At 64.3% G+C, this 228,538-nt stretch carries 208 protein-coding genes, 3 pseudogenes and 1 riboswitch (2 of these 212 cut by a window edge); of the genes and pseudogenes, 86 read left to right on the top strand and 125 right to left on the bottom strand.

Annotated features, from left to right (window positions below):
- Nucleotides 1-964: the 5' portion of an acyl-CoA synthetase gene (locus QQK95_RS06655; protein ID WP_284270138.1), read on the bottom strand. It extends 677 nt beyond the left edge of the window; the window shows 964 of its 1,641 coding nt (coding positions 1-964); its start codon is at nt 962-964; its stop codon lies off the left edge, out of view.
- A gap of 202 nt (nt 965-1,166) precedes the next feature.
- On the opposite strand from QQK95_RS06655, the gene QQK95_RS06650 reads away from it, so the two are divergent.
- Nucleotides 1,167-2,132, top strand: coding sequence for a sugar-binding transcriptional regulator (locus QQK95_RS06650; protein WP_284270136.1), 966 nt, complete (start codon nt 1,167-1,169; stop codon nt 2,130-2,132).
- An 82-nt stretch (nt 2,133-2,214) separates the two neighbouring features.
- A complete protein-coding gene (locus QQK95_RS06645; protein WP_284270134.1) occupies nt 2,215-4,269 on the top strand; it encodes a bifunctional aldolase/short-chain dehydrogenase in 2,055 nt (684 codons plus the stop codon).
- Nucleotides 4,270-4,334: 65 nt separating this feature from the next.
- Here the strand turns inward: QQK95_RS06645 and QQK95_RS06640 are convergent, their stop codons facing one another.
- From QQK95_RS06640 to QQK95_RS06630, 3 genes are all read right to left on the bottom strand, one after another.
- Complete coding sequence (locus QQK95_RS06640; protein WP_284270132.1) at nt 4,335-5,387, bottom strand: substrate-binding domain-containing protein; 1,053 nt, start codon at nt 5,385-5,387, stop codon at nt 4,335-4,337.
- A gap of 48 nt (nt 5,388-5,435) precedes the next feature.
- Nucleotides 5,436-6,431, bottom strand: a complete 996-nt coding sequence (locus QQK95_RS06635) for an ABC transporter permease (RefSeq protein ID WP_284270129.1) — start codon at nt 6,429-6,431, stop codon at nt 5,436-5,438.
- A gap of 81 nt (nt 6,432-6,512) precedes the next feature.
- Nucleotides 6,513-8,024, bottom strand: coding sequence for a sugar ABC transporter ATP-binding protein (locus QQK95_RS06630; protein WP_284270127.1), 1,512 nt, complete (start codon nt 8,022-8,024; stop codon nt 6,513-6,515).
- 137 nt (nt 8,025-8,161) lie between these two features.
- Here QQK95_RS06630 and mtnK point away from each other — a divergent pair, with 137 nt between their 5' ends.
- Both mtnK and mtnA read left to right on the top strand, forming a co-directional pair.
- Nucleotides 8,162-9,433: an S-methyl-5-thioribose kinase gene (mtnK, locus tag QQK95_RS06625; RefSeq protein ID WP_284270124.1), complete on the top strand. Its 1,272-nt coding sequence runs from the start codon at nt 8,162-8,164 to the stop codon at nt 9,431-9,433.
- Entirely contained in the window at nt 9,430-10,524 is a 1,095-nt protein-coding gene (mtnA, locus tag QQK95_RS06620) for an S-methyl-5-thioribose-1-phosphate isomerase (protein WP_284270122.1), read from the top strand. The genes mtnK and mtnA overlap by 4 nt, the downstream gene beginning before the upstream one ends.
- Before the next feature lie 116 nt (nt 10,525-10,640).
- Here the strand turns inward: mtnA and QQK95_RS06615 are convergent, their stop codons facing one another.
- Nucleotides 10,641-11,180, bottom strand: coding sequence for an Lrp/AsnC family transcriptional regulator (locus QQK95_RS06615; protein ID WP_284270120.1), 540 nt, complete (start codon nt 11,178-11,180; stop codon nt 10,641-10,643).
- 48 nt (nt 11,181-11,228) lie between these two features.
- Between QQK95_RS06615 and QQK95_RS06610 the strand changes: the two genes are divergently transcribed.
- From QQK95_RS06610 to dhaL, 4 genes are all read left to right on the top strand, one after another.
- Complete coding sequence (locus QQK95_RS06610) at nt 11,229-12,404, top strand: MFS transporter (RefSeq protein WP_284270118.1); 1,176 nt, start codon at nt 11,229-11,231, stop codon at nt 12,402-12,404.
- Between the two features lie 100 nt (nt 12,405-12,504).
- Nucleotides 12,505-12,652: riboswitch (FMN riboswitch) on the top strand.
- 78 nt (nt 12,653-12,730) lie between these two features.
- A complete protein-coding gene (locus tag QQK95_RS06605; RefSeq protein WP_284270116.1) occupies nt 12,731-13,204 on the top strand; it encodes a 6,7-dimethyl-8-ribityllumazine synthase in 474 nt (157 codons plus the stop codon).
- Between the two features lie 69 nt (nt 13,205-13,273).
- Nucleotides 13,274-14,287, top strand: a complete 1,014-nt coding sequence (locus QQK95_RS06600) for a dihydroxyacetone kinase subunit DhaK (RefSeq protein ID WP_284270114.1) — start codon at nt 13,274-13,276, stop codon at nt 14,285-14,287.
- Between the two features lie 15 nt (nt 14,288-14,302).
- Entirely contained in the window at nt 14,303-14,947 is a 645-nt protein-coding gene (gene dhaL / locus QQK95_RS06595; protein WP_284270112.1) for a dihydroxyacetone kinase subunit DhaL, read from the top strand.
- Here dhaL and QQK95_RS06590 read toward each other — a convergent pair.
- Nucleotides 14,942-16,867: an autotransporter outer membrane beta-barrel domain-containing protein gene (locus QQK95_RS06590; protein ID WP_284270110.1), complete on the bottom strand. Its 1,926-nt coding sequence runs from the start codon at nt 16,865-16,867 to the stop codon at nt 14,942-14,944. The two genes, dhaL and QQK95_RS06590, sit on opposite strands and share 6 nt — an antisense overlap.
- Nucleotides 16,868-17,116: 249 nt before the next feature.
- On the opposite strand from QQK95_RS06590, the gene QQK95_RS06585 reads away from it, so the two are divergent.
- Nucleotides 17,117-17,845 carry a FadR/GntR family transcriptional regulator gene (locus QQK95_RS06585; protein ID WP_284270107.1) on the top strand — a complete coding sequence of 243 codons (729 nt, stop codon included), beginning with the start codon at nt 17,117-17,119 and terminating at the stop codon, nt 17,843-17,845.
- Nucleotides 17,846-17,931: 86 nt separating this feature from the next.
- Here QQK95_RS06585 and derI read toward each other — a convergent pair whose 3' ends face one another.
- From derI to QQK95_RS06570, 3 genes are read right to left on the bottom strand one after another with little or no spacing between them, the layout of a single operon-like run.
- A complete protein-coding gene (gene derI / locus QQK95_RS06580; protein ID WP_096455674.1) occupies nt 17,932-18,375 on the bottom strand; it encodes a D-erythrulose-4-phosphate isomerase in 444 nt (147 codons plus the stop codon).
- A 27-nt stretch (nt 18,376-18,402) separates the two neighbouring features.
- Nucleotides 18,403-19,161 (bottom strand): triose-phosphate isomerase, encoded by a 759-nt coding sequence (locus QQK95_RS06575; RefSeq protein ID WP_284270103.1) that lies wholly within the window; start codon nt 19,159-19,161, stop codon nt 18,403-18,405.
- Between the two features lie 48 nt (nt 19,162-19,209).
- Nucleotides 19,210-19,980: a DeoR/GlpR family DNA-binding transcription regulator gene (locus QQK95_RS06570; RefSeq protein WP_284270101.1), complete on the bottom strand. Its 771-nt coding sequence runs from the start codon at nt 19,978-19,980 to the stop codon at nt 19,210-19,212.
- 273 nt (nt 19,981-20,253) lie between these two features.
- Between QQK95_RS06570 and fba the strand changes: the two genes are divergently transcribed.
- Nucleotides 20,254-21,318 carry a class II fructose-bisphosphate aldolase gene (gene fba / locus QQK95_RS06565; RefSeq protein WP_095771163.1) on the top strand — a complete coding sequence of 355 codons (1,065 nt, stop codon included), beginning with the start codon at nt 20,254-20,256 and terminating at the stop codon, nt 21,316-21,318.
- Between the two features lie 64 nt (nt 21,319-21,382).
- Here fba and QQK95_RS06560 read toward each other — a convergent pair whose 3' ends face one another.
- The 23 genes from QQK95_RS06560 to ftsZ all read right to left on the bottom strand — a co-directional run bounded on the left by QQK95_RS06560 (nt 21,383) and on the right by ftsZ (nt 49,795).
- Nucleotides 21,383-22,324, bottom strand: coding sequence for a sugar phosphate isomerase/epimerase family protein (locus QQK95_RS06560; protein WP_284270079.1), 942 nt, complete (start codon nt 22,322-22,324; stop codon nt 21,383-21,385).
- A 46-nt stretch (nt 22,325-22,370) separates the two neighbouring features.
- The gene (locus tag QQK95_RS06555; protein ID WP_284270077.1) at nt 22,371-23,459 is read right to left on the bottom strand and encodes a class II aldolase; all 1,089 of its coding nucleotides are present in this window, start codon (nt 23,457-23,459) and stop codon (nt 22,371-22,373) included.
- Entirely contained in the window at nt 23,429-24,946 is a 1,518-nt protein-coding gene (locus tag QQK95_RS06550; RefSeq protein ID WP_284270074.1) for a glycerol-3-phosphate dehydrogenase, read from the bottom strand. The genes QQK95_RS06555 and QQK95_RS06550 overlap by 31 nt, the downstream gene beginning before the upstream one ends.
- A gap of 45 nt (nt 24,947-24,991) precedes the next feature.
- Nucleotides 24,992-26,032: a 2-hydroxyacid dehydrogenase gene (locus QQK95_RS06545; protein ID WP_284270072.1), complete on the bottom strand. Its 1,041-nt coding sequence runs from the start codon at nt 26,030-26,032 to the stop codon at nt 24,992-24,994.
- 10 nt (nt 26,033-26,042) lie between these two features.
- Nucleotides 26,043-27,596, bottom strand: a complete 1,554-nt coding sequence (locus QQK95_RS06540) for an FGGY-family carbohydrate kinase (protein WP_284270070.1) — start codon at nt 27,594-27,596, stop codon at nt 26,043-26,045.
- Nucleotides 27,596-28,720: an ABC transporter ATP-binding protein gene (locus tag QQK95_RS06535; RefSeq protein ID WP_284270068.1), complete on the bottom strand. Its 1,125-nt coding sequence runs from the start codon at nt 28,718-28,720 to the stop codon at nt 27,596-27,598. Before QQK95_RS06535 ends, QQK95_RS06540 begins: the two co-directional genes overlap by 1 nt.
- On the bottom strand, nt 28,717-29,835 hold the full coding sequence (locus QQK95_RS06530; RefSeq protein ID WP_284270067.1) for an ABC transporter ATP-binding protein: 1,119 nt from the start codon (nt 29,833-29,835) through the stop codon (nt 28,717-28,719). The genes QQK95_RS06535 and QQK95_RS06530 overlap by 4 nt, the downstream gene beginning before the upstream one ends.
- A 2-nt stretch (nt 29,836-29,837) precedes the next feature.
- The gene (locus QQK95_RS06525; protein ID WP_019856823.1) at nt 29,838-30,695 is read right to left on the bottom strand and encodes a carbohydrate ABC transporter permease; all 858 of its coding nucleotides are present in this window, start codon (nt 30,693-30,695) and stop codon (nt 29,838-29,840) included.
- A gap of 9 nt (nt 30,696-30,704) precedes the next feature.
- A complete protein-coding gene (locus QQK95_RS06520) occupies nt 30,705-31,628 on the bottom strand; it encodes a carbohydrate ABC transporter permease (protein WP_199644873.1) in 924 nt (307 codons plus the stop codon).
- Nucleotides 31,629-31,787: 159 nt separating this feature from the next.
- Entirely contained in the window at nt 31,788-33,233 is a 1,446-nt protein-coding gene (locus QQK95_RS06515) for an ABC transporter substrate-binding protein (RefSeq protein WP_019856821.1), read from the bottom strand.
- Nucleotides 33,234-33,279: 46 nt separating this feature from the next.
- Nucleotides 33,280-34,254 (bottom strand): sugar-binding transcriptional regulator, encoded by a 975-nt coding sequence (locus QQK95_RS06510; protein ID WP_284270056.1) that lies wholly within the window; start codon nt 34,252-34,254, stop codon nt 33,280-33,282.
- A gap of 238 nt (nt 34,255-34,492) precedes the next feature.
- A complete protein-coding gene (locus QQK95_RS06505) occupies nt 34,493-35,728 on the bottom strand; it encodes a VWA domain-containing protein (protein ID WP_284270054.1) in 1,236 nt (411 codons plus the stop codon).
- The gene (locus QQK95_RS06500; RefSeq protein ID WP_284270052.1) at nt 35,721-37,964 is read right to left on the bottom strand and encodes a DUF5682 family protein; all 2,244 of its coding nucleotides are present in this window, start codon (nt 37,962-37,964) and stop codon (nt 35,721-35,723) included. Before QQK95_RS06500 ends, QQK95_RS06505 begins: the two co-directional genes overlap by 8 nt.
- 4 nt (nt 37,965-37,968) lie before the next feature.
- Nucleotides 37,969-39,048 (bottom strand): ATP-binding protein, encoded by a 1,080-nt coding sequence (locus tag QQK95_RS06495; RefSeq protein ID WP_284270050.1) that lies wholly within the window; start codon nt 39,046-39,048, stop codon nt 37,969-37,971.
- 31 nt (nt 39,049-39,079) lie between these two features.
- Entirely contained in the window at nt 39,080-40,507 is a 1,428-nt protein-coding gene (locus tag QQK95_RS06490; protein WP_284270048.1) for a DUF5691 domain-containing protein, read from the bottom strand.
- Nucleotides 40,504-41,889, bottom strand: a complete 1,386-nt coding sequence (locus QQK95_RS06485) for an SWIM zinc finger family protein (protein ID WP_284270046.1) — start codon at nt 41,887-41,889, stop codon at nt 40,504-40,506. The genes QQK95_RS06490 and QQK95_RS06485 overlap by 4 nt, the downstream gene beginning before the upstream one ends.
- A 123-nt stretch (nt 41,890-42,012) precedes the next feature.
- Entirely contained in the window at nt 42,013-43,293 is a 1,281-nt protein-coding gene (locus QQK95_RS06480; RefSeq protein ID WP_284270044.1) for an amylo-alpha-1,6-glucosidase, read from the bottom strand.
- A 22-nt stretch (nt 43,294-43,315) separates the two neighbouring features.
- On the bottom strand, nt 43,316-44,356 hold the full coding sequence (locus tag QQK95_RS06475) for an ABC transporter ATP-binding protein (RefSeq protein ID WP_284270042.1): 1,041 nt from the start codon (nt 44,354-44,356) through the stop codon (nt 43,316-43,318).
- A 21-nt stretch (nt 44,357-44,377) separates the two neighbouring features.
- Nucleotides 44,378-45,223: a carbohydrate ABC transporter permease gene (locus QQK95_RS06470; protein ID WP_284270017.1), complete on the bottom strand. Its 846-nt coding sequence runs from the start codon at nt 45,221-45,223 to the stop codon at nt 44,378-44,380.
- Nucleotides 45,220-46,065 (bottom strand): carbohydrate ABC transporter permease, encoded by an 846-nt coding sequence (locus QQK95_RS06465; protein WP_284270014.1) that lies wholly within the window; start codon nt 46,063-46,065, stop codon nt 45,220-45,222. Before QQK95_RS06465 ends, QQK95_RS06470 begins: the two co-directional genes overlap by 4 nt.
- 171 nt (nt 46,066-46,236) lie before the next feature.
- The gene (locus QQK95_RS06460; protein ID WP_284270012.1) at nt 46,237-47,505 is read right to left on the bottom strand and encodes an ABC transporter substrate-binding protein; all 1,269 of its coding nucleotides are present in this window, start codon (nt 47,503-47,505) and stop codon (nt 46,237-46,239) included.
- A gap of 36 nt (nt 47,506-47,541) precedes the next feature.
- A complete protein-coding gene (locus QQK95_RS06455; protein ID WP_284270010.1) occupies nt 47,542-48,585 on the bottom strand; it encodes a substrate-binding domain-containing protein in 1,044 nt (347 codons plus the stop codon).
- 178 nt (nt 48,586-48,763) lie between these two features.
- Nucleotides 48,764-49,795, bottom strand: coding sequence for a cell division protein FtsZ (ftsZ, locus tag QQK95_RS06450; RefSeq protein ID WP_010914708.1), 1,032 nt, complete (start codon nt 49,793-49,795; stop codon nt 48,764-48,766).
- A 391-nt stretch (nt 49,796-50,186) separates the two neighbouring features.
- On the opposite strand from ftsZ, the gene QQK95_RS06445 reads away from it, so the two are divergent.
- Together QQK95_RS06445 and QQK95_RS06440 are read left to right on the top strand one after the other, a co-directional pair.
- Complete coding sequence (locus QQK95_RS06445) at nt 50,187-50,885, top strand: GntR family transcriptional regulator (RefSeq protein WP_284269994.1); 699 nt, start codon at nt 50,187-50,189, stop codon at nt 50,883-50,885.
- Between the two features lie 286 nt (nt 50,886-51,171).
- A complete protein-coding gene (locus QQK95_RS06440) occupies nt 51,172-52,527 on the top strand; it encodes a glutamine synthetase family protein (RefSeq protein ID WP_284269992.1) in 1,356 nt (451 codons plus the stop codon).
- A 5-nt stretch (nt 52,528-52,532) separates the two neighbouring features.
- Here QQK95_RS06440 and QQK95_RS06435 read toward each other — a convergent pair whose 3' ends face one another.
- Nucleotides 52,533-53,393 carry a MurR/RpiR family transcriptional regulator gene (locus QQK95_RS06435; protein ID WP_284269990.1) on the bottom strand — a complete coding sequence of 287 codons (861 nt, stop codon included), beginning with the start codon at nt 53,391-53,393 and terminating at the stop codon, nt 52,533-52,535.
- A gap of 165 nt (nt 53,394-53,558) precedes the next feature.
- On the opposite strand from QQK95_RS06435, the gene murA reads away from it, so the two are divergent.
- From murA to QQK95_RS06390, 9 genes are all read left to right on the top strand, one after another.
- Nucleotides 53,559-54,815, top strand: coding sequence for a UDP-N-acetylglucosamine 1-carboxyvinyltransferase (gene murA / locus QQK95_RS06430; RefSeq protein ID WP_284269989.1), 1,257 nt, complete (start codon nt 53,559-53,561; stop codon nt 54,813-54,815).
- The gene (locus tag QQK95_RS06425; protein WP_284269987.1) at nt 54,812-55,696 is read left to right on the top strand and encodes a glucosamine kinase nucleotide-binding domain-containing protein; all 885 of its coding nucleotides are present in this window, start codon (nt 54,812-54,814) and stop codon (nt 55,694-55,696) included. The genes murA and QQK95_RS06425 overlap by 4 nt, the downstream gene beginning before the upstream one ends.
- A gap of 161 nt (nt 55,697-55,857) precedes the next feature.
- Entirely contained in the window at nt 55,858-56,781 is a 924-nt protein-coding gene (gene murQ, locus QQK95_RS06420; protein ID WP_284269985.1) for an N-acetylmuramic acid 6-phosphate etherase, read from the top strand.
- Nucleotides 56,782-56,930: 149 nt separating this feature from the next.
- The gene (locus QQK95_RS06415) at nt 56,931-58,451 is read left to right on the top strand and encodes an ABC transporter substrate-binding protein (RefSeq protein ID WP_284269983.1); all 1,521 of its coding nucleotides are present in this window, start codon (nt 56,931-56,933) and stop codon (nt 58,449-58,451) included.
- 34 nt (nt 58,452-58,485) lie between these two features.
- Nucleotides 58,486-59,445: an ABC transporter permease gene (locus tag QQK95_RS06410; RefSeq protein ID WP_284269980.1), complete on the top strand. Its 960-nt coding sequence runs from the start codon at nt 58,486-58,488 to the stop codon at nt 59,443-59,445.
- Nucleotides 59,445-60,284 (top strand): ABC transporter permease, encoded by an 840-nt coding sequence (locus QQK95_RS06405; protein ID WP_284269978.1) that lies wholly within the window; start codon nt 59,445-59,447, stop codon nt 60,282-60,284. The genes QQK95_RS06410 and QQK95_RS06405 overlap by 1 nt, the downstream gene beginning before the upstream one ends.
- Nucleotides 60,281-62,029: an ABC transporter ATP-binding protein gene (locus QQK95_RS06400; RefSeq protein ID WP_284269976.1), complete on the top strand. Its 1,749-nt coding sequence runs from the start codon at nt 60,281-60,283 to the stop codon at nt 62,027-62,029. The genes QQK95_RS06405 and QQK95_RS06400 overlap by 4 nt, the downstream gene beginning before the upstream one ends.
- Nucleotides 62,026-63,045, top strand: a complete 1,020-nt coding sequence (locus QQK95_RS06395) for a serine hydrolase domain-containing protein (RefSeq protein ID WP_284269974.1) — start codon at nt 62,026-62,028, stop codon at nt 63,043-63,045. The genes QQK95_RS06400 and QQK95_RS06395 overlap by 4 nt, the downstream gene beginning before the upstream one ends.
- 10 nt (nt 63,046-63,055) lie before the next feature.
- Nucleotides 63,056-64,171, top strand: coding sequence for an anhydro-N-acetylmuramic acid kinase (locus tag QQK95_RS06390; RefSeq protein WP_284269972.1), 1,116 nt, complete (start codon nt 63,056-63,058; stop codon nt 64,169-64,171).
- On the opposite strand, the gene QQK95_RS06385 is transcribed toward QQK95_RS06390, so the two are convergent.
- The 3 genes from QQK95_RS06385 to QQK95_RS06375 form a co-directional block, all read right to left on the bottom strand.
- The gene (locus tag QQK95_RS06385; RefSeq protein ID WP_284269970.1) at nt 64,168-64,590 is read right to left on the bottom strand and encodes a GNAT family N-acetyltransferase; all 423 of its coding nucleotides are present in this window, start codon (nt 64,588-64,590) and stop codon (nt 64,168-64,170) included. The two genes, QQK95_RS06390 and QQK95_RS06385, sit on opposite strands and share 4 nt — an antisense overlap.
- Nucleotides 64,591-64,657: 67 nt before the next feature.
- Nucleotides 64,658-66,043 (bottom strand): sigma-54-dependent transcriptional regulator, encoded by a 1,386-nt coding sequence (locus QQK95_RS06380; protein WP_284269968.1) that lies wholly within the window; start codon nt 66,041-66,043, stop codon nt 64,658-64,660.
- Entirely contained in the window at nt 66,040-67,860 is a 1,821-nt protein-coding gene (locus tag QQK95_RS06375) for a sensor histidine kinase (RefSeq protein WP_284269966.1), read from the bottom strand. The genes QQK95_RS06380 and QQK95_RS06375 overlap by 4 nt, the downstream gene beginning before the upstream one ends.
- 298 nt (nt 67,861-68,158) lie before the next feature.
- Here QQK95_RS06375 and QQK95_RS06370 point away from each other — a divergent pair, with 298 nt between their 5' ends.
- Nucleotides 68,159-69,487 carry a dicarboxylate/amino acid:cation symporter gene (locus QQK95_RS06370; protein WP_284269964.1) on the top strand — a complete coding sequence of 443 codons (1,329 nt, stop codon included), beginning with the start codon at nt 68,159-68,161 and terminating at the stop codon, nt 69,485-69,487.
- A gap of 74 nt (nt 69,488-69,561) precedes the next feature.
- On the opposite strand, the gene QQK95_RS06365 is transcribed toward QQK95_RS06370, so the two are convergent.
- The 12 genes from QQK95_RS06365 to QQK95_RS06310 form a co-directional block, all read right to left on the bottom strand.
- Nucleotides 69,562-70,581, bottom strand: coding sequence for an ROK family protein (locus QQK95_RS06365; RefSeq protein WP_284269961.1), 1,020 nt, complete (start codon nt 70,579-70,581; stop codon nt 69,562-69,564).
- The gene (locus tag QQK95_RS06360; RefSeq protein ID WP_284269959.1) at nt 70,578-71,300 is read right to left on the bottom strand and encodes a ribulose-phosphate 3-epimerase; all 723 of its coding nucleotides are present in this window, start codon (nt 71,298-71,300) and stop codon (nt 70,578-70,580) included. The genes QQK95_RS06365 and QQK95_RS06360 overlap by 4 nt, the downstream gene beginning before the upstream one ends.
- Nucleotides 71,297-72,130 (bottom strand): alpha/beta fold hydrolase, encoded by an 834-nt coding sequence (locus tag QQK95_RS06355; RefSeq protein ID WP_284269957.1) that lies wholly within the window; start codon nt 72,128-72,130, stop codon nt 71,297-71,299. Before QQK95_RS06355 ends, QQK95_RS06360 begins: the two co-directional genes overlap by 4 nt.
- On the bottom strand, nt 72,130-72,948 hold the full coding sequence (locus QQK95_RS06350) for a sugar phosphate isomerase/epimerase family protein (RefSeq protein WP_284269955.1): 819 nt from the start codon (nt 72,946-72,948) through the stop codon (nt 72,130-72,132). Before QQK95_RS06350 ends, QQK95_RS06355 begins: the two co-directional genes overlap by 1 nt.
- Complete coding sequence (locus QQK95_RS06345; RefSeq protein WP_284269954.1) at nt 72,948-74,024, bottom strand: Gfo/Idh/MocA family protein; 1,077 nt, start codon at nt 74,022-74,024, stop codon at nt 72,948-72,950. Before QQK95_RS06345 ends, QQK95_RS06350 begins: the two co-directional genes overlap by 1 nt.
- An 11-nt stretch (nt 74,025-74,035) precedes the next feature.
- Entirely contained in the window at nt 74,036-74,857 is an 822-nt protein-coding gene (locus QQK95_RS06340; RefSeq protein WP_284269953.1) for a sugar phosphate isomerase/epimerase family protein, read from the bottom strand.
- A gap of 52 nt (nt 74,858-74,909) precedes the next feature.
- A complete protein-coding gene (locus QQK95_RS06335; protein WP_284269952.1) occupies nt 74,910-75,752 on the bottom strand; it encodes a carbohydrate ABC transporter permease in 843 nt (280 codons plus the stop codon).
- Between the two features lie 5 nt (nt 75,753-75,757).
- Nucleotides 75,758-76,654, bottom strand: coding sequence for a carbohydrate ABC transporter permease (locus QQK95_RS06330; RefSeq protein ID WP_284270557.1), 897 nt, complete (start codon nt 76,652-76,654; stop codon nt 75,758-75,760).
- A 134-nt stretch (nt 76,655-76,788) separates the two neighbouring features.
- Nucleotides 76,789-78,036, bottom strand: a complete 1,248-nt coding sequence (locus tag QQK95_RS06325) for an ABC transporter substrate-binding protein (protein ID WP_284269951.1) — start codon at nt 78,034-78,036, stop codon at nt 76,789-76,791.
- 122 nt (nt 78,037-78,158) lie between these two features.
- A complete protein-coding gene (locus QQK95_RS06320; RefSeq protein ID WP_284269949.1) occupies nt 78,159-79,304 on the bottom strand; it encodes an ABC transporter ATP-binding protein in 1,146 nt (381 codons plus the stop codon).
- Between the two features lie 89 nt (nt 79,305-79,393).
- Complete coding sequence (locus tag QQK95_RS06315; RefSeq protein WP_284269948.1) at nt 79,394-80,344, bottom strand: PfkB family carbohydrate kinase; 951 nt, start codon at nt 80,342-80,344, stop codon at nt 79,394-79,396.
- Nucleotides 80,345-80,347: 3 nt separating this feature from the next.
- Complete coding sequence (locus tag QQK95_RS06310) at nt 80,348-81,148, bottom strand: class I fructose-bisphosphate aldolase (protein WP_284269947.1); 801 nt, start codon at nt 81,146-81,148, stop codon at nt 80,348-80,350.
- 162 nt (nt 81,149-81,310) lie between these two features.
- Here QQK95_RS06310 and QQK95_RS06305 point away from each other — a divergent pair, with 162 nt between their 5' ends.
- The 3 genes and pseudogenes from QQK95_RS06305 (at nt 81,311) to QQK95_RS06295 (ending at nt 84,461) form a co-directional block, all read left to right on the top strand.
- Nucleotides 81,311-82,072 carry a DeoR/GlpR family DNA-binding transcription regulator gene (locus QQK95_RS06305; protein WP_284269946.1) on the top strand — a complete coding sequence of 254 codons (762 nt, stop codon included), beginning with the start codon at nt 81,311-81,313 and terminating at the stop codon, nt 82,070-82,072.
- A 268-nt stretch (nt 82,073-82,340) separates the two neighbouring features.
- Complete coding sequence (locus tag QQK95_RS06300) at nt 82,341-83,489, top strand: Gfo/Idh/MocA family protein (RefSeq protein ID WP_284269945.1); 1,149 nt, start codon at nt 82,341-82,343, stop codon at nt 83,487-83,489.
- Nucleotides 83,490-83,512: 23 nt separating this feature from the next.
- Nucleotides 83,513-84,461, top strand: a pseudogene (locus QQK95_RS06295) (alpha/beta hydrolase).
- Here QQK95_RS06295 and QQK95_RS06290 read toward each other — a convergent pair.
- Entirely contained in the window at nt 84,449-85,483 is a 1,035-nt protein-coding gene (locus tag QQK95_RS06290; RefSeq protein WP_284269944.1) for a LacI family DNA-binding transcriptional regulator, read from the bottom strand. The pseudogene QQK95_RS06295 and the gene QQK95_RS06290 sit on opposite strands and share 13 nt — an antisense overlap.
- A 259-nt stretch (nt 85,484-85,742) precedes the next feature.
- Here QQK95_RS06290 and QQK95_RS06285 point away from each other — a divergent pair, with 259 nt between their 5' ends.
- Both QQK95_RS06285 and QQK95_RS06280 read left to right on the top strand, forming a co-directional pair.
- Nucleotides 85,743-86,696: a tagatose kinase gene (locus tag QQK95_RS06285; RefSeq protein ID WP_284269943.1), complete on the top strand. Its 954-nt coding sequence runs from the start codon at nt 85,743-85,745 to the stop codon at nt 86,694-86,696.
- Complete coding sequence (locus QQK95_RS06280; RefSeq protein WP_284269942.1) at nt 86,693-87,976, top strand: D-tagatose-bisphosphate aldolase, class II, non-catalytic subunit; 1,284 nt, start codon at nt 86,693-86,695, stop codon at nt 87,974-87,976. Before QQK95_RS06285 ends, QQK95_RS06280 begins: the two co-directional genes overlap by 4 nt.
- 103 nt (nt 87,977-88,079) lie before the next feature.
- Here QQK95_RS06280 and QQK95_RS06275 read toward each other — a convergent pair whose 3' ends face one another.
- The 7 genes from QQK95_RS06275 to QQK95_RS06245 are packed head-to-tail and all read right to left on the bottom strand — an operon-like array spanning nt 88,080 to nt 94,393.
- Nucleotides 88,080-88,871, bottom strand: coding sequence for an SIS domain-containing protein (locus tag QQK95_RS06275; RefSeq protein ID WP_284269941.1), 792 nt, complete (start codon nt 88,869-88,871; stop codon nt 88,080-88,082).
- 36 nt (nt 88,872-88,907) lie between these two features.
- Complete coding sequence (locus QQK95_RS06270) at nt 88,908-89,678, bottom strand: GntR family transcriptional regulator (protein WP_284269940.1); 771 nt, start codon at nt 89,676-89,678, stop codon at nt 88,908-88,910.
- Nucleotides 89,675-90,550, bottom strand: a complete 876-nt coding sequence (locus tag QQK95_RS06265) for an ROK family protein (protein WP_284269939.1) — start codon at nt 90,548-90,550, stop codon at nt 89,675-89,677. Before QQK95_RS06265 ends, QQK95_RS06270 begins: the two co-directional genes overlap by 4 nt.
- Nucleotides 90,547-91,287 carry a PIG-L deacetylase family protein gene (locus tag QQK95_RS06260; RefSeq protein ID WP_284269937.1) on the bottom strand — a complete coding sequence of 247 codons (741 nt, stop codon included), beginning with the start codon at nt 91,285-91,287 and terminating at the stop codon, nt 90,547-90,549. Before QQK95_RS06260 ends, QQK95_RS06265 begins: the two co-directional genes overlap by 4 nt.
- Nucleotides 91,284-92,141 (bottom strand): carbohydrate ABC transporter permease, encoded by an 858-nt coding sequence (locus QQK95_RS06255; RefSeq protein WP_284269936.1) that lies wholly within the window; start codon nt 92,139-92,141, stop codon nt 91,284-91,286. The genes QQK95_RS06260 and QQK95_RS06255 overlap by 4 nt, the downstream gene beginning before the upstream one ends.
- The gene (locus QQK95_RS06250) at nt 92,138-93,070 is read right to left on the bottom strand and encodes a carbohydrate ABC transporter permease (protein ID WP_284269934.1); all 933 of its coding nucleotides are present in this window, start codon (nt 93,068-93,070) and stop codon (nt 92,138-92,140) included. The genes QQK95_RS06255 and QQK95_RS06250 overlap by 4 nt, the downstream gene beginning before the upstream one ends.
- Nucleotides 93,071-93,121: 51 nt before the next feature.
- Entirely contained in the window at nt 93,122-94,393 is a 1,272-nt protein-coding gene (locus tag QQK95_RS06245; protein WP_284269933.1) for an extracellular solute-binding protein, read from the bottom strand.
- Between the two features lie 325 nt (nt 94,394-94,718).
- Here QQK95_RS06245 and QQK95_RS06240 point away from each other — a divergent pair, with 325 nt between their 5' ends.
- From QQK95_RS06240 to QQK95_RS06230, 3 genes are read left to right on the top strand one after another with little or no spacing between them, the layout of a single operon-like run.
- The gene (locus tag QQK95_RS06240; RefSeq protein ID WP_284269932.1) at nt 94,719-96,011 is read left to right on the top strand and encodes an ABC transporter substrate-binding protein; all 1,293 of its coding nucleotides are present in this window, start codon (nt 94,719-94,721) and stop codon (nt 96,009-96,011) included.
- Nucleotides 96,011-96,901 carry a carbohydrate ABC transporter permease gene (locus QQK95_RS06235; protein WP_284269930.1) on the top strand — a complete coding sequence of 297 codons (891 nt, stop codon included), beginning with the start codon at nt 96,011-96,013 and terminating at the stop codon, nt 96,899-96,901. Before QQK95_RS06240 ends, QQK95_RS06235 begins: the two co-directional genes overlap by 1 nt.
- Nucleotides 96,898-97,761: a carbohydrate ABC transporter permease gene (locus QQK95_RS06230; protein WP_284269928.1), complete on the top strand. Its 864-nt coding sequence runs from the start codon at nt 96,898-96,900 to the stop codon at nt 97,759-97,761. Before QQK95_RS06235 ends, QQK95_RS06230 begins: the two co-directional genes overlap by 4 nt.
- A gap of 5 nt (nt 97,762-97,766) precedes the next feature.
- Here the strand turns inward: QQK95_RS06230 and pobA are convergent, their stop codons facing one another.
- The 6 genes from pobA to pcaD are packed head-to-tail and all read right to left on the bottom strand — an operon-like array spanning nt 97,767 to nt 102,568.
- Nucleotides 97,767-98,939: a 4-hydroxybenzoate 3-monooxygenase gene (pobA, locus tag QQK95_RS06225; protein ID WP_284269927.1), complete on the bottom strand. Its 1,173-nt coding sequence runs from the start codon at nt 98,937-98,939 to the stop codon at nt 97,767-97,769.
- Nucleotides 98,939-99,991 (bottom strand): 3-carboxy-cis,cis-muconate cycloisomerase, encoded by a 1,053-nt coding sequence (locus QQK95_RS06220; protein WP_284269926.1) that lies wholly within the window; start codon nt 99,989-99,991, stop codon nt 98,939-98,941. Before QQK95_RS06220 ends, pobA begins: the two co-directional genes overlap by 1 nt.
- Before the next feature lie 8 nt (nt 99,992-99,999).
- Entirely contained in the window at nt 100,000-100,614 is a 615-nt protein-coding gene (pcaG, locus tag QQK95_RS06215) for a protocatechuate 3,4-dioxygenase subunit alpha (protein ID WP_284269925.1), read from the bottom strand.
- Nucleotides 100,614-101,369, bottom strand: a complete 756-nt coding sequence (gene pcaH, locus QQK95_RS06210) for a protocatechuate 3,4-dioxygenase subunit beta (protein ID WP_284269924.1) — start codon at nt 101,367-101,369, stop codon at nt 100,614-100,616. The genes pcaG and pcaH overlap by 1 nt, the downstream gene beginning before the upstream one ends.
- A complete protein-coding gene (gene pcaC / locus QQK95_RS06205; RefSeq protein WP_284269923.1) occupies nt 101,359-101,766 on the bottom strand; it encodes a 4-carboxymuconolactone decarboxylase in 408 nt (135 codons plus the stop codon). The genes pcaH and pcaC overlap by 11 nt, the downstream gene beginning before the upstream one ends.
- Nucleotides 101,759-102,568 (bottom strand): 3-oxoadipate enol-lactonase, encoded by an 810-nt coding sequence (pcaD, locus tag QQK95_RS06200; protein WP_284269922.1) that lies wholly within the window; start codon nt 102,566-102,568, stop codon nt 101,759-101,761. Before pcaD ends, pcaC begins: the two co-directional genes overlap by 8 nt.
- A gap of 93 nt (nt 102,569-102,661) precedes the next feature.
- Between pcaD and pcaQ the strand changes: the two genes are divergently transcribed.
- The 8 genes from pcaQ (at nt 102,662) to QQK95_RS06160 (ending at nt 110,758) form a co-directional block, all read left to right on the top strand.
- Nucleotides 102,662-103,579 carry a pca operon transcription factor PcaQ gene (gene pcaQ, locus QQK95_RS06195; RefSeq protein ID WP_284269921.1) on the top strand — a complete coding sequence of 306 codons (918 nt, stop codon included), beginning with the start codon at nt 102,662-102,664 and terminating at the stop codon, nt 103,577-103,579.
- A gap of 142 nt (nt 103,580-103,721) precedes the next feature.
- On the top strand, nt 103,722-105,038 hold the full coding sequence (locus tag QQK95_RS06190; RefSeq protein ID WP_284269920.1) for an ABC transporter substrate-binding protein: 1,317 nt from the start codon (nt 103,722-103,724) through the stop codon (nt 105,036-105,038).
- Between the two features lie 21 nt (nt 105,039-105,059).
- Nucleotides 105,060-105,803, top strand: coding sequence for an ABC transporter ATP-binding protein (locus tag QQK95_RS06185; protein WP_284270555.1), 744 nt, complete (start codon nt 105,060-105,062; stop codon nt 105,801-105,803).
- A complete protein-coding gene (locus QQK95_RS06180; RefSeq protein WP_284269919.1) occupies nt 105,800-106,528 on the top strand; it encodes an ABC transporter ATP-binding protein in 729 nt (242 codons plus the stop codon). The genes QQK95_RS06185 and QQK95_RS06180 overlap by 4 nt, the downstream gene beginning before the upstream one ends.
- On the top strand, nt 106,525-107,421 hold the full coding sequence (locus QQK95_RS06175; RefSeq protein ID WP_284269918.1) for a branched-chain amino acid ABC transporter permease: 897 nt from the start codon (nt 106,525-106,527) through the stop codon (nt 107,419-107,421). The genes QQK95_RS06180 and QQK95_RS06175 overlap by 4 nt, the downstream gene beginning before the upstream one ends.
- Nucleotides 107,418-108,485, top strand: coding sequence for a branched-chain amino acid ABC transporter permease (locus QQK95_RS06170; RefSeq protein ID WP_284269917.1), 1,068 nt, complete (start codon nt 107,418-107,420; stop codon nt 108,483-108,485). The genes QQK95_RS06175 and QQK95_RS06170 overlap by 4 nt, the downstream gene beginning before the upstream one ends.
- A 2-nt stretch (nt 108,486-108,487) precedes the next feature.
- Complete coding sequence (locus QQK95_RS06165; protein WP_284270553.1) at nt 108,488-109,273, top strand: coniferyl-alcohol dehydrogenase; 786 nt, start codon at nt 108,488-108,490, stop codon at nt 109,271-109,273.
- 39 nt (nt 109,274-109,312) lie between these two features.
- A complete protein-coding gene (locus QQK95_RS06160; RefSeq protein ID WP_284269916.1) occupies nt 109,313-110,758 on the top strand; it encodes an aldehyde dehydrogenase in 1,446 nt (481 codons plus the stop codon).
- 31 nt (nt 110,759-110,789) lie between these two features.
- Here QQK95_RS06160 and QQK95_RS06155 read toward each other — a convergent pair whose 3' ends face one another.
- Nucleotides 110,790-111,716, bottom strand: coding sequence for an aldose 1-epimerase (locus QQK95_RS06155; RefSeq protein ID WP_284269915.1), 927 nt, complete (start codon nt 111,714-111,716; stop codon nt 110,790-110,792).
- Between the two features lie 60 nt (nt 111,717-111,776).
- Between QQK95_RS06155 and QQK95_RS06150 the strand changes: the two genes are divergently transcribed.
- The 8 genes from QQK95_RS06150 to QQK95_RS06115 all read left to right on the top strand — a co-directional run bounded on the left by QQK95_RS06150 (nt 111,777) and on the right by QQK95_RS06115 (nt 120,035).
- The gene (locus QQK95_RS06150) at nt 111,777-112,568 is read left to right on the top strand and encodes a FadR/GntR family transcriptional regulator (RefSeq protein ID WP_284269914.1); all 792 of its coding nucleotides are present in this window, start codon (nt 111,777-111,779) and stop codon (nt 112,566-112,568) included.
- Nucleotides 112,565-114,292, top strand: a complete 1,728-nt coding sequence (locus tag QQK95_RS06145; protein ID WP_284269913.1) for an IlvD/Edd family dehydratase — start codon at nt 112,565-112,567, stop codon at nt 114,290-114,292. Before QQK95_RS06150 ends, QQK95_RS06145 begins: the two co-directional genes overlap by 4 nt.
- 11 nt (nt 114,293-114,303) lie before the next feature.
- A complete protein-coding gene (locus QQK95_RS06140) occupies nt 114,304-115,080 on the top strand; it encodes an SDR family NAD(P)-dependent oxidoreductase (protein WP_284269911.1) in 777 nt (258 codons plus the stop codon).
- Nucleotides 115,081-115,112: 32 nt separating this feature from the next.
- Nucleotides 115,113-116,111, top strand: a complete 999-nt coding sequence (gene araD1, locus QQK95_RS06135; RefSeq protein WP_284269910.1) for an AraD1 family protein — start codon at nt 115,113-115,115, stop codon at nt 116,109-116,111.
- Between the two features lie 51 nt (nt 116,112-116,162).
- Nucleotides 116,163-117,188 (top strand): ABC transporter substrate-binding protein, encoded by a 1,026-nt coding sequence (locus QQK95_RS06130; protein ID WP_284269909.1) that lies wholly within the window; start codon nt 116,163-116,165, stop codon nt 117,186-117,188.
- A 77-nt stretch (nt 117,189-117,265) separates the two neighbouring features.
- Nucleotides 117,266-118,369, top strand: coding sequence for an ABC transporter ATP-binding protein (locus QQK95_RS06125; RefSeq protein WP_284269908.1), 1,104 nt, complete (start codon nt 117,266-117,268; stop codon nt 118,367-118,369).
- Nucleotides 118,366-119,238 (top strand): ABC transporter permease, encoded by an 873-nt coding sequence (locus tag QQK95_RS06120; protein WP_284269907.1) that lies wholly within the window; start codon nt 118,366-118,368, stop codon nt 119,236-119,238. The genes QQK95_RS06125 and QQK95_RS06120 overlap by 4 nt, the downstream gene beginning before the upstream one ends.
- On the top strand, nt 119,235-120,035 hold the full coding sequence (locus QQK95_RS06115; RefSeq protein WP_284269906.1) for an ABC transporter permease: 801 nt from the start codon (nt 119,235-119,237) through the stop codon (nt 120,033-120,035). The genes QQK95_RS06120 and QQK95_RS06115 overlap by 4 nt, the downstream gene beginning before the upstream one ends.
- An 8-nt stretch (nt 120,036-120,043) precedes the next feature.
- Here the strand turns inward: QQK95_RS06115 and QQK95_RS06110 are convergent, their stop codons facing one another.
- From QQK95_RS06110 to QQK95_RS06080, 7 genes are all read right to left on the bottom strand, one after another.
- Nucleotides 120,044-121,465: an FAD-binding oxidoreductase gene (locus QQK95_RS06110; RefSeq protein WP_284269905.1), complete on the bottom strand. Its 1,422-nt coding sequence runs from the start codon at nt 121,463-121,465 to the stop codon at nt 120,044-120,046.
- 214 nt (nt 121,466-121,679) lie between these two features.
- Nucleotides 121,680-122,939 carry an ABC transporter substrate-binding protein gene (locus tag QQK95_RS06105; protein ID WP_095771243.1) on the bottom strand — a complete coding sequence of 420 codons (1,260 nt, stop codon included), beginning with the start codon at nt 122,937-122,939 and terminating at the stop codon, nt 121,680-121,682.
- Between the two features lie 49 nt (nt 122,940-122,988).
- The gene (locus QQK95_RS06100) at nt 122,989-123,420 is read right to left on the bottom strand and encodes a hypothetical protein (RefSeq protein ID WP_284269904.1); all 432 of its coding nucleotides are present in this window, start codon (nt 123,418-123,420) and stop codon (nt 122,989-122,991) included.
- Nucleotides 123,417-124,472: an aldo/keto reductase gene (locus QQK95_RS06095; protein ID WP_284269903.1), complete on the bottom strand. Its 1,056-nt coding sequence runs from the start codon at nt 124,470-124,472 to the stop codon at nt 123,417-123,419. The genes QQK95_RS06100 and QQK95_RS06095 overlap by 4 nt, the downstream gene beginning before the upstream one ends.
- The gene (locus QQK95_RS06090; RefSeq protein ID WP_284269901.1) at nt 124,469-124,822 is read right to left on the bottom strand and encodes a TIGR04076 family protein; all 354 of its coding nucleotides are present in this window, start codon (nt 124,820-124,822) and stop codon (nt 124,469-124,471) included. Before QQK95_RS06090 ends, QQK95_RS06095 begins: the two co-directional genes overlap by 4 nt.
- A 1-nt stretch (nt 124,823) precedes the next feature.
- Entirely contained in the window at nt 124,824-125,312 is a 489-nt protein-coding gene (locus tag QQK95_RS06085) for a DUF3830 family protein (RefSeq protein ID WP_284269899.1), read from the bottom strand.
- Nucleotides 125,309-126,043, bottom strand: a complete 735-nt coding sequence (locus QQK95_RS06080; protein ID WP_284269897.1) for a GntR family transcriptional regulator — start codon at nt 126,041-126,043, stop codon at nt 125,309-125,311. The genes QQK95_RS06085 and QQK95_RS06080 overlap by 4 nt, the downstream gene beginning before the upstream one ends.
- Nucleotides 126,044-126,167: 124 nt before the next feature.
- On the opposite strand from QQK95_RS06080, the gene QQK95_RS06075 reads away from it, so the two are divergent.
- From QQK95_RS06075 to QQK95_RS06055, 5 genes are read left to right on the top strand one after another with little or no spacing between them, the layout of a single operon-like run.
- Entirely contained in the window at nt 126,168-126,968 is an 801-nt protein-coding gene (locus QQK95_RS06075; protein ID WP_284269895.1) for an ABC transporter ATP-binding protein, read from the top strand.
- Complete coding sequence (locus QQK95_RS06070) at nt 126,965-127,714, top strand: branched-chain amino acid ABC transporter ATP-binding protein (RefSeq protein WP_284269892.1); 750 nt, start codon at nt 126,965-126,967, stop codon at nt 127,712-127,714. Before QQK95_RS06075 ends, QQK95_RS06070 begins: the two co-directional genes overlap by 4 nt.
- On the top strand, nt 127,711-128,619 hold the full coding sequence (locus tag QQK95_RS06065; RefSeq protein WP_284269891.1) for a branched-chain amino acid ABC transporter permease: 909 nt from the start codon (nt 127,711-127,713) through the stop codon (nt 128,617-128,619). Before QQK95_RS06070 ends, QQK95_RS06065 begins: the two co-directional genes overlap by 4 nt.
- Nucleotides 128,616-129,599, top strand: a complete 984-nt coding sequence (locus tag QQK95_RS06060; RefSeq protein ID WP_284269890.1) for a branched-chain amino acid ABC transporter permease — start codon at nt 128,616-128,618, stop codon at nt 129,597-129,599. Before QQK95_RS06065 ends, QQK95_RS06060 begins: the two co-directional genes overlap by 4 nt.
- Nucleotides 129,596-130,900: an NAD(P)/FAD-dependent oxidoreductase gene (locus QQK95_RS06055; RefSeq protein WP_284269889.1), complete on the top strand. Its 1,305-nt coding sequence runs from the start codon at nt 129,596-129,598 to the stop codon at nt 130,898-130,900. Before QQK95_RS06060 ends, QQK95_RS06055 begins: the two co-directional genes overlap by 4 nt.
- 25 nt (nt 130,901-130,925) lie before the next feature.
- Here the strand turns inward: QQK95_RS06055 and QQK95_RS06050 are convergent, their stop codons facing one another.
- The 4 genes from QQK95_RS06050 to QQK95_RS06035 are packed head-to-tail and all read right to left on the bottom strand — an operon-like array spanning nt 130,926 to nt 135,259.
- Nucleotides 130,926-131,582 carry a GntR family transcriptional regulator gene (locus QQK95_RS06050; RefSeq protein ID WP_284269888.1) on the bottom strand — a complete coding sequence of 219 codons (657 nt, stop codon included), beginning with the start codon at nt 131,580-131,582 and terminating at the stop codon, nt 130,926-130,928.
- Between the two features lie 9 nt (nt 131,583-131,591).
- Nucleotides 131,592-132,902, bottom strand: a complete 1,311-nt coding sequence (locus QQK95_RS06045; protein ID WP_284269887.1) for an aspartate aminotransferase family protein — start codon at nt 132,900-132,902, stop codon at nt 131,592-131,594.
- The gene (locus QQK95_RS06040) at nt 132,903-133,961 is read right to left on the bottom strand and encodes a phosphotransferase (RefSeq protein WP_284269886.1); all 1,059 of its coding nucleotides are present in this window, start codon (nt 133,959-133,961) and stop codon (nt 132,903-132,905) included.
- Nucleotides 133,958-135,259 (bottom strand): ArgE/DapE family deacylase, encoded by a 1,302-nt coding sequence (locus tag QQK95_RS06035; RefSeq protein ID WP_284269884.1) that lies wholly within the window; start codon nt 135,257-135,259, stop codon nt 133,958-133,960. The genes QQK95_RS06040 and QQK95_RS06035 overlap by 4 nt, the downstream gene beginning before the upstream one ends.
- Before the next feature lie 178 nt (nt 135,260-135,437).
- Between QQK95_RS06035 and QQK95_RS06030 the strand changes: the two genes are divergently transcribed.
- The gene (locus QQK95_RS06030; protein WP_284269883.1) at nt 135,438-136,085 is read left to right on the top strand and encodes a GNAT family N-acetyltransferase; all 648 of its coding nucleotides are present in this window, start codon (nt 135,438-135,440) and stop codon (nt 136,083-136,085) included.
- Nucleotides 136,086-136,186: 101 nt separating this feature from the next.
- Here QQK95_RS06030 and QQK95_RS06025 read toward each other — a convergent pair whose 3' ends face one another.
- Both QQK95_RS06025 and QQK95_RS06020 read right to left on the bottom strand, forming a co-directional pair.
- Entirely contained in the window at nt 136,187-137,833 is a 1,647-nt protein-coding gene (locus tag QQK95_RS06025; protein WP_284269882.1) for an acetolactate synthase large subunit, read from the bottom strand.
- A gap of 89 nt (nt 137,834-137,922) precedes the next feature.
- Nucleotides 137,923-138,825 carry a LysR family transcriptional regulator gene (locus QQK95_RS06020; protein WP_284269879.1) on the bottom strand — a complete coding sequence of 301 codons (903 nt, stop codon included), beginning with the start codon at nt 138,823-138,825 and terminating at the stop codon, nt 137,923-137,925.
- Nucleotides 138,826-138,927: 102 nt separating this feature from the next.
- On the opposite strand from QQK95_RS06020, the gene QQK95_RS06015 reads away from it, so the two are divergent.
- The 6 genes from QQK95_RS06015 to QQK95_RS05990 all read left to right on the top strand — a co-directional run bounded on the left by QQK95_RS06015 (nt 138,928) and on the right by QQK95_RS05990 (nt 144,708).
- A complete protein-coding gene (locus QQK95_RS06015; protein ID WP_284269878.1) occupies nt 138,928-139,917 on the top strand; it encodes a zinc-dependent alcohol dehydrogenase family protein in 990 nt (329 codons plus the stop codon).
- A 191-nt stretch (nt 139,918-140,108) separates the two neighbouring features.
- Complete coding sequence (locus QQK95_RS06010; protein WP_284269876.1) at nt 140,109-140,402, top strand: TFIIB-type zinc ribbon-containing protein; 294 nt, start codon at nt 140,109-140,111, stop codon at nt 140,400-140,402.
- A gap of 62 nt (nt 140,403-140,464) precedes the next feature.
- Nucleotides 140,465-141,451 carry a Tim44 domain-containing protein gene (locus QQK95_RS06005; RefSeq protein ID WP_284269875.1) on the top strand — a complete coding sequence of 329 codons (987 nt, stop codon included), beginning with the start codon at nt 140,465-140,467 and terminating at the stop codon, nt 141,449-141,451.
- A 383-nt stretch (nt 141,452-141,834) separates the two neighbouring features.
- Nucleotides 141,835-142,386: a MaoC family dehydratase gene (locus QQK95_RS06000; protein ID WP_284269874.1), complete on the top strand. Its 552-nt coding sequence runs from the start codon at nt 141,835-141,837 to the stop codon at nt 142,384-142,386.
- A gap of 1 nt (nt 142,387) precedes the next feature.
- Nucleotides 142,388-143,548: a CaiB/BaiF CoA transferase family protein gene (locus QQK95_RS05995; RefSeq protein WP_284269873.1), complete on the top strand. Its 1,161-nt coding sequence runs from the start codon at nt 142,388-142,390 to the stop codon at nt 143,546-143,548.
- Nucleotides 143,549-143,562: 14 nt separating this feature from the next.
- Nucleotides 143,563-144,708: an extracellular solute-binding protein gene (locus QQK95_RS05990; protein WP_284270552.1), complete on the top strand. Its 1,146-nt coding sequence runs from the start codon at nt 143,563-143,565 to the stop codon at nt 144,706-144,708.
- Nucleotides 144,709-144,770: 62 nt separating this feature from the next.
- Here the strand turns inward: QQK95_RS05990 and QQK95_RS05985 are convergent, their stop codons facing one another.
- Nucleotides 144,771-145,610 (bottom strand): amidohydrolase family protein, encoded by an 840-nt coding sequence (locus tag QQK95_RS05985; protein ID WP_284269872.1) that lies wholly within the window; start codon nt 145,608-145,610, stop codon nt 144,771-144,773.
- Between the two features lie 66 nt (nt 145,611-145,676).
- Entirely contained in the window at nt 145,677-146,462 is a 786-nt protein-coding gene (locus QQK95_RS05980) for an IclR family transcriptional regulator (protein WP_284269871.1), read from the bottom strand.
- A 169-nt stretch (nt 146,463-146,631) separates the two neighbouring features.
- On the opposite strand from QQK95_RS05980, the gene QQK95_RS05975 reads away from it, so the two are divergent.
- The 8 genes from QQK95_RS05975 (at nt 146,632) to QQK95_RS05940 (ending at nt 153,911) form a co-directional block, all read left to right on the top strand.
- Nucleotides 146,632-147,948 carry an ABC transporter substrate-binding protein gene (locus tag QQK95_RS05975; protein ID WP_284269870.1) on the top strand — a complete coding sequence of 439 codons (1,317 nt, stop codon included), beginning with the start codon at nt 146,632-146,634 and terminating at the stop codon, nt 147,946-147,948.
- 122 nt (nt 147,949-148,070) lie between these two features.
- The gene (locus QQK95_RS05970; RefSeq protein WP_284269869.1) at nt 148,071-148,967 is read left to right on the top strand and encodes a carbohydrate ABC transporter permease; all 897 of its coding nucleotides are present in this window, start codon (nt 148,071-148,073) and stop codon (nt 148,965-148,967) included.
- The gene (locus QQK95_RS05965; protein ID WP_284269868.1) at nt 148,967-149,833 is read left to right on the top strand and encodes a carbohydrate ABC transporter permease; all 867 of its coding nucleotides are present in this window, start codon (nt 148,967-148,969) and stop codon (nt 149,831-149,833) included. The genes QQK95_RS05970 and QQK95_RS05965 overlap by 1 nt, the downstream gene beginning before the upstream one ends.
- 4 nt (nt 149,834-149,837) lie before the next feature.
- The gene (locus QQK95_RS05960; protein ID WP_284269867.1) at nt 149,838-150,935 is read left to right on the top strand and encodes an ABC transporter ATP-binding protein; all 1,098 of its coding nucleotides are present in this window, start codon (nt 149,838-149,840) and stop codon (nt 150,933-150,935) included.
- Between the two features lie 3 nt (nt 150,936-150,938).
- The gene (locus tag QQK95_RS05955; protein ID WP_284269866.1) at nt 150,939-152,051 is read left to right on the top strand and encodes a mandelate racemase/muconate lactonizing enzyme family protein; all 1,113 of its coding nucleotides are present in this window, start codon (nt 150,939-150,941) and stop codon (nt 152,049-152,051) included.
- A 9-nt stretch (nt 152,052-152,060) separates the two neighbouring features.
- Nucleotides 152,061-152,390 (top strand): L-rhamnose mutarotase, encoded by a 330-nt coding sequence (locus tag QQK95_RS05950; protein ID WP_202355568.1) that lies wholly within the window; start codon nt 152,061-152,063, stop codon nt 152,388-152,390.
- The gene (locus QQK95_RS05945) at nt 152,386-153,459 is read left to right on the top strand and encodes a Gfo/Idh/MocA family protein (protein WP_284270550.1); all 1,074 of its coding nucleotides are present in this window, start codon (nt 152,386-152,388) and stop codon (nt 153,457-153,459) included. Before QQK95_RS05950 ends, QQK95_RS05945 begins: the two co-directional genes overlap by 5 nt.
- Nucleotides 153,456-153,911, top strand: a complete 456-nt coding sequence (locus tag QQK95_RS05940) for a MaoC/PaaZ C-terminal domain-containing protein (RefSeq protein WP_284270548.1) — start codon at nt 153,456-153,458, stop codon at nt 153,909-153,911. The genes QQK95_RS05945 and QQK95_RS05940 overlap by 4 nt, the downstream gene beginning before the upstream one ends.
- 74 nt (nt 153,912-153,985) lie before the next feature.
- Here the strand turns inward: QQK95_RS05940 and QQK95_RS05935 are convergent, their stop codons facing one another.
- From QQK95_RS05935 to ehuR, 13 genes and pseudogenes are all read right to left on the bottom strand, one after another.
- Nucleotides 153,986-154,396 (bottom strand): GntR family transcriptional regulator, encoded by a 411-nt coding sequence (locus QQK95_RS05935; protein ID WP_284269865.1) that lies wholly within the window; start codon nt 154,394-154,396, stop codon nt 153,986-153,988.
- 98 nt (nt 154,397-154,494) lie between these two features.
- Nucleotides 154,495-154,602 (bottom strand): annotated as a pseudogene (locus QQK95_RS05930) (GntR family transcriptional regulator); the annotation flags it as partial.
- Nucleotides 154,603-154,849: 247 nt separating this feature from the next.
- A complete protein-coding gene (locus tag QQK95_RS05925; RefSeq protein ID WP_284269864.1) occupies nt 154,850-155,971 on the bottom strand; it encodes an acyltransferase family protein in 1,122 nt (373 codons plus the stop codon).
- A 216-nt stretch (nt 155,972-156,187) separates the two neighbouring features.
- On the bottom strand, nt 156,188-157,189 hold the full coding sequence (gene doeB, locus QQK95_RS05920; RefSeq protein WP_284269863.1) for a N(2)-acetyl-L-2,4-diaminobutanoate deacetylase DoeB: 1,002 nt from the start codon (nt 157,187-157,189) through the stop codon (nt 156,188-156,190).
- A 5-nt stretch (nt 157,190-157,194) separates the two neighbouring features.
- Nucleotides 157,195-158,373: an ectoine hydrolase DoeA gene (gene doeA, locus QQK95_RS05915; RefSeq protein WP_284269862.1), complete on the bottom strand. Its 1,179-nt coding sequence runs from the start codon at nt 158,371-158,373 to the stop codon at nt 157,195-157,197.
- Between the two features lie 135 nt (nt 158,374-158,508).
- Complete coding sequence (locus QQK95_RS05910; protein WP_284269861.1) at nt 158,509-159,501, bottom strand: cyclodeaminase; 993 nt, start codon at nt 159,499-159,501, stop codon at nt 158,509-158,511.
- Nucleotides 159,498-160,484: a hydroxyectoine utilization dehydratase EutB gene (gene eutB, locus QQK95_RS05905; RefSeq protein WP_284270547.1), complete on the bottom strand. Its 987-nt coding sequence runs from the start codon at nt 160,482-160,484 to the stop codon at nt 159,498-159,500. Before eutB ends, QQK95_RS05910 begins: the two co-directional genes overlap by 4 nt.
- Before the next feature lie 5 nt (nt 160,485-160,489).
- Nucleotides 160,490-161,269 (bottom strand): ectoine utilization protein EutA, encoded by a 780-nt coding sequence (gene eutA / locus QQK95_RS05900; protein ID WP_284269860.1) that lies wholly within the window; start codon nt 161,267-161,269, stop codon nt 160,490-160,492.
- Between the two features lie 3 nt (nt 161,270-161,272).
- The gene (gene ehuD / locus QQK95_RS05895) at nt 161,273-161,932 is read right to left on the bottom strand and encodes an ectoine/hydroxyectoine ABC transporter permease subunit EhuD (RefSeq protein WP_038645094.1); all 660 of its coding nucleotides are present in this window, start codon (nt 161,930-161,932) and stop codon (nt 161,273-161,275) included.
- Nucleotides 161,932-162,591, bottom strand: coding sequence for an ectoine/hydroxyectoine ABC transporter permease subunit EhuC (gene ehuC / locus QQK95_RS05890; protein ID WP_140887883.1), 660 nt, complete (start codon nt 162,589-162,591; stop codon nt 161,932-161,934). The genes ehuD and ehuC overlap by 1 nt, the downstream gene beginning before the upstream one ends.
- A gap of 164 nt (nt 162,592-162,755) precedes the next feature.
- Complete coding sequence (ehuB, locus tag QQK95_RS05885) at nt 162,756-163,607, bottom strand: ectoine/hydroxyectoine ABC transporter substrate-binding protein EhuB (RefSeq protein ID WP_284269859.1); 852 nt, start codon at nt 163,605-163,607, stop codon at nt 162,756-162,758.
- Nucleotides 163,608-163,672: 65 nt separating this feature from the next.
- Nucleotides 163,673-164,458, bottom strand: a complete 786-nt coding sequence (ehuA, locus tag QQK95_RS05880) for an ectoine/hydroxyectoine ABC transporter ATP-binding protein EhuA (protein WP_284269858.1) — start codon at nt 164,456-164,458, stop codon at nt 163,673-163,675.
- 144 nt (nt 164,459-164,602) lie between these two features.
- Entirely contained in the window at nt 164,603-165,988 is a 1,386-nt protein-coding gene (gene ehuR / locus QQK95_RS05875; RefSeq protein ID WP_284269857.1) for a MocR-like ectoine utilization transcription factor EhuR, read from the bottom strand.
- Between the two features lie 83 nt (nt 165,989-166,071).
- On the opposite strand from ehuR, the gene QQK95_RS05870 reads away from it, so the two are divergent.
- From QQK95_RS05870 to QQK95_RS05850, 5 genes are all read left to right on the top strand, one after another.
- Nucleotides 166,072-166,563: an Lrp/AsnC family transcriptional regulator gene (locus QQK95_RS05870; protein ID WP_284269856.1), complete on the top strand. Its 492-nt coding sequence runs from the start codon at nt 166,072-166,074 to the stop codon at nt 166,561-166,563.
- A gap of 130 nt (nt 166,564-166,693) precedes the next feature.
- Complete coding sequence (locus QQK95_RS05865; RefSeq protein WP_284269855.1) at nt 166,694-168,187, top strand: NAD-dependent succinate-semialdehyde dehydrogenase; 1,494 nt, start codon at nt 166,694-166,696, stop codon at nt 168,185-168,187.
- Nucleotides 168,188-168,219: 32 nt separating this feature from the next.
- Nucleotides 168,220-169,599 carry an aspartate aminotransferase family protein gene (locus tag QQK95_RS05860; RefSeq protein WP_284269854.1) on the top strand — a complete coding sequence of 460 codons (1,380 nt, stop codon included), beginning with the start codon at nt 168,220-168,222 and terminating at the stop codon, nt 169,597-169,599.
- Nucleotides 169,600-169,607: 8 nt separating this feature from the next.
- Nucleotides 169,608-170,711: an alcohol dehydrogenase family protein gene (locus QQK95_RS05855; RefSeq protein WP_284269853.1), complete on the top strand. Its 1,104-nt coding sequence runs from the start codon at nt 169,608-169,610 to the stop codon at nt 170,709-170,711.
- A 140-nt stretch (nt 170,712-170,851) separates the two neighbouring features.
- Nucleotides 170,852-172,348 carry an HAL/PAL/TAL family ammonia-lyase gene (locus tag QQK95_RS05850; protein ID WP_284269852.1) on the top strand — a complete coding sequence of 499 codons (1,497 nt, stop codon included), beginning with the start codon at nt 170,852-170,854 and terminating at the stop codon, nt 172,346-172,348.
- A 54-nt stretch (nt 172,349-172,402) separates the two neighbouring features.
- Here the strand turns inward: QQK95_RS05850 and QQK95_RS05845 are convergent, their stop codons facing one another.
- Nucleotides 172,403-173,842, bottom strand: a complete 1,440-nt coding sequence (locus tag QQK95_RS05845) for an NAD(P)-dependent oxidoreductase (RefSeq protein ID WP_409371660.1) — start codon at nt 173,840-173,842, stop codon at nt 172,403-172,405.
- Between the two features lie 217 nt (nt 173,843-174,059).
- Complete coding sequence (locus tag QQK95_RS05840; RefSeq protein ID WP_284269851.1) at nt 174,060-175,406, bottom strand: NAD(P)/FAD-dependent oxidoreductase; 1,347 nt, start codon at nt 175,404-175,406, stop codon at nt 174,060-174,062.
- A 331-nt stretch (nt 175,407-175,737) separates the two neighbouring features.
- Here QQK95_RS05840 and QQK95_RS05835 point away from each other — a divergent pair, with 331 nt between their 5' ends.
- The gene (locus QQK95_RS05835; RefSeq protein ID WP_409371659.1) at nt 175,738-177,621 is read left to right on the top strand and encodes an ABC transporter ATP-binding protein; all 1,884 of its coding nucleotides are present in this window, start codon (nt 175,738-175,740) and stop codon (nt 177,619-177,621) included.
- On the top strand, nt 177,621-179,513 hold the full coding sequence (locus QQK95_RS05830) for an ABC transporter ATP-binding protein (protein WP_284269849.1): 1,893 nt from the start codon (nt 177,621-177,623) through the stop codon (nt 179,511-179,513). The genes QQK95_RS05835 and QQK95_RS05830 overlap by 1 nt, the downstream gene beginning before the upstream one ends.
- A gap of 140 nt (nt 179,514-179,653) precedes the next feature.
- Here the strand turns inward: QQK95_RS05830 and QQK95_RS05825 are convergent, their stop codons facing one another.
- From QQK95_RS05825 to QQK95_RS05790, 8 genes are all read right to left on the bottom strand, one after another.
- Nucleotides 179,654-180,436 (bottom strand): ABC transporter ATP-binding protein, encoded by a 783-nt coding sequence (locus QQK95_RS05825; protein WP_284269848.1) that lies wholly within the window; start codon nt 180,434-180,436, stop codon nt 179,654-179,656.
- A gap of 10 nt (nt 180,437-180,446) precedes the next feature.
- Nucleotides 180,447-181,214, bottom strand: coding sequence for an ABC transporter permease (locus QQK95_RS05820; RefSeq protein ID WP_284269847.1), 768 nt, complete (start codon nt 181,212-181,214; stop codon nt 180,447-180,449).
- A 124-nt stretch (nt 181,215-181,338) separates the two neighbouring features.
- Nucleotides 181,339-182,346, bottom strand: a complete 1,008-nt coding sequence (locus tag QQK95_RS05815) for an ABC transporter substrate-binding protein (protein WP_284270546.1) — start codon at nt 182,344-182,346, stop codon at nt 181,339-181,341.
- A gap of 215 nt (nt 182,347-182,561) precedes the next feature.
- A complete protein-coding gene (locus QQK95_RS05810) occupies nt 182,562-183,860 on the bottom strand; it encodes a hypothetical protein (protein WP_284269846.1) in 1,299 nt (432 codons plus the stop codon).
- A gap of 107 nt (nt 183,861-183,967) precedes the next feature.
- Nucleotides 183,968-184,699, bottom strand: a complete 732-nt coding sequence (gene hutC / locus QQK95_RS05805; RefSeq protein WP_284269845.1) for a histidine utilization repressor — start codon at nt 184,697-184,699, stop codon at nt 183,968-183,970.
- A gap of 31 nt (nt 184,700-184,730) precedes the next feature.
- On the bottom strand, nt 184,731-185,756 hold the full coding sequence (locus QQK95_RS05800; RefSeq protein WP_284269844.1) for a zinc-dependent alcohol dehydrogenase: 1,026 nt from the start codon (nt 185,754-185,756) through the stop codon (nt 184,731-184,733).
- 15 nt (nt 185,757-185,771) lie between these two features.
- On the bottom strand, nt 185,772-187,094 hold the full coding sequence (hisD, locus tag QQK95_RS05795; RefSeq protein WP_284269843.1) for a histidinol dehydrogenase: 1,323 nt from the start codon (nt 187,092-187,094) through the stop codon (nt 185,772-185,774).
- 83 nt (nt 187,095-187,177) lie between these two features.
- Nucleotides 187,178-187,951 carry an SDR family NAD(P)-dependent oxidoreductase gene (locus QQK95_RS05790; RefSeq protein WP_284269842.1) on the bottom strand — a complete coding sequence of 258 codons (774 nt, stop codon included), beginning with the start codon at nt 187,949-187,951 and terminating at the stop codon, nt 187,178-187,180.
- A gap of 226 nt (nt 187,952-188,177) precedes the next feature.
- Here QQK95_RS05790 and QQK95_RS05785 point away from each other — a divergent pair.
- Nucleotides 188,178-189,280 (top strand): annotated as a pseudogene (locus tag QQK95_RS05785) (histidinol-phosphate transaminase).
- Between the two features lie 164 nt (nt 189,281-189,444).
- Nucleotides 189,445-190,728 carry an NAD(P)/FAD-dependent oxidoreductase gene (locus QQK95_RS05780; RefSeq protein ID WP_284269841.1) on the top strand — a complete coding sequence of 428 codons (1,284 nt, stop codon included), beginning with the start codon at nt 189,445-189,447 and terminating at the stop codon, nt 190,726-190,728.
- 25 nt (nt 190,729-190,753) lie between these two features.
- On the opposite strand, the gene QQK95_RS05775 is transcribed toward QQK95_RS05780, so the two are convergent.
- On the bottom strand, nt 190,754-191,560 hold the full coding sequence (locus tag QQK95_RS05775; RefSeq protein ID WP_284269840.1) for an SDR family NAD(P)-dependent oxidoreductase: 807 nt from the start codon (nt 191,558-191,560) through the stop codon (nt 190,754-190,756).
- The gene (locus QQK95_RS05770) at nt 191,557-192,411 is read right to left on the bottom strand and encodes an NAD-dependent epimerase/dehydratase family protein (protein ID WP_284269839.1); all 855 of its coding nucleotides are present in this window, start codon (nt 192,409-192,411) and stop codon (nt 191,557-191,559) included. Before QQK95_RS05770 ends, QQK95_RS05775 begins: the two co-directional genes overlap by 4 nt.
- Nucleotides 192,412-192,646: 235 nt before the next feature.
- Between QQK95_RS05770 and QQK95_RS05765 the strand changes: the two genes are divergently transcribed.
- From QQK95_RS05765 to QQK95_RS05755, 3 genes are read left to right on the top strand one after another with little or no spacing between them, the layout of a single operon-like run.
- Nucleotides 192,647-193,291 (top strand): cysteine hydrolase family protein, encoded by a 645-nt coding sequence (locus QQK95_RS05765; protein WP_284269838.1) that lies wholly within the window; start codon nt 192,647-192,649, stop codon nt 193,289-193,291.
- Nucleotides 193,292-193,337: 46 nt separating this feature from the next.
- Entirely contained in the window at nt 193,338-193,883 is a 546-nt protein-coding gene (locus tag QQK95_RS05760) for a MarR family winged helix-turn-helix transcriptional regulator (protein ID WP_284269837.1), read from the top strand.
- Nucleotides 193,884-193,922: 39 nt separating this feature from the next.
- On the top strand, nt 193,923-195,116 hold the full coding sequence (locus tag QQK95_RS05755; protein WP_284269836.1) for an amidohydrolase family protein: 1,194 nt from the start codon (nt 193,923-193,925) through the stop codon (nt 195,114-195,116).
- A gap of 16 nt (nt 195,117-195,132) precedes the next feature.
- Here QQK95_RS05755 and QQK95_RS05750 read toward each other — a convergent pair whose 3' ends face one another.
- Nucleotides 195,133-195,717, bottom strand: a complete 585-nt coding sequence (locus QQK95_RS05750) for an amino acid synthesis family protein (protein WP_284269835.1) — start codon at nt 195,715-195,717, stop codon at nt 195,133-195,135.
- A complete protein-coding gene (locus QQK95_RS05745) occupies nt 195,714-196,298 on the bottom strand; it encodes an amino acid synthesis family protein (protein ID WP_284269834.1) in 585 nt (194 codons plus the stop codon). The genes QQK95_RS05750 and QQK95_RS05745 overlap by 4 nt, the downstream gene beginning before the upstream one ends.
- A 254-nt stretch (nt 196,299-196,552) precedes the next feature.
- Here QQK95_RS05745 and QQK95_RS05740 point away from each other — a divergent pair, with 254 nt between their 5' ends.
- The 6 genes from QQK95_RS05740 (at nt 196,553) to QQK95_RS05715 (ending at nt 203,210) form a co-directional block, all read left to right on the top strand.
- Complete coding sequence (locus tag QQK95_RS05740) at nt 196,553-197,557, top strand: BMP family lipoprotein (protein ID WP_284269833.1); 1,005 nt, start codon at nt 196,553-196,555, stop codon at nt 197,555-197,557.
- A gap of 153 nt (nt 197,558-197,710) precedes the next feature.
- Nucleotides 197,711-199,228: an ABC transporter ATP-binding protein gene (locus QQK95_RS05735; RefSeq protein WP_284269832.1), complete on the top strand. Its 1,518-nt coding sequence runs from the start codon at nt 197,711-197,713 to the stop codon at nt 199,226-199,228.
- Nucleotides 199,228-200,268, top strand: coding sequence for an ABC transporter permease (locus QQK95_RS05730; RefSeq protein ID WP_284269831.1), 1,041 nt, complete (start codon nt 199,228-199,230; stop codon nt 200,266-200,268). The genes QQK95_RS05735 and QQK95_RS05730 overlap by 1 nt, the downstream gene beginning before the upstream one ends.
- Nucleotides 200,256-201,242 (top strand): ABC transporter permease, encoded by a 987-nt coding sequence (locus QQK95_RS05725; protein ID WP_284269830.1) that lies wholly within the window; start codon nt 200,256-200,258, stop codon nt 201,240-201,242. Before QQK95_RS05730 ends, QQK95_RS05725 begins: the two co-directional genes overlap by 13 nt.
- 10 nt (nt 201,243-201,252) lie before the next feature.
- Nucleotides 201,253-202,266, top strand: coding sequence for a nucleoside hydrolase (locus QQK95_RS05720; RefSeq protein WP_284269829.1), 1,014 nt, complete (start codon nt 201,253-201,255; stop codon nt 202,264-202,266).
- A gap of 11 nt (nt 202,267-202,277) precedes the next feature.
- The gene (locus tag QQK95_RS05715; protein WP_284269828.1) at nt 202,278-203,210 is read left to right on the top strand and encodes a nucleoside hydrolase; all 933 of its coding nucleotides are present in this window, start codon (nt 202,278-202,280) and stop codon (nt 203,208-203,210) included.
- A 37-nt stretch (nt 203,211-203,247) separates the two neighbouring features.
- Here QQK95_RS05715 and fghA read toward each other — a convergent pair whose 3' ends face one another.
- The gene (fghA, locus tag QQK95_RS05710) at nt 203,248-204,120 is read right to left on the bottom strand and encodes an S-formylglutathione hydrolase (protein WP_284269827.1); all 873 of its coding nucleotides are present in this window, start codon (nt 204,118-204,120) and stop codon (nt 203,248-203,250) included.
- A gap of 75 nt (nt 204,121-204,195) precedes the next feature.
- Nucleotides 204,196-206,265 carry an oxidoreductase gene (locus QQK95_RS05705; RefSeq protein WP_284269826.1) on the bottom strand — a complete coding sequence of 690 codons (2,070 nt, stop codon included), beginning with the start codon at nt 206,263-206,265 and terminating at the stop codon, nt 204,196-204,198.
- A gap of 278 nt (nt 206,266-206,543) precedes the next feature.
- On the opposite strand from QQK95_RS05705, the gene argE reads away from it, so the two are divergent.
- Nucleotides 206,544-207,710 carry an acetylornithine deacetylase gene (argE, locus tag QQK95_RS05700; RefSeq protein ID WP_284269825.1) on the top strand — a complete coding sequence of 389 codons (1,167 nt, stop codon included), beginning with the start codon at nt 206,544-206,546 and terminating at the stop codon, nt 207,708-207,710.
- 10 nt (nt 207,711-207,720) lie between these two features.
- Here the strand turns inward: argE and QQK95_RS05695 are convergent, their stop codons facing one another.
- The 9 genes from QQK95_RS05695 to QQK95_RS05655 form a co-directional block, all read right to left on the bottom strand.
- Nucleotides 207,721-208,656, bottom strand: a complete 936-nt coding sequence (locus QQK95_RS05695) for a LysR family transcriptional regulator (protein WP_284269824.1) — start codon at nt 208,654-208,656, stop codon at nt 207,721-207,723.
- A gap of 50 nt (nt 208,657-208,706) precedes the next feature.
- Nucleotides 208,707-210,197: an aldehyde dehydrogenase gene (locus QQK95_RS05690; protein WP_284269823.1), complete on the bottom strand. Its 1,491-nt coding sequence runs from the start codon at nt 210,195-210,197 to the stop codon at nt 208,707-208,709.
- Between the two features lie 26 nt (nt 210,198-210,223).
- On the bottom strand, nt 210,224-210,898 hold the full coding sequence (locus tag QQK95_RS05685) for a DUF1028 domain-containing protein (RefSeq protein WP_284269822.1): 675 nt from the start codon (nt 210,896-210,898) through the stop codon (nt 210,224-210,226).
- A gap of 4 nt (nt 210,899-210,902) precedes the next feature.
- Nucleotides 210,903-211,319, bottom strand: coding sequence for a RidA family protein (locus tag QQK95_RS05680; RefSeq protein WP_095775926.1), 417 nt, complete (start codon nt 211,317-211,319; stop codon nt 210,903-210,905).
- A gap of 44 nt (nt 211,320-211,363) precedes the next feature.
- The gene (locus tag QQK95_RS05675; protein WP_284269821.1) at nt 211,364-212,635 is read right to left on the bottom strand and encodes a flavin-containing monooxygenase; all 1,272 of its coding nucleotides are present in this window, start codon (nt 212,633-212,635) and stop codon (nt 211,364-211,366) included.
- A 146-nt stretch (nt 212,636-212,781) separates the two neighbouring features.
- Nucleotides 212,782-214,386 (bottom strand): GMC family oxidoreductase, encoded by a 1,605-nt coding sequence (locus QQK95_RS05670; RefSeq protein WP_457920537.1) that lies wholly within the window; start codon nt 214,384-214,386, stop codon nt 212,782-212,784.
- Nucleotides 214,387-214,448: 62 nt separating this feature from the next.
- On the bottom strand, nt 214,449-215,252 hold the full coding sequence (locus QQK95_RS05665; protein WP_284269819.1) for an ABC transporter ATP-binding protein: 804 nt from the start codon (nt 215,250-215,252) through the stop codon (nt 214,449-214,451).
- Between the two features lie 13 nt (nt 215,253-215,265).
- Nucleotides 215,266-216,078 (bottom strand): ABC transporter permease, encoded by an 813-nt coding sequence (locus tag QQK95_RS05660; protein WP_284269818.1) that lies wholly within the window; start codon nt 216,076-216,078, stop codon nt 215,266-215,268.
- A 132-nt stretch (nt 216,079-216,210) separates the two neighbouring features.
- Nucleotides 216,211-217,200 (bottom strand): ABC transporter substrate-binding protein, encoded by a 990-nt coding sequence (locus QQK95_RS05655; RefSeq protein WP_284269817.1) that lies wholly within the window; start codon nt 217,198-217,200, stop codon nt 216,211-216,213.
- Nucleotides 217,201-217,547: 347 nt separating this feature from the next.
- On the opposite strand from QQK95_RS05655, the gene QQK95_RS05650 reads away from it, so the two are divergent.
- Entirely contained in the window at nt 217,548-218,051 is a 504-nt protein-coding gene (locus QQK95_RS05650) for a peptide deformylase (RefSeq protein ID WP_284269816.1), read from the top strand.
- A gap of 128 nt (nt 218,052-218,179) precedes the next feature.
- Here QQK95_RS05650 and QQK95_RS05645 read toward each other — a convergent pair whose 3' ends face one another.
- The 9 genes from QQK95_RS05645 to QQK95_RS05605 all read right to left on the bottom strand — a co-directional run.
- Entirely contained in the window at nt 218,180-219,799 is a 1,620-nt protein-coding gene (locus QQK95_RS05645) for a GMC family oxidoreductase (protein WP_284269815.1), read from the bottom strand.
- Entirely contained in the window at nt 219,796-221,310 is a 1,515-nt protein-coding gene (locus QQK95_RS05640; RefSeq protein ID WP_284269814.1) for an FGGY-family carbohydrate kinase, read from the bottom strand. Before QQK95_RS05640 ends, QQK95_RS05645 begins: the two co-directional genes overlap by 4 nt.
- 22 nt (nt 221,311-221,332) lie before the next feature.
- Nucleotides 221,333-222,175 (bottom strand): class I fructose-bisphosphate aldolase, encoded by an 843-nt coding sequence (locus QQK95_RS05635; RefSeq protein ID WP_457920536.1) that lies wholly within the window; start codon nt 222,173-222,175, stop codon nt 221,333-221,335.
- Complete coding sequence (locus tag QQK95_RS05630; protein WP_284269813.1) at nt 222,166-223,857, bottom strand: glycerol-3-phosphate dehydrogenase/oxidase; 1,692 nt, start codon at nt 223,855-223,857, stop codon at nt 222,166-222,168. Before QQK95_RS05630 ends, QQK95_RS05635 begins: the two co-directional genes overlap by 10 nt.
- Nucleotides 223,858-223,877: 20 nt before the next feature.
- Nucleotides 223,878-224,873: an aldo/keto reductase gene (locus QQK95_RS05625; RefSeq protein WP_284269811.1), complete on the bottom strand. Its 996-nt coding sequence runs from the start codon at nt 224,871-224,873 to the stop codon at nt 223,878-223,880.
- Complete coding sequence (locus tag QQK95_RS05620; RefSeq protein WP_284269809.1) at nt 224,870-225,850, bottom strand: sugar-binding transcriptional regulator; 981 nt, start codon at nt 225,848-225,850, stop codon at nt 224,870-224,872. Before QQK95_RS05620 ends, QQK95_RS05625 begins: the two co-directional genes overlap by 4 nt.
- A 25-nt stretch (nt 225,851-225,875) precedes the next feature.
- On the bottom strand, nt 225,876-226,862 hold the full coding sequence (locus tag QQK95_RS05615) for an ABC transporter permease (protein ID WP_284269808.1): 987 nt from the start codon (nt 226,860-226,862) through the stop codon (nt 225,876-225,878).
- Nucleotides 226,863-226,881: 19 nt separating this feature from the next.
- On the bottom strand, nt 226,882-228,417 hold the full coding sequence (locus tag QQK95_RS05610) for a sugar ABC transporter ATP-binding protein (RefSeq protein ID WP_284269807.1): 1,536 nt from the start codon (nt 228,415-228,417) through the stop codon (nt 226,882-226,884).
- Between the two features lie 97 nt (nt 228,418-228,514).
- Nucleotides 228,515-228,538: the 3' end of a substrate-binding domain-containing protein gene (locus tag QQK95_RS05605; protein WP_284269806.1), read on the bottom strand. It continues 1,008 nt past the right edge of the window; only the last 24 of its 1,032 coding nucleotides appear in the window; its start codon lies off the right edge, out of view — the gene reads right to left on this strand; it ends in the stop codon at nt 228,515-228,517.

Genomic DNA, 228,538 nt, shown 5'->3' with positions numbered 1-228,538 from the left:
TGCCCGACAGCACGGCCTCCGGCGGCGGCGCGGCCGCGGTGTTGAAGGTCACCGTCTGCGCGAACGTGCGCTTGTCCTCATCCCGGGCGTTGATCAGCACCGACATGACGACCGGCGCGCCGCAGAGATGGGTGACGCCATGATCGGCGATGGCGTCGTAGATCGGCTTCGGCCGCACCCAGCGCAGGCAGACATGGGTGCCGGCCTGGACGGCCAGCGTCCATGGAAAGCACCAGCCATTGCAGTGGAACATCGGCAGCGTCCAGAGATAGACGGCGTGCTTGGCCATGCCGGCATGGATGGTGTTGGTGTAGGCCATCAGGGCGGCACCGCGATGGTGATAGACGACGCCCTTGGGATTACCCGTCGTGCCCGAGGTGTAGTTGAGCGAGATGGCGTCCCATTCATCGTCGGGCATCGACCAGGCGAAATCCTCATCGCCGCCGGCGACAAAATCCTCATAGTCTGACGTGCCGATCCGCTCCCCCTTCGGATAAGGGGCGTCGGCGGCGTAGTCGGGATCGTCATAATCGATGACCAGCGGCCTGGCCTTGGCCAGATCGAGCGCCTGCCGGATGACGCCGGAGAATTCGCGGTCGACGATGAGCACCCTGGTCTCGGCATGGTCGAGCTGGAAGGCGATGACCGCGGCGTCGAGGCGGGTGTTGAGCGAATGCAGCACCGCCTTGGTCATCGGCACGCCGAAATGCGCCTCCAGCATTGGCGGCGTGTTGGACAGCATCACGGTGACCGTGTCGCCCTTGCCGATGCCACGCTTTTGCAGCGCCGATGCGAGCTTCAGCGAGCGGCGCCAGAAATCGCGGTAGCTGATGCGCTGGCGGCCGTGGATGATGGCGATGTGGTCGGGATAGGTCTTTGCCGCGCGCTCCAGATATGTGAGCGGCGTCAGCGGCTGATGGTTGGCCGCGTTCCTGTCGAGATCCTGTTCGTAGGGATTGCCCATCCCGTCCTCCCCAAAGTCCTTTTCGAACTTTCTAACCTCAGGACTCTCGTCAGGCCATCCCCCTGGATGGCCGAAAATGCTATGCTATCCAAGCTTTGTAGAACGGCCATCCCGGATGCGTTTCGTTTGGAGGCGATCGCGCCCACGCATCCTAGTTTGACTTTTGTCGAGAGCCGTGACTAATGTCAGCCGAGGAGACGGCATGGCGATCCGACCGGCAGAACAGCTCATTCACAAAGCCGCCTGGCTCTATTATGCGCATGGCCTGCGGCAGGACCAGGTTGCAAGCCAGCTTAACATTTCGCGCGCTTCCGTGGCCATGTATCTGCGCAAGGCGCGCGAGACCGGCATCGTCAACATCTCGACCTCGACCCAGCTGTTCACCGACGACGTGATGGCGCGCAAGCTCGAGGACGCCTTGAAGCTCGACGCGGTCTGGATCGCGCCGGAGAACGGCTATATACCCGACCCGTCGACAGACATCGCCGTGCTGGCGGCCAGCGTCTTTCTCGAACTGGTCAAGAAGGGCGATCGCATCGGCGTCGCCTGGGGCCGCACCGTCTATACGATCGCCGACATCATGTCCTACGCCGACCTACAGGATGTCACGGTGGTGCAGCTCTGCGGCAATCTCGGCGCGCCCTACTCTTATCGGCCAGACCAGTGCACCATGGAAATCGCGCGCCGGCTCAACGCCAAGGGGCTTAATTTCTATGCGCCGCTGGTGCTGTCGACGGAAGATCTCGCGCGTGCGCTGCGCGCCGAGCCGGTGATCCGTGAGCAGTTGGCCGGCATCAGCGATTGCAATCTCGCGCTTTTCTCCGTCGGCACCGTCGATGCGGACAGCCATGTCGTCAAATGCGGCGCGCTGAACCCGGACGAAATGGCCGCGCTGCGCGGCATCGGCGCCGCCGGAGTGATTGCCGGACAGATCATCGACGCCAGGGGCGAGGCGCTCGACTGCAGTTACAACCGCAGGGTCATTTCGGCTGAACTCGGCTCGCTCCGCACCATCGAAAAACGCCTGATGGTGGTGCAGGAGGACAGCAAGTTCGAGCCATTGCTGGCAGCGCTCGCCGGCGGGCTTTGCACGCATCTGGTGGTCGGCGCGCATATGGCGCAGCGGTTGCTCGATCATGCCGGAGCGGCACCACAAAAAGCATCCTGAAAAAGCAACCCTTCGCCGGCGTCATCAAGGCGTCGCGGCATTCCTGTTTCACCACCCAAGACAACAACTGGACGAAGCGAACATGAAGAATTTGTGGAACGACGACACGGCCGAGAAACTCGTCGCCGACTATGCCAAGAAGGGCGTCGGCCGCGACCTCGCGCTGCGCGTCTACACGACGCGGCTCTTGGGCGGCGTGCCGCAACTGGTCCTGCATGGCGGCGGCAACACGTCCTGCAAGATCAAGGCGACCGATCTCGTCGGCGATGAATGGGATGTGCTGTGCGTCAAGGGCAGCGGCTGGGACATGGCCGTCATCGAGCCGCAGGGCCTGCCGGCGGTCAAGATGGGCGCCCTGCTCAAGGCGCGCGCGCTGGACAGGCTCGCCGACGAGGACATGGTGGCGCTGCAGCGGGCAAACCTCATCGATCCGTCCTCGCCCAACCCCTCGGTCGAGACGCTGCTGCACGCCTTCCTGCCGCATAAATTCGTCGACCACACCCATTCGACCGCCATCCTGGCCATCGTCGACCAGGAAGACTCGAAACCGCTGGTCAGGACGGTCTTCGGCAGCAAGATGGGCTACGTGCCCTATATCATGCCGGGCTTCGACCTCGCCAAGGCGGCGGCCGACGTCTTCGATGCCGACCCGACGGTCGAAGGCCTGATCCTCGACAAGCACGGCATCTTCACGTTCGGCGACGATGCCAAACAGGCCTATGACCGGATGATCCACTATGTGAACGTCGCCGAGGAGTACGTCGCCAGGAACGCCAAGCCGAAAGCGGCAAAGGCGGCGTTGCCGGCAAAGCTCGCAACACCGGCGTCCATCGCCCCGATGCTGCGCGGTGCCGTCGCGGTGGCGCGCGGCGAAGGCCGCTTCGACCGCATGATCTCCGACTTCCGCACCTCCGACGCGATCGTCGATTTCATCAATTCGGCTGCCATCGCCGACTATGCCGCACGCGGCGTGTCGACACCGGACCTGTCGATCCGCATCAAGACCGGCCCGATGGCGGTGCCCGCGCCCGATGCGGAGAAGGCCAGCGACTACAAGGCCGTCATCAAGAGCCATGTCGACGCCTTCGCCAAGGAGTACCGCGCCTATTTCGAGACCAATGACGCGCTCGACGACGTCAAGCGCACCATGCTCGACCCGATGCCGCGGCTGACGCTGGTGCCGGGGCTCGGCATGTTCGGCCACGGCCGCACGCTGAAGGATGCCAGGATCGCCTCCGATGTCGGCGAGATGTGGATCGAGGCGGTACGCGGCGCCGAAGCCATCGGCCGTTTCCATCCGCTGTCCAAGGCCGATTTGTTCCCGCTCGAATACTGGTCGCTCGAACAGGCCAAGCTTGCCTCCAACAAGCCGAAGCCGCTGACCGGCCAGGTGGTGCTGATCACCGGCGGCGCCGGTGCGATCGGGGCAGCAACGGCGAAGCTGTTCGCCGACAATGGCGCCCACGCGGTCGTTGTCGATCTCGACGCCGAAAAGGCCACCGATGCCGCCAAGAAAGCCGGCAACAATTCGATTGGTGTGGCCGCCGACATCACCGACCCGGCCCAGGTACGCGCCGCCTTCGACAAAGCGGTTGCCGTCTTCGGCGGTGTCGACATCCTGGTCTCCAATGCGGGCGCGGCCTGGGAAGGTCGCATCGGCGAGCTTGACGATGCGCTGCTGCGCAAGAGTTTCGAGCTCAATTTCTTCGCGCACCAGTCGGTGGCGCAGAACGCCGTGCGCATCATGCTGGAACAGGGCACCGGCGGCGTGCTTTTGTTCAACACCTCCAAGCAGGCGGTCAATCCGGGCCCGAAATTCGGCGCCTATGGCGTGCCGAAGGCGGCGACTTTGTTCCTGTCCAGGCAATACGCGCTCGACTACGGCGCCCACGGCATCCGTTCGAACGCAGTCAACGCCGACCGCATCCGCTCGGGCCTTTTGACCGACTCTATGATCGCAAGCCGTTCCGGCGCGCGCGGCGTGTCGGAGAAGGAATACATGTCCGGCAACCTGCTCGGCCAGGAAGTGACGGCACAGGATGTGGCGCAGGCCTTCCTGCATCACGCGCTAGCCGAACGCACGACCGCCGACGTGACGACGGTGGATGGAGGCAACATCGCGGCGGCGCTGCGATAAACCTTCCAACAGACAACAAAAAAGGCGGCTCACGGGCCGCCCTTTTCGTTGCGCGATGATGAACCTTACTTCGCGTTCGGGTTCGGCATCCAGGCCGGCATGGCGACATTGGCATGGGCGAACTGCGGCAGCTTGGCCGACAGGTCTTCCATGTTCTTGATGTCCTTGTCGATCAGCTCCTTCTGGGTGATCAGCGTCGGCGGCACGATGACGTTGTGGCCGGGGTCCTCACCGGCGAGCAGCTGCGCCAGAGCGCGCACCGAGACCTGGCCGACGACGGCCGGGTTGGTCGCCGCGGTCGCCGCCCAGGCGCTGTCAGGCTCGCGCATCGCTGATATATCCGATGTCGAGATGTCGGCCGAATAGATCTTGATGCCCTTGTTCAGGCCGGCCTCGTCGACGGCGATCTTCACGCCCTTGGCGAACTCGTCATAGGGGGCGAACATCACCTTTATGTCGGGATGGGCCGACAGCACCGAGCGTGCCTGGTTGGCGACGGAGTTGGCGATCGGGTTGTCGAGCGTACCGAACATCGCGACTTCCTTGATGCCGGTATACTTCTTCTTCACATCGACCCAGGTCTCGTTGCGGCGGTCGAGCGGCGCGATACCGGCGACATAGACATAGCCGGCATTCCAGCTCTCGCCATTGTCCTTCACCGCCTGCTCAAGCGCGAGGCGGGCAAGGTCCTTGTCGGACTGTTCTATCTGCGGAATCTTGGGGTTTTCGACATTGACGTCGAAGGCCACCACCTTGATGCCGGCGTCGACCGCGCGCTGCGCGGCGTCCTTCATCGATTCCGTCAGGCCGTGTTGGATGATGATGCCTTGCACGCCGAGCGCGATGGCCTGATCGACCATATCGGACTGGAGCGCGGCGTCCTGGCGGCTGTCGAGCACGCGCAGGTCGATGCCAAGCGCCTTGGACTGCGCTTCGACGCCCGACAGATAGGCCTGGAAGAAGTCACCGGTCGAGAGATAGCGCACCAGCGCGATCTTGACGCCGGGCTTGTCGAACGGGGCCGGCTTGTCCGCGGCAAAAGCCGGGACCTGCATCAGCATGGTTGCGCCGGCAAGTCCGAGTGCCACCTTCCCCAGAAATCTTCTCGTGATGTTCACCTTGTTTTCCTCCACTCTTGTTGAACCCAAAATCCTGTCCGGTCGAGACTACCCCCTGCCCCTGCCCGAAAGGGCAAAGGTGAAGACAAGGGCGACGACCAGAACCACGCCCTTGACGAAATCCTGCGTGTAGTAAGGCGCGTTCATCATCGTCAGGCCTTGCAGCAAGATGCCGACGAACAGCGCGCCGACGGCCGTGCCGAAGGCGTTCGGCTTGGCGGCGCCCAGCACCGCGTAGCCGATCAGCGCCGCGGCAACCGCATCGAGCAGCAGATTATTACCCGAGGCGATGTCGCCGCGTCCAAGCCGGGCGGCGAGCAAAATGCCGCCGATCGAGGCAAAAACTCCTGAAATAACGTAGGCCCAGATCTTGTATGCCTTGACAGGCGCACCGGCGAGTTCGGCGGCGCGCTCATTGGAGCCGACCGCATACATCATGCGGCCGAAGCGGGTGTATTCGAGGAAGAACCAAATCAGCACGGCCAGCACCAGCAGCACCACCACCGATACCGGAATGAGGTTCGGGATGAAGAAGTCGAAGCGGTGGCGGCCGAGCGCCAGGAATGCGTCGCCGAACTTGCCATTGGCGACCGAGCCGTCGGGCATGGTCATGCCGGTGGCAATCGAGCGGCCTTCGGTCGGGATGCGCTGCAGGCCGACCAGCAAGAACATCATGCCGAGCGTCGCCAAGAGATCGGGCACGCGCATATAGACGATCAGCCAGCCATTGATCAGGCCGACAATGGCGCCGATGAGCAGGCAGACAACGACCGCCACGACAGCGTTCTGCTCCAGCACCACCATGACATAGGCAGCCGCCATCATGGCCGAGGTGGCGACTGAGCCGATCGACAGGTCGAAGCCGCCGACGACCAGCGTGGCGGTGACGCCGAGCGCCAGCACGCCGGTGATGGCGACCGACTGGAAGATGAAGACGGCACTTTGCGGCGAGACGAACCCGTCGGCGGCGATCGCGAAATAAGCGACCAGCCCGACCAAGAGGACGATGAACCCATAGCGGATGGCGTGGTCACGCAACGTCATTCAGCGCACCTCGGCGCTGCTGCCCACTTTACCCAACTCGAACCCATGCTCTCTCCATTCCAATTCTACCCGCCGCCACGCTCAGGCAGCGCTGTGCAGCGGCCCGCCGGCGACCTCGGCCAGCAGGCGATCGAGATCGACTTCGGCGTTGCGGTGTTCACCGACGATCGTGTGTTCCGACATGACCAGGATGCGGTCGGCCGTCTCCAGCGCCTCGTCGAGTTCGGTGACGAACAAAAGCGTCGCGCGGCCATGGGCGCTTGCCCTCAGCTTGGCGGCTATGTCGCGCCTGGCCGAGATGTCGACGCCCTGGAACGGCTCGTCGAGGATGAACAGCGCGGCCTTCTGCGCCATCCAGCGGGCAACCATGACCTTCTGCTGGTTGCCGCCGGACAATGCCGACATCTCGTCTTTCTCGGAACGGCAAACGATGCTGAGTTCCTCGATCTGCCGGCGCGCGGTGGCGCGTTCGAGGCGGCGTTTGAGCACGCTCAGATTCGACATCCGCTTGAGGAACGGCAGGCTGACATTGCGCTCGATGTTGAAGTCGCCGACGATGCCGCTGGTGGCGCGGTCCTTGGCGACGAGGAACACGCCGGCGGCGATCGCATCGCCGGCCGATCGCGGCGCATAGGGCTTGCCGTTCATCGTCATGGTGCCGGCCAACGGCCTGCGCACGCCAAACAGCGTCTCGGCAAGTGCCGTCTTGCCGACGCCGACGAGGCCGGTGATGGCGACGACCTCGCCATCGCCAAGCGTCAGCGAAATCGGCCTGGCGCCCTGCCCGATGCGCAGGCCTTCGACGGTCAGGACCGGTTTGTCGGAACTCCTGGCAACGATCTGGTCGAGATGGATCTTGCGGCCGAGCATGGCATTGACCGCGCCTTCATAGTCGAGCGGCTTGGTGTCGAAGACACCCGAAATGACGCCGTCACGCATCGAGACGATGCGGTCGGCAAGCCGCCTGATGTCGGACATGCGGTGCGAGATATAGAGGATCGCCACGCCTTGCTCGCGCAGCCGGTCGACCAGCGCGAACAGCCGGTCGGCCTCGGCGCTGGAGAGCGAGGAGGTCGGCTCGTCGAGGATCAGCACTTTCGGCTGATGCGCCAAAGCCCGCGCGATCGCCACCATCTGGCGATCGGCCAGCGAAAGGTCGTTGACGCGAGCCTTGAGATCGATGGCCAAGCCCATGCGGTCGGCGACGGCCTTGGCCTCGCGGCGCACGCGGGCTGGATTGAAAAGGGTCGGCACGCCCCGGCCGCTCAACCTGTCGAGTGTGAGGTTCGTGGCGACGTCGAGGTCGGCGACCACGCCGTCATTGATGTTCTGGTGCACGGTGACGACGCCTGCGCGGATCGCTTCCGCCGGCGTGTTCGGCGCAAAAACCTGATCGGCGAGGATCATCGTGCCGCCGCCGCGTTCGTAGACACCGCTGATGATCTTGACGAGGGTGGATTTGCCGGCGCCATTGGCGCCCATCAGCACCGTGACTTCGCCGGAATGCAGCTCGAGCGAGATGCCGCCAAGCACCTCGTTGCGGCCAAAGGATTTCCTAAGTCCCTCTACACGGAACACGGCATTGCCGACCATGCGTTCCTCCCTGACCATGACGCTATGGGCTACATCGGCAATTGTCAACACGATTGACAATTGCCAGATCGCTTCCTAGCTTGGCCCCGCCGTCAAGGCTCCCCTATGATCGGAGCGCACAGGCGGGAGGGACACGAATGACCGGGAAATTGCCGTTCGAAGCACTGTCAGTGGAGACGCTTGCAACGCGTCTCGGCACGAACGAGGCGCTGTGCGCCAGGATCGGCAGGGATACGACACACTGGAAAGTCCGCGAGGTCGGCGACGGCAATCTCAACCTCGTCTTCATTGTCGAGGGCGCCGGCGGTGCGGCCGTGGTCAAGCAGGCCTTGCCCTATGTCCGCCTGGTCGGCGACAGCTGGCCGCTGCCGCTGAAGCGTTCCTTCTTCGAGTACCACGCGCTGACGCGGCAAGAGGCGCGCGCCCCGGGCTCGGTGCCGGCGATCTATCATTTCGATGAAGGCCAGGCGCTGATCATCATGGAGTATCTGGCGCCGCCACACATCATTCTCAGGCGCGCCCTGATCGACGGGCGCCAGTTGCCCAACATCGCCAGGGATATTGGCCTGTTCATGGCCCGCACACTGTTTCGCGGTTCCGACCTGTCGATGGTGACCAGGGATCGCAAGGCCGATCTGGCGCTGTTCGCCGACAATGTCGAACTCTGCGACATCACCGAGAACCTGGTGTTCTCGGATCCCTATTTCGACGCCAAGATGAACCGGCATACGCCGCAGCTCGACGGCATTGTTGCCGAACTGCGCGCCGACCGCGACCTCAAGGTCGAGGCGCAGCGGCTGAAGCACATTTTCGCCGCCAATGCCGAGACGCTGCTGCATGGCGATCTGCATTCCGGCTCGATCATGGTCACCGACACGGAGACCCGGATGATCGATCCGGAGTTCGCCTTCTATGGACCGATGGCGTTCGATGTCGGCATGCTGCTTGCCAATTTCTGGATGTCCTTCTTCTCGCAGCGCGGACACGAGGAGAAGGGCAGCCGCGATGCCATGCGCGCCTATCTGCTTGGGGTTACCGCACAGACATGGGCGGTGTTCCGCGCCGAGTTCTCGCATCTGTGGCGAACAGAGCGCACCGGCATGCTATACCAAAAAAGCCTGTTCGAGGATCAGGGCGACAGGCTGGGTGCGGAACAGGCGCTCGACCATGTGCTGCACCAGATCTGGACCGACCTGCTCGGCTTTGCCGGCATCGAGATACACAGGCGCATCCTCGGCCTCGCTCACAATGCCGATTTCGAGACCATTGCCGATGAAGAGCTTCGCGCCAATTGTGAGGCAAAGGCGCTGAAGTTCGGCCGTCACATCGCCGTCAATCGGAGCCAGATACACAGCATCGACGAGGTCAACACCCTGGCCGCGCTGATCGAACAGGAGAGCAGCATTTGAACGTCGGCGACCGCCACTACCGCACCATCTGGCTGAGCGACGACGGGCGTTCGGTCGAGATCATCGACCAGCGCTGGCTACCGCATGATTTCCGGATCGCGACAATCGGCACGGTTGCCGGCATCGCCACCGCCATCCGCGACATGTGGGTGCGTGGCGCGCCGCTGATCGGCGTCACCGCGGCCTACGGCGTCGCCATGCGGATGGCCGATGATCCGTCCGACGCAGCGCTCGATGCCGTCTGGGAAACACTGCACGAGACGCGCCCGACGGCGATCAATCTGCGCTGGGCGCTGGATGAGATGCGGCGCTTCCTCAAGCCGCTCGCCCCGCAGGAGCGCGCCGCGGCCGCCTATCGGCGCGCCGCCGAAATCGCCGACGAGGATGTCGGGCTGAACCGCGCCATCGGCGAGAACGGACTCGCCGTCATCAAGGCGATCGCGGCGCGCAAACAGCCGGGCGAGACGGTCAATATCCTCACCCATTGCAATGCCGGCTGGCTGGCGACCGTCGATTACGGCACCGCCACCGCGCCGATCTATCTGGCAACGGAAGCCGGCATCCCGATCCATGTCTATGTCGACGAGACGCGCCCGCGCAACCAGGGTGCCCAACTCACCGCCTGGGAGATGGCCGGCCACGGCGTGCCGCACACGCTGATCGTCGACAATGCCGGCGGCCATCTGATGCAACGCGGCGCGATCGACATGGTCATCGTCGGCACCGACCGCACCACCGCCGACGGCGATGTCTGCAACAAGATCGGCACCTATCTGAAGGCGCTCGCCGCGGCCGACAATGACGTACCGTTCTATGTCGCGCTGCCCTCGCCGACCATCGACTGGACGGTGCATGACGGGCTCGAGGAGATCCCGATCGAGCAGCGCTCGGCCGACGAGGTCTCGCTTGTCTGGGGCAAGACCGCCTCGGGCGAGATCGCCCAGGTACGCATCTCGCCCGAAGCAACGCCGGCCGCGAACCCGGCCTTCGACGTGACCCCGGCGCGGCTGGTGACCGGGCTGATCACCGAGCGCGGTGTCGCAAAGGCCTCGCGCGAGGGCTTGAAGGCGATGTTCCCCGAACGCGCATAGCGCCGATACCGGCTAGCTAGGGCGTTTCACCGTTTCATGGAAACGGCGAACCGCTCTAACTCTTTGTTTTGACGCAATTCCCTAGGGAAAGCGCTCACGCTTTTCCTGGAATTGCTCTAATACAGCGGCTTGCTCATGTGGCCCGGCGTTGGCCACTTGTCGGTGATGCCGGGCTGCACCGGCCGCTCGAGATAGGTCGACAGCACCACATAGCTGCGCGTCGAAGTGACGCCGGGCGTTTCGTAGAGGCGGGCAAGCAGGCCTTCCAGCGCCCTCGTATCTTCCGTGCGGACCTTCAGCAGCATGCAGGTATCGCCGGCGACGGTATGAATCTCCTCGACTTCCGGATATTGCGAAACCGCCATCAGCTCCGGAGTCTTGCCCCAGCCCCTGGTGTCGATATGCACGAAGGCGAGCAGCGGCTTCTTCACCGCCTTGGGGTCGATGATCGCTGCCGTGCCGCGAATCGCGCCGCTACGCCGAAGACGTTTGACCCGTTCATGCGCGGCTGGCGGCGAAAGCCCGACCCGATCGCCGAGCTCCGCGTAGCTGACCGTCGCGTCGTCAACGAGAACGCCTAATATTTTTCGGTCAATCGCATCGATATCACGGGGCGCTGGCCTGTTCTGCAGAATGCCATCTGTTTCTTCATCCATGTCAAAAATCCTGATTGTCACGGAATTTAATACGGCCATTATGATGATATGTCGAACAGCAATCAAGCCATAGCCTTGGCAACAGACGCCAGGCCGCCGATCCCGGCCCTCGCCTATCTGTTGACCGGCTGCATTGCCGTGATCGGCTCGAATTCGCTGGTCCTGGGCCCGATAGCCCCGGCGGTGGCCTCGTCCTTCGAAAGCAGCGTCCCGACCGTCATGGTCGCGGCGGCAGCCTTTGGCTTGGGGACCTCGGCAAGCGCCCTGTTCCTCGCCCGCTATATCGACCGGCTCGGCGCCCGCCGGATGCTGCAAGGGGCATTGCTGTTGCTGGCCATTGCTCTCGTCGCCAGCGCGGCCGCACCGATACTGATCATGCTGGTCGCGGCCCAGCTCGTCGCCGGCATCGCCGCCGGCGTCGCCATGCCGGCGATCTATGCCAGTTCGGCGGCGATCGCGCCGCCCGGCCGCGAAAGCGGCACCATCGGCGTCGTGCTGACCGGATGGACGCTCAGCATGGTGGCCGGCGTTTCGCTGTCGGCAGTGCTTGCCGATCTCGTGCATTGGCGCGCGGTCTTCGCGACGGTCGCGGTGCTGGCAATGCTGGCGCTGGCCAGCCTCACCCTGACGTCGCTTAGCGACGTCAGGAAGAGCGGCCCGGCGCCAACGCCGTTGGCGGCGCTCGGCATTCCCGGCATCGTGCCGCTTCTCGTCGCCTGCGCGGCCTTCATGACCGCCTTCTACGGCGTCTATGGCTATCTCGGCGACTACCTGCACAGTGGGCTGGGCAAACCGGTGAGCGCCAATGGCTGGGCAGCATTTGCCTATGGCATCGGTTTCGGCACGGCTGCCCTCCTCGATGGCGTGATCGATCGCCTAGGCGCCCGCCGCGTCATGCCGTTCGCCTATCTTCTTGTCGCCGCCGTCTATGTCGCCATTGCCGCGACGAGCAACAGTTTCGGCCTGACTCTAGCCATGGTGGCGGTGTGGGGACTTGCCAATCATTTCGGGCTGAACGTCCTGGTGATGCGCCTCTCGGCACTCGATCCCTCACAGCGCGGCACGATCATGGGCCTGAACAGCGCGGTCACCTATCTGGCGGTCTTTATCGGCACCACCGGCTTCGGGCCGATCTATTCCAGCTTCGGCTTCGCAACCTGCGCGATCGTTGCGGCGCTGCTGATGCTGGTTGCCGTAGCGGCGGCGGCGTGGCGCACGCGATAGAGCGGTTCTTTCACCGGATTGTTCCAGTTGACAGAACGTGACTAGCCACTGGTCGTCGCGAGATTGACATCAGCGCGCCCGTCCCTCCATACAAAGCCGTTAATGTTCTCAGGGCGGGGTGAAAGTCCCCACCGGCGGTAAGAGTCTCGACTTAAGCCCGCGAGCGCTTTCCAAGACAATTGGAAAGGTCAGCAGATCCGGTGTGATTCCGGAGCCGACGGTTACAGTCCGGATGAAAGAGGACGAAACGGAAAACGGACCGCTCCGGCGGGCCGGATTACCGTATCGTGCGTCCTGATTCTGGTTCGAAACGGAAGGATGGACCCATGAATCAGCATTCCCACAAAGACTATGAAACTGTTCGCATCGCCGTCATCCGCGCGCGCTGGCACGCCGATATCGTCGATCAGTGCGTCAACGCCTTCGCGGCGGAACTGGCCGACATCGGAGGCGACCGCTTCGCCGTCGATGTCTTCGACGTGCCTGGCGCCTACGAAATCCCGCTGCACGCCAAGACCTTGGCTGAGACCGGCCGCTACGCCGCGATCCTCGGCACGGCCTTCGTCGTCAATGGCGGCATCTACCGGCATGAGTTTGTCGCCAGCGCCGTCATCGACGGTATGATGAACGTGCAGCTGTCGACCGGCGTTCCGGTGCTTTCGGCGGTGCTGACGCCGCACAATTACCACGACAGCGCCGAGCACCATCGCTTCTTCTTCGAGCACTTCACCGTCAAGGGCAAGGAAGCGGCCAGGGCTTGCGTGGAAATTCTCGCCGCGCGGGAGGAGATCGCGGCATGAAATCTTCCCGGCCGGGTGGAAATCACGATAACACCCGGTAGTATTTGCGAAATACCGAGTTCGGGGAGGATGCCGGTGCAGACCAAGAAGATCATCAATGACGGCAACCGCGCGGTCGACGAGATGCTCGAAGGGATCCTCGCCGCGCATCCTCGCCACCTCAGGAGCGCGGACGGCAGCCCGCGCTCCATCATCGCCCGTGACGGGCCGCGGCCCGGCAAGGTCGGGCTGGTGATCGGTGGCGGCTCAGGCCATGAACCGACCTTTCTCGGCTTTGTCGGCAAGGGACTGGCGGATGCGGCCGCCATCGGCAACGTCTTTGCCTCGCCGCCGCCCGATCCGATCCTCGAATGCGCCAAGGCGGTCAGCGGCGGCGGCGGCGTCTTGTTCATGTACGGCAACTATGCCGGCGACGTTATGAATTTCGACATGGCGGCCGAAATGGCCGCGATGGACGACATCGAAGTGCGTACCGTGTTGACTACCGACGACGTCGCCTCGGCGCCACGCGACCAGCGGCAGAAGCGTCGCGGCGTCGCCGGCAATTTCTTCATCTTCAAGGCCGCCGGTGCGGCCTGCGACCGGATGCTCTCCCTCGACGAAGTCGAGCGCATCGCGCGCAAGGCAAACGACCACACCTTCACCATGGGGGTAGCGCTGTCGCCCTGCTCGCTGCCGCAGACGCGGCGGCCGAATTTCGAGATCGGCGCGGACGAAATGGAGATCGGCATGGGCATCCATGGCGAACCCGGCATCGCCCGCGGCAAGCTCGGGAGCGCCGATGCGATCACCGACGAGATGCTGGACAAGATTTTCGCCGAGATGGCGCCGAAGCGCGGCGACAAGGTCGCGGTGCTGGTCAACTCGCTCGGCTCGACGCCGCTGATGGAGCTCTACATCATGAACCGGCGGGTCAAGCAGCGGCTCGACGATATCGGCGTATCCATTCATGCGACCTGGGTCGGCAATTACTGCACGTCGCTGGAAATGGCCGGCGCCTCGGTGACACTTTTTCATCTCGACGCGGAATTGCAGACCATGCTCGACCATCCCTGCGACTGCGCCATGTTTCGTGCCGGCTGACGAAAGAGCAATCCAGTGACCATCGAAACCGCTGACCTGAAAAGAATGTTCGATACGATCGCGGAGGCGATCGAGGCCGACAAGGACCGGCTCTGCCAGCTCGACGGCGTCATTGGCGATGCCGACCACGGCATTGCCATGGCGCTCGGCTTCAATGCCGTGCGCGATGCGCTGGCGTCGCTCAACCTTGCGGTGACCGAGCCGACGGTGCTGCTCAACACCGCGGCGAAATCATTCCTCAATGCCGTCGGCGCGTCCTCGGGCCCACTCTATGCGACGGCCTTCATGCGCGCCGGTGCCGCCGTCAAGGGCAAGGCGGCGCTGGCGGATGCGGACTTCATCGCCCTGTTCCAGGCCATGGCACAAGGCATCAAGGATCGCGGCAAGGCGGAACCGGGCGAAAAGACGATGGTCGATGCCTGGCAACCGGCGGCCGAAGCGGCCGCCGCGGCCAGTGTAGCCGGCAAGACCTTGGCTCAGTGTCTCGAGGCGGCCCTTGCCGCCGCCGAGCGTGGGGCGGAAGCAACCAAGGACATGATCGCAGCCAAGGGCCGCTCCTCGCGGCTCGGCGAGCGATCGCTCGGGCATATCGACCCCGGCGCGGCATCGGCCGTCACCGCGATCGGCGCGATGCGCAAGGGTCTGGCTTCGGATCTATAGCTTCAGATCGAAACTGACCTTGAAGGCATGTCCCTGCGCTTCCTTGGCGATCTGCCCGGAATAGGACGCGCCGAGCGTCGCATTGGACGACAGGGAGACATCCAGTCCAGCTTCGATCGCCAGCGCGTCCCTGGCGATCGGCACACCCGAAATGGCAAAGGATGCTCCGGTATTGAAGGCCAGATTGGAAGCCGGATCGACATCGCCATAGGCGTGCTGCCAGCCCAGCATGCCGTGCAGGGCGGTCTTGGTCGTCCCTGCGTCGAACTGGGTCGAAGCGCGAACGCCAAAGGTCGAGAAGGTGTTTTCGGTCGTTGTCTTCTGTGCCGCCAGCGCCGAAGTCGCGCCCCCGGTCTCGGCGAAGCCATCGGTGTTCAGATGGACATAGGCGAGATTGGCGAAGGGTTCGAAGGCATTGCGGCCGATGTCGAACCGATAGGCCAGTTCGCTGAAAGCCTGCGCCGTCGCGGCATTGTAGTCGGCGGAGAGCTGTTCGCTGAAGGCGGGGAAGACCACGTTGCGCCTGGTCTCGATGTCATGCCAGCCATAGATCGCGCCGGCGCGGAAACCGAACTGGCCCATCTGCGTGCCGGCATAGAGACCGATATTGTAGTTGTCGCTGGAGCCGGATGAAGCACGGTCGGTGACGTCGAAGCGCGAGTGGCTGTAGCCGCCGAGCACGCCAACTCGCCAGCTTCCGACCGGTGCGTCGGCGCCACCGATGAATCCTGCCGTGTTGCGGCCGAAGGCAGCGGCATCGCCGGAGCCGTTCGCATCACCCGTCATTGCCAGTGCCTGGCTCCAGATCACGATGCCGTCGGCATTGGCGGGCGCGGCGTGGGCGCCGTCGGTGTCGATGCTGGCGGTTGTCAGGACGGGTGCGGAGACCGCATCGAAGGCAGAACGAATCCGGCTGTTGGCGGCATCCCGTGCGAAGCGGCTGTCCTCGACAAGCGCGCCATTGATATCGGCGTGGATTTCGCCGGAGAGCGCGTTTCCGTAGGGGCGCAGATAGCGATAGAAGCCGACCGCCTCAACGGTGGGGTCGCTCTCCAGCGCTTCCCGGTTGAGGATGTACATCGACCAGCCATCCTTCGTCTGGTTGAAGGAAAGCCCTTCGACTTCCTGCTCGCGACCGATGTTCAGATTGCCGAGATTCTCGACTTCGCCGGTCTTGAGGTTCGCCCGGTAGATGATCTTCTGATCATTGTCGGTCGAAAAATACATCCAGCCGTCGAGCAGCTTGCCGCCCTGTGCCTGGGAGATGGTTTGCGTCAGCGGGATGTATTCCTTGAAGCTCCAATCCGACAGGTTGTAGACCGCCAATTCGGTCGCGTTCTCATATGCCATGCCGTAGCCGAGGCCGTTCTTGGCGTCGACGGCAACCCAGCTGGCGATGTCATGGGTGCCATGGGGCGGGTTGAGCGAAAAGGCCTGGCCGGTATAGCTCATGTCGCTGGCGCAGAAGACCGCGAAAACCGGGTGGTCATATTTGCCGCCGGTAATCGGGTCGCGCTTGCTCGTGTCAAGTGAGATGTAGAGAAGCCCGTCGGCATAGTCGATGTCGCCAATATGGTTCAGCCCCATGCTGGAAAATTCAGACGGAAGCTGGAGAGCAAGCGGAATGGCAGGCGCGACACGCAGGTCCGGATCGTAGTTCTTGTCGGTGCGCTCGAGAATATTGGTGCCAGAGAAGTACCAGTTTGTGCCATCGGTGGTCACGCCCTGCTGCTTCGCAGTTATCGCGTCGCCGGTGAAGGTCGTCTTCTCGACCATGATCCAGGGCTCGACGGCGAGTGCCGGCACCGATGTCATGGCAAGCGCGCTGGACACGAAGATGCAGGAGCTTATGGGTTTCGGAAGGCGAGCCGTTCCCTTCCGGGCGGCTTTGCTGGCGTGATCGATCATCTTGGGAGACATTTCTGGCGCGTTCCTGTTGGTGTTTATGATCGACGGCTCGACGCGCACGACATCGACCAACGACGGTGGCGGCCGTCGGCGATGGCAAGACTCGAGATTTCGTGGTTCTTCGGGTGCTATCTGCGCTGTGGTTCGTCGATCGCTCTGGCGGGGAGTTCAACGATGTGCTCACTAGAATGAGCACGTGACAATCATATGAATAATGGGAATAGTATGAAGAATTCAGCAGCCCATTCCAGGGCATCCCGGATGACGTCGCGCATGGCAGGCTCGTCGCATTCCGGCCTCCACGCAAGGCTGCTCAACGAAATCGGCCTCAGCATCGTGCGCGGCGAATTGATCCCGGGCGACCAGTTACCGAACGGCGACGATTGGAGCGCTTCCTATGGCGCGAGCCGCACCGGCCTGCGGGAAGTCGTCAAGGTGCTGGCGGGCAAGGGCATGGTGGAAATGCGCCCCCGGACCGGAACCAGGGTGCGCCCGCGCAAGGACTGGAATTTCCTCGACCCGGATGTGCTCTTGTGGCGTTTCGGCTCGAGAACGACGGCCGAGGAGGCGCGCTCCCTGTTCGAACTGCGCCGCGCGATCGAGCCGACGGCCGGGGCCCTGGCGGCGGAGCGCGCCAGCCCGGAGCAGATCGCCGAATTGCGGGCACTCCTCGAAGAGATGGAACAGGCCGGCGATGACGGCGAACGCTTCGCGGTACCGGATCTGGCCTTCCACCAGGCGATCCTGCATATGTCGGGCAATGAGCTGATCGGTTCGCTGGCGGCCTTGATCGAGACGGCACTGGTGATCAGCTTCCGGCTTTCGGACGACAATCCAGACGGTCAGCGCCACTCGCTCAGCCTGCACCGGCAGATTGTCGAGAACATCGAAAAGCGCGACCCGGCAGCCACCAGCAAGGTGCTGATCGACCTGCTGGACGGCGCGGAAGAGGACGTGCGGCGTTCCCTCGCGGCCAGGCTCGGCAGGTAGAAGTAGCGCCGGCATCGTCGCCCACGGCATTCCGGCCCGGTACGCCGGGGTTTTCTCAGCCTATGCCACAGGCTCGCCTGCGCGGATCATGCGGGTTTTGCCGCGTCGAGCCTGTTGATCGCCTGGACATTGCCGGCCGAGGGACCTTGTTCGTCGAACTCGGAGGCGAGCCACGTATCGACGATCGCCTTGGCCAGTTCCGGGCCGATGACACGGGCGCCCATGGTGATTATCTGCGCGTTGTTGGATTTCGCCGCGCGCTCGGCCGAATAGGTGTCGTGGGTGAGTGCGGCGCGGATGCCCGGTACCTTGTTGGCAGAGATCGAGACGCCGATGCCGGTGCCGCAGAACAGGATGCCGCGATCGTTCTCGCCGTCGATGATGGTCTGGGCGAGTTTTTGCGACAGGTCGGCATAATAGCCGGCCTGGCTGAGATCGCTGACCGTCAGGCCGGATTTGGTGGCAAGGTGCGCGGCGATGACATCGAGCAGCGGTTTGCCGGCGCTGTCGGCTCCGATGGCTATTTTCATGTTTTTCCCTTTCCGGTTCGGATGGTTTCAGATCGCCGCCGAGGCGCGGCCGAGAATGTCGATGTAGCCGTCCGCCTGCCAGGCGGAGCGGCCGATGAAGAGGCCGTCTATATTGGGCTGGCCGACCAGTTCGGCGGCATTGCCGGGATTGACGCTGCCGCCATAAAGCACCGGCGGCACCGACGGAAGCAGGCCGCCGGCCACTGTCTTGATCAATGCCTGCTGCTTGTCGGCATAGTCGGCGCTGGCCGGAATGCCCTTGTCGCCGATCGCCCAGACCGGCTCGTAGGCGAACAGGATTTTCGCGCCCCTCGCCTCGCCTTCAAGGAATTGCAGCGCGCCCTCGACCTGGGCGCTCAGCACGGCACCGGCCTTGCCACTTTCACGCTCGCCCAGCGTCTCGCCGACACAGATCAGCGGGATCAACCCGTGCTTCACGGCGGCCGCCGTCTTCAGGCCAACCGTACGGTCGGTCTCGCCAAAGTGCTCGCGCCGTTCGCTGTGGCCGAGTTCGACCAGATCGAGCCCGCAATCCCTCAGCATCAACGGCGAGATTTCGCCGGTCCAGGCGCCGGCATCGGCCCAATGCATGTTCTGGGCGCCGACCTTGACGCGCGTCGACGACAGCGCCCGCTTGACCTCGCGCACGGCGGTGAAAGGCGGGATGACGAAAGGCTGGATGCGGTCATCGAAACCGGGAATGAAGCCGGCCAGGCGCTCCGCGAAATCCAGCGCCTCGGCGAGCGTCTTGTTCATCTTCCAGCTTGTACCGACCCAGTAGACCACGCGTACTGCTCCTTACCTCTGTTGATCACGATCCGCGGATTTTCGGGATCATGATCCCTTGTCGATCACCGTCAGCGAAACGCCGGCGGCATCCAGTGCCGCGCGCACGCCCGGTTCGGGCGCGCGGCCGGTGAAGACCGTGTCGAATGCGCTGAGATCGGTCAGGAAGTGCAGCGCCGTGCGGCCGAACTTGCCGTGATCGACCAGCAGATATTTGCGGGTCGCCGCCGCCATCATCAGCCGCTTGGCCTGCACCACCTCCTGGTCCTGGTGGAAGGCGCAAGCGCCATGGATGGCCGAAGATGACAGGAAGGCGATGTCGGCGCGCAGTGATTTGAGCGAAGCCTCGGCCAGCAGGCCGAAGAAGCCGTGGAACTTCTTGCTGTATTGGCCGCCGAGCGCGATCAGGTTGATCCCTCCGGCGCCGGCCAGTTCCTGGATGACGGCCAGATTGTTGGAGATCACGGTCAGCGGCCGCAGGTCGGCGAGATGGCGCGCAATGCCGCCCGCCGTCGAGCCGTCATCGATGATCACCGTCTGGCCGGGTTCGATAATGGCCACGGCGGCCGCGGCCAGGCGCTGCTTTTCCTCGGTCGCCTGCTTCTGCCGGTAGCGGAAATCGCTTTCGAACAGGCTGCTCGGCTGGATCGAGGCGCCGCCGCGCACCTTGCGCAGGAAACCGCTTTCCTCGAGCTCGTCGAGGTCGCGGTGCACGGTCATCTTCGACACGCCAAAGCGCAAGGCGAGGTCATCGACGCCGGCCTGACCGGCGTCCATCAGGAACTCCATAATGCCTTGCCGCCTGATATCGCTCTTCATTGCCGCTGACCGCCAACGCCTAACCGTGGCTCCTTGATCGAGCGCAAGATATAACAGCTTCCGTCGCAAAAGTATCAAATATTTTGTGATAATGAGACAAATCTTTGGGATATTCCGCTTGCCCTGATCGCGGCGCTGTAACAAGAATTGCTGCTCAGACGGGCTGTGACGGTTGCGGTTGCGCGGAAATCCGGCCAGAAGCATCGGTGGGCTGGACGATGCGCGGACAGTCCGCAACCACCAGGTTTGAAACCAGATACGGGAGACTATTCGTTGGCTCGCATCACACTGAGACAATTGCTCGATCACGCCGCCGAATACGGCTATGGCGTGCCGGCCTTCAACATGAACAACATGGAACAGGGCCTCGCCATCATGGAGGCGGCGGAAGAGACCAAATCGCCTGTCATCCTGCAGGCAAGCCGCGGTGCGCGTGCCTATGCCAATGACGTGGTGCTGGCCAAGCTGATCGACGCGCTGGTCGAGATCCATCCCGACATCCCGGTCTGCATGCATCTCGACCATGGCAACAACGAAGCCACCTGCGTCACCGCGATCCAGTACGGCTTCACCTCGGTGATGATGGACGGTTCGCTGAAGGAAGACGGCAAGTCGCCGGCCGACTACGCCTACAATTCGGGCATCACCAAGCGCGTCGTCGACATGGCGCATTGGGGTGGCGTGTCCGTGGAAGGCGAGATCGGCGTGCTCGGTTCGCTGGAGAGCGGCGGCGGCGAGCAGGAAGACGGCCATGGCGTCGAGGGCGCGATCAGCCACGACCAGCTTCTGACCGACCCGGTGCAGGCCGAACAGTTCGTGCGCGACACCCATGTCGATGCGCTGGCGGTGGCCATGGGCACCAGCCACGGTGCCTATAAATTCTCGCGCAAGCCGGACGGCGCGGTGCTGGCGATGAACGTCATCGAGGAGATCCATCGCCGCCTGCCCAACATGCATCTGGTCATGCATGGCTCGTCCTCGGTGCCGGAGGACCTACAGGAGATCATCAACAAATATGGCGGCCAGATGAAGCCGACCTGGGGCGTGCCGGTGGAAGAGATCCAGCGCGGCATCAAGCATGGCGTGCGCAAGATCAACATCGACACCGACAACCGCATGGCGCTGACCGGCGCGATCCGCAAGGTGCTGACGGAAAACCCCAGCGAGTTCGACCCGCGCAAATATCTGACGCCGGCAATGGCGGCGATGCGCAAGCTCTGCAAGGAGCGGTTCGAGCAGTTCGGCACCGCCGGCAACGCACCGAAGATCAAGCCGCTGCCGGTTTCGGAAATGGCCAAGCGCTACAAGTCGGGCAGTCTCGACCCGAAGTTCGGCTGAGTTCGGTCGACTTCAAATCTGTAGACTTCAACGGGCAGGAGCCGCATCGGCCCCTGCCCGTCTTTCATCCGGCCTTTGGCAGGAGATCGGACCTGCCCGTCTCGATGAACGGCGCCCAGTAGTCGACGGACTCGCGGATCATGGCGACGACCTGATGGTCTACCGGCTCGCGCTCGCGGAACGACAGTTCGAGGCAGATCTCGTTGTCGGTGCCGCCGCCGCGCCGCACCGTGTCCAGCAGCTTTTCAGGCGTGATGCGGCCATCCTTGTTGTAGGCTGATGTGAACGGCCAATGGCCGCCCTTGTTCATCGACGACTGCTTGATGTGGATGATCGGCGATTTCCTGGGAAAGGCTTCCGCCCAGGCGTAGGGGTCGATGTCGACAGGATCGCTTGAAGTGACGTCACCATGGTCGATATCGACCATCATCTCCAGAGGGATCGCCATGCCGGCGGCGTCGATCCTGTTCTGCAGCATCCGGCAATTCTCGATGGTGTGGCCGAACTCGCGGCCAACCGACATCGGCTCCCAGAACAAATAGGTCAGGCCAGCCGCCCTGGCGTGCTCGGCGACCTCGCGCCAGCAGTCCAGCGCGATGTCGAACAGCCGATCGCGGCGCTCGGGGTCGTCAAAGTCGCGATGGGTGAAGATGGCGAATTGCGTGCCCATGCCGCTGGCACCGAGCTCGGCCGAGATATCGGCAAAGGTCTTGAACCAGTCGACATAGTAGCGCCGCACATCGGCATCGGGGTGACCGAAATGATTGAGCCGGCCGTAAGGACCGGTCATGCCGGACGTGACACGGACGCCGGTGCGGGCGAGCGCGCCGCGAAACAAGCGGACGAATTTGACGATCGTCGCAGCCGGCCAGCCGGGATTGACGAACTCATGCGTGAGCTGCACGTCCCTTATGCCGATGTCATGGGCGATGGTGTCGATCAGGTCGTCCGGATCGGCGAAGCGGTTCACCAGCGGATTGGTGTTGAGCGAGAGCTTGAAGGCCAACGCTATCCCTCCCGGCGCCACGGCACGACAGTGGAGCGGAACGCCGTCATTGCAGCGTCACCCCCTCGCGGTTGAGCTGCTGGCGGTATTTCTCGGCGTCCCAGTTCAGCAACTCGGCATTCTCCTTCGGGCTGAGATAGTTGACGCGCGCCGCGCCATCGACGCGCGCGACGACGTCGGAGAGACAACGCGCCATCGCTTCGGCGCCGGCATTGGCATCCCGGCGCATCAGTACGCCCTTGCCGGGAAAGAGGATGGATGTCGGCGCGGAACCAGTGCGGGCCACGACCGCCGCCGCGTTCTCGCCGGGGCCGGCGATCACCGAGCCGACGCCGAGGAAGATCACATGATCCGGGTAGAGGCTGCCGGAGGCGGCGATGCGGCAACTGGCGAGATCAGTCGCGACGGCATGCGCGGCGACCGAGGCCGGCAGCCGGTAGTCGCTGCCGGCGGCGAGCCTCAACAGCGCATCGAGATCGGGCAACGGCGACGGTCGAGGCGGCCGCGCGAGCAGCCCGGTCACCCTCTGCAGCAGCAAGGCCGCTTCGGCGACCGTGTCGGCGGCAACCACCAGGCCGTGATTGCCAAGCACGAGCACGTTGGTCGCGGGCTTCAGCCGCTCGGAGATCGCCTGCGCAAGCGGCAGGCCGGGGCGACGATAGGGCACGAAGGCCCACTCGAGGCCGCGCAGGCGCTCCTCCAGCAGGGCTTCGGCATTGGCCTGCACGGCGATCGAGATCGTCTCGACGCAATGGACGTGGACCACGATCTTCTGCGGCAGCAGCGCATGCACCGTGGTCTCGATGGAGGGCCGCAACTGGCGGGGGTTGAGGTCCACCAGAGTGAACTGCCCGGCCGTCTCCGCCGCCGGGCTGCGATGCGCCACGGCATCCAGCAACGGCGCCAGCGCGACCGGCACCATGATCTCGTCGTCGCGTGCGTTCTTCAGCCAGGTGCCCGACGCCTTTATCCACAGCACGCCCGCCTGTTTGATGGAGGTGTTGCCGCCGGCCCCCTGAACCAGCAGCGGGTCGGCGCCGATGCTGGCGGACAAGGAGCGCAGCATGCGGAATTCGCTGGCGCCGGTATCGACGGGATGGACCATCAGCCTGCCCTCGCCAGCCGGTTCGCGCACCAATGCTCGAAGGCCGCCCTCTCCTCGGCGGACAGATGCAGGCCGTGCTTGGTGCGCCGCTCCAGAACATCGGCTGACGTCACGGCCCATTCCCGGTCGAAGAGATAGTTAGCCTCTCGCTCGAAGAAATCCCTGCCGAAGCAGCGGCCGAGTTCATCAAGCGAATGCGCCGCGCCAATCAAAGCTCGCGTCCTTGTGCCGTAGAGCCGGCCGTAATGCTTCAGCAGCGATGCCGGCATCCATGGATATTCGCCACCGAGATCGCCGAGAAACTGTTCGAAATCGGCATTGGCGATATCGCCGCCGGGCAAATGCGCCTTCGCGGTCCACGGCTTGCCCATTTTGGGAAAGAATGGGGCGATCCTGTCCAGCGCATGCTCGGCCAGTTTGCGGAAGGTGGTGATCTTGCCGCCGAAGACGGAGAGCAGCGGCGCCTGCGCGTCCGGCGCGTCGAGCTCGAAAATATAGTCGCGTGTCACAGCGCTGGGGTTGTCGGCATTGTCGTCATAAAGCGGCCGGACGCCGGAGAAGGAATAAACGACATCGCCGCGCGCCAGGCCGCGCTTGAAATAGCGGTTGACCACCCTGATCAGATAATCGATCTCGCTCTCATCCGCGGCCACGTCCTCGGGCCGGCCCTCATAAGGGATGTCGGTGGTGCCGATCAGAGCGAGATCGTTCTGATAGGGATTGATGAAGATCACGCGCTTGTCGCTGTTCTGGATGAGATAGGCCTGCCGCCCTTCCCAGAATTTCGGCACGACGATGTGGCTGCCCTTGACCAGGCGCACATTGCGCCTGGAGTTCTGGCCGGCAACGCGGTTGACGATGTCGTTGACCCAGGGGCCGGCGGCATTGATCAACGCACGGGCCCGAACCACCGTCCGGATACCCGTCCTGCCGTCCTGCACCTCGACAACCCACAGGCCGTTCTCGCGGCGGGCGGCGGTGCAGGCGGTGCGGGTGAAAACCCTGGCGCCGCGCTCGGCGGCGTCGAGCGCATTGATGACGACGAGGCGGGCATCGTCGACCCAGCAGTCGGAATATTCGAAGCCGCGCTTGAAGGCATCCTTGATCGGCGCGCCCTCGGGAGCGGTGCGCAGGTCGAGCGTGCGGGTCGCCGGCAGCCGCTTGCGGCCGCCGAGATGGTCGTAGAGGAACAGGCCGAGCCGCACCAGCCATGCCGGACGGTCGTCAGGGCTGTGCGGCAGCACGAAGCGCATCGGCCAGATGATGTGCGGCGCCGATTCCAGCAGCACCTCGCGCTCGATCAGCGCCTCCCGCACCAGGCGGAACTCGTAATATTCGAGATAGCGCAAGCCGCCATGGACGAGCTTGCCAGAGCGCGAACTGGTGCCTTCGGCAAGATCGTCCTTTTCGCACAGGATGACGGAAAGGCCACGGCCGGCGGCGTCGCGCGCGATGCCGGCGCCATTGACGCCGCCGCCGATGACGAAGAGGTCGACGATTTCAGGGCCGCCGTTCATGTCGCCTTGGCCTCGATGCCGGTTTGATGCGTCATGGCCATTGCCTCAGCACGGATTGACCGGAGGCAGGCCGGCGAGGTAGCGGCGCACCTCTTCGGCGGCCTGTTCGGCCGCATAGGTGACGGTGCGCACCGAAGCGCCGGCAATGTGCGGCGTCAGTGTCACATTGGGAAGCAGCAGCAAGGGCCAGTCCGACGGCACCGGCTCGATCGCGAAGGTCTCCAGCATGGCGCTGGCGATCTGGCCTGAAACCAGCGCCTCGTAGAGCGCATCATAGTCGACCAGCGGCCCGCGCGCGGTGTTGATGAGAATCACGCCCGGTTTCATCCGCGCGATGGTGTCCTGGCCGATCAGGCCGCGCGTCTCCTCGGTCACCCGGGGATGCAGCGTGACCACGTCGGAGCGGACGAGGAGATTGTCCAGCGAGACGAGTTCGACACCGGCATTACGGTCGTCGGCGCTCAACTGCACATAGGGGTCGCAAACCAGGACGTGGCAGCCGAAGGCGCGCAGCAGGCGCACCACTTTCGTGCCGATATTGCCATAGCCGATAACGCCGACTGTCATTTCGCTGAGCTCACGGCCGGTGCGGTCGGCGCGGTAGAGGTCGCCGCGCCATTCGCCCTTGCGCAAGGCCTCGTGACCGACCCGGATCAGCCGCGTCTCTGCAAGGATCGCGCCGATGGTGAACTCCGCCACCGCGGTGGCGTTGCGGCCGGGCACGTTGACCACGGTGATGCCGTGCGCCCTGGCGGCGGCCATGTCGATGTTGATCGGCCCGCCGCGCGAAACCGCCACCAGCTTAAGCGTCGGCAAGCGCCGCATCATGGCCTCCGACAGCGGCGCCAGCTGGGTGACGAGGATTTCGGCATCGCCGATGAAATCGACGACTTCGTCCGGATGGCCGAAATACTCCTTGACCTTGTCGAGCCCCAACGCCGGATTGCCGAATTCCATCGGCTCGTCGGGCCAGGTGGTCTGCAATGTCCTGATGTCGAGGTCGCCAGTCGCAACCTTCTCGATTTTGGCGCGAAACACCTCCGGGAGCATGAAGTTGTCGCCAATGATCGCTATTTTCTTACGCATACTCGACTTCTCAATTTGCCTGCGATCCCGCCATTGCGCGCCAGACCGGCCGCAATGCCTGATGCGCCAACATGTAGGACGGGGCCATCTTGTCGTAGATCGCGGCGAGGTTCCGGTCACTCGGCTCGGCCTCGCCAAGCAGCGGCGTCACCCATTCGCCGACGCATTCGTCCATGGACGGGTAGAGACCGACGCAGACAGCGGCGATCATCGCCGCGCCTGCTGCTCCCGCCTCCTCGCGCGCGCTGGTGCGGATGTCGGCGCCCAGCGCCGCCCCCAGGATCTTGCGCAGCGCCGGGCTTCTGGCGGCGCCGCCGGTGAGACGGACTTCGCGCGGCAGCGGCCCCATGGCGGCGTAGCAGTCGCGCGCCGCGAAGGCCAAGCCCTCGAAGACGGCGCGGATGAGGTCGGGATAACCATGCCGCGAGGAAATGCCGACGAACCCCGCCCGGGCGTTGGCGTCGACGAACGGGCCTCGCTCACCGGCTTCCGACACATAGGGCTGATAGAGCAAAGAGGCCGGCTGTGCGGCGGCTATCCAGGCATCGACCAGCGCGATCATCTCGCCATTGCTGCGCGAAATGCCTTGCGAGGCGAGAATGCCGGAGGCAAGCCCCAGCACCCAGTCGATGTTGAGCGTCGCCGCCAGGTTCGACTGCATCTGCGCGAACACGCCTGGCGCCGGCATCGCCATCGTATAGCCGGTCGCCGCTTCGTTGAGCTGGACATCGTCGGGGGTTTCGGCCAGCCGCATATGCATGCCGGTGGAGCCGATGATCGAACAGCCGGGCCTGCGCTCGCGGTCGAGCAGGCCGGCGCCGAGCGCGGTGCAGACGACGTCGACATAGCCGAGCACGACAGGCGTGCCGGCCAGCATGCCGGTTGCGTCGGCTGCTGCCTGCGACAGCCCGGTGCTGTGCCTGGTGCCATCGACGATCGGCGGCAGCAGATGCCTGAGATCGGGAACGCCGAGCACGTCGAGCACATCGTCGCTGTAGTCGCGGGTGTGGAAATCGCCGAAGGTGAAGGTGCCCTCCGACGGATCGGTGGCGCGTTCGCCGGTCAGCTTGAAATAGAGCCAGTCCTTGCAGTGGAAGGCGGTTGCCGCCTTGCCGAGCATTGCGGGCATGGTTCGCTTCATGAAGACGAATTGCGAGCCCTGCTGGCAGGCGGCGAGCCCGCTGCCGGTCTTCTCGAAGCGAAGCCGGTCCTCGGGGCGCGCGCGGATCTCCTCGACGACGGCCGCGGCGCGCGCATCGAGCCAGAGCCAGCCCTTGGCGACCGGCTCGCCCTTGGCGTCGATCAGCCAGGTGCCGTCACCTTGCCCGGTCACCGCGATCGCCACCGTCCGGCTGGCAAGATCGGGCACCTTGTCGGCGAGCTGGCGCAAGGTCGTTGCGGCATCGCTCCATGTTCGCGCCAGATCCTGTTCGGCGCCGCCGCCCGGCAGCGTTTCATAGTGGTTCGGGAGTGCCGCGGCGGCAATCTGCCGGCCCGACGTGTCGAAGGCGATGGACTTGATGACGGAGGTGCCGGCGTCGATGCCGATCAGTATGTCACGCATCAGGCAAGCTCCATGCCGTGCGAAATCGCCTTGCCGCTCGCCTGATCAAAGACATGCAGGTTCTTCGGATCGATGCTGACATTGATCGGCGCGCCAAGGTCGAGGCGGGTGCGGTCATGTTCGACCAGGACCAGCGAACCGCCGGCAAAATCCGCCGCGATATGCGTCTGGTCGCCAAGCCATTGATTGGCCGAAACCCTGGCGGGAACACCCTCCCTCGAACGCCGGACCGCGTAGGGCCTGATGCCGATCACCACCCGCTCGCGGCTGAGCAATTGATCGCGAACCGGTGCGCTGAAGGCGTCCTTGTCGTAGTCGAGCGACAGGCCGTCGGGCAGCTTGAGATTGATGCGGCCGGCGGCTGTCGCGACATAGGCCTCGAAGACGTTCATCGGCGGCTCGCCGACAAAGGTGCCGGTGAACAGGTTCGCCGGTCGCTCCTTGATCCGCTCCGGCGTGTCGAACTGCTGCAGCACACCGCCTTCCATCACGGCGATGCGGTCGGCAAGCGCATTGGCCTCGGTCTGGTCGTGGGTGACCAGGATCGCGGTCAGGCCGCGCTCCTTGATGAAATGCTTGATGCGGCCGCGCAGCACGGCGCGCAACTGCGGTTCGAGCTGCCCCATCGGCTCGTCCAGCAGATGCAGGTCGGCCTCGCGGATCAGTGCCCGGCCCAGGCTGGCGCGCTGCTGCTGGCCGCCGGAAATCGAGCTTGGATAGCGCTCCAATATGTCCTCGATCTCGAGCAATTTGGCGATGCTGGCGACCTTGGCGTCGACCTCGCTCTTCGGCAGCCTTGCCGCCTTCAGCGCGAAAGCCATGTTCTCGCGCACGGTCAGCGGCGGATAGAGCGAGTAGCCTTCGAAGGCCATCGCCACATTGCGTTTGACCGGCGGCAAGGTGTGCACCTGACGGCCACCGACTGAGATGGCGCCGCGCGACACCTCCTCGAAACCGGCAATCATGCGCAGCGTCGATGTCTTGCCGCAACCGGAGGAGCCAAGCAGGGCGACGATCTCGCCCTTGCCGATTTCCATCGTCAGGTTCTTGACCGCGTGAACGCCGCGATCGATCGGGCCGTAAAACTTGTCGACACCTGATATGGTGAGCGCGCTCAGGCTCATGCCGCTTCTCCATTGCGCAAGGCGACGACGTTCTTGGAACCGATGCGGTCGCCGGTGGCGTGATCAAACAGCAAGGCGCTCTTGCCGTCGACGGCGATATGGGCCTTGCCCTCGCTGCGGCCCGGCGTTCCGGCCGGGCGCGAAACCAGGATCTCGCGGCCGCGCACGGTGCGCACCAGCGTGACGATCTTTTCGTTGAGCGGCGTCTCGGCCTCGACCGTCACCGGAATGGCACCCGGGATGCCCTCCTCGACGAAACTCAGCGCTTCGGGCCGCAGGCCGATCACGCAATCGCGGCCGACCGCCGTCTCATAGGCGCCGGCCAGATGGACCTGGACGTTGGACAGGCCGACATAAATCCCCCTGGTATCCCGCGCGGGCTTGACGTCGAGCAGGTTGATGGTGGGGTCGCCAAACAGCCGCGCGATCTCGATATTGGCCGGTTCGCGATAGATCTGCTCGGGCGTGCCGAGCTGTCGGATGACGCCTTGCGACATCACCGCGATGCGGTCGCCGAGCGCCATGGCTTCCTTGTAGTCCTGGGTGACATAGACGACGGTGGCGCCGCGATCGGCAAGCAGGCGCGGCAGTTCGAGCCGCATCTCGAAGCGCAGCTTGGCGTCGACATTGCGCAAGGGATCGTCGAGCAGCAGCAGCGGCGGCGAGCCGACCAGCGCGCGGGCAAGTGCCGTGCGCTGCTTCTGGCCGTTGGAGAGCGCGCGCGGCTTGTGGGAGAGCACATGGGCGATCTTCAACAGCTTGGCGACGCTCTCGACACCGGCCTTGATCGCACCTTGCGAGGAACGCTTGGCCTCCAAGGGCGTCGCGATGTTGTCGAAGGCACTCATATGCGGAAACAGCGCGAAATTCTGAAACGCCATGCCGACGCCGCGGAATTCCGCGTCGACATCGGTCATGTCGTCACCGCCGATGAAGATCTTGCCCTCATCGGGATCGATGACGCCGGCGACAAGGCGCAACAGCACCGTCTTGCCGGCGCCGGACGGGCCGAACAGCACGAGGGTTTCGCCATCGGCGACCGTCAGCGACAGATTGTCGAGGACGGTCTGGCTCTTGTAGCGCTTGACGATGTTTTTGAGTTCGAGGCTGGCCATGTCTATCCTTTCACCGCGCCAAGCGAGAGGCCTTCGACGAGATAGCGCTGCGCATAGAGGGCGAGCGCCAGCGTCGGCGTGATCGAAAGCACGATGGCCGCCGAGATCTGGCCGTACTGGATGCCCGAGGAGGTGATGAAGGCAAGCGCGCCGACCGTCACCGGCTGCTTGTCGGCCGAGGCCAGCACCAGGGCGAAGACGAAATTGTTCCAGGCGAAAATGAAGGCGAGCAGGCCGGCGGCGGCGATGCCGGGGCCGGCGAGCGGCAGCGCGATCTTGCGGAAGGTGGCGAACCAGGAATGGCCGCCGATGCGGTAGGCATATTCGATGTCGGCCGGGATATCCTCGAAATAGCCGCGCACGATCCACAGGATCAGCGGCAGGCAGATCAGCTGGTAGACCCAGATCAGCCCGATATAGGTGTTGGCGAGCCCGAGTTTCTGGAAATAGAGGGTCAGCGGCAGCAGCACCAGCAGCGCCGGCGCGAACTTGAACGACAGGAGCGTGAAGGCGATGTCCTCGGAGCCGCGGAATTTGTGGCGCGCGAAGGCGTAGGCCGCCGGCACGCCGAGCAGCAGCGAGACCGCCACCGAGGTCACCGACAGGAACACCGAATTCCCGAGGTTGCGCATGAAGGCGATGTCGAGCGTGCCGGCGGCGGTCATCAGCTTGCCGGTGATCAGCGCCGTGTAATTGGCGAGCGTCGGCTCGAAGATCAGCTGCGGCGGAATGCGCAGGATCGTCTCATTGGTTTGGAACGACATCATGAAGATCCAGACGATCGGGAACATGAAGAAGATCACGACCAGCGTCAGGGCTATGCCACGCAGGATGCGCTCGAGAAGCGAGGTATGTTCCATCCCGGCCTCCTATGCCTGCCCACGGGCGCGTTCGCGCAGCCGCAGCCAGTTCTTGATGAAGATGTTGGAGAGGAAATAGGTGATCGCCCACAGGATGATCATCAGCGCCGCCGAGCGGCCGACATTGGTCGACTGGAAGAAGTTGAGATAGGCCTCGACCTGAAAGACGGTCAGCGTGTCGCCCGGGCCACCTTGGGTCATGGCGTAGATGATATCGAACTGCTGGATGGAATCGAGCAGCCGGAACAAGGTCGCCGTGAGGATGTATGGCGTCAGCATCGGCAGTGTGATGCGGAAGAAGACGAAGCTTCGCGGCACGCCATCCAGCGCCGCCGCCTCGAAGGGCTGCGTCGGCAGGCTGCGCAGGCCGGCGAGCAGCAGGATCATGATGAAGGGCGTGTAGACCCAGATGTCGACAAGCACGACGGTGAACAGCGCCGTCGACGGCGACGACGCCCAGCGGAAGTCCTGCAACCCGATGAGGCTGGCGAGATAGCTGAGCACGCCGAAGCCGGGATTGGTCATCAGCTTCCACATCAGCGCGGCAAGCGCCGGTGCCGTCATCAGCGGCATCAACAGCATGATCGAGATGAAGTTGTTCAGCGTCGAGCGCTTCTGCAGCAGCAAGGCGATGGCGAGGCCGAGAAGCAGTTCCAGCACGACGGTGGTGCCGGCATAGAGCAGCGACACCTCGAGCGTGTTCCAGAATTTCGGATCGGTGAAGAAGGAGATGTAGTTGTCGCCCCAGTTGAACTGCCGCGCCCAGGGCTGGCTAAGCCGGTAGCGCTGGAAGGAATAGACGACCGAGGTGAGGAACGGGATCAGGATGCCGATGCAGACGAGCAAGGCCGGCAGGCTGAGCACATAGGGCAACACCCGCTTGCTGATCCTGAAGCCGGATGGCTTGGGCCTTTGCGATACCACCGCAGTCATCGAGCTGCTCCGTTGTTGCTGTCGCTTCGCCCTGCCGGCCGCCCAAGGGAGCAAGGCGACCGGTCGGGCGAAATAGCGGCCGCCTTCCGGCACCGCATCGCAAGCTTGAAAAAGTATGACGAGGGCCGGCCCGCCAGGCAGGCCGGCCCTCGTTGCGACTTAACCGAGACCGGCTTCCTTGAGCTGGCCGTTGATGCTTTCGGCGAGCTTGTCGAGGCCCTCGTCGACCGGCACTTCCTTGGCCACCATCTTCTGCAGCGTCGCCGCCCATTCGGTGGTGAGATCGAAGAACAGCGGCTGCGCCGTGAACTTGATCGAGGCGCCCGGCGCCGAGGCGTCGAACATCTCGACATAACCGGGATAGCTCTTGTTCAGCTTTTCGCGGAACATCTCGTCCTTCCAGACCGACTGGCGAACCGGATTGACGAAGTCCATCTTGGTCGCGCCGAACAGCCCATGCTCCGGCCCGGAGGCCCATTGCATGAAATACCAGGTGGCGTCCTTGTCCTTCGAGAAATTGGACATCGCCAGCGACCAGATCCAGATGTTGGGTGTCGCCGCCTTGGCTGCCGGGTTGGCCTTGAAGCTGGCGAAGGCGAGCTTGCCGGCCATCTTGTTGTCGCCGCCATTCATGAAGTAACCGAGGATATCGGCGTCGAAGATCATCGCCGAGGCGCCGGCGCCGAGATCGGTGCCGACCTGATACCAGGTGTAGGTCGACCAGTCCTTCGGGCCGCTTTCCTGGATCATCTGAACCCACTGCTTGTGGAAAGCCTTGGACTGGGCGGTGTTCATCGCGGCCGACAATTTGCCGTCTGCCGAAACGTTGAGGTCCTTCTGGTCAAAATTGGCGTAGGCCGACAGGAAGCCTGGATGGATCGTCGCCCAGGAGCGCGAGCCACGCACGCCGATGCCGTAGACGCCGCCACCGACATCCTTGGTGAGCTTGGCCGCCGCGGCAACCATCTCGTCCATGTTGCCGGGAATGGTGACGCCGGCCTTGTCGAACATCGCCTTGTTGTAGGTGATGTTGTTCTGTTCGAAGCCCCACGGAATGCACCACTGCTTGGCATCATCCGAACCCAGCGCACCGCCCGGCTTGCCATTCCAGGCACAGGAATTCTTCACGCCAGGCAGGAAGTCGTCCCAGGCATAGTTCGGGTTGGTCTTGGCCGGATCCTTGATCCATTCGTTGAGGTCGGTGATCCAGCCGGCGGGGCCATAGGTCCAGGTCATGTAGGCGCCGGTCATGAAGGCATCGTATTCTGGCGAGCTTGCCGAAAGGGCTGCCGTGACCTTGTCGAAATAGACGTCTTCCGGGAACACGTCATAGACGACGTTCATGCCGGTCAGCTTCTTGAAGTTTTCCAGATCGGCGATCATCGCATCGGCATAGGGATGCTTGTTGAGCAGGAGCTTGATGGTCTTGCCCTTATGCGCCTGCCAGTCGAAGTCGGCGGCAAGCGCGCGGGTCTGGCCCAGATTGAGCAGCGTGCCGGCGGTGCCGGCGGCAAGGCCCATGGCACCGAGGCCCTTGATCAGCCCGCGACGGTCGACTTGTCCGCGCAGGAAGGCGTCAATGAGGTCTTTCTCTTTCTCATGCATTTCGTCTTCTCCTCCACAGGGTAGTTTCAACTGAAACTGATGCCGGCTACCCGACCGGCGTCTCTTCCACGAGCGATCGCGCCGTCCGCTCGTCCGTTATCAGGCCCTTGAGATAGCGCCCCTCCAGCACTGATTTGATGGCGCGAACCTTGATCTTGCCGCCGGCGACGGCGACGATCCGGCGGCTGGCAATGTCCTCACGCGTCAAGGCCAGCGCCCGGTCGGAAACGGTCGTCGCCACCGCCTTTCCGGCCTCGTCGAAGAAATGACCGAGCAATTCGCCGACGCCGCCGTTGCGGCGGATCTCCTCCATCTCGCCCTTTTCGATCATGCCGGTGGCAACCAGCGACGCCTCGCGTTCGGCGGTGCCGATGCCGGCGAATAGGAGGTCCGCGGACCGCGCGAGATCGAAGACCTCGTTGATGCCCTTCTGCCCGAGCAGGACTGTGCGATCCTCCGCCGTGTTGGCGAACATCGGCACCGGCATGACATAGGCTTCGGCGCCGGTGCGTTCGGCCAGGCGGTGAATGACGTCGTGCGGGTTGGCCGAGAATTTCCGCGTCAGGCCGCCGAGCAGCGATACGAAGCGGACCTTGTCGGTCGAGGTACGCGGCAGATATTCCACGCAGGCGGCAAGCGTGCGGCCATGGCCGACACCGATCAGCGCCTCCTCGCCGCGCTCGATCTCGCGCTTGAGGAACTGCGCGCCGGCAATGCCGAGCGCCTTGAGCGGCAGATCCTCGGAATCGAAGTCCGGAACCACCTCGCAATAGTCGAGGCCGTAGCGGCGGGAGAGTTCATCTTCAAGCTCGACGCATTCCGACACTTCACCGTCGATATAGACCTTCACCAGCCCTTCCTGGTTGGCCTTGGTGATGAGGCGGTGGGCCTTGAGGCTGGTCAGCCCAAGCCGCTTGGCGACCTCGGACTGGGTCAGGCCACCGGCATAGTGAAGCCACGCGGCACGCGTCGCCATGCTGGTTTCGTCGTCGCGCAGGAGACCGTTGCCGAACCCTACCATTTCCACCCTATGATATTTTTATCAGTTGCTGCAAAATTTTTCATAACGGGCGATCGGAGTCAAGCGACCCCTTGTGCAAATCGCTGCATGACGACCGAAGCGGGCTTCGGCCTTCTGTCTGGCGATGCCGATGAATGGCGATACGAACGGCCCTATCCGGCGTGCAGGTCAGCACCGCCAGTTGTTCAAGCCAGGTTCGGAATTGCCGTTTCTTGATTGCGCCAGGTTGAGCGCGCGCTTACGCGTTGGCCGCCGAACTTTCGTCCTCGGCGCGGACCAGCTTGATGTCGGCGCCTGCCGCCCATGCGCCGACATCTTCCCGCCGCAAGGCGGCCGCCATCATGTCGGGAAACAGGTCGGGCGTGCAGGCAAAGACCGGGATGCCGAGGGCCGCCACCGAGCCTGCCATCTTCGGGTCATAGCCCGGCCTGCCCTGGTCGGTCAGCGCCAGCAGCACCACGACATTGACGCCGGAGCGAACGAGTGACGCCAGCCGCTGAAGCAATTCCTGGCCGTTGCCGCCTTCATAAAGGTCGGTGATCAGCACCATATGCGACTTGGTCGGCCGTTCGATGCGGTCGGCGCAATAGGCGACGGCCTGGTTGATGTCGGTGCCACCGCCAAGCTGCACGCCGAACAGGACCTCGACCGGATCGCTGAGCTCCTCCGTCAGGTCGACGATCGCCGTGTCGAAGCAGACGAGTTTTGTCCGCACCACCGGCAATGAGGCCATCACCGCGGCGAAGATCGAGGCGTAGATCACCGAGCTTGCCATCGAGCCCGATTGATCGACGCACAACACCACCTCGTCCAGATCGACCAGCCTGCGCTGCTTGCGCATGAAGCCGACCAGCTTCTCCGGCACGATGGTTTTGTGCTCGGCCTGATAGTGGCGAAGGTTGGCCGAGATGGTGCGTGGCCAGTCGATGTCACGCTGGCGCGGGCGATTGGTGCGCTGCGACCGATCGAGCGCGCCACGGATCGCCTCGGCGGTCTTCTGCTCCAGCCGTTGCATCAGCTTGGCGACAATATCGGCGATGATGGTGCGCGCTATATCCTTGGTCTTGGCCGGCATAACCGAGCGCAGCGAGATCAGGTCGGCGACGAGATTGACGTCGGCCTCGATCGCCTTGAGGAATTCGGGCTCCATCAGCATCTGCTTCAGATTGAGCCGTTCGAACGCGTCCTTCTGGACGATCTGCACGACCTGCGCGGGAAAGAAAGACCTGATGTCGCCCATCCACTGCGCCACTTTCGGGGCCGAGCGGCCGAGCCCGCCGCGACGCTTGCGCGGATCGGCCGCAGCATCGCCGGCGCCATCGCCGTAAAGCGCATCGAGCGCCGCCGACAGCCGCTTGTCCGTGTCGGAGAGCGCTGAGGAGGACTCGTCATCGGCGCCGATGGCCAGGCGCCAGCGGCGCTCCCGTCCGTCGCCGGCGGGCTCCGTTTCGCCGATGTCGACTTCGTCATCCATTGCCGTTCCCACCCGTCAGCAAAGGTCCAAGCCGCTCGAGATGCCGGCGCCATGCCTCTTCGCCGCTTGGTGTCGGCGTCAGCCCGGCCGGCAGGCGCCTGACACGGCCGAGCACCGCTTCGATCAGTCGGCGCCGCTCCATCGAATCCAGATGCGAAAAGACCCGGCGCAGCAGCGGCAAATGCGCGATGAAGGCATCCTCGTCGAGGGATTTCAGCCAGGCATCGACCGCGCCGCGCAGGCTTTCGTCATAGATCAGCCTTTGACCGGCGGTGCTGAAGAAGCCCTCGAAAAACCCTGCTGCCTCGGTGACCGGCGTGCCCGGAGACAGGCGCCTTTCGATCAGACCGGCTGCGGCCTCGGCGGACAGGTGCCCGGCTTCGTAGAGCAGATGCGCGGCGCAGCCCGCCACCAGCGCGGTCGATCGCGATCCGTCGAGCACGGCCGCCAGTCCGGCGCGCCAGGCGTCCAGAACGTCCTGTTCCGGTTCGACGAGCTTGATCGCCTCATCAGCCTTGCGCATGGTGCCGACCAGTGCCGAGGCAGCCTGCGCATCGAGGTCGCGGGCGGCGTAGGCGAGTGCGATGCCGCCTTCGATGATCAGCCGCTCCAGCAGGCCGGACAGGCGAGCGGTTTCCGTCTTGCGGGCTTCGCCATAGCGGATGATGTCGGCGAGCGGCGGGACCGATGCCAGGATTTCCAGGCATTCGCTGCTGCGCGCCGCGCGTTCCTCCAGTGCCGCCAGGCCTGATGTCGAGGCCTCCGACAAATTGGCCGTGATGGCGCCCTGAACCAGCGCCGCCAGCGCGTCGAGCGATGTCGCCGCGCCGATCATCTGGACCAACCGGCCGTTGGCGGCCTTTTCGATGGTCGGCCCATGGACCAGGTTCTCGACCAGGCGAACGGCGTATTCCGGCTCCCAGGACAGGGTCCAGCGCTCGCGAAACGTGCCGCGGCTGCGCCCGCTGTCGATCAGTTTGCCCCAATGCACGCCAAGCACGTTGAGCCGGTGCAGCAAGGTCGACCGGAACAGCCCGCTGTCGCTGCGCAGGTCGACCGACAATTCGCGCTCCAGCGCCTCCGGCTTCAGCCGCGCCGCCTTCTGGTTGCGCTGCAGATCCTCGATCAATGGCGCCAGCGGAGTGTCGGGCGGAATTTCACCGACATCGGCGCCCAGAAGCAGTTCGGCTTCGACCAGCGCCCACAGCACCGCTTCGCCGTTGAACAAAGCGGCGACCGCGGCATCGCGCAATTCCTCGAAGCCGGGCTTTGGCCGCTCGCGGATCGCCGCCAGCGCGCGGGCCAGTCTTTCGGCTTCGATCAGTGAGGCGGTCGAGACCATGTGCCCCTTTGCCCGCAGCACTGTGGCGATCATGGCGAGCCACAGCGTCGCCGCGTCATGCCGGCCTCGCGTGCGCCACAGATGCTTGCACCAGCCGGGCGCGACGACACCGGCGCCGTAGCCCAAACCGAGCGCGAGGCGCGGACCTGTCCATGGCGCCCAGGTCATCGTGCTCTTGCGCCGGGCGAGCCCCTTGAGCAGGGCCTGGTCCTCTTTGAGCGGTCGTATCGCCTGCAGCGCCGGCACGTGGAAGGCGCCGCAGACGACGGCGATCGGCCCGTCGAATTCCTTGCGCGCGGCGGCGATTTCAAGCCGCATATGGGCTTCGCGTTTCGCCTCGAATTCGGCAAGCGGACCTTCGCCCTCGCGCAGCGTCGTCATCGCATCGGCGATTGCCGCGAAGATCGGGCCGGGCTCGGGGTTTTGCTCGATAATATCGGCCCACCAGCTCTCGCCATCCTCATAGCCGGCGGCCTGCGCCAGCGTGCCGATCGGGTCGCGCAGATGCGGCGCCGTCTCAACCTCGACAGTGGCTTCCGTACCATCGGTTTCTTGCGCAGCGTCAACCGGCGCTACCCGGGCCGAGGACGGCAGATCGATGAAGCGCACTTTAGCGCTGTTGGCCACGGCCCAAAGCGTCGCCTGGTACTCCGGCGAGAACTCGGCGAAAGGCCAGAAGCTGGTTGAGGCCGGATCGTCCTCGGGGTAGCACAGCAGCGCCACCGGCGGCTGCATCTCGGGGCTTGCGAGCGATGGCAGCAGCGCCGATGCGTCGGCCGGGCCTTCGATCAGCACGGCGACCGGTTTCAATTCCTGCAACGCCTGCACCAGGCTGGCGGCGGAGCCGGGCCCGTGATGGCGTATGCCGAAATAGGAAACGTCGCCCGATGCCATGGCGTCAGATCGCGGCGTTCAAGGCGGCGTAATAGCCGGCGTAGTCGGGCCGCTTCTTGAGCACGGTTTCCAGATATTCCTCCAGCACGAGCTTGTCCTGCACGGGATCTTTCACGATCGCGCCGACAAGGCTGGCGGCGAGGCCTTCGGCGCCGAGCTTGCCGCTGTCGAACCAGGCCGCCTGGCTGAGCCCGCCAACCATGGTGGCGATCGCTTCGGCCGTGGACAGCGAACCCGACGGCGTCTTCAGCGTCACCTTGCCATCCGATGTCGCGCCGGAGCGCAACTCGCGGAAAATGGTCAGCACGCGGGCGATCTCCTCGCCGACATTCTTCGGCACCGGCAGGTCGAGACCGCCGGCCATCTCGCCGACACGCTTGGAAACGATCGCCACTTCCTCCGCCATGTCTTCGGGCAAGGGCAGCACGACGACGTTGAAGCGGCGCTTTAGCGCCGACGACAATTCGTTGACGCCCTTGTCGCGGTTGTTTGCGGTCGCGATGATGTTGAAGCCGCGCTGCGCGTAGATCGAGGTGTTGAGTTCGGGGATCGGCATCATCTTTTCGGACAGCACGGTGATCAGCGTGTCCTGCACATCCGAACCCATGCGCGTCAGTTCCTCGAGACGGCAAAGCTTGCCGTCCTGCATGGCGCGGTAGAGCGGCGTCGGAACCAGCGCTTCCTGGCTTGGGCCCTTGGCCAGAAGCTGCGCATAGTTCCAGCCATAGCGGATCTGGTTTTCGTCGGTGCCGGCCGTGCACTGCACGATCAGCGTCGAGTCGCCCATGATGGCGGCGGCGAGATGCTCCGATACCCAGGATTTGGCGGTGCCGGGAACGCCTAGCAGCAACAAGGCGCGGTCGGTGGCGAGCGTCGCCACGGCGGTCTCCATCAGCCGGCGGCGGCCGACATATTTGGGCGTGATCAGCGTGCCGTCGTCAGCTTTTCCGCCAAGCAGGTACGTCAGCACCGCCTTTGGCGACAGGCTCCAGCCGGCGGGCCTTTGCCGGTCGTCATTGCGCGCGAGCGCCTGCAATTCGGAGGCGTAGGCCTGCTCGACCGGAAGACGGATGGCTGCGTTCATTTGCTGTTCTCCGGATTGATCATGTGTTGGTTCAAGGGCCGGCCAGGGACGCGTTGAGGCGTAGAAGACCGAGCGAAGGCGCTGCCGGCGCCATGCCGGCAGCGACGACATCGCCGATCAATTTTTCCGCCACCGCGGCGGTGGCGAAAAAGCCCAGCGTTTCCAGAAACTGGTCGGCGCCGCGCTTCACGGCCTCATCGTTTCCCGCGACGGCAGCGCACAGTGCCGGCAGCGTCTTGCCGTTGGTCAGATCGGCCCAGTCCAGCCAGCCTGCCTCGACGCCCTCGGCCAGGCTGAGCACACCGAGATAATGCGTGTCCTTCAGGATCAGCCTGATCAGGTCCCGCTGCCTGCGACTGTCCAGGCGCGGCATCAAATGCAGGACGAAAGGCGCCGGCTTGCCGCCCTCGGCGGCAAGCGTGTCGGCCATGTGCGTGACCGCGGTGTCGCTGCCCGACGCGGCGACCATGCGGGAGACGAGGATATCGACATTGTTGTCGGCGCCGAACTGCCACGCGCCTATGAAGTCGGTTTCGGTGACGCCGAAGCGCGCGGCAAGGTCGACCAGGTTGCAGGTCTCGAACAGTTCGGCGCGGCGCCGCTCCTGCGCCGGGGACTTCAGCTTCGCCGGCGCGTAGGTGGTGCGGCGGCGGATGAAGCCGGATTTGCCTTCCGTGATAAAGGCGGCCAGTTCGGCTGTTGGTTCTTCCGGCCCGCCATCGCCTGGCTGGCCGTGCTCGCCCAACCGCGCCAGCAACCGGCCGGCCAATTCGCGCACCTTGCCGGAGCGGTCGGCGGACAGGCTTTTCAGGAACGGCACGTCACCGGCGCCCAGGCCGAAATGCATGAGCGCGATGAGCGCGAGCCTGATCTCGGCTGGTTCGCTTGATCCCTTGGTCTCGATCAGTTGCCGGGCCACAGCGGGTGCCGTGCGGCGCATGTCGGCCAGCGCACTGCGGCGCGCGGCAGGATAGAATTCGTCCCAATTCTTAGCCGTCAGTTGCTCCCGGCTCGTGTGTTTTTCGCCGTCGACGCTCGCCTGCCAGTCGATCCAGGGCGCATAGACATCCGGACTGGTCTGATCCGACGCGGCCGGCATCCAGTCCATCGGATGCAGCACGAAGCCGCGGCTGGCGACGAGGGCCACCACGCGCGACTTGCCCCTTGCGTCGGCGGCGTGTTTCAGCGCCGCCCGCAACAGCGGCCGCAGCCGCTCCGGCAGCATCGGCAAGGCGAGTTCAGGCAGCGGGGCGCGACGCTTCAGCGTCTTTGGTGCTGCCGGCCGCAAGGCGATTTCGAGGGCTTGCGCGGCGATCGCCAGCAATCGGCGCTCACGTTCGTCGGGGCCGGCACCGGCGGCGAACTCCTTCCACGTGGCCGGAGCCAGCTCAAAGCTCGTTCCGCCGGTGATCCAGCAATCGCGCATGGTCGCAAGGCCTGTCTGCTCGATCTCGTTCACGACAGATCAAGCCTCCCGAAGCCGCTTTGCGCCGCCAGAAGATGAAGCCGGCTGCCGCTCCAGAGTGCAGCCGTCGCCGCAAGGTCGAGACCCAGCAATGTCGGATTGACGGCATCGGCGATCGGCAAGGCGATGCCGTGCGGATCGTCAGTGGATTGCCACCAGGCGTCGCCCCGATCGTCCAGCAGGATCGCGCCGGGGGGCAACAGGACAGGGCAATCGGTGAGCCAGGGGGCCGTGTCCTGGTGAGCGACATGGGCCGCGAGCGGATCGGCCGCGCCAAAGCTGAAATCCGGCCATTGCCCTGACGAGACGTCGCCCCTGCGCTCCGCCACCAGCGCCCGCAACGGCTGGCGCGCGGGATAAAAGACCAGCCTTGCAACGAAGCGATCGCCCGGCGTGAAGGCGTTGGACCGGCGACCGGCCGAGGCCGGGAAATAGTCGAGCAGGAGAGCAAATCGCGGGGCGGCGCTCTTCAGGTCGAGCAGCCAGGTCGAATGACTGACAAGGCCGTCACGGCGCGTCTCGATCTTTTCGCCGAGCACCTCCCAGAGGCTTTCGACCTGGATCGCGTGGGGATTGGCGAGCACCTGCTCGCGGCTTTCGGACGTCGACACCAGCCGCCTCAGTTCGGCGTCGTCAGGTGTTTGTCGCCAGGCCTTGGCCAGCAGCACGAGCTTGCCGAGTTCGCGGATTGCGGCGTCCGGCCGTTCCTCGCTGCGCAGACCCATCAGCCGCGACGGAATCTCGTCGATGCGGCCGGCAAGCGCCGTCGCCTTCATATCGACCAGCCGCGCGGCAATGCGGCGGCACCGATCACTGCTGTTGTCGACAAAGCCTGCAAGACCAAGCCGTAGCTGATCCGATATCCATTGATCGAGTTCGTCCAAAGCCGCCGCGACCGAGGACCGCGTATCCTCGGCGCGCTTGCGCTGCGCGGCCTCGCGGCGTTCGATCGCGGCTGCGTCCTCGACGGTGGCGCTTTCGTCGTCAAGCGAGGCCTCGCCGATGCTCTTGCGTGCCGCGCCGGGCGTCGGTACAGCCGGCGGCGATGTGGTCTTCCTGCGACGGCCGAGCCAATCGTTCACCCATTCCGGCGCCGAGCCGGCAGCAGTGAAACTGGCCGGCGCGGTGGCCGCAATCCACATCAGCGCCAGAGTGTGCTTGCAGGGGAACTTCCGCGACGGACAGGTGCATTTGTAGCCGTGGTCGCCGGTGTCGACGACGACGCGATAGGGGTTGGAGCCGGAGCCCTGGCATTCGCCCCAGACAAGCGCCAGTTCTTCGTTCTTTTCGAGCCGGGGCCAGTTCGATTGCCTGGTCAACTTGGAAGCCGCGCTCAACGACGCCTGGTCGGGCGCGAGCGCTTCGATGGTCTTCAAGTCAAATTCCAAGCCGCGCCTCTCGTCGCTCGAACGAATTCCGGTCGCCAGTATAGATGGCCCGATATGACGGATTCTTGTAGCAACAGAGGGATAGAGGTCGAGACAGCGGGCTGCAAGCACTCAACTGGCGTTGCGCAGAAACTCTATCACCATTGCCGCCGTCCAGGTGAAGCGGCCGCCGCCGAGCGGCTCGCCGGTGTGCGGGTCGTAATATTCGGCAAAGCCGCTTTCCCGTATCAAATCGAGGCTGGACTGCGTGATGCGTTGCGCCACCTCGCCGTGGCCGGCGGCGGTAAGCCCATCTGATATCATGTAGTTGACCACCAGCCAGACCGGACCGCGCCAATAGCGCTTGGCGTCGTAGCGCGGATCGACAGGATCATGCGACGGCACGACATAGCGTGCCTTGCCGGCAAGCCGTTCGACGTTCGCGGCGATCGCGGCAGCACGAGGCTTGGGGATGGCCGCGAAAGCCGGAAGGATGCCGCCGACCGACGCGCTGTCGATCAGTTCGCCGGTGATGCGGTCGAGGCAGAGATACTGGCCGTGCAGGTCGCTCCACAGCCGCTCCATGGCAGCCAGGCCCTTTTTCGCGCGGGCACGGTTGGCGGCGGCAATCTCGGTTTCGCCGAGCGCCTCGGCGAGATCGGCAAGATCGGTCGCAGCGCGGATCAGGATGGCGTTGAAGCCGGGATCGACGACCTGGAAGGGCGAGGCGTCATGCAGCCTGGCATTGTCCCAGCCAAGTGCGCGAAAATGCTGCACCAGCCAGATGTAGCGGTCATACTGCTCGCGCGTCGGCCGATGCGCCGGGTCGGCGTGCAAGGTGTCGCGGCGCGTATAAGGCTCGACGCCTTCGGTCGGCACACGTTCGAAAGCCTCGTCCCAGTCGATGGAATTGTCGCGGCCGGATTCCCAGGGATGGATGATGGCGACCAGCCCCTCCCCCTTGGGATCACGGTTCTCGTAGAACCAGTGGTGCCAGGCATCGATTTTCGGCAGCAATGCGCGGGCTCGCTCCACAGCCAGTTTCTTGTCGTTCGCCCGGTCGAACAGCCGGCGCGCGGCAAAGCCGGCGACCGCCGGCTGGGTGATGCCGGACGTCGCCGTCGGACGGCCAGTCCGCCAGATCTCGGGGCCGGGAAAATAGCCGTCGTTCCAGACATGGAAGACGATGTGCGGCACCATGCCGTCCGGCCACTGATGGGCGAACAAGGTCTCCATTTCGGTCCAGGCGCGCGCCTCGTCGTAATGGGCAAGGCCGAGCGCGGTCAGGCAGGAATCCCAGTTCCATTGGAAGGGATAGAGGCCTTTTGTCGGAATGGTGTAGGCGCCCTGGTCGTTCTCCCTGAGCACCTCGACGGCGCGAGCGATGATGTCATTGGTGGCGGAAACAGTCATGGGCGTTCCAGGGCTTTCGGCGTCAAAGGGCATTGGTGGTTTCGGGATCGAACCAGCGGATGCGGTCGGGTTTGGGAGCCAGGCGCAGGTCGTCGCCGACCTGAACGCTGGCGTTGGAGTCCAGGATGGCCCGGAACAGGCCGCCCTCGACATCGCAGGTGACCAGCGTGTGCGGCCCGAGCGGCTCGATGACGCGCACCGTGGCGCGCAAGCCCTCGCCGCCCGCATCGACATCCTCGGGACGGATGGCGAATTCTATTCTTGGCTTGTCCGACTTCGGGCCCGACAGCGTCAGTCCGGCAACGGTCCAACTGCCGTTCTCGGCCTTGGTCGCCGGGATAAAATTCATCGGCGGATTGCCGATGAAGGAGCCGACGAAACGCGCGGCCGGATTGCGGTAGACCTCGACCGGCGAGGCCGACTGGACGATGCGGCCCTGATGCATGACGGCGATGCGGTCGGCAAGGCTCATTGCCTCGACCTGGTCGTGGGTGACATAGATGGTGGTGGTCTTCGACGCGGCGAGCACGCCCTTGAGTTCGGCGCGCATTTCCAGCCGCAGCAGCGCGTCGAGGTTCGACAGCGGCTCGTCCATCAGGATGACGTCGGGCTCCATGGCGAGCGCGCGGGCGACCGCGACACGCTGGCGTTGGCCGCCGGACAACTGACCGGAATAGCGTTTCAGCAATTGCTCGATATGCATGAGTTCGGCGGTGCGGTTGACGCGGCGCTCGACCTCCTGCTGCGGCAATTTCTTCATGCGCAGGCCGAAGGCGATGTTCTCGAACACGGACAGATGCGGGAAGACGGCATAGTTCTGGAACACCATGGCGATGCCGCGCTCACGCGGCGGCAGATGGTCGACGCGGCGCCCGCCGATCCAGACCTCGCCCTGGCTTGGGCGTTCCAGCCCGGCGACGATCCGAAGCAGCGTGGTCTTGCCGCAGCCCGATGCGCCGAGCAGCACCATGAATTCCTGGTCCGCTATTGTGAGGTCGACCTGGTGCAGCGCGGTGAAGCCGCCGAAGCGCTTGGCCACGCCCTTGATTGCGATTTCAGCCATGGGCTGTCTCCGTGTAACGCGTCATCGGTTGGCGATCCCCCACATGGCGAAAAGGTATTTGCGGACGGCGAAAATGAAGATCAGCGCCGGCACGACCAGCGCCGCCCCGCCGGCGAATTTGAGATAGAGCGGCGACTCGCCAAGGCTCTGCAGGAGGAAGGCGGTCAGCGTGCGGTTTTCGATCGTGAGCACGGCAGCCGCGAACACCTCGTTCCAGGAGATGGTGAAGGCAAACACCGCCGACGCGGCGATGCCGGGCAGCGCCAGCGGCAGGATCACCTTGCGAAACGCCTGCCAGCGCGTGCAGCCGAGCGTCCAGGCTGCTTCCTCCAGCTCGACGGGAATGCAAGAAAACAACGAGAAGGTGATCAGCACGGCAAAGGGCAGTGCCAGAGTGGTGTGCACGAGCGCCAGCCCGATGGCGGTATCGTCGAGGCCGGTGCGGATGAACATCACCGCCAGCGGCAGCGCCAGAAGCGGCAGCGGGAAGGCGCGGGTCATCAGCACCAGGAAACGGAACGTGCCCTTCCCCGGAAAATCGAAACGCGACAGCGCGTAACCGGCCGGCGCGCCGAAGCCGATGGCCAGGATCATTGTCAGCGTGGCGACGATCACCGAATTCCACAGCGCCCGGGCAACGCCGGCGAAATTGATGAAGAACGAAAGGCTGCCGAGATCGAAGGACGGAAAGAAGCGCTTGGGGAAAGCAGTCACCTGATCGGGCGACGACAGCGCATTGACGATCAAGAGATAGATCGGCAGCAGCACCCAGACGCAAAGGAGGACGGCGGTGGCGATCAGCAGCCAGTCGCCGGCCTTGTGCGCGTCGGCGATCCCGGCGACCGGCGTTTCGGTGGCAACGCTCATATCCGTGCCTCCTTGGGAACACGCAGCACCCTGAGGAAAAACAGCGTGAAGCCGATCGAGATGGCGAGGATGAGCAGCGCCGAGGCGGCGGCGACATTGCGATCCTGCAACGTGAATTGCCAGTTGTAGGTTTCGCCCATCAGCACCGGCAGATTGGTGCCGCCGAGTGCCGCGACCACGGCGAAGACCTCGAAGGCGAGGATGACGCGCAGGATGATCGCCGTCTGCAGCGAGGGGCGCAGCAGCGGCAGCGTGATGCGCACAAAGCGCTGCCACGGACTTGCCCCGAACACCTCGGCCGCCTCGTAATACTCCTTGGGGATCAGGCCCATGCCGGCAACGAGGATGACCATCATGATCGCAGTGGCCCGCCAGATCTCGGCCAGCGCCACGGCGATGAAGATGGTCAGCTTGCTCTGGTAGCCGAGGAACATGACCGGCCTGTCGACGACACCGAGGCTCGAAAGCAGCGTGTTGAGGAAGCCGGACTGGTCGAAGATGGCGAGCCAGATCAGCCCGGCGGCGAGGTCGGAAATGCCGAGCGGGATGGCGAAGACGTAAAGTGCGGCACTGCGCCCGGTCTCCAGCCGCGACACAACGCTTGCCATCAGCAAGGCCATGGTGAGCTGGATCGGCACGACGATCGCGGCAAGCAGCAGCGTGTTGCGGACCGTGACCGGGAATTTCCAGCTGCCGGCCATGGTTCGGAAATTGTCAAAAGTGAAAGCGCCGTCGCGGGTCACCGCCTCGAAGGCAACCAGTGCGAACGGGTAGAGGAAGAAGATGCACAGGAACAAGGTCGCCGGCATCAACAGCAGATAGGGCAGAGCCTTGCCGTGCATTTGTGGTGTCCTTTGAAGCCGCGGCCAAGCGGTGCGGTCTGGGCGCCCGGAGTGCAACAAACTCCAGGCGCCCCCTCGGGAGGATGTCTTATCGTTCGACCACGATCTCTTCCGAAAACCGGCTTCCCCCTTTTCGCTGACGCGGTCCTTCGGTTCGGGATCATGATCGGCCTATTCCACCGGGCAAGCGCCTTCGGATGGCTTGTCGGGCGCCCAGCATGGCGCCTTCGCCTGGTCGATGATCGCCTTGAGGGCCGCCGCCTGCTGTTCGAGCACGCCGTGCACGTCCTCACCGCCGAGCACGATGCGCTCGAAGGAGTCGGTATAGACCTGGTTGAACTTGCCGCCGAGATCGCCGAGCCCCATCGGCAGCAGCGCCGGCAGTGCATCGGGAGCACTGGTCATGGTGGCGATGGCCGGGCCGAACGCCTTCACCGAGGCAGGCATGTCGTCGGGCAGCTTGACGTCGACGACGGGGAAGAAATTGGTCGCCTTGAGCGTCGCGATCTGGGTTTCCGGCTTCAGCATATAGGCGACCAGCGCCTTGGCTTTCTCCTGGTCCGGCGAGGTCTTCGGAATGGCGACGCCGGCCACGACAGGCATGAAGCCACGGCCTGCAGGGCCTGCCGGCGCCGGGAAGGCGACGAAGTCATCCGGCTTCTTGTTGAAGGCATCGGCGAGACGCGCGACATGGTCGAACGCCACCCACACTTCGCCCGAAAGCAGCGGCTCCTGCATAAAGGCGTAATTGGTCGAGTTCGGGTTGGTGTACTGCCACAATTCCTTGAACTTGTTCCACGCCGTCTCGGCCTCGGCGGAACGGAATTTCGTGACCATCGAACCGGTGTAGGACGGATAGAGAAAGCCCTCGAAGAAGCGATGCTTCAGCCCCTTGGGGCCGGCCGGAAAACCGAATTTCGGCGAACCGGTCTTCTCGGCGATGGTCTTCGACCATTCGATCAACTGGTCATAGGTGATGGTGTTGAGATCGGTGCCGGCCGGCAGATATTGCAGCGCCTGCTTGTTGGCCGCCATCAGATAGGTGGCCTGCATCCAGGGCATGTATTTCTGCTCGCCGGTGCCGAGCATGCCTAGTTTTTTGTAGGCCTCGTTGACTTTGACCCCGCCGACATCGACAGCCGACAGGTCGACAAGGTTGGCGCCGACGGTGGAGAAATCGCCGTGCAGGCCGCCAAGCAGGCCGATCGTGCCGGAGCCGGCTTGCAATTCCGCCTGCAGGCGGGTGAGCCAGGGACCGTCCTCGGCAACCTGATAGTCGACCGCGCCTTCAAAGCCCTTGAGCACCTCGTCGCGCATCTTCTGCGTCTCTTCGACCGGCCGCGCCTGCGTCGACCAGAACAGCACCTGCTGGGCTTGCGCACCACCGGCGACCGACAGCGCCAGCGCCGCGCCTGCCAATATCTTCAATGCTCTCATCATGGTCTTCCTCCCTGGATATGCGCCGGCATTGCGGCGTCAGCTTCTTGTCCGTGGCGCCGGTCCATGGCTTGCCCGCGCAACCAGTGTCGGCCGGATCAGCCGCGTCAGCGGCTTGCCGGGCTTTTCGGCGATGACAGTGAGCAGCATGTCGGCGATCTCGCGCGCGCATTGCCGGATCGAGGCATCGAAAGTGGTCAGGCCCGGCGGCGCATAGGCCGACGCAGCGATGTTGTCGAAACCGATGACGGACAGGTCGCGCGGCACGCTGAGCCCGGCACGGGCAGCTTCCTCCATAACGGTCAGCGCCAGTTCGTCGAACAAAGCGACGATGGCCGTCGGCCTGTCGGGGCCTCGCAGAATCCGGTTGACGGCCTCGATGCGCGCCTCCTGGTCGAAGCGCGGCGCGGTGACCACGTCGAGCCGCACCGAGGGGTCGCCCCGCCGGGCGATGGCCGCTGCGAGGCCGTCCTGCCTGAGATGGCGAAAGGTCATCGCCTCCGAGATCGTCACCAGGCCGAAATGGCGGTGGCCGAGATCATAGAGCATGTCGAAGGCTTCGCCGAAGGCGTGCGCGCCGTCGGTGTCGAGCCAGTTGTAGCCAAAGTCGCTGTCGAGCAGCCGGCCGTGAGCGACAAACGGAAAGCCACGCTCGCGCAGATAGGCAAGGCGCTCGTCGGTCTCGGCGATGCGGGTGACGACGACGCCATCCGCGCGCCCGGATTCGACGACGTGGCGGAGCACCGACAGTTCGGAATGGCCAAGTGCGGCCGTGGCCAGGATGAGGTCGGCGCCATGAGACACCAGCCCTTCGCCGAGCCCGGTGACGAATTCGCCGAGGAAGGAATCGACAAGATTGGGGCCGCGTATCGGCAGGACGAGGCCGACGAAGCCGCTGCGGCCGGAGACAAGCGTGCGCGCCGCGGTGTTGGGCACATAGCCGGCCTGGCGCGCCGCCTGCACGACGCGCTCACGCGTCTTCAGCGCGATCTGCTCATGGCCGGCAAGCGCGCGCGACACCGTCGTGATCGACAGGTCGAGGCTTGCCGCAAGCTCCTTCAGCGTGATGACGCGGGTGGTCATCGATCCTCCCTCAGGCGAGTTTGAAACGTTTGTAATTGCCTTTTGCAAAAATGCAAACGTTTTAAATTTCGATCAGGGATGGCCGCCTTGTCCAAATGGGGAGCGCAAGCGATTGCGGCGCGCCTGCGTCATTCCGCAGGCCCCCCGCCCGAGGCTCAGTCAATTCGAAGAGAAAAGTCTACTGCAAGATCCGTGCGGCGGACGGCATGGAATGGTCATGCGCGATGCCGGCATCGGCATCGCCGATCGCCCTATCGAGACCGGTTGCTACGACGGAAACCCTGAAGCGGCCTTCCATGCTCTTGTCGAAGATGGCGCCGACGATGATGTCGGCGTCCTCGTAGACCTCCTCGCGGATGCGGGTGGCGGCCTCGTCGACCTCGAACAGGGTCATGTCGCGGCCGCCTGATATCGAGACCAGCACGCCCTTGGCGCCCTTCATCGACACTTCGTCGAGCAGCGGGTTGGCGATCGCGGCTTCCGCCGCCTTCATCGCCCGGCTTTCGCCCGACGCCTCGCCGGTCCCCATCATGGCGCGGCCCATGCCGCGCATGACCGATTTGACGTCGGCGAAGTCGAGATTGATCAAGCCTTCCTTGACGATGAGATCGGTGATGCAGCTGACGCCGGAATAGAGCACCCGGTCGGCGATGACGAAGGCATCGGCGAAGGTGGTCTTGGCATCGGCGATGCGGAACAGGTTCTGGTTCGGGATGACGATCACGGTGTCGGCGGCCTCGCGCAGCCGCTCGATACCTTCCTCGGCCATCTGCATGCGGCGCCTGCCCTCGAAGGTGAAAGGCTTGGTGACGACGCCCACCGTCAGGATGCCGGCCTTGCGCGCCGCCTGCGCGATGACCGGAGCAGCGCCGGTTCCCGTGCCGCCGCCCATGCCGGCGGTGACGAAACACATATGCGTGCCGGCCAGATGGTCCATGATCTCGTCAAGCGATTCCTCGGCGGCGGCACGGCCGATCTCGGGCAGCGAGCCGGCGCCAAGGCCCTCCGTGACGTGCGCGCCAAGCTGGATCAGCCGCGTCGCCTTCGACATGGTCAACGCCTGGGCATCGGTGTTGGCGGCGATGAATTCGGTTCCCTGAAGCTGCTCCGCGATCATGTTGTTGATGGCGTTGCCGCCACCGCCGCCGACGCCGATAACGGTGATCTTGGGTCTCATCTCGGAGATTTCCGGCTTCTTGAACTCGGCCATGCCTGCTTCTCCTTCGTCAATTGCGCGCGCTTCACGACCCACGAGCAGACTGTCTGCATGACATTGCAATCGAGCGGCATGACGCGAATCAGTCCGTTCGGATGGGTGCCCCAAAAAGCCAGAGAGCGGCCGGACGTGCAAGTGCGTGCAAGGTCAAGATTTGTGATCGCGATATTGCAGACCGCTACGCGACTTCCGCCTGCGCCGGCATCGTGCCGCGCGACCTGCCCTTGGCAGCATTGCTAACGGCTTGCCGCGTAACGATCGAGGCGTCTATCATGCGCCGATATATCGCTGACTTCGGCGTCCGCCACGCTCGGTCCAATCAGGATCATCTGCGGCTGCTGTCGTCAGGCCAGATTTCAGAACGAATGAAGTAGCGCCCCCGCCAATGGCCGACAGAACACAATTCGGGTTGAGCGCCATCGACAGCGTGCCCCTGCATGAGAAGGTCTATCTGGAGCTTGTGCGGGCGCTGATGTCCGGCCAGTTCACGCCCGGCCAGAAGCTGACGTCGCGCAAGCTTGCCAAGGAACTCGGCACCAGCGACATGCCGGTGCGCAGCGCCTTCATGCGGCTGCAGGCATTGCGGGCGCTGAGCCCGATGCCGAACGGCAGCGTCGAGGTGCCGGTCATTTCGGCCGACCGGTTTTCGCAACTGACCGCGGTGCGCACGATCCTCGAAGGCTCGGCGACCGAACTCGCGACAAAGCGCATCAACGGCAACAATCTGCGAGCGATCCGGCGCCACAGCAGCGAATTGACCCTGGCTGCGCGCGAGGGCGATATCGACGACTATCTCAGGAAGAACTACGCCTTCAAATTCTCGATCTATCGCCATTGCGGCAATGAGCAGATGATCTTCCTGATCGAGACCGTGTGGATGCAAGTCGGCCCGTTCCTGAGGAACCTCGCCATGGGGTTCGAGGACGATCTCTCCTCCATCCTCGACATCGATTATCACGAGGAAGTCGTTGCCGCGATCGAGGCGCAGGACGCGGCGCGCGCCCGCGCGGCCATCGTGCGCGACATCGACGAAGGTGCGGCGCATATCCTGCGGCAGGCCAGATTTCCGGGAGCCAGAGGCTAGGATTGGAGGGCGATAGCCGCTCGACCCAAAGGCCGATCGTGCCTGCCCGGCGGCGAAGCAGGCATGCCGAATGCCCCTTGGCTTTCCGCCTTCCAGCCTCTATGTTGCGATCGCAGATCGCGCAATTGGTTTTGAAATGCCTCCCGACATCCCAGCTAGTGACTTGAAAAAATAAGGAAAAATATCCGGCAGTGGCCGGATAGGCTTTCCTAAAACTCACAAGCACTTTTTACCAGGGATAGCGCAGCCGGCAGGGCTTGGGCACCTTCGAACCAGAGGTTTAAAATTGAGCGATGCAATTGCGGACGTTCTGAGCTGGCTTGAAAGCAGAAGCGACATACAGAGCCTGAGGGCGGCGGTGTGCGATCTCAACGGCGTCATGCGGGGAAAACGCATACCCGTGGAGCAGGCCCGCAAGGCGCTGGAAGGCAAGCTGCGCATGCCCTATTCGCTGATCGGGCTCGACATCTGGGGCGAGGATATCGAAGGCAACAGTCTGGTTTTCTCGACTGGCGATGCCGATGGGCTCTGCCAATGGACGGGACGTGGCATCCTGCCCGTGGACTGGACGGCGCATCCGACGGCACTCGTCCCGCTCTGGCTTGCCGACGAAAGCGGCGCGCCCTATCTCGGCGATCCTCGGCGGGCTCTGGCCCGCATCCTCGACCGCTACAAGGCGCTCGGCCTGACCCCGGTCGCGGCGACCGAACTCGAATTCTACCTGGTCGATCCGCAATCGCAGCGGCCGGTCGGGCCTGTCTCACCGGTCACCGGGCGCCGTCTTGATTCCGACGCGGCGCTGTCGATCGACGAGATCGACGATTTCGAGGCCTTCATCCACGATGTCTACGAAGCCTGCCGGGCGCAAGGCATTCCCGTCGACACGGCCATCGCCGAAAACGGCGTCGGCCAGTTCGAGATCAATCTGAACCATGTGGCCGACGCGCTGCGGGCGGCCGACGACGCGGTGCTGTTCAAGCGCACGGTGAAGGGCATTGCCCGCAAGCACGGCTTTGCCGCCTGCTTCATGGCCAAACCCTATGGCGACCGGGCCGGCAACGGCTTCCACGTCCATTTCAGCCTGGTCGACGCCGAAGGCCGCAATGTGTTCGACGACGGTACGGATCAGGGCTCGGAAACCATGCGCCACGCCGTCGGCGGGCTGCTGGCGGCGATGGCCGAGAGCACGCTGGTGTTCGCACCGCACTTCAATTCCTACCGCAGGCTCCGCCCGCGCTCCTATGCGCCGACCGCGGTCGCCTGGGGTTACGAGAACCGCATGGTGGCGATCCGCATTCCCGGCGGCCCGACCGGGGCGCGCCGCATCGAGCATCGCGTGTCGGGAGCGGACGCCAACCCCTATCTGGTGCTTGCCGCCATATTGGGCGCGGCCCTGATCGGCATCGAAAGGCAGCTGTCGCCGGGCGAGACCACCGGGAGCGACGGACAAGGTGCCACGCCAGCCAAGCTGCCGCCGGACTGGGCCTCCGCGATCGCCACCTTCGAAAGCGGGACGCATGTGGCGGAAATTTTCCCGGCGATCCTGCGCGACTCCTTCATCGCCTGCAAGCGCCAGGAATTGAATACGTTCGCTCTCAACGTCAGCGATTTCGAGATCGAGACCTATCTCGAAAGCGTCTGAGCTGCTTACGAGGACCGCTCGGCCTTCAGCACCGAGACCGCCGCTTCGCTGTTGTGCACATAGTCGTTGGCGTCCGGCTGCTTCTGCAGCAGGAGGATGAACAACAGATCGGTCAGCGTCAGCTGCGCGTCGCGCGCGGTGATGGATGAGGAGCGCGCACGCTCCTCATCGGCTATGGTGTAGAGGCGGATGTCGGCGACCCGGCTCAGCGGATTGTCGTGCAGGCCGGTGACGGCGATCACCGTCGTGCCGCGCTTGGCGGCGAGCTCGGCGATGCGCAAGGTTTCGATGCTGGCGCCGGAATAGGAGAGCGCGAACAGCACGTCGCCAGGCCCGAGCGTCGCGGCATTGGCCATCTGGATGTGGCTGTCGCTGTCATGCAGCACGTTGCGGCCGAGCTTCATCAGCTTATAGGAGAAATCGCGCGCCACCAGCGAGGAGGCGCCGACACCGACCAGATGGATGCGGCGCGCGCCGTCCAGCAGTTCCAGCGTCCGGGAAATGATGCGCTCGCTGTTGGCGGCGACGGTCTGCTGCATCGACAGAAGCTTGCTGCCGATCAGCTTCTTGAGGATGACCGGATAGGTGTCGCCGACCTCGATCGAACCATGGATGACGCCGGCCGGCACCTGCCAGTCCTGCGCCTTGGCCTCGCTGACGGCGAGCTTGAGCTCCTGGTAGCTGGCATAGCCGAGCTTCTGGCTGAACTTGACGACGCTCGACTGGCTGCGGCCGATCTCGGCCGCAAGCGCTGCCGTCGACAGGCGCAGCATCTGGTCGGGGTTGTCGACGATGTACTGGCCGATCTCGCGATCGCCGGGCGCCATGCCGTCGAGCTTCGCGTTGATCTTCTTGAGAATGGACATGAACCCTCTGGTGCGCTTCTGCGTTCCAAGGAATAAAATATTCCAATTTCGATTGACAGCCAAGAACGCAGAATTAATTCTCGAGCCGGCCAGGGCCGGGAATCGAACGGCTCCCCCGGAGAGGCCGGACCGCCGCCCGGGCTTTCGTGACAAAAGGGTTCAGCCATGGACAGATTGCGGATCGTCGGCGGACGAAGACTGGAAGGCGCGGTCACCATTTCCGGCGCCAAGAACGCTGCCTTGCCGCAGATCGCGGCCGCCCTTCTCAGCCCCTACCCACTCGAACTGACCAATCTGCCAGATGTGACCGATGTCGAGAACATGCTGGGCGTGGTGCGGCTGCACGGCGCCGAGGTGACGCGATCGGCCCATGCCGCGACGATCGATACGAGTGCGGCGGTTTCGAAGGAAACGTCTTATGACACGGTGCGCAAAATGCGCGCGACGGTGCTCGTGCTGGCGCCGTTGCTGGCCCGGTTCGGCCATGCCCGGGTTTCACTGCCGGGCGGCTGCGCGATCGGTGCGCGGCCGGTCGACATGCATGTCGCCGCCCTCGCCGCACTCGGCGCCAAGATCGCCATCGAGAACGGCTTGATAGTCGCCTCGGCGCCGAACGGTCTGACCGGGACGCGCATCGTCCTCAGTTCGCCGTCCGTCGGAGCAACGGAAACCGCCATGATGGCCGCTGCCGCGGCCAAGGGCGAAACCGAGATCCTCAACGCGGCGCGCGAGCCGGAAGTGGCCGATCTCGCCGCTTGCCTCAACGCCATGGGGGCGCGCATCGAGGGCGCCGGCACGCACCGCATCCTGATCGCCGGCGACACAGGCTGGCACGCGGCCAGGCACGACATCATCCCGGACCGCATCGAGGCCGGCACTTATGCCATCGCCGCGGCGATCACCGGCGGCCAGCTTGAACTCACCCACGCCCGGCTCGAGCATATGGCCTCGGTGGTGCAATTGCTGGAAGCCACCGGCGTCAGCGTCTGGCCCGGCGATCGCGGGCTCATCGTGTCGCGCGAGCGGCCGCTCAAGGCCGCCGATCTCACGACGGAACCCTATCCGGGGTTTCCGACCGACCTGCAGGCGCAATTCATGGCGCTGATGTGCTGTGCCGAGGGTGCGTCGCTGCTGCGTGAAACCATCTTCGAGAACCGTTTCATGCATGTGCCCGAACTGATGCGGCTCGGCGCCAACATCAAGCTGCAAGGCACGATGGCGCTGGTGCGCGGGGGCGAGAAGCTGCATGGCGCGCAGGTGATGGCCACCGACCTGCGCGCTTCGGTGTCGCTGGTGCTTGCCGCGCTGGTCAGCGAAGGCGAGACGATCATCAACCGCGTCTATCATCTCGATCGCGGCTATGAGCAACTGGACCGCAAGCTGCGTCTATGCGGTGCCGATATCGAGCGGCTGAGCGCATGAGCAGCCCATACTATTTTCTCGGCGTCGACGGCGGCGGCACCGGCTGCCGGGCTCGCATAGAGGATGCGGAGGGAATCGTGCTGGGACAAGGCCTGTCCGGCCCGGCGACAACGCGGCTCGGCATCGACGCGGCCTGGGCCTCCATAGCCAAAGCCTTTGGCGCGGCGATCGAGGAGGCTGGCTTTGGACCGACCGAGGCCGCTCGGATTCGCGCCGGCATCGGGCTTGCCGGTATCGGCCGCAAGGGTGCGCTGGAAGCGTTGCGGGCGATCGCCCACCCCTTCGCCAGCATCGATTTCGTCAGCGACGGCGTCGGAGCCTGCCTGGGCGCGCATTCCGGCCAGGACGGCGCCATCGTCATTGCCGGCACCGGCTCGATCGGTCTCGGCTTTGTCGAAGGACGCGACCTGCGCGTCGGCGGCTACGGTTTTCCGATCTCCGACGAAGGCAGCGGCGCCCACCTTGGGCTGAAAGCCGTGCAACTGGCGTTGCGCGGCCATGACGGCCGGCACGAGCGGACGGCGCTGCTGGCGGAGGTGATGCAACGTTTCGAGGGTGACCCGATGGCAGCGGTCGCCTGGATGGACCGCGCCAGCGCCACGGATTACGCCGCTCTGGCGCCGATGGTGATGCGCCATGCCGATCAGGGCGATCCGGCCGGACGGCGGATCGTGCAGAGTGCCGCCGGGCAGATCGACACGCTGGTGCGGGTGCTGTTTGAAAAAGGCGCGCCGCGCGTGACCTTGCTGGGCGGTCTCGCCAGCCCGCTCGAACCCTGGCTTTCGCCCGATGTTCGGCGCCGCCTGAAGCCCGCCGACGGCGACGCCGTGTCCGGGGCGATCATCCTTGCCAAGAGATCGCTCCGCGCAGGGCAGGCTTAGCGGAGACAGGAATAAAATATTCCACTATCCTGTTGACGTTACGAATATCCAATTCTAGAAAGTTAACAAAGAAAACTGTGATGACGGATCAAACGTCCGTGTGCCCTGGCGCCCGTTGAGCCATGCCGGACGCCGGCAGCAGAATTTTTGAAAGCACTGGAATGACCGAGCAAGGTTTGATGTCTGAGCTGGACCTGCTGGTTTCCGAAGGCCGCAACCCGCGGACGATGGATATCGACCTGCTGCCGACCATCGATGTGCTGCGCAAGATCAATGACGAGGACAGGATTGTCCCGGCGGCTGTCGAAAAGGTGCTGCCGGCAATCGCCGCGGCAGTCGACCGCATCGTGCTTGCCTTCCAGAAAGGCGCGCGTCTGATCTATATCGGCGCCGGCACCAGCGGCCGGCTTGGAGTTCTCGATGCGTCGGAGTGCCCGCCCACTTTCGGCGTACCCGAAGACATGGTGATCGGCCTGATCGCCGGTGGTCCCGACGCTTTGGTGCGATCGACGGAAGGTGCCGAGGACGACCCAAAAATGGGCGCGCGGGCGTTGCAGGAGATTAGGCTCACACCGGACGACGTCGTGGTGGGCATCGCGGTCAGCGGGCGCACGCCTTACGTCATCGGCGGACTGAATTATGCGAAGCAGGTCGGCGCGACAACGGTTGCCCTGTCCTGCAATCCGGCATCGACCATTGCCGGCATCGCCGACATCGCCATCTCGCCGGTCGTCGGCCCGGAAGTGCTCACCGGCTCTACCCGGCTGAAATCCGGAACGGCGCAGAAGCTGGTGCTCAACATGCTGACCACGGCCTCGATGATCCGCATCGGCAAGAGCTATGAGAATCTGATGGTGGACCTCAACCCGTCCAACAAGAAGCTGGTCGCGAGAGCCATCAGGATCGTCATGCAGACCACCGGCTGCACGGCGCAGCGGGCCAAACAGGTGCTCGCCCAGTCAGGCAATGATGTAAAGCTGGCGATCCTGGTGGCGATCACCGGCTTCGATGTCGAGGCGGCACGGGCCGCCCTCGGCGAGGCAGGAGGATTCCTGCGAAAGGCAATCAGCGACAGGACCGCATGAAGCCGCACGGGACAAGACGGCAAGAAGCCGCTTTAGACAAGACGGCGTGAAGCCGCATAGACTGGGCCGATACTCCAAAGCATGTGTGTCTTGGAAGCGGTCCGTAGAAACTGCAAGGCATCAAGTTCAAATCATAATGGGAGACGAGAATGGTTCACCTCACAAGAAAGCTGCTGTCGGGCATAACGCTGGCCGCGATGCTCGGCGTGGCCGTGGTTTCAACACAAGCGAATGCCGCGACGCTGCACATGGCCTGGTCACAGGACGCCACGGGACTTGACCCGCACAAGCAGACGGCCTTTTCGTCGCTGCGGCTCCTGGAACTGATCTATGAGCCGCTGGTGCGCGTCGATGCCAGCCTGCAGATCATTCCGGCAATCGCCACCTCCTGGGAATTCTCCAAGGACGGCAAGATGCTGACCTTCAAGCTCGATCCCAAGGCGAAATTCCAGGACGGCACCGCCGTCACTTCGGCCGACGTCAAGGCCTCGTTCGAGCGCATCCTCGACGAGAAGACTGGTGCGGCCGCCCGCGCCAACTTCCTGTCGATCGCCGGCATCGACACGCCCGATGCGGCAACTGTCGTGTTCCACCTGTCACAGCCCGACGTGCCGATCCTGACGGCGATGAGCGACGTCAACGCGGCGATCGTGCCGGCCAGCGAAATCAAGGCTGGCTCGATCGGCACCAAGGCGCTCGGCTCGGGCCCGTTCAAGCTCGACAAATGGGATCCCAACGCTAAGGAGGTGCTCAGCGCCAACAAGGACTGGGCCGGCGGCGCGACCGGCGTCGACGGCATCGAGATCAGCGTGCTGCCGGACGAAGCGGCGATCCTTGCCGCCATGCGCACCAAGCAGATCGATTTCGCGCTGCTCAACGACCCGCTGGTCGCCACTCTGGTGCCGAAGGAGGCCAGCCTGCAGCTGAACCGCGTGCCGGTGCTTGCCTATCACGTGCTGCAGCTCAACCCGTCGCGCAAGCCGATGACCGAGCTCAAGGTGCGCCAGGCGATCTCCTGCGCCATCGACCGGCAAGAGGTGCTGGATACCGCATCGCTCGGCGAGGGCAAGGTCACGGGACCGCTGACCATCCCGGCGCTGGCGACCGATCCGAGCCAGCTGTTCTGCTACAAGCGCGATGTCGAAAAGGCCAAGAAGCTGATGGCAGAGGCCGGCTTTGCCGATGGCTTTTCGGCAACCGTGATCGGCGCCACCGGCGAGCCGCCGACGGCGGCGGCGGAGGCGCAGGTCATCCAGTCGCAGCTCGCCGAAATCGGCGTCAAGCTCGACATCAAGATGATGGAGCTCAACGTCTATGTCGACGCCTGGCTGAAGGGTGATTTCGACATGGCGATCGCGCTCAATGGCGGCCGCGCCGACCCCTACACCATGTACAACCGCTACTGGACCAAGGCCGGCAATCTGCAGAAGGTGGCCAACTACATCGACGACACGCTGGACAGCCAGATGCAGCAGGGCCGCGCCGAGACCGACCCGGCCAAACGCAAGGCGATCTTCGGCAAATTCGAGAAGCACCTCGCGGAAATGTCGCCGTGGATCTGGCTCTACACGTCTTACAGCTACACGGCCCAGCAGAAGAACATCGCCGGCTTCGTGCCGACGCCGACCGGCACGCTGTTCAGCCTGAGCAAGGTTACCATCCAGCAGTAGCCCTGTCAGGCATTGGGCGAGAGGACTTCTTCGCGTGAACTATCTGATGCGACGACTGGCGACGTTTCCTCTCGTCCTGCTTGGCGTGTCCATCCTGGTCTTCGTGGCGATCCGGATGGTGCCAGGCGATTCGATCACGGCGATGCTGGGCACTGAAGCCGGCCTGCTGACGCCGGCGCAGCGGGATTCGCTCGCCGCCTATTTCGGCATCGACCAGCCCTGGTTCATCCAGTACTGGCGCTGGATCGGCGGCATCCTGCACGGCAATTTCGGCATTTCCGTCACCTATGGCAGGCCGGTGCTCGACGTCATCCTCGAACGCTTCCCGCTGACGCTGGAATTGGCTCTGCTGTCGATGATCATCGCGCTTGCCGTCGGCATGCCGGCCGGCATCTACGCCGCCACGCATAATGAAAAACCGTCCGATCTTGGGGTCCGCATCGTCGCCATGATCGGCCAGTCGACGCCGAGCTTCGTGCTTGGCCTGCTGATCATCTACGCGCTGTCGGCCGGCTTTGGCGTGCTGCCGGCGATGGGCGAATTCGCGCCGCTCTGGCAGGATCCCTTGCGCAATCTCAGCCAGTTGATCCTGCCCGCCATCACGCTGGGTTTCGCCTTCGCTGCGTCGGTCACGCGCATATCGCGTTCGGCGATGCTCGACGTTTTGAGCGACGACTATGTGCGCACCGCGCGCAGCAAGGGGGCGTCGGCGCGCAGCGTCATCTGGCGGCATGCGCTCCCCAACGCGCTGATCCCGGTGGTGACGCTGAGCGGCATCGAGTTCGGCTATCTCCTGGGTGGTGCCGTCATCGTCGAGCAGATCTATGCTTTGCCGGGCCTCGGACGCATGGTGCTGGACGCCATCCTGCAGCGCGACTACGCGCTGGTGCAGGGAGCCGTGCTGTTCATCGCCTTCAACTTCATGATCGTCAATCTCCTGGTCGACCTCGCCTATGTCGCGCTCGATCCGCGCATCCGGCTGGGAGAGCAGTGATGCGCATCCTGCGCGCCATTTTCGGGCATGGCAGCGGCCGCATCGGCGGCGTCATCGTCGGCGTCTATTTGCTGATTGCCATTCTCGGCCTGGTCGGGCTGACGCCGCACAACCCGATCACGCAGTTCCGCGTCGACCGGCTGCACGCGCCCAATGGCGCCTACTGGATGGGCACCGACCTCTTCGGGCGCGACGTGGCCAGCCGCTTGATGGCCGGCATCGGGCAATCCTTCACCGTCGCCTTCTTCTCGGTGGCCTTCGCCACCCTTGCCGGCACAGTGCTCGGGCTGGCGGCCGCCTGGCTCGGACGCCGCTGGGATGGCGTGGTGATGCGCATCATGGATGTGTTGCTGGCCTTCCCGGCAATCCTTCTGGCGCTGCTCATCGTCACCGTCGCCGGGCCGGGCACATGGACCAGCGTCGTCGCCATCGGCATCGTCTACACGCCGATCTTCACGCGCGTGGTGCGCGGCCCTGCCCTGTCGCTCAAGGCACGCGAATTCGTCGACGCCGCGCGCACTTTCGGCAGCAGTTCCAGCTACATAGTCACGCGCCATCTGCTGCTCAATCTGGTGGCGCCATTGACCGTGCAGGTGACGCTGGCGCTGGCCTGGGCGCTGCTCACCGAAGCCGGCTTGAGCTTCCTCGGCCTCGGCACGCAGCCGCCCGCCGCCTCGCTCGGGCTGATGCTGAGCGACAGCCGCAATCTGATGGAGACCGCGCCCTGGCTGATGATTTTTCCGGGCCTGACCATCATGATCAGCATCCTCGGCTTCAACCTGCTGGGTGATGCCTTGCGCGATATCCTCGACCCCAGGATGCGGAGGGTGCCGGCATGACGCCGCTGCTGTCCGTCCGGGATCTGCGCGTCGGCTTTGGCCGCGATCCGCAAGCCAATGAGGTGGTGCGCGGCGTCAGCTTCGACATTGCCGATGGCGAAACGCTGGCCATTGTCGGCGAAAGCGGCTCCGGCAAATCCGTCACCGCGCTGTCGATCAACCGGCTGATCGATTTCGGCGGCGGCCGCATCACCGGCGGCGCGATGACGCTGAAACGGGCCGACGGCAGCCTCTTCGACCTGACAACTGCCGCAGAACCGCAGCTCCGTGCCATTCGCGGCGCGGAGATCGGCATGATCTTCCAGGAGCCGATGACTTCGCTCAACCCGGTGCTGACCATCGGCACGCAGATCGAGGAATCGTTTCGCCTGCACCGCGGCCTGACCGGCCGGCAAGCCACGGCGGCGGCCAAGGAGGCGCTCGACCGCGTGCGTATTCCCGATGCCGCGCGACGGCTGAAATACACGCCAAACCAGCTGTCGGGCGGCATGCTGCAAAGGGTGATGATCGCGATTGCACTGGCCTGCAATCCACGCCTGCTGATCGCCGACGAGCCGACCACCGCGCTCGACGTCACCGTGCAGGCGCAGATCATGGCGCTGCTTGCCGAGTTGAAGCGCGAGACCGGCATGTCTGTCATCTTCATCACCCATGATATTGGCCTGGTCGCCGGCATCGCCGACAAGGTGATGGTGATGCAGAACGGGCAGGCCGCGGAGCAAGGTGAGCTGAGCCAGATCCTCGACAGGCCGCGGCACCCCTACACACAGCACCTGCTGCACGCCGTGCCGCATTTCGCCAATGGAAGCGCGACGCGAGTGGACGGGCAGCGCGACAGGGGTGAAAGCACGGAGCCGGCCTTGAAGGTCGACGGCCTGGTGGTACGCTTTCCCCTCAAGAGCAATTTCTTCAGCCGCGCCACCGGCGCCGTGCACGCCGTCGATGGCGTCGATTTCGACCTGATGCCGGGCGAGACGCTGGCCATCGTCGGCGAGAGCGGCTCGGGCAAGTCCACCACCGCAAAGGCGGTGCTCGGTTTGGTGCGCTCGACGCGCGGCAGCTTCTCGGTGGGTTCTCGAAAGGCTTCGGCCGAGCGCAGTGCCAAGCCCGTGCAGATGGTGTTTCAGAATCCCTATGCCTCGCTCAATCCGAGGCTGGCCATCGAGAGCATCCTGGCCGAACCGGTGATCGCCAACGGTGGTCGTATGGATAGCGAAACACGCGCAAAGATGGCGAGCTTGCTGGAACGTGTCGGCCTGCCCGTGAATAGCCTTCAGCGCTATCCGCATGAATTCTCGGGCGGCCAGCGGCAAAGGCTGTGCATTGCCCGCGCGCTGATGCTCAACCCGTCCGTGGTGGTTCTGGACGAAGCGGTGTCGGCGCTCGATGTCTCGGTGCAGGCCAAGGTGCTGGAGCTGCTGGTCGAATTGCAGCGCGAGTTCGGTTTGGCCTATCTCTTCATCTCGCACGACATGGCGGTGGTCGAACGGATCGCGCACCGCATCGCCGTCATCTATGCAGGCCAGATCGTCGAGATCGGCGACGCGGCCTCGGTGCTGTCGAAGCCGCAGCACTCCTATACGAAGAAACTGATCGCCGCCGTTCCGACCATCGACCGGCGGCGCGAGCATTTCGAAATCGATACACGCCAGGTGCCCTCGCTGGTGCGGCCGCAAGGGTTTGAACCGGCGCCGGCGCGGTGGGAGCGGTTCGGGCCGGATCATCGAGCGAGGGTTGAGGCGTGACTTCAGTTCTTTCCACCGATCTTCAACAGCTCTTCGACCGCGCTTTCCAACCACTCGCAACAGCGGTGTCAACCAAGCGAATTCCCGGCGGCGTGCTCGGCATTGTCGACAAGAACAGCCACCGCATCGTCAGGGCGATCGGCTCGGCACAACTCGTGCCCAAGCAGCGGCCGATGAGCGTCGATACCTGGTTCGACCTGGCATCGCTGACCAAGGTCATCTTCACCACGCCTCGCATCCTGGCGCTGGCGGAAGATGGCGTCATCGATCTCGACGCACCGCTGATCTCGGTGCTGCCCGACCTTCGCCAGTACGATCAATCGGCGTGGGAGCGGAAGGTGACGTTTCGCCAGTGCCTCGGCCATCAAACGACGTTTCCGGCCGTCGAGCCGATCTACACCTACGGACGCGACCCCGACCTGCTGCGTACCTTCATCCTGCAGCGCGAATGGAGAGCCCGTGAGCCCGTCTATTCCGATATCAATTTCATCCTGCTCGGCTTTGCCCTCGAGCGGCTGTCGGGCATGACGATCCGCGACATGGATCCCGGCCCCAGCTTTGCCTGGTCCACGGAACCCGATGCCTCAGCCGCGACGGAGGATTGCACCTGGCGACATCGCGTTCTATCGGGCGAGGTGCACGACGATAATTGCTCGGCGCTGCAAGGTGCTGGTCATGCCGGGCTGTTCGGCACGGCGGCTTCGGTGCTGGATTTCGCGCAAGGGCTGCTGGATGGTACAGGTGCCAGCGACCGTTCGATCGCGCTGATGCGCACGCCCTTGTCCGCCACCCGCACGCATGGCTGGGAGCACCCCAATGAGGGCTGGTCCGGCGGGGCCTTGTGCAGCCCGGGAACCATCGGCCATACCGGCTTTACGGGCACCGGATTGTGGATCGATTTCGACAAGGGCAAGGCTTGGACCTTGCTCACCAACCGGATCCATCCGACACGTCATTTCGACAGCGGAATCGCTCAGCTTCGGCAGACGATCGGCGATCTCGTCAATGGACTTTAGGAGCTAGATGATGGAACCAATCTGGGCCGTCGGCCTGATGACCGGCACGGTGCTTGACGGCAATATCGACGTCGCGCTGATCAAGACCGATGGCGAGCGCATCGATAATTTCGGCACCTACCGGCTGATGCCCTATCCCCAATCGATCCGCTCGCTGCTGGAAGAGACGCTGACGGCGGCGCGGGCCTGGAATTTTGTCGGGCCGGAACCGGCGATCTTCCGCAAGGCCGAGGAAGCGCTGACGCGTGCCCAGTCGGCGGCGGTCAGGGAATTGGTCGAAGGCTACGGCATGACCATGGCCGATATCGGCGTCGTCGGCTTTCACGGTCAGACGGTGCTGCATCGCGCGCCGCAGGTGGGACGGCTCGGCCAGACGCGGCAATTGGGTGACGGCGAGCTGATGCATTCCCTGTTGGGCACCAAGGTCGCCTACGATTTCCGCTCGGCCGACATGCGCGCCGGCGGGCAAGGCGCCCCGCTGGCCGCCGCCTATCACACCGCGCTGATGCGCAGCGCCGGCGCAAGCGGCGAGGTGGCCGTGCTCAATCTCGGCGGCGTCGCAAACATCACCTGGTGGGATGGCGCCGACAATGTCGTTGCCTTCGACACCGGTCCGGCCAATGCGCCGCTCAACGATTTCATCAAGTCGAAGGGGCTCGGCGACATGGATCGCGACGGCGCGCTTGGCCGTGCGGGCACGGTCGACGAAGCAAGGCTCGCCAAGCTGTTGCAGCATCCTTATCTCAGCAAGCCCTACCCCAAGTCGCTGGACCGTTTCGATTTCGGCGCAGCCATGGCCGACGGACTCAATGCCGAGGATGGTGCCGCCCTGCTCACCGCCTTCACGGCCGGCGCCGTCGGCAAGGCGCTCGACCTCTTGCCGAGCCGGCCGAAAAAACTGGTGGTCAGCGGTGGCGGCCGCCACAACCCGACGATGATGGCAATGCTGGCCAGCCGCGCCGGCGTCGAGGTGGTGCAGGCGGAAAGCCTCGGCTGGAGCGGCGATGCGGTGGAGGCCGAGTGTTTTGCCTTCCTGGCGGTGCGCGTGCTCCGCGGCCTGCCGATCAGTTTTCCAAGCACCACCGGCGCGCCGCAGCCGATGCGCGGCGGAAGGCTGGCCGGTTAAGCCAGCCTCTTCTGCAGGAAGATGCGGCTGCGGCCGACGGGGAAATCGGCCAGCGTACCGAAGGACTGATAGCCCTGGCGCTGGTAGACCTTGGCGGCGTTGGGATTGAAGGTATCGATCCAGGCATTGCTGCAGCCGCGCGAGATCGCCTCCTGTTCGGCCGCATCCAGCATCCGGCCAGCCATGTGCTGGCCACGCAGCCTTTCATCGACCCACAGCCATTGCACGTAGAGCCAGCCCCAGGCGGTGTAGCCCGAAATGCCGGCGACGACCGCGCCATTCTCGTCGCGCACGAACACAGCGAGCGCCTTTCTTTCGGATGCGCCGACATCGCCGTCGTTGAATGCCGTCAGCTGTTCGGCGAGAAAGGCGAGGTCTGCCGGCAAGGGGTTTGCCGTTGTTTCGAGTGTCGTGTTCATGGCTCTTTCCAGAAGGCTCGGCTGGATGCGGTGAATGGCTACGGAGCGTGAGGCTCTCGGGCACTTTCTATGTCTGCTCTCGAACAGATTGGGGATCGCCGCCATTGCGAAATTCGGATGCGGCAATGCCGTAGCGCTTGAGCTTGTCGTAAAAAGTCTTACGCGGCACGCCAAGCGCGTCGATGGCGCCGCGCACATCGCCGCCATGGTCGCGCAGCGCGTCACGGATGAGTTGCGCTTCGTAGTGGGCCACGCGTTCAGGCAGCGAGACCGCTGGCTCTGTCGACTGCGAGGGGACCACTTTCGTCTCGTCGTCAGGCCCAAGACCGAGTGCGACGCGATCGGCAAAATGGGCGAGCTCGCGCACGTTGCCAGGCCAGGCATGCGACTGGAGATGATCGCTGACGGCGGCATTCACCCTGGCGACGGGCCGACCGAAGCGTTCGGCAGCCTTGCCGAGGAAATGGCCGAACAGCATCGGGATGTCGCCGCGCCGCTCGCGCAAAGGCGGAATGCGCAGCGTCACCACATTGAGGCGAAAATAGAGGTCCTCGCGGAAATCGCCGCGCTGGTCGGGCCGGCCGAGATCGACCTTGGTTGCCGCAACGACCCTCAGATCGAGGCGCCGGACCTCGTTCGAGCCAAGCGGCGTGAGGCTACGCGTCTCCAGCACCCGCAGCAGCTTGACCTGCAGGGCCGGCGGCATGGATTCGATCTCGTCGAGGAATAGCGTGCCGCCGCTGGAATGCTCGACGCGGCCGATCCGCCGCCGCTGCGCGCCGGTGAACGCGCCGGCCTCGTGGCCGAACAGCTCGCTTTCGATGACGGTCTCGGGCAAGGCACCGCAATTCAGCGCCACGAAGGGTTTGGAACGCCGCCGGCCCCACCGGTGCAGCAGGTCGGCCACCACTTCCTTGCCGGTTCCGGTCTCGCCTTCCACCAGCACGTCGACATCCATGTCGGCGATCTGTCGCAAGGTCTCGCGCAACCGCCGCATGGCGGGCGCTTCGCCGATCAGCGGCAAGCCGTCTGCAGCCAGTGCCGCGGCCTCGCGCAGCCGCCGGTTTTCCATCACCAGCCGCCGCTTCTCCGAGGCCCGTCTCAGCGCCTCGACCAAGCGATCTCCGGCATAGGGTTTTGGGATGAAATCATAGACGCCGTCCTTGAGTGCGGCCACCGCAAGATCGACATCGCCATGTCCGGTGACCAGGATCACCGGTATGTCAGGATCGATCGCCTTGATGCGGTCGAACAGTTGCAGCCCGTTCATGCCCGGCATGCGGATGTCGCTGACGACCACGCCGTCGAAATCCCTGTCGATGACGGCAAGTGCGGCTTCGGCGGCTTCGCGCCCGACCACGGTGAAGCCGGCAAGCTCGAGCAATTGCGTGGTGGCATGCAGAAGGTCGGCATCGTCGTCGACGAGCGCCACCCGTCCTGATCCCTCGTTCATTCAATCCGCCTCAAATCTATGGTGAAGGATGCGCCTTTGGCGCCGCCGGGATCGAGCCGCAGCGTGCCGCCCAATTCCTGGGCGATCTCCTGCGAGATCACCAGCCCGAGGCCGAGCCCCTTCTCCTTGGTGGTCTGGAACGGCATGAACAGATTGCCGGCCGCTTCCGGCCCGAGGCCGGGGCCGTTGTCGCGCACCGAGATCAACACCCGGTCATCGCGCTCTGCGAGTTCGATCTCGATGCGGGGATCGGGCTGGTCCTTCATGGCGTCCAGCGCGTTCTGCAACAGGTTGACGAGGATCTGCTCCAGTCGGATGCGGCTCGCCATCACCATCGGCGACGCATTGCCGGGCGGCTTGATGATGGTGACGCCGGAATCGCGGATGCGGCCGGAAAGCAGCGACAGGGCGCCGTCGATCGCCTCGCGCACCGGCAAGGGCGAAGCGGCGACACCGGGCCGGCGGGCGAAGGTGCGCAAGGTGCTGGTGATGGCACCGATGCGCTCGGTCATCGAGACGATCGACGCCAGGTTGCCGCTCGCCGGTTCAGTCTTGCCGGTTTCGAGAAAACGGCCTGCATTCTCCGCGTAGGTGCGGATCGCGGCGACCGGCTGGTTGATCTCATGCGCCACGCCGGCAGCGATCTGGCCGAGGATGGACAGCCGGTTGGCCTGGGCGAGATCGTCGCGCAGCCGGCGGACCTTCGCCTCGGCATTCTCACGCTCGGCGATCTCGCCGGCGAGCGCGGCGTTGGAGCGTGTCAGCTCCGCCGTCCGTGTGCTGACCCTGCTTTCCAGCTCGGCATTCATGCGCGCCAGCGCCTCCTGCCGCAGACGGCGTGTGCGGCGGCGCCTTGTGAACACGTAGGCAAGCAGGCCGGTCAGCAGCAGCCCGAGCAGCGTCGTCAGCCGGGCCGTGTTGGCGGCGGACGAGAGAGCAGCGTCGGCGGGCGTCAGCAGCCAAAGGCGCCAGCCGGGGACCGAACCGGGCAGGTCCTGCACGACCTCGACGAACTTGCGCGGCTTGCCGGGGCCGGTGATGGTGGCCAGGCCGTCTCCGGCACCGCGACGTATCGGCAGAGGTTCGAAGGCGGCATCGTCCAGTTGCAGTTGCTCGTGGGCAGTTGCGGCGTCTTTGGCGGAGAGCGGCGCCAGCGCATGAAACCGCCACTCAGGCAGGCTGGTGGCCAGCACGACGCCGCGTTCGTCCGTGACGAAAACGAGGAATCCGCTGGAGCGCCAATTGGCTTCGACGCCGTCGAGTTCGACCTTCAGCACAGCGACACCCAGCGGCTTGCCGTTGTCATCGACGCGGCTCGAAAGATAGAGACCCGGCCGGCCACTGATCGTGCCGAGCCCATATTGGCTGGCCGAACCCTTCGCCATCGCCTCGTTGAAATAGTGGCGGAAATTATAGTCGATGCCGACAAAGCTCGTCGGCTCGCCGGCATTGCTGGCCGATATGGCGATGCCAGCCGTATCGATGACATAGATAGCGGATGCCGAGGCGTCACTGGCGATCGCCTTGAGCTTGTCGTTGAGGGCCGCTTCCTGCATCTTTCCGGCCCGGCGCAACGCTCCGCGCACCGCATCATCACGAGCCAGCACCAGCGGCACCAGGCGCTGCTTCTCGATTTCGCCGGTCAGCGTCCCCGCCGCCAGCGGCAGGGCGGCGAGCGCGCCATCACGCAAATCATTGGTCGCCTGGCCGGTGGCAATTCGACCGGCAATGGCGATCGCACCCGCCAGGATCGCGAGGGCGACGACGATAACAAGCCAGCGGCCATCGCGCAGCCGCGCCACCGCCTCGCGCAGCAAGTCGCGACCGGCCGAGGAGCCGCTATCGGTGCCTGCCTGAAGCGTCTGCCCTCTCCTTTTTCTCGCGGCCTCGCCGCCACTCTAATGCGAAATTCCGCCCAGGCAAACGGGACGTGTGCGGAAATCCGCACACCTCTTCGCTGAAGAATACCCAACAAAGCCGGAAATCCCGGGATTCCGGGCTTCCCCCGATCTGGCACAGCGCTTGCAAAACTCCTTGCAGCGGCGGGCGACCGGAACGCCGCGATGGGAGAAGTCACGCAGGGCGGGTTCCGTCCATCCGGCCAGGGAGAGTTCGATGCACATCGCAGACCAATCGGGCGCGGCTGCCGCGCAGCGCAAGCCCCTCTATGCCCAACTCTACGTGCAGGTGCTGGTGGCGATCACCGTCGGCATCCTGCTCGGCCACTACTATCCGTCGATCGGCGAGAGCATGAAGCCGCTCGGCGACGCCTTCATCAAGCTGGTCAAGATGATCATCGCCCCAGTCATCTTCCTGACGGTGGCGACCGGCATTGCCGGCATGAGCGACCTTCAGAAGGTCGGCCGCGTCGCCGGCAAGGCGATGCTCTACTTCCTCACCTTCTCGACGCTGGCCCTGATCATCGGCCTTGTCGTCGCCAATGTCGTGCAGCCCGGCGCTGGCTTCAACATCGACCCGGCAACACTCGATGTCTCGACCGTCAACACCTATGCCGCCAAGGCGCATGACCAATCGGTCACCGGCTTCCTGATGAACATCATCCCCGGCACGATCGTCGGCGCCTTCGCCGATGGCGACATCTTGCAGGTGCTGTTCTTCTCGGTGCTCTTCGGCATCGCGCTGGCGCTGGTCGGCGACAAGGGCGCGCCGGTGCTCAACTTCCTGCAGGCGCTAATGGCACCGATGTTCAAGCTGGTCAGCGTCTTGATGAAGGCCGCCCCCATCGGTGCTTTCGGCGCCATGGCCTTCACCATCGGCAAATACGGCATCGGCTCGGTCATCAACCTCGCCATGCTGGTCGGTACTTTCTACGCGACGTCGCTGCTGTTCGTCTTCGTCGTGCTGGGCGCGGTCTGCCGTTACAACGGCTTCTCCATCCTGTCGCTGCTGCGCTACATCAAGGAAGAGCTGCTTTTGGTGCTCGGCACCTCCTCGTCGGAAGCCGCCCTGCCATCGCTGATGGAGAAGATGGAGAAGGCCGGCGCCAAGCGCTCGGTGGTCGGCCTGGTCATCCCGACCGGCTATTCCTTCAACCTCGACGGCACCAACATCTACATGACGCTTGCCGCGCTGTTCATCGCGCAGGCGACGAACATCCATCTGTCGATGGGCGATCAGATCCTGCTGCTGCTGGTGGCGATGCTCTCGTCCAAGGGTGCCGCCGGCATTACCGGAGCCGGCTTCATCACGCTCGCCGCGACGCTTTCGGTCGTACCCTCGGTGCCGGTCGCCGGCATGGCGCTGATCCTCGGCGTCGACCGCTTCATGTCGGAATGCCGGGCGCTGACCAACTTCATCGGCAACGCCGTCGCCACGCTGGTTGTCGCCCGCTGGGAAGGCGAACTCGACGAGGCAAAGCTGGCGAGAGCCCTGGCCGGCACGGCCGACGACAGCCTGCCGGCGGATATCGTTCCCGCCGAGTAATTCGCGCGGCTGCACGATGATAGAGAAATGGCCGGAGGCAGCGCTGCCTCCGGCCATTTTTTTACCTTGAAGTATCAGCCATTGAAGTCCCTCCTCGCTTCTGGAAACGTGCTTGGGCCGACAGGCATGCGGGCCGCCAAACTGCCATCGTCGAACAGGACAAGGCTGGCGGCGCCGACCAACCCGGCGTGGCGGCCCAGTTGCGCCTGGACCACCGGCACGTCGCGATAGGCGCGCATGGCGCGCTGCCGGATGGTGGCCTCGATGACCGGATGCATCAGGTCGAGGCCATTGGCGATGCCGCCGCCGACGACCAGCACGTCGGGCGAATAGAGATGCAAGAGGTTGGTGAAGCCGACGCCCAGCCAGCGCGCCTCTTCCTCGAGCAGGGCCAGAGCGAGGTCGTCCTGCAGCCTTGCTGCCTCGACCACGTGGCGGCCGGTAACCTCGGCATTGGCCGAGAGGCGGCGCAGCGCCGAGCCGTCGAAGGCCGATGTCGCGGCGTTGGCGCGACGGCCAAGCGCTGTGCCCGAGGCGATGGCCTCGAAGCAGCCGACGACGCCGCACACGCAGCGCTCGCCTTCATTGGTGATGGTCATATGGCCGATCTCGGCTGCGAGGCCACGGCGGCCGTGCAGGATGCGCCCGTCGGCAACGACACCGCCACCGATGCCGGTGGAAACCGTGACGAAGACCAGCGAGCGAGCGCCATGGCCGGCGCCGAAACGCCATTCGCCGAGTGCCGCCGCGTTGGCGTCGTTCTCCAGCCGCACCGGCAGGCCGAGCCGGCGCTCGAGGATGTCGGCCAGCGGCACATCCTGCCAGCCGGCGAGTGTCGGCGGTCCGACCGCGATGCCGGCCAGCGGATCGAGCGGCCCCGGCGCGCCGACGCCGACGCCGACAATGGCGAGGCCCGGCGCCTCGGCATGCACGGTCGCGGCCAGCGCCTCGATCTGGCCGATCACCACGTCAGGCCCGGCCTGAGCCTGCGTCGGCACGGCGGCGAAGGCGAGGATCTTGCCGTCACGATCGACCAGCGCGGCACGAAGCTCGGTGCCGCCAAGATCGATCGCGAGGGCGGCTTCCGTGCTCATGCCGCGACCTTCAGCCCATGCAGCCAGCCGATGCGACCGGCGAGATCCTTGTCGCCGAAGGCGAGCGAACCCAGAACCACGGTCTGCGCACCCGCGGCACGCAGCAACGGCACGGTCTCGTGGCGGATGCCGCCATCGGCGGCAAGCACGACGGCGCCCTCGCGGCCGGCCTCCCGCAGGATGGCGCGGGCGGCACCCAGTCTGTCGCATGCCTTGTCCGAAAGGCTCTGGCCCTTGACGCCGATCGCGGTGCCGAGCAGCGTGACGAAGGCGACCTCGGAGACGAAAGGTTTTACTGCCTCGACCGGCGTCTCCAGCCTCAGCACGACGCCCGCTTCGGCACCGAGCTCGCGCGCCAGCCGCACGGCGCGCAACCCCGCCTCGCCGTTTTCGGCATGCACGCTGATCATATCGGCGCCAGCCTCGATGAACTGGCGCGTCTGCGTCTCGACGATTGCGGCATCGACCATCAGATGGACATGGATGGGCTTGGCCGTCAGCCCGGCGATGCGGGCGACGAGATCGGGGAAGAACAGGAAGGACGGGGCGAAATGGCCGTCCGCCACATCGATGTGATGCAGATCGACATGGGGTTCGATGCGCCTGAGGTCGCTCTCGAAATTGGCGAGATTGGCCGACCAGAGCGAGAATTCGGCGATCAAGCGATCGCGCGGCAATGCGGCGATTGCCGCGGGGCCTGACAGGGGTTTTGACGTCATGATCGGTCCTGGTTGTTGAAATGTCTGTCGAGAAAGCCGTTGATGGCGGCGCGGATTTCGGCGAAATGGCGATCCTTGTCGGCGGCCTTCGGTGTCACCTCTGCGAAGGCGGCGTTCGGGATAGTCTCGGCAAGCTCGCTGGCGGTCGCCAGGGGATGGACGAGATCGATGCCGCTGCCGACGACCAGCGCGGGAATCGAGAGACGCGCGGCTGCCGCCCGCGTCACGCCAGGCCCATCATTGGCGATCGCCTGCATCACTTCGGCAAAGACGGTCGCATTCTCACGCGCGAAAAAACCACGCAGCGAGGCGAGATTGTCCGGCGCCTCGGTACGAAAGCGGGCCGATGTCGCGGAGGACGCGAAGGCGTCGCGCGCCTCAGCCAGTGGAAGCCGGCGGATGAGGTCCGCAACTTCGACATATGGGCGCATGTTCTGCGGCGCCGTGTCGAAGGCCCAGGCGGGGCGCACAAGCACCAAGCCAAGCACGCGGTCCGGGTGGCGGGCGGCAAGCCGTAGCGCGATGGCCGCACCCATCGAAATGCCGCCGGCGACGAAACGGTCGAGACCGGCCGCATCGGCGGCGGCCAGCACATCGTCGGCGAACATCGCGATCGAAAACGGACGCCTGCTGCCGGCACCGGAAGCGCCCTGCGCGCGGCATTCGACGGTCAGCCGGCGGTATGATGGTTGGTCGGGAAAATTCTGCGCCACCTGGGCGGCATCGCCGCCGAGACCATGCTGGAAGACGACGGGAAGCCTGGCCTGGCCCGTGTCGAAGACACGAAGCTCGGCATCGTCGCGCAGCATGATCGACGGCGCGGCGCCCATCAGAGCAGCCCCCGCAGGAAAGCGGCGACATCGGGCGCCTCATCAGCGGACAGTCCGTGCGTGACGAGCGCGCCGTCGAAACCCACGGCCTTCAGCCGCGCGACGAAATCCGGAAAATCGACGATGCCTTGTCCTGCGGTGGCGAAGCGGCCGTCACCATGACGGTCCTTGGCGTGCGCCATGGCGATGTGGCCGGCGGCCTCATCGATCGCGGCGGCGACGATGGCACGTGCTTCGTCCGGCGTGGCGTACTCGAACAGGTTTGCCGGATCGAGCACGATCTTCAGTCGCTTCGAGCGCATGTCGGCGATCAGACGTGTCGCGTCGCTCGCCGAAGTGACGATGTTGGCCTGCTCGGGCTCGATGCCGAGATCGACGCCTGCATCCTCGGCCAGCGCCAGCGCCTTGCCCATTTCGGCAGCCATGTCGCACCAGGCGGAAGGCGTGGCATTTTCGGGATGATAGGCCCATTGATCGGCGATGTTGCGCGAACCGGTGCAGAGCGTGACCAGTGGGATGCCCAGTGATGCCGCCGTCGTGATGACGACACCAAGGCGGCGAAGACCGTCGTCGCGCACCGCCCTGTCGGGATGCGCCATGTTGTAGGTGCCTGACAGGGCTGCAAGCGAAACGCCCGACGATTGCGCGGCAGCACGGATGGAAGCGATGGCATCCGCTGAAACAGCATCCGGCATAGACGGCAGGCCGGCGCAGGCGAGATTGAATTGCGTCGTCTCATATCCGGCCTGCTTCACCGCGGCCAGCACGATGGCCGGGTCGGTGCCTGGAAAAGTCTTGGCGAAAATGCCGAGGCGCATCAGACAGCACCCGAAACCGAGGCGAGTTCGACCCGCTCGCCGGTCTCGACCGACCGGGCAATCGCAACCATGGCGCGGATCGAGGCGATGCCGTCCTCGACATTGGCGCCGCGCATCGGCGCACCGTTCAGCACCGTATCGGCAAGGCCTTCCAGCTGGCGGCGGAAGAAATGACCGTCGGCGCCGAGCGGCTTGCGCGAGGTCGCATCCTTCTCATGGAAGATGTCGACCTCGCTGGCGCGGAAGTACCAGGGGTTGAATGTCTTGGCGATAACCGAACCGTTCTCGCCATAGAGCTGGAACCCTTCGTGCCAGTCCATGCGTACGGCGACGGTCAGGTCGAGATGGCCGAGTGCACCGCTCGCGAATTCGGTTTCGACGAACCAGCAATAGGCGCCGAAGCGTTCATTGAGGCGGGCACGCACGGCGATGATTTCGCCGCACAAGAAGCGCGCGGTGTCGACGAGATGCGAGCCATGCGCCAGCATGAAATATTGCCGCAGATCGGCCTTGGGATTGCCCGAAGGTTTCCTCGCCAGCTTGCTGGTGACCGGCAGCGGCTGCACGGCATCGGTGTTGGTGTAGCGGTGGGTGGAATCGCAATACCAGGCCTTCAGCGCCAGCACCTCGCCCATCTCGTCGCGGACGAAGTCGCGCGCGGCCTCCAGCGCCGGATCGAAGCGCTTCATGTGGCCGACCTGCAGCACCTTGCCCGAACGCTTCACCGCCGTGGCCAGCGCCTCGCCCTCCTCGACTGAAGTGCCGATCGGCTTTTCGCACAGAACATGCTTGCCGGCGTCGAGCGCCTTGATCGACATCGGCACGTGATAGGCGTCCGACGTGGCGACGATCACCGCCTCCAGCTCGGGATCGGCGAGCATGGCGTCATAGTCGGCATACATTTTTTGCGGCTCGTAGGTGGCGCCCATCCGGGCGAGCAGATCGGGGGCCGCGTCGCAGATGGCGTAGAGATCGGCATTGCCGGCTTTCACGCAGGATTCCAGGTGCGCGAACTGCGCGATCGGGCCGCAGCCGAGCACACCGACTCTCAGGCGTCTGTCTTGTTTCTTGATCATCGTCTCGTTCTTCAGGCGCCGTAGCTGCGCATCGTCTGGCGGTTGGTCTTCACCGCGCCGGCGGGATCGGCGGCGGCCGTTTCGGATTCCTCTTCCAGCACCAGCCAGCCATTGAAGCGCGGCGCGGTGCCGGCAATCTCGATGACGGCAGGGGTATCGCAGACGCCCTTGCCCAGCATCGCCCAGGTGCCTCTGGCGTCGACGTCCTTCAGATGGATGTAGCGGATGCGGTCGCGATAGGTGCGCAGCGTGTCGGCCATGTCCTTGTGGCCGCGCAAGATGTGGCCGGTGTCCGGCACCCAGCCGACCAGGTCGGGGTCGAGCAAGGCGAAGATCCTGTCGTAATCGGCGCGGTCGAACAGCAACGTGTTGTGGTGTGAGCTTGGATGCACCGCGACCTGGACACCGGCCTTGCGGCCGAGCTCGCCGGCTCTGTTGTAAACCTCGGCGGCGATGGCGAACTTGTCGTCGCGCGGCCCGTCGGACACCACGGTCGCCGACCCCATCGAGACCAGCGCGCCGGGAAAGGCGGAAGCGAAATCGATCCAGCGCCGCGCCGCCTCAAGGTCGGCGCCGATCTCCTCCCTGAGCGTAAAACCGCTGTCCGAGCCGAAGGCGAAGGAAACGAGCGTTAGGCCACACGACTTCAGCGCGGCGGCGAACTCGGCGGGTTTGCCGGCGTAGTGGCCGATCATGGTGTCGGTGATCTCGATGCCGGAATAGCCGCCATCGGCGATGGCCTTCAACAGATCGTCGGGACCGCCGGGAAAACGGTCGCCGAGCATTTCCCAGGTAAAGGTCTGGCAGCCGACTTTGAGGTCCTTCACGTTCATCCTTTCAATCCTTGATACCGCTTATAGTTGATGCCGCTGTGGCATGGACATCCTACTTGACCGAGCCCGCGGTCATCCCGGCGAGGAAGTACCTCTGGGCAACGAGGTAGATGAGCAAGAGCGGTAGCGAGCCGAGCACGCTCATCGCCATCATCTGGTTCCATTCGAAGGCGTGCTGCCCCATCAACAGCTGGATGCCGATCGGGACGGTGCGCATGGACGTCGACTTCGTCAGCGTCAGCGCAAAGAGAAATTCGTTCCAGCACAACAGGAAGGTGTAGACGGACGTCGCCACGATACCAGGCAGCGAAATCGGGACGATCACCCGCCAAAGCGCTGTCCAGCTGGTGCCGCCATCGACAGCCACGGCTTCATCGAGATCGCGGGGCAAGGTGTTCAGATATCCCGTCATCAGCAGGATCGCGTACGGCAGGGTGAACACCAGGTAAGTCAGGATCAGTGCGACATAGGTATCGAAGATACCGTATGAGACGACAAGCCCGAAGAACGGGATCAAAAGTGTGATCGGCGGAATCGTCTGCGTGCTGATGATGAGTGTGTTCAGGCTGCCCTTGCCGCGGAAGTTGAAGCGGCTGAACCCGTAGGCCGCCAGCAAGGCGATCAGCACCGTCAGCACGGTCACAGTTCCCGCCACGAAATAGCTGTTGAAGAAGAAGCGCAGCTTTACCGGGTCGCCGAGGATGGCTGCATACGCTTCCAGCGTGAAGGCCTTTGGCAGGATGGTTGGTGGCAGGGCAAAGATTTCGGTATTCGATTTGAACGAACTGCTCAGCATCCAGTAGATCGGGAATGCCGCGAAGAAGAGTCCCACTGCAAGCGCTACATGGAGCGCGACGGTGATCAGCCTGTCTTTTGGCGTATGCCTTTTCCTCATGGTGACTACCGAGCCTTTTGATAGCGAATATAGAACAGCGTCAGGCCGAGAGAGATCAACAAGATGACCACAGCGCTCGCCGAAGCCTGCGATAGGTTGTAGCTCGAAAACGCCAGCTTGTACGTGTAGGTGCTGAGGACCTCGGTCGAGTAGATCGGACCACCGCCCGTCGTTATCCAGATTAACGGGAAGACCTGCATGGTCCAGATGAAGTCGAGCAGCGAGATGCTGATGATGATCGGCATCAGCTGCGGAATAGTGATGAAGATAAGCTTCTGGTAGGCTTTTGCCCCGTCGATATCGGCGGCCTCATAGAAATCCTTGGGAATGCCCTGCAAGCCTGCGAGCAGGCTGACCATGAAGAGCGGATAACCCGCCCAGATGTTGGCGAAGGTGACGGCGTGCAGCGCGGTCTCAGGCGAGGAAAACCATTCGACCTTGGAACCGATAATGCCGATTTGCATGAGAATGCTGTTCACGACACCGTTCGGCTCGAGCAGCAGGCGCCAGATCACCGCGATGATCACCGCAGTGAACAGCCAGGGCAGTATGTAGAGCACGCGCAGAATATTGCGCAGCGTCGGATTGATGCGGTCGCTGTTCAGCATGAGCGCGAAGACCATGCCGATGGTCATGTGGAAAATGACACTCATGCAAGTGAAGTAGAGCGTGTGCCACAGCGATGCCCAGAACACCGGATCGTCGAAGATCGCCTGGTAGTGTTTCAGTCCGGCAAAGGTTGGGTCACGACGCAGCACGGCGCTGTTCTGGAACGAATAGGCAATCACCGTCACCATCGGCAGCAGCATCAGAAGCCCGATTATGAGCAGCGAGGGCGACAGATAGAGGTAGGGTGCGACCGCTCGTTTCAGCTTGTGGTGGGAGCGCTTTTGCCGGGTCATGTGCCAACCTTGGGATACGCCTTCAAGAGAAGGTAAACTTCGGAAACTGGTCCATCTCAAATTGCCGATCCGTTGTTGCCGGGTGGCCCGAGGTCAGGCCACCCGGCAGAAGATAGCAAACGGGAACGGGTCGATCAGAATTTCGCCATCCAGCCCTTCTGAGCGGCGGTTGCGGCTTGCTCCGGAGACTGCTCGCCGGCGAGCATCTTCTGGGCTTGCACGTCGAACTGGGTCATCAGGTCTTCAGCCACCGGCAGGCCCGTGAACTCATTGGCGAGATAACCGGTCTTGAAGATTTCAAAAGCCTTGGCGAAAGCCTTGTCCGAGGTCACGAAATCGGGCTTGGCGTTGACATTGCCCGGGAAGGCGTTGGCAAGCGACACGAGCTTGGCGTTCACCTTTTCACTCATCAGATACTGGACGAGTTTCCAGGCCTCTTCCTGATGTTTCGAGGCAGCGGAGATGCCGATGCCCCAGGAGGCATAGGGAAGGCCGCGCTTGCCCGTATAGCCCTCCACGACCGGGACCGGAATGAGGTCGAAATTCAGCTTGGGATTGCGCTTACGGATGAGGTTCACATGCGCGAGCGAGTCGATCATCATCCCGACGCGGTCGTTGACGAATTCCTCCACCTTTTCCTGCTCGGTCTTGGTGGCGATGCCGGGCGAGATGGTGCCGGCGTCGTTGAGTGATTTGACGAAGGTGAGCATGTCCACCACCGGTTTGCCCTCAAGGGCTGGCTTGCCGTTCGCCATCATTGACTGACCCGAAGCCCAAACCCATGACATCATGTCGTTCTGGACGCCTGATGGCGTTTGCAGCGACAGGGGCAGCACCCAGCCATACTGGTTCTTGTCGGCATGGGTCATCTTCTTGGCGGCTTCGAGAAACTCCGCACGGGTCGACGGCAGCTTGGTCACGCCTGCCTGGGCGGCGAGGTCCAGATTGACGAAGACAGGATAGACGAAGGAAGCGACGGGAAACATCACCGCCTTGCCGTCCACCTTGATGATATCAGCAACTTGGGCTTTATCGAACTTGCTCGCATCCATCATCGGGTTCATGTCAGCCAGCGCACCCTGCGCGTTCAGATTGTTCACCCAGGCGCCGTCGAGACCGACGACGTCGCTGAGCGTTCCGGTTGCAGCGCCAACCGAGATCTGGTCTCGCGTGGTCGCATAGGGACCGCTGACCAGCGTCACCTTGATGCCGGGATTCGCGGCCTCGAAATCGTCCATGATTTTCCGCAAAGAGCCTGCGGGCAGCTCCGGCTCCCACCACTGGGTGAATTCCAGCGTGGTGTCCGCCATTGCCGCTGTTGCGCCAAGCAACCATGCTGCCGCGGCTATCTTCAGCATCGCGGGCTTTATCCGAAACGTCATTTTTTCTCCTCCTTCTTTGGGATCGACCGCACAATGCAGCCGATCGTCTGCTTCATTCAGAAGTCTTCTTACGTGTACTTCGCAGGCGCCTCGCCCTCGCCCGCGGGCTCTGCCACAATTCTTCAGATCGCCAGATGCGTCTCGGGATCGAAGAAATGGAGCTTGGTATCATCCAGGGCCAACCGGATTTCCGAACCGGAACGGACTGTGCTGTCCGGTTCGAATCTCGCCACCGCATTCGACGTCAGGCCGAAATCCTGCACCGCGTCGGGGTCGCCGGAGTCCACCCGGACCGCGTCGATGTTGAGATGGACGATATGTTCCGACCCGAGTTCTTCGATCGAGGTCACCCTTGCCGGTATCGTCTGATACTTGCGGCCGGATTCGAGGCTGCTGTCATAGAGATCCTCCGGTCGTATCCCGAACACGACCTTGCGCCCCGCATACGACTTCAAACCCGGCCTGCGCACGAAGGCCGCATCCTGCAGCCGAATGGCAAAGGCCCCGGACATCAGTTCGCCGCCCGTCAGGGTCGCTTCGAAAAGGTTCATCGAGGGAGAGCCGATAAAGCCGGCAACGAAGGCGTTCACCGGTGATTCGTAGAGCCTCTTGGGCGTGTCGACCTGCTGCAGCACACCGCCCTTCAGCACGGCGACCCGGTCTCCCATCGTCATCGCTTCGGTCTGGTCGTGGGTCACGTATATGGTCGTTACGCCGAGCTGCTTTTGCAGGCGGGTGATTTCGGCGCGCATTTGCACGCGCAGTTTGGCGTCCAGATTCGAAAGGGGTTCGTCCATGAGAAAGGCGGCCGGCTCGCGCACCATGGCGCGGCCCATGGCAACCCTTTGACGCTGTCCGCCCGAAAGGTTGGCGGGTTTGCTGTCCAGCAAAGACGTCAGCTGAAGGGTCTTGGCGATCTCGTCGACGCGCTTCTTGCGTTCGGCCTTCGGCTTGCCTGCCAGCCGCATCGAAAAGGCGATGTTTTCAAACACAGTCATATGCGGGTAAAGCGCGTAGCTCTGGAAGACCATCGCGATGTCGCGGTCCTTGGGCGGCATGTCGACGACGTCGGTACCGCCGATCCGAAGACTACCGCTGGTGATGTCCTCCAATCCCGCGATCATCCGCAACGCGGTGGATTTTCCACAGCCCGACGGCCCGACGAGAATCAAAAACTCGCCGTCCTCGACCGACAGGTTCAATTGGTCGATTGCGCGAAAATTGTTCCCGTATGTCTTGCATATATTCTCAAGAACGACTTCTGCCATATTCCTCCCTCCACAAGTCTAAGCCGCTGATTTTTATTATCCTTCTCGGCCCTTTCGCCTGTGAAAATGTTTCCCCGGATAGTTGCAGGCTATGTTCCGGTATCGAGTTGCGCATATTTCAGTTCGACCGCCGACGGCGCGCTCGTCGACGCCAGGAGTTCCGTTACCTGGTCTTCGGTCGGAAGCGCCTCGCGCCCGCCACGTCCCGTTATCGAAAGGGCCGCCGCCGCGGCAGCGAATGCCACCCGGCCTGCGGTGTCAGCGCCGCGCGTCAATGCATGGGCGTAGGCGCCGTGAAAGCAGTCACCGGCGCCGGTTGAGTCGACGACGGCAACCCGGTGCGGCGGAAGTTGCCAGAGCCGTGTCTCTTCACGCCCGCGATAATATACGCCCCTGCCGCCATCGGTCAGAACCACGGCGGATCGCGACGGCGACCACAATGCTTCGAGCATCTCGGCGGGCGATCGGCAGCCCGTAGCGGTCCGCGCAAAGCCGAGGGGAAGAATGAGATGATCGCAGAGCGCGATCAGTTTCTCGGTGGCTGGACCGCTGCTCCATTCGACATCGCCCAGGATCGCAAGGCCGAGATCGCGAGCCCGAGCCACGACATCCAGCGACCCGATCGCGTAACTATCGACGATCAGGACGGTCGCGCGGCTGAGGACCTCGTCCGGGAAGTCCGGAGCGGTGCCCAGCATCGCTTCGTCGTCATACGCGATGAACCGATCGCCATCCGAACCGACGGTGATCCGCGAGCGAACCGGGCGCGCCTCGGCGTGGCGCGGCGCGAACGCGGTCTCAACGCCGCTCGCAACGAGATCGCACAGCACGGCGTCGTCGGCGGCACTGCCCAGCCATCCGATGAACCCGGCGCTTCCGCCGAGCCGCGCGACGGCGGCAAGCGCCGTCGCAACATTTCCCCCGAAAGCCCGGGCGCTTTGCAGAACCTTCCCCTTGCCCGCCGACAACGGCTGATCGACATAGACGATGTCGTCGATCGCGATAGCGCCGAAGCCGAGGATTGAGGGGACGGTGGGCATCGTTCAGGCCCCCGCCTTCGCCAGGGCGTCTTGCGCCGACAGGCCGTCATGGATGACGCCGCGAAAGGCGAGCGCTGCCTTCTGAGGATCGCCATGCCCCCAGAGATTGCGGCCCACCACGGCGCCGCGCGCGCCGGCACGGATGGCGTCCGCCGTCTGCTGAAGGGCGCCGAGCAGCGTGTCGGTCTTGGGGCCACCGGCGATCACAACCGGCACCGGACAGGTCCGAACGGTCTCCCGGAACGACTCGAAATCGCCGGTGTAACCGATCTTGATCACGTCGACGCCGGACTCGTAGCCGATGCGTGCCGCATAGGCGATCTCGTCGGGGGTGAAGACGATTTTTGCCCCGTCGGTGAAATCGCGAGGATAGATATGCGCCACCACCGGCATGCCGTAACGGGCAGCCGCATTCACCGAATCGGTCAGCCAGCGTATGTATTTGCCCTCGGTCGCGCCGCGCACCGGAATGGCCACGGCCAACGCATCGGCGCCAGCGCGCACCGCATCCTCGGGCGTTGCAATCAGTTCACTGATGCGATCGTCCGGGGTGAAGCAGCCAGCCTGGATCACCAGGGCAGCCTTGCCCGCATATTGCGGCCACAGATGGCGCGCGGTGCCAGGCTGGATGCTGACGTAGTCGGGTTTGCCGGCCATGACGCGCGCCAGCGCGCCCGGCAGATCGGCAAGACCTCCTTTGCGCACGTCGCCATAGCCGACAAAGTGGTCGACCGCGCCGCCGAAAAGATTCCCCGATGGATGTGAGAAGAGGCGCGCCAGACGCACCTTGGTTCCGAGGCTCATGAGTCCAAAACTCTCCAATCGATTGATTTCAAAATCCTGGACCTAGTGTTTGCGAAAGAAAGAATAAATGCAATCTTTCGAAATCTTTCGAATTCGCGTATTTTTGGTAGAGTGAACCGACGCCAGGGCGATCGCCTGGCGCATGGAGGCAAGGACAGGGCAATGTTGTCAGAGCAGAGACGCCAAGCGATCCTGGGCGAGGTGCAACGCAGCGGACAGGTTCGCATCAAGGACCTGTCAGACGCCTTTGGCGTGTCGGAAGTCACGTTGCGCTCCGACCTTGAGATACTGGACCGCAAGGGACTGCTGACCAAGACCCGTGGCGGGGCGGTGACCCGGACCACGGATTCAACCACGGCCGCGTTCGCCCGGCGCATGCAAACGAACCTCGATGCCAAGAAACGCATCGCCCGGGCAGCGGTAGAGCTGTTCGAGGACAACCAATCGGTCATCTTCGACGGCGGCTCCACATTGATGCAGGTTGCCATGCTGTTACCGCCGCTCAGCAATGTCGTGGTCGCGGCCACGGCGATGAATATCGTGCAGCATCTGATGCATCGGCCCGGGCTCGACGTTCACATGATCGGCGGCCGGGTCTATCCGGACACGGTGAGCACGCTGATCACCGATGCCGACACGGCTCTCGGCGGCTTGGTAGCGCATCAGGTCTTTGTTGGAGCGCATGCGATTGACTCGTCACTGGATGTGGTCGACGTGAACGAAGACATGGCGCGAACGAAGCGAAACCTCGTGCGCATGGCTCGCCGCGTTGTCCTTCTTGCGGATTCGAGCAAATGGGGCGTCAGCGGGACCTCCAAGGCATTTTCGCTGTCGAGCGTCGATGTTGTGATCACCGACGATGGCCTGTCCGGCCCGATACGCAGCCAACTCGATAGGACCGGGGCCAAGGTGATCTATGCCTGACCCTGTCGCGGTCCCTGGCCGCGACGGAAATATCCAATGCGCGCATGACCCACGGGATTCGCATCGGCGGTCGGCCGTTTTTTCATGTCTGTCATTTTCTCCTCCCAGGGCTGGCAGCCTCCCGTTGTTGCGCCAGCATTTCCGCATGGTCTATAAAAATTTTACGCGCGTCAATATTTAAAATGTTGTATAGCGCTCTTCCACGACGATCCGTTGCCGGCGCAGCGGATCCGGCAGAGCATGACCCTATTGGGAGGACCGACCAGAAATGCAGGCAAGATCGAAGGCGAAACTGGCAATTGGCGTCATCGGATGCGGCAACATCTCGATGACCTACCTGCGCAATGCCGCCCTCTTCGGTGGCATAGAACTGCGCGCCTGCGCCGACATCTCTGCCGACATGGCGGCGTTGCGGGCGAAGGAATATGGCATCCAGGCGCTTGGCGTCGATGCGCTGCTTTCCGACCCCGAGATCGATCTCGTCCTGAACCTGACCATTCCCGCCGCGCATTTCGACATTTCGTTGTCAGCCCTTTCGGCCGGAAAACACGTCTTCACCGAAAAGCCGCTGGCGACGTCGGCCAGCGACGGGCGACGGCTGGTGGCGGAAGCGGCCAAGCGCGGCGTGCTGCTCGGCTCGGCACCCGATACATTCCTCGGCGCCGCCGGACGCCGGGCGCGGCGCTTGATGGATGAGGGTGCCATCGGCCGCCCGGTCACCGGCACCGCCTTCATGATGGGGCGCGGCATGGAGCACTGGCACCCCAACCCGCAATTCTACTATCAGCCGGGCGGCGGCCCGGTGTTCGACATGGGTCCCTATTACCTGACCATGCTGGTCAATCTGCTTGGCCCGGTCGCACGCGTCATGGCGATGGCAACACGCGGCCAGGAGGAACGCCTGATCACTGCCGAAGGGCCGTTCAAGAACACGACATTCGAGGTCGGGACGCCGACCAACGTGCTGTCCCTGCTCGAATTCCGCTCGGGCGCCACCGTTACGTTCGGCGCCTCATGGGACGTCTTCAAGCATTCCAACCATCCGATCGAATTGCATGGCACGGAGGGCTCGCTGCGCCTGCCCGACCCCGACACTTTCGGCGGCACTGTCTCGCTGTCCGAACGCGGCGCGGACTGGAAGGATTTCGCCAGCGAAGGCGAGTTCTACGGCGCCCGCAACTGGCCCTACGCAGCACCTGACCGCGCCAATTACCGCATGCTCGGCGTCGCCGATCTGGTGCGCTCGCTGAAGACAGGCGCCGCACCCCGTGCGTCCGGCAATTTGGCGCTGCATGTGCTGGAAATCATGGAGGCGATCCTGCATTCCGGCGAAACCAAAAGTTCCGTCGCCATTGCCGGCGATGTCGTTCAGCCGGCGCTGTTGACCGAAGACGAGGCAAACAGTTTACTGGCCTAAGCGCGGCCATGATGGAGATGGCGATGACGCTCGACCCTGATGCTTTGCGCGCCCTTGAAATCGGCCGTGCGGCCGATGGCGAGCCATTCGAAAACGGCAGCGTGGCGGCGGCGCGGGCCGCCTACAACGCTTCGTTCCCGACACAGCAGGGCGAACACGAGCCGGTTGCGGACCTTGCAGCAAGAGATCGACGGGCTGAACGGCCCGGTCACGCTCCGCGTCCATCGCGGCATCGGCGCGCCGCGCACCGGGGCGCGCGCGGTGCTCTATCTGCATGGCGGCGGCTGGGTCGTCGGCAATCTCTCCTCGCATGACGAGATCTGCCGATGGCTGGCCAATCTGGGCAATGCCGTCGTGGTCTGCCCCGATTACCGGCTGGCGCCGGAGCACAAATTCCCCGCCGGGCTCGAGGATTGCATGGCGGCGCTCCGCTTCATGGCTGAGAATGCCGGCGAACTGGGCATCGACCCGGCCCGCACCAGCGTCGCCGGCGACAGCGCCGGCGGCAACCTTGCCGCCGTTCTGGCGTTGCTTGCCCGTGACGGGCTGGTACCCCGGCTTGCCGCGCAGATCCTGATCTACCCAAACACCGATGCCCGCCAGACGGCGGACAGCTACCGGCGTTTCGGCGACGGCTTCGGGCTCACCGCCGCCACCATGGCCTGGTTCCGCGACCACTATGTGCGGACGCCGGACGACATTATGGACTGGCGCGTCTCGCCGCTGCTGTCATCAAGCCTTGCCGGCGCGGCACCTGCATTCGTCGTGATCGCCGGCCATGACATTCTTGCCGACGAAGGTGCGGCCTATGCCGAGCGCCTGCGTGCCGAAGGCGTGCCGCTGGTCCTGCGGCCCTGGCCGGGCCAGATCCACGGCGTCGTCTCGATGGGACGCCATATACTGGCGGCGCGGCAAGCGGTGAGCGAGGCGGCGGCCTGGCTGCAATTGCAGACGCGTGTTCAGGCCGACTGACGCATCACCAGCGTCGCGCCGAGCTTGACGTTGCGCGCCAGACCCTGGCTGGGTGAATCGGCCTCATCCAGCAAGGCCAGCAGGATCTCGACGCTGCGGCCGGCCATGGCGGCGAAATCCTGCGCCATCGTGGTCAGCGCCGGGCAGGTGTAGCGGCTCAGCGGATGATCGTCATGGGCGGCGACCCGGAAATCGCAATCGGCCCTGCGGCCGATCTTCAGCCCGCGTGAGAAGGCCGCCGCCATGACGCCGAACGCGAGACGGTCGTTGGCGCACAGCAGCGTGCGCGCCGGCAGGCCGCCTGTCTCGAGCGTCCTGTCCATCCATTCATGGCCGATGCGCTCAAAATCCCAGCTGTAATCGCCCGCTGCCTTGAGCACGACGGGTTCCAGGCCGGCGGCCCGCATCGTGTCGATATAGCTCTGCAGGCGCTCGCCGGAATTGTGGTTCACGTGCGGAATGTCGACATAGGCAGGCGGTTCGCCGGACCGGCAGAGATAGTCGACGATGGTCGACGTGCTCTGGTGGTTGTCGTTGCCGACGAAAGGCGTATCGCCCTCGATATAGGTATCGAAATAGACGATCGGAATGTCCTCGCTCATCCGCTCGAAGACACCGGGTTCGGAGACCAACCCCAGCGGAGCGATGATGGCGCCGGCGACCTTCAGCGACATCAACGTCCTGACCGATTCGGCCTCCAGCTTCGGCGACCCATGCGAGGAGATGACGATCGGCCAGAAACCTTCGTCGCGGCAGCGCAACTCGATGCGACTGACCATCTCGGCGTAGAACGGATCGGTGAGCGCCGGCACGACGATGCCGACATTGCGGGTGCGCTTGCGGTTGAGATTGCGCGCGAAAACGTTCGGCTGATAGTCCGAGGATCGCAGCGCCGCCTCGATGCGCGCCCGCGTCGCCGGCTTAACACTGGCCGGATCGTCGAAATACTTCGACAGGGTCGGTCGCGACACGCCGGACGCCCTAGCGAAATCATCCATCGTGCGGTGGGTCTTCTCCGCCATCGATATGTCCAGCCCCTTTGCCCGCGCCCGCCAACCTTCCCGGTCGGGCCAGAATCAGTCTTGCGGCCGTTGCCGTGAGGCAGCATTGCTTGACCGAATTTGTTCAGTCAAATTTCTTGCGTTTCCAGTACAACGCAAAAGAGTTGCGCGCGTCAAATTATTTATTGACGCTCCAAAAGCCGCGACTTAGGTTTTGAAGCGGCATGTCATGGAAGGGCGCTCGGCAACCGGCCGCCAACCATCCGGCAATGGTGAGGATATGAAGAAACTGGTTTGCGCCGGCGAGATCCTGGTCGAGATCATGGCCGAGCGGATCGGCCAGAGTTTCCTTGCCCCCGGCCCGCTGGTCGGCCCGTTTCCGTCAGGCGCGCCGGCGATCTTCATCGACCAGGCGGCGCGGCTCGGCCAGCCGGCTGGCCTGATCGCGGCCGTCGGCGACGACGATTTCGGCCGTTTGAACATCGAGCGCCTGCGCGCCGACGGCGCCGACATCTCGGCCATCAAGGTCCACCGGGGCGCCGCGACGGGCTCGGCCTTCGTCACCTACGAGACCGATGGCAGCCGGCATTTCGTCTACAACATCAAGCACAGTGCCGCCGGCCTGATCGAGATCGGCGCCGAGGCGCGCACGCTGCTGGCCAGCGCCGACCATTTCCATGTCATGGGCACCTCGCTGTTCTCGCCAGAGGTGATCGAGGTGGCGCGCGCCGGGATCGAAGCGGTCAAGGCGCGCGGCGGCACGGTTTCCTTCGACCCCAACATCCGCAAGGAGATGCTCGATCTGCCGGGCATGCGCGACGCGCTGCATTTCGTGCTGTCGAAGACCGATGTCTTCCTGCCGAGCGGGCCGGAACTGTTCATCTTCGCCAAGGCGGCCGACGAAGAGAGAGCGGTGCGTGAAATGCTGGACCACGGTATCTCCGCCGTGGTCATCAAGAAAGGCGCGCAAGGTGCCGTTCACTACGACAAGACTGGACGCACCGCGTCACCCGGCTTCGTCGTCGACGAAATCGATCCGACCGGCGCCGGCGACTGTTTTGCGGCGGCCTTCGTCTCCTTCTGGCTGCGCGGAGAAACGCCGGAAAAGGCGCTGCGCATTGCCAATGGCTGCGGCGCGCTGGCGGTGACGAAGAAGGGACCGATGGAGGGCATCGCCTCGCTTGCCACGGTCGAGGCCTTCGTCGCGACCGCGCGGACCGGGACGCCGATATGAGCCAGGCGACGGACAGGCTGGCTGCCATCGCGGCGCGTCGTGCGGCCGGCGAACGCTGCGGCATCGCCTCGATCTGCTCTGCCCATCCGCTGGTCATCGAAGCAGCACTGCGCCACGGCAAGGCGCGCGAAACCGACGTGCTGATCGAGGCCACCTGCAACCAGGTGAACCACGAAGGCGGCTATACCGGCATGACACCGGCGGATTTCCGCCGCTTCGTCGAGACGATCGCCGGCAAGGTCGGCTTTTCCCTCGACAGGCTGGTGCTCGGCGGCGACCATCTCGGCCCCAATCCATGGAAGCACCTGCCGGCGCCCGAGGCGATGGCCAGGGCTTCGCGCATGGTCGACGCCTATGCCGAGGCCGGCTTCACCAAGGTCCACCTCGACGCCAGCATGGGCTGCGCCGGCGAAGGCGCCGCACCGCCCGATGCAACGATCGCCGCGCGCGCCGCCGAACTGGCCGAGGTGGCGGAGGCCGCCGTTGAACGAGTGGGCGGCACCAAGCCTGTCTACGTCATCGGCACCGAAGTGCCCGTGCCGGGCGGCGCCCTGGAAGCGATGGACCATCTGGCGGTGACGACGCCCGAGGCGGCACGAGAGACAGTGCGTATCCACCGCGATGCCTTCAGCCGGCGAGGTCTCGACCGGGCCTTTTCGCGCACGCTCGGCGTCGTCGTGCAGCCGGGCGTCGAATTCGGCAATGCCGAAGTGATCACCTACCAACCGGACCGCGCGCAGGCGTTGGCCGGCACGTTGCGCGATCTGCCGCAATTCGTCTTCGAGGCGCATTCGACCGACTATCAGCCGGCCTCGGCCCTGACCGCGTTGGTCGATGATGGCTTCGCCATCCTCAAGGTCGGGCCGTGGCTGACCTTCGCGCTGCGCGAAGCATTATATGGCCTGAGCCATATCGCCGACATTCTGGCTCCCGACCCGGCGCGCGAAGGCCTGCCGGCGGCGATGGAGCGCGTCATGCTGGCGGCGCCGGGCAATTGGAAGAACTACTATCACGGCTCGGAGGCTGAACAGCGCATCGAACGCCATTTCTCCTACAGCGACCGCATCCGCTATTACTGGCCGGCGCCGGCAGCCCAGCACGCCACCGACGCGCTGTTGCAGGCGCTTGGCGACCGCGACATCCCCCTGCCCCTCATCAGTCAGTATCTCGGCCGCCTCGACGGCGCTGTGGCGAACGGGTCGGTCGCGCCAAAAGCCGGGGCATTGCTGATCGCCAGCGTGGCGAAAGTTCTCGACATCTACGCCAGCGCAACCAGCTGATCGCCGGTTACGGCTTCGTCAGCAAGACCAGCGCCCAGTCGTTAGACGGGCTGCCTGATCGCGGTGCGCATCGGGGAGGCATTGCCTCCCCGATCTCGGGATATCATTCGCCGCGCATCGTCGCCTGGAAGGTCGGCAGGTGCTTCTTCTGCGCTTCCAGCATGCGTTCGCGGTAGACGCCATAGATGACGTCGGTGTCGTGCAGCGTCACGCCTGATATCGTCGGCGAGGCAAAGACCGGCAGTTCGATGCCGCGCCTGGCGAGCTGCTCGGCGGTGCGTGCGATCAGTTCGTGCGCCAGGATCATGGCGAGCACCGTCGACGAGCCCGACACAGGACGGCTCCAGCCTTCGATCGGCACGATGGCGTCCTCGATCGGCGAACACGTGTCGATAACGAGGTCCGCCGCATCGGCCAGCCGCTTGCCGGAGGAGTGCGTCGCAGGCTTGTCGAGATTGTTCTTGCTGGTCACCGCGACGACGAAGATGCCGCGTTTTTTCGCATAGAGCGCGGTGTCGATGCCGGAGGAATTGCGACCGCTATGGCCGAAGATGATGATCGAATCGCCCTTGTTGAGCGGCTGGTGGTCGAGGAATTTCTCGGCGTATTTCTCCGTCCGCTCCAGCCACAAAAGCTCGCGCACACCGCCCGCGCCGAGCACGTTGTGCCACATGACACGCGGGTCGGTCAGCGGGTTGAAGCCGACATAACTGCCATAGCGCGGGAACACTTCCTGAACCGGCAGCACCGAATGGCCCGAACCGTAGAGATGGACCAGCCCGCCGCCTTCGAGCGAGTCGGCAAAGCGGCTGGCGGCCTGGCCAAAGGCCTCTTCATTGGCTTTTGCCGCCTGGTCGATAAGGGCGGTGAGACGGTGAATGTAGAGATCGGACACTTGGGTACTCCTGTTGATATCTAGGCTTGGAAAGGATCAGCTTCTGGGGGTTGACGGGACGCGGCCGGCGCGCAGCGTCGAACGGATTTCGTAGCGGTCGCCCCGCATGATCGAGACGGTGAATTCGAACGGGCCGCGCTCATCTGTGGTGATGCGCTCGACGACGAAAGCGGGGCTGCCGGCCGGAAGATCGAGCAGTTCGGCATCCGCCGCGCCGACGGCACCGACGCGGTAGTTCTCCCGCGCGGCCACCGGCACGATGCCGTAGTGGCGCTCCAGCGCCTCGTAGAGCGATCCCTGCAGCAGGCCAGCGTCGAGGAAGCCCGGCACGCGCACGGCCGACAGCTGTGCCGTCTGTATGCCGATCGGCTCATTGTTGCCGAGCCGCAGGCGCCGGATGCGCACCACCGGATCGCCCTCCTCGATCTCCAGCGCGCCGGCGGCGGCGGCATTGGCCGTGGTCAGGCTGCAATCGAGCAGGCGCGAGCCGGCGACCACGCCCATATTACCCATCTCCTGGGTGAAGCTGGTCAGCTCGCGGGTGCCAGCGACCAGCGTGGTCGAGCGCACGAAGGTGCCGCGGCCATGTTCGCGTCGCAGCAGCCCGGCCTCCTCGAGATTGCGCAGGGCATGGCGCAAGGTGATGCGGCTCACGCCGAACAGCGCGCACAGCCTTTCTTCGGCCGGAATCTGGTCGCCCGTTGCCCATTCGCCGCTCTTGACGATGGCGCGGATCGCCTCCTCCACCTGATACCAGAGCGGCTCCGGCCGTCTGCGGTCCGGCTGCTGAAAGCTCGCTTCGCTCATCGCACCTGCCTCCACCCTTCCCCCACACGGCCGGCCAGCGCCGCACCTATAAGTCCCGCACCCGGGCCGAACTGGCCGGCCTGGATCTCGATGCCGCGCAAATGCGAGGGCAATTGACGGCGCAGCGCCGCGAGCATCGGCGGGCGCATCACGTCCAGCGCCTCGGCCAGCCCGCCTGAAATCAGCACCACCTGCGGATCGAGCAGCGCCACCGCGCCGGCAAGCGCCGTGCCGAGCTGGCGTGCCGGCACTTCAAGCAAGGTCCGCGCAGCGAGCTCGCCGGCCCGGGCAGCGGCGATCAGCTGACGGCTGTCGGCGAGCCCGATCTGACCGGCAAGCACGTCAAGCGCCCTGCCCGAGGCCACGCGCTCCAGCCAGCCGCTGCGCTCCGCACCATGGTCCTTGATGTCGGCGCAGGCCCAGCCGAAGGAGCAGGCGCCACCATGCGCGCCGGCAACGATACGGCCATTGGCCAGCACCGCCGAGCCGATACCGGTGCCGATGGCCAGCAGGATCGCGTCCGAGATGCCTTTCGCGCTGCCTTCGACAGCCTCCGCCAGCAGCGCGATCTGCGCGTCATTGCCAAGCGCGATGCGCAGGTTTGGAAAGAGGGCCTTGAGGTCAACGCCGTCGAGGAATGGCAGGTTGGGAATCCAGCGGCAGGCCGAACCCTCGACCAGCCCCGGCACGGCGATGCCGAGCGCCTCGACCGAGCCGGCTTCCGCGCACAGTGCGTTGATGCGAGCGACAAGAGCATCGAGGCTTGCCGGTGCCGGCTCACGGCTCAGCACCTTCAACGCGCTGATGTCGCCGGTAGAGATGGCGGCACGCAGATTGGTGCCGCCGAGATCGATGGCGAGAACCCGCGTCATCGGCTCGCCTCTTTGCCGAACGGTGGCGAGAACAGTCCGCTGCCGGCATTCCAGGAATGCGACGCCGCGGCGAAAGCCTGGGCATGGCGCGTGCCGCGCAGGCAGCCGCGCAGCCGGTAGAGCGCGCTGTAATAGTCGACATAGGGAAAGCTGCTCAAGCCCCGCGCCAGCTCATATTCCTTGACCGCCTCGGTCCAGGCTTCGAAGCCGTCGCTGACGTCGACAAGATGCTCCGGGCGGAAACCGTCATCGTCCTCCCAGTTCTCGCCGAACAGCAGCAGTTGCGGCGTGTGCGCCGCGTGATCGCTGGCAATGGTCGGCAAGGCGGCGAAGAAGACGCCGGTCTGCGTCAGATGCGCGGCGGCGCGATGGTCCTTGTGCCAGCTGCCTTGCCAATGGGTGATGACGATCTCGGGCTTCAGCTCGCGAATGACGTCGCATACTTCCAGCGCCGTCTCGTCGTTGGAAGGCAGGAAAGCATCGCGCAGGCCAAGGCTGCGCGAGGTGACGCCCAGCCGCGCGGCTGCCCTGCCCGCTTCCTCTTCCTTCTGCGCGCAATAGTGCTGAGGGATGAGGCAGGGGTGCCCCTGTTCACCCATGGTCAGGTGCAGGAACGTTACCGCGGCCCCGCGCTTGACGGCGGCAGCCGCCAGCGGCCCGGCAATCACCTCGGCATCGAAGGCATGCGCGCCGATCACCAGGATGGAGCTTGCGGCGTAGATCCTGTCCTCGATCATTTCATGCCTCCCCCGGCGCCGACGCCTTCGCGAATCTGGCGCGCCAGCAGACAATACATGATCAGGATGGGCGCCATGGAGATCGCCAGCGAGGCGAACACCAGGCCCCAATCGGTGCGGAACTGGCCGACGAAGACGCTGATCGCCAGCGGCACGGTCTTGTAGCGATCGTCGAAGATGAAGATCAGCGGGAAGAAGAAATCGTTCCACACGGCGATTGCCGTGAAGATGGCGACGATCGACACCGCCGGCTTCACCGTCGGCAGGATGATCTGGAACAGGATACGGACCTCGCCGGCGCCGTCCATGCGCGCCGCCTCGTCGAGTTCGGAGGGCAGTACGCGCATGAAATTGGCGAAGATGAAGACGGCGAAGGGAATGCGGATCGCCGCATAGACGAGGATCAGCCCGGTGAGCGAATCCAGGAGGCCGAGATTACGCATCAGCGTGAACAGTTCGACCGAGGCGAGCCTGATCGGCAGCATGATGCCGGACAGGAACAGGCCGAGCATGACAGCATTCCAGCCGAGCCGATAGCGGCTGAGCGGATAGGCGGCCATCGCCGAGACGACGATTGTGAGGATCACCGCACCGCCGGTGACGATCAGGCTGTTGATGAAATTATGGCCGAGATCGGCGCGCGTCCAGGCGTTGACGAAATTGTCGAGAGCCCAGCTCTGCGGCAGGCCAAGCCGGTTGTCGTAGATCTCGGCCGTGGTCTTGAAGCAGGAGACGACCAGAATGTAGAGCGGCAACAGGACGGCCGCCGTCCACACGGCGAGCACCGTCCATCCAGGCAGCCGCGCCAGCTGCCTCGAGATCGCCGGGGCGCCTGAAATCGCCAGTGCGCTCATAGCTGCACCGTGCGGCGGTCGAAGAAACGCAGCATCAACAGCGTGCCGATGCTGAGGATCAGGAACAGCAGGGTGCCGAGTGCCAAAGCGAGACCGATATCGGTGATGCCGACGGCCCCCTCCGCGCCGAAGGCCAGCCGGTAGAAATAGGTCACCAGCGTGTCGGTCGAATAGCTCGGATTGCCCTGCACGCCCTGCATGACATAGACGATGTCGAACTGGTTGAAGGTGTTGATGAAGGACAGCGTCGTCAGCGTGCCCAGCGCCGGCATCAGCAGCGGCAGCGCGATCGAGAACAGCATGCGCGCATTGCCGGCGCCGTCGAGCTTCGCCGCCTCGAAGATCTGGCCGGAAATTTGTCTCAGACCCGCCGTGTAGATCAGCACCGGCAGGCCCATCCAGTTCCAGGCGTCGACGGCGATCAGCATGGCGAGCGCGGTATGGCTGTTGCCGAGCACGGTGAGGCTGCCCTGGTGGAGGCCAAGCCCATTCAGCGCCCATTCGACGACGCCGCCCGGCGCCAACAGCAGCCGCCACAGCGCGCCGACGATGACCGGGCTCAGCACAGCCGGGAAGAAAAAGACCGACTGGAAGAAGGCAGCCCCTTTGTCGCGCAGGAACAGCAACCAGGCGAACAAAAGGCCGATGCCGTTCTGGAAGACCATGATGCCGAAGAACCAGGCGGTGTTGTGCCAGAGCGCGCCATAGAGCCGTGCGCCGCTGGGGAAAACGAACAGCCGAGAGAAATTCGACAGGCCGGCAAATTCGACCATGCGCAGCCCCTTCCAGACGAAGAAGCTGCCCCACAGCGACATCGCCAGGGGATAGAGGACGAACAGCGCATAGACCGCCAGCGCCGGCAGGATGAACAGCACGGCCATGCGCTGCTGCGTGTGCTTCAGGCTGGTTGTGCGGCGAAGGGTAGTCATGCGCTGTTGTGTCCGGACGAGAGGCCGGCCGCAATGCGGCCGGCCGGCTCCTTACTGCTTTGGCTTGAACCAGGTGGCGACGGCGGCCTGCATGTCGGCCGCCAGTTTCTCCGGCGCGATGTTGCCTTCGACCATGTCGATGATCTCCGACTGCAACACAGAGGACGCCGTCGGTGACTGCCAGCGGAAGCCGACCAGCGTCAGATAGGGCGTCGAATTCTTCGACATCGCCATCATCTCAGCCAGGACCGGATCCTTCACCGTGACATCGGTGCGGGCCGGCGGCCAGCCGAGCTCGTCGGCAAACATCTGCGCGAATTCGGCCGAGGCCATGAAGCCCAGCACCTTGGTCGCGGCTTCCTTGTTGGCGCTTTCGGAGACGAGCCCGTAGGAGCCGTCGGAGAAGGCAGAGGTGTAGAGTTTTGCCCCGGCATCATCGGCGGGAAATGGGAAGATCGAGAATTTCAGCTTCGGGTTCTGCGCCTTGAAGCTGCCGTTCTCGAACGAGCCGCCGAGGAACATCGCCGCCTTGCCGCCGATGAATTGCTGGGTGGCGGTGGTGTAGTCGATGCCGGCGAAGCCGTCAGGGAAATAGGGTTTCAAATCGGCGAAGCGCTTCAACGCCGCGACATAGCGCGGATCCTCGAAGGTCGCCTTGCCGGTCATCATCTCGTCGTAGAAACCCGGGCCATAGACGGTCGGGCCGACGACACCGACCCCGATCTCCAGCTCCCAGGCCGAGCCGTTGGCGCCGCCGGTGGCGATCGGCGTGATGCCCGCCGCCTTCAGCTTCTCGCAGGCGGCGACGAAATCCTTGTAGGTCTTGGGGATTTCGATGCCCTGGGCGGCAAAGATCTCCTGGTTGTAGAAGACGCCCATCATCGGCACCGAATAGGGCACGCCATAAAGCTTGCCGTCGGTGCGGCCGCGCGCGCCGCCCAGCGCGGCATCCGCCATGTTCTTCAATTCGGGCACGCTGTCGTCGAGAGCATCGAGATAGCCGGCATCGACGAAAGGTTGCAATTCGCCATAGGCCTTGAGTTGGGCGATATCTGGCCCGCGGCCGCCGCGCAGGGCGGTGCTCAGCCGGTTCTGGTAGTCGGCGTCCGGCGTGAACTGGATGTCGACCTTGATGCTGGGGTTCTTGGCCTGGAAGGCATCGAAGATGCGGCGCATCGCGGCCTCGTCCTCGGTGCGCCAGCTCCAGAGCGTCACCGTGCTGTCGGCCCTCGCCGGCAAGGTGGCGAAGGCGCCGGCGCAAGCGGCGGCAAGGCCGCCAATCAGGCCAAGGGCGGCGCGCCGGTGAAGTGAAAGCATGCTCATTGCCAGTCTCCCGTTGTTTTCTTTCCTTGGCGTCCCGCGGCGCGTCGACGCCGCGGGAGAGTCGTTGGCTCGGGCAAAGTCATTATAACGACATAGCAGCGTTCGCAAGAGGTCCGGCGCGCTTCCAGGATGGCGCCGACAGGGAAGATTTGGCAGTTCCATGCGGTCAATATGCTGTTTTTAAATGATAAAACTCATCTATTCGGCAATGGGAAGAAATCTGAAACCGGTCGATACCAAGCTTTTTCGCCAACAGGCTCTTGCGCCACCGCCTGAACTTGTCATAACGTCATCGTGATCGATGGACCTGAGGGGAGGATGAGGAATGTCGTTTGCCTGGACTTCGAAACTGGCGCTGGCCGCGGGCCTGGCCATCCTGCCTGCCACCGCCTGGGCACAATCGGTCAACATCTCCTATTTGACGCACTGGTCGCCGGAGACGGTCGCGCTGCTGGAGGCGGCGGCGAAGGACTATGCCAAGACCAATCCGGACGTCAGCGTCACCGTGCGCGCCGTTCCCTTCGGCGACCTCCTGACCACGCTGCGCTCGCAAGGCGGCGGTTCGGACGGCCCGACCATCGGCGGCATCTACGATCTGTGGCTGCCCGAGCTGGCGCGCGACAAGCTGGTCGCGCCCGCCCCCGACGCGGTGGCCAGCGAGGTCAAGGCCTCATGGCCAGCGGGCATCACAAGCGCGGCCTCTGTCGGCGGCACGCTCTACGGCATCCCGAACGAGATCGACGTCTATGCGCTGAACTACAACAAGGCGCTGTTCAAGCAGGCCGGTATCGCCGCCCCACCCAAAACCTGGGACGAGTTCAAGGATGCGGCTAAGAAGCTGACCAACAAGGAGGCCGGCCAGCAAGGTTTCGGCATGATCAACAGCTGGGCGGCGGGCGTCGTCCATCCCTTCGCCTCGCTGCTGGTCTCCAATGGCGGCGAATTGGTCAAGGACGGCAAGCCGGCGCTGGACAGCCCACAGGCCACGCAGACCTTCCAGCTCTATGAGGACCTGATCAAGTCGGGCGCCAGCGTGCCGGCGATGGCGACGGCGGATGCCAACACGACGGGTCCGTTCCTCGACAATTTCGTCTCCGGTAAGACCGGCATGATCATCATGGCCAATTGGTGGGAAAGCGCGTTGAAGACCGGCATGGGCAAAAAGTTCGCGGACATCGCTACGGTACCCATCCCGGTCGGCCCGAGCGGCGACAAGCCGCATTCGATCTCCTATTCCTGGATGACGGTGGTCAATGCCAATGCCGGCGCGGCCGAGCAAAAGGCGGCATGGGATTTCCTCGCCTGGCTCAACAATCCGAAGTCCGGCAAGAACGGCGCCTCGGCCATGTCCGACATCTTGATGTCGATGGGCATCCTGCCCTCGCGCCTGTCCGACATCGACGCACACAAGAACAAGCTCGGCTCCGAATTCCTCTCAGGCTATGTCAGCGTGCTCACGGATGCCAAGCCGTTCCCGGTGGTGCCGGGCGGGCAGGAATTCTCGGAATCCCTGCAGCAGACGATCGAGGCGTTGCAGTATGGCCAGGTCTCGGCCAAGGATGCGCAGGCGACGGCACAGGCCGACGCCACATCGATCCTGGAGCGCGCCGCCAAATAATGATCCAGAGGTACCGTGCCTCGGCGGGCGTCATGCTTGCGCCCGCCGTGACGCTGATCGGCATCTTCATCCTGTTGCCGATGCTGCTCACCGTCTGGCTGTCCTTCCAGGACTGGTCGACGCAGACGCCGTTTTCCAGCGCCAGCTTCATCGGCCTCGACAATTTCCGTGAGATCTTTGGGGCCTCCTCGGTCGGGCGTGACTTCAAAGTCGCGCTCATCAACACCGCCATCTACACCGCGCTCTCCGTCATCCTCATCCTGCCGCTGTCGGTGGCCTTCGGCCTGATGGTCTACCAGCATGACGTCGCCGGCGGCACGGCGCTGCGCACGGTGCTGTTTTCAACCTACATGGTGCCGATGATCGCGGTGGCGCTGGTCTGGTCGAAGCTCTATTCCCCGAGTGAAGGACCGCTCAACCAGATGCTCGGCCTCATCGGCATCGGCCCGCAGCCTTTTCTGTCGTCGCCGGGCTCGGCGCTGGTCTCGATCGTCTTCCTCAATGTCTGGCAGCAGGTCGGTTATTTCACCGTGCTGGCAATCGCGGGCCTCACGCAGATCCCGGGCAGCCTCTACGAGGCAGCGAAGCTCGATGGCGCCAACCGCTTCGAGCAGTTCCGCTTCATCACACTGCCGCTGATGCGGCGCACGCTTTTGTTCAGTGCCGTCATCGCCATCATCAACGCCGTGCAGGTGTTCGAGCCGGTGGCGCTGATCACGCAAGGCGGGCCGGTCGGTTCGACCAATGTGCTCACCTACCACATCCGCCGCGTCGGCATCGAGCGCGCGCAGGGCGGGTTGGGTTCGGCCATGGCTGTCATGCTGATGCTGTCGCTGATCGTCGTGGTCTGCGCGCTGTTTGCTCTCGCCAACCGGAAGGATCAGGAATGAGCGGGGGATCGTCGAGCCGGCTGTCGCGCAAGCGCCCGTCCGGCCGCAAGGCGCTGCTGGCGACGCTGATGCTGCTGGTCGCCGTGGCCTCGGCCTTCCCGCTGGTGTGGATGGTGCTGTCGAGCCTCAAGACGCCTGCCGAGAGCATGCAGGTGCCGCCGGTGTGGATCCCCCATACGCCGGGCCTCGATGCCTATGAAAAGGTTTCCGGCGTGGTCAATGTCGGCCGTTCGATGTGGAATTCCCTGGTCATCGCCTCGGTCACCACCGCCGGCATCCTGATCACCAGCATGATGGCCGGCTACGCCTTCGCCAAATACCATTTCCCCGCCAAATCGCTTTTGTTTTCTGTGCTGATCGCCACCATGTTCCTGCCGCCGATCGTCACGCTGATCCCGCTCTATCGTCTGGTCGGCTCTATCGGTCTCAATGCCAGCCTGGCCGGCATCATCGTGCCCAACCTCGCCAATGCCTTCGGCATCTTCCTGATGCGCCAGTTTATCGCTGGCGTGCCCGACGACCTCATCGATGCCGCGCGCATGGACGGCGCATCGGAGCTGCTGATCCTGTTCAAGATCGTGGCGCCCAGCGTGGCGCCAGCCATTGCAGCGCTGGCACTGTTCGCCTTCGTCTATCACTGGAACAGCTATCTCTGGCCGCTGACCGTGCTGCAAGGCAATGCCGACGCCTATCCGATCGTCATCAGCCTCAGCCGCCTGCTCAGCTACAACAGGGGCGCGGTCAACACCGGCCTGGTGATGGCCGGGGCGACGCTGGCCGTGCTGCCGCCGCTCATCCTGTTCGTCCTGCTGCAGCGCTTCTTCGTCGATTCCATCGTCGGCTCGGCCATCAAGGGATAGCTGCTTCAGTACGGCAGGCCGACATAGTTTTCGGCCAGCGCGGTCGACGCCGCCTGCGAGTGCACGAGGTAGTCGAGTTCGGCTTCCTGGATGCGCTGGCCGAAGTCGCCTGTGTCGGGAAAGCGATGCAGCATGGTCGTCATCCACCAGGAAAAGCGCACCGCTTTCCACACCCTCGCCAGCGCTTTTTGCGAATAGGCCTCAATGCCAGCTTGGGACTTTCCAACGTAGAACTCGCGCAGACCGGCGAAGAGATAGCGCACGTCACTGGCGGCGAGATTGAGGCCCTTGGCACCGGTCGGCGGCACGATATGGGCGGCGTCGCCGACCAGGAACAGCCGGCCGAAGCGCATCGGCTCGGCAACGAAGGAGCGCAGCGGCGCAATCGACTTTTCGAAGGATGGCCCGGTGGTGACGCTTGCCGCCGTGCGTTCCGGCAAGCGGCGGCGCAACTCGTCCCAGAAACGGTCGTCCGACCAGGCTTCGACCCGGTCGTCCTGCGGGCACTGCACATAGTAGCGGCTGCGATGCGTCGAGCGCATCGAGCACAATGCAAACCCCCGCTCGTGATTGGCATAGACCAGTTCGTGATCGGCCGGCGGCACTTCGGCCAGTACGCCGAGCCAGCCGAACGGATACTGCCGCTCGAAGGTTTTCAGCGCAGCACTCGGCACCGATTTGCGGCTGACGCCGTGATAGCCGTCGCAGCCGGCGATGAAGTCGCAATCGATGCGATGGCTGATGCCGTCCTTGTCGTAGGTGACGAATGGTGCGGCGCCGTCGAAATCATGCAACGCGACATCTGACGCCTCGTAGACTGTGGCGAGCCCGGCCGCCTCGCGCCTGTCCATCAAATCATGCGTCACTTCGGTCTGGCCGTAGACGGTGACATGCTTGCCGCCGGTGAGCGCGGCGAGATCGATGCGGTGCAGGCGCCCGTCGAAAGCCAGCGAAATGCCGGAATGCGGCAAGCCTTCGGCATGCAGCCTTGCGGCAACACCAGCCTCTTCCAGCAATTCGACCGTGCCCTGTTCGAGCACCCCTGCCCGCACGCGGCCAAGCACATGCTCGCGGCTCGAGCGTTCCAGGATGATGGTCTCGACGCCGATGCCGGCGAGAAGCTGGCCAAGCAGCAGGCCGGAGGGTCCCGAGCCGATAATGGCGACCTGCGTGCGCATCAGTGACCGAGGCTTTCGATCTGTCCGGCCAGTTCGGCGGCGAGCCGCAGGGATGCGGCAGCGGCGACCACCATCTGCGGCAGCAGCAGCCATTCCAGCGTCCAGGCCGCACCAGAACGTTCCTGCTCATGCACCAGCGCCTGATGCATGCCGGAAAGCTGCGTGGCGTTGAAGCGGGCGAGCGCCACCAGCGCTTCGGCCTTCACCGGGTTCTGCTTGTGCGGCATGGCCGACGAGCCGCCGCCGCCGGAAAGCGCGATGTCGGTCCCGCCCTGCGCCATCAGCGCGATGTCCTGGCCGACCTTGCCGAGGCTACCGGTCAGCAGCGACAGCCAGCCGGCAAAGTCGGCGAGCCCGTCGCGCTGGCTCTGCCATTGCGGCGCATCGGCAAGGGCGAGTTTTGCGGCAAGCGTGGCGCGCACCACCGGCCCCTTCTCGCCAAGCTTTTCCAGTGTGCCGGCGGCGCCGCCGAACTGCACCACCAGCAGACGCTTCGCCTGTTCCGACAATCTTTCCTGATGCCGCTGCAGCGGCGCCCGCCAGGCTGTCACGCGATCCGCCACTCTGATCGGGATCGCCGGTTGCATGCGGGTCATGCCGACCAGCGCGCTGCCGCCGAAGCGCTCCTCGAGCGAGGTGAGGCGCAAAACGGTTTCGGTCAACAGCAGACCAAGATGGTCGACGATCGCTTTCAGCCGAAGCACAAGGCTCGTGTCGATGACATCCTGGCTGGTGGCACCGAAATGTACCTTGTCGCCATGCGCTTCGCCGACCGCCATCCTGATCTGGCGCACCAGTTCCGGCACCATGATGCCGTCCTTGGCGACGGCGGTCCGCAGCAAGGCGGTGTCCGGCCGGAATGAGTTGAGCGCCACGGCGATCGCCGCTGCAGCGTCTCTGGTGATGACCCCGTTTTCGGCCTCAGCTTCGGCCAGCGCACGCTCGAACGCCAGCGCCGCCTCGATTTCCGCCTCGACGGAAAAATGCCTCGATGTTTCCTCGTCGCCGAGGAGAGCCGAAAGCAGCGGATGGTCGAAGGGCGATACGGTCATGAGATCTCCTAGCTGTCGAAGAAGACCGTTTCCTTCTCCCCCTGGAGATGGATATCGAAGACGTAGGTGTCGCCCTGGCGCTCGGCGATCAGGGTCGGCACGCGGACGCGGTGCTCGATGCGCGCCAGGATCGGATCCATAGCATTGGCCTTTTCCTCATCGGAAAAATAGAGGCGTGTGTGCAGGCCGAGATTGATGCCGCGCGCGACGATCCACAGCGTGATATGCGGCGCCATAAGGCTTCCATCCCGGAACGGCACGCGGCCGGGCTTGATCGTCTCAAAGGCACAGACGCCGGTTTCCATGTCGGTCGGGCAGCGGCCCCAGCCGAAGAAGTTCGGATCGGCGGCGCCGCGCATCTCGGCCGGCGAATTATAGAGCCCGTCGGCGTCCGCCTGCCAGATCTCGATCAACGCGTCCTTGAGCGGCGTGCCGGTGCCGTCGAGCACCCGGATCTTGAGACCGATGCGCTCGCCCTTGGTCCTGTCGTTGACCATGGTCGAGCCGAGATCACTCGCATAGACGCCATCGATGCCGCAAAAATTCGGCGTCAGCCCGATATGGACGTAAGGTCCGGCTGTCTGCGAGGGGCTCTCCTTCAGCCTGTCGAGCGACTGGGCCATCAATTACCCTCCAGCCGGTTTTCGAACAGCGACGAGCGGCGGCCGCGCAGCACGATGTCGAACTTGTAGGCGAGCGCATCCATTGGAATGGTCGCCTGCGTGTCGAGGACGGCCGTCAGCGCCTCGATGGCCGCCTTGTCGGCGATGCCGCGCACGATCGGGCACTTCCAGATCAGAGGGTCGCCCTGGAAATACATTTGCGTGATCAGCCGCTGCGCGAAGCCATGGCCGAACACCGAGAAATGGATGTGCGCCGGGCGCCAGTCATTGGGACCGTTGGGCCACGGGTAAGGCCCGGGCTTGACGGTGCGGAAGGCATAGCCACCATCCTCCCCAGTAATGGTGCGGCCGCAGCCGCCGAAATTCGGGTCGAGCGGCGCCAGATAGCCGTCCTTCTTGTGGCGGTAGCGGCCGCCGGCATTGGCCTGCCAGAATTCGATGAGCACGCCGGGAACGCCAACGCCGCGCTCGTCGAGCACCCGCCCATGGACGATGATGCGCTCACCGATGGCGCTCTCGCCCGGCCTGGCGAAATTGTGGATCAGGTCGGCGTCGAGTTCGCCTAGCATGGCGTGGCCGAAGACCGGTCCGGCTATTTCCGAAAGCGTGTTGTCGAAGGACAAAAGCGCCTTTTGCGGCGAGCGCAGCACCGAACTCTTGTAGCCCGGCGTCAGCGCCGGCGGATGCCATGTCCGGTCGCGCTGGAAGAAGGCGCCGGTCTCGGGTCTACGGTTCGAGCCAGACTCAGAGGGCATGGTCGGCTCCGTCCATTTCCGAAAACACGTCCTTGGCTATTCTGAAGGCACGGTTGGCGGCCGGCACACCCGCATAGATGGCGACATGCAGGAACGCCTCGCAGATATCGTCGCGTGTCGCACCGGTGTTTGCGGTGGCGCGCACATGCAGGGCGACCTCCTCATCATGGCCAAGTGCCGCCAGCAGCGCCAGCGTGACGATCGAACGCTCGCGCTTGCTCAGGCCCGGCCGGGCCCACACTGTCCCCCAGGCGGCCTCGGTGATCAGTTCCTGGAAGGGTTGATCGAAATCGGTGGCGGCGACCTCGGCCCGATCGACATGCCGATCGCCGAGCACCGCGCGCCGCACCGCGAGGCCAGTGCGATATCTGGCTGCGTTGCCGGGGACTTCATCCATGGTTTTCTGCTCCAGGGGCAAGCGATGCGACAAAATCGCGGATCAGCGCGATGAGCGCTTCAGGCTGTTCGACGCAGGGAATATGTCCGGCGTCGCGGATGATCTCGAAACGCGAACCGGGGATCAGAGCGGCCAGCGAGCGCACGAGAGCGGGAGGCGTCGAGCCGTCCTGGTCACCGACGATGCAGAGCGTCGGCACCGCGATGCGGCGAGCCGCGTCGGTAAAATCGGCGTTGCGGATAGCAGTGCAAGTCCCAACGTAACCGGCGACAGCCTGCCTGGTCATCATGTTCCAATAGCCGTCCAGCTCGGCCACCCGCGCGGTGTGGAAGCTGGGAGTGAACCACACTTTGAGCACGCCATCGGCAATGGCCTGGATGCCCTTGCGTTCGACGACCGCGATGCGGGTGTTCCAGCTCTCATTCGTGCCGATCTTGTGGGCCGTGTCGCATAGGATCATGGCCTCGACGATCCCGGGGCGCCTGGCGTAGAGCCCTTGCGCGATCATGCCGCCGACCGACAGGCCGCACAACACGACCTTCTTCAAGCCGAAATGATCGATGAGCCCCGAGAGATCGTCGACATGATCGTCGATCGAGCTGATGTCGCCGATGTCGGACAGCCCGTGGCCGCGCTTGTCATAGACCAGCAAGGACATTTCGCCATCGAGGGCCGAGACGATGTCGTCCCAGATGCGGAAGTCGGTGCCCAGCGAATTGATGAATATGATCGTGCGCGCATTGCCGGTCGCCTTGAGGTGGCGATGATGCAGCGTGATGCCGCCGATGGTGACGAATGACACGATTTCGATCCTCCAACTCCACATTGCACAAGGGATTTGGTTCGGTAAAATGATATTTTGCGCCATTTCATTAACTCAGGGGTTATCCAATTCATGGCCGAGAGCCGCATCCGCTTCCGTCACCTGCAGGCATTCCTGGAAGTCGCCCGGCAAGGCAGCGTGGCCCGCGCCGCCGATTTCCTGCATGTCAGCGCGCCGGCGGTGACCAAGACGTTGCGTGAGCTGGAAGAGGCGCTCGGCGTCGCTGTCGTCGAGCGTGACGGCCGCGGCATCCGGGTTACGAGGCTTGGCGAGATCTTCCTTGGCCATGCCGGCTCCGCGATCACGGCGTTGAAGCGCGGCGTCGATTCCGTTCGCCAGGATGGCGCCGTCAACCGCCATCCGATCCGCATCGGCGCGCTGCCGACCGTGTCGGCGAAGGTCATGCCCAAGGCCATGAGCCTGTTCCTCGGGGAAAATACCGGCGCGGCGATCAAGATCGTCACCGGCGAGAACGCCGTGCTGCTCGAACAATTGCGCACCGGCGCGCTCGATCTCGTCGTCGGTCGGCTGGCGGCGCCCGAAAACATGACCGGCTTCTTCTTCGAGCATCTCTATTCCGAACAGGTGCTGTTCGTGGTGCGGGCGGGGCATCCGCTGCTGGAGCCAGGGGCGGACATCTTCGCCAGGCTCGATGAATATCCGGTGCTGATGCCGACCCGGGAATCCGTCATCCGCCCTTTTGTCGATCGCCTGTTCATCACCAATGGCATGACCGCGCCGGCGACCGAGATCGAAACCGTCTCGGATTCGTTTGGCCGCTCCTTCATGCGGCAAAGCAATGCGGTGTGGATCATTTCGGCCGGCGTGGTCGCCAACGAGATCGCCAGCGGCGCCTTCGTCGCCCTGCCGGTCGACACCGAGGAAACCAAGGGACCCGTCGGCCTGACGATGCGCACCGACACGGCGCCATCACCGGCATTCACCATTCTGCTGCAGACCATTCGCGAGGCGGCAAGGCCGGGCAGCTGAGGCGTCGGACCGTTCGGGCCTGCCTCCGTCTTCGTCGGAAATCTCCTAACCCAGAGGTTAATGAAACACCGCAAAATATCATTTTACCGAACCAAAACGCTGGTGCACTGTGCCGATGGAGGAGCCACAGAGGGAGGAACGCATGACCCATTCTATCGGCAGCAAATCCAGTATTCGTGGCGTGTCGCGACGCCAGTTCATCGCCACCTCGATCGCCGGCGGCGCCGCGCTCGCGCTCGGCGGCAGCAAGGCCTTCGCCCAGGCGGCCGGCACGCTCAAGGTCGGCTTCGTCAGCCCGCGCACCGGACCGCTGGCCGGTTTTGGCCAGACCGACGGCTATGTGCTCGACCTTGCCCGCAAGGCGCTCGCCGGCGGCCTTGAGATCGGCGGCAAGAAGTACAGCGTCGAAATCCTCGACCAGGACACGCAGTCCGATCCCTCCCGCGCCGGCCAGCTCGCCAAGGACCTGATCAACAACCAGGCCATCGACCTGATGCTGGCGGTGTCGACGCCCGAGGTGATCAACCCGGTGGCCGATGCCTGCGAGGCCGCGGGGGTGCCCTGCCTGTCGACCGTCATGCCGTGGGAGGCCTGGTATTTCGGCCGCGGCGCAAAGCCGGGTGCGCCCTCGCCGTTCAAATGGACCTATCACTTCGGCTTCGGCGTCGGCGAGTTCTTCAAGACCTACATCTCGCAGTGGAACCTGATCGAGACCAACAAGAAGGTCGGCGTCATGTATCCTAACGACGCCGACGGCAACGCCATCCGCGCCAATCTGGCACCGCTCCTGGCCAAGCAAGGCTTCACCATCGTCGATCCCGGCGCCTACGAGACCGGCACCACCGACTATTCCTCGCAGATCGCGCTGTTCAAGCAGGAAGGCGTCGAGATCTTCAATTCCTTCCCGATCCCGCCTGACTTTGCCGCCTTCTGGCGCCAGGCGGCACAGCAGGGGCTGATCAAGCAGATCAAGATCGCCCAGGTCGCCAAGACCGGCCTTTTCCCGTCCGACATCGAGGCGCTCGGCGACCTCGGCATGAAGATTTCGAGCGCCGCCTACTGGCACAAGGCCTTCCCCTACAAGTCGCCGCTGACCGGCGTTTCGGGCACCGAGCTCGCCGACGGTTATGAGGCGGCGAGCGGCAAGCAGTGGACGCAGCAGCTCGGTGCCTCGATGTCGCTGCTCGACGCCGGCTTCGAAGCGCTGAAGGCCAGCACCGACGCCAAGGACAAGTCGGCGGTGGCGAAGGCGCTGAGCACGCTGAAGACCGAGACCATGATCGGCAAGGTCGATTTTACCAGCGGCCCTGTCGCAAATGTTTCGCCTGGCCCGATCATCGGCACGCAATGGGTGGCCGCCAAGGAAGGCAGCAAATTTCCGCTCGACTATGTCGTGACCGAGAACGCCACCGATCCGAAGGTGCCTGTCGAAGCCAAGCTCCAGCCTTACAACGGCTGATGGACCGCTGACGAGGATCGCCTGGTGCCCCATCCGCAACAACAGGCTGTTCTCACCGCTGCCGGCATCCACAAGCGCTTCGGCGCGCTTGTGGTGCTGGATGCGGTCGACTTTGCCATGGCGGCCGACGAGGCAGTCGGCATTGTCGGTCCGAACGGCGCCGGCAAGACGACGCTGCTCAGCGTGCTTTCCGGCGCCTTTCCGCCAACTGCGGGCACGGTCAGCTTCAAGGGCGGTGACGTGACGTCCCTGCCGGCGACGCAGCGCTGCCGGCTTGGCCTGGTGCGCACCCACCAGGTGCCCAAACCGTTCAGCGGCATGACCACTTTCGAAAATGTCTTCGTCGCGGCCTCGCATGGCGCCGGCCTCGGCCGTGACGAGGCCTATGAGGAAGCGCTCGGCTCGCTGAAACTGTGCGGCATGCTGGGTGTTGCCAACCGCCGCGCCGAGACGCTCGGCCTGCTCGACCGCAAGCGACTGGAACTGGCGCGCGCTCTGGCGGCAAGGCCGACGCTGCTGCTGCTCGACGAAATCGGCGGCGGCCTGACCGACGGTGAAGCCGGTGAACTTGTCGGAACGATCAAGGAATTGCGGCGGCGCAAGATCGGCATCGTCTGGATCGAGCACATCGTCCATATCCTGTTGCAGGTGGCCGAACGGCTGATCTGCATGGATGCGGGAAAAATCATCGCCGACGGTGAGCCGCAAGCTGTCATGGCCGATCCGGAGGTCGTGCGCGCCTATCTCGGCGGAGGCCCGAAATGAGCCTGCTGTCGGTCGAGAACCTGGTTGTCCGCCACGGCCTCTTGCAGGCGGTGCGTGGTGTGAGCTTCACGGTCCAGCGCGGCGAGACGTTAGCGCTGGTCGGCGCCAACGGCGCCGGCAAGACGACGCTGCTCAGGGCGATCGCCGGCGCGCATCAGCCGGCGGCCGGACGGGTGCTCCTGAACGGCGCCGATCTCACCAGCGTGCCATCGCATAAACGCGTCGGCATGGGCATCGCGCTGGTGCCGGAAGGGCGAAAGCTGTTCGTGCAGATGACGGTCGAAGAAAACCTTCTGCTCGGCAAGACGGCCGGCCGGGCGGGCGATTGGAGCGTCTCCAAGGTGCTCGAAATGTTTCCCAACCTTAAGCCGCGCCGCCATGCCAAGACGGGCCACCTCTCAGGCGGCGAGCAACAGGCGACAGCGATCGGCCGCGCGCTGATGAGCAATCCGGACGTGCTTTTGCTCGACGAGGTTTCGCTTGGCCTTTCGCCGCTGATCGTCGACCGCGTCTATGCGGCGCTTCAGGGACTGATCGCTTCCGGCACGACCATCGTTCTGGTCGAGCAGGACCTCAACCGCGCGCTGTCGGTGTCCGACCGGGTGATCTGCATGCTCGAAGGGCGCGTGGCGCTTGAAGGGCCTAGCAACGCGGTTTCGCGCGACGATGTAACGAAAGCCTATTTCGGCCTGCACCGGAAAAGCCCCGGGAGCGTTCCGGCATGAGCAACCAGATCATCCAGGGCATCCTGCTTGGCGGCTATTACGCGCTGATTGCATGCGGCCTGTCCTTCATGTTCTCGGTGATGCGCATCATCAACCTCGCCCATGGCAGCCTTGCCGTGTTCGCGGCCTTTGCGCTGTGGTGGCTCGCCTCGCGGTTCCATGTCTCGCCCTTTGTCGGCCTGCTCATCGTGCTGCCGCTGATGGCGGCGATCGGCTGGGCGCTGCAGCGCTTCCTGCTCGAGCGGAGCGCGCGCGGCGGTGCGCTGCTGCCGATCCTGACCACGTTTGGGCTCGCCATCGTCATCGACAACATGCTGTTCGAGCAGTTCGGAGCCGACACGCGTTCGCTGGCGCCCTATATCGGCAGCCTGTCCTATGATTCCTGGGAATGGCCGGGCAGCATCTATGTCGGCAAGCTCGCCGTGATCATGTTCGCCACCGCCGTGATCCTGCTGGGCGGACTGCAGCTGTTCCTCACCCGCACCCGGCTTGGCCGCTCGATCCGCGCCACCTCGGAAGACCCCGATACGGCCGGCCTGGTCGGCGTCGATGCGCGTCGCGCCAATGCCATCGCCGCCGCCATCGCCATGGTCACCGTCGGCCTTGCCGGCGCGTTCCTGGGCATGCGCGCCACCTTCGATCCCTATGCCGGCGCGCCGCAACTGCTGTTTGCTTTCGAAGCCGCTGTGATCGGCGGCGCCGGTTCGTTGTGGGGAACGCTGGTCGGCGGCATCGTGCTTGCGCTTGCGCAGACGCTCGGCGCGCAAGTGCACCCGCAAGGCTTCCTGATCGGCGGCCATGCCGTGTTCCTCGTCGTGCTGTTCGTGCGGCTGTCGACATCCGGCCTCGGCCTGCGCGGCCTGCTGCGCCTGCCTTCGCGGAGCGCGTCATGAGTGCCGCCTCGACCTCGCCGATCATAGAGCGCGGCACGACGACATCGCGGATCGCGGCGATTGCGGTCGCCGTCATCATCGCGCTGCTCGCCATCGCGCCGCAGTTCCTCTCGGCGGGCGCGGTCGACCGCATGACGGCATTGTTCATCTATGTGATCCTGGCGGCGATGTGGAACGCTCTGGCCGGCTTCGGCGGCCTGGTTTCGGTCGGCCAGCAGGTGTTCTTCGGGCTCGGCGCCTATTTCGCCATCCGGCTGGCCGACACCGGCCTCAACCCTTTCGCCTCGCTTTTCGTCGCGGCGATCATTGTCGGCGTTGTCTCCTGGCCGCTGTCCCTGTTCATGTTGCGGCTGAGGAACGGCGAGTTCGCCATCGGCATGTGGGTGATCGCGGCGCTGACACATCTCCTGGTCAATCTCGACCGGCTGGTACAAGGCGAAACCGGCACGTCGCTGATCTCGCTCAACGTCTACGACGCCGGTACCAGGCGGGTAGCGATCTACTGGCTGGCGCTGGGCTCGATGACCGCCCTGCTTGCGATCCTGTTTGGCCTGCTGCGCGGCAGCACGGGGGCCGCCATCCGCGCCATCCGCGACAATGAGGATGCCGCTGCCTCCGTAGGCGTGCGCGTCACCGGCACCAAGCGGCTCCTGTTCGTGCTTGCCGCCTTCGGCATCGGTGTTGCCGGCGCTTTGTGGCTGGCGACCTCCATCACCTTCCAGCCGAAAACCTACTTCAACGTCCAGTGGACCGCCTACATGATCTTCATGGTGCTGGTCGGCGGCATCGGAACGTTCGAGGGCGCCATCCTCGGCGCGCTGGTGTTCTTCCTCATCGAGACCTGGTTCGGCGGCACAGGTGTCTGGTACCTCGTCAGCCTCGGCGCCACCGCCGTGCTGTTCTCGCTTTTCCTGCCGCGCGGCCTGTGGGGAACGATCGAGGAGCGCTTTGGCCTGCGCCTGCTGCCGGTCGGCTACCGCGTCATTCTTCCGGGACATGCTCCGGCCGATGACGGCACCGCCCCCTCGCCGGAGCAAACCCCACTTGATCAGGAGAAGGCATGACCATGCTTTTCGGCAAGACGATCCTTATCACCGGCGTCGCCTCCGGCATCGGCGCGCGCACGGCGGAACTCGCTGGCCAGCTTGGCGCCGACGTGATCGGCGTCGATGTCCGTGAGCCGGCGGCAGCGGTGGGCAGTTTCGTCAAGGCCGATATTTCGTCGAAGGTCGACGTCGACGAGCTGGTCGCGCGACTGCCGCAACGCATCGATGCGCTCTGCAATGTCGCCGGCCTCTCCGGCAACACCGGCGCGGCAGCAACCCTGGCCGTCAACTTCTTTGGCCTGCGCGCACTGTCCGAAGCCGTCGCGCCAAAAATTCGCGAAGGCGGCGCCATCGTCAACGTCGCCTCGATCGCCGGCTATGGCTGGCGTGCCAACCTTAACCGCGCCGCTTCGATGGTCGGCATCGAGGGCTTTCCCGATGTCGCCGAGGTGGTCCGCGACCACGCCGTCAGGAACGAGGAAGGCTATCCCGTCTCGAAGGAACTCCTCCTGCTGTGGACCTTTCGCGCGGCGCATCAGGATCTGTTCAAACGCCGTGGCATCCGCGTCAATGCGGTGAGCCCGGGACCGGTCGAGACGCCGATCCTGAAACAGTTCCGCACCGTGCTTGGCGATGCCCGCGTCGACAGCGACATTGCCAGGGTCGGACGAGCCGGCACATCGGGCGATATAGCGCCAGTCGTGCTGTTCCTATGCTCGGACGGCGCGCGCTGGGTCAATGGCGCCAATGTGCCGGTCGACGGCGGCCTCGAAGCATCGATCAACGCCGAAGTACTCGGCTTCTGAAACCAATGAGGCGCTCCAGACGGAGCGAGGGAGACAATCATGGATATCGGACTTCTGATCGACGGCGACAAAAGGGATGCGTCCGGCGCGGCCGCCTACGAGCGCATGGACCCGTTCACCGGCAAGCTGGCGACGCGCGCCGCAGCCGCCAGCGTTGCCGACGCCAGCGCTGCCGTGGAAGCCGCGGCCGCCGCCTTTACGACCTGGTCGAAGACAGGTCCGGGCGAGCGCCGCGCCTTGCTGTCAAAGGCAGCTGACGTGATGGCCTCCAAGGTCGGCGAGTTCACCAAATTGATGATGGAAGAGACCGGCGCCACCGGTCCCTGGGCCGGCTTCAACGTGATGCTGGCAGCCAACATGCTACGCGAGGCGGCAGCGATGACGACGCAGATTTCTGGCGAGATCATCCCCTCCGACAAGCCGGGGACGCTCGCCATGGCGATCCGCCAGCCGGCCGGCGTGTGTCTCGGCATCGCGCCGTGGAACGCGCCAGTCATCCTTGGCACCCGCGCCATCGCCATGCCGCTCGCCTGTGGGAACACGGTGGTGCTGAAGGCCTCCGAAATGTGCCCGGGCACACATCGGCTGATTGGTCAGGTTCTGGTCGAGGCCGGCCTGCCCAAGGGCGTCATCAACGTCGTCACCAACGACCCCAGGGATGCCGCGGCAATCGTCGAGGCGCTGGTCGCGCATCCCATGGTCAAGCGCGTCAACTTCACCGGTTCGACCAAGGTCGGCCGCATCATCGCCGAGCTCGCCGGCCGGCACCTGAAGCCGGCGCTGCTCGAACTCGGCGGCAAGGCGCCACTGCTGGTTCTGGACGACGCCGACATCGACGCCGCGGTCAATGCGGCCACCTTCGGCGCCTTCATGCATCAAGGCCAGATCTGCATGTCGACCGAGCGGCTGGTCGTCGATGAAAAGATCGCCGACGAATTCGTTTCCAAGCTGGCCGCCCGCGCGTCGAGCTTGCCGGCCGGCGATCCACGCGGCCATGTCGTTCTGGGCTCGCTGATCAGCAGCCAGGCGGCCGACAAGATGGAGGAGCTCATTGCCGACGCCGTGGCCAAGGGCGCCAAGCTTGTCGCCGGCGGCAAGCGCACTGGCACCGTTGTCGAGGCGACGCTGCTCGACCATGTCACCCCGGCGATGCGCGTCTATGCGGAAGAATCCTTCGGGCCGGTCAAGCCGGTGATCCGGGTGAAGGGCGAGGACGAGGCGGTGCGTGTCGCCAACGACACCGAGTATGGCCTGTCGTCGGCCGTGTTCAGCCGCGACATCAGGCGCGCCATGGCGGTCGCGGCGCGCATCGAAGCCGGCATCTGCCACATCAACGGCCCGACCGTCGGCGACGAGGCGCAGATGCCGTTCGGCGGCGTCAAGGGCTCGGGCTATGGCCGCTTCGGCGGCAAGGCCTCGATCGCCGAATTCACCGATCTGCGCTGGGTGACGATCGAGGATCCGGGCCAGCACTATCCCTTCTGAGCCGGCCTCGTCTCGCGGTCGACAATGAAGGTCAAACGGCCAGGGACGGCGTGAAACGAACGCTGGCGGATTGCCTTTGGCCGGGCGCCAGCACGATGCAGCCGGTGTTGATGCCACCGCCCGTGCGGTTGAAGGCATCGGTGATGTTGCTGACCGGCTCGGCGCAAAAGAACGGCTCGCCAGGCGGCGTGTAGAGGACGAGGAAATCGAGCGGTGCCTCGGCCTCGATGTCCAGCCGCCGCCCCTGCTCCGGCCAGGTGATCCGGGCGCGGCGCGTCCATCCGGTGAAGACAGTGTCGAAATCCGCCTCGGACACGTCAAAGCCGACCGATGGGTCGACCCCCGCCGGCGGCAGGACGTGACGGACCGGCAGGACCTCCGCGTCGATTTCCCACATACCCGACACCGGCGCCTGGACATGCGTCCACGGCGTCGACGGGAAATAGGGATGGAGGCCGAAGCCAACCGGCATCGGCGCGTCCGACAGGTTGCGCACGGCAATGGTCATGCAAAGCCGGCCGTCAGCCAGCGTGATCTCTTGCTCGGCCTCATAGCTCCACGGCCAGGAATCGGCGGCGTGGCGGTAGCGCAGGACGATTGCGCTGGCTTCGTGCCTGACGACCACCCAAGGCCGACGCCAGCCATGACCATGCTCATGATGAGGATCATCCGCAGTCGTCGGAAGCTGGATGGTGCGTCCCGCGAACTCGAACCGGCCACCCCTTATGCGGTTGGAATAGGGAACGAGCGGGAAGCACGCCATGGCGCCGGCATCGCGGCCGCTGATCGCCGCCGGATCGGCCGGGCGCAGCCAATCCACGGCGGCGCCATCTTGCCACCATCGATACGACGCCAGCGCGCCGCCGGCGGCCGGAGCAATATCGACTGTTGCGACACCGTCGCCGATCGAGACCAGTTCCGTGTGCCGCGCGGCAACGGCAGCAAGATTCTTTGTCATCGGCGCTCCCCGTCCCTTGACTCCAATCGACATGGCTATAAGACATATCATATGAATAGTATGAAGAATAAGAAATCTTTCAGCACGGCGCGCACGTCACGGGTTGCGGTGGCGGTCTCCAGCGGCTCCACGGCGCTGCACGCGACCGTCGTCGAGCAGATCGGCCTGCGCATCGTGCAAGGCGACTTCCTGCCTGGCGAGGCGCTGCCCAATGCCGACGATTCCAGCGAGATGCTGGGGGTCAGCCGTACGGTGCTGCGCGAGGCGATCAAGGTGCTGGCCGGCAAGGGGCTGGTCGAATCGCGGCCGAAGACCGGTACACGCGTGCGCCCACGCTCCGACTGGAACTTCCTTGATCCGGACGTGCTGTCATGGCGCTACGCTGCCGGCGTCAGCGCCGACGATGTCCGCGCGCTGTTCGAACTGCGCCGCGCCATCGAGCCGATGTCGGCCGCACTTGCCGCCCAGCGCGCCACGCCTGCACAGATTGCCGAGATCCATGCGGCATTGGCCGAAATGGAAGCGGTGAGCGACGATGGCGACCGCTTCGCCAAGCCCGATCTGGTGTTCCACCAGACCATCCTGCGCATGACCGGCAACGAGCTGATCGGCTCGCTGGCGGCACTGGTCGAAACCGCATTGGTGATGAGCTTTCGCCTCTCCAACGACAATCCGGAGGGCCAGCGCCACTCCTTGCCGCTGCATCGCGAGGTGGCCGAGAAGATCGCCGCCGGCGACGCCGCCGGCGCGCAGAAGGCACTGCTGGTGCTCATCGACAATGCCGATGACGACGTGCGCCGCAGCGTCGAGAACCGCAACAAACGCCGCACCGATCGGGGCCAGCAATCGTGACCGAGACCAAACGCAAACTGCGGTCCGAAGCCTGGTTCGGCGGTGAAGGCAAGAACGCCTTCATGCACCGCAGCTGGATGAAGAACCAGGGCATCCCTGCCGACGCTTTCGACGGCCGCCCGGTGATCGGCATCTGCAACACATGGTCGGAGCTGACGCCGTGCAATGCGCATCTGCGGGCGCTGGCCGATCACGTCAAGCGCGGCGTCTACGAGGCCGGTGGCCTGCCGCTAGAATTCCCGGTCATGTCGCTGGGCGAAAGCAACATGCGCCCCACGGCCATGCTGTTCCGCAATCTGGTCAGCATGGATGTCGAGGAATCCATCCGCGGTAATCCCATCGACGGCGTCATCCTGCTGGTGGGCTGCGACAAGACCACGCCGGCGCTCCTGATGGGGGCCGCCTCGTGCAATTTGCCGACCATCACCGTTTCCGGCGGGCCGATGCTCAACGGCAAGTTCCGTGGACAGGATATCGGCTCGGGTACCCATGTCTGGAAATTCGCCGAGGAAGTGAAGGCCGGCCGCATGCCGGTCGCCGATTTCCTCGCCGCGGAACAGGGCCAGAGCCGGTCGGCCGGCAGTTGCATGACCATGGGCACGGCCTCGACCATGGCCAGCATGGTGGAAGCGCTCGGCATCGGCATGCCGGACAATGCCGCGATCCCGGCGGTGGATTCGCGCCGTGGCGTGCTCGCCCAGATGGCCGGACGCCAGATCGTCGATCTGGTCCGCCGGGACGTGAAAGTTTCCGACATTCTGACCAGGCAAGCATTCGAGAACGCCATCCGCGTCAATGGCGCGATCGGCGGTTCGACCAATGCAGTGCTGCATCTGATCGCCATCGCCAACCGGGTCGGTGTCGATCTCAGCCTCGAAGACTGGGACCGCCTTGGCCGCGACGTTCCAACCATTGTCGACCTGATGCCGTCAGGCCGGTTCCTGATGGAAGATTTCTACTATGCCGGGGGGCTGGCTGCGGTCATGGCGTCGCTTGATGAAGTGGGGCTTCTTCATCGCGACGTCATGACCGTCAGCGACAAGACGATCGGCGAGTTGGTCGACGGCGCGCCCAACTACAACCGCGAGGTCATCCGGCCGCTGAGCGAACCGCTGACCGAGCAAGGCGGCATCTCGATCCTGCGCGGCAATCTGGCGCCCAATGGAGCGGTCATCAAGCCGTCGGCGGCAACGCCCGAACTGATGCAGCATCGCGGCAAGGCCGTCGTGTTCGAGAACATCGAGCATTATTATGCCCGGATCGACGATCCGGAGCTGGATATCGACGCGTCCTCGGTGATGGTGCTGAAGAACTGCGGGCCGCGCGGCTATCCCGGGATGGCCGAGGTCGGCAACATGCCGCTGCCGGCAAAACTGCTCAAGCAGGGCGTCTCCGACATGGTGCGCATTTCGGACGCGCGCATGAGCGGCACGGCCTACGGCACGGTGGTGCTGCATGTCGCGCCGGAGGCCGCGGCCGGTGGCGCGCTGGCCCTGGTGCGCGACGGCGATCTCATCGAGCTCGACGTTGCCGGCCGCCGCCTTGAACTGCTGGTATCGGATGAGGAGCTAGCGATCCGCCGCCGCGACTGGAAGCCGCCGGCGCCGCCTGAAGGCGGCTATCAGAGCCTCTATGTCGAGCGCGTGCTGCAGGCCGACAAGGGCTGCGATTTCGACTTTCTCGTCGGCCGGCGCGATGCCGGCATCCCCCGGCATTCCCACTAGAGAGGCGCGCGATGACGGATGAAATCGGCTACGCCATCTACCCGAGCCTCAAGGGTCGCAGCGTCTTCATAACCGGCGGCGGCAGCGGCATCGGCGAAAGCCTGGTGCGCCATTTCTGCGCGCAAGGCAGCCGCGTCGCCTTCGTCGATCTGGCGGAGGAGCCTTCACGGCGCCTGGTCGAGGCGATCGCGGCCGAAGGACACCCAGCGCCGCTGTTTATTCCGTGCGATCTGCGCGATGTCGAGCAGCTGCAGGCGGCAACCGAGCAAGCGATGCTGCACAATGGCCCGATCCAGGTGCTGTGCAACAATGCCGGTAACGATGACCGCCATCAGACCAAGGACGTGACGGTGGCCTATTGGGACGACCGCATGGCGGTCAATCTGCGCCACCAGTTCTTTGCTGTGCAGGCAGTGCGTCCGCAGATGAGCGCCCAGGGTGGCGGCTCGATCATCAATTTCGGCTCCATCACCTGGATGGTCGGCGATCCCGATTGTCCGGCCTATGTCACCGCAAAGGCCGCCGTCTACGGCATGACGCGGGCGCTGGCCCGCGAACTCGGCCCCGAGCGCATCCGGGTCAACTGCATGGTGCCGGGCTGGGTGATGACCGAGCGCCAGATGCGCCTGTGGCTCAATCCGGCCGGCGAACGCCAGATCGCCGAGAGGCAGTGCCTGCCCGACCGGCTGCAACCCGCCGATATCGCGCGTATGGCGCTGTTCCTCGCCGCCGACGACAGCCGCATGTGCACGAGCCAGCAGTTCATCGTCGATGCGGGCTGGGTGTGACCCGTACGGCTCCAAGGGAAGAAGGGTATTTCATGCGTCTTGTTCAGTACAGAATGCCGGATGGCAGCAGGCGGGTCGGCCGCGTCTCCGCCGACGGCAATCATCTGCACCCGCTCGACAAGACCAGCAGCGTGCTGGAACTCGCCGAAGCGGCGATCGCAGAGGACATGTCCATCGCGTCGCTGGTCGAGAAGCGCACGGGCGCTGCAACGATCGACTATGACGAATTGTTGCGCGATGGCCGCGTGCTGGCCCCCGTCGACCATCCGGAGCCTGCGCGCTTCCTGGTCACCGGTACCGGCCTGACCCATACCGGAAGTGCCGCCGCGCGCAACCAGATGCATGTTCTGACCCATGGCGACGGTGCCGAGGAATCCGATTCCTTGAAGATCTTCCGCATGGGGCTGGAGGGCGGCAAACCTGGCGCTGGCAAGATCGGCATCCAGCCTGAGTGGTTCTTCAAAGGCGTCGGCACCTGCGTTGTGCCGCCTGGCGCGCCATTGCCGATGCCGGCATTCGCGAAAGCCGGGGCAGAGGAAGCCGAGATCGTCGGGCTTTATCTCAACGGGCCGGACGGCCATCCCTATCGCATCGGCTATGCGCTCGGAAACGAGTATTCCGACCACGTGACGGAGGGCGAGAACTACCTCTACCTCGCGCACTCCAAGCTGCGCTCCTGCTCGATCGGACCCGAGCTGCTGATCGGCGACCTGCCCGAAGAAGTTCGGGGCCATTCCCGCATCCTACGCGACGGCGCCGTTATCTGGGAGCAGGAGTTCCTGTCGGGCGAAGCGCACATGTCGCACTCGATCGCCAATCTCGAACACTTCCATTTCCGCTACCCGATGCACCGCAGGGCGGGCGACCTGCACGCCTATTTCTTCGGCGCGGCAGTGATGAGCTACGCCTCCGGCATCAAGACGGCTTCCGGCGACGAGTACGAAATCCAGGCACAGGCATTCGGCAAGCCGCTGCGCAACCGGATGGTGTCGGTGCCGGACGAGGGACTGGTTACCGTCAGCCAACTGTGACGGCGCAGGCCCGGAAATTACGGTCCACCAGAACGACAATGGGAGATTAAAATGGGACTGAAGAAAGCATTTCTAAGACTGGCGACAATCGGGCTCGGCATCGGCCTGATGACATCGGCGGCGCTGGCCGCGAACCTTCGGGTGCTTGCGTGGGACGGCTATGCCGACCCGGACTGGGTAAAGGATTTCACCGCAGCAACCGGCATTGGCGTCGATGTCGTCTTCATCGGCAGCGATGACGAGATCTGGGCCAAGATCAAGGGCAGCGAAGGCCAGGATTTCGACGTCTTCGCCGTCAACACCGCCCAGCTGCAGCGCTACATCAAGGCCGATCTGGTGTCGCCCATCGACATCACCAAGCTGCCCAATCAGAAAGAGGTGCTGCCGCGCTTCCGCGATCTGTCGAAGGTGAGCGGCGACACCAAGGACGGCAAGGTCTACGGCATTCCGTTCTGCTTCGATTCCATCGGCCTGATCTACGACACCGACAAGGTCAAGCCGGCGCCGACGTCAATGTCGGTGCTGTGGGATCCCGCCTACAAGGGCAAGGTCCTGGCCTACGACAATGGCGAGCACAATTTCTCGTTCACCGCGCTGACGCTTGGCTACAAGGATCCGTTCAACCTCGACGCGGAGCAGATGGCTGCGGTCAAGGCCAGGCTGGTCGAACTCAAGCGCAATGTGCTGAGCTTCTACACGACCGCCGACGAGGCACAGCAGATCTACCAGAACAATGACGTTGCCCTGATCTGGGCCAATTACGGCCAGCAGCAGGTCAAGGCGCTGCAGAAGATCGGCGCCCATGTCGCCTACGTCAATCCGAGTGAAGGCGCTCTGGCATGGCTCGACAATTGGGTGATCTCCAAGGGCGTGCGCGACAATGCGGCAGCCGAGAAATGGATCGACTTCATGCTGACGAAGAAGGTCAGCGGCCAGCTTTCCGAGCGTACCGGCTTCGGCAACACCGTGGTCGAGTCGAGCAGCGCCGGCAGCAACGACAAGCTGGTCTGGCTCAACAATGTCGAGGACCCGCTGAAGCGGTCGGACATGTGGAACGAGATCAAGGCGACGCCCTGATCCTTTCCGCAGCCGAGCCTAGAAGGACCCGGCGGTCCGGACGTTCCGGACCGCCGCAGCGGATGCGAGACCATATCATGAACCAGAACACCGACCTGCTGACGCTGCGGTCCGTCTCGAAATCCTACGGCAAGGTTCCCGTCCTGCACGACATCGATCTGTCTATCCGAGACGGCGAGTTCCTGACCGTTCTTGGACCGTCAGGCTCGGGCAAGACCACGGTCTTGCGGCTGATCGGCGGGCTGGAGCCGTTGACCGCGGGCGAGATCCGCCTCGACGGCCAGGACATCAGCCGCATGCCGATCAACAAGCGGCCGTTCAACACCGTGTTCCAGGACTATGCGCTGTTCCCTCATATGACTGTTTCCGGCAATGTCGGCTATGGGCTTTCGGTGCGCCATGTCCAGCGCAGGGAGATCGCACGCCGCGTCGCGGAAGCCCTCGAACTGGTGCAGCTCGGGCGCTTCGCCGACCGCTTCCCGGCACAGCTTTCGGGCGGCCAGCGCCAGCGCGTCGCGCTCGCCCGCGCGCTGATCTGCCAGCCGCGGCTGATCCTGCTCGACGAGCCGCTGGCGGCACTCGACCTGGAGCTGCGCCGGCAGATGCAGGAATTCCTGAAATCCATCCAGCGCGAGATCAAGACCACCTTCCTTTTCGTCACCCACGACCAGGAGGAAGCCATCGGCATGGCCGACCGGATCTGCGTCATGCAGGCCGGCCATATCCGCCAGCTCGGCACGCCGCACGAACTTTACTACAAGCCGAATTGCGAGTTCGTGGCGCGCTTCTTCGGCGAGAACAATCTGGTGGCCGGAAAGCTCGGCCCCGTCCAGGGCGAGCAGCGGCCGATCGAGACCGCACTTGGGCGCCTTGTCTGTTCGATCAGCGACCAGCCGCATCTGAAGGCCGCGCCAGACGGCGCGAACGCCTTCGCGGCGTTCCGGCCCGAGGCCTTGCATCTCGCGGACGCCACGGAGGGCGACAACCGATTCTCCGGCACCATTGCCGACCTGGCTTTTGCCGGCTCATCCACCGTCGCCACGATCGCGGCGGGTTCGGACACTGCCGCGCAGCGGCTGCGGCTGCGAATCCCAAGCCGGATCGACGGCAGCGCGCTGAAAGCCGGCGAGACCGTTTCGCTTTCGTTTGCGCCGCATGAAGGCCATCTGGTGCTGGCATGAGCAAGGCCGGCTCGATGCAACCCAGGGAAAGGCGTTTGTCGCTGCTGGTGACCGTGCTGGCTTTCGCTCTGCCGGTGATCTTCGTCCTGGTGCCGCTGGCGATCTTCCTGGTCTACAGTTTCTTCAGCGTCGACCAGGGCACGATCGTCTACGCGCCGACGCTCGGCAACTATGTCAGGTTCTTCACCGACCCGATCTTCCTGCCGGTGTTCTGGAACACCATCGTGCTGTGCGTGTCGGTGGCCGTCATCTGCATCCTGCTCGCCTATCCAGCCGCCTATTTCCTGACGACGCTGAGAGGGCGGTGGCGCTATGCCCTGCTGATGCTGCTTCTGGTGCCGCTGCTGATGAGCTACGTCATCAAGATCTACGCGATCCGCAGCATCCTCGGCCTCAACGGCTTCCTCAACAAGGCGCTGGTAGCAATCGGCATCCTGCAGCAGCCGTCGACACTTTTCGTGTTCAACATGAACGCTATCCTGTTGACGCTGAGCCTGCTTTTGATCCCCTTCGCCATCTTGCCGATCTTCCTCTCGCTGGAGCGCATACCGCAGACCTTGCTGCGTGCCTCCGACGATCTTGGCGCCAGCGGCCTGCAGACGTTCCTGCGCATCACCTTGCCGCTCAGCCTGCCCGGCGTCGCCTCGGCGGCGAGCTTCGTCTTCGTGCTGGCGATCGGCGATTTTCTGACGCCGCAGATGGTCGGCGGGATCAGCGGCTTCACTTTCGGCCGCATTCTCTACAGCCAGTTCGGCACGGCCTATAACTGGCCGTTCGGCGCGGCACTCTCGGTGGCGCTGGCGATCGTGGTGATCTGCGCCATCCTCATCGGCGAACGGTTCGGGCGCAGCCGGGGGACGTCGGTATGAACGCCCTGCCCCGCCCCTCCACCATCTTCCTGGCCGCGATCACGACGCTGGTCGCGGTGCTGCTCTACAGCCCGCTGTTCGTGCCGATCGTGTCGTCGTTCTTCACCATCTCGCACGGCGATGTCGACTGGTCGTCACCCACCCTCTCGACCTACCGGGCCCTGGCCGAAAACCACGACATCCTGGCTGCCTTGCGCACCACGCTGATCGTCGGCCTGTGCACCGTCGTGCTCTCGGTGGTCAGCGGAACGCTGCTGGCGCTCTATTATCATGGGCGCCGCTCGGGACGCTCGATCCTGCAGTTCATCATCTTCCTGCCGTTCCTGATGCCGCCGATCATCAGCGGCCTGGCGTTGCTGATCTTCTTCCGCGAGATCGGCCTCGAGCGTTCGCTGCTGACCGTCGTCATCGGCCATACGGTCTTCGTGCTGGCGATCGTCTATCGCACCGTGCTGATGCGGCTGCAGTCGATGAGCCGCACACTGGTCGAAGCCTCCTACGATCTCGGCGCCACCGGCTGGCAGACCTTCTGGCGCATCATCCTGCCGAACCTGTCGAGCGCGATGGTCGGCGGCGCCATCCTGGCCTTTGCGCTGTCGTTCGACGAAACGATGATCACCATCCTTGTCACCGGCACGCAAAGCACGCTGCCGGTCAGGCTGTGGGCGATGATGCGTCTCGGTTTCTCGCCCGACATCAATGCACTGGTCGCCTTGATCCTGATGTTCACCGTGCTGCTTTGCGTGCTCGCCGCCCGTTTCCTGATCCCCAGGCAGATGGCGACGGAGCGGAGCTGAGTGCCGGCTTACGGGGCGATGCTTGTCATCGGGGGGACGGCAGCTGGATCGAGGTCGAAGACACGCCCCCGATTAAGAATGTTCTTCGGGTCGAGCGCCGTCTTCAGCCGCCTCATCGTGGCGATTTCGGCGTCGCTACGCACCAGATCCAGCCACTGTTTCTTGTCGAGGCCAATGCCATGTTCGGCCGAAACACCACCGCCCGACGCCGCCACACCGCGATAGACGATGCCGTATGCTGCCGCCGGATCCGCCGTCAGCACCTGGTAGTGCAGATTGCCGTCGCCGAGATGACCGAAGACATAGATGTCGGCGCTGGGATCGACGGCATGGATGGCGGCGTCGGCCTCCTGCAGGAACGCACCCATGCGCGCCAGCGGGATGCTGATGTCGACGCCGATCAGGCCTTTGATCGAAAACAGGACGCGGTTGGCGTCCTCCCGCACGTCCCAGAGCGCCCGGAATTCACGTGGCGACTGCGAGACGACCACATCGTCGACCACGCCGTCCTCGACCGCTTGCATGAGAACTTCGGCGAAGCGCTCGCCGTCGCGCTCGGGCTCGCTGCCCTGGATTTCGGCCAGCACATACACGGGTGAGCCAATCGGCAACGGCGCCGGCATGGCCATGCTGGCAGCCATGACGTCATAGAGCGGCGCGAAATTGACCTCATAGGCAGACAATAACGGGCCGAGCCTTTGCCGCAGCAGCCCGAGCAAGGCGATCGCCGCATCGAGCGAAGGGAGCGCGCAGAAGGCGTTCACCTCGGAGGCCGGCTTCGGATGCAGCCGGAGCGCGGCGCGGGTGACGACGCCGAGCGTCCCTTCCGCGCCGATGAAGAGCTGGCCGAGGTCGTAGCCGGAATTGTCCTTGGACAGGCCCTTCAACGAGGACAGCACGCTGCCATCGGCCAGCACGGCCTCCAGCCCCAGCACTTGCGCGCGGTACATGCCATAACGCAGCACGCGGATGCCGCCGGCATTGGTGGCGATGTTGCCGCCGACCGTGGCCGAGCCGCGCGCGCCGATATCGACGCCGAACATCAACCCGGCGCCGTCGGCCGCCTCCTGCACCGCCTGCAGCGTCGCGCCGGCTTCGGCGACGATACTGGCGGCTTGAGTGTCCGGCGCGGCGAGGCCGCTCATGCGCTCCAGCGACAGCACGATCTCACCGGGCTGGACGCGTGTGCCACCCGCCAGCCCGGTGCGTCCGCCCTGGACGACAACCGGCTGGCCAAGAGCATTGCACCCTGCGAGTGCCGCCGCGACCCCAATAGTATCGCGCGGACGCAGCACCACTTCGGGCAACACGCCAAGCTTGCCGTCGGGATCGTCGCGATAGCGCTGGTCGACATCGGAGCCTGCAAGCACGCCGCCCGCGCCCAGCCGATCGCCAAGGGCGGAGAGAAGCCGTTGCGTTTCAGGTGACATCGGGCTCAGGCGCCTGCGTGGCGAAGCGCGTCGTCTGCGTCCCGCGACCGCATGGGCAGATGAGTATTTCCGTCCGCCACGCTCCCCATCCTTCAATTGCAGCCGGCCGATCCTATTCGGGATCGCCTGTCGTGCAAGCGATATCGGCCTGCCCCGGGCGACACCGGCATCAATCACGGTAAGACGCGATTGATGCCGGCGCCACTGTCTCTGCTTACTGAAGCTTGGCCTGTAGCGCGTTGACGTCGTCGGTGGTCATTTCGCCATCGGTGGTCACCTTGCCGTCGATGATCTTCCACAGCCGGAACGGGCCGGTGATGTCGCCGAACTTGTCGAAGGCGACTGGACCGATGACGCCTTCGTAGCGGATCGGCTTGCCGTCCTTGATCAGGCCGAGCGCCTTGGCGAACTCCTCCTTGCCGGCGAAGATCGGCGTGCCGGCCGGATCGACCGCCTTGTACATGGCGTCCTTGATCTTGGCCGGATCCTCGGAGCCGGCGATGGCGATGGCCAGCCCGACGATGGCGCCGGCATCATAGGAACGGTCGGCCGCCGGGTTGGAGGGTTCGATGCCGGAGAATGCCTTGTAGTTCTTGGTGAAATACTCGGTCGATGCGGTCGGGCTGGTTCCCGACGACGTGCCGTAGGCGTCCTTCAGGTAGTCGGCGCCGACGGACTCGATGAAGTCGGGGCTGTTCATGCCGTCATTGAGCAGGAATTTCTGCACGCCGCCTTGCGAAATCCAGGTGCGGGCAACGGTCGCGCCGTCAACCGGGGTGCTGACCAGATAGAGGCCGTCCGGCTCGCCGGCCATAGCTGCCGTGACTTCCGAGGCATAGCTCGACTGCTTCTCGTTATAAGGCGTGTCGGAAACGATGGTGCCGCCGAGTGCTTTGTAGGCGCGCGAGAATTCGGCCACCATGTTGACGCCGAAATCGTTGTTGACGTGGATGATCGACAGTTTCTTGAAGCCCTTGTCGATGGCGTATTTGGCGGCCGCCACACCTTGCAGCGCATCGGACGTGATGGTGCGGAAGAAGATGCCGTTGGTCTTGCCGTCGCGGCCGAGCGCGGTCAGCGTTGGCGAGGACGACGCCGGCGAGACCTGGACGATCTTGGCAGGTGCCGTGACAGAGGTCAGGATCGGGATCGACACCGACGAGATGATGCCGCCGATGATGACCGGCACCTTCTTGACCTGCACCAGCTGGGTCGCGGCGTCGACGGCGATGTTGCCTTGGCTCTGACTGTCGCGCGTATCGGTCACCAGATCGCAGCCGCGCACTCCACCGGCTTCGTTGATGTCGCGAAAAGCCATTTCGACCGACTTGGCGCCGGCCTGGCCGTATTCGCCGGCCGGACCGGTCAGTTCCATGACGAGGCCGACGGTGATCTTGCAGTCGGCGGCCTGCGCGGCGCCCGCCATCGTGACAAGAGCAAGCGCGGTGGTGAGTTGGAGTATCGTCTTTCTCATTGTTGTTCCCCTTTCGTTACTCGACACTAATTTGATCTCTGGAGCCTGTTCAGCGTTCCGGCACCTGCAGCCAGGTTTCATGCAGGTGTCGCCATTCGACGCCGTTGGGCGCCGATGAACTGGTGGTGAAGACAGCACTCGACTGGCGGCGGCTGCGCTCGCCGCCACGCAACTGCGCCTCGACGTAAAGGACGACGATGGAGTCCTCGGTTTGCCAACCGGGTCGGATATCCTCGATCGAAATGGCAAACCCGTCGTCGCACGTGGCGCGGCTCGAGCGGACATAATCGATCACAGCGTCACGGTCGAGGATCTGGCCGCTCGGCGCGATCATGGTCAAGCCTTCGCCCATGACGCCTTCGAAGCGCGAGAAATCCACCGTGTCGGCTCGCGCGGCGACGAACCAGTCGACGAAGAAGCGATGCAGGCCAACGACCTCGGCGCTGGCCTGTGAAAACAGTGTGGGGTTGCCGGCGCTCATGTGCGGCCTGCGTTCAGATTGTAGTGCATGATCGAGCCGTGGCGGCCATGACGGTCGCGCTCCAGCGTGTAGACGTCGCCCAGGGGACCCTGGCTTTGCGCGATCACGGCCGCGATCTTCGCCCGGTCGTCGGCGTCGAGCGCGACGTCCATGATGCCGGCATTGGCGAGCGCATGCGCCTGGTTGCGGGCGCCTACGATGACGGCGGCGACTCGCGGCTGCTCCAGCACCCAGGCGCTGGCGATGGTGGCGATGTCGACGCCGTGACGGTCGCCAACGGCCTTCAGTGCCTGCAGCAGTTGCTGGAACAGGTCCCAGCCGCCGAAATCATCGATGATCAGCTTGTATTTGACCAGCGAGCGGTTTTCGAGCGGCGTAGCGGGTTCAGGCACACCGAGCCATTTGTCGCTGAGGAAGCCGCCGGCCACCGAGCCGTAGCAGAGGAAGCTGACGCCATTCTTGGCTGCAAGCGCGGCGAGGCTGTGCGCGGGCCGCTGGTCGAGCACCGAATACTGCAGTTGCTGGCTGACCAGCGGAATGCCGGCGGCGAGAATTTCGGCGAGCCGCGGCGTGTCGAAATTGGTGGTGCCGAGATTGCGCACCTTGCCCTCGCGCCGGAGTTCGTCGAGCCAGCCCATCGCCTCGACATAGCGGGGCTGGTCATAGTCCCACCAATGAAACTGGACGAGATCGAGCCGCTCGGTCTTCAGCCTGCGCAGCGACTGCTCGACAATGCCCCTGATGTAGTCGCGGCTGATCGTGGCCAACCGTTCGAGGTCGGGCACCAGCTTGGTGTGCACCTTCATTCTTGCGGCAACGTCGAGGCCGCGCCCGCTGGCCAGACGCAGGCGCGCGGCGCCGATCAGTTCCTCGACGCCGGTGTAGATGTCGGCGCAATCATAGGTCCAGATGCCGGCATCGAAAGTGGCGATCAGATCGGTCACCGCCTGGTTGCGGTCGATGGCGCCGTGGCCGCCGGCAAGCTGCCAGCCGCCGCGAATGACGCGCGAGATGGTGTAGCCGGGGCCGAGTTCGAAGGTCTTGGCGGTCATCCCTTGTCATTCTCCTTCGGCAGCGGCACGGCCGTGGTCTGCGCATGGCTGAACCGCCGTTTGCCGGTCCTGATGATCCTGAGCCGGCTGGCGCAATTGGGATCGGGACAAGCGATCTCGGCGTCCGAGGTCATCCAGTCGTTGGCGTGGGTCGGACGCTGCTTTGCCGCCAGCAGCGGCAGCACGGCGGCGAGCGAATAGATCGAAAAGCCCTGCCCCGCCGGCAGGGACAGCATCTCGCCCTTGAGTTCGAAATAGTCGCCTGATTTGGCGCCGCAATAGATCGGCTTGCCCTCGGGAATGACCGCCTCGACACGAAGGTCGAAGAGCTCGAAACTGTCATCGGCCATGTCAGGCCTCCACCAGGCTGAAGGTGATATCGCAGGCGCCGTTGCGGCGGATGACGCCACAGGCGGCAGCGAACTGCTCACGCTCCTGCGGCGGCACCTGCGCCACCACGCTGCCGGCCAGCCAGCCGATCGGGAAAAGAAGCCGTGCGCCCTGCCCATAGTAGAGGCCGATGTCGAAGATGGCATTGGGGTTGCCACCCCACATGCGCGGCGGCACGTAGGACAGCACAATGTCGCCGGGCTGCGGCGTCAGTGTCGCGTTCTCCGCCGGCAATGGCTTGGCGAAGGACCGGCCTTCGAGATCGGCTGATGGAACCGGGCAGGAAATCTCAGGTCCCGTCCACATGGCATGGATGCCGGGAACGACACGCGGCGTAGCGAGGTACGTCTGGAGAAAAGTAGCGTTTTCCGGCGCCTTTTCGGGCAGCAGCAGCGCCGTCACGGAAAGCTTCGAGCGCGGTTCGGTGATCCTGATGGCCGGCTTGTTCATGTCTGGTCTTTCGTGGCGGCGGATTGAAGCTTGTCGCGCAGGAAAGCGAAGGGCCTGCTGATATCGGCCACCAGTGCCTCGCGCGCCGCTTGCGCATCCTGCTTGGCCAGAGCCGCGACGATGCGGCGGTGATAGTGCGCGGTGTCGACCTCGCCGGCGTCGGAAAAGGCGTAGATAGCGACGCGGATGCAGGGGCCTGATTGCAGCCACAGGCTTTCGATCATCGGGATCAGCACGGCCGAACCGCAGCAGCGGTAGATCTCGAAATGGAAGCTCTGGTTGAGCGTCGCTTCGCGGTCGATATCCTTCTTGTGCTTCAGGGCGCGCATCTCGTCCCACTCGCCGAGCATGGCTTCGATCGAAGCGATCTGGCGCGGGCTCATGCGCGTGGCGGCAAGCGCGATCGCTTCGCCCTCGATAAGGGAACGGGCTCGCAGAAGATCGTCGATGCGCTCCAGTGTGATCGGCGGAACGCGCACCGAACGGTTGGGCAGCGCCTCCAGCGCTTTTTCCGTGATCAGCCGGCCTAGCGCTTCGCGCACCGGCATGGTCGAGGTGACCAGCGCATCGGCGAGACCACGGATGGTCAGCACCTGGTTCGGTTCGAAAAGGCCGCCGATCAAGGCGCGGCGCAATTCGGAATAGACGCGATCCTGCACGGTCTCGCGGCCGACCGGCGTAAGCTGGGCTGCGATCGTTTCGTTGTTTCGCTCGATGGCAGCCTTCTGCATTCCCGGCTTTTGCCCCGTTTTCGGCTTGCGGATGAAATTAAAGCCGAATAGCGTGATCAAAGCAAGTGTGATCACAAATCAAAAATCAGGAGACGGCGATGATCGTCTTCGGCCAGAGGGTTTGATGAGCGAGGCGACCGAACGGCAGGGTAAGGAGACCCGTGCGCCGGTTCTGACGGCAAGCAATGTCGTCAGGCGGTTCGGCGGCCTTGTCGCCGTCAACGATGTCTCCTTTGACGTCAAAGCGGGCGAAATCCTCGGCCTCATCGGGCCGAACGGCGCCGGCAAGACAACCATGTTCGACCTGCTGGCCGGCAGCCTGTTGCCGACCAGCGGTGATATCCTGCTCAACGGTGCGCGCGTCTCCGGCGAAGCCGCGCATCTGCGCATCGGCCGTGGCCTCGGCCGCACCTTCCAGATACCGCGCCCGCTGCCCAATCTGACGCTGATCGAAAACATCATGCTGGCGGCACAAGGCCAGGCCGGCGAAAGGCTGCTGGCCAACTTCCTCACACCATGGCGTGTGGCGGCACAGGAAAAAGCGGCCAGGGCAAAGGCGCTCGACCTGCTGGAGCTGGTCACACTCACGCATCTGGCACATGAGCCGGCGCGGGTGCTGTCCGGCGGCCAGCGCAAGCTGCTCGAGCTTGCTCGCGTCATGATGGCCGACCCGGCGATCATCCTGCTCGACGAGCCGGCAGCCGGCGTCAACGCGACGCTGCTGGAAGTCATCATCGACCGTATTCGCGACATCAATGCGCGCGGCATCACCTTCCTGCTGATCGAGCACAACATCGACATGGTGACGCGGCTTTGCCACCGCGTGCTGGTCATGGCGAGCGGGCAACTGCTCAGCGAAGGCACGGCGGAAGAAGTCGCCCGCGACCCGCGTGTCATCGAAGCCTATCTCGGAGGCACGGCATGAGCGAAACCGTGCTCGATGTCCGTGATCTCGAGGCCGGCTACGAGCCTGGCGTGCCGATCGTGCGCGGTGCCTCGATCACTGTCAGAAAAAGCGAGATCGTCGTCGTGCTCGGCCCCAACGGCGCCGGCAAATCGAGCTTCATCAAAGCGATCGCCGGCCTCGTCCCGATCACCGGCGGCACGGTGCTTTTGGACGGTAAGGACATCACCGCAGCACCAGCCCACACCATGGTTCGCCTTGGCCTCGCCTTCGTGCCGCAGACCGAGAACATCTTTCAGCTGATGTCGGTCGAGGACAATCTGAAAGTCGCCTGCGGCATCCTCGAGCGGCGTGAAATCCCTGCGCGTATCGACGAGATGTATGCGGCCTTCCCGGACCTCATGCGCCAGCGCCGCACCGCCGCCGGCAATCTGTCGGGCGGACAGCGGCAGATGCTCGCGGTTGCTCGCGCCTTGATCGTCCATCCCAAGGTGCTGGTGCTCGACGAACCGTCGGCCGGCCTCTCGCCGAAATTCGTGTCGATGGTGTTCGAGATGCTGGCCGGCATCCGCAAATCCGGCGTCACCATCCTGCTGGTCGAGCAGAACGCCAAGGCGGCACTGGCCATCGGCGACCGCGCCTATGTGCTGGTCGAAGGCAAGGACCGGCACGAGGGCATCGCTTCCGAGCTGTGGAACGATCCTGTGGTCGCCGAACTCTATCTCGGCCAACGCCCTTCTCACGCCAGCAAGGGAGGCGTGGCATGAGCCTGCAATTTGTCATCGATGGATTGCTGACGGGCTCGATGATCGGCCTTGGCGCCATCGGCGTGACGCTCACCTATTCGATCCTGCGCTTCTCGAATTTTGCCCATGGCGACTTCATGGCCTGGGGCACCTATGCGACGCTCGCCGTCGTCAGCGCCATCGGCGCCACCTTCGGCAAGGTAGCGCCCATCGCGCCGCTGTCCTTCGGCTGGCCGCTCCTGGTTGCCCTGGTCGTCGGCATGGCCTTCACCGCCTTGCTGGCGCTGCTGCTCGACAGAGTGCTGTTTTCGCGGCTCCGCTCGCAGGGGCAAGCCATCATCGTGGTGATGGCAAGCTTCGGCGCCTCGATGGCGCTAAGGAGTCTGCTCGAATTCACCTTCACCTCGCGTCCAACCTATTTCAGCCGGGCGATCCAGATCGCCATGCCGGTCGGCTTCGGCATCCGCATCACGCCCGACCAGATCGCGCTTCTGCTGCTGACCGCGGTGCTGGTGCTCGGTGTACATCTTCTCATGACGCGCACGCAGACGGGCCGCGCGATGCAGGCACTGAGCCAGAACGCAGCACTGGCCCGCATCGTCGGCATTGACGTCGCCAGCGTCGTGCGCGTCACTTGGATCATCGGCGGAGCGCTTGCCTGCGTCGCCGGCGTGATGATCGGCATTTTGGTGCAGATCCGCCCGTTCATGGGCTTCGACATGCTGTTGCCGATGTTCGCCGCCGCCATCCTGGGCGGCATCGGCAGCATTCCGGGCGCGGTGCTCGGCGGCCTGATCATCGGGCTCGCCGAAGCCGGGGCGGTGCAGCTGATCGGCGCCGAATGGCGCGCCGCCGTCTCCTTCATCATCCTGATGGCGGTGCTGTTCGTGCGGCCAATCGGCCTTTTCGGAGTTCGGGAAAGATGATCGATCTCATCGGCTACGGCGCCTTCTTCCTGACCACCGCGCTGATCTTTTCGCTGGTCACGCTGGGGCTCAATCTGCAGTGGGGTCTGACCGGCCTGTTCAATGTCGGCCTCGCCGGCTTCGTCGCCATCGGCGCCTACACCTCGGCCTTGCTGACCACACCGGACGACGCCGCGCGGCTGGGCGGCTTCGGCCTGCCGATCCTTGTCGGCTGGCTTGGCGCCATGGTCGTCGGCGGCATCGCCGCTGCCCTGACCGGCATGGCGACACTGCGGCTCAGGTCCGACTATCTGGCGATCACCACCTTCGGCGTCGCCGTCGTCGTGCAACTGGTCGCGCTCAACGCGCAGAAGCTGACCGGCGGGCCGTTCGGCATCGGCTTCATTCCACGCCCGTTCGGCAGCCTCGCCGAGAAGCCGCTGCTGTTCAACCTGTCGAACCTTGCCGTCGTCGCAGCGGTGACCTTGGTCGCCTATCTCGCCCTGGAGCATCTGTCGCGCAGTCCGTGGGGGCGTGTGCTGAAAGCCTTGCGCGAGGATGAGCGGGCGGCGATTTCGCTTGGCAAAAGCGCGCGCTTCTACCGCGTCCAGGCCTTTGCCGTCGGCGGGGCGATCATGGCCCTTGCCGGTGCCCTGCAGGCGCATTTCACCGGCTTCATCGCGCCGGACAATTATTTGCCGATCCTGACCTTCCAGGTCTGGGTGATGCTGATCGTCGGCGGCTCGGGAAGCAATCTCGGCGCCGTCATCGGCAGCATCCTGGTCTGGGGGATATGGGCGGGGTCGGGCACATTGACCAGTGTCCTGTTCGCGCCCGAGCAGCAGGCGCGGGCCGCCTCGCTGCAGATCGTCGCCATCGGCGTCATGCTGTGCATCATCCTCTTGATCCGGCCGAACGGATTGTTCGGCGACAGGCTACTGCGGCCACGACTGGGCAAGCGGGCGAAGGTGACTACGGCCAAGAGCAGTTCAGGCTCATGACCGCCGCGATCCGGCCGGAAGCGCATGGCGCTTCACTCTGGCACGCCGTCAGCCGCAACCGCCGCGACCGGCCTGCGTTGCACGACGAGATCAATGTCGACCTCGCCATCGTCGGCGGCGGCTTTGCCGGCCTGTCAACCGCGCTGCACGCCGCCGGGAAAGGGCTGTCCGTCACCGTTCTCGAAGCTGAAATCATCGCCTGGGGCGCGACGGGCCGAAATGCCGGCTTCGTCGTGCCCAACTTCGCCAAGATGGACCCGGACAGCATCCTTGCGCATCTCGGCCCGGAGCGCGGTGAGAGGCTGATCGATTTTGCCGCTGCCAGTGCCGACCTGGTCTTCAGCCTCATCAAAGGGCATGGCATCGACTGCGACGCGGTGCAGAATGGATGGATCCAGCCGGCGCATTCGCCTGCAGCGTTCGAAAAGGTCAAATCGCGGGCCAGTCAATGGGCGCAGCGCGGCCGGCCAACCGTTGTTTTGGACCGGCAGGAAATCGAAGTGCTGACGGGCATTCGCGGCTATGCCGGCGGCTGGATGGACCGTTCGGGCGGCGTGCTCAATCCGGTCGCCTACGCGCACGGGCTCGCGGATGCGGCGGAGAAGGCTGGGGCCAAGATCTTCGAGCGCACGCCGGTTACTTCGGTCGATCGCGTGGCCGATGGCTGGAAGCTGAAGACGCCCTCTGGCTCGGTGCGTGCCGGCAAGGTGCTGATCGCCACCAACGCCTATGGCGGATCACTCAATCCGATGCTGCAGCGAACCTATATTCCGCTCAAGGTTTTCCAGATCGCGACCGAGCCGCTGCCGCGCGAAATCCGCACTCGTCTGCTTCCCGGCGGGCAAGGCGCCGGCGATACCAGGCGCAATCTCTTCACCTTCCGCTTCGATGCCGACAATAGGCTGATCAGCGGCGGCATGCATATTCTGAGTGCCGGCGCCGACACGCGCGTGCCGCAAACGATTTGGCGACGGCTCACACGACATCTCGACCTGCCGGACCTGCCACCGCTGGCCTATGGCTGGTCAGGAATGGCCGCGGTCGAACCGGATTTCCTGCCGCATCTCCTGGACCTTGGGCCGGGGCTGATCGCCGGCCGCGCCTGCAACGGGCGCGGCATCGCCATGACGACGGCGATGGGCAAGGCGCTGGCCGACTGGGCCGCCGGAACCGAGGCGCGCGATTTGCCGCTGCCGTTCGCGCCGCCGGCGCCGATCCCCTTCCACGCGCTCCTACGGCACGCGCCCAACGCGCTGCTTGGCTGGAGCATGCTGCGCGACCGGTTGGACGAGACGGCATAGGGACGATCGCGTCTGGCCGCGGGGATCAGGCCGTCGTGCGAAGATTTTCGGAGAGAACCGCGGCCGCCACGGCGATGTCCTGTTCAAGGGAGAGCCGGACAGCTGGGCCATTGCGCTGCTCCAGCGCCGCGACAATCCTGCGATGCGCATCGTTCGACTGCGGAATGTAGCGGTCGGCCTGCATCAGAAGCTTGAGATAGGGCCCGACCCGGCCCCAGAGGTCGCGGATCATGTTCAGAAGGATCGGCGCGCCGGCATGCTGGTAAATGGCGAAGTGAAACGCCTCGTTCAGCGCGAGATAGGCGCTGGCGTCGCCGGCCTCTATGGCGCGCTGCATGCCGGCCAGCTTCGCCTGTATCTCGACCAGTCCGCTTTGGCTCATCCGCGTGGCTGCCATCTCACCCGCCAACCCCTCGACGGCGATGCGGATATGGGTCAGTTCCTCAAAGGCAGGAGCGGACAGCAAGGGCACGATAACAGAGCGATTGTTCTGCATCTCGAGCAGCCGCTCGGCGACCAGCCTCTGCAGCGCCTCGCGGATCGGCGTCGTCGAGATGCCGAAGGTCTCGGCAAGCTTGCGGATGACCAGCGTCTGGCCCGGGCTGAAACCGCCTGAAATCAATTCCTGCTTGAGCGCGCCATAGGCGCGGTCGTTGAGGGTTTGATGTTCGAGCTTCAGCATGCGTTCCGATCACCAGTTCGACAAAGCGCGATCGAGCGTCTCGGCCAGTTGCTCGGCATTGTCCCTGGCAAAGGGCAGAGGCGGCCTGATCTTCAGCACGTTGCCTCGCGGGCCGCAGGACGAGATCAGCACGCCATCCTCGCGCATGGCTTCGACGACCGCCGATGTCTTGCTGGCGGCCAGCGATTCGTCGCCATCCGCTGTCAGTTCGACGCCGAAATAGAGGCCGTTGTGCCTGACGTCGCCGACCATGCCGTGCCGGCCCTGCAGCGCGCGCAGCAGGTCAGCCGTATAGGCGCCGATATTGCGCGCGTTCTCGATCAGCCCCTCGCCTTCGATCACGTCCAGAACGGCGATGCCGACGGCGGCCGCGACCGGATTGCCGCCGAAGGTGTTGAAGTAGCCAGTGTTGGAGCCGAAGGATGAAACAAGCCGCGGCCGCACCAGCACCGCGCCCATCGGATGCCCGTCACCTATCGGCTTGCCCATGGTGACGATGTCGGGTTCGATTCCATAATTGGCAAAGCCCCACATGCCCTGGCCAAGGCGGCCAAAGCCGGACTGGACCTCGTCGGCGATGACGATGCCGCCGGCCTTTCTCACATGATCCGCCGCCTCGCGCATGACAGCCGCATCGGGGAAGAAAATGCCGTCGCTGGAAAAGGCCGAGTCGAGCAGCAGCGCTGCCGGACGGATGTTCTGCGCACGCATGTCATCGATGGCGGCGGCGACATTCCTGGCGAAATCATGCGCGGCCCTGCCGTGGTCGCGGAACGTGTCCGGCGCGGCCACGGCCCGATGGTGCACGGGCACGCCCTTGGCGCCGACCGCGGCCGGCGACAGCTGCGCGGTGGCGATCGTGGCGCCGTGATAGGCGAAATCGGTGATGATCACGCCGGTGCCGCCGCTCGAATGCTGGGCGATGCGGATGGCCAAATCGTTGGCCTCGCTGCCGGTGCAGGTGAACATGGCGTGGCCGAGATGGGCGGGAACCGTGCCGAGCAGTCTTTCGGCGTAGTCGAGGATGATCTCGCTCAAGTAGCGCGTGTGCGTGTTGAGCGTGGCGGCCTGTCCCGACAGCGCCTCGACGACGCGCGGATGGCAGTGCCCGACCGAGGCGACATTGTTGTAGGCGTCGAGGAATTTGCGCCCTCTTGCATCGTAGAGCCAGACACCGCTGCCGCGCACCAGATGGATCGGGTTGCGGTAGAAGGCGCGGTAGGTCGGCCCAAGCAACCTGGCGCGGCGTTCGAGCAATGCGCGATCCCGTGCCGAAGCGTCAGTGTCGGCAAAGGTGGGTGAGGACTGAGACACGAGCATCTACTCCGGATTGGAATGGTCGAGAAAATAGCGGCGGGCTTCGGCGGACGACAGCCCGTCCAGCCGTTCGAGCGAAGTCCAGACCTCGGTGATGAGGCGCAGCACATAGTCGCGCTTGGCCGGGAACCGTTCCGCCTGCCAGCTGGCGATGTTGGCGATGAGCGCGAGGCGGGCGCGGATCAGATCGAAAAGAATCCCGATCTCTTCGGCCTCCAGCGGCTGTACCGATTGATAGCCGGCGACGAAGCGCGCGGCCGGCGCCAGCGGATGACCTTCAGCCGGCCAGCGGTAGACGGCGCCGATGGCGAGGTCGCAGATCAGCGGCGAATGGATCATGTCGCCGAAATCGAGGATGCCGCTCACCACCTCAGGCCGCGACGCATCCATCACCACATTGTAGGAATTCATGTCGTTGTGGACGATCTGGGCGCGCAGGCTCGGAATGACCGGCGCCGCGTGCTCCTCGAAGGCATCGATGACGCGCTCGACCATGGCCCGGTGGCCGGCATCGGCGATATAAGCCAGCATCGGCCGCGTCTTGGCGACCTTGCGGATGTCCCAGAGCAGGTCGCTGCCGGCGGCCGGATGGAAGAAACCGCGCAGTGCCCGGCCTAGGCGAGCAAGGAAAATGCCGAGATTGCGATCCTGCGCCGCCGACGTGGGCGAGCGCGACAGCAACTGGCCGGGCATATAGGTGACCAGCCGGATGATGCGCGGCGCCGACCCGCCGACGCTGACCGTGAACTGCACTTCGCCCTCGAGGCTCTTGCGCACCGAAGGAACCGGCAAGGTCGGGTCGACCGCCAGGATATGGTCGAGAGCCTTGTTCTGGAAATCGGTGAAGCCGGCCTCCTCCGCCGGGTGGGAAACCTTGAGGACGAACTCGCCCTCGCCTTCAGTCTGGATGTGGAAATTGTGGTCGCGTTCGCCTGGCAGCGGACGCGCGCTGCCAGTCAGGCCGTAGTGCCGGCGCAAGATGGCAAGCGCGTCGGCGATCGAAACGTCAGGCGCGTCCTCGGCGAGCGTTTCGCCGAAACCGCCAGGTACGGGCGCATTCACGAGCTCGTCTCCGGATCGATCGGCTCGAGACCGCACCAGTCGGCGATGAACAGCGCGATGGTCTGCGTGACCTTGCGCACCGAGTCGAGATCGACGGCCTCGTCATAGCCATGCGGCATGCGGCAGATCGGGCCATAGACGATCGCCGGCGTGTCGGCATAGAGGCCGAAGAAGCGCGCATCCGTGGTCGCCGAGGTGACATGTTCCGTCAGCGGCTCGCCCCACACGGCGACATGGCTGCGGCGCAGCACGGCTTCCATCTCGTCGGCACCTTCCAGAACATAGCCCTCGGCCATGAAACCATTATAGCTCATCTTGGGCGGGCGATTGGCCAGGAACGGATCGTCGCGTGCCACATCGGCGATCCAGGCTTCGAGTTCGGCCCTGGCATCCTCGAGCTTCTGGCCGGGATAGGTGGCGACTCGCATCTCGAAGACACAGCGCGCCGGAACGCTCGATGTCCATTCGCCGCCCTCGATCTTGCCGAGGTTGAAGCGGATCGGATGCGGATGATCGCAGAAATGCTTGTCGTCCACCTTGCGGGCGTTCCAGACGATTTCGAGCTGCTTCAGCGCCTGGATGACGAGGAACGCCTTTTCGATGGCATTGGCGCCGGCCGAGAAAGCGCCCGAGGCATGCTGCGGATCGCCGTCGACCTCGACCCTGAACCAGATCGGCCCGACCTGTGCGCGCATCAGCCTCGGTTCCAAGGGCTCGGGAATGAAGGCGGCGTCGGCGCGGTAGCCGCGTTGCAGGCAAGCGAGCGCGCCATTGCCGGTGCACTCCTCCTCGACTACCGACTGGAGGTACACATTCGCGGCCGGCTGGTAGCCGAGGCTGCGCAAGGCGGCGAGCGCGTAGAGACAGGCCGACAGGCCGGCCTTCATGTCGCCGGCGCCGCGGCCATGCATCCAGCCGTCTTCGATGGCCGGATCGTAGGGGTCGCGCACCCAGCGGTCGAGCGGCCCCGTCGGCACCACATCGATATGGCCGTTGAGGATCAGCGAACGGCCGGTGGCGTTTCTCGGCGTGTGGGTGGCGACGACATTGAAGGCATCGTCATAGGAGACCGCAACCGGTGAAAACCCCGGAAGGTCGCTGATCGCGTCGACATCGACGCGCCACATGTCGACCGCATAGCCATCGGCCTCATAGGCGGCCGCCATGAAGCATTGCGCCGCGTGCTCCTCGCCGCGCTGGGAAGGAAAGCGCACGAGGTCCGCCAGGAACGCGACTTGCCGCGCGAAGCCATTATCGACCGCGCGCAAAATGGCTTCGTCGGCAATTCGCTCAGGCATCATATTTCCGCTTTCTCGTGAATGGTGTATCATATCTCATATGCCATTTCCTGAAAAGCCAAGGAGACAGGTCTGGCCAAAACCATAGCCCAACCCGGGAAGCTCTTGGCAGGCGGGCGCAGAGTTGGCATCAGCTTCCTGCATGCCAGCAAAGCTGCATGGCAGAGATCGAGGACAGATGCTGGTCACCGAAGGCCCATTGCCGGATGAAGTCACCGATCTCGCGGACGGCTACCGGCGCGTGCCGGCCGGCAAGATCGTCAATGCGGTGACATGGATGGAAGCGCGCGCGCCGAGGCCTGACCTCGCCAAGCCCCTCGCAATGACCCGGATCTCCGAGCCCGACACCGCCGCCTACCGCGCGATCTTCCTCGAGATCGGCGCTCCCTGGCTGTGGGACCGCGCCGCCGAAATGTCGGATGCCGAAATATCAGCGCATTTCGCCGACCCGCGCCAGCATCTCTATTACGGCCATGATGAAAGCGGCGGCCATGTCGGCATGGTCGAGTTCCGCATGGACGACAACAACGAGATCGAGATCACCTATTTCGGCCTGTTGCCCGCCTTGACCGGCCGGGGCCTCGGCAAGCGGCTGATGGCCGGTGCGCTCGACCAGGCATGGCGCCTCGACCCCGGCCGCATCTGGCTGCACACCAGCAGCATCGACCATCACGGCGTCATCGGTTTCTACCAGGCTTGCGGGTTTGAGCCCTATGCGGCCGGTTTCGAAATCACCGACGATCCCCGGATCAAGGGAACCCTGCCGCGCGATGCCGCCCCGCAAATCCCGCTGATCGAAACGGAATGGGTGCCCGGCGCCAGATGAGACCGCCAGGGATTTTCGGCGCCATCATGCCTGTCACGCCTTACTGCAAAGTGTAGGATCTTACACCCCGAGAGGTCCTGACGGCGGCTTTGCCGCTGCCGTCAGGACGTCCGCGGCGCCGGCAGCCGCTCGCGCAATTCGTCGACAAGCACCCTGGTGTTTTCGGAATAGTCGATCGGCACGACGACGAGATGCACGCCGCCGCCGGTGAAGGCCTGTTCCAGCGCCGGCCGCAAATCGGCGATTTCCGTAACACTGGTCCCCTTGGCGCCATAGGCCTCGGCGTATTTGACGAAATCGGGATTGCCGAAGGTCATGCCGAAATCCGGGAATTCGTCGACCGCCTGCTTCCAGCGGATCATGCCATAGGCATGGTCTTCCAGCAGCAGGATGACGAGGTTGAGCTTCAGCCGGACGGCGGTCTCAAGCTCCTGGCTGTTCATCATGAAGCCGCCGTCGCCGCAAATGGCCATGACGCGGCGCTTGGGATAGAGCAGCGACGCCATCATCGCCGACGGCAGGCCGGCGCCCATGGTGGCCAGCGCGTTGTCGAGCAGCAGCGTGTTCGCCATGCGCGTACGGTAGTTGCGGGCGAACCAGATCTTGTACATGCCGTTGTCGAGGGCGAGGATCCCGTCCGCCGGCATCACGGCGCGCACATCATGCACGATGCGCTGCGGCGTGAAGCGGTCTTCGGTGGCGCGCGCGGCAATCCGGCTCAAAATGCCCTCTCGCAGCGGCAGCAGGGCCTGCGCGTTGGGGATCTTGCCCTCGATGCGGTCAGCCAGCAGCGCCAGCGACGGGCCGAGATCGCCGACGATCTCGGCCTGCGGGAAGTAGACCTGCTCGACATCGGCCGAATGATAGCCGACATGGATGACCTTCGGTCCGTTGGCGCCCATGATGAAGGGCGGCTTCTCAACCGTGTCATGGCCGATGGTGATGATCAGATCGGCCTGTTCGATGGCCTCGTGAACATAGTCGCGCTCCGACAGTGCCGCCGTCCCCATGTAGAGCTCGGTGCCGCCGGGCACAGTGCCCTTGCCCATCTGCGTGGTGAAATAGGGTATTTGCGTGCGCAGAACGAACTGGGCGACATCGGGGGTTACGCGCGGCCGCGACGCCGCCGCGCCGAACATCAGCAGCGGACGTTTGGCCTCCATGATCATTCGGGCGGCGCGATCGAGCGCGCCCGGGCTGGCGAGCGGCAGTTCGACCGGATGCGTCGGCACCAGCGCCACAGGCTCGCACTCGGCCGCGGCAATGTCTTCCGGCAGTTCCAGATGCACCGGGCCGGGCCGCTCTTCCTGGGCGACGCGGAAGGCCTCGCGCACCAGCGACGGGATCATCTTCGGCGAGACGATCTGGCGCGACAGCTTGGTCAGCGGCTTCATGGCGGCGACGATGTCGACGATCTGGAAGCGCGCCTGGCGCGATGACAATATGCCCTTCTGGCCGGTGATCATGATCATTGGCATCGCGCCGAGCAGCGCATAGGCGGCGCCGGTCGTCAGGTTGAGCGCGCCGGGGCCAAGCGTGGTGATGCACACGGCCGCCTTGCCGGTGAGCCTGCCATAGGTGGCGGCCATGAAGGCGGCCGCCTGCTCGTGGCGGGTCAGGATCAGCTGGATCGACGAGCGGCGGATGGATTCGACGATGTCGAGATTCTCCTCGCCCGGAATGCCGAAAATCCGGTCGACCCCTTCATTCTCGAGAGCCGCCACGAACAGATCCGAACCCTTGGTCATGAACCGCCTCTCCTGCAATGCGCACGTTGCGCCTTCATATGGCATTGGAAAGCGGCGCCTCAAAGAGCGCAAGCCTGATCTGTTGGTAATCAGCCTATCAGTTTCGGCAAGGCGGCCGCTAGCGCATCGACGGCGAGCCGGACCTTGAGCGGCAGATGCGGCGTCTGCAGCCAAAGCGCATGGCAGTCGTAGAGATAGCGCGGCTGATCCGGCAACAGGGCGACCAGCGCACCGGCCTCTATGCGCTGGCGGACCAGCCACCACGGCAGCCACGCCAGCCCCATGCCTTCGACCGCTGCATCGGCGATGGCATCGAGATCATCGAGCCGCAGGCGGCCGGTCGGCATGATCTCCCGTGCGGGTTGCCCCTCGTGCGCAAACAGCCAGGGCTGAACGACCTGGCCGAGCCGGCGGTAGACGATCGCCTGATGATCGGCAAGGTCTTCGATCCGCCGCGGCTCGCCGTGAAGTCCGAGATAGGAGGGCGCGGCGCAGACGACCATGCCCTGCCGCGCGACACGCCGCGCGATCACGCCGGCCTTGTCGTCCAGATCGCCGGTGCGGATGGCAAGGTCAAAGCCATCCTCGGCGAGATCGGCGAAGCGGTCGCTGAGCGACAGGTCGAGTTCCAGCATCGGATAGTGCCGCGCCAGTTTCAGCAGCACGGGGGTGACGCAGTGGCGGCCGAAATGCGCCGGCATGGTGACGCGCAGTCTGCCTCTCGGTTCTGAAAACTGGTCGGCGGCCAGCGCATCGGCGGCTTCGGCCTCGGCCAGCACGATGCGGCAGCGTTCGTAATAGGCGCGGCCGAAATCGGTCAGACTCTGGCGGCGCGTGGTGCGGTTGATGAGGCGCACGCCCAGCCGGTCTTCGAGAAAGCGGACATGCTTGCCCACCATCGGCCCCGACAGGTCGAGCGCCACCGCCGCAGCCGCGAACGAGCCAAGGTCGACCGCCTTGACGAACACGGCCATGCTCTCGAGCCTATCCATATTCGAAACCTTTGGTTTCTACTCCTTTATCCCTACGCCCATTTATCCATGAAATCTTTGGCCGCATAGCTCATTCGGTTCAGATAATTTGGAGTAACCCGAATGGCACGTATTGTCCGCTTCCACCGGCATGGTGGTCCCGAAGTCCTGCGCATCGAGGATGTCGACCTCCCTCCACCGGGTCCGGGCGAGGTTCAAATCCGCGTCAAGGCACTCGGCCTCAACCGCGCCGAGGCGCTGCTGCGCGCGGGCAGCTATATCGAGACACCCGCCCTGCCCTCTGGGCTTGGCCTTGAAGCGGCGGGGGTTGTCGAAACAGTCGGCGAAGGCGTGAAGGATTTCGTCCCGGGCGACGCGGTCAGTGTCATCCCGCCGCAATCGATGGTTCGCTGGCCGGCTTACGGCGAGTTGGCCACTTATCCCGCCGGGCTCATCGTCAAGCACCCACCGTCGCTCGACTGGCAGACGGCGGCCGCTGTCTGGATGCAATATCTCACCGCCTATGGCGCCCTGATCGATATCGCCAGACTGAGCAACGGAGACGCTGTCGTCATCACCGCGGCCTCAAGCAGCGTCGGGCTTGCCGCGATCCAGATCGCCAACAAAATTGGCGCGACGGCGATCGCGGTGACGCGGACATCGGTCAAGAAACAGGCCTTGCTCGATGCCGGAGCGGCGCATGTTGTCGTCCTGGCCGAGGAGGATCTCGCCGCAAGGTTGAGCGAGATCGCGGGACCGCAAGGCGTGCGCGTCGTGCTCGATGCAATTGGCGGTCCGATCTTCGAGCCGCTGACGGCGGCAATGTCAAAGGGCGGCATTCTCATCGAATATGGCGGGTTGAGCCGCGAGCCGACGCCGTTCCCCTTGGCTGCCGTGTTGGGCAAGACGCTGACGCTGCGTGGCTATCTCGTGCACGAGATCACCGGCGCCCCAGAGAAGCTGGAGACCGCCAAGGCGTTCATCCTCGAAGGCCTGGAGACGGGCACGCTGAGGCCGATCATCGACAGGACCTTTGCCTTCGACCAGATCGTCGAGGCGCACCGGTACCTCGAATCGAACGAGCAGTTCGGCAAGATCGTCGTGACGGTCTGAGCAACGGCAAGGACAAATCATTCTTGCCGGCAATATCGCCCTTGAAGGCCTGGCTCCGCATTCCTAACTGTCTGGTGCGGGCCGGGCCCCTCTGACGATCGCTTCTGGTGATTGTGATGTCGGACCGCTTTAACGGGCCCGTTTCCACTTTTCGGTCAAGCGGGCTCAATCCTTTCGGTTTGGAGCCCCGTATGACATCTTCTCTCCTTGGTTTGGTTTGCCCCTCCTGCCGCGTCGCGCTCGTGATGAGCGAACGCCAGGGCATCGAGATCGACTATTGTCCGCAGTGCCGCGGCGTCTGGCTTGATCGAGGCGAACTCGACAAGATCATCGAGCGTTCCGGCAGGGAGGCGTCACCCGCGCCGCAGCCCCAGCCGACAACCTTCTCCCAGCCGCAACATGGCCGCGATGAGGATTATTCGCGCTCGCAGGGCCAGCGCTATCCCAAGCGCAAGAAATCCTTCTTCGAAGAATTGTTCGATTGACCGCATGACGCCCGGCGCCTGCTGAAAATTTCCAAAACCACATCGATAAAGGTTCATCTCCGATGATGTCTCGCACCAGCCGATTTGCAGCCCTGTTTGCCGGACTGTTCCTCGCATTCTCCATGGTCGCGATCGATCATGCCGAGGCTCGGCGCGGCGGCAGTTTCGGCAGTCGCGGCACGCGCACGTTCCAGTCGGCGCCGCCGACCAGGACCGCGCCGGCGGCGACCGCTCCGGTCGAGCGTTCGATGACACCCAACACCGGTGTGAACTCTGCCGCCCGACAGCCGCAGGCCGGCCCGCAGCGGCCCGGCTTCATGAGCGGTTTTGGCGGAACGATGATGCGCGGCCTGCTGATCGGTGGCCTGATCGGCCTGCTCGTGGGCCAAGGGTTCGGCGGTCTGGCCGGCATGTTCGGCTTCCTGCTTCAGGCCCTGCTGATCGGTGGCGCGATCATGCTGGCCATCCGCTTCTTCCGCTCGCAATCGGCACGTGGCCCTGCCCCGGCGCTCGCCGGTGCCGGCAATGCCCAGGCGCCGCGATTTGAGAACCGCGCTGCGGCACAGCAGCAGACGGCAGGCTCGTTCACAATCCCCGGCTTTGGCGGCGGTTCGGGCGGAGGCTCTCCGGCTGATGTCTCCGAGGAGATCACGCTGGCTCAGAGCGACCTCGATGCCTTCCAGCAATTGTTGACCGAAGTCCAGGAAGCATTCGGGCGCGAAGACCATGCTGCGCTCCGCCGGGCGACAACGCCCGAGATGGTGTCCTATCTCTCGGAAGAACTGGCCGACAATGCCCAGAAAGGTCTCAGGAACGAGGTCTCCGACATCACCTTGCTGCAGGCCGACATCGCCGAAAGCTGGCGCGAGGATGACCGCGACTACGCCACGGCCGCGCTGCGCTACGAGTCTCGCGACGTGATGCGCGAACGGGCCAGCGGCAAGGTCGTCGAGGGCGACGAAGACCATCCGACAGAGACGACCGAACTGTGGACATTCACGCGTCAGAATGGCTCGAACTGGAAGCTCTCGGCAATCCAACAGGCCTGAGCCCGACTGTTGCGCAAGGGTCGTCGCGGGCGCCTCAGCGCACGATCCTGACGCACATCGGCGTGCCGATCGACGGCGCGCCCGATGTCCGTGGGCATGCCCCTGTCGAGGCCGCCCCTCCACGCGCTGAAGTAAGGGGGCTCCCGGTTCGGGCTGCCGACGGACACCAGTCAGGCATCGCGCATGATTTCCTCCCTGCCCGGCCGCGCTTGAGCGCGCGTGACCGGCCAAAATTTCGCCTGTCCTCGCTTGCAACGTAATCCCATATGTGAAAATACTATTTACAAGAGAAGATTGACGGGAGGAGACGTCATGCAGTCCGGCGCTTTGAGGCGTGTTCCTATGGCAGACCTAAGCCTCCTGCGAGACTGCCGGAGCCAGCCATGAAAGACTTCGCGCCCACCGTCGGCGTCGCCTCGACCTACCCCAAGAACATGCCTGAGGCGCACGCGGCACTGCCGGTGTGGAACGCCGAGAACTGGTTCTACGAGGACTGGCCGGTCGGCCAGAAAATCCGTTCGTTGCGGCGCACGATGGCGGAGGGCGACAGCCACCTGTTCAACACTCTGGTGCTCGACATACACCCCTATGTGCAGGACCAGATGTTCGCGGAAAGCGAGGGCATTTTCGGCAAGCGGCTGATCGCCGGCGCTTTCGTCTTTTCGGCGGGGCTGGGGCTGGTCGCCACCAACTGCGTCAATGCCTTTTCCTATGGCTACGACAAGCTCCGTTTCATAAAGCCTGTCTTCATTGGCGACACGATCTATTCGATCCGCTCCAACCTCGACAAGAAGCCGCGCTACAAGGAGATGGGGCTGATCCGCGCCAGCTACGAAGTCTTCAAGGGCGAAGGCGAGCTGGTCCTCTATTGCGAGCATCTGCAGACGGTGAAGTACCGCAACCCGGCCGATTTCGTCGGCAAGACGGAGAAGTGAAATGCCGACAGCAGCAGAATTGCCGCTTGCCGGTCTCACCGTCGTCGACATGAGCCAGTTCCTGTCCGGGCCTTATTGCTCGCTGCGGCTGCTCGACCTCGGCGCCCGTGTCATCAAGATCGAGCGCCCGGATGGCGGCGACCTGTCGCGCCGGCTCTATCTCAGCGACACCGAGATCGGCGGCGATTCCACCATCTTCCACGCCATCAACCGCGCCAAGGAGAGCTTTGCCATCGACCTCAAGAACGAGGCCGATCTGAAGACGCTGCGCGGGCTTCTGGCCAAGGCGGATGTGCTGATCCAGAATTTCCGGCCCGGCGTCATCGAACGCCTAGGCCTCGACTATGAGGCCGTCCGCAAGATCAATCCGCGTTTGGTCTATGCCTCGATCAGCGGCTATGGCGAGGACGGTCCATGGGTCAAGCGGCCCGGCCAGGACTTGCTGGCGCAATCGCGCTCCGGTGTGATGTGGCTGAATGGCGATGAGGACCAGGGACCGGTGCCCTTCGGACTGGCCATCGGCGACATGCTGGCGGGTGCGGCCTGCGCGCAGGGCATTCTGGCGGCGCTGGTGCGGCGCGGCATCACCGACCTGGGCAGCCACATCGAAACCAGCCTCCTGGAAGCGCTGGTCGACTTCCAGTTCGAGGTGCTGACGACGCATCTCAATGACGGCCGGCGTCTGCCGCGCCGCTCCAGCTTTCGCAGCGCTCATGCCTATCTCTCGGCGCCTTACGGCGTCTACCCGGCCAAGGACGGCTATCTCGCCATCGCCATGACGCCGATCCCGAAACTCGCCGACCTGCTGTCGCTCGAAGAACTGGCGCCCTATCGCGACAGGCCGGCTTCGTGGTTCACCGCGCGCGACGACATCAAGGCGATCATCGCGCAGCGGATCGCCAGCAAAACCATCGACGAATGGCTCGATATTCTTGAGCCCGCCGACATCTGGTGCGCCAAGGTGCTGACCTGGCCGGAGATGCTGGCCAGCGAGGGTTTCCAGTCGCTCGACATGCTGCAGACGGTGACGCGCGAGGACGATGTCTCGATCCTCACCACCAGTTCGCCGCTCAGGGTCGACGGTGTCAGGGCCAAGGTCGATCGCGCCGCGCCGCGCATCGGCGAGCACAGTGCCGCGATCCGCGAGGAGTTCGGCTTGTGACCACGCTCAAGGGCATGACCTGGAGCCACCCGCGCGGCTACGATCCGATGGTCGCCTGCTCGTCGCTCTGGCAGCAGAAGACCGGCGTCGCCATCCAATGGGACAAGCGATCGCTGCAGGATTTCGAATCCTTCCCGGTCGAGCAACTGGCGCGCGCCTATGATCTCATCGTCATCGACCACCCGCATGTCGGCCAGATAACCGCGGAACGCTGCCTCGCGCCGCTGGATGTCGCCGGCCGCGAGGCGGAGCGCATAGCGCTTGCCTCAGGCAGCGTCGGCCAGTCCTATCCGAGCTACGCTTGGCAAGGGCGGCAATGGGCTTTCCCGATCGATGCGGCCAGCCAGGTCCAGGCGTGGCGGCCGGACGCGCTCGATGCGCCGCCGGCGCGCTGGAGCGAGGTGCTCGAACTCGCCCGGCAAGGCCGCGTGCTTTTGCCGCTGCGGCCGCCGCATGCGCTGATGGTGTTTTACACGCTTGCCGGCAATCTCGGGCACGCTTGCGCGGCTGATCCGTCTCGCGATCTCATCGAGCGCGAGACGGGCAGCGAAGTCTTCGAGATGATGCGGGAGATCGCCGCGCTGGTCGAACCGGCCTGTCTGGAGATGGATCCGATCGCGGTTTCCGAACGCATGGCTGAGGCCGGTTCCCGCATTGTCTGCGCTCCACTCATCTATGGCTACGTTTCCTATGCGATGTCAGAGTTTCGCGCGCACCGGCTGGCCTTCACCGATATCCCGGCTGTCGGCTTCAGCGGCCCAATCGGTTCGGCGCTCGGCGGCACGGGCATAGCGGTATCAGCCTTTTCCAAGGCGAAAGATGCAGCGACGGACTTCGCCTATTGGGTTGCCAGCGGCGACGTGCAGCGCGGCGCCTATGCCGCCGCCGGTGGCCAACCAGGCCATGCGGCTGGTTGGGAAGATCAGGCAGTCAACGCAGCGACCGGCAATTTCTATCGCGACACGCGCGCGACGCTGGAGGGTGCATGGGTGCGGCCGCGTCATGACGGCTACATGGCGTTCCAGCAGGCAGCGTCCGACCGCATCCTGTCCGGCATGACTTCCAGGCACAAAGCCGCCGAGGTCGTTGCCGATCTCATAAGCCTGTTTCGGGAGAGTGCCCCCGCGCAGGTGTCCGGCGCCGCCGGTGGAGAAGCCTGAACGAAACCGGACGGAAGAGGACATCTGGGCCACGCCCCGGCGAGACGCCGAGGCAAATCCAACTATTCCAACCGCCAGAGCTTGCGGGCATTGCCCGACAGCAACCGGTCGCGCTCCGCGATGCTGCAGCCGGAAAGCAGCGCGTGGGTCGCCGCCACCCAGGTCGACAGGCCGCCACCAAGCGTGCAGACCGGCCAGTCGCTGCCCCAGACGACACGGTCCCAGCCGAACGCGGCGATGGTGTGCTCGACATACGGCCGCAGCGACCCGACCGTCCAGCTGCCGGGATCGGCATAGGCGACCACGCCGGAGATCTTGGCCATGACGTTCGGACGCCGCGCGATCTCGCTCATATGCGCGCGCCAGGGATGCTCGGCTCCGCCCTTGATGTCGGGGACGCCGCAATGGTCGAGAACGAACTGGACGTCGGGCGCGAGGTCGGCCAGCGCTATCGCTTTCGGAATCTGGTGCGGCAGCACGACGAGATCGAAGGTCAGGCCGGTGCCGCCAAGCCGCTTGATGTTTTCGCGAAACACAGCGCCTTCCGACAGATCGTCGGGCACGACATGGAGCACACGGCGGAAGCCCTTGACGAAAGGATTTGCCCGCTGCCTTTCGAGATAGGCCGGGAAATTCGTGTCTTCCGGCCGGCAGGACGCGATCGCCCCGACCAGCATGCTGCCAGCCTGCCGCGACAGACCTTCGACACGTGCGGTCTCGGCTTCGATGTCAGCCGGATCGACATCGACCTCCATATGCAGCACGCGCTCGACGCCGACGCGTTGCGCCTCGGCAGCGTATTCCTCATAGGAGAAATCGCGGTTGAGCGGCGGCACGCCGGCAAGCCAGGGATAGCGCAAGGCCGAGCGATCGATGAGATGCAGATGGGTGTCGATGATCATGGCGAGGCTCCTCCCTCCAGTGTTTTTAAATTATCCCACGGAGGAATTCTTTATTCAAATAAGAATTTATGCTGCCGACCCTACAGCCGACCCGGCCAGATGCGACAGCTTCTCGCAGGTCGCGAGCAGCAGCTCGATGGTCCTGGTGATATCGGGCGCGGACGGCGCATTGACCACGGTGATGTAGGGAATGGACAGGGCGGCGATGGCCTTGCCGTCAGAACTGCGCACCGGTGCCGACAGGTTGAAGACGCCGGCGGTCTGCATCGAGGCCATCATCTCGTAGCCACGGTCGCGGATCTGGTCGAGCCGGGTGAAGAACTCGGCCGACTGCGCCGACTTGTCGGTGCTGCGGACATGTTCGGAGATCATCATCTGCCGCTCTTCCTGCGAGCGGAAGGCAAGCAGCACATGACCCGAACCAGTGTCGAACAGGCTGATGTGGGAGCCCACCCGGATCGAGATGCCCCAATAGTTCGGCGCCTCCTGCTGGGCGATGACGACGGCGGAACCGCGATCAAAAACAACGAGTTGATTGGCCTGCTGCGAGATCTCGGCCAGCTCGCGCATCAACGGCGTCGCGTAGGAAACCAGCCGCCGCACCGGAGCGTGCAATTGCGCCAGGCCGAACAGTTTCAGCGTCAGTGAATAGCGATCGCCGTCAAGCCTTGTGACATAGCCGCGCCGCACCAGCCGGTCGAGCATGCGGTAGAATTCGTTGGGGCTGCGGTCGAGTTTCTTGGCGATTTCGGCCTGGGTCAGACCGCCGTCGACACCTGCCAGCAGTTCCAGGATGTCGAGCCCCTTGTCGAGCGCCGGCGCGCGGTAGCGCTCATCTTCGCTGTCGTCCATGAGGCATTTCTCCAGTGAATTCTGCCCTTCATATACGCAGGAATGCGGCCGGCGGAAACAAATTTCGCCTTGACGTACGGATGAATGTTTTGTTTGTATATGAATGTAGCGTTTCTTGTCACGCGGACAAGTTGCGGTCGCCGCTAAGGCGCACCCAGGGAGGAAACCAATGAACAGACTGCTTTCCGGCGTCTCCGCCGGCGCATTGCTTGCATTTGGTGCAGGCACGGCCCTTGCCGGCGACCTGCCCGGCAAATTCGAAGGCGTCACCGTCGACGTGAAACTGATCGGCGGCCAGCAATATGAAAAGCTCTATGAGCGCATTCCCGAGTGGGAGAAGGCGACCGGCGCCAAGGTCAACATCCTGACCAAGAAAAATGGCTTCGACATCGACAAGGAGTTGAAGTCCGACATCGCTTCCGGCAGCACCAACTGGTGCGTCGGCTGGAACCATTCGTCCTTCGCGCCGCAATATACCGGCCTCTACACAGACCTCAGCAAATTGCTGCCCAAGGAAGAGATCGACGCCTTCGTGCCGTCGACGATCAAGGCGGCAACCATCGACGGCAAGCTCGAGATGCTGCCGCGCGCGCAATTCGACGTCTCGGCGCTCTACTACCAGAAGAGCCTCTACGAGAACGCCGACAACAAGACCAAATTCAAGGCTAAATACGGCTATGACCTGGTGCCGCCGGACAGCTGGAAGGAAGTCACCGACCAGGCCGAGTTCTTCGCCAACCCGCCTAATTTCTACGGCACGCAGTTCGCCGGCAAGGAAGAGGCGATCAACGGCCGTTTCTACGAGATGGTGGTCGCCGAGGGCGGCGAATATCTTGACAAGGACGGCAAGCCGGTCTTCAACTCCGAGGCCGGTATCCGGGCGCTCGACTGGTTCGTCAATCTGTACAAGGCCAAGGCGGTGCCGGCCGGAACGACCAACTATCTCTGGGACGATCTCGGCCAGGGCTTTGCCTCGGGCACCGTCGCCATCAATCTGGATTGGCCGGGTTGGGCCGGGTTCTTCAACGATCCGAAATCGTCGAAGGTTGCGGGCAATGTCGGCGTGAAGGTCGCGCCGAAGGGCTCTTCCGGCAAGCGCACCGGCTGGTCCGGTTTCCACGGCTTCTCGGTGACCGAGAACTGCCCGCACAAGGAGGCAGCGGCCTCGCTGGTCTGGTGGTTGACCAACGAGGACAGCCAGAAACTCGAGGCCGCAGCAGGCCCGCTGCCGACCCGCACCGCGGTGTGGGACTGGGACCTGAAGCAGGCCGAGAACGATCCCTACAAGAAGGAGGTTCTGTCCGCCTTCCAGGAAGAAGCCAAGCACGCCTTCGCCGTGCCGCAGACGCCGGAGTGGATCGAAATCTCCAACGCCGTCTATCCGGAACTGCAGGCTGCAATCCTTGGCGACAAGACCTCCAAGCAGGCATTGGACGAAGCCGCCGCCAAGGCGACGCAGATCCTGCAGGATGCCGGCAAGCTCTAGAGCCGTCCCAAGGCTGCCTCCCCATCATGATGGGGGAGGCGATCGCGTCTCGTCGGAGGCGCCGCGATGCACACCGCCTTTCGGCGCCCCGCCCACGCAATGCAAAACCCCACAGGATTCTGATGAAGGGCTTCAAGCCATCGGCGCCATTCCTGCTGCTGCTTCCAGCCTTCATCGTGCTGGCCGCGGTCGTCGTCGTGCCGCTGCTTCTGTCGCTCTATTCCAGCTTCACACCGTTCCGCCTGACCAAGCCCGAAACGTTCTTCGTCTTCGTCGGCTTGCGGAACTATCTCTCGATCCTGGCCAACACCGATTTCTGGTGGGCGTTCGGGCGCACGGTGCTGCTGCTGACCATCGCGCTCAATCTCGAAATGCTGCTCGGCCTGGGGCTCGCCATGCTGGTCGAGAAGGCGACGCGCGGCCAGCGCATCCTGCGCACGCTGATGATGTTTCCGATGATGTTCTCGCCGATCCTCGTCGGCTTCCAGTTCAAGTTCATGTTCAACGACAATATCGGCCTGGTGAACAATGCCCTGCAGTCGCTCGGCATCACGCAGGACGCGATCCCGTGGCTGATCGAGGGCCATCTCGCTTTCATCGCCATCTCGATCGCCGAGATCTGGTCGTCGACCGCGATCTTCGCCATTCTGATCCTCGCCGGCCTGCTCGCCATGCCCAAGGAGCCGATCGAGGCGGCGCGCGTCGACGGCTGCACGCCGTGGCAGACATTCCGCTATGTGACGTGGCCGTTCGTCATGCCTTTCGCCTATATCGCCATGACCATCCGTTCGCTCGACGTCGCGCGCGCCTATGACATCGTCAAGATCATGACCGATGGCGGACCGGCGGGCCGAACCGAGCTGTTGTGGACGCTGGTGGCGCGCACCGCCTACAGCGACGGACGCATGGGCATGGCCAACGCCATGGCCTATTTCTCGATCCTGCTGTCGATCGCCTTCACCGTCTATTTCTTCAACAAGCTCGCCGCGGCGCGCACGCAGATCGGTGCGGAGTGGTGATGGACGAGAATTCTTCCGCCCGCCTCAAGCGCCGGCTGCTGGGCATCGTCCATCGCATCGGCCTGTTCCTGGCGATGCTGACGATCTGCCTGCCCGGCCTCTGGATCGTGCTGTCATCGCTGCGGCCGACCGTCGAGATCATGGCCAAGCCGCCTGTGTGGATCCCGCAGGAGATTTCGTTTGACGCCTATGTCTCGATGTTCTCAGGGATCGGCAAGGGCGGCATCCCGGTCATCGAATATTTCCGCAATTCGCTGATCATCTCGGTGACCTCGACGATCATTGCGGTCGCCATCGGCATGGCCGGCGGCTATGCCTTCGCGCGCTACCGCTTCCGCGGCAAATCCAGCGTCTTCCTCGGCCTGATGCTGACGCGCACGGTGCCGGGCATCGCACTGTCGCTGCCTTTGTTCTTCCTCTATGTGCGGCTCGGCATCATCGACACGCATTTCGGGCTAATCCTCGCCTATGTCGCGCTCAACGTGCCGTTCACCATCTGGCTGATCGACGGCTTCTTCCGCCAGGTGCCGAAAGACCTCGCGGAGGCAGCACAGATCGATGGCTGCACGCGCTGGCAGGCCTTCTGGCAGGTCGAGTTCCCGCTCGCCGGTCCCGGCATCGCGTCGGCCGCGATCTTTGCCTTCCTGACCTGCTGGAACGAGTTCGCGCTGGCTTCGCAACTGACCCGCTCGGTCAGCGCCAAGACGCTGCCGGTCGGCCTGCTCGACTACACGGCCGAATTCACCATCGACTGGCGCGGCATGTGCGCGCTGGCCGTGGTGATGATCATTCCGGCGCTCACCCTCACCTACATCGTCCAGAAACACCTTGTCGGCGGCCTGACCTCCGGCGCGGTGAAAGGCTGATTCCATGGCAACGGTTTCCCTGAAAAAACTGACCAAGCGCTACGGCAATATCGGGATCGTGCACGGCATCGATCTCGACATCGCCGACCGCGAGTTCATCGCGCTGGTCGGCCCGTCCGGCTGCGGCAAGTCGACGACTTTGCGCATGATCGCCGGGCTGGAAGAAATCAGCGCCGGCTCGATCGAGATCGGCGGGCGAATCGTCAACGACCTGCCGCCGCGCTCGCGCAACATCTCGATGGTGTTCCAGTCCTATGCACTCTATCCGCACATGACGGTGCGCGAGAACCTCGGCTTCTCCTTGAAGATCGCCGGCGCCGCCAAGGAAGAGATGGACCGCCGCGTCGCCGAGGCCTCGGCCATTCTGGGGCTCGACACGTTGCTCGACCGCCGCCCGTCGCAACTGTCGGGCGGCCAGCGCCAGCGCGTGGCCATGGGCCGCGCCATCGTGCGCGACCCCGACGTGTTCCTGTTCGACGAACCGCTTTCCAATCTGGACGCCAAGCTCAGAACGCAGATGCGCACCGAGATCAAGAAGCTGCATGCCAAGGTGCAGTCGACGGTGATCTATGTCACCCACGACCAGGTCGAGGCGATGACGCTTGCTGACCGCATCGTCATCATGCGCGACGGCCATATCGAACAGGTCGGCACGCCCGACGAGGTGTTCCGCCGCCCGGCGACACGCTTTGTCGCCGGCTTCATCGGTTCGCCGCCGATGAATTTGCACGAGGCGACGGTCGATGACGGCCAGCTGGTTTTCGCCAGCGGCGAAAAGCTGCCGCTACCCGCCCAGTTCAAGACCAATGTCGCGACCGGCGACAGGGTCGTGTTCGGCCTGCGGCCTGATGACATCTATCCGACCGGCCATGGCATCAGCTCCGGCGGCGTCGCCGACGTGCATCAGATCGAACTGCCGATCACCGTCACCGAGCCGCTCGGCAACGAGACGCTGGTGTTCGTCGAGTTCAACGGCACGGACTGGGTTTCGCGCATGCTGAACCCGCGCCCGCTGCGGCCGGGCGAGCCGGTGTTTATGAGCCTCGACCTGTCGCAGGCGCATCTGTTCGCCGCCGAGACCGGAAAGACATTGCGGAGCTGACCGATGGCTAGAATCGAGAAGATCGAACTGCGGATGGTGGACCTCGTGCCCAAGGTCAAGCGCACGGACGCCATCCAGAGTTTCGCCAGCCAGGAAACGCCTATCGTCACGATCACCGACTCCGACGGCGCGGTCGGCACCGGCTACAGTTACACCATCGGCACCGGCGGCTCGTCGGTGATGCGGTTGCTCTCGGACCACCTCGCGCCGCGCCTGATCGGCCGCGACCCCGACATGATCGAGGCGATCTGGCACGATCTCGAATTCGCCACCCATGCGACCACCATCGGCGCCATCACCGCCATTGCGATCGCGGCGATCGATACGGCGCTCTGGGATATGAGGGCAAAGAAGCAGAATCTGCCGCTGTGGAAACTGGCCGGCGGCGCCAAGGACCGCTGCCCGCTCTATACCACCGAGGGCGGCTGGCTGCACATCGAGACACAGGCACTTGTCGACGACGCACTGGCCGCCAAGGCCATGGGATTTCGCGGCTCGAAGGTGAAGATCGGCAGGCCGCACGGGTCGGAGGATCTCGCCCGGCTGTCGGCGGTGCGCAAGGCGGTGGGCGACGGCTACGAGATCATGACCGACGCCAACCAGGGGTTTTCAGTCGACGAGGCGATCCGGCGCGCGGCGCGGCTGCGCGAACTCGACCTCGCCTGGATCGAGGAGCCGCTGCCGGCCGACGATATTGACGGCCATATCAGGTTGTCCAACTCGACGCCGACGCCGATCGCCATTGGCGAATCGCTCTATTCGATACGCCATTTCCGCGAATACATGCAGAAAGGTGCCTGCTCGATCGTACAGGTCGATGTCGGCCGCATCGGCGGCATCACACCCTGGCTCAAGATCGCCCATGCGGCGGAGGCCTTCGACATTCCGGTCTGCCCGCATTTCCTGATGGAGCTGCATGTCAGCTTGACCTGCGCGGTTCAGAACGGCAGGTATGTCGAGTACATTCCGCAACTCGACCAGTTGACCGGCAAGCACATGCGCATCGAGGATGGGCATGCGCTGGCGCCCGACGAACCCGGCATCGGCATCGACTGGGACTGGGATGCGGTCAAGGCCATGAGCATCGCCGAATTCACCACGGCGATCACCAGATAGGAGTCGGATATGCAGCGAATGGGCATGGTGCTGGGGCTGAAGCCGGAAAAGGTCGAGGAGTATGTCCGCCTGCATGCCGCCGTCTGGCCCGACGTGCTGACCATGATCTCGGCCTGCAACATCAAGAATTACTCGATCTATCTGAAGCGACCGGAGAACCTGCTGTTTTCCTATTTCGAATATCATGGCACCGACTATGCCGCCGACATGGCCAAGATGGCCGCCGATCCGAAGACGCAGGAATGGTGGGCGGTCTGCATACCGTGCCAGGAGCCGCTCACGACCCGCAAGGAGGGCGAATGGTGGGCCAGCATGGACGAGGTCTTCCACTATGATTGAGGGCGGTTTCGACCCCGCCTTGCTCGTCCAGTCCTGGCCAAAACCCTCGGAGCCTCGCCCGATCGTCACTTTCGGTGCCGGATCGATCGTCGGCGACGCGCATTTTCCCGCCTATCGCAAAGCCGGCTTTCCGATTGCCGGCCTCTATGATCCGGACCAGACCAAGGCGAAGACCCTGGCCGACAAATGGGGCGTGACGGCGTTCCGTTCGGCCGACGAAGCCGCATCCGTCCAGGATGCGATCTTCGATCTGGCGACACCGCCGGGACGGCATGCCGAGATCCTGAAAGCTCTGCCCGACGGTGCGGTTGCATTGATCCAGAAGCCGATGGGCAACTATCTCGGCGAGGCGACCGAAATCCTCGAAATCTGCCGCGCCAAGAACCTCAAGGCGGCAGTGAACTTCCAGTTGCGCTTCGCGCCGATGATGCTGGCGCTCAAGGACGCCATCGCCAAGGGCTGGCTCGGCGAAGTCGTCGACTTCGATGCCTGGCTGGCGCTGGCGACACCGTGGGAGTTGTGGGAGTTCCTGCTCAAGGCGCCGCGCGTCGAGATCGCCATGCACTCGATCCACTATCTCGATCTTGTCAGGCAATTGCTCGGCGATCCCAAGGGCGTCCACGCCAAGACGCTCGGCCATCCCAACCACAAGGTGGCGCAGACGCGCACCAGCGCCATTCTCGACTATGGCGACACGGTGCGCTGCGCGCTGTCGATCAACCATGACCACAAGTTCGGCCGCCGGCACCAGGCCTGCGAGTTCCGCATCTGCGGCACGGAGGGGGCGGCCTATCTCAAGCTCGGCCTCAACCTCGACTATCCCCGGGGCGAACCGGATATTCTGGAAATCCATCCGAAGGGCGCGACGGACTGGATCGCGGTACCGCTTGCCGGCGAATGGTTCCCCGACGCTTTCGTCGGGCGCATGGCCAATGTGCAGCGCTTTGCATCAGGAGAAGACGGCGAGCTGGTCAGCTCGGTCGAGGACGCCTGGAGCACCATGGCGCTGGTGGAAGCCGCCTATAGATCGAGCGCGGCGCCGGCGACGCCGATCGCGGAAAGACCCTGATGGAACAGATCACCTATTTCGAAGACTATGAGATCGGCTCTTCGCGGCTGACCAGCGGCCGCACCATCACCGAAACCGACTTCGTCGTCCATGCCGGCCACACCGGCGATTTCTTCCCACACCACATGGACGCCGAGTACATGAAGGCGACACCGTTCGGCCAGCGCATCGCGCATGGCACACTGGTGTTCTCGGTCGGCATCGGGCTGACGGCGAGCATCATCAACCCCGTCGCCTTCTCCTATGGCTATGACAGGCTGCGCTTCATCAAGCCGGTGTTCATCGGCGACACGATCCGCACACGCACCACCATCACCGCCAAGGAGGACGATCCCAAGCGGCCGGGCTCGGGACGGGTGGTCGAGCGCTGCGAAGTGATCAACCAGCGCGGCGAAGTGGTGCTGGCGGCCGATCATATCTACATCGTCGAACGCAAGCCGGTGCAGAGCTGAAGATCAGCCCGGTTCTTACGAACCGGTAGCCCCCGCGGCGACGCTCTCCAGCCCGAGCAGCAGAACCATCTCGACTATGATTTTCGCGACAGGCCGCCCCCCTCTATGGCATTGACCAGCGTGTCGCTTCCTTCGCGAAGATGCCGGCGCAGAACGCTCACGGTGTTCTTGCCGTCGCGGTGGCTGCAGGCGGCCAGCAGGTCGCGATGTTCCGCCTGCGAGCGGATGCGATAGTCGAGGTTCGACAACAGGATACGAACATAGCGATCGGCGGCGTTGTGATGCGCCTCGATCAGGCCAAGCAGACGCTGGTTGCCGCAGGCAGCGTAGAGCGACAGGTGAAAGGTCCGGTTCAGCGTTCCCCAGCGGCCGACATTGCGCTCCGCGTTGATCTGGTCGAGCACCTGTTCGGCCTCATCGAGCTTGCTCTCCAACAAAGCCGGGATGGAGAGGCGAAGCGCTTCGCATTCGAGCAATGCGCGCACGCGTAGATTTCGCTGATCTCGGCTCGATCCATCCGGGCGACATGCGCGCCCTTGGTCGGATGGATGGAGAGGATGCCCTCCGCCTCCAATTGGCGAAGCGCGTCACGGATAGGCATGCGGCTGAAGCCGAACTGCTCGGCAAGGTCGTCCTGGCGCAGCGCGGTGCCTGCCCTCAGCGTTCCGTTGGCTATGGCTTCGCGCAGCACGTTGGCGACCTGCTCCGCCACCGTCTGCGGCCTCTCGATCAGGCTTTCCGCAAATCCGCGCAATCGATGCTCCCTGTCACGCGGTACCCAGCGTAATGGAAAACCAGCGAACCGGATACGAGTATCCTCGTGTACGCGCTACGGCGCCGGGCTCGCTGAAGACCAGCCGGCATCGATAGCGAGAGGCCCGAGCCGATAGCCTCTGTCGGATATGTTTGCAGGATGCTGCCTGGCAAATGCAGGTCGCCTATGCTGCCGTGGCCGGCCGATCCTTGAATGAGACCGGATCAGCAGCAGCCGGCTCCGCATATCGTATGCGCAGGCGCAGAAATGGCGCTTCGATGCAGGTATAGCTGAGATAGCCGATCGGGATTGTCGCCAGAAAGCACAGCAAGGACCACAGGCAAGCGATGTAGAAATTGCTTATGCCCATGATTTTCGTGTCGATGAACGCCGCCAACTGCATGACGAAGAACAGGTGCAGGAGATAGATCGAATAGCTGTAGGCACCCGCCTTCTCCAGCATCTTGAACGGCAGGCCTGTTCGCTTCCTTGGAAAGCTGGTGTCATAGTAGGCGATCCCAAACGAATAGGCCGCCGCCTCTACCGTTGGCAGGATGATCCATATCCAATGCGGCGAGGGATAGCGCTCTAGCTGGTAAAATCCTCCCGCGGCGTCGAACCACCAGAAGAACCCTGAAAAGGCCAGCAGAACCGCCAAAGCGAGCCAGTGCCGGTCCTTCACATGGGCACGGAGACGGAAGGCAAGGATGCCGGCCAGAAACTGATCGGCATGGCCGACAATGGTCCAGGCCGCCGCCGACTGTACCTCGCCGAGCTGCACGTAAAGCGCCCACCTCAGCAGAATGGCTGCCGCAATGAACAGCAAAGGGGCGAACAGGAAGCGCCTGGATGCCATCAGCAGGAAGGGCAGCAGAATGTAGAAGTGGGCTTCCACGGTTATCGACCAGCCGCCGTTCGGGAGGGTGGGGAAAATCAATCCCTTCCCGACATCGGTGAAATACCCGCCCAGGGCCTGGCCTGCCACATATACGTGGCAAGCCTCGATGGCTATCACGGCCAGCAGGAGCGGAAGCAGCCTCAGCGCCCGGTTGGCGAAGAAAGGCAGATAGCTGACCCGTTTCCCATCAAGAAGCTTGGCGAACAGGTAACCGGAAAGCGTCATGAACAATGCAACGCCGGTGACCCCTTCATCCAAAAGGCTGAAGATGGGTAGAGCCGGCACGAAAACATAGGGCACCGGCCCTTCGGGAGACTGGTGGAGGAAATGCCAGGTGAAGACCAGGAAAGCCGCAAGGCCACGAACATGGTCCAGCGCCGGATAGTGTTCTCCAGTCGAAGATCTCATGATTCAGACCAGGCGCCCGGGCGTTCAACGATCATCGCCATGTCGCGCGCTCCAATGCCCGCACGATGGCAGCGAGCGAGCGTCCGCTTGCCGACGCCTAGTTTGTCTGCCTCTCGTTAATTTACACTTCCATCCCGTGGAGAAAGTTGATGTCCGGCGCGGCCGGCCGCAACTGCCAGGAGCCGCGCGCATGTGCCGGGACGCAGTCGTCTTCGATCAATCGACCTCCACGGCTACCACCGCCGCGCAGTCACCGGCCTTGACCAGGCCAGGAAAATGCCGCGCCGCCAGCACGCCCGACATTTTTGCCCGGATTTCTTGCGGGGCAATGCCGGTGCGGCCGGTGGAATGGATGCGCGCCAGCACCGCGCCCTCTTCGACGGGCTCGCCAAGATCGACCATGGTTTCGATCATGCCGTCGTCCTCGGCGAAGGAGAAGCAATCGCCGGACGGCATGTCGAGCCATTGAGTTCTGCCCTTCTCGACCGCGCCAGCAACGACGCCGGCATGGCGCAGCACGTTGAGAATGCCGCGCCGCGCGATCCCTACGGTTTGCGCGCGCGATGTGCCGCCGCCGCCAAGCTCGGTACTGACGAAGACCTTGCCCATCTCCTCGGCCGCCGTGTCGTACATGCCGACAGAGTCGATCTCGATCATGCGCATCGAGAAGGGCGCCGAGAATGCCGCCACCGCATCGAAGGCTTTCTGCTCCAGCGCCTTGTCGGGCAGAGTGTGGGCCGCGCAGAACGGGACAAAGTCCAGCGTCTTTCCACCGGAGTGGAAGTCGAAGACGATGTCGGCGCGAGGCAGCAATTCGCGCTGGAAATAGTCGGCGATCTTTTCCGTCACCGTGCCGTCCGGCCGGCCGGGAAAGCTGCGGTTCATGTTGCCCTTGTCGATCGGCGAGGTGCGCGTGCCGGCGCGGAAGGCCGGATAGTTCATCGCCGGCACGATGATCACCGTGCCGCTGACTTGGCTGGGGTCGAGCGTGCGGGCAAGATCGTAGAGCGCCAGCGGCCCTTCATATTCGTCACCATGATTGCCGCCGGACAGCAGAGCCGTCGGCCCCTTGCCGTTGCGGATGACGCAGATCGGTATCATCACCGAGCCCCAGGCCGAATCGTCGCGGCTGTAGGGCAGGCGCAGAAAGCCGTGCTGGACGCCGTCTCGGTCGAATTCGACGGTCGGCGCGATCGGCGACGGGCGGAGGCTGGACATCGGGCTCAATTCTTCACCACCAGTTTGCGCGGAACATTGGCCAGGCACTCTACACCGGTTTCGGTGATCAGGATGGACTCGGTGATCTCCAGCCCCATCGTTTCCAGCCACAGGCCGGTCATGAAATGGAAGGTCATGCCGGGCTTGAGCTCGGTGCGGTCGCCGGGGCGCAGGCTCATCGTGCGTTCGCCCCAGTCCGGCGGATAGGACAGGCCGATCGAGTAGCCGGTGCGGTTGTCCTTGACGATACCGTATTTCTTCAAGACGGCGAAGAAGGCATTGGCGATGTCCTCGCAGGCGTTGCCGGGTTTTGCGGCGGCAAGCCCCGCCTCCATGCCTTCCAGCGTCGCCTTCTCGGCATCGAGGAACTCCTGCGTCGGCTTGCCGAGAAAGACGGTGCGCGACAGCGGACAATGGTAGCGGTTATAGCACCCGGCGATCTCGAAGAAGGTGCCCTCGCCCCGCTTCATCGGTTGGTCGTCCCAGGTCAGATGCGGCGCCGAGGCGTCCGCGCCGGACGGCAGCAGCGGCACGATCGCCGGATAGTCGCCGCCAATGCCGTCGACGCCGCGCGTGCCGGCATCATAGATCTCGGCGACGAGATCGCATTTGCGCATGCCGACCTCTATCTTGTCGACGATGCGCTGGTGCATGGCTTCGACGATGCGGGCGGCCTTGCGCATATAGTCGATTTCGGTCGCGCTCTTCACCGCGCGCTGCCAGTTGACCAGGGCGGTGGCGTCGACGAAGCGGGCGTTTGGCAAATGCTTTTGCAGCGAGGCGAACGCAGCGGCCGAGAACCAGTAATTGTCCATCTCGACGCCAATGGTGAGCTTGCCCCAACCGCGATCGACGAGCACGCTGGACAAGAAATCCATCGGATGCCGTTCGGTCGACTGCACATAGTGGTCGGCGTAGCCGACGATGTTGTCCTGCGCGAGATAGGCGGTGCGCCTGGCGCCGTTGGCGTCCTGGCCGCGACCGTACCAGACAGGCTCGCCCGAGGGCGGCACGATGACCGCCTGATGCACGTAGAAGGACCAGCCGTCATAACCGGTCAGCCAGGCCATGTTGGAGGGGTCGCTGATAACCAGGAGATCGACGCCCTTGGCCTCCATGGCTCGGCGCGTCTTGGCGAGTCGATCCGCAAATTCGCCGCGCGAGAATTTCAGGTTTGGTTGCATTCTTTTGCTTCCTCGTTTGTTAGGCGCTGGAACCCGTTTCAACTTTGTTGAACCCGGCTCCAGGAATTTTTGCTTGAGCATGATCTGACCGGAAAACCGGTTCCCACTTTTCCGGATCATGCTTTGCGGCCAGCATCAGCTCTCAAAAATGGTTCCGGCATTGGCCGCCCGCGCGCGGTCGCGGGCGAGCGTGGCGATCGCCGTGTCCTGCACGCCGGTGCCGGTCAAATCGGCGATGGTGATATCGCTGGCCGAGCGCCGGCCATGTTTGGTGCCGGCGATGATCTGGCCGAGCTCGGTCACTTCCTCCTCGGCGGCCATCACGCCTGCCGCGATGGCATGGTGCAGTTCACCCAGGCGCCGCGTCTGGCGGGCGCTGTCGGCGACATAAAGGTCGGCCATGCGCAGGATGGCAGGCGCAATCTCGTTCTTGTGTTCGGCGTCCGAGCCCATGGCGGTGATGTGCTGGCCGGCGGCGACGAAGCCGGCCTTGACCAGCGGCTCGGTCGACGGCGTGGTCGTGACGATGATGTCGGCGCCGGCAACGGCATTGGCCGCATCTGGCTCGGCGCGCACGACAATGCCCAGTCTTTCGCGCAAGCGGGCAGCAGTGGCTTCGGCCTTGGCGGCGTCGCGCGCCCAGATGCGTGCTTCCTCTATCGGCCTGACAAGACGCAGTGCTTCCAATTGCAGACCTGCCTGCAAACCGGCGCCGAAGATCGCCGCCACGGTGGAGTCTTCGCGCGACAGATGCTTTGCCGCTACCGCGCCTGCGGCAGCGGTGCGGACATCGGTCAGGTAGCCATTGTCGAGCAGCAGCGCCTCGACCACACCGGTCCTTGCCGAAAGCAGCACCATCATGCCGCCGCCACTCGGCAGACCGAGCTCTGGATTGTCGAAGAAGCCGGAGCTGATCTTGACGGCGAAGGCGTCAATACCGGGTACGTAGGCGGACTTCACGTCGACCTCGCCGCGATGCTCCGGGATGTCGAGGCGCAGGATCGGCGGCATCGCCACCGGCAGTGTTGCCAGCGCGCGAAAAGCGTTCTCGACGCAGGCGACCGCGTCTAGATCGAGCGTCACAATCTTACGCAGCTCAGCTTCGGTCAGGATCGTCATACGGTTCATGCGGCGCGCTCCCCGATTGCCTCGGCGCAGACGATCCTGCGATGCGCATTCATGTCGATGTTTCGGCCGGAGAGAAGTACGATCACCGGCCCTTTCGCCTTGACCTTGCCGGCGAGCAACGCGGCGATGCCGACCGCACCGGCGCCCTCGACGATCTCACGCTCCTGCGCGTAGGCATGGCGGATGCCGGCGGCGATCTCGTCCTCGCTGAGCAGGATGACGTCGTCGAGCAAGTCGCGGCACATGGCGAAGGTCAGCCTGTTGTCGAGGCCGATACCACCCCCAAGCGAATCCGCCAGCGTCGGCAGCTCCTCCACCAGGACGGGCCGGCCGGCATCGAAGCTTGCCTTCATCGCGGCACCCCGCGCCATCGAAACCCCGATGACTTTTGTCCCGGGGCTGACACCCTTGATTGCTGCGGCAACGCCGGAGGCCAGTCCGCCGCCGGAAAGCTGTACCAGCACGAGACCGGCATCGGTGACCTGCTCGATCATCTCGAGCCCGAGCGTGCCTTGCCCGGCGATGATGGCGGGATGGTCGAAGGGCGGCAGCATCACCAGCCCCTGCTGCGCCACCAGCCGTTCGACCTCCTGCTGGGCGTCGTCCTGGCTGTCGCCGACGATGCGGACCTCGGCGCCGAGCCGGCGGATTTCGTCCAGCTTGTTCTGCGGCACCAGCCGCGACATGCAGATCACCGCGCGCATGCCTTCGAGCTTCGCCGCATGCGCCAGCGCGCGACCGTGATTGCCGGTCGAGGCCGCGATAACACCGCGCGCTTTTTCTTCCGCGCTGAGCGAAGCGACGGCATTCGAAGCGCCGCGCAGCTTGAAGCTGCCCGTGGTCTGGCGATGCTCGAGCTTGAGATGCACGGGGACACCGAGACGTTCCGAAAGGCTCGGGGATAGAACGGTCGCCGTGTGCTCGACTTTGCCGGCAATACGCTCACGCGCGGCGCGGATATGACTAAGGGTGACGGTCACCATGGTCATCAATCGCGCGGCAGAGGCAACGTCATCAGACGGCCGAATTCGGGGTGGGCTCTCTCATCACCGCAAAGGCGCAGGCAGTTCCAGGCGGTCGCCTGGTTGCTGGTCACCACCGGACGGCCGATTGCCTGTTCCATGCCGGTGACCGCAAGCGCGCCACGCAGCGCCGTGCAGGACACGAACAGGGCGTCGGCCTGCGGGTGGGTCGCCTGGCGCACAAGATCGACAAGGGCCGTCGGCGGGATGCGCGCCATCTCGCGATCGTCCTCGAAGCCGAGACAGGTGAAGCTGGCGATCTCGAAACCACGCGCCGCGAAGTAGGCCGCCATCGGCCTGGAGGTCTCGATCGTGTAGGGGGTCAGAATGCTGATCCGGCGCACGCCGAAGGCATTCAGCCCGCGCACGCCGGCCATTGGCGGGGTGACCACGGGAACGCCTGATTTGGCCGCCTGGATCGCCGTCTCGATCTCGGCATCGCCGATCACGACCGAGGCCGACGTACAGGAGTAGCAGATGGCGTCGAGCTTCTCGCCGGGCAGGATCAGGGCCGCGCCCGCCGTCAGCGCCGGCTGCATCTTGCGCAGGTTTTCCGGCGTCGTCGGATTGGCATAGGGAATGCGCGCCACATAGACGCCGATGTGCTCGCTCGCCACCATGCGGCGAAAGTCCGGTTCGCTGGTGTGATCCGTGGCCAGGATGATCAGGCCGACGCGCTTGTCGAGCGGACGCTCATCGAGTGATGGCCGTTTCGGATGGATCTTGATCTCGGGCAAGGGTTTCATCGGCTATCTCTCGATCTTGCCGTAACGGCGTTCCAGCCAGCGCAGCAGCACGACCGAACAAAGACTGATGGCGAGGAAGAAGGCGCCGACCAGCGTGATCGGCTCGATGTAACGATAATAGGTGTTGGCGACGCTTTTCGCCTGGTTCATCAGTTCCAGCACGGTGATCGCCGAGAGCAAGGGCGTCTCCTTGAACATGGCAATGAAATAATTGGCCAGTGCGGGGATCATCGGCGGGATGGCCTGCGGGATGATGATGTGCGTCCAGGTCTGACGGGCGCTGAGATTGCAGGCCTTGGCGGCCTCCCACTGGCCGCGCGGCACATTGTCGATGCCGGCGCGGTAGACCTCCGCCGTGTAGGTGCCGTAATGCAGCCCGAGCCCGATGACACCGGCGACAAGCGGTGGCAGCAGGATGCCGATATCGGGCAGCACGTAGAAGATGAAATAGAGCTGCACCAGCAGCGGCGTGCCACGGATGAATTCGGCCGCCCAGCCGACGGTGCGTGACAAGGCCTTGTTGGGCGAGCGGCGCGCCAGCGCGATGCCCAGCCCGACGATCGCCGCCAGCACCGACCCGAGCAGCGTCGCCAGGATGGTGATCTTCACCCCCTGGATCAGCGTCGGCATGATCTGCCATACGAAATCCCAATCCCATTCCATCAGACGCGCACCCCATCGAGGCCGCGCGCCATGCGGCGCTCCAGCGAGCGCACGCCCCACGAAATGAGCAGCGCCAGGATGAAATAGATGACCAGGATGGTGGCGAAGGGCACCATGGTGTTGCCGGTCTGCGCACGCACCACCTGCGCCTGGAAGGTGAGGTCGGCAAGCGAGATCAGCGAGACGACCGAGGTCGCCTTGAGCAGCTCGATGGCGTTGTTGCCGAAAGTCGGCAGCATCACCAGAAAGGCCTGCGGCAGGATGACGTGGCGCAGGCCTTGCCAACGGCCGAGATTGAGCGCGATGCAGGCCTCATGCTGTTCGCGGCCGATCGACTGCACGGCGCCGCGCACGACTTCGGCGGCATAGGCGCCGACATTCAATCCGAGCGCCAGCACGCCGGCCTGCAGCGGGGTCAGTTCGAGGCCAATCAGCGGCAGCACGAAATAGGCGAAGAACAGCTGCACGAAGATCGAGGTGCCACGGAAGAATTCGATATAGGCGGTGGCGAGCGCCCGCAAAACGAAGAAGCGCGACAGCCGTCCCATGCCGGCAAGAAAGGCCATGATCAGGGCAAGCACCGACCCCATCAGCGTCAGCTCGATGGTGACAAGCGCTCCCTGCAATATCAGGCCGAGATAGCCGGACCACTGGGTCATTTAAGTTCCACGTTTGCGGTTAGCTTCCTTCTCCCCGTTCAACGGGGAGAAGATGCCGGCAGGCAGATGAGGGGCAGCGCCAGCATGGCAGAACTTGGTGCCGCCCCTCATCCATCACTTCGTGACACCTTCTCCCCGTGAACGGGGAGAAGGAAGAAAGGCGCCTACTTCGCCGAGCAGAGCTTGTCGCGCGTCGTCGACATGGCGGCGGCAGCCGAGAAGCCATAAGGTTCGATGATCTTGGCGAACTCGCCCGACTTCTTCATCTTGGCGAGTTCGACGTCGAAGGCATCGCGCAGCGCCTCGTCGCCCTTGTTGAAGGCGGCGCCGTCGCAATAGACCGGGGCGCCCTGCACCGGTGCGATGACTTCGAGGTTCGGATCATTGGCCTTTTTCATCAGGTCGTTGATCGAAAGGACCGGCAGCGAATAGGCATCGATGCGGCCGTCCTGCACCATCTTCAGGCCGCTCTGGCCGTCCGGCACGACGATGACGCGTTCGCGCGGCACGCCCGCATTGAGCGCCAGCTTCTCCTCGGTGCCGCCGCCGGGCGCGCCGATGGTCGCCGATGTGTCCTTGGCGACATCCTCGTAGCTCTTGAAGCCTTTCGGATTGCCCTTCTTCACCAGCATTGCCTCGGCATCGCACAGCACCGGTTCGGAATAAGCGACAGCCGCGCAGCGCTCCGGCTTCATGAACAGCCCGGCAGTGACGACGTCGAAACGGCCAGCCTTCAGGCCGGGGATCATCGCGCCATATTCGGAGATCGAGGCGACGATGTCAGCGACGCCCAGCCGCTTGAATATCTCGCGCGCCACGTCGGGCGCCGCGCCCGAAACCTTGCCGTCGGCCGCGACCGCCGTGTAGGGCGGCTCATTGGCGATGGCGACACGAGCGAAGCCCTGTCCCTTCAACTGCTCGAGCTTGCTGTCGTCGGCCGAGCCCGGGATCGAGGCGGCCAGCACCGCTGTCAGTGCAAGGCCGGCGACGCCAGCCAGAATGCCAAGTTTCTTCATTGTTCCCAACTCCTTGTTTCTTGTCTTGGTTTTGTTTGGGGCGATCTTCCGCCCCCGCAAAGCGGTCAGACGCGATGTCCGGCCGCGATGATCTTCTTCAGGAAGCCTTGCGTGCGCTCCTGCTTGGGATGGCGGAAAATCTCGTCGGGCTTGCCTTCCTCGACGATCTTGCCGCGATCGAAGAACAGCACCCGGTCGGCGAAGTCGTGGGCAAACCCCATCTCGTGGGTGACCAAAAGCATGGTCATGTCGGTCTCGGCGCAGAGCCGCCACAGAACGTTGAGCACCTCCTCGACCAGTTCCGGGTCGAGCGCCGACGTCACCTCGTCGAACAGCATGATCTTGGGCTGCAGAGCGAGCGCCCGGGCGATCGCCACACGCTGCTTCTGGCCGCCTGAAAGCTGCGCCGGCATCGCCCTGGCCTTGTCGGCCATGCCGACCATGTCGAGCAGTTCCATCGCCCGCTTCTCGGCGGCGGCGCGCGGCGTGCCCTTGGTCAGCATTGGCGCCAGCGTCACATTGTCGATGACGCTCTTGTGAGGGAACAGGTTGAACAGCTGGAAGACCATGCCGATCTTCTGGCGCATCCGCGCCAGATGCCGCTCGTCGGCGGGCAGCAACTGGCCGTTGCGCTCCATGTGGTAGAGGTGCTCGCCCTCGATCTGGATGTGGCCGCCATCGATGCGCTCCAGCGTCATCAGGATGCGAAGGATCGTCGTCTTGCCCGAACCGGAGGGACCGATCAGCGCCAGCTTCTCGCGCGGCATGACCTGCATCGACAAGCCGTCCAGCACCTTGAAGGCACCGAAGCTCTTCGAAATGGCATCGACCTTGATGATGGGTGCGGACAAATGAATTTCCCCGTGCTGGAGAAGCCTGTGCCCTTAACGATGCGGAACGCGCCAAATCATGTCAATTAGGAAAATAATATCATGACAATATTTTCCCATTCCGCACAATTGTTGAGCAATCAGTGCCGAAGAGTGGCGCGCTCGCTAGATTGCCAACAGCAGATGTTCCGGATCGCCAAGCAAGAGCTTGGTGACAACGCCGAGGCCGGCGCGCAGTTCCCCTTCGGTGGTCGAGCCCAGCGAGATGCGCACCGCCGGATGCCAGGGCGCATCCGAAATGCGGAAGGATGTGCCCGGCGCGATCGCCACGCCCTGCAGCCGCGCCTGGGCGACAAAGCCCTCCTCCGCGCGGCCGTCTGGCAGTTGCAGCCAGATATGCAGCCCGTCGCGACGGGCGCGGTAGTCGATTCCTGCCAACACTTCGGCGGCGATATCCTGCCGCCGCCGCAATGCGGCGCGCTGCCAGCGCACCAGTTCCATCGCGGTGCCGTCGGTCACCCATTTGGTGGCGATCTCGGCCACCAGCGGCGTTGCCATCCAGTTCGAGACCAGGTGCCGGTTGGCGACAGCGGCGACATAGCGGTCGGGCGCGGCGAGATAGCCGATGCGAAGGCCGGGCACTGTGATCTTGGTGAAGGAGGTGACGTAGAGCGTGCGCTCCGGCGCAAAGGCGGCGACCGGCGGCGGCCGGTCCTCGACCAGCGGCCCCAGCACATCATTCTCGATGATGGCGATGTCGTGCTTGCGCGCAACGGCGGCGATTTCTTCGCGCCGCCGTGCATCCATCAGGGTTGCTGTCGGATTGATCACCGAGGGCTGCACGAACACCGCGCGAATGTCGGAAAGCCGGCAGGCCTCGTCCAGCGCCTCCGGGATCAGGCCGTTGTCGTCGATCGGCAGGCCTTCGAGGTTGAAACCGAGATAGCGCGCCAGCGGCACCAGCGTGTGGTGGCCGATCGCCTCGGTGGCGACGGTCGATCCCGGCGGCGCCACGCTCATTAGCGCCACCGTCATGCCGGCTGTGGCGCCATTGGTCAGGCTGATGTTCTGCGCGGAGGCATCGAGCCCGCACAGTTTCAGCCATTCGACCGCCACGGCGCGATGGCGCGGGAAGACCATGTTGGGCCGGAAGGACAATGCCGAACTCGACGGCAGGTTTTCGGCGAGCCAGCCCAGCGCCTGCTTCAGCCGCTCCAGATGCATCGGCTCGCAGACCGGCTTCAGGATGGAGAGGTCGATGACCTCGCCGAGACGCTCGGGCAGATAGGGCGGCTCCGGCTCGCGGCGCTGCGTCTGGACAAAGCTGCCGCGGCCGATCTCGCCCGAAATCAGTCCCCGCCGGATCAATTCCTCATAGGCGCGGCTGACCGTCTGCACCGACAGTTTGAGATCGTCGGCCAGCCGGCGATGCGTCGGCAGCCGCGCGCCATTGGCAAGGCGCCCGTCATGGATGGCGCGCGCGAATTGGTCGGCCAGCGACTGATAGGCTGGCCGCCTTATGAGCGCGGGATCGGGTTGCCACAATGTCATGACTTATTAGAGATCGAAATCAGTGCAATTGACAATCGAAATAATGCGCCATCATGGTACTGTGGACGAAAAAGTGGGCCCTGATGACTGCTGCGAAACTCGACGCGATCGACCTCAAAATCCTCGACGCCATCCAGCGCGACGGGCGCATCACCAAGCTGGCGCTGGCCGAGCAAGTGGGGCTTTCGCCGACGCCGTGCTGGATGCGGCTGCGTAAGCTGGAGAAGGCTGGCATCGTCTCGGGTTATCACGCAAGGATCGCCATGCGCGTCGTGGCGCCGGTGGCCACCGTGCTGATGGAGGTGACGCTGGCCAGCCACCGCCAGGCCGATTTCGACCGGTTCGAGCGCGTCATCCGCGACATTCCCGAGATCGTTGCATGCTGGTCGGTGGGCGGCGGCGTCGACTATGTGCTGAAGGTGATGGCGCGCGACATCGATGCCTATCAGCGGCTGGTCGACAGCTTGCTGGAGCGCGAGATCGGCATCGATCGTTATTTCACTTACATCGTCATCAAGACCGTGAAGGACGACGTTGCCCTACCCGTAGCCGACCTGTTGCCGGCGTCGCCGTAGCGCCGGAGAGATCGTCTGTGCGACTGGCACAATAGAGAGAAACTCTCTAGCAGCATGCGCCCAAACAGCCTCTTTGTCCGCCGACGATGGATAGTCTCCCAGGATCAAACCGAACCGGGAGGCTTCGACCATGTCCGCGCATTTCGCCCGCTCGCATCGCCATGAAGCGCTCGACCGCCTCGCCGACCGCCGTCTGCTGCGCGAACTCGCCTATGTCGACGGCCACTGGACGGCGAGCGAGGCAGCCGAAAGTTTTGAGGTCACCGATCCGGCGACAGGAAGCACCGTCGCCTTCGTCGCCGCGCTGGATGCTCGGCAAACGACAAAAGCGATCGATGCCGCCGCGCGGGCCTTTCCGGGCTGGCGATCGCTGCTGCCGCAAGAGCGTTCGAGAACCCTGCGAAAATGGTTCGAGCTGATCGTCGCCGCGAAAGACGACCTCGCGCTGTTGATGACCCTGGAACAGGGCAAGCCCTTGCAGGAATCGCTCGGCGAAATCGATTATGCCGCCTCTTTCGTCGAATGGTATGCCGAGGAAGCCAAGCGCCTGAACGCCGAGAGCGTCACGAGCCATCTGGCGAACGCGGAAATGATGGTGCGGCGCGAGCCGCTCGGCGTCGTCGGCATCGTCACGCCGTGGAATTTCCCCTCGGCCATGCTGACCCGCAAGGCAGCCGCCGCCCTTGCCGCCGGCTGCACCATCGTCGCGCATCCTTCCTCGGAAACGCCGCTGTCGGCGCTGGCGCTGGCCGAGCTTGGCGAACGCGCCGGACTGCCGGCCGGTGTCTTCAACATCGTCACCGGCCAGGCCGCGACGATCGTCGGGCGCATGTGCGAGGACCCACGCATCCGCGCCTTGAGTTTTACGGGCTCGACCGAGATCGGCAGGCTGATTGCCGCGCAGAGCGCGCCGACCATGAAGCGGTTGGTGATGGAGCTTGGCGGCCACGCCCCGCTGATCGTTTTTGCCGACGCGGATCTCGACAAAGCAGTGAACATCGCGATCGACGCCAAATTCGCCACATCGGGCCAGGATTGCCTCGCCGCAAACCGCATCTACGTCCAGCGGCCGCTCCACGATCGCTTCTGCGCTGCCTTCGCCAGGCGCATTGAAGCATTGCGGACCGGCAACGGCCTTGACGACAGGACTGACATCGGGCCGCTGATGCATGAGCGCGCCGTCCAGAAAGTCGAGGAGCAGGTCGCCGATGCCATCGCTCACGGCGCGCGATGCCTTGCTGGCGGCAGCCGACATCAGGCCGGGCCGCTGTTCTACCAGCCGACGCTGCTGGCCGACGTTTCCGATGCGGCGCTGATCATGCGCGAGGAGACTTTTGGGCCGGTCGCCGCAGTGACGCCGTTCGACGGCGAGGGCGAGGTGATCGAACGCGCCAATGCCACCGAATATGGCCTGGTCGCCTATGTCGTGACCGAGAACGGCGCGCGCCAGCAACGCATGGGCCGCGCGCTCGACTACGGCATGGTCGCCATCAACCGGGTGAAGATCACCGGCGCTCCGATTCCGTTCGGCGGCGTCAAGCAGTCCGGCATCGGCCGCGAGGGCTCGCGCCACGGGCTCGAAGCGTTCACCGATCTCAAGTATCTCTGCCTGGACGTCGCCTAAGTCCGTCCGGCCATCCCTCAAGGAGTCAAGAAATGCTCGACCAGTCCAACGAACTCGCCGCCTGGGATCGCGACCACTTCTTCCACCCCTCGACGCATATGGGCACGCACGCGCGCGGTGAATCGCCGACGCGTATCATGGCCGGCGGCGAAGGCGTCACCATCTGGGACAACAATGGCAGGAAGAGCATCGATGCCTTTGCCGGCCTCTATTGCGTCAATGTCGGCTATGGCCGACAGAAGATAGCGGATGCCATCGCCACCCAGGCGAAGAACCTCGCCTACTATCATGCCTATGTCGGGCACGGCACCGAGGCCTCGATCACTTTGGCCAAGATGATCATCGACCGCGCGCCGAAGGGCATGTCGCGGGTCTATTTCGGCCTCTCCGGCTCGGACGCCAACGAAACCAACATCAAGCTGATCTGGTACTACAACAATGTGCTGGGCCGGCCGGAGAAGAAGAAGATCATCTCGCGCTGGCGCGGCTATCACGGCTCGGGCGTTATGACGGGTTCGCTGACCGGGCTCGACCTGTTCCACAACGCCTTCGATCTGCCGCGCGCGCCCGTCCTGCACACCGAAGCGCCGTATTATTTCCGCCGCGCCGACCGCTCGATGAGCGAGGAGCAGTTCTCGCAGTACTGCGCCGACAAGCTCGAGGAGATGATCCTGGCCGAAGGGCCCGAAACCGTCGCCGCCTTCATCGGCGAGCCGATCCTCGGCACCGGTGGCATCGTGCCGCCGCCGGCCGGCTATTGGGAAAAGATCCAGGCTGTGCTGAGGAAATATGACGTGTTGCTGGTCGCCGATGAGGTGGTGACCGGCTTCGGCCGACTGGGCACCATGTTCGGCTCCGACCATTACGGTATCAAGCCGGACCTGATCACCATCGCCAAGGGCTTGACCTCGGCCTATGCGCCGCTGTCGGGCGTCATTGTTGCCGACAAGATGTGGCAGGTGCTGGTGCAGGGCTCCGACAAGCTCGGTTCGCTCGGGCACGGCTGGACCTATTCGGCGCATCCGATCTGCGTTGCCGCCGGTGTCGCCAATCTCGAACTGATCGACGAGATGGATCTGGTCACGAATGCCCGCGAGACCGGCGCCTATTTCCGTGCCGAGCTCACCAGGGCCGTCGGCGGCCATAGAAACGTCGGCGACGTGCGCGGCGATGGCATGCTGGCCGCGGTCGAGTTCGTTGCCGACAAGGACGACCGGGTGTTCTTCGACGCCTCGCAGAAGATCGGGCCGCAAGTGGCGGCGGCGCTGGCCGCCAGCGGCGTCATCGGCCGCGCCATGCCACAGGGCGACATCCTCGGCTTCGCGCCGCCGCTCTGCCTGACCCGCGAGGAAGCCGACATCGTCGTCTCGAAGACGGCGGAGGCGGTGAAAAGCGTATTTGCCAATCTCTGAGATCGACGATGAATGCCATGACCAGAACCGTCCCCGCCACCATGGCCGCCGTGCTGCTCACCGGGCACGGCGGACCGGAAAAACTTGTCTACCGCACCGATGTGAAGGTGCCCGCGCCTGCCCCGGGTGAGGTGCTGGTCAAGGTCAGCGCTTGCGGGATGAACAACACCGACGTCTGGGTGCGACAGGGCGCCTATGGCACGGAAGAGGATGCAGCCGCGGTGTCGACCTGGCGGCGGCAGGGCAACACGCTGACCTTTCCGCGCATCCAGGGCACCGACACGGTTGGCACCATCGTTGCCGTCGGCGAAGGCGTTTCGACGGACCGTATCGGTGAGCGGGTGATGGTCGATTTCTCCATCTACAACCGCGACGACGATTCGCTCGCCGACATCGACTATATGGGCCATGGCCGCGATGGCGGTTATGCCGAGTATCAGACCGTGCCGGCTGAGAATGCGCATGTCGTCAACACGGATATGAGCGACGTCGAACTCGCCACCTTCTGCTGCGCCTATCTCACCGGCGAACAGATGCTGGAACGCGCTGGCTTGAAGGCTGGCGAACGCGTTCTGGTCACCGGCGCCTCGGGCGGCGTCGGCTCCGGCATCGTGCAATTGGCGCGGGCGCGCGGCGCCATTCCCTATGCGGTCGCCGGCAAGGGCAAGGAAAAGGCGGTGCTCGACATTGGCGCCGAGGCGGTCATCACCCGTGGCATCGCCGACCTGCCGCAAGCCGTGGCTGAAGTGACCGGCGGCCAGCCGATCGACGTGGTGGCCGACCTTGTCGGCGGCGCGATCTTCAACGACCTGCTGCGTATTCTCAGGCCCGAAGGCCGCTACACCACCGCCGGCGCGATCGCCGGCCCGGTGGTGCAGCTCGATCTCAGGACGATGTACCTCAAGCAGTTGCAGCTGCATGGCTCGAGCCAGGGCACGCGGGCGGATTTCCGTCGCATCGTCGGCTACATCGAGGCGAAAAAGATCCGGCCGCTGGTCGGCGGCGTCTACAGGCTCTCCGACTTCCACCGCGCGCAGGCGGACTTCGTCGCCAAGGATTTTGTCGGCAAGCTCGTTGTGGTGCCCGACGCCATCGCCGAGCGGCCGGTGTAGTTTCCTAACCCGTCGCTTCCGGCCACCTTCTTGCCGCTGCCCCAATGGGAATGGCTTGCAGTCGCGTCTGCGAGCCGTCACAAACGGCGACGCCCGTTGTCCTCTGGTCCGGGCATCTGGTCACGGGATACAGGCGAGACATGACAGGCCGCATGATACTGCTCGACGCCAGGCCGCTCGGCGTGGCTGACGTCGCCGAGATCGCCCGCCGCAACGCCCGTCTGATGCTGGGTGAGGAAGCGATGCGGCGCATCCGGGCGAGCCGCGCCCTCATCGAGCATCTGACCGGGCTTGGGAAGCCGATGTACGGCGTCACCACGGGCCTCGGCGCCTGTGTCGACACGCCGCTCGCGCAGGCCGATCTTATCGCCTTCCAGCACAGCGTGCCGCTCAGCCACAGCATGGGCATCGGCCCTGCCCTGCCCACCGAGGCGGTGCGGGCGATGATGACCGCGCGCATCTCGGGCATGGCTGCCGGCGGCACCGGCACCTCCGAACGCGTGGTCATGGGCCTTGTCGCCGCGCTCAACGCCGGCGTCCATCCGGTGATCCCGACCTGGGGCTCGATCGGCGCGGCCGACCTTGCCCATCTCGGCCATATGGCGCGGTCGCTGCGCGGCGATGGCGAAGCGGAGTTCCAGGGCAGGATCATGGCCTCCTCCGAGGCGCTTGCCTTGGCCGGGCTCGAACCGCTCGACCTGCGCGAGAAGGACGGCCACGCCATTATCGTCGCCAACAGCCTGTCGACTGGAACCGCGTGCCTGTGCCTCGAAGACGTCGCCCATCTCATCGACTGGGCGCTGGCAGCGGTCGCGCTCAACTACGAGGCGTTCCGCTCCTCCCTCACCGCGATCGACGAGGATGCCCTTGCCGCACGGCCAGCCTTCGGCCAGCGCGAGATCGGTGCGCGGCTGCGCGCGGAGCTGGCCGGAAGCGGCCTGTGGCAGGACAAGGCGGCGCGGCGCCTGCAGGATCCGCTCAGCTACCGCTGCGTGCCGCAGGTCTGGGGCGGCCTGCTCAATGCGTTCGAACAGGCAAGGCTGGCCACCGAGATCGAACTGGCCCATTCGGGCGACAATCCCCTGATCCTGGCCGAGGGCGAACGGGTGATTTCCAATGGCAATTTCGACCTCACGGCGATGACGCTCGCCTGGGAGCAGCTCGGCCAGGCCCTGGCGCATTGCGCGGTCGGCACCGCCAACCGCTGCATGAAGCTGATGTCGCCGATAACAGCCGAACTGCCGCGTTTCCTGTCGGCGAGAGGCGGCAGCCGTCAGGGCTATGCAGAGCTGCAGAAGCCCTTGTCCGCGCTGGAGGCCGAAATCCGGCATCTGGCCAACCCGATGTCACTCAGCCCGCTGGCCGTTTCCGATGGCATCGAGGACCAGTCGTCGATGGCGCCGAGAGTGGTGGCCAAAACCGCCGAGATCATCGAGCGCATGCGCTATCTCGTGGCGATGGAGCTGATCTTCGCGGCGACGGGCGTAGAGCTGCGCGGTGTCGTCGAAAGCATGGGCGAAGGGCCGCAGCGCAGCTTCGCCGCCGTGCGCGCGCTCGTCAGCCCGCTCGACGACGACCGCGAGATGAGTACCGACATGACGCGGGTGGCGCGGATGGTGGCCGGTCCGCGCTGCTGAGCGAGCGTTCTCATCCGACAGCTGCCGTTTTAGATCCGCTGCGGCAGGTCGAGCCTATTGGTAAGGGCCTCTGAGGTTCAGGCGCTCAGCCAGAAGGCAGAAGCGGTCGATCAACCGGACGAGCTCCTCGCCCTGTTCGGCGACCATCTTGCCACGCTCGGCGAGCGGCGTGACCGACAGAGCCTGCCACAGCCGGCTTTGCCGGTCACAGACATCAGCCAGTTCGGAATAGTCGCCGGCGGTCAATTTCAAAAAGTGATCCGCCGTCACCGGTCCGATGCCTGGGGGTGTCGTCGCGCCGAGGGAAAGGTAGCCCGGCGGCACGGTGCCTTTGGCATTGGTCACTGATTTGCGGCAGATAACGTCGAACAGCTGGTCGACGGCCTGTTTGGCGCCGGCGACACGGGAGGGATGGTCCGTATCGGCAGCGGCGTGCGGCAGAAGTTCGAGCTTGTCGCCATGCTTCTCGACGAGGTCGAGATAAGGCAGCATCGGGCCTGAAAGAGCGCCGGTCGAGGCATTCCTGAACAGATCGGCGTCGATTGCGGCATGGCGCACCTGTCCTGCGTCCAGCGCCGCGCCAAGCGCTGCAACGTCGACAAGCTCGCCGCGATCGTAGTTGACCAGCACCGCGCCCTTGTTCATGCGCGACAAAACCTCGGCGCCGATGAGCCCGGCATTGGCGTAGCGGCCGGTCTGCGCATCCTGCTTGCCCAGGCCGACATGGACGCTGAGCACATCGGCGCCTTCAGCCGCGCCGACGAGGTCCGCCGCGAAGGCAAAGCCCTCGGCTTCTACCCAGTCGCGGTGCCGTGGCCGGGCGTGGATCACCACGCGCATGCCGAAGGCGCGGGCGAGCTTGGCCACCTCGCGGCCGATATTGCCGTAGCCGATGATCGCGATCGTCTTGCCTTCGAGTTTTTCGGTCGGGAAATCACGCAGCTCCCTGCCGGTGTCGAAGGTGCCGCGTGCCACCCGGTCGTGAAGCAAGCCGACCGGGAGATCCGGCAGCACTTTCAGGATCGCCTTCATCACCATCTGTGCGGTCGCGCGGCTGTTGATGCCGGGCGTGTTCATCAGCACCGCGCTGCCGCCCTCGCCGCTGCCGCCACCCCAGGAGCGAGAGCCCATGTTGCCGGTTCCGGCGCCGATCCGCACGCCGGCGAGCGGGAAAACGGTCTCGGCGGGCAGGAAGGTCGCGGCGGCGATGACTGCGTCATAGCGGCCGTCGCTGGCGGCCTCGATCAGCTCGTCGCTTGCGCTAAGGTCCGGCTGGTAGAAGAAATGCACCCTCCCCCTTTCGAGGCCCGCTTTGTCGCCTAGTGCTCCGGCGTGGAAGCGGCCACCCTTGGCTTCGATATGCGCACGCACTTCGCTGGGATCGGGCTTGCCGTCGGGTCCGAAACGCAGGCCGATGAGATCGCAGATCAGCACGGCGTAGATCCTCTGCGGATCGATCGGCTCAACGGCCTGTATATTGGTGTTTGCGGTCACGTCGTTTCCCCATGCAAGAACGGAAAGGTCTGCCGGAACGGCAGGCGCTCTGAGTAATCAGAACCTATCCGCCCGGAAGGGCGTCAGATCGATCGCTGGCGGCAAACCGGCGGCGAGTTGCGACACGATCTTGCCGGTGACGGCGCCGCCGATGAGGACCTGATGGCCATGGCCGAAGGCATAGATGACGTTCTTGGCCCGCGACGCCCGACCAGGTCTAAAGGCTGGGTCCCAGCTTGATCGGGCTGCCATCACTGAACCGGGATTGACGGAACCTGTGAAGATTGTGTCCGATCTCGTTTCCCTGGACGAGATCGGACACGATGCGGCCCATACCTGGCCCGATGCCGAAGCCGTGACCGCTCATCCCGGTGGCGATGACGAGACCCGGAATTTCGGCGGCGCGATCAACGACCGGCACGACATCCGGCATCGCATCGATCATACCCGCCCAGCTCGCCTTGATCGGCACCGTCTTGAACTGCGGGAAAAGTGCCGTGAATTCGCGCTCGATATCACGCAGAGCGGAGGCTTTGGGGACGGGATTGAGGATGCGCATCCGTTCGAACGGGCTTTTCTCATCCGCGTTCCATGTGCGCGGGGTTGACCAGCCATCCGGATAGCCCCGCGGCGCCGCCGGCAAATAATGGGTACCAAGGGGATTGGCCATCAGGGCGGAAACATATTTGGTCGCGTGACGAAACGCGTCAGGGCCGACATACAGCTGATTGCTGCCTCCCGATGCCAGTGTGTAGCCGCCATCCTGCCTGCGCCGGAATGCGATATGATCGTCGGCGACGGCGCCCGAGTGGATTTCGGGCATGGGCCCGGTCGCGGCGACGGTCGCCCTGACGCTGAGCTGCGGAATGGAGACGCCGTGGGCGCGCAGGAAGAGCGATGTCCACGCACCGCTCGCGACCACGGCGCTCGAGGTGGCGATGCGGCCCTGCTCGGTCCAGACCCCGCTGACGCGTCCTGCCGACATGTCGAGCATGCGCGCCGCACAATTCTCGATGATCGTGACGCCCTCCCGAGCGGCCAGACGGGCAAGCGCCGGCACCGCGACCCAGGGTTCGGCGCGCATGTCCGATGGGGTGGTCATTGCGCCCTTGAAAGAGCGCGACATGGCCGGGATCAGCTTGACCGTCTCACTCTGGTCGAGGAGACGCGTGTCGACGCCGTGCGTCTCGGCGATCTTCAGGAACTTCGCGAAGCCCGTCATCTCCTTGTCTGTTCGCGCAAGATAGGTGACGCCCGTCTGCTTCAGCCCGATGTCTTCGCCGCATTCCTCTGCAAGTTGACGCCAGAGGCGTAGCGCTTCGATGACGACAGGGAGTTCGTCGGCATCGCGACCCTGCTGCCGGATCCAGCCCCAGTTCCGCGACGATTGCTCGCCGGCGATGCGGCCCTTTTCCAGCAATGTCACCGAAATGTTGCGTCGCGCCAGGAACAAAGCCGTGGTCACGCCGATGACGCCACCGCCGATGACCACAACCTCCGAAGCTTTCGGCAACGGCGCATCAAACTGGATCGGCAAGGCTTCGGTGAAGGGAAAACTTGTCAAGGAAGACTGCCCTCTTGCTATTCACGGCGGCGTCGGCCCTCGCTGCAGGACCTGGCTGCTTCCGTGTCGGCGACGCGTGACAGAACTGATAGTCCGTCAAGGCTGGGTCGAGCTGGAGAATCTGCTCGTCAACACCGCGAATTGTTTATGCCAGGGAATGCCGACACCTCACGTGACCTTTGGCGCCAAGGCCGCAAGCGCACGGCGACGACCAATGGCGGCGCCGCCTGTCAGGCACAGTGTGATGCCGCTATTGGCCCCTTGAAGGGTCAAGTCGGACACGCGTAACATCACGCCATCAGAACTGAGTCTGCTTCATGCGTCCGGGCTAATGTCCGGATTGGACTGGATATTTTCCTTGCCTACGGATGCAACCAGCGGCGCGGCGAAGCGCGGCAAATCGTTTGCCCATGTGGCGGAAGCCTCATGGGGCAAGGGCCTCAGCACCTTGCTGCGTATCGTGCGCATGACGCTGCGCCATCCCTGGCAGGTCGCCATCACCCTGGTCTCGACCTTCATCGCCGCGACGCTGCAGCTTTTCATCCCACGCCTGCTGGGACGCGCCATCGACCAGGCGCAAGGCGTGATGGCCGCCGGCGCCGGCGCCGCTGCCGAGCAGGCCCTTTGGCATACGGCACTGACCCTGCTCGTCGTCAGCATCCTGCGCGGTCTCTTCACCATGGCGCAGAACTACTATGGCGAGGCCGTCGGCCACCAGACCGGCTATGAATTGCGCCTGGCCTTCTACGAGAAAATCCAGCGACTGAGTTTTTCCTACCACGACAAGGTCCATACCGGCGATCTCATCACGCTCGGGCTGCTCGATCTCGATGGCGTGCGCATGTTCTTTTCCACCGGCATATTGCGCGTGGTGCTGCTCGGCGTGCTGATCGGCGTCGGCGCCTATCTCCTGATCAGCACCGATCTCATGCTTGGGCTGCTCAGTCTCAGCTTCGTGCCGTTCGTCGCCTGGCGCTCCTCGGTGACCCAGCTCAGATTGCGCAGCACCTGGCTGACGCTGCAGGAGCGGCTGTCGGTGCTGAGCCGGGTGATGGACGAGAATCTCGGCGGTATCCGTGTCGTGCGTGCCTTCGCGGCGCAGCGCCATGAACTCGCAAAATTCGACCGCGCCAAACAGGACGCGCTGGAGCTGGCCAATGAGCGCGTCGACATCCGCGTCTCCAACACCAGCGCCATGAACTTTTCCTTCCTGGCCGCCATGGGGCTGGTGCTGTGGTTCGGCGGCCAGAAAGTCATCGCCGGCCAGATCAGTGTCGGTACGCTGGCGCAGTTCCTCACCTTCATGACCATCCTGCAGATGCCGGTGCGCCAACTCGGCCTGATGGTCAATTCCTTCGCTCGCGCCTCGACCTGCGGCACGCGGCTGTTCGAACTGCTCGACGCCGAACTCGACATCGAGGATGCGCCCGAAGCGAAAGATCTCGTCATCACCGAAGGCGTGCTGCGCTTCGATGATGTCGGCTTCCGCTATGAGGGTTCGGGAGGCCGTCCGACCCTGTCCGGCATCTCCTTCGAGGCCAGGCCCGGCGAGACGGTCGGCATTGTCGGCCCGCCCGGCAGCGGCAAATCGACGATCGCGCACCTGATCCCGCGCTTCTACGACGTCACCTCGGGCGCGATCACCATCGATGGGCAGAATGTCCGTGAGGTGACGCTGCAATCGCTGCGCAAGGCGGTCGGCGTGGTGCAGCAGGACGCATTCCTGTTCACCACCTCGATCGAGAACAACATCGCCTATGGCAACCCCTGGGCGCGCGAGACGCGCATCGGGCAGGCTGCCGAGTATGCCCAGCTGCACAACTACATTATCGGGCTTCCGGCCGGCTACACCACGGTCGTCGGCGAGCGCGGCGCGTCGCTTTCCGGCGGCCAGCGCCAGCGCCTGACCATCGCGCGCAGCCTGATGCTGCGGCCATCGGTGCTGGTCTTCGACGATTCCACCGCGGCCATCGATGCCGGCACCGAGCAGCGCATCCGTGCGGCGATGAAGCGTTTCGCGAGGGATCGCGTCACGCTGATCATCTCGCACCGGCTGAGCTCGCTGATGCATGCCGACCAGATCCTGTTCGTCGAGGGCGGCCGCATCGTCGAGCGCGGCACGCATGAGGAGCTGCTGGCGCTGGGCGGACGCTACCGCGCGCTTTACGACCTGCAGCTGCGGCCGGACGACGACCGGCTCGAGGGAGCCGCATGATGTCGACGCAGGACGACGACGAGAAGGACGACAAGAGCGGGCGGCCGAGCAAGGCCGTCGTCGGCTCGCATCGCGACGAGGAAGAGGTTTTCGGCAAGGCCTACGATCCGCGCATCATCAGGCGCATCTGGAGCTTCGTCAGACCGTATCAGGGCCGGATCTTCATCTCGGTCGCGGCGGTGCTGGTGTTCACGCTGACGCAACTGGCGATCCCGCTGGTCATCCGCTACGCGATCGACCACGGTATGGCTCCAGGCCGGCTCGACCGCTCGGTGATGATCTCGGCGATCGTCACTTTCACCATGATCATCCTGATCAACTATGCCGCTAGTTATGTGCAGGAGAGCGTCGTCGGCAAGGTGGCGGAGAACGTGCTGTCCGACCTGCGCCGCGCCATGTTCAGCCATCTGCAGCGGGTCTCGCTCAGCTTCATGGACAAGACCGAGGTCGGCCGGCTGATGTCGCGCCTGCAGGGCGACGTCAATTCAATGCAGGAATTCCTCGAAACGTCAGTCATGTCGGTGGGTGATATCGTGCTTCTGTTCGGCATCGTGACCGTCCTTTTGTGGCTCGATTTCCGGCTCGGGCTGCTGACATTGTCGACCATGCCGATGCTGTTCATCGTGCGGCTGTTCTGGCTGCCGCGCGCCAAGGTTGCCTTCATGGCGGCGCACGAAACCAATTCCATCGCCAACGGGGCGCTCGCCGAAGGCATCCATGGCGTGCGCACCGTGCAGAGCCTGGAACGCCAGCACGTCAATTTCGACCTCTATGACGAGAAGGTGCTGGCCAACCTCAACGCTCATCTGCGGTCGGCTAGATATGCGCAGGTGATGGTGCCGATCGTCGACACGCTGACCGGCATCGCCATGGCGACCGTCATCGTCGTCGGTGGTTCGATGGTGCTGTCGCACAGCCTCGATGTCGGTGTCATGGTGGCGTTCCTGTTCTACATCCAGCGCTTCTTCGACCCGATCCGCTCGCTCACCATGCAGTACAGCGTCATGCAACGCGCCATGGCCTCGGGTCAGCGCATCTCCGAGGTGCTCGACGTGCCGGTGGATGTCAGCGACAAGGAGAATGCCGTGGCCCTGTCGCGCGATACCGACGGCTCGGTCGAGTTCAGGAGCGTCACCTTCGGCTACCGGCCGAACCAGCCGGTGCTGAAGAACATCTCCTTCCGCGTCAATCCGGGCGAGACCGTAGCACTTGTCGGCCCGACCGGGTCGGGCAAGTCGAGTTCAATGGCACTGGTGCACCGCTTCTACGACGTCTGGTCGGGTGAGGTCCTGGTCGGCGGCCATGACGTGCGCGACCTGACACAGGATTCGCTCGGCGACCAGGTGGCTATGGTGCTGCAGGAGCCGTTCCTGTTCTCCGGCACGGTGCTGGAGAACATCCGCTACCACAAGACATCAGCCAGCCGCGAGGAGGTGGTACGCGCGGCACAGGCGGTCGGCGCGCACGACTTCATCGAACAACTGTCCGATGGCTACGACACCGAGCTCGAGCAGCGCGGCGGCAATCTTTCGCTCGGCCAGCGTCAGCTGATCAGTTTTGCGCGGGCGCTGGTGGCCGACGCCAAGATCCTCGTGCTCGACGAGGCCACCGCCAGCATCGATTCCTACACCGAGATGCTGATCCAGAAGGCGCTCATCAAACTGCTGGAAGGCCGCACCGGCCTGGTCATCGCCCACCGGCTCGCCACCATACGCGGCGCCGACCGCATCATCGTGCTGCAGAATGGCGAAATCGTCGAAAGCGGCAACCACGAACAGCTGATGCAGAGGAAGGGCCTCTACGCCCGCCTCTACAACATGAACTACGCTTCGTTCGACGACATTTCCGAGGAAGAGGTGGGAATGGACGCCGCGCTCGGCAAAGCGACGTGAGCGGTCCGAACCGATCACCCTGCCCCTCCTGACGAAACCTATTTGCGAGCCCCCTGATGTGAGCAGGGACAGCCGGCCCGGATATTCCGGGACGGCTGCCTCGTCATTCCGCGCAATGCAGAGAGGGCCCCGCCCGGACGCTACGCCATTTCGGGACGTCTTGACGCCTCGCGGATCGCCTTGTGCACGCCGCGCTGCAAATCCATGAAGGCCGGGGTTTCCATCACCTCTTCACGGCGCGGCCGTTCGATGTCGACATTGAAGGTCTGCATGATGCGTCCCGGGCCGATGCCCATGACGACGATGCGGTCCGACAGATAGACCGCCTCCTCCACATCATGCGTGACGAAGAGAACGGTCAGCCTGTGCTCCTCCCAGATCTGGGTCAGCAGTTCCTGCATCTGGTGCCGGGTCAAGGCATCGAGCGCGCCGAACGGTTCATCCATCAGCAGCATCTTGGGGCGATAGGACAGCGCGCGCGCAATGGCGACGCGCTGCTTCATGCCGCCCGACAGTTCCGACGGATAGCGGTCGGCGCTTTGCGACAGCTTGACGAGGTCGAGATGCTCGAGCGCGATCTCGCGGCAGGCCGCGCGATCGTAGCCGGCGGCCTTGAGGGCGAACTCGATGTTCTGCCGCGCCGTCAGCCAGGGAAGCAGCGTGTAGGACTGGAAGACGACGCCACGGTCGAGACCCGGCTGCAGGATCGGCGCGCCATCGATGCTGAGATCGCCAGCATCGAAATCCTGCAGCCCGGCGACGATCGACAGCAGCGTGCTCTTGCCGCAGCCCGACGTGCCGACGAGCGAGACGAACTCGTTGTCGGCGAGATCGAAATTGATGTTGCGCAGCACTTGCGTGCGCCGCTCGCCCGTGCCGAAGCTCTTGTCGAGACCGGCGATGCGCAATTTGGGAACAGTCATCGGCGGTTCCTCATTGCGAATGGCCTTCCTGCCGGAACAGCACCTTTTCCAGGGCCTTCATGACCTGGTCGGTGATGAGACCGAGCACGCCGAGCAGCAGGATGTAGCCGATGATGGTGTTCGTCTGGAAATAGCGCTGCGACACGGTGATGCGATAGCCCAGGCCCGACGTCGCCGCGACGAGTTCGGCCAGCACCAGCCAGGTCCATGCCCAGCCGAGGCTGATGCGCAGCGTATCCCAGATGCCCGGCAGGGCGCTGGGCACGACGATGCGCGTCAGGATCTTGCGATCCGGCAGGCCGAGCGTGCGGCCAAGGCCGATGAAATCGGCGGGAACCCGTTTCACATTGTCCATGATCATCAGCACCTGCTGGAAGAAGGTGCCGATGAAGATGATCAGGAATTTCTGGGTATCGCCGGTACCGGCCCACAGGATGGAGAGCGGCACGAAAGCGACGACCGGCATGTAGCGGATGAAATCCACAAGCGGCTCGATACCAGCCTCCCAGGAGCGGAAACTGCCGATCAGCACGCCGATCGGGATCGACAGTGCCGAGGCTATGAGGAAGCCGATGGAAATGCGATACGCCGAGGCCGTGAGGTCCACCCACAGCGTGCCGTCAGTGGCGAGCTTGGCGATCTGGGTCGCAACGCTGCCGGGCGACGGCAGGAAGATGGGCTTTACCCATTCCAGCCCGGTCGCCGCCCACCAGGCAAGGCCAAGCCCGATAAAGACGGCCACCGCGATCATCAGGAAACGTGACCTCGCGATCGGCACGCCGATCCCTGAAGACCGGCGGCGCCTGGCCTGTTTCGTGACCGGCTTTGGCGCGGGGCGCGCCGGGCCGGTTTTCGCGGGAGGCTCCGCCGACATTTGCACTACCACCGCGATCCGGCCTCTGTCATTGCGCCGCCTTGACGAAGGACGGGTCGATCATCTGTTCCGGCGTCACGTCGGCCTGCAGCAGCTTGGCGTTCTTGGCGGCCGCTTCGACATCGGCGAAAGTCTTGGTGGTGAAATCGCCGGTGAGCGCCGTCTTGTTTTCGGCCAGCGAGTAATAGCGCACGCCGTCGAAAGCGGTGTTGAGGTCCTTGACGTCGGAGCCGACCGCCTTGGCGATGATGGCGCGGCCGCCGGGCGTGTCTGCGTTATAATCCTTGAGTGCTGCGTCCCAGCTCTTGATCATAGCCAGCACCTGGCCGGGCCGCGACTTGATCACCTCGTCGCGCACCACCAGCACGTCGCTGATCAGGCCGGGATCCTCGCCGGCGGTGAACAGCAGCTTGACGTCTTTGTTCTGCGCCATGGCGACAGTGAGGTAGGGCTCGTAGGTGACCGCGACCGGCACGCGGCCGGCGATCAACGCGCCGCCAGCATCGGAGGCAGGCATGGGAACCGGCTGAACGTCGGCGATCGACATGCCATTCTTGGCAAGCGCGTATTTGAGCAGGATGTCGCTGGTCGTGCCTTCCTCGAAAGCGACCTGCTTGCCCTTGAGGTCGGCGATGGAGGTGACGTCCTTGCCGGCGATGATGGCGTCGGCCGTCATCGAGACGTCGAGCAGCAGCACGATCTTCACCGGCAGGCCGGCGGCCACCATGCCCATCGCCGTGTGGGTCGCGATGTTGGCGGCATCGAGCTGGCCGCTGGCCAAAGCGGCGTTGATGTCCTTGTCCTCGGCGAAATTGACGATCTGGACGTCCGACAGGCCATTCGTCTTGAACAGGCCCTTGGCGTCGGCGACGTGCCACTGGCCGTAGCCAAGCCACGGTTCGATGCCGATCTTGAACGGTCCAGCCTCTGGCGTCGTGGGAATGGCCGCGTCGGCCGCGTGGGCCACTGGCGCGGCGGCGAGCCCGATTGCGGCGGCCATCATGAGCGCGCGAAATTGTCCTGCTAGGTTACGCATCATCTCTCGTTCCCCTTGATGATCAGACCGCTTTTTACCCAGGCATCCGGTCTGGTGAGACTGCGGGTTTCTGCTCTTGCGGCACTGTGCCTCGGCGTCTTGCCCACCACTTCATGGTGAAGTGCGGGGATATTTCAGCGTCAGCGGCAACGGATGTCAAGGCTAAAATACATACATGCATATACAAGTTGGCATCACTCAATTTCCCCCATGGATCAGGCGCATCCGCTCGCGCTTCCAGGATCGATCAAGTCGAGGAAATCGGTCACCCGATCGGCCCCGGCATCGGGCTCGCTGCCGACCATGACCGCGACTGAAAAGGCGATGAGGGAAGAGACCGGCGTGTGGCTGCGTGCGCCGGCCCGCAGGTTCATGACCAGGGTCGGCGACAGGAAAAGCCCTGAGCGCAGCACCGCCCGCCAATCCGCCGGCAGCATGCCGCGCCGCTTGAGCTCGAGCAACAGGGGTCGCCACAAAGCGGTTGCCTTAACCTCCAGCAGGTCGCGACGGACCGGGCTCAAATCCCAGTCCGTATCGACATGGAAGAGGTCCCCGTCCAGCCGCCCCTGCGCGCGAAAAGCCTCCGTCGCGATGGCCGGATCGTAGAGCCAGAACGGATGGGCGAAGATGTTGTGGAACGTCGCCTTGACCTCGGCCAGCAGCGTCGGGATGTGTGAGCCGGCAAAGGCGGGATCGAAGAAGGAGAGTTGCGCCCTCCCCGCTTCTTGCGTGTACCAGACATTGGCATTGTGGGCGTCGCCATGTGCGACCACGCCTCCGGCATCAGCCAGCCGGTCCGGCCGCAAGCGCGCCGCCGCGGCATCGAAAAGCTCGCCGATGCTGCTGATATACCGCTGGCCATTGATGACGAATTTCAGTCGGGAGAAACGATTCCAGTCGAGTTCCATACCGGGAAAGGCAAACGGCTTGCCGATATAGAAATCGGCCAGCCGGCCGCCCGGTGATAAACGCGTAGCGGCGTCGATCAACCGTTCATAAAACAGCCGGTGGATCGGCTCCGCCGAGACCTGCGCGAACGTCACCGGATGCAGCGTCTCCAGATAGACATCGAGCAGCCTGGCGGACAGATCGCGCTCGGCCAGAACCGCCTCGCGCCGCTTGCCGGCATCGTCCTCAGCATCCAGCGCGAACAGCACATCCGAGAATCTCGGATCCGTGCGGCGGCGATAGACAAGGATCTGCTCACCGGGCTGGGCGGACATATGGACGGGCTGGTCGACCGGCAGGCCCGCACGCGACAGGATCTCGGCCCGGTAGTATTCGCCGGTCATGCCTTCTTCGCGTTCCTCCTGGTGGAACTTGAAGAAATAGGCCTGGCCGTCGCTGTCGAAGAAGCCGTTCAACGAATTGAGGCTGTATTTGTCGACATTGATGCGGACATTGCTGGGGGTCATTGCGAACAGGTCGCCCAGCAAGGCGGCCAGCACGTGTTGCGCCTCGCCGACATCGTGCTGCGCGAGCGCGCGGATCCGCGCCGTGCGGCTCTGCATCATCGGTCGTCCCTTCCTGCCAATCCGTCCGCGAGGCGCGAAACAACTCTTATCAGTACATGTACATACATCTGCGTCGATGATTCCTTGATCTGCATTGGCTTTCGACGTCAGTTGGTCTTGGAGGGGGAATAGCGGCTGCCGAGCGAATAGCGGCTGCCGGCATAAGTCAGCTTGCTGATGGTGGCGACGATCGCGCCCGTCCATGTGCGGCGGTGCAGAAACAGGCAGCAGCTGCCGACATCGATGTTCAGATGCCGCGCCGTCTCGGCGTCGGCCGGGATGGCGGAGATGATGTGCTCGACCTCGGTCACCGGAGTTTTCTGCATGAGGTAGTCGTAGGTCGCCGTCTTTGAAAAATCCTGCTTGTCGTAGTCGGGGATCAGGCTCGGATTGACGAAGCGCTCTTCCAGCTGCACCGGCAGATCGTTCTCGAAATTGACGACGACCGAGTGATAGATCGAGACACGCTTTGGGAACTCGAACGACAAAGCGAGCTCCTTGGTCGGCATGATGGTTTCCAGCACGAGGACTTCGGAGCGATGCCTGTTGCCGCGCTCGACGATTTCGGCCGCGATGTTGTTGATCTCGATCAGCGTCGATTGCGGCCGGGGCGGCGCAATGAAGGTGCCGACACCTTGCAGCCGGATCAGGAAGCCCGCGGCAGTCAGTTCCCGCAAGGCCCGGTGGACAGTCATGCGAGAGACACCCAGCGAAACCACCAATTCGTTCTCGGACGGCAGCTTGCGATCCTTGCCCCACCGGCCCGTTCCGATGTTTGTCAGGATGTAGTCCTTCACCTTCTCGTAAAGGGGGCTCGCCGTATCGGGCAAATCGATCATGTCAAAATCCTTTCCGGCAATTTATCGGAAGTCACGCCGGCTCAACAGGTTGCCGCATGCGGATGATTGTTTTCAAGCCGTCGCTTTGCCCCGCCAACAGCCGCTCATAGGCGGATGGAATGTCGTCGAGGCCAATCTCACGATCGATCAGGGCCAGCAACGGTTCGCTCAATTCACCCAGCATCCGCACGGCGTCGGGCAACTCGTCGGCGAAGGCATGGCAGCCCAGCAGTGTGATCTCGCGTTCGACAAGAAGGTTGGGGTCGATGTCGAGACGGCCATGGAAGATGCCGACCATCGCCACCGCGCTGCCGGAATCGACAACGCCGAGCAACTGAGTGAATGCCGCGATGCTGCCGGTCGCCTCGACAGCGGCCAGCAAAGGGGCGTTGCCGGTCGCGGCGGCAATGGCATCGCGGTCGAGGTCGACGATTGTTGCACCGGTCACCCGCGCCACGCGGGCACAGCGCGCCTGGTTGCGGTCGGCGACAAGCACGGCGCCAGGGAAATTCCGGGAGAGCAGCAGCGCGGCGAGACCGCCGATCGGCCCGCAGCCGACGACAAGCACCGAGCCCGCCGCCTTGGGCAGACGCCGCACTGCGTGCAGCGCAACGCTGAGCGGCTCGGCCATCGCCGCGACCCGCTCGTCCAGCGCCGCGTCGACGACATGCAGCAGCCGCGCGGGTAACACCGCCTGTTCGGCGAAGCCGCCGTCGCAGACTTCGCCGACGAAGCCCAGTGAAGCGCAAAGATGACGCCTGCCGGCACGGCATTGCGCGCATTCCCCGCACCAGAAGCGGGAATCGGCAACCACCCTGTCGCCGACGACGACGGTGTCGACGCCTTCGCCGAGCGCGGTCACCGTACCGGTCAGCTCGTGGCCGGCCGTCGAGGGCGACCGGCTTATCCATTGGCCGGTGCGGAAATTGTGCAGGTCCGAACCGCAGATGCCGGCGGCATCGACCCTGAGCTTCACCCAGCCGGCATCCGGGATGCCTGGCGGGGCAATGTCCTCCACCCGCAGATCGCCGGGTCCATAAAGCCGTGCCGCCTTCATCGCCATCATCTCCGTTCAGCCGGCGAGGTAGCGGTCGCGGATCTCCGAGACCGCGTTTTCGTGCGAACTGAAGCCTTCGTAGCGGGCGAGCCTGCGGGCATGCATCGCCAGTTCCGGATAGGCGGCCGAAGTGACATAGCCGACCGACGAGCGCTTGACGAAATCCGTCACCGAAAGCGGCCCGTAGGTCCGCGCCCAGCGGCTGGTCGGCAGCACGGCATTGGGCCCAAGGACGAAGTTGGCAAGTGTCACCGGCGTATGCGGGCCCATCAGGATTTCGGCCGCCTCGGTGATGTGTCCTAGATGCGCGAATGGCTCCTTCGACAGGATTTCCAGATGTTCGGGTGCATAGTCGTTGATGAAGCGGTAGCTGTCTTCCAGCGACGCGGTGAGCACGATGCCGCCGCGCTTGCCGGTCAGCACCGCGCGCGAGAACTCCACGCGCTGTTCGGTCATCCGCGACCAGTGTTGCGGGAGTGCAGCGAGCGCAGCCTCGGCGACCTTGCGGCTGTGCGTGACCAGATAGGCCGAGGAATCCGGCCCGTGTTCGGCTTCGATCAAAAGATCGAGCGCGGCAAGGCCGCCGTCGACGCTGTCATCGGCAAAGATGATGGCTTCCGACGGGCCGGCCGGAAGTCCTGTGTTGATGACCGAGGACAGGACGCTCTTCGCCGCCACCACCCATGGGCTGCCCGGGCCGACAATCTTGAGCGCGGGCTTCACCGTCTCGGTGCCGTAGGCAACGGCGGCTACGGCATGGGCGCCGCCGCATTTGTAGACGGTGTGCACGCCGGCGAGGCGAGCGGCGACAAGGGTCGCCGCATCCACCGAGCCGTCCGATGTCGCTGGCGTCACGATGGCGATCTGCGGCACGCCGGCAATGACGGCCGGAACCGACGTCATCATCGTCACTGACGGAAAGGCGCCCTTGCCGCGCGGGACATAAAGCGCGACCGAGGCGATCGGCGTATAGCGGTCTCCGGCATAGGCGCCCGGCCGGACTTCCTTCAGCCACATCGTTTCCGGCTTCTGCTCTTCATGGAAACGCCTGATGTTGTCGATGCCGAAGCCGATGCTTTCCACGACCTCCTTCTCGACCTTATCGAAGGCAGCGTCGAACTCGGCTTCCGAGACCTGCAGTCCGCCTTCGGCCACATCGGCCTTGTCGAGTTCCCTGGCGAAGCGGATCAGCGCGGCATCACCCTCGTCCTTGACGGCCTGGATAATCGGGCGGACCTTTTCGACGAAGGTCGACAGATCGGCCTCGGCGCGTTTCAGCAGGCTGGCCCGCTGGGTGGCATCGAGTGACGACAGATCGTGGAAGCTGATGTCGGACATGGGTATTCCTCTTTGTTGGAACGCAACGTGCCGGCCGGTTACGTTGCACAAGACGTTGATTTCGAACCTTGTGGGGCGTTGCCTCAAATCGATGCCAGGAAGCCGCCATCCACAGGAATGGACTGGCCGGTGATGTAGGCCGCCGCGTCCGAGGCAAGGAACACGGCAACGCCGTGCAGGTCGCCGAGATCACCGAAACGGTGCTGCGGGATCTTGGCGAGCATGGACTGCTGCCATGCCTCGTTGCTGTAGAACACATCGGTCATCGCCGTCCGGAAGTAACCGGGGGCGATGGCGTTGACCCGGATGCCGAGACCCGCCCACTCCGCCGCCAGCGCCCTAGTCATGCCGAGCAGGCCCGACTTCGACGAGCCATAGGGCACCGCGGTGGGAATGCCGACTTCTGAAGTTAGCGAACAGAGATTGATGATGGCGCCGCCGTGCCCGGCGTCGCGCATCTGCCGCGCCGCGGCCTGGGCGCAGAAGAACGCTCCCTTGAGATTGGTGTCGACGATCCGGTCCCACAGCGCCTCGTCGACGTCGAGCGAGGGCCTGACCTCCTCCATCCCGGCATTGTTGACGAGGATGTCGAGACCGCCAAGCAGGCCGGCGGCCTCGGCGGTGGCCGTCCGGCAGCGGCCGACATCGGTGACGTCGAGAGCGACGGCATGCGTCACACCGCCGGCCGCACGGATCGCCGCTGTCGTCTCCTCGAGGGAGGCCAGGCTGCGCGCGGTGACCGCGACGTCGGCACCGGCGGCGCTCAGAGCCTCGGCGATGCTTCGGCCGATGCCGCGGCTGGCGCCGGTGACCAGTGCCTTCCTGCCGGCAAGATCGAACAGAGAAGCATTGCGCATGTGATCCTCCTTGCCGGTGTCGGCTTCCGCTTGCATGGCAAGACTATCAGATCAAGTTACATATACAAGCATATACAAACCATTTCGGCTACGCTACTCCTGACAAATTCGCCGCACCTGCGCCCCCGTCGGTGACCTCGCTCGCCCCGGGACGATGCCGCGAAACCTGGTGTTTGAGAACCGATCGATGACGGGAGTCCGTCGGTCGGCCGCAGAGGAGCCGCTCGTGTCGAAAGCCGCAAATATGGTCCGAGCCGAAGTCTCGCGCCTGTCGCCTTACAATTCCGGACTGACCATCGCCGAGGTCGTGCAGCGATATGCTCCGGTCCGGATCGCAAAGCTGGGCTCGAATGAAAGCCCGCTTGGCCCGAGCCCGACGCTCGCCACGATGATGCAGGCCGGCGCCGAGATGTTCCGGCTCTATCCGGATCCGGCCGGGCGCGCACTGCGCCAGGCCATCGCCGCCAGATATGAATTCGGTGAGGACCAAATCATCCTCGGCAATGGCTCGGAAGATCTTCTCTCCGTCATCAGCCGTGCAGTGTGCGGCCTGGCGATACCGTCGCCACGCTCTATCCCTCGTTCCCCTTGCACGAGGATTACGCGACGCTGATGGGCGCGAGCGTCACTCGTGTGATCGTCAACAGCGACCTCACCATCAATGTGGATGCGCTGATCGAGGCGGTGCGCGAGCGGCCCCGCATGCTGCTGTTCTCCAACCCGATGAACCCGGTCGGCGGCTGGCTCTCTGCCGGCGATCTGTCGAGAGTGCTGGATGCCACTGGCGACGAGACGCTGATTGTCGTCGACGAAGCCTATGCCGAATATGCCGAGGGCGAGGACTACGCCTCGTCCCTGCCTTTCCTGAGCAAGCGCGACCAACCCTGGATCGTGCTGCGGACATTTTCCAAGGCGTTCGGGCTCGCCGGTTTGCGGATCGGCTTCGGCATCGTCGGCGACCCGGAATTGCGCGCGCTGCTCGACAGGGTGCGCACGCCCTTCAACGCCAACGGCATGGCGCAGGCCGCCGCGCTGGCGGCACTCGCGGACGAGGAACACCTCGCCAAGGTCGTGGCCCTGGCCAAGGCGGAGAGAACGCGTGTCGAGAGTTCCCTCCGCAGCAAGGGCCTCGACGTGGCCCCATCCCGTGGCAACTTCCTGTTCTTCAACTGCCGGCACAATGCCTCGGCCTTCGCCGAGGGCCTGCTACGCGACGGCGTCATCGTCAAACCCTGGAAGCAGGAAGGTTTTGACACCTACATACGTGTCAGCATCGGCTCGCCAGCGGAGAACGACCACTTCATGGCGGCGCTGTCGCAGCTGTTGTGATTTCCTGAAAGCCATGCTGAATTGCCGCGCGCGCCAGGCATGATCTTCGAGGGTCTGCCGTTCCCTCATGGAGTTTCCCGCAGGTGGTACATCGTCTTTCGTCCAATGCTTCCACCCAGCCTCTCTGACCTGCGTCCCTTCCGGTCCCTTTGACGATGTCCAATATGCTCGAAAGCAGCCCGCCCCGGAGTCTCTACCGCGAAACGGCCGACGACACGGACAAATACCCCGCTCTTGCCGGCGCGCAGCGGGCAAGAGTCGCCATTGTCGGCGGCGGCTTCACCGGTCTTTCCACCGCCTTGCATCTGGCGGAAGCCGGAGACGACGTCGCCGTGATCGAGGCCCAGCAGCCGGGCTGGGGCGCTTCGGGCAGGAATGGCGGCCAGGTCAATCCCGGTCTCAAATACGATCCCGACACGATCGAGGCGATGTTCGGCCCCGAGCTTGGACCGCGGATGATCGATTTTTCCTATGGCGCGCCGGATTTCACCTTCGGCCTCATCAAGCGCCTGTCGGTCTCCTGCGATGCCCGGCAGAACGGCACGATCCGCGCGGCGATCCGGCCGAAGCCGGAAGCCGCGGTGCGGACCACCGCCGCGCAATGCGAGCGGCGGGGCATGCCGGTCAGCATGCTGGACCCACAGGCGATGGCGGCGCGAACCGGAACCGACCGCTATATATCCGGCATGTTCGACGCCCGCGGCGGTGACCTCCACCCCTTGAAATACACGATCGGCCTGGCAGCCGCCGCGCGAAACGCCGGCGCGCGGATTTTCGGCGGCAGCGAAGTGCTCTCGCTGAAGCGGGAAGCCGGACGATGGATCCTCACAACCGCCAACGGCTCTGTCAGCGCCGAGAAGGTGCTTGTCGCGACCAACGGTTATACCGGAGCCCTGTGGCCTGATCTGGAGCAGTCACTGGTTCCGGTGTTCAGCGCGATCGCGGCGACCGAACCGGTTGCGCCGGCGGTCGCGGCCGCAATTCTCCCTGAAAGACCGGTCGTCTACGAAGCCGGCAACATCACCGTGTACTACCGCATCGACGCCCAGAACCGCCTGCTCATGGGCGGCCGGGGACCGATGAAACCGATCGACGATGCTTCCGCCATCCGCTACCTCACCGACTACGCGCTGCGGCTGTGGCCAGCACTTGCCGGAACACGCTGGACACATGGCTGGAACGGCCGGGTTGCGATCACCAAGGACCATCTTCTGCACATTCATGAGCCGGAGGACGGCGTGCTGATCTGCCTTGGCTACAACGGCCGTGGCATCGCCATGGCCTCGGCGATGGGCGCCGTCCTGGCGCAACGCCTACGAGGCGGCGAGACGTCGCCGTTTCCCATGCCGATATCGCCGGTCAAGCCAATCCGGTTTCACCGCTTCTGGCCGCTCGGGGTGAAGGCCGCGATCCTGTCGGGGCGGTTGAAGGATCGCTTCGGCCTCTGACACGAAGGGCTCGCACGCCTGTCCTCTACCGATATTTTGGAAACGCGTTGCCGGCCGGCGCGTTGGCCCAACTCTGCAAGGTCTGGCCGCCGTCGATCAACCAGTCGACGCCGGTGACGTGCCTTGCCTCGTCCGAGGCGAGGAAAGCCACGGCGGCCGCGACATCCTCCGGCTGGCCGATGCGGCGTAACGGGATGCGGTCGGCGAAATGCTGGGCGCTGCTCTTGAAATCGCCGTCGCCGGAGGCCGGCACGCCGAGCGTCGTCTCGATCACGCCCGGGCAGATGGCATTGACGCGGATGCCGTAGGGCGCGGCGTCGAGTGCCGCCACCCGCGTCAGCCCGACGACGCCATGTTTGGAGGCGACATAGCCGGCGCCGCCGGAAAGCACGTCCCAGCCGGCCATGGATGATCCCATATTGACGATAGAGCCGCCGGTCCCGGCCTTGATCATCGCCCGAAGCGAGGCTTGCAAGACGAGGAAGATGCCGCGCAGATTGATGCGGATGATGGTGTCCCAATCCGCGACTGGTAGCTCGTGCACGGGGGCGACGACGCCGGAAATGCCGGCATTGTTGAACACCACATCCAGCCCGCCGAATGTCTCCACGGTGGTTTCGACGGCCCCGCGCACATGCGCCTCGTCGGTGACGTCGGCCTCGATGGCGATGGTGTTGTCGCCGAGAGAGCGGGCCAGCTCGCGCGCAGACGCGCCATTGCGGTCGACAATGGCGACCCGCGCGCCTTCGTCGAGGAAACGCCGGACCGCGGCACTGCCAATGGCGCCGGCGGCGCCGGTGACAAGGACCTTCTTCTGGTCGAACCGCTTCATCCATTGGTCTCCGGCTTTGGGTAGGAACGCCATGAATGCTCCGGCGCGAAGCCAATCGTTTCGCGCGCATGGGCCGTATCGAGTACGGAGCCGAAACCGGCGATCGGCCGCGACAGGGCGACGCCCGGATAGACGCGGCGCACGAGCGCTTCGGTCTCTTCCTCCATGAAGGTGTCGGCAGCGCCGAGCAGGACGCGCAGATGACCTTCGCCCTGCCATTCCAATGCCCGCAGAAAGCCCTGCCCGGCGTCGCGCGCGTCGAGATAGGCCCACAGGTCGCGGGCGCTCTCGGCGGTGGCGCGGCGCGGACCGACGCCGGCGAAGAAGGATTGCGGGGTCTGGATCCATGGCATGCGGATGCTGACCGCCGAGAAGGCGCCGCGCCGCACCGCCGCGTCGACGATTTCCTCGCCCAGCCATTTCGACAGGCCGTACGGGTCCTGCGCGCCGACCGGGTGGTTCATGTCGACCGGCAGATAGGGCGGAATGACCGTCTTCTCGAAGAAGGGATAGCCGAAGACGCTGAAGGACGAGGCATAGACGAAGCGCCCGATACCGGCCATGGCGGCGGCCTCGACGACATTGTAGGCGGTCGCGACATTGGTCCTGAACACCTCGCCGCCGGCCCGCCCGGTCGGACGCGGAATGGCCGCGACATGCACGACGGCATCGCAATCGCGCACCAGCTGCAGGGTCGATCCCAGATCCGTCAGGTCGGCGGTTGCGTGACGCCATCTGCCCCCGACAGGCGCGACGGTATCGATGCCCAGCACATCATGGCCGGCGGCAAGCAGGGCCTCGGCGACGTGGCAGCCAAGCAGGCCGCTTGCTCCGGTCACGATCGTCCGCATATCACGGCCCTCGGCGCGACAAACACGACGGCTTGATTATCATTGATGGTCATACAAATCGAGCACATGATTACTATCCCCTGTCAAGGCCATATCGCGCTGGACAAATAGCGCATACGCTTGTCGCAGCGGCGTGCGCAAGGCCGTGGCCACAGCTTTGCGTCGAACGGGATTGACTTGGCATCCGCCAGGGTTTTTTGTATGAGTATCAACGATCGACCAAAGGAGTCCCGCCATGGCCGTGGACGTTTTTTCCTCACATCGGCACGATGACGCGATGCGCCTTGATCCGAAGCGCGCGGCCATTATCGTCATCGACATGGTCAACGAGTTCTGCAAACCGGGCGGGGCCATGGTCCTGCCTGGATACGAGACGCTGGTCGGGCCGCAACTGACCGTTATAGAGGCCGCCCGCGCGAGCGGCGTGCCGGTGATCTGGGTTCACGATGCGCACCGGCCGGGCATGCGCCGCGAGCGCGAATGGGTGAAGCGCACGCCGCATTGCCTGGAAGGCAGCTGGGGACCGGAAATCATTGAGGATCTCGGCGCCCGCGATGACGAGATCCATGTCATCAAGCGGCGCTACTCGGCCTTCTTCCAGACCGACCTCGACCTGACGCTCAAGGACATGCAGATCGACCAATTGGTCATCTTCGGCGTGGTCACCAACATCTGCGTGCGATCGACCGTCCACGACGCATTTTTCCAGGGCTATGAGGTGGTCGTGCCGAGCGATTGCTGCGCGGCGACCGGACCGCGCGAGCAGGAAAGCTCGCTCTACGACATAGCGACGCATTTCGGCGTGGTCAGCGATTCCGCTGATGTCGTCGCGGCGCTGCGCGATGGGACGTCGCTGCAACCGATCGAAGTCGCGGCTTGAACCATCCAAGGCCGGCGGCATCCGACACAGGCAACAGGAGTCCGGTTTGACGACCGAAAAGAAATCCAAGAAAAGCACGACAGCGAAGCCGCGCGGCAATGCGGAACCGCTGACCCGCGAGCAGGTGCTGGACCGATACGCCGAGACCGGATACGCGTTGGACCTTCACCCGGCGCACATCATCCGCAAGGCGCACCAGCGCGCGACGCTGCGTTTCCAGCAGGTCATGGCCGGCGAGGACCTGTCGCCGACCCAGTTCGCGGCCCTTGCCACGATCCTCAAGCATGGCGAGGTCTCGCAGAACCATCTTGGCCGGCTGACGGCGATGGATCCGTCGACCATCAGCATCGTCATGCGCAAATTGCTCAAGCACGGGCTGATCACGCGCAGCGCTTCCGACACCGACCAGCGCCTGTCGATGATCGCGCTGACCGAAAAAGGCACCGAATACACGCTTGAGCGGCTCGCACGCAGCGTCGAGGTCGGGCGGCGCTTCCTGTCGCCGCTGTCACCCGCCGAGCAGACGACGCTGCTGCGCCTGCTCAAGCGCATCAATGACGACGATCCATCGAATGGCGACGGCAGCAAGTAAGCCGCGCCCAGACCTTCCGACCAGCAGAAATGAGAAGCAATGTCGTCCGACCCCAAGTCGTCTGCCAACACGCTCGTCGTCCGCAATATCGGCCTCCTGCTGAGCGGTGACCTCGGCAAGCCGATCCTGGATGCCGATACCATCGTCGTGACCGACGGGCGCATATCAGGCCTTGGCAAGGCAGGCGACGTCGACGCCGGCAATGAGGCAACGATCATCGATGCGATGGGCTGCGCGGTGGCGCCGGGGCTGATCGACAACCATGTTCATCCGGTGGCCGGCGACTGGACGCCGCGGCAGAACCAGATCGGCTGGATGGATTCGACCGTCCACGGCGGCGTCACGTCAATCATTTCGGCTGGAGAGGTTCACACGCCGGGCCGGCCGCGCGACCTGGTCGGGCTGAAGGCGCTGGCGATCGCGGCGCAGCGGACCTTCTCCAACTTCCGCCCCAACGGCATGAAGATCCTGGCCGGCGCCCCCATCCTGGAACATGGCCTGGTCGAGGATGACTTCCGATACCTCGCCGAAGCCGGCGTGACACTTGTCGGCGAAGTCGGGCTTGGCGGCGTCAAGGACGGCCCGACCGGCCGGCAGATGATCGCCTGGGCGCGCAAATACGGCATGACCTCGATGACCCATACGGGTGGTCCCTCACTGCCCGGCTCAGGCCGCATCGGCGCCGATGTGGTGCTGGAGGTCGACGCCGACATCGTCGCCCACGTCAATGGCGGACCGACCGCACTTCCCGAAGCCGAAATCCGGCAGATCTGCGAGAACGGTTCGCGCGCGCTTGAAATCGTCCACAACGGCAATCTGCGTACCGGACTGTTCGTGCTCGACATGGCAAGGCAGCGCGGCGAACTTTCACGCGTCATCCTCGGCACCGACAGCCCGGCCGGGTCCGGCGTGCAGCCGCTCGGCATCCTGAGAACCCTGACGATGCTGGCTTCAGTAGGCGGCATTGCGCCGGAAGTGGCGTTCTGTCTTGCCAGCGGCAACACGGCGCGCGTGCGCGGGCTGGCCGACCGCGGCATTATCGAGATTGGCCGTGCCGCCGACCTGATCTTCATCGATCAGGCGATCGGAGGCGCCGGTGACGGGCTGCTCGATAGTGTCTCGCTCGGCAATTTGCCGGGCATCGGCATGGTCGTCATCGACGGCGAGGTGCGGACCGGCCGGAGCCGCAACACCCCGCCGGCGATGCGGGTGCCGGAAGTCAGGGCTGCGTAGCACGCCTTCGCAGGCATCAGCTCACACCGTCAACCCCGACGATCTTGTCCTTGGTCAGCCCGCCGACGCGGGGGTGCGGCCTGCCGGAATCGGTGACGGCGATGGCGACGACGATCTCGTCGGCACGCGGGGCGTCGGGGACACGGACCTCCATGCCGTCGAAATGACTGCGCACCTTCGCCGCGTCCTTGTGACCGAGCGGAATGTCGAGCGGCACGCCGAGGCCGCCGCGCTTCTTCGACGAAGGAATGAGCGCGGCGCCCTTGCCCAGCACATCGCGGAACGGTGCGCCAAGCTTTGGATGCAGGATGGCGGCGGCATGTTCAAGCTCGCCGTCGGCGCCGACCGCGGCTGCCTTGCCGAAGCTCTCGACCTGATCGCCGGCGATGCCGAGGGCAGCCACCGCCCGCCTGGGCAAGATGTCGCCCAGGGCTTCGCCGATATCGACGAGCCCCGACAGATCCTCGACAAACGTGCCGGCATAGGGATTGCGGATCACCGCGATCGCCGCTGCACGCCGCGTCGGCGGGTCGACGGGGCGGCCGCCTTCGATCCGGGTTTCCTCGACGATGGTGATGATGCGGCGGATTTCCGGGTTCATCGCAATCCGTCCTCGCCCTTGATGTCGGCCGCCGCCAGACCGCCGACCCGTGCATGAACGCGCGAGCCCGTCGTCATCGCCAGGATGACCGCCATTTCGTCGCTGCGCGGCGCATCGCCAACGCCGATCTCGATCGCGTCGAAATGGCTGCGCACATAAGAGGCATTGATATGGGTGATCGGTATGTCGATGCGCGTTCCGGGAGCGCCGACCTTCTTGGTCGAGGGTACGATGGCCCTGGCGTTGCCGAGCAGTTCGCGCATCGCGTAGCCGCCCGGATTGTGCCACAGCGCGCCATGTTCAAGCTCGCCGGCGGCGCCGACGATGGCGCCCTTGCCATAGCCTTCGACAGCGGCGACGCCGTCGCCCATCGCATCGATCAGGCGTCGCGCCAATTCAAGGCCGAGCGGCTTCAGATCCTCCATGAAGCCGGTGATCTCTTCGACGTAGCGTCCGGCAAAGGGGTTGGTGATGACGGCGACGATCGCGCCGCGCTTGGGCGGGCGTGCCGCGGGGGGACCACCCTCATGGAATATCTCCTCGACCTGGACCAGAAATTTCCTGACCACCACAGCTGGCATTGCGCGTATCCTTCGCCCCGTCATTCATGAAAACTCGTTAGAGTATCAACAATTATGCATCGCTGATATTTGTCAAGCGCATTGGTGGTGGACGCCAAAGACGGGCCTGGAAAACTGCATCGGATGGCGATTGACAGCCTGTTTGGCCGCTCCTAAACTCATATGACCATCAACGAACTCGCCAGCCCTCCGGCGATATGTGGGGATGGTCAAGGCGTGGCTTCAAAAGCTGAAAAAAGCTGAAGGGGAATGACATGAAAAGGGCGCTCAAGAGTTTATTTCTGGCCGGCACGATGCTGGCCGTTTCGTTGGGGTCGGCCGCCGCACAGACCAAGGTTTCGGTGGCCGCCATCTCGGGATATTTCGCACAGGGCTTCGGCGTTTCGATCGTCAACGGCCTGAACAAGGCCAAGACCGATTTCGGCATCGACCTCAAGCTGGTCGACACCGGCAATCGCGCCCTCGACTATCAGGAGCAGTTCGAAAATCTCGCCAAGGGCAAACAGTATGACCTCATCTTCGTCATGGGCTGGGAGCTGGTGGATTCGCTGCAGAAGGTCAGCAAGGAATATCCCGACCAGCGCTTCGTCTTCATCGACGGCGTGCTCGACAATCCCAAGATGATCTATGCCAATTTCGCCGAGGAACAGGGCTCCTTCGTCGCCGGCGCCCTGGCCAGCATGATCGAGGCCAAGGGCAGCGAATTTCCCAAGATCGGCGACGGCAAGGCAATCGGCTTCGTCGGCGGCCGCGACATTCCGGTCATCCGTAACTTCCTCGGCGGCTACGAGCAGGGCGCCAAGTACGCCGCGCCCGATGTCAAGGTGAACTCCGTCTTCGCCGGCACCTTCGATGACCCGGCCAAGGGCAGCGAGCTCGCCCAGGCGTTGTACGGCCAGGGCTCCGATATCGTCTACAACGTCGCCGGCCCAACCGGTGAAGGCGTGATGCAGGCAAGTGCCGCCGCCGACAAATATTCGATCGGCGTCGATATCGACATGTGCGGCACGGCTCCTGGAAATGTGCTCGGCAGCATGCTGAAGCGCGGCGACATCGCCGTTTACACGCTGATCAAGGACGAGGTCGGCGGAAACAAGGTCACCGCCGGCACCCGCACCTTCGACCTCGCATCGGGCGGCGTCGAATTCAAGGTCTGCGACGACATCGCCCCGAAGATCCCGGCCGACGTGACCACCAAGCTCGACGAGATCAAGAAGGGGATCCTCGACGGCAAGATCGTCATCGCCAAGGCGAAATAGGCCAGCGACAGCGCATCCCTCCCAAGAAAGCGCTACACTGATCCGTCGCGGCATGCCGTGGCGGATCAGTGTCCAATCTGCGAGAGCCCCCCAATCTGCGAGAGCATCGTGTCGAACGCGCCGGGGTCCCCGACCCTCCACAGCACAGCCGCGATGGCCGTCGAGTTGACAGGCATCACCAAGCGTTTTGGCACTTTCATTGCCAATGACGGCATCGACCTCGCCGTGCGCCAGGGCGAAATCCACGCCATTATCGGCGAGAACGGCGCCGGCAAGACGACGCTGATGAACATCCTGTTCGGCCTGCTGCAGCCGGACGAAGGCTCGATCCGGCTGAATGGCGAGGCGACGGTGGTCGCCGACCCGGCCGCCGCCATCAAGGCAGGGCTGGGCATGGTGCATCAGCATTTCAAGCTGGTTCCCTCACTCTCGGTTGCCGACAATGTCTTTCTCGGCATGGAGATCCGTCGTCACGGGCTGATTGACCATGCCGCGCAGATCGCGCGCACGCAGGAACTGTCGAAGCGTTTCGGGCTGCATGTCGATGCGACCGAGCGCGTCGGGCTGCTCTCGGTCGGCATCGAGCAGCGCATCGAAATCCTGAAAGTCCTGGTGCGCGGCGCCCGCACCATCATCCTCGACGAGCCGACCGCCGTGCTGACGCCACAGGAGAGCCGCGAACTGTTCCAGACGCTGCGCAGCTTCGTGGCCGAGGGCATGACGGTGATCTTCATCTCGCACCATCTGGAAGAGGTGATGGAGGTGTCCGACACGGTGACGGTGCTGCGCAACGGCCGCAAGGTGGCGACGCGCCAGACATCGGAACTCAGCAAGGACGAACTGGTACGCATGATGGTCGGCCGCGAGGTCAGTTTCGACCGGCGGCCGCGCGCGGCCCTGCACGGCGACATCGTGCTGGACGTCAAGGATCTCTGGGCGCGCGACGATCGCCGGCTGCCGGCTGTCCGTGGCGCCAGCTTTGCCGTCCGCTCCGGCGAGGTGGTGGGAATTGCGGGTGTCGCCGGCAATGGGCAGACGGAACTGGCGGAAGTGCTTTCAGGCCTGCGGCCGGCAAGCCATGGCGAAGCCTGGCTGAAAGGTCAGGACCTCACCACGCTCTCCCCCGCCGCGATCCGCGAGGCGGGCCTTGCCCATGTCCCGGGCGACCGCATGGTGCGCGGGGTCGATCGCAATGCGTCGATCGCGGCCAACACGCTGATGGGCCGCCAGCACCGCGCGCCATGGAGCCACAACGGCTTGCTCGACTGGAAGGCGATCGCCGGAAATGCCGGCGCGCTGATCAAGAGCTTCGACATTCGCGCGCAAGGAGCAGGCGACGCCGTCAAGCGGCTCTCCGGCGGCAACATCCAGAAGGTGGTGCTGGCGCGCGAATTCACCAACGGCGCCGACTTCCTGCTGGTCGATCAGCCGACGCGCGGCGTCGACATCGGCGCCCAGGAAGCCATCCATGACGAGATCATGCGCCAGCGCGCGGCCGGCCGTGCCATCCTGCTGATTTCCGTGCAACTGGACGAACTCGCGGCACTCGCCGACCGCATCCTGGTGATGTTCAACGGACGGATCATGGGCGAAGTCGCCGGCGACGACGCCGATGAAGACAGGATCGGCATGATGATGGCGGGTGTTTCGCCGCAGCTGGAGCCCGCATGATGAGCGACCGTTTGCGCGCCTTTTCCGGCCAGATCATTGCCGTCGGCGTGGCGTTGCTCTTGGGGGCTATCATCATCCTGCTGGTCGGCGAAAGCCCTGTGCGTGTCCTGATGACGCTGCTGCGCGGCGCTTTTGGCGACCAGGAAAAGATTGCCGGCACCCTGCTGCAGACGACGCCAATCCTGATCTGCGGCGTCGCGGCGTGCATCGGCCTGCGCGGCGGCATGTTCAATGTCGGCATCGAGGGCCAGCTGTTCCTCGGCGGATTTGCCGCCGCCTGGGTCGGCTTCACCTTCTCCCTGCCCGCGGGCATCCATATGCTGGCGGCGCTGGCGCTCGCTATCGTCGCGGGTGCTGCCTGGGTCGCCATCCCCGCTTTTTTCCGTGCCCGCTACAACACCAACGAAGTCGTCTCGACGATCCTGTCGAACTACATCGCCGTTCTGCTCACCTCCTATTTCACCATCTTCCTGTTCAAGCGGCCCGGCGGCTGGTCGGAGACGCCGCCGATCCTGGCGACCGCCTATCTGCCCGAGATCTTTTCCTTCTCGCGGCTGAACTGGGGGCTGGTGATCGGCCTGCTGCTGGCGGTCGGCGTGGCGCTGGTCTTCCGCTACACCAGCTGGGGCTACGGCGTGACCATGGTCGGATCGGCGCCGAAATTCGCCGAATATGGTGGCGTCAACGTCAAACGGCAGGGCTTTGTCGTGCTGCTGCTTTCGGGCGCCGTCGGCGGCCTCGCCGGCGGCGTCGAGACGCTCGGCGTGCATCACCGCTTCATGGAAGGATTTGCTCCGGGCTTCGGCTTTGACGGGCTGATCGCCGCCCTGCTCGCCAACGGCTCGCCGGTCGCCACCATCGTCACGGCGCTGTTCTTCGGCGCGCTGCGCAGCGGGTCGCTGCTGCTCGAGGTCGACACCAGCGCGTCGCGCGAAATCATCACCGTGATCCAGGCGCTGATCATCCTCAGCGTATCGGCGCAGGTCCTGATCAAACGCCGCGGCGACAGCCAGGCGGGGGAGCGGCGATGGAAATTCTAGACAAGCTCATCAACGTCGCGCTGATCGCGGCGACGCTTCGCACCACCGCGCCGATCCTCCTGGTGGCGCTCGGCGGATCGTTCACCACCAAGGCCGGCATCTTCAACATCGGCCTCGAGGGCCAGATGCTGGCCGGCGCCTTCTTCGCCGTCATCGGCTCGATCTGGACGGGTTCGGCATTCGCGGGCATGGCCTGCGGCGTCGCCGCCGCGCTTGCCTTCGCGCTTGCCTTTGCCGTGCTGGTGGTGACGTTCCGGGCCAATGAAGTGGTCGTCGGGCTGGCGCTCAACATCCTTGCCGGCGGCATGACGATCTCGCTGATGAAAGCGATTTTCGGCACGCGCGGATCGATCGTCGGTCACGGCATTGTCGGCCTGCCCAAGGTACAGATACCAGGCGCCCAGGCGCTGCTCGGCTCCTGGGCGCCGCTGGTCTCGGGCTTCACGCCGATCGTCTATGTCGCGTTCATCGCCGTGCCGCTGCTAGTGCTGTTCTACAACCGCACCCGGCTCGGCCTCTACATCCGCGTCGTCGGCGAAAAGCCCGAAGCCGCCGAGGCGCTCGGCATCTCGATTACCCGCGTCCGCTACATCGCCTCGCTGCTGTGCGGATTGCTGGCAGGACTGGCCGGCGCGCACCTCTCGCTCGGCTACATCACCATGTTCACCGAGAACATGTCCTCGGGCCGCGGCTTCATGGCGGTGGCGATCCTGATCTTCTCCAATGGCGATCCGCTGAAAGTGCTGGCCGGCTGCCTGCTGTTCGGCTTCGCCGATGCCTTCTCGCTGCGCCTGCAGACCTTCGGCTTCCCGTCCTATCTGGTGCTCACCGTGCCCTATGTCGTCGCGCTGACGGCGCTGTTCGCGCTCTCCTACCGGGCGCGGCCAAAAATCATCAAGGAGACGCTGGCATCGATGCAGAAACTTCTGTCGGTGGACAGGAACAGCTCCCCGGTCGACAAAAATCCGCAATGAAGGAACTCTCATGGAACGCATAATCCTCGACGTGGATTCTGCCGGCGACGATATTCTGGCCGTGCTGTTTGCCGCGGCGAACCCGAATGTCCGGCTCGAAGGCGTCACCACCGTCACCGGTGCGGCAGGCCCGATCGAGCAGGTCACCAATGTCGTGCTCAACACGCTGACGCTTGCCGGGCGCGACGACATACCGGTCCACGCCGGCGCGTGGCGGCCGATCGTCGGCAACGCCAAGGCCGACATGGAAGCGCCGGTGCATTTCGAGAAGCGGCTGGTTGCCCGCTTCGGCGACCGGCTGAAGAAATTCAACCCGCCGGCGCCGCCGCCTGTCCGCCCGGCAACACGGGGACACGCGGTCGATTTCATCATCGATACGGTCATGGCCAATCCCGGCGAGATCACGCTGGTGACGACCGGGCCGCTGACCAACGCGGCGATGGCGCTGCTGCAGGAGCCGCGCCTGACGGGCGCGCTCAAGCGGCTGCTGGTGCTGGGCGGCAATTTCCAGACGCCCGGCAACATCACGCCGCTGTCGGAGTACAACATCTGGGCCGATCCGGAGGCCTCGCGCATCGTGCTCAATGCCGATGTAGAGAAGATCCTGGTGCCGCTCGACATCTGCGAGGACAACCGCGTCGCCGCCTCGATGCTGACGCGCGACGACATCGCCGACATGCAGGCCGTTGCCCGGAAGAATGCCGTCTTCGACATGATCGCCGACAGCTTTCCGATCTACATCGACATCTGGCGAGAGTTCTTCGACCTCGTCGGCTTCCCGATGGACGACGTCATCACCGTGGCGCTGGCCTTCGACCCCAGCCTCGCCACCATGACCGAACCACTCTTCGTCGATGTCGTGCTGGACGGGCGCCTTGCGCGTGGGCAGACGGTTGCCCATCGCGGCCGGCAATTGCTGCCCGGCGGCGGACCGAAGACCACCCGCATCTGCACCGATCTCGATGGCCGCCGCTTCCTGAACATCTTCAAGCAAACCATCGCGCGCTACGAACTAGCGGCGTGAGGACCGACAAAATGACCATTGCAACTCCCATCCTGTTCGACTGCGACCCCGGCCATGACGACGCCATTGCGCTGGTCATGGCGCATCGCTCACCGGCGATAAACCTGCTCGGCGTCACCACGACCTGCGGCAATGCCGAGGTCGAGAAGACGACGGCCAATGCGCTGCGCATCCTCGAATATATCGGTGCCGGCGACGTACCTGTCGCGCAAGGCTGCCATCGTCCGCTGGCACGCCCGCTGGTGCTTGGCACCGCCGACGGTCCGAGCGGCCTCGAGGGCTCGCCCTATCTGCCGCAGGCGACGATCAAGCCGGTCGACCAGCACGCCGTCGATTTCCTGGCCGACAAGCTGCGCGCCGCGCCGGAGCCGATCCTGGTCGTCGCCACCGGCCCGCTGTCCAATATCGGCCTGATGATCCTCAAGCATCGCGACGTGCTGCCCAAGATCAAGGAATTGATCTGGATGGGCGGCGTGTTCTACCGCAAGAGCGAGATCATCACGCCGACGGAATTCAATGCCTTCTGCGATCCCGAAGCGCTGAAGATCGTGCTGGACAGCGGGTTGCCGATCCTGATGGTCGGGCTCGACGTCACCATGCAAGTGCTGATCGAGGCGCCGCAATATGCCGAGCTCGCCACCATCGACACGCCGCTCGGCAAGCTGGTCAATGACTGGCTGCTGTTCTACGAGAAGCTGCACCGCAACTCGATGGGTGTCGGCGGCGCCATGCACGATCCGTTGGCGTTGGCGCTGGCCATCGACCCGACACTGGTGCGCACGCGACCGGCCCATATCGGCGTCGATCTTTCCGGCACCTACGCTTTCGGCGCGACGGTCGCCGATTTCTGGGGCGAGCGCGGCGAGAAGGACAATGCGCGTATCGCCCACGAGGTCGATGCCGACCGTTTCTTCAAGCTGATGTTCGACCTGCTGCGGGATTAGGAGCCGCGAGGATCAGCGGCCGAAACATTCCCTCGCTTCAGCGTGGCCCGGTGCCAAGGACCGGGTCAGACAATCTCTGGGCATGCCATCTCAGATGGTCGTCCATGAACGTCGAAATAAAGAAATACGAGTGATCGTAGCCGTCCTGCATGCGCAGTGTCAGAGGGATGCCGGCCCTGGCGCAGGCCTCTTCCAGAAGCCAGGGCCTCAGCCCGTCCCTGAGAAAGCCATCCGAGGTTCCCTGATCGACGAAGAGCTCGGGGAAGCGGTGGCCATCCTCGATGAGCAAGGTGGCATCGTAGCCCCGCCATGATGTCTCGTCGGCACCGAGGTACTTTTCAAGCGCCGGCCGCGACCAGCCGGCTGTGCTTGGCTGCACGATCGGCGCGAAGGCCGAGCAGCTTTTGAAGCGCTCGGGATTCTTGAGCGCGATCGTCAGCGCGCCATGCCCGCCCATCGAATGGCCGAAGATCGCCTGGCGCGTCATGTCGGCCGGAAACTCCCGGGCGATCAACGCCGGCAATTCTTGGGTGACGTAGGCATACATGCGGTAGTTCGTGGCGTAGGGCGCCTGGGTGGCGTCGACATAGAAGCCGGCGCCGCAGCCGAACTGCCAATTGTCCTTCTCGTCGGGAATGTCGGCGCCGCGCGGGCTGGTGTCGGGACAGACGACGATCAGGCCGAGCTCCGCGGCCATCCGCCTATACTCGCCCTTGTCCATCACATTGGCATGGGTACAGGTGAGGCCGGAGAGGTACCATACGACAGGGCAAGGTCTTTCACGGGCCTGCGGCGGCACGAAGACGGCGAAAATCATGTCGCAGGCGCAGGCATCCGAAGCGTGGGAATAGACGCCCTGCACGCCGCCATGCGACTTGGCCGAGGAGATGGTCTTCATCAGGTCCGGCATGTTCTTCTCCGCCTTTGGCAAACGTCCTTCAGGGCCGCCTGTCTAAGGACCATGGTTTCCAGGCGCAAGTCCCGCCTACTCCGCCGCCAGGGCCGTCACTTCCCGCCGGAATGGCAGCGCATCGCCGATATCGTCTTCGTCCAGTTCGCGCGCAAAGCGGTGGCCGGCATAGGTCGCCCAGGCGATCGGCCCCGGCGCCTCGGCATCGCCGATGACCTTGATCGAGCGAATGCCATTGTCGGCCCATTCCTCGCGCCGCGCCTTCAGGTCGCGCCAGACCTGGTCATCCTCTTGGCGCGACGTCACCAGCACCACGGCGTCGGCGGCGATGTCGCGTTCGGCACCGGTGTAGGCGCAGGCGGTGGCGACGCCTCCGTGCACGATGCGCGTCACGGTCCGGTTCAGCACGATCTCGACACCGAGCCCAGCCAGGCGGCGGTGGATGGCGCTTTGCTCCAGCGTGTTGCGGGTCCAATCCGAGACATAGGCGGACGGCGTCACCAGCGTCACCTTGGCGCCGTTGCGCGCCATCAGCTCGGCCAGAACGCCACCCATATAGTAGTGGTCGTCGTCGAACAGCACGACATTGCCGGCCGGCACATTGCCGGCCATCAGGTCGTCTGGCGTGTAGACCGGCATCGCCGGGTCGATCGACATCGGCACGACATGGGCGCGCGCCACGCCGTCACGGCGCCAGGTCGAGCCGGTGGCGAGCGCGATGTTCTGAAAACCGAAGGCCAGTATGTCCTGCGCCGACAAGCGGCTTTCGAAATAGACGTCGACATTGGGCATCTGGCTAAGTTGGTACTGGCGATAGTCGCGCACGCGGCCCCAAGCGGAGAGACCAGGCAGACGGCACTCGCGCGCGACGCGGCCGCCGAGCTCGGTGCCCGCCTCGGCGATTGCCACCTGATAGCCGCGCAGGCCGAGCGCGCGAGCCGCCTCCAGCCCGGCAGGTCCGGCGCCGACGATCAGCACGCTGTCGCTGTCGCCCTTGGCCTGCATACGTTCGGGATGCCAGCCCTTGCGCCACTCTTCCATGAAGGTCGGGTTCTGCGTGCAGCGCGAGATCGACATGGTCATGTCGCCGGTGATGCAGATGTTGCAGCCGATGCACTCGCGGATGTCTTCGATCCTCCCCTCCTCCACCTTCTTCGGCAGGAAGGGGTCGGCGATCGACGGGCGCGCGCAGCCAATGAAATCGAGCGTGCCGGACTTGATCATCCTCACCATCACATCCGGCGAGGTGAAGCGTCCGACGCCGACGACCGGCTTCGAGGTCAGCGTCTTGATGCCGGACACCAGGCTTTCCTGCGCGGCTTCCTCCTTGAAGCGCGACGGCCCCGAGCAGTCCTCCCAGGCGCCATGCGCCAGATCCCAGAGGTCGGGCAGGTCGGCGTGCATCTCGATCATGTCGCGCACTTCGGAGTTGGCGAAGCCAAGCTCGCCGATCATCTCGTCCAGCGACAACCGCAGCGTCAGGCCGCAGGTGTCGCCGATGGCATCCCTGCCCTCCTCGATCAGTTCACGCATCAGCCGCGAGCGGTTTTCCAGCGAGCCGCCATATTCGTCGCTGCGCTGGTTGGTGGCGGTGGACAGGAAGTGCTGGATGATGCCGAAGCCATGCGCGCCGTAGAGACAGACCAGGTCGAAGCCAGCCAGCTTGGCGCGTTTGAAGGCATTGCGGTGCCAGCGCCTGAGGTCGCGTATATCCTGCCTGTCCATGGCGCGGGCCTGGACCGGGTCATTGGTGAAGGTGCGGATGGGCAAGGCCGATGGCCCGCGCGGCACTTCCTTGGTGTAGAGGTTCGGGCCGTTGATACCGGAATAGGCCAGCTGGATGCCGGCCAGCGCGCCGTGCTGGTGCATGGCCTCGGCCATTTTGGCCAGCGCCGGGATATCGGCGTCGTCCCACAGCCTGAGCTCGATGAAGGGTGTGATCTCCGAAGTGTGGTGCATCTCCGTCTGCTCGGTGAAGATGACGCCCCAGCCGCCTTCCGACTTGATGCGCCGCATCTCGGCCGCAGCGGACGGATCGCGGTAGCCGCCGCCGTTGCAATGCGGCACCTGGTAGAAGCGGTTCTTGGCGGTCACCGGTCCGATCTTCACGGGCTCGAACAGAATGTCGTAGCGTGGATCACGCATGGTGTTTCCTTCCTGCCAGCGTCGCATCGTGGCGTGCGCGGCGATGGTTTCAAAACCTTGGCGCAAGCCGGTCTGCCCGGTGGGTAGATGCCGTGAACCTACTCATAAGTTGCGGCGCGTGCCGGAAAACTACAGATTTCTTCTGTGCCGATTAGGACGCGCCTAATCGGTTCCGCCGGCTGGATTAGCATCCGGTGAATCCTGGCTGAGCCAAATGCGACTTCAAGGCCGTGGCCCCGCGATGCTAGATAGCGCGCAGCCAATGAGACATAAAACGCATGGACAGCATCGAAATCCTTGAAAAGCTGATCGCCTTTCCGACGGTCAGCCGCGACTCGAACCTCGACCTCATCGGCTATGTGACGGAGCTGCTTTCGGCATATGGCATTGCTTGCCAGATTATCCGCAGTCCGGATGGCCACAAGGCTAACTTGTTCGTCACTATCGGGCCGGCCGACGCGCCCGGTGTCATGCTGTCCGGCCATACCGACGTCGTCCCCATCGACGGACAGGATTGGACGCTGCCGCCCTTCGAGATGACCGCGCGCGACGGCAGGCTGTACGGCCGAGGTGCCGCCGACATGAAGGGTTTCGTCGCCTGCGCTCTCACTGCGTGTCTCAAGGCCGCGAAAATGGATCTGCGAACACCCTTGCATCTGGCGCTTTCCTACGACGAGGAGGTCGGCTGCATCGGCGTGCACAGCTTGATCGACATGCTGCGTTCGGCGCCGCACCGACCTCTTCTGTGCATCGTCGGCGAGCCGACCAACATGCAGGTGGCGACTGGCCACAAGGGCAAGCTCGCGGCACGCGCCATCTGCAGGGGACGCGAAGGTCATTCGGCGCTCGCTCCCCTGGCGCTCAACGCCATTCATCTCGGCTGCGACTTCGTCTCCGCACTGCGCCGGGAACAGGACAGGCTGGCCAGCGGCGGCGCGCGCGACGGCGACTATGACATTCCGTACACAACCGTCCATGTCGGCAAGATGAATGCCGGCGTGGCGCTCAACATCGTGCCGAACCTGTGCCAGCTCGACTTCGAGATCCGCAATGTCGCGGCCGACAATCCAGACCTAATCCTCGATGCGTTGCGCGCCGAAGCGCAACGCATCGCCGCTGCCGCCTCGGCGATCGCGCCGGAGGCGGCCATCGATATCGACATCACCAACACCTATCCGGGCCTGGACACGCCGGCGAATTCGCAGGCTGTCGCCTTCGTGAAGTCGCTGACCGGGGCCAACGACACCATCAAGGTCGCCTTCGGCACCGAAGGCGGACTGTTCAGCCGCGACCTCGGCACGCCGACCATCGTGTGCGGACCGGGCTCGATGGCACAAGGGCACAGGCCGGACGAATTCGTCAGCGCCGAGCAGCTGCGCCGCTGCGACGACATGCTGGACAATTTGCTGCGGCGGCTTGCCGATCACCGGCTTCAGCCGGCGTGACGGAACGCCTCTATTCCACAACCCTCCCACTGCCGAACACGCCCTGTTCGACGACAAAACGGCGGCAATGATCGATGAATGCCTGCACCGTCTGCGTGCGGTGCTCGGCATTGGGCAAGGCGACCCCCATGGTCAGCGGCCGCAAATCCCCCGCCAAGGGCACGAAGACCAGCGGCTTGCCGTCGGGCGCCAGCGTGTTGAGCGGCCGCATGTTGGCAATGCCGTAGCCGAAGCCGTTTGCGACCATCGACCGCATCACCGCGATGTCGCCGGTGCGCTCCGCAATATTGGGCCTGATGCCTCGCATCTGGAAGGCCGAGAGAAAGTATTCGCGGCTGTATGGCAGGTCGAGCAGCACCATCGGCTCGTCGGCCAGTTCTTCCGTCGTGATGGAAGCCTTGCCGGCGAAGCGGTGCCCCTCTGGCAGCATGACATAGGCCGGCACCAGCATCAGCGGTTCGAACGTCGTGTCCTGCGACAGTTCGAGATCGTAGGTCAGGGCTGCGTCGATTTCGCCGCGCTGCAACATCTCGAGCAACTGCCCCTGGTTGCGTTCGAACTGCCGGAACCGCACCTCGGGATAGGCGCGCTCGAACTTGGCGCGCAGCGTCGGCATGACGATCTGCGCGAAGGTGAGCAGGCATCCGACCGCCAGCGGCCCGCGCACCTTCTCGGCGATATCGCCGGCGATATCGTGCAAAGCGTCGGCGTCGGCCAGCAGCCTGGCGGCCTCCTTGAGGAAAACGCGCCCGCCGGCCGTGAGCGACAGGCCATGCGAATGCTTGCGGACAAAAAGCTGGACGCCGAACTCGGCCTCCAGCTGCGCGATAGACGCCGAGATCGAGGGGGGTGAAACATTGACCTGTTCGGCCGCCTTGGTAATGGAGCCGGCTTCGCCGACGGCGACGAAATATTCCAGTTGTCTCAGCGTGAAGCGTAGCGGCATGGGCTTCTATGTCGCCGGTTTGGGCGCCGCGATCAAGCGCCCGCGCGGCTTCAGTATTTGATCCATGTCGTTTTCAGCGCGGTGTACTTGTCCAGCGCGTGCAGCGACAGGTCGCGGCCAAAGCCGGATTGCTTGATCCCGCCGAACGGCGTCATCGGACTCAGCGCGTCGACCGTGTTGACGGAAACGGTGCCGGCGCGCAGTCGCCCGGCGACGCGGTGCGCACGCGAAAGACTGTCGGTCCACAGCGATGCCGCCAGCCCGTACGGGCTGTCATTGGCGATGCGGATAGCCTGTTCCTCATCGTCGAAGGCAATGACCGAAAGCACCGGCCCGAATATCTCATCCCTGGCAATCGGGTCGTCATGGTCGACATTGTCGAAGATGGTGGGCTGTATGAAGCTGCCTCGGCCGTTGACCGTGACCCGGTCGCCGCCAGCAACCAGGCGCGCGGTCTTCTTGCCGGCCTCGACGAAGCGCATGACGCTGGCGGCGTGGCGGGCATCGACCATGGCGCCCATTTTCGAGGCCGGGTCGAGCGGATCGCCGGGCTGGGTGGCCGCCGCCCGCTCAGCCAGTTTCTCCACGAAGGCATCCTTGATGGAGCGTTCGACGAGCAGGCGCGAATTGGCGGAACAAACCTCGCCCTGGTTGAAGAAGATGCCGAATGCCGCCATGTCGGCCGCCGCATCGAGATCGCCGCAATCGGCGAAGACAAGGTTCGGGCTCTTGCCGCCTGTCTCGAGCCAGACCTGCTTCATGTTCGACTGACCCGAATACTGCAGGAACATCTTGCCGACCGAGGTCGATCCGGTGAAGGCAAGGCAATCCACGTCCATGTGGCGGCCGAGCGCCTGCCCGGCCGTCTCGCCAAGGCCAGGCACGACATTGAGCACGCCGGCGGGCAGGCCCGCCTCCATGGCGAGCTCCGCCAGCCTGAGCGCCGAGAAAGGCGACTGCTCCGCCGGCTTCAGCACCACCGAATTGCCCGCCGCCAGCGCGGGCGCGCACTTCCAGGTCGCCATGTCGAGCGGGAAATTCCACGGCACCACGGCACCGACCACGCCGAGCGGCTCCCGCCGCACCAGCACCAGATCGTTGCCGCCGGTCGGCGCCACTTCGTCGTAGATCTTGTCGATGGCCTCGCCATACCACTGGAAGATCGCCGCTGAGCCGGGGACGTCGACAGTCGCCGCATCCGTGACGAGCTTGCCCATGTCGAGCGACTCGAGCAGGGCAAGCTCCTGCAGGTTTTCGCGCAGCAGCTGGGCCAGCCGCAGCAGTACCTCCTTGCGGTGCGCCGGACTTGTACGTGACCAGATACCGGCCTCGAAACTGCGGCGCGCCGCAGCAACGGCCAGATCGACATCTTCCTCGCCGCAGGACGCCACCGCGGCCAGTGTTTCGCCGGTGGCCGGATTGATGCTGGCGAAGGTTCGGCCCGAACGCGCGGGGACCGTCTTGCCGTCGATGAACGCCCTGTCGCGAAAACGGATCGCGGATGCCTTGCCGATCCAGTCCTTGTGACTGAGTTCGTTCATGACTGGTGCCCCCGGCCGTGTCTTGATTATTCGTCGCCTGGAACGCCATAGCTCGGCGCGTCGGACGGATTGATCGCGCGGGTCACGTAGGCATCGAGCTGCGGCTTGTAGCGATCCCACAACGCCGCCAGTTCCTCGATCGGGCAGCCCTCACTCCAGTCGCAGCGCAGATCCGCGACCGGCCAGGCGACCTCGCGCACCAGCTTCATTCCAGCCGAATGCACCGGACCCGCCTCGCCGCCTGCCTTCAGCGCGGCGCGCATGGTCGCGATCAGGCGGTCGCCGAGATGCCCGTCCGAAGCCAGGAAGGCCTCGACCATGGCTTGCGGCACGCCGTCATGGGCCAGCATGTTGCCGCCGCAGGCGACATTTTCCGCACGCGCTTCCGCCCAGATGCCAAGCGCCCTAGGCCCGGAATGGATCGCGGTGGTCCCGGCGATGTCGACAGCCAGCACCTGCCGGTAGTCGCTCCAGGCGCCGGTGCGTTTCAGGATGGCGACCGCCTCGGCGGCCGAAGCACCGCGTGCCAGCAGTTCGAGCCCTCTTGTGCCGAGCGTCGGATCGGTGACGTTCTGGCTGGCGACCGCCCCCACGCCCGCCTGCGCATAAGCACAGCGCGCTGCCACCGCCGGAGAGGAAGACGAGACCGCGACGCCGAACATGCCGGTGCGGCCACACCGCGCGACGATGGAAAAGGTCATGGCATCAATCCGGGATTACGGCGGTGCCGTCGATCTCGACCAGCCAGTCCGGCCGCGCCAGGGCCGACACGACGAGACCGGTCGAGACGGGATGCACGCCTTTGATGTACTCGCCCATGGTGCGGTAAACCGCCTCGCGGTGGCGCACATCGGTGATGTAGACGACCACCTTGACCAGATGTTCCATGGTGCCGCCGCATTCCTCGATGAGCTGCCTGATGTTCTGCATCACCTTGTGCGTCTGCTCGGCCGGATCGTGGCTGCCGATATTCTTGGCGGTGTCGAGATCCTGCGGACACTGGCCGCGCAGATAGACTGTCCGGCCGCCCCGCGTGACGACCGCCTGGCACAGATCATTGTCGAGCTTCTGCTCGGGATAGGTATCCTTGGTGTTGAACTTGCGGATTCTCGTATGCGCCATACTGGTCTCCATCAGATCGGGCTCGTGGCTGTCGTCAGCGCCGGTCAGGCGTCCACTGTCTCGCGCCGTGCGGCGTGATAGGCCAGATATTTGCGCTGCGTCGAAATACGGTCGGCGACATGCTTGGCATCATGCCAGACACCCCAGATGAAACTCGACCCTCTTCGCGACTGCCAAGGCAGGCCGAGAAAATAGATCCCGGGCTCGGTCGAGACACCGCGCTGATGCCTTGGCCGGCCCTTCTCGTCAAAAGCATCGACCTTCAGCCAGCTGTAATCGACGGCAAAGCCTGTCGCCCAGATAATCGCCGCTATCCCGGCCTCGGCAAGATCGAGCTCACGAAGCGGATTGGCCAGGCATTCCGGATCCGGGTCGATCCGACGGGCCGCGGGCTCCTGCGGAAGGTCGAGACCGTTGCGCGCGACATAGGCGTCGGCCTCGTCCAGCAACGACATCAGGTTGGCGTCACCGCGGGCGATGTTCTTCGCCAGGTCGGGCGCGAAGGTCAGCACGCCGTCCTGATATGTCTTGGTCATGCCAACCAGGGTAAGCCCCTGGGCGGCAAGCCGACGAAAATCGATCGTCTCGCCGCCACGTGCGCCGCTCACCGCGATCGTGACATGTTCCGTACCGGGTCCCGGGGTTTCGAGATCCCATTTGCCGAGAACGCCAAGCCACCAGCAGAAATCGCGCCCGCGATAGGCGCGCGGCGGGCGATCATGCGGACCGACCGAGAGGTAGACGCGCCGCCCCGAGCGCTGAAGCTCATCGGCGATCTGCACACCTGACGATCCCGCTCCGACCACCAGCACCGCGCCCTTCGGCAATTGTCCGGGGTTGCGATACGCGCTGGAATGAATCTGCAGAATATTCAAATCGCCGGGAACCAGCGCGGGGATGACGGGGACCTGGAAAGGTCCGGTCGCCGCGACGATGCTGTTGGCTTCGATCACCCCGCCCGACGTCTCGACGCGGAACCCGGGTCGACCGACATTTCTCTGCACGAGCCTGACCTCGACGCCGCAGCGGATCGGCGCATTGATCTGCCTTGCATAGGCGGCGAAATAGTCGGCAACCTCCTCCTTGGAGGGAAAGCCGTCAGGACCCGTCACGGGAAATTCCATGCCCGGGAAACGGTCATGCCAGGCCGGCCCATTGGCAACGAGCGAGTCCCACCGCTGCGAACGCCAGCGCTCGGCGATCCGGCCACGCTCGAGAACGAGATGCGGCACGCCGCATTTGCTCAGATGCTCAGACATAGCCACCCCCGCCTGGCCACCGCCGACGACAAGCGTGTCTATTTTTTCCACCGACATTTCTGCGTCCTTTCCCCCCAAGAGTTTCTGCGGATGCGAGGAGGTCAGATCGCTGGTGTACTGGAGGGACTGATTAGCGAAAATTACGATTTCACGTGGCAGTGGTTAGCTTGTCCCTAAATGCCGGGCCGAAGACAAAGCGAAGCCTATGACAGTATCGCGGTGGCCGCTTTTTCGCCGATCATCATGGATGGCGCATTGGTATTGCCGCCAATCAGCGTCGGCATGATCGAGGCGTCCGCCACCCGCAGATTGTCGAAGCCGCGCACCTTGAGGCTTGCGGGATCGATAACCGCCATGGCGTCGTTGCCCATCTTGGCCGTGCCGACCGGGTGATAGACGGTCAGCGCCTCGGCACGCAGATAGGCGAGGATCTCATCATCGGTGACGACATCGGGTCCCGGCAGGATTTCCGGTCCGCGAATAGCGGCAAAGACCGGCGCAGCCAGGATCGAGCGCGCCAGCTTGATGCCTTCGACCAGGGTCAAGGCATCCTGCCCGTCACGGAAGAAGCGGTGATCGATCAGCACGTTGCGGCGGGTGCCGTCGCGCTCGAGCGTGATTTCGCCGACGCTTCCTGGCCGCAGCACGCAGGTGTGCACGGCGTAGCCGTGGCCGTATTCGACAAGCCGGCCGCGATGGCTGCGATAACCCGGGACAAAGTGGAATTGGACGTCGGGAACATCGCCGGCATATTTCGTCCTGGCGAAGCCACCGGCTTCGACATAGTTGGTCGTCAGCATGCCCTTGCGCCGGACGAAATACTGAAAGGGCGCAGCCAGCATCGCCGGCAGATTGGCGAGCGACAGTCCGAGCGTCCTGGTGCTGTTCGACCGCACGGTGATCATGCCGTCGACATGGTCGCGCAAATTCTTGCCGACGCCCGGCACATTCATCACCGGTTCTATCCCCGACGCCTTCAGTTCCTTGGCCGGGCCGATGCCGGACGCAAGCAGGATGCGCGGCGATCCGATCGCGCCCGCACTCAGGACGACTTCGGCGCGGCATGCCAGCCTTTGGGCCGCTCCGTCCCTGATCACATTGACGCCGGTGACGCGCCCGCTTTCGATCGCCAGATCGAGCACCTCGACACCCGACAGCACCTGGAGGTTCGGGCGGCCGAGAACCGGCCGGACGAAGGCCGAATAGGCCGAGAAACGCTGGCCCTTGTCCTGGGTGACGTTGTAGATGCCGAGGCCGAGCTGGCCATCGGCATTGAAGTCGCGGTTTTCGGGCAGGCCGATGCTCTGGCCCGCCTCTACCCACAGGCGGGATACGTCGTTGGGGTCGCGCGGAACGTCGACCAGCAGTTCGCCGTCGAAGCCGTGATAGACCGGGCTCTGCGACAGCAGGTTCCGCTCCAGTTTCTTGAAGACAGGCAAGACGTCGGCATAGGACCAACCCGCGCAGCCAAGTGCCGCCCACTCGTCGTAGTCTTGTGCTGCGCCGCGGATATAGACCATCGAATTGATCGAACTCGACCCGCCGAGAAGCTTGCCCCGGTTTACCGGTATGCGACGGTTGTTGAGCAGCGGCTGCGGCACGCCCTTGTAGCCGTAGTCGAAGTTCGGATTGCCGTAGAGCGAAAGGATGCCGGCCGGCACGCGCACCCTTGTGCGGTCGTCACTGCCGCCGGCCTCGATCAGGCAGACACGGGCTGCGGGGTTGGCGCTCAGCCTGTTGGCGAGGACGCAACCGGCCGAGCCCGCGCCGATGACGATATAGTCGAATTCCGCGGCCGCGATGCTCATGCCGGTTTTCGTTTCATGCATGTCGTCTTCCCAAAACCGACGTCACTTTTGGGCGACATGCATTAGTGCTCGTCGTCTTCGTCGTTCTTCAACAGCTCGAGAATTTCCCGCTTCATGGCGATGAAGTTGGGCTCCATGACCAGGTCCATGCTGCGCGGACGCGAGAAGCCGACGCGGATTTCCTTTTTGATCTGGCCGGGCCGGCCGGACATGACGAGCACCCGGTCCGCCAGCAGGATCGCCTCGTCAATGTCGTGGGTGACGAACAGGACGGTTTTCTTGGAATGGTCCCAGATCCTCAGCAAAAGCTTCTGCATTGAGTGGCGGGTCTGGCTGTCGAGCGCGCCAAAGGGTTCGTCCATCAGCAGCACCTGCGGATCGTTGGCGAGAGCGCGCGCAATCGCCACGCGCTGCTTCATGCCGCCCGACAGCTGCGAGGGGTAGTGGTTGGCGAATTTCGCCAGGCCGACCTCCTGGAGGAAATGCTCGACGATGGCCGTGCGCTCGGCCGCCGGCATGCCTTTCCGCTTCGGGCCGTATTCGACGTTCTGCGCCACGGTGAGCCAGGGAAACAGCGTGTAGGCCTGAAACACCATGCCGCGATCGGGGCCAGGCTCGGTGACCGGCTTGCCGCCGACCGAGATCGTGCCGCCGGTGCGCTCCTCGAGCCCGGCGATGAGATAGAGCAGGCTCGACTTGCCGCAGCCGGATGGGCCGACGATCACGCAGAACTCATTGGGCACGACATGGAACGAGATGCCGTCCAGCGCCAGCACCGCATTGTCGCCCGTGCCGTAGCGCAGGGCCACATTGTCGATGGCGATGTCGGAGCTCTTCGGTTTCGTGGCGAGTGTCAGGGCGTCCATGTCAACGAACTCCTCAATTGGCCCAGGGAGCGACGAGGCGGCGGATGCCCCGGAACAATTGGTCGGTGCAAAGGCCAAGGATGCCGATCAGGGCGATGGCCATGAAGATGACGTCGACCTGGAAGCCGCGCATGGCCTTGAGCGAGATGTAGCCAAGCCCACTGCGCGCGGCGACGAGTTCGGCGACGACGAGATAGGTCCAGGCCCAACCCATGGTGACGCGCAACACGTCGAGCACGTTCGGAAGCGTGGCCGGAAAGACGATGTGGAAGACCGTGTCGCTGCGTTTCGTGCCGAGCGTGTAGGCTGCGTTGACCAGGTCGCGCTGAACGCCGCGGGCGCTGTCGGCGATCATCACCAGTTGCTGGAAGAAGATGCCGAAGATGATGACGGCCACGCGCTGCTCGATGCCGATGCCGATCCACAGGATGAAAAGCGGCACGAAAGACGTCACCGGCAGATAGCGGATGAAATTGACGAGCGGGTCTAGCGCGGCCTGTACGATGCGGTAGGTGCCCATCGTCAATCCGAGCGGCACCGCCACGATGCTCGAAATGACGAAACCGATCAGCACCACCTGGACGCTGGCCAGCACGTGCTCCCACAAGGAGCCGTCGAGCGCCATCCTGATGGTGGTGGACAAGACGGACTCCGGGCGCGGCAGGAACATTTCCTTGACCGCTCCGGAATAGGTCAGGGCGAACCAGCCGCCGATGACCGCGACCCAGACCAGGACGCTGAGCGTGATGGAGAGAGGGCGCGACACAGCCTGGAAAGGCGTGGCGACCGCTTTCCAGACAGATCGACCGGACTGATTCTTATCCACGCCCGTGGTCACGATATGGCTGATGGGAGATGTTGCATTCGGTGCCAGTGTCACAGAAAAACCCTTTGGGCTGGATGGACCGCAGGCGCGAGGCTCGGCCCGCGGTCCAGCGAGCTCAATTAGAAGGATAGGTTACTTCGCAAGGAAGGACGGATCGACGAGGTCGTCGTATTTGATGTCCATCTTGAGCTTGCCGAAGCCGCCCCAGACGTCGCCGCCGAGCTTGATCAGCTTGCCGGCTTCGCCACTCTCGCCACCGGCAAAAAATTCTGCGTTGCGTTCCTTGCCATAGAAGTTCACGCCCGCGGCGGAAGAGGCGAAGTCCTTCGGATCCTTGAGCCAGCCGCCGACGCCCTTGGCCATCACTTCATAGGCCTTCTCGGGATTTTCCTTGATGAACTCGTTGGCCTTGTAGAGCCCCTTCACCAGCGCCTCGACATCCCCGGGGTTCTTGGTGATGTAGTCGCAGTTCAGCGCCACCACATCGACGATCAGGCCGGGCGTCTTCGAGGAATCGATCAGCACCTGGCCCTTGTTTTCCTTCTTGGCCAGCGTCAGGTGCGGCTCCCAGGTGACGGCAACGGGAATGCGGTCTGCCATGAAGGCGGCGGCGGCATCATCCGCCGTCATGTTGGTGACCTTCACATCCGCCTGGCTGAGACCGGCCTGCTTGAGCAGGATGTTGAACCAGAACTGCGACACCGAGCCTTCGTTCAGCCCGACTTCCATACCCTTGAGGTCGGCGACGCTCTTCACGCCGCTCGGCGCCAGGACGCCGTCGCCGCCATGGCTGTCATCCAGGGCATAGACCGATTTGAAGCAGACGTCCTTCGAGCGGTACTTCATGATCTCGTCTATGGTCGAGGCGCTGCCGTCGAGCTCGCCGGCGGCGACGGCCGCCATGTACATCGATGCTTCCTCGATGATTTCTAGCGAGACATCGAGGCCACCTTCCTTGAAGTAACCCATGTCGCGCGCAAGGAAGAGCGGGCCGTATCCGACCCAGGTCGTCATGCCCAGCTTCAAGCTGCCGGCTTCGGCGTGGAGGCTCACCGAAAGCGCGCTCAGCGCAATGCCGGCCGCAAGCGCGGCGCGGCGAAACTTCGAGATTGTTGTCGTCATCACGTTCCCCTGTCTTTTTCTGAGGTCCGGCGCTGTCCGCGCCAAAAACAACCCGCTTCGGGCGCATCACCGAAGGCTGCCGCCTGACGTTGTTTTTGTTCTCGTTCAGCCGGCGGATGGAGCAAAGCACGCTGTGTGCGATGCACAAATAATGATTTTCGATAATTCTGCTTAGGCTGGGCCTAACCAGGCCAGCGCTGACCGCGCCCGGCCGCAGGGGCGTGGGAGGCGGACCTGTCATACCCCGGGCATGGCTGCAGTTGCGCGGCCCCCGCCAGTCGGTCAAAAGTCGAGATGCGGTTTGTCGGCCTGGCCTGTGTGCGATTTGCCGAATGTGGGAGTGAGATGTGACGATACGGCCAATCGTGAGATTTCCCGACCTTCGTCTGCGCTCCGTCGCCGCGCCCATATCGGTCTTTGACGAAGACCTGCGCCGGCTTGCCGACGATCTCAGTGATACGATGCGCGCCGCTCCAGGCATCGGAATCACCGCGCCCCACATCGGCATCCTGAAGCGGCTGGTCGTCCTCGAACTGTCGCCGGCGGCAGGCCCGCGCAGCTATGTCAACCCCGTCATTCTTTGGGCATCAGGCGAAATGATCCGCCATGTCGAAGGCAGCTTATCCATGCCGGGGGTTACCGAGGAGATCGAACGGCATGCACGCGTCCGTATCGGCTACCAGACCCTGGATGGCGACGAAGCCTTCGAGGAGGCCGAGGGCCTGCTCGCTGTCTGCCACCAGCACGAGATCGACCAGCTCGACGGACTCTTCTGGATCGAGCGGCTGTCCCGCCTGAGGCGGGAGCGGCTTGTCAAACGATACCAGAAACAACAGCGGGGCTCGCCGTGAAGTCCTTCAAATGCACTTGTGAAATTTTGAAGAGCGTGTCTTAGCCTGAGATGCTCGGGGTCGAAGCCGAGCATCGGATCAACATCGGCGGCTTCGGCATCAGCAAGGCGCCGCATATCGCCACACCACTATTGGCGCGAATCCTGCAGGATCATCTCCGCCGCCTTCTCGGCGATCATCACCACCGGAGAGTTGGTGTTGCCCGAGACGATTATCGGCATGATCGAGGCATCGACCACGCGCAGTCCGGCAAGCCCGTGAACGCGCAGCCGGTCGTCGACCACGGCCATCGAGTCCGAACCCATCTTGCAGGTGCCGACGGGGTGGAAGATCGTCGTGCCGATATCGCCGGCCTTGCGGATGAGATCTTCGTCGCTGTCATATTGCGTGCCGGGCAGCATCTCTTCGGGCGCAAAGCGCGCCACGGCCCGTGCCTTCATCAGGCTGCGCACATGACGCAGCGAAGCGACCGCGACGCTGCGGTCTCCCGCGGTGGAGAGATAGTTCGGCCGGATCTTCGTCGCCTCGCGCGGATCGGACGATGCCATATGAACAGTACCCCGGCTTTCCGGGCGCAGATTGCAGACCGACACGGTGACCGCGGGAAAGCGATGCAGCGGCTCGCCCAGCCGGTCGGTGCTCAGCGGTTGCACATGGTATTCCAGATCAGGTGTCGCGAGGCGAGGATCGCTTCTGGCGAAGATGCCGAGCTGGCTCGGGGCCATAGACAGCGGCCCGCTGCGTTTGAGCGCGTATTCCACACCCATCGCCGCGCGGCTGATCAGATTGTGGTAGCGCTGGTTGAGCGTCGCGGCATTGGCGACCTTGAAAACCGTGCGTATCTGCAAATGGTCCTGCAGGTTTTCGCCGACGCCCGGCAAGGCGTGGCGAACATCCACGCCGATGCTCGAAAGAAGATCAGGGCGCCCCACCCCCGACAGCTCGAGGATCTTCGGCGAGTTGATGGCACCGGCGGCAAGGATCGTCTGCCCGGCGCCGACCCTGTGCAGGCGATCACCCTGGCGGAAGACCAGGCCTGTGACGCGCCGGCCGTCGAATTCGAGCCGTTCGGTCTCCGCCCCTGTCACCACGCGCAAATTCCTGCGCGCCGCAATGCCGCGCAAAAACGCTTTCGATGTGTTCCAGCGCACGCCTTGCCGCTGGTTGACCTCGAAATAGCCCGAGCCTTCATTGGTGCCGGTATTGAAATCGTCGGTGCGGGGAATGCCGAGTTCCTCGGCGGCCTCCCGGAACGCGTCGAGGATCGGCCAGGACAGGCGTTGCCGTTCGACCCGCCATTCGCCGCCGCTGCCGTGCATGGCGCTCTTGCCGCCGTGATAGTCTTCCGACTTGCGGAAATATGGCAGCACATCGTCCCAGCCCCAGCCGACATTGCCGGCCTGTCGCCAGCCCTCATAGTCGGCTGCCTGGCCGCGCATATAGATCATGCCGTTGATCGACGAACAGCCGCCAAGCACCTTGCCGCGCGGATAGTTGAGGCTGCGTCCGTTGAGACCGGCGTCCGGCTCGGTCTTCATCATCCAGTCGGTGCGCGGATTGCCCATGCAAAAGAGGTAGCCGATCGGGATATCGACCCAGTGATAGCGGTCGCTGCCGCCGGCTTCGAGCAGCAGCACCCGATTGCGCGGATCGGCCGAGAGCCGGTTGGCGAGCACGCAGCCGGCGGAGCCGGCACCGACGATGACGTAGTCGTAATCGCCGAAAGGGGATGGTGAAGTTTCGCTCACATGCGTGCCCGCCGTGCGGCGATGCGCTCCCAGATCGGAATCATCGCCTGGTTGATCTCGTCATACAGGCGATACCGTCCTGCGTAAGCCCCGGCAACCGCCGCATTGGGCGCGAAGTGGCGGGCGGCGGCCGTCATCGCGGTAGCGCCGGCGCTGTAGTTCGCGAAGATGCCGACGCCTGTGCCTGCCGCGATCGCCGCCCCCAGGGCGCCGGTCTCACGGCTGCGCGCCACGGTTACGGGCACGCCGAGCACATCGGCGAAGATCTGCGGCCAGACGCTGCTGCGCGAGCCGCCGCCCGACAGCACCACGCTGTCGAAATCCGCGCCTGCCTTGTGCAAGGTCTCGACATGGCGCCTGTGCTCGAAGGCAACGCCCTCGAACAGCGCGCGCAGCAGATGCGCACGCGTGTGCCAGCCGGCGATGCCGTAGAAGCCGGCACGCGCATGACCGTTCTGCTGCGACCCGTAGAGGAAAGGATGATAGATCGGGATGTCGCCCGCGGGATCGACGGACGCGACGAGCTCGCTGCACAATTCGAACGGCGATTTGTCCGCTTCGCCGCCATGCTCGAGGAATTCGCGAACGATCCATTCAAGATTGGCGGCCGAGGTCGCGCTGGATTCGATCGCCAGATAGCGCTGGCGATCGAAAGTCGACAGCATGAAGATCGAAGGGTCGCGGACCGGCTCGTCGGTGATGACCTGGTTGATGCTCCAGGTCCCTGCGATGACCGAGGCGGCACCGGTCCTGGTCACGCCGGAGCCAACCGCGCTGGCGACGACGTCGAACAGCCCGGCCACCACGGGCGTTCCCGCACTCAGCCCGGTTAGCGCTGCCACCTCCTCGCTGACGTGCCCGGCAATGTCGGCCGATTCCAGCACCGGCGGAAAAAGGTCGATGCAGTCGCCGAGCCCGTAGGCGGCAAGCAGGTCCGGCTCGTAGCGGCGGTCCTGCATCTGCAGCAGGCCGCAGCCCGACATGTCGGAGGTATCGCTGCATCGTGCGCCGGTCAGGCGGTTGACGACGAAATCCTTGCACAGGAACACCGTGCCGATCCTGGCGAAAAGCGCCGGTGAAAAGCGCTTGAGCCAGGCAAGCAAGGTCGGCGTCTGCGCCGCCCACGGCCGCTGCAGGCAATGTACATAGGTGCGATCACCGACATTCCGTTCGGCCCACTCGGCGACAATGCCGACGGCGCGGGTGTCGAGCGACTGGATGCCGATCAGCGGCGCACCCGCGCGATCGAGCGCATAGAGCCCGTTGCCATGGCCGGCGCAGCCGATGGCAACGATCTCGCCGGCATCGATGCCGGCTTCGGCTATGCATTGGCCGATGACTGAAACCGCGTTACGCCAGAGTTCATCGAGGTCGCGCTCGACGTGGCCGGGCTTCGGCATGGATGAGCGGCCATCGCGGGCGGCAAGCGCCAGTTCGCGCCCCGACAGATCGAACAGGATGGCCTTGATGACGGTGTTGCCGGCGTCCAGACCGAGAATGTAGTTTGCCATTGGCGCCTCCCGATGCCGCGACCTATGCCTGGTTGTACAGGTCCCAGGCGACGGCGCCATCGGCATCGTCATGGATGATCGCCATCAGCCCGCGCACGACGGCGCTCGGGTTGGCGTGCTGGTAGATGTTGCGGCCATAGACCATGCCGAGGGCGCCTTGCGCCATCAATGCGGCGGACTTGTCGAACACCGCGCGCAGGTCTTCCTTGCCGCCGCCACGCACCAGAACCGGACAGCGCGCGGCCTCGACGACACGATGGAAATCTTGGGGATCGGTCGTCGGATCGGCCTTGATGATGTCGGCGCCCATCTCGCGCGCCAGCCGGGTCAAGGTGACGATCTTTTCGGCATCGCCGTCGACCATGTAACCGCCATGCTCGGCGACCGGAAGCATGGCCAGCGGCTCGATCATCAGCGGCAGACCGTATTTGTCGCAATCGGCGCGCACACGGGCGATGTTCTGCACGCACTGCCTGAACAGGTCCGGCTCGTCGGGCAGCATGAACAGATTGACCACGACGCAGGCCGCATCCATCTCGATGGCGCCAAGCAATGGCTCGGCCTCGTTCTGCAGCACCGCCCACATCGCCCGGTGGCGTATCTTGTTGTAGGGATTGCCCATGTCGATGCGCATGACCAGCGCCGGCTTGTCCCTGCCCGGCACGGCCTGCAGCAGATCGGCCTGGCCGTAATTCATCTGGATGGCGTCGGGGCCGGACTTGACCAGCTGATTGACGACGCCGGCCATGTCTTCGAGCCCGGCAAGGAAGCTCGGTTCGTTGCAGACGCCGTGATCGATCGCCACGTCGAGACAGCGGCCACCGCCGAACAGCCGGTTCATGCGGACTTTCTTGTTTACGCGCATAAGGCGCTCCTTTGATGTGTCTTGAAGTCAATGCCGTGCCGGTCGGCCAGCAAAGCGAGGAAGGTCTCGCATTCGGCGGCGGCCTCGTCGGCGCTCCAGCCCTTGTGCGCCGCCAGCATGTCGAGAACGGCGTTGATGAGGTCGAAGCTGAGGTCGCCCGAAATGGCGATGGTGGTGCGGCGCAGGAATAGGTCGGCGAGGCACTCGACCTGCTCACACTCGATGATGTGTCGGATTTCGCCTGCCGAGTAATCCGACCGCGGCAGCATCTCCTCACCTCCCGGATGCGCAACAACCTTCCCGGCCGACGTACCGTAGCGCCGCAGAAGCATCCGTGCGCGCTCGACCGGCAGGCCGCTTTCAAGCGCGAATGACGCGCACCAGCTTTCCGGATCGGCAGGGAAGTCGCGGCCGCCACCGATGGCCATATCCTGCGTGCCCACACTGCGTTCGAGCCCAAGGCGCTCCAGCACACTGTCAGCCGCCAATGCTCCGAACGAACGAAACGTCGTCCACTTGCCGCCGATCATGCAGAGCGTGGCCGGCAGATGTCCGCTCGCCTCGACGAATTCGCAAAAATGATCGCGCGGGATGCGGCTCGTGAAACTGTCCTCGCTGGCCGGCAAGGGGCGCACGCCGGAAAAGCGGAACACGATCTGATCCTCGGAGATCTTGATCGAGGGAAAGACGAAGGCGAGCGACTGCAGCATGTAGCGCTGCTCATCCTCCTCGCAACGCGCCTGGTCCGGGTCGTCAACGCGGATGTCGGTCGAGCCGACCAGCACCTTGCCGAGATAGGGAAACAGGATGCAGATGCGACCATCCTCATTCTCGTAGTAGACCATGTGGCCGCCAAGCGCCTCGAGCAGTTCGCTGCTGTCGACGATAAGGTGCGAGCCTTTGGTGCCGCCCATCATCCTCTGTGCGGCCGCCCCTATGGCCTTGTTGGTCAGGTCGATCCAGCCGCCGGTGGCGTTGACGACCAGTTGCGCCCGTACCGGCAGTCTCTCGCCCGTCAGCGTGTCGGTGATGGCGAGGCCGTCGCCGGTCGATGATACCTGCGCATAGTTCATGGCACGCGCCCCGCCGGCCGTGGCATCCAGCAGCATCTCCAGGCCGAGGCGTTCGGGCCGGCTCACCCAGGCGTCGTAATAGGTGGCCGAATTGCGGATCGCCGGATTGATCGCCGGCCACGTCTTAAGCGTCTCGGCGCGTCCCCTGAACCTGTGCGTCGGCATCAGCCGCCGCGCGGACGTGAACAGGTCATACATGGCAAGTCCGGTCTTGATCACCAGCGCGCCGCGCCGGCTGGGCCGCCGCGTCAGTCCGAGGAAACGCACCGCGCCATTGGCGAGACCGGAGAAAATATCGAAGATCGGCACCGTCGTTGGCAACGGGGCCACGTAGTGCGGCGCATTCCTCAGCAGCCGATCCCGCTCCAGCAGCGATTCACGCACCAGTTTGAACTCGCCGTTTTCAAGATAACGCAAGCCGCCATGCACCATGCGCGAAAGCGCGGCACTGGCGCCGCTGCAATAGTCGCCCTTTTCCGCCAGCACGACATCGACGCCCTGCAAAGCCAGTTCGCGAAAGACGCTGATGCCGTTGATGCCGCCACCAATGACGAGCACGGCAATGTCCGGCCGGTCACGCAGACCAGCAAGTGTATGGCTACGGTTCATTGGGGCTCTTGCCTTCTTGCTCAGGCATCCATCGCGGTGAGATGCGCTGATGCCGCGGCGTCGATGGCCGCAAGCTCGCTTGCCTCGAGCGTGATCTCGCCGGCCCGCGCATTGTCGAGCGCCTGTTCGGGATTGCGTGCACCGCAAAGGGCGAAAGTGACGCCCGGCTGGGCAAGCGTCCAGGCGATGACGATCTGGGCCATCGATGCCTGGTGGCGTTCAGCGATCGGGGCGATGGCCCCCTTGAGCTTTGCCACCTTTTGCCGGTTATCCATGGAGAAGCGTGGATTGTCTTTGCGCTGGTCGTCGCCGCGGAAGGTGCGCGCTGGATCGACTGTGCCGGTGAGCAGGCCCAGCGCCAGCGACGAATAGCTGAGAGTGGCGATGTCGTGCCTGCGGGTGATCGGCAGCAGGCTGGCCTCGATCTCGCGGTCAATCATCGAATAGCGCTCCTGGATCGCGTCGAGCCGGCCGGCGTCGACATAGCGGCCGAGATCCTCGGCGTTGATGTTGCTTGCGCCGATGGCGCGGATCTTGCCGGCCGATTTGAGCTTCTCCAGCACCGCCATCGTCTCGGCGATCGGTGTCGTCGGGTCCTGCCAATGGGTGATGTAGAGGTCGATATGATCGGTGCCGAGACGCCGCAGGCTCTGCTCGACCTCATAGGCTATGCCGTCGGCGCCGAGATAGCGATGCACCGGCCTGCCGTCCTGGTCGAAGAAATGGCCGCCCTTGCCCGAATGCCAGTTCAGTCCGCATTTGGTCGCGATCACCACCTTGTCGCGCCTGCCCTTGATGGCGGTGCCGACGATCGCCTCACTGCGGCCAAGGCCGTAGGCCGGCGCGGTGTCGATCAGGCTGACGCCCGCGTCGATCGAAGCTTCGATGGCCCGTACGGACTCCTTCTCGTCGGTGCCGCCCCACATCCATCCGCCAATCGCCCAGGTGCCCAGGCCTACGGCCGACGCCGATATGCCGGACTTGCCGATCTGCCGTTGGACTTGTCGAGAGTTCATGCTGCCTCCTGTTCGGCCAGCTCGAGGATCTGGAGCCCGGTGGCCTCGTCCGTGACGATGGTGTCGAGATGGTTTCCGCGCATGGCTGCGAGGATCGGCGCGACCTTGCTGGGTCCGCTCGCGATGCCGATCGAGCGCGGGATGGTGGCGAACTCGTCAAGCGTCAGCGAGACCAGCGAACGGTTGAGCGAGTAGTTGCAGAGCTTGCCCTGGCGATCGATGAGATGGGCGAGCAATTCGCCCGTCGCCCCCGACTTCTCGATCGCCTGGCGGTCGGCATTCGAGGAGGGATGCAGATCGTAGTAGCTGGAATCGTCGGTCAGGATGGAGCCGATACCCACCACCGCGACATCGGCCTCGCGCGCCTTGCGAAACACGTCGGCCACCGAGCTGATGCCCATCAGCATCTCGCGCTGCTGCGCGGTATCGGCAAACAGCGGCGCATGGACTTGGTAGGCACGGCCGCCGAGCCTGTCGGCCATCAGCGAGGCGACGTGATTGACGTCGGTGTAGTGCTTGCCCTGCACCAGCCCGGTGGCGGGGATGATTTCGACGTCGTAGCGGCGCCCCGGCTTGAGACCGGCGACCAGCGCGCTGACACCCTTGCCGCCGGTGATCGAAATGGTGTCGCCGTCCTTGATTGTGTCGAGCAGCAGCCCCGCCGCCGCCTCGCCGACCCGCTGCAGGGCGGTGTGCGGATTTTCGGAGACCGACGGCACCACCATCGCCCGCTCAATGCCGCCCAGCGCCACCAGCCGCGCCTCGAGGTCAACCAGATGATCGATCGGCGACTTGATCTTGATCTCGACGAGGCCGAGCTGGTGGCCACGCTTGATCAGCCGGTTGACCGTCGCGTGCGAGATGCCGAGTTCCACGGCGATCTCGGCCTGGGTCTTGCCTTCGACATAGTGCAGGACAAGCGCCTGGTGCATCTGGCGGACGGCAGCGATGTCGTCGCGGGTGTTGGGAGGAGCCATGGTGTTTGCTTCGGTGCGCTTGAGGTCAGGACTTCTTGCGGTGCAGGAAGTGATCGATCGATACGGCAGCGAGCAAGATGCATCCCTTGATCATGTCCTGCCAATAGACAGAGATATCGAGCAGGATGAGCGAACTTGTCACCACGGAAAGCAGCGCCATGCCGAGGATCGCTCCGAAAACGGTGCCGGAGCCGCCATTGAGCGAAGCGCCGCCGATGACTGCGGCCGCGATGATGTTGAGCTCCATGCCGGCGCCGAAGGTCGGCGTCGCCGCACCGAAGCGCGCCATGTAGATGACACCGGCCAGACCGGCCAGCGTCGAGCACAGCACCGTGACCCAGAACTTCACCTGCTTGGTCCGGATGCCGGAGAACTGCGCGGCCTTTTCGTTGGAGCCTGTGTAGAAGACCTTGCGGAAGGCCGTGGCGCGGCGCAGCAGGAAGTCGAAGATCGCTACCACGACGACGAAGATCAGGATCACATAGGGGATGTTGTTGAAGCTGCCCTGGCCGATCGCCTTGAAGGAAGGCGGCAAGGTGAACAGCGACAATGGCGTGCCCTTGGTGACGACCAGGCACATGCCGCGCACGATGACCATGGCGGCGAGCGATGTGATGAAATGATTGAGGCCTACCACGGTGACGAAGAAGCCCATCGCCGCGCCGATCAGCGCGCTGACGCCGATGCCGACCAGACTTGCCGTCCAGGGGTCGAGCCCGGCGAGGAACAGCGCGCCGGAGACCACCATCGAGAAGCACACGACCGAGCCGACGGAAAGGTCGATGCCGCCGACGATGAGCAGTATGGTCATGCCGACGACGACGATGCCTTCGATGGAGAAGCTCATCAGCATGGCGCGGAAATTGCCCCATGTCAGAAAGTGCGGCGAGGCAAAGCTCATGGCGATGCACAGCGCGAGGATGATGACGATCAGCCCGGCCTCGCGCAGCGATGCGAGGCGAGCGAAATTGATGCGGCGCACGGCGCCGGCGGCCTTGATCTCGGCGTGCACGAGCGCTTCTCCTGATTCCCTAGGCGACATTCTGGGTCCGCCTTTGAATTGAACTGTCCTGGACACCCGAGGCGAGCATGATGATGGCTTCCTCGCCGAGTTCGCCGGCACCAAGTTCGCCGGCGATCCTGCCTTCGCGCACAACCATGACGCGGTCGCACAGGCCGATCAGCTCCGGCAGTTCCGACGAAATGACGACGACGCCGACACCGCTCTCGGCGAGCTGCCGCAGCAGCCTGTGGATCTCGACCTTGGCGCCGACATCGATGCCACGGGTCGGTTCGTCCATGATGATGACCTTGGGGTTGACGGATAGCTGCTTGGCGATGGCGACCTTCTGCTGGTTGCCGCCGCTCAACGTCGAGACGGCGGCCTCGATGCCAGCCATGCGCACGCCGAGCCTGCCGGTCAGTTCCCGCGCCTGACGATCCTCGGCCTTGCGGTCGAGCAGGCCGAGTGGCCCCGTCAGCCTGGCGAGGTCGAGCGCTGAAATGTTGGCCGCGATCGGCAGATCGAGGAACACGCCGGAGCCTTTGCGATCCTCCGAGAGATAGACCAGCCCCGCCTTGACCGCATCGCCATAGCCGCGCGGACGCAGTTGCTTTCCGTCGAGCGCAACGTTTCCTGCCGTCATCGATCTCAAGCCGCAGATCGTTTGCGCAATCTCGCTGCGGCCGGCGCCGATCAGTCCGCCTATGCCGAGAATTTCGCCGGCGCGAAGCTGGAGATCGACCTCGGCAAAGCGGTGGCCATCGGAAAGGCCCTCAACCGAAAGCAGCAAGCGGCCAGGTTCTTTCGTCGCCAGCTTGTCGGGGTAGAGCTGGGTGATTTCGCGGCCGACCATCTTGCGCACCACGTCATCAGGCGAAACGGCGGCGACCGGGTCGGTCGCCACGTAGCGGCCATCGCGGAAGACGGTGACACGGTCGCACAGCGAGAATATCTCGGCCATGCGGTGGCTGATGTAGACCACAGAGATGCCGCGCTCCTTGAGCCCACGCACGATCGAAAACAGGCGTTGCGCCTCGCTCTCGGTCAATGCCGCCGTCGGCTCGTCGAGCATCAGCACCTTGCAGTCGAGCGTCAGCGCCTTGGCGATCTCGACGAGCTGCTGGTTGGAAATGGAGAGGTCGGCGACCCTGATGCGCACCGGAATGGGGGCAAGCAGATCCATGACCTTCTGGGCATCGGCGTAGAGCTTCTGGAAATCCATCAACGGCGCGCGCCGGCTGTTGATCGCGGCCATGTAGATATTCTCGGCGACCGTCGCGTCCTGGCAGAGCGCGATCTCCTGATGAACGAGCGCGATGCCGAGGCGTTGGGCGGCCGCGGGCGTCGGGATCGAAACCCGCTCGCCGTCGATCAGCATGTCGCCCTCGTCAGGCTGTAGCACACCGGCGATCATATTCATCAGCGTCGACTTGCCGGCGCCATTCTCGCCACACAGCGCGTGGATCTCGCCGCGCCGCAGCTCGAAATGCACGTCGCTCAGCGCCTTAACCGGGCCAAATGCCTTGGACAGGCCGCGGATTTCAAGAATGGGCGCCTGAGTCACGCCATGCTCCTGCAATGAACCTGCGGGGGAGGAAGGAGGCCGAAGCCCCCTTCCCGATTGGTCCGGCCTCGCTGAGGCCGGAGCAGCTAGATCGAGGCTACTCCTCGATGCCCCTGGTGCC

The sequence above is a fragment of the Mesorhizobium huakuii genome (assembly GCF_030160235.1).
Taxonomy (GTDB): Bacteria; Pseudomonadota; Alphaproteobacteria; order Rhizobiales; family Rhizobiaceae; genus Mesorhizobium; species Mesorhizobium huakuii.
The sequence above is the reverse complement of the archived record's forward strand: the minus strand, read 5'-3'. Positions and strand labels throughout refer to the sequence as shown.

Excerpts from the sequence above, each read along its gene's own strand:
- QQK95_RS06650 (WP_284270136.1), top strand. The coding sequence starts at position 1,167 with ATGGCGATCCGACCGGCAGAACAGCTCATTCACAAAGCCGCCTGGCTC.
- QQK95_RS06645 (WP_284270134.1), top strand. The coding sequence starts at position 2,215 with ATGAAGAATTTGTGGAACGACGACACGGCCGAGAAACTCGTCGCCGAC.
- QQK95_RS06635 (WP_284270129.1), bottom strand. The coding sequence starts at position 6,431 with ATGACGTTGCGTGACCACGCCATCCGCTATGGGTTCATCGTCCTCTTG.
- QQK95_RS06630 (WP_284270127.1), bottom strand. The coding sequence starts at position 8,024 with ATGGTCGGCAATGCCGTGTTCCGTGTAGAGGGACTTAGGAAATCCTTT.
- mtnK (WP_284270124.1), top strand. The coding sequence starts at position 8,162 with ATGACCGGGAAATTGCCGTTCGAAGCACTGTCAGTGGAGACGCTTGCA.
- QQK95_RS06615 (WP_284270120.1), bottom strand. The coding sequence starts at position 11,180 with ATGGATGAAGAAACAGATGGCATTCTGCAGAACAGGCCAGCGCCCCGT.
- QQK95_RS06610 (WP_284270118.1), top strand. The coding sequence starts at position 11,229 with ATGTCGAACAGCAATCAAGCCATAGCCTTGGCAACAGACGCCAGGCCG.
- QQK95_RS06605 (WP_284270116.1), top strand. The coding sequence starts at position 12,731 with ATGAATCAGCATTCCCACAAAGACTATGAAACTGTTCGCATCGCCGTC.
- QQK95_RS06600 (WP_284270114.1), top strand. The coding sequence starts at position 13,274 with ATGCCGGTGCAGACCAAGAAGATCATCAATGACGGCAACCGCGCGGTC.
- QQK95_RS06590 (WP_284270110.1), bottom strand. The coding sequence starts at position 16,867 with ATGTCTCCCAAGATGATCGATCACGCCAGCAAAGCCGCCCGGAAGGGA.
- QQK95_RS06585 (WP_284270107.1), top strand. The coding sequence starts at position 17,117 with ATGACGTCGCGCATGGCAGGCTCGTCGCATTCCGGCCTCCACGCAAGG.
- derI (WP_096455674.1), bottom strand. The coding sequence starts at position 18,375 with ATGAAAATAGCCATCGGAGCCGACAGCGCCGGCAAACCGCTGCTCGAT.
- QQK95_RS06570 (WP_284270101.1), bottom strand. The coding sequence starts at position 19,980 with ATGAAGAGCGATATCAGGCGGCAAGGCATTATGGAGTTCCTGATGGAC.
- QQK95_RS06550 (WP_284270074.1), bottom strand. The coding sequence starts at position 24,946 with ATGAACGGCGGCCCTGAAATCGTCGACCTCTTCGTCATCGGCGGCGGC.
- QQK95_RS06545 (WP_284270072.1), bottom strand. The coding sequence starts at position 26,032 with ATGCGTAAGAAAATAGCGATCATTGGCGACAACTTCATGCTCCCGGAG.
- QQK95_RS06540 (WP_284270070.1), bottom strand. The coding sequence starts at position 27,596 with ATGCGTGACATACTGATCGGCATCGACGCCGGCACCTCCGTCATCAAG.
- QQK95_RS06535 (WP_284270068.1), bottom strand. The coding sequence starts at position 28,720 with ATGAGCCTGAGCGCGCTCACCATATCAGGTGTCGACAAGTTTTACGGC.
- QQK95_RS06530 (WP_284270067.1), bottom strand. The coding sequence starts at position 29,835 with ATGGCCAGCCTCGAACTCAAAAACATCGTCAAGCGCTACAAGAGCCAG.
- QQK95_RS06525 (WP_019856823.1), bottom strand. The coding sequence starts at position 30,695 with ATGGAACATACCTCGCTTCTCGAGCGCATCCTGCGTGGCATAGCCCTG.
- QQK95_RS06520 (WP_199644873.1), bottom strand. The coding sequence starts at position 31,628 with ATGACTGCGGTGGTATCGCAAAGGCCCAAGCCATCCGGCTTCAGGATC.
- QQK95_RS06515 (WP_019856821.1), bottom strand. The coding sequence starts at position 33,233 with ATGCATGAGAAAGAGAAAGACCTCATTGACGCCTTCCTGCGCGGACAA.
- QQK95_RS06510 (WP_284270056.1), bottom strand. The coding sequence starts at position 34,254 with ATGGTAGGGTTCGGCAACGGTCTCCTGCGCGACGACGAAACCAGCATG.
- QQK95_RS06505 (WP_284270054.1), bottom strand. The coding sequence starts at position 35,728 with ATGGATGACGAAGTCGACATCGGCGAAACGGAGCCCGCCGGCGACGGA.
- QQK95_RS06500 (WP_284270052.1), bottom strand. The coding sequence starts at position 37,964 with ATGGCATCGGGCGACGTTTCCTATTTCGGCATACGCCATCACGGGCCC.
- QQK95_RS06495 (WP_284270050.1), bottom strand. The coding sequence starts at position 39,048 with ATGAACGCAGCCATCCGTCTTCCGGTCGAGCAGGCCTACGCCTCCGAA.
- QQK95_RS06480 (WP_284270044.1), bottom strand. The coding sequence starts at position 43,293 with ATGACTGTTTCCGCCACCAATGACATCATCGCTCGCGCCGTCGAGGTG.
- QQK95_RS06475 (WP_284270042.1), bottom strand. The coding sequence starts at position 44,356 with ATGGCTGAAATCGCAATCAAGGGCGTGGCCAAGCGCTTCGGCGGCTTC.
- QQK95_RS06470 (WP_284270017.1), bottom strand. The coding sequence starts at position 45,223 with ATGAGCGTTGCCACCGAAACGCCGGTCGCCGGGATCGCCGACGCGCAC.
- QQK95_RS06465 (WP_284270014.1), bottom strand. The coding sequence starts at position 46,065 with ATGCACGGCAAGGCTCTGCCCTATCTGCTGTTGATGCCGGCGACCTTG.
- QQK95_RS06460 (WP_284270012.1), bottom strand. The coding sequence starts at position 47,505 with ATGATGAGAGCATTGAAGATATTGGCAGGCGCGGCGCTGGCGCTGTCG.
- QQK95_RS06455 (WP_284270010.1), bottom strand. The coding sequence starts at position 48,585 with ATGACCACCCGCGTCATCACGCTGAAGGAGCTTGCGGCAAGCCTCGAC.
- ftsZ (WP_010914708.1), bottom strand. The coding sequence starts at position 49,795 with ATGGCCGAGTTCAAGAAGCCGGAAATCTCCGAGATGAGACCCAAGATC.
- QQK95_RS06445 (WP_284269994.1), top strand. The coding sequence starts at position 50,187 with ATGGCCGACAGAACACAATTCGGGTTGAGCGCCATCGACAGCGTGCCC.
- QQK95_RS06435 (WP_284269990.1), bottom strand. The coding sequence starts at position 53,393 with ATGTCCATTCTCAAGAAGATCAACGCGAAGCTCGACGGCATGGCGCCC.
- murA (WP_284269989.1), top strand. The coding sequence starts at position 53,559 with ATGGACAGATTGCGGATCGTCGGCGGACGAAGACTGGAAGGCGCGGTC.
- QQK95_RS06425 (WP_284269987.1), top strand. The coding sequence starts at position 54,812 with ATGAGCAGCCCATACTATTTTCTCGGCGTCGACGGCGGCGGCACCGGC.
- murQ (WP_284269985.1), top strand. The coding sequence starts at position 55,858 with ATGACCGAGCAAGGTTTGATGTCTGAGCTGGACCTGCTGGTTTCCGAA.
- QQK95_RS06415 (WP_284269983.1), top strand. The coding sequence starts at position 56,931 with ATGGTTCACCTCACAAGAAAGCTGCTGTCGGGCATAACGCTGGCCGCG.
- QQK95_RS06405 (WP_284269978.1), top strand. The coding sequence starts at position 59,445 with ATGCGCATCCTGCGCGCCATTTTCGGGCATGGCAGCGGCCGCATCGGC.
- QQK95_RS06400 (WP_284269976.1), top strand. The coding sequence starts at position 60,281 with ATGACGCCGCTGCTGTCCGTCCGGGATCTGCGCGTCGGCTTTGGCCGC.
- QQK95_RS06390 (WP_284269972.1), top strand. The coding sequence starts at position 63,056 with ATGGAACCAATCTGGGCCGTCGGCCTGATGACCGGCACGGTGCTTGAC.
- QQK95_RS06385 (WP_284269970.1), bottom strand. The coding sequence starts at position 64,590 with ATGAACACGACACTCGAAACAACGGCAAACCCCTTGCCGGCAGACCTC.
- QQK95_RS06380 (WP_284269968.1), bottom strand. The coding sequence starts at position 66,043 with ATGAACGAGGGATCAGGACGGGTGGCGCTCGTCGACGACGATGCCGAC.
- QQK95_RS06370 (WP_284269964.1), top strand. The coding sequence starts at position 68,159 with ATGCACATCGCAGACCAATCGGGCGCGGCTGCCGCGCAGCGCAAGCCC.
- QQK95_RS06365 (WP_284269961.1), bottom strand. The coding sequence starts at position 70,581 with ATGAGCACGGAAGCCGCCCTCGCGATCGATCTTGGCGGCACCGAGCTT.
- QQK95_RS06360 (WP_284269959.1), bottom strand. The coding sequence starts at position 71,300 with ATGACGTCAAAACCCCTGTCAGGCCCCGCGGCAATCGCCGCATTGCCG.
- QQK95_RS06355 (WP_284269957.1), bottom strand. The coding sequence starts at position 72,130 with ATGGGCGCCGCGCCGTCGATCATGCTGCGCGACGATGCCGAGCTTCGT.
- QQK95_RS06350 (WP_284269955.1), bottom strand. The coding sequence starts at position 72,948 with ATGCGCCTCGGCATTTTCGCCAAGACTTTTCCAGGCACCGACCCGGCC.
- QQK95_RS06345 (WP_284269954.1), bottom strand. The coding sequence starts at position 74,024 with ATGATCAAGAAACAAGACAGACGCCTGAGAGTCGGTGTGCTCGGCTGC.
- QQK95_RS06340 (WP_284269953.1), bottom strand. The coding sequence starts at position 74,857 with ATGAACGTGAAGGACCTCAAAGTCGGCTGCCAGACCTTTACCTGGGAA.
- QQK95_RS06335 (WP_284269952.1), bottom strand. The coding sequence starts at position 75,752 with ATGAGGAAAAGGCATACGCCAAAAGACAGGCTGATCACCGTCGCGCTC.
- QQK95_RS06330 (WP_284270557.1), bottom strand. The coding sequence starts at position 76,654 with ATGACCCGGCAAAAGCGCTCCCACCACAAGCTGAAACGAGCGGTCGCA.
- QQK95_RS06325 (WP_284269951.1), bottom strand. The coding sequence starts at position 78,036 with ATGACGTTTCGGATAAAGCCCGCGATGCTGAAGATAGCCGCGGCAGCA.
- QQK95_RS06320 (WP_284269949.1), bottom strand. The coding sequence starts at position 79,304 with ATGGCAGAAGTCGTTCTTGAGAATATATGCAAGACATACGGGAACAAT.
- QQK95_RS06315 (WP_284269948.1), bottom strand. The coding sequence starts at position 80,344 with ATGCCCACCGTCCCCTCAATCCTCGGCTTCGGCGCTATCGCGATCGAC.
- QQK95_RS06310 (WP_284269947.1), bottom strand. The coding sequence starts at position 81,148 with ATGAGCCTCGGAACCAAGGTGCGTCTGGCGCGCCTCTTCTCACATCCA.
- QQK95_RS06305 (WP_284269946.1), top strand. The coding sequence starts at position 81,311 with ATGTTGTCAGAGCAGAGACGCCAAGCGATCCTGGGCGAGGTGCAACGC.
- QQK95_RS06300 (WP_284269945.1), top strand. The coding sequence starts at position 82,341 with ATGCAGGCAAGATCGAAGGCGAAACTGGCAATTGGCGTCATCGGATGC.
- QQK95_RS06290 (WP_284269944.1), bottom strand. The coding sequence starts at position 85,483 with ATGGCGGAGAAGACCCACCGCACGATGGATGATTTCGCTAGGGCGTCC.
- QQK95_RS06285 (WP_284269943.1), top strand. The coding sequence starts at position 85,743 with ATGAAGAAACTGGTTTGCGCCGGCGAGATCCTGGTCGAGATCATGGCC.
- QQK95_RS06280 (WP_284269942.1), top strand. The coding sequence starts at position 86,693 with ATGAGCCAGGCGACGGACAGGCTGGCTGCCATCGCGGCGCGTCGTGCG.
- QQK95_RS06270 (WP_284269940.1), bottom strand. The coding sequence starts at position 89,678 with ATGAGCGAAGCGAGCTTTCAGCAGCCGGACCGCAGACGGCCGGAGCCG.
- QQK95_RS06265 (WP_284269939.1), bottom strand. The coding sequence starts at position 90,550 with ATGACGCGGGTTCTCGCCATCGATCTCGGCGGCACCAATCTGCGTGCC.
- QQK95_RS06260 (WP_284269937.1), bottom strand. The coding sequence starts at position 91,287 with ATGATCGAGGACAGGATCTACGCCGCAAGCTCCATCCTGGTGATCGGC.
- QQK95_RS06255 (WP_284269936.1), bottom strand. The coding sequence starts at position 92,141 with ATGAGCGCACTGGCGATTTCAGGCGCCCCGGCGATCTCGAGGCAGCTG.
- QQK95_RS06250 (WP_284269934.1), bottom strand. The coding sequence starts at position 93,070 with ATGACTACCCTTCGCCGCACAACCAGCCTGAAGCACACGCAGCAGCGC.
- QQK95_RS06245 (WP_284269933.1), bottom strand. The coding sequence starts at position 94,393 with ATGAGCATGCTTTCACTTCACCGGCGCGCCGCCCTTGGCCTGATTGGC.
- QQK95_RS06240 (WP_284269932.1), top strand. The coding sequence starts at position 94,719 with ATGTCGTTTGCCTGGACTTCGAAACTGGCGCTGGCCGCGGGCCTGGCC.
- QQK95_RS06235 (WP_284269930.1), top strand. The coding sequence starts at position 96,011 with ATGATCCAGAGGTACCGTGCCTCGGCGGGCGTCATGCTTGCGCCCGCC.
- QQK95_RS06230 (WP_284269928.1), top strand. The coding sequence starts at position 96,898 with ATGAGCGGGGGATCGTCGAGCCGGCTGTCGCGCAAGCGCCCGTCCGGC.
- pobA (WP_284269927.1), bottom strand. The coding sequence starts at position 98,939 with ATGCGCACGCAGGTCGCCATTATCGGCTCGGGACCCTCCGGCCTGCTG.
- QQK95_RS06220 (WP_284269926.1), bottom strand. The coding sequence starts at position 99,991 with ATGACCGTATCGCCCTTCGACCATCCGCTGCTTTCGGCTCTCCTCGGC.
- pcaG (WP_284269925.1), bottom strand. The coding sequence starts at position 100,614 with ATGGCCCAGTCGCTCGACAGGCTGAAGGAGAGCCCCTCGCAGACAGCC.
- pcaH (WP_284269924.1), bottom strand. The coding sequence starts at position 101,369 with ATGCCCTCTGAGTCTGGCTCGAACCGTAGACCCGAGACCGGCGCCTTC.
- pcaC (WP_284269923.1), bottom strand. The coding sequence starts at position 101,766 with ATGGATGAAGTCCCCGGCAACGCAGCCAGATATCGCACTGGCCTCGCG.
- pcaQ (WP_284269921.1), top strand. The coding sequence starts at position 102,662 with ATGGCCGAGAGCCGCATCCGCTTCCGTCACCTGCAGGCATTCCTGGAA.
- QQK95_RS06190 (WP_284269920.1), top strand. The coding sequence starts at position 103,722 with ATGACCCATTCTATCGGCAGCAAATCCAGTATTCGTGGCGTGTCGCGA.
- QQK95_RS06180 (WP_284269919.1), top strand. The coding sequence starts at position 105,800 with ATGAGCCTGCTGTCGGTCGAGAACCTGGTTGTCCGCCACGGCCTCTTG.
- QQK95_RS06175 (WP_284269918.1), top strand. The coding sequence starts at position 106,525 with ATGAGCAACCAGATCATCCAGGGCATCCTGCTTGGCGGCTATTACGCG.
- QQK95_RS06170 (WP_284269917.1), top strand. The coding sequence starts at position 107,418 with ATGAGTGCCGCCTCGACCTCGCCGATCATAGAGCGCGGCACGACGACA.
- QQK95_RS06165 (WP_284270553.1), top strand. The coding sequence starts at position 108,488 with ATGCTTTTCGGCAAGACGATCCTTATCACCGGCGTCGCCTCCGGCATC.
- QQK95_RS06160 (WP_284269916.1), top strand. The coding sequence starts at position 109,313 with ATGGATATCGGACTTCTGATCGACGGCGACAAAAGGGATGCGTCCGGC.
- QQK95_RS06155 (WP_284269915.1), bottom strand. The coding sequence starts at position 111,716 with ATGACAAAGAATCTTGCTGCCGTTGCCGCGCGGCACACGGAACTGGTC.
- QQK95_RS06150 (WP_284269914.1), top strand. The coding sequence starts at position 111,777 with ATGAAGAATAAGAAATCTTTCAGCACGGCGCGCACGTCACGGGTTGCG.
- QQK95_RS06140 (WP_284269911.1), top strand. The coding sequence starts at position 114,304 with ATGACGGATGAAATCGGCTACGCCATCTACCCGAGCCTCAAGGGTCGC.
- araD1 (WP_284269910.1), top strand. The coding sequence starts at position 115,113 with ATGCGTCTTGTTCAGTACAGAATGCCGGATGGCAGCAGGCGGGTCGGC.
- QQK95_RS06130 (WP_284269909.1), top strand. The coding sequence starts at position 116,163 with ATGGGACTGAAGAAAGCATTTCTAAGACTGGCGACAATCGGGCTCGGC.
- QQK95_RS06125 (WP_284269908.1), top strand. The coding sequence starts at position 117,266 with ATGAACCAGAACACCGACCTGCTGACGCTGCGGTCCGTCTCGAAATCC.
- QQK95_RS06120 (WP_284269907.1), top strand. The coding sequence starts at position 118,366 with ATGAGCAAGGCCGGCTCGATGCAACCCAGGGAAAGGCGTTTGTCGCTG.
- QQK95_RS06115 (WP_284269906.1), top strand. The coding sequence starts at position 119,235 with ATGAACGCCCTGCCCCGCCCCTCCACCATCTTCCTGGCCGCGATCACG.
- QQK95_RS06110 (WP_284269905.1), bottom strand. The coding sequence starts at position 121,465 with ATGTCACCTGAAACGCAACGGCTTCTCTCCGCCCTTGGCGATCGGCTG.
- QQK95_RS06105 (WP_095771243.1), bottom strand. The coding sequence starts at position 122,939 with ATGAGAAAGACGATACTCCAACTCACCACCGCGCTTGCTCTTGTCACG.
- QQK95_RS06100 (WP_284269904.1), bottom strand. The coding sequence starts at position 123,420 with ATGAGCGCCGGCAACCCCACACTGTTTTCACAGGCCAGCGCCGAGGTC.
- QQK95_RS06095 (WP_284269903.1), bottom strand. The coding sequence starts at position 124,472 with ATGACCGCCAAGACCTTCGAACTCGGCCCCGGCTACACCATCTCGCGC.
- QQK95_RS06090 (WP_284269901.1), bottom strand. The coding sequence starts at position 124,822 with ATGGCCGATGACAGTTTCGAGCTCTTCGACCTTCGTGTCGAGGCGGTC.
- QQK95_RS06085 (WP_284269899.1), bottom strand. The coding sequence starts at position 125,312 with ATGAACAAGCCGGCCATCAGGATCACCGAACCGCGCTCGAAGCTTTCC.
- QQK95_RS06080 (WP_284269897.1), bottom strand. The coding sequence starts at position 126,043 with ATGCAGAAGGCTGCCATCGAGCGAAACAACGAAACGATCGCAGCCCAG.
- QQK95_RS06075 (WP_284269895.1), top strand. The coding sequence starts at position 126,168 with ATGAGCGAGGCGACCGAACGGCAGGGTAAGGAGACCCGTGCGCCGGTT.
- QQK95_RS06070 (WP_284269892.1), top strand. The coding sequence starts at position 126,965 with ATGAGCGAAACCGTGCTCGATGTCCGTGATCTCGAGGCCGGCTACGAG.
- QQK95_RS06065 (WP_284269891.1), top strand. The coding sequence starts at position 127,711 with ATGAGCCTGCAATTTGTCATCGATGGATTGCTGACGGGCTCGATGATC.
- QQK95_RS06060 (WP_284269890.1), top strand. The coding sequence starts at position 128,616 with ATGATCGATCTCATCGGCTACGGCGCCTTCTTCCTGACCACCGCGCTG.
- QQK95_RS06055 (WP_284269889.1), top strand. The coding sequence starts at position 129,596 with ATGACCGCCGCGATCCGGCCGGAAGCGCATGGCGCTTCACTCTGGCAC.
- QQK95_RS06050 (WP_284269888.1), bottom strand. The coding sequence starts at position 131,582 with ATGCTGAAGCTCGAACATCAAACCCTCAACGACCGCGCCTATGGCGCG.
- QQK95_RS06045 (WP_284269887.1), bottom strand. The coding sequence starts at position 132,902 with ATGCTCGTGTCTCAGTCCTCACCCACCTTTGCCGACACTGACGCTTCG.
- QQK95_RS06035 (WP_284269884.1), bottom strand. The coding sequence starts at position 135,259 with ATGCCTGAGCGAATTGCCGACGAAGCCATTTTGCGCGCGGTCGATAAT.
- QQK95_RS06030 (WP_284269883.1), top strand. The coding sequence starts at position 135,438 with ATGCTGGTCACCGAAGGCCCATTGCCGGATGAAGTCACCGATCTCGCG.
- QQK95_RS06025 (WP_284269882.1), bottom strand. The coding sequence starts at position 137,833 with ATGACCAAGGGTTCGGATCTGTTCGTGGCGGCTCTCGAGAATGAAGGG.
- QQK95_RS06020 (WP_284269879.1), bottom strand. The coding sequence starts at position 138,825 with ATGGATAGGCTCGAGAGCATGGCCGTGTTCGTCAAGGCGGTCGACCTT.
- QQK95_RS06015 (WP_284269878.1), top strand. The coding sequence starts at position 138,928 with ATGGCACGTATTGTCCGCTTCCACCGGCATGGTGGTCCCGAAGTCCTG.
- QQK95_RS06010 (WP_284269876.1), top strand. The coding sequence starts at position 140,109 with ATGACATCTTCTCTCCTTGGTTTGGTTTGCCCCTCCTGCCGCGTCGCG.
- QQK95_RS06005 (WP_284269875.1), top strand. The coding sequence starts at position 140,465 with ATGATGTCTCGCACCAGCCGATTTGCAGCCCTGTTTGCCGGACTGTTC.
- QQK95_RS06000 (WP_284269874.1), top strand. The coding sequence starts at position 141,835 with ATGAAAGACTTCGCGCCCACCGTCGGCGTCGCCTCGACCTACCCCAAG.
- QQK95_RS05995 (WP_284269873.1), top strand. The coding sequence starts at position 142,388 with ATGCCGACAGCAGCAGAATTGCCGCTTGCCGGTCTCACCGTCGTCGAC.
- QQK95_RS05990 (WP_284270552.1), top strand. The coding sequence starts at position 143,563 with ATGACCTGGAGCCACCCGCGCGGCTACGATCCGATGGTCGCCTGCTCG.
- QQK95_RS05985 (WP_284269872.1), bottom strand. The coding sequence starts at position 145,610 with ATGATCATCGACACCCATCTGCATCTCATCGATCGCTCGGCCTTGCGC.
- QQK95_RS05980 (WP_284269871.1), bottom strand. The coding sequence starts at position 146,462 with ATGGACGACAGCGAAGATGAGCGCTACCGCGCGCCGGCGCTCGACAAG.
- QQK95_RS05975 (WP_284269870.1), top strand. The coding sequence starts at position 146,632 with ATGAACAGACTGCTTTCCGGCGTCTCCGCCGGCGCATTGCTTGCATTT.
- QQK95_RS05970 (WP_284269869.1), top strand. The coding sequence starts at position 148,071 with ATGAAGGGCTTCAAGCCATCGGCGCCATTCCTGCTGCTGCTTCCAGCC.
- QQK95_RS05965 (WP_284269868.1), top strand. The coding sequence starts at position 148,967 with ATGGACGAGAATTCTTCCGCCCGCCTCAAGCGCCGGCTGCTGGGCATC.
- QQK95_RS05960 (WP_284269867.1), top strand. The coding sequence starts at position 149,838 with ATGGCAACGGTTTCCCTGAAAAAACTGACCAAGCGCTACGGCAATATC.
- QQK95_RS05955 (WP_284269866.1), top strand. The coding sequence starts at position 150,939 with ATGGCTAGAATCGAGAAGATCGAACTGCGGATGGTGGACCTCGTGCCC.
- QQK95_RS05950 (WP_202355568.1), top strand. The coding sequence starts at position 152,061 with ATGCAGCGAATGGGCATGGTGCTGGGGCTGAAGCCGGAAAAGGTCGAG.
- QQK95_RS05925 (WP_284269864.1), bottom strand. The coding sequence starts at position 155,971 with ATGAGATCTTCGACTGGAGAACACTATCCGGCGCTGGACCATGTTCGT.
- doeB (WP_284269863.1), bottom strand. The coding sequence starts at position 157,189 with ATGTCCAGCCTCCGCCCGTCGCCGATCGCGCCGACCGTCGAATTCGAC.
- doeA (WP_284269862.1), bottom strand. The coding sequence starts at position 158,373 with ATGCAACCAAACCTGAAATTCTCGCGCGGCGAATTTGCGGATCGACTC.
- QQK95_RS05910 (WP_284269861.1), bottom strand. The coding sequence starts at position 159,501 with ATGAACCGTATGACGATCCTGACCGAAGCTGAGCTGCGTAAGATTGTG.
- eutB (WP_284270547.1), bottom strand. The coding sequence starts at position 160,484 with ATGGTGACCGTCACCCTTAGTCATATCCGCGCCGCGCGTGAGCGTATT.
- eutA (WP_284269860.1), bottom strand. The coding sequence starts at position 161,269 with ATGAAACCCTTGCCCGAGATCAAGATCCATCCGAAACGGCCATCACTC.
- ehuD (WP_038645094.1), bottom strand. The coding sequence starts at position 161,932 with ATGGAATGGGATTGGGATTTCGTATGGCAGATCATGCCGACGCTGATC.
- ehuC (WP_140887883.1), bottom strand. The coding sequence starts at position 162,591 with ATGACCCAGTGGTCCGGCTATCTCGGCCTGATATTGCAGGGAGCGCTT.
- ehuB (WP_284269859.1), bottom strand. The coding sequence starts at position 163,607 with ATGAAGAAACTTGGCATTCTGGCTGGCGTCGCCGGCCTTGCACTGACA.
- ehuR (WP_284269857.1), bottom strand. The coding sequence starts at position 165,988 with ATGACATTGTGGCAACCCGATCCCGCGCTCATAAGGCGGCCAGCCTAT.
- QQK95_RS05870 (WP_284269856.1), top strand. The coding sequence starts at position 166,072 with ATGACTGCTGCGAAACTCGACGCGATCGACCTCAAAATCCTCGACGCC.
- QQK95_RS05865 (WP_284269855.1), top strand. The coding sequence starts at position 166,694 with ATGTCCGCGCATTTCGCCCGCTCGCATCGCCATGAAGCGCTCGACCGC.
- QQK95_RS05860 (WP_284269854.1), top strand. The coding sequence starts at position 168,220 with ATGCTCGACCAGTCCAACGAACTCGCCGCCTGGGATCGCGACCACTTC.
- QQK95_RS05855 (WP_284269853.1), top strand. The coding sequence starts at position 169,608 with ATGAATGCCATGACCAGAACCGTCCCCGCCACCATGGCCGCCGTGCTG.
- QQK95_RS05850 (WP_284269852.1), top strand. The coding sequence starts at position 170,852 with ATGACAGGCCGCATGATACTGCTCGACGCCAGGCCGCTCGGCGTGGCT.
- QQK95_RS05835 (WP_409371659.1), top strand. The coding sequence starts at position 175,738 with ATGTCCGGATTGGACTGGATATTTTCCTTGCCTACGGATGCAACCAGC.
- QQK95_RS05830 (WP_284269849.1), top strand. The coding sequence starts at position 177,621 with ATGTCGACGCAGGACGACGACGAGAAGGACGACAAGAGCGGGCGGCCG.
- QQK95_RS05825 (WP_284269848.1), bottom strand. The coding sequence starts at position 180,436 with ATGACTGTTCCCAAATTGCGCATCGCCGGTCTCGACAAGAGCTTCGGC.
- QQK95_RS05815 (WP_284270546.1), bottom strand. The coding sequence starts at position 182,346 with ATGCGTAACCTAGCAGGACAATTTCGCGCGCTCATGATGGCCGCCGCA.
- QQK95_RS05810 (WP_284269846.1), bottom strand. The coding sequence starts at position 183,860 with ATGATGCAGAGCCGCACGGCGCGGATCCGCGCGCTCGCGCAGCACGAT.
- hutC (WP_284269845.1), bottom strand. The coding sequence starts at position 184,699 with ATGATCGATTTGCCCGATACGGCGAGCCCCCTTTACGAGAAGGTGAAG.
- QQK95_RS05800 (WP_284269844.1), bottom strand. The coding sequence starts at position 185,756 with ATGAAGGCGGCACGGCTTTATGGACCCGGCGATCTGCGGGTGGAGGAC.
- hisD (WP_284269843.1), bottom strand. The coding sequence starts at position 187,094 with ATGTCCGACATCAGCTTCCACGATCTGTCGTCACTCGATGCCACCCAG.
- QQK95_RS05790 (WP_284269842.1), bottom strand. The coding sequence starts at position 187,951 with ATGCGCAATGCTTCTCTGTTCGATCTTGCCGGCAGGAAGGCACTGGTC.
- QQK95_RS05780 (WP_284269841.1), top strand. The coding sequence starts at position 189,445 with ATGCTCGAAAGCAGCCCGCCCCGGAGTCTCTACCGCGAAACGGCCGAC.
- QQK95_RS05775 (WP_284269840.1), bottom strand. The coding sequence starts at position 191,560 with ATGAAGCGGTTCGACCAGAAGAAGGTCCTTGTCACCGGCGCCGCCGGC.
- QQK95_RS05770 (WP_284269839.1), bottom strand. The coding sequence starts at position 192,411 with ATGCGGACGATCGTGACCGGAGCAAGCGGCCTGCTTGGCTGCCACGTC.
- QQK95_RS05765 (WP_284269838.1), top strand. The coding sequence starts at position 192,647 with ATGGCCGTGGACGTTTTTTCCTCACATCGGCACGATGACGCGATGCGC.
- QQK95_RS05755 (WP_284269836.1), top strand. The coding sequence starts at position 193,923 with ATGTCGTCCGACCCCAAGTCGTCTGCCAACACGCTCGTCGTCCGCAAT.
- QQK95_RS05750 (WP_284269835.1), bottom strand. The coding sequence starts at position 195,717 with ATGAACCCGGAAATCCGCCGCATCATCACCATCGTCGAGGAAACCCGG.
- QQK95_RS05745 (WP_284269834.1), bottom strand. The coding sequence starts at position 196,298 with ATGCCAGCTGTGGTGGTCAGGAAATTTCTGGTCCAGGTCGAGGAGATA.
- QQK95_RS05740 (WP_284269833.1), top strand. The coding sequence starts at position 196,553 with ATGAAAAGGGCGCTCAAGAGTTTATTTCTGGCCGGCACGATGCTGGCC.
- QQK95_RS05735 (WP_284269832.1), top strand. The coding sequence starts at position 197,711 with ATGGCCGTCGAGTTGACAGGCATCACCAAGCGTTTTGGCACTTTCATT.
- QQK95_RS05730 (WP_284269831.1), top strand. The coding sequence starts at position 199,228 with ATGAGCGACCGTTTGCGCGCCTTTTCCGGCCAGATCATTGCCGTCGGC.
- QQK95_RS05725 (WP_284269830.1), top strand. The coding sequence starts at position 200,256 with ATGGAAATTCTAGACAAGCTCATCAACGTCGCGCTGATCGCGGCGACG.
- QQK95_RS05720 (WP_284269829.1), top strand. The coding sequence starts at position 201,253 with ATGGAACGCATAATCCTCGACGTGGATTCTGCCGGCGACGATATTCTG.
- QQK95_RS05715 (WP_284269828.1), top strand. The coding sequence starts at position 202,278 with ATGACCATTGCAACTCCCATCCTGTTCGACTGCGACCCCGGCCATGAC.
- fghA (WP_284269827.1), bottom strand. The coding sequence starts at position 204,120 with ATGCCGGACCTGATGAAGACCATCTCCTCGGCCAAGTCGCATGGCGGC.
- QQK95_RS05705 (WP_284269826.1), bottom strand. The coding sequence starts at position 206,265 with ATGCGTGATCCACGCTACGACATTCTGTTCGAGCCCGTGAAGATCGGA.
- argE (WP_284269825.1), top strand. The coding sequence starts at position 206,544 with ATGGACAGCATCGAAATCCTTGAAAAGCTGATCGCCTTTCCGACGGTC.
- QQK95_RS05695 (WP_284269824.1), bottom strand. The coding sequence starts at position 208,656 with ATGCCGCTACGCTTCACGCTGAGACAACTGGAATATTTCGTCGCCGTC.
- QQK95_RS05690 (WP_284269823.1), bottom strand. The coding sequence starts at position 210,197 with ATGAACGAACTCAGTCACAAGGACTGGATCGGCAAGGCATCCGCGATC.
- QQK95_RS05685 (WP_284269822.1), bottom strand. The coding sequence starts at position 210,898 with ATGACCTTTTCCATCGTCGCGCGGTGTGGCCGCACCGGCATGTTCGGC.
- QQK95_RS05680 (WP_095775926.1), bottom strand. The coding sequence starts at position 211,319 with ATGGCGCATACGAGAATCCGCAAGTTCAACACCAAGGATACCTATCCC.
- QQK95_RS05675 (WP_284269821.1), bottom strand. The coding sequence starts at position 212,635 with ATGTCGGTGGAAAAAATAGACACGCTTGTCGTCGGCGGTGGCCAGGCG.
- QQK95_RS05670 (WP_457920537.1), bottom strand. The coding sequence starts at position 214,386 with ATGAGCATCGCGGCCGCGGAATTCGACTATATCGTCATCGGCGCGGGC.
- QQK95_RS05665 (WP_284269819.1), bottom strand. The coding sequence starts at position 215,252 with ATGGACGCCCTGACACTCGCCACGAAACCGAAGAGCTCCGACATCGCC.
- QQK95_RS05655 (WP_284269817.1), bottom strand. The coding sequence starts at position 217,200 with ATGACGACAACAATCTCGAAGTTTCGCCGCGCCGCGCTTGCGGCCGGC.
- QQK95_RS05640 (WP_284269814.1), bottom strand. The coding sequence starts at position 221,310 with ATGGCAAACTACATTCTCGGTCTGGACGCCGGCAACACCGTCATCAAG.
- QQK95_RS05635 (WP_457920536.1), bottom strand. The coding sequence starts at position 222,175 with ATGCGCGTAAACAAGAAAGTCCGCATGAACCGGCTGTTCGGCGGTGGC.
- QQK95_RS05630 (WP_284269813.1), bottom strand. The coding sequence starts at position 223,857 with ATGAACCGTAGCCATACACTTGCTGGTCTGCGTGACCGGCCGGACATT.
- QQK95_RS05625 (WP_284269811.1), bottom strand. The coding sequence starts at position 224,873 with ATGAACTCTCGACAAGTCCAACGGCAGATCGGCAAGTCCGGCATATCG.
- QQK95_RS05620 (WP_284269809.1), bottom strand. The coding sequence starts at position 225,850 with ATGGCTCCTCCCAACACCCGCGACGACATCGCTGCCGTCCGCCAGATG.